Annotated in this window: 183 protein-coding genes and 2 pseudogenes (2 of these 185 cut by a window edge); 102 read left to right on the top strand and 83 right to left on the bottom strand. The window is 52.3% G+C overall.

Features of this window, described 5'->3' with window-relative positions:
• Nucleotides 1–854: the 5' portion of a site-specific integrase gene (locus ACO0LM_RS01420; protein ID WP_423033613.1), read on the bottom strand. Its footprint begins 148 nt before the window's first position; 854 of the gene's 1,002 nt are visible here — the first part of the coding sequence; the start codon lies at nucleotides 852–854; the stop codon falls past the left edge of the window.
• Between the two features lie 184 nt (nucleotides 855–1,038).
• Between ACO0LM_RS01420 and ACO0LM_RS01415 the strand changes: the two genes are divergently transcribed.
• Nucleotides 1,039–2,088: a DNA-binding protein gene (locus ACO0LM_RS01415; protein ID WP_423033611.1), complete on the top strand. Its 1,050-nt coding sequence runs from the start codon at nucleotides 1,039–1,041 to the stop codon at nucleotides 2,086–2,088.
• Nucleotides 2,089–2,473: 385 nt separating this feature from the next.
• On the top strand, nucleotides 2,474–3,094 hold the full coding sequence (gene gstA, locus ACO0LM_RS01410; protein ID WP_423033609.1) for a glutathione transferase GstA: 621 nt from the start codon (nucleotides 2,474–2,476) through the stop codon (nucleotides 3,092–3,094).
• Nucleotides 3,095–3,426: 332 nt separating this feature from the next.
• On the opposite strand, the gene ACO0LM_RS01405 is transcribed toward gstA, so the two are convergent.
• The 9 genes from ACO0LM_RS01405 to ACO0LM_RS01365 all read right to left on the bottom strand — a co-directional run bounded on the left by ACO0LM_RS01405 (nucleotide 3,427) and on the right by ACO0LM_RS01365 (nucleotide 12,841).
• Nucleotides 3,427–3,678, bottom strand: a complete 252-nt coding sequence (locus ACO0LM_RS01405) for a hypothetical protein (RefSeq protein ID WP_423033607.1) — start codon at nucleotides 3,676–3,678, stop codon at nucleotides 3,427–3,429.
• Nucleotides 3,679–3,859: 181 nt separating this feature from the next.
• Nucleotides 3,860–4,504: a DsbA family protein gene (locus tag ACO0LM_RS01400; protein WP_423033605.1), complete on the bottom strand. Its 645-nt coding sequence runs from the start codon at nucleotides 4,502–4,504 to the stop codon at nucleotides 3,860–3,862.
• An 11-nt stretch (nucleotides 4,505–4,515) separates the two neighbouring features.
• Nucleotides 4,516–5,073 (bottom strand): GlcG/HbpS family heme-binding protein, encoded by a 558-nt coding sequence (locus ACO0LM_RS01395; protein ID WP_423033603.1) that lies wholly within the window; start codon nucleotides 5,071–5,073, stop codon nucleotides 4,516–4,518.
• Between the two features lie 30 nt (nucleotides 5,074–5,103).
• Nucleotides 5,104–5,970, bottom strand: coding sequence for an MBL fold metallo-hydrolase (locus ACO0LM_RS01390; protein WP_423033601.1), 867 nt, complete (start codon nucleotides 5,968–5,970; stop codon nucleotides 5,104–5,106).
• Between the two features lie 246 nt (nucleotides 5,971–6,216).
• Complete coding sequence (locus ACO0LM_RS01385; RefSeq protein ID WP_423033599.1) at nucleotides 6,217–8,391, bottom strand: AAA family ATPase; 2,175 nt, start codon at nucleotides 8,389–8,391, stop codon at nucleotides 6,217–6,219.
• Entirely contained in the window at nucleotides 8,388–9,590 is a 1,203-nt protein-coding gene (locus tag ACO0LM_RS01380) for a hypothetical protein (RefSeq protein WP_423033595.1), read from the bottom strand. Before ACO0LM_RS01380 ends, ACO0LM_RS01385 begins: the two co-directional genes overlap by 4 nt.
• Before the next feature lie 252 nt (nucleotides 9,591–9,842).
• Entirely contained in the window at nucleotides 9,843–10,523 is a 681-nt protein-coding gene (locus tag ACO0LM_RS01375; protein ID WP_423033593.1) for a Fe2+-dependent dioxygenase, read from the bottom strand.
• A 262-nt stretch (nucleotides 10,524–10,785) separates the two neighbouring features.
• Nucleotides 10,786–12,183, bottom strand: coding sequence for a sensor histidine kinase (locus ACO0LM_RS01370; protein WP_423033591.1), 1,398 nt, complete (start codon nucleotides 12,181–12,183; stop codon nucleotides 10,786–10,788).
• Nucleotides 12,167–12,841, bottom strand: a complete 675-nt coding sequence (locus tag ACO0LM_RS01365; protein WP_423033589.1) for a response regulator — start codon at nucleotides 12,839–12,841, stop codon at nucleotides 12,167–12,169. Before ACO0LM_RS01365 ends, ACO0LM_RS01370 begins: the two co-directional genes overlap by 17 nt.
• 195 nt (nucleotides 12,842–13,036) lie before the next feature.
• On the opposite strand from ACO0LM_RS01365, the gene ACO0LM_RS01360 reads away from it, so the two are divergent.
• From ACO0LM_RS01360 to ACO0LM_RS01340, 5 genes are all read left to right on the top strand, one after another.
• A complete protein-coding gene (locus tag ACO0LM_RS01360) occupies nucleotides 13,037–14,353 on the top strand; it encodes a porin (protein WP_423033587.1) in 1,317 nt (438 codons plus the stop codon).
• A 306-nt stretch (nucleotides 14,354–14,659) separates the two neighbouring features.
• Nucleotides 14,660–15,655: an ABC transporter substrate-binding protein gene (locus tag ACO0LM_RS01355; protein WP_423033983.1), complete on the top strand. Its 996-nt coding sequence runs from the start codon at nucleotides 14,660–14,662 to the stop codon at nucleotides 15,653–15,655.
• 118 nt (nucleotides 15,656–15,773) lie between these two features.
• Nucleotides 15,774–16,550: an ABC transporter ATP-binding protein gene (locus ACO0LM_RS01350; protein WP_422981626.1), complete on the top strand. Its 777-nt coding sequence runs from the start codon at nucleotides 15,774–15,776 to the stop codon at nucleotides 16,548–16,550.
• Nucleotides 16,551–16,566: 16 nt separating this feature from the next.
• Complete coding sequence (locus ACO0LM_RS01345) at nucleotides 16,567–17,436, top strand: ABC transporter permease (protein ID WP_422981628.1); 870 nt, start codon at nucleotides 16,567–16,569, stop codon at nucleotides 17,434–17,436.
• A 199-nt stretch (nucleotides 17,437–17,635) separates the two neighbouring features.
• A complete protein-coding gene (locus ACO0LM_RS01340) occupies nucleotides 17,636–18,757 on the top strand; it encodes an ABC transporter substrate-binding protein (RefSeq protein WP_423033585.1) in 1,122 nt (373 codons plus the stop codon).
• A gap of 92 nt (nucleotides 18,758–18,849) precedes the next feature.
• Here ACO0LM_RS01340 and ACO0LM_RS01335 read toward each other — a convergent pair whose 3' ends face one another.
• The 3 genes from ACO0LM_RS01335 to ACO0LM_RS01325 all read right to left on the bottom strand — a co-directional run bounded on the left by ACO0LM_RS01335 (nucleotide 18,850) and on the right by ACO0LM_RS01325 (nucleotide 20,909).
• Nucleotides 18,850–19,284, bottom strand: a complete 435-nt coding sequence (locus ACO0LM_RS01335) for an EamA family transporter (protein ID WP_423033583.1) — start codon at nucleotides 19,282–19,284, stop codon at nucleotides 18,850–18,852.
• A gap of 228 nt (nucleotides 19,285–19,512) precedes the next feature.
• Nucleotides 19,513–19,923 carry a hypothetical protein gene (locus ACO0LM_RS01330; RefSeq protein WP_423033581.1) on the bottom strand — a complete coding sequence of 137 codons (411 nt, stop codon included), beginning with the start codon at nucleotides 19,921–19,923 and terminating at the stop codon, nucleotides 19,513–19,515.
• Between the two features lie 248 nt (nucleotides 19,924–20,171).
• Nucleotides 20,172–20,909, bottom strand: coding sequence for a hypothetical protein (locus tag ACO0LM_RS01325; RefSeq protein WP_423033981.1), 738 nt, complete (start codon nucleotides 20,907–20,909; stop codon nucleotides 20,172–20,174).
• 446 nt (nucleotides 20,910–21,355) lie between these two features.
• On the opposite strand from ACO0LM_RS01325, the gene ACO0LM_RS01320 reads away from it, so the two are divergent.
• From ACO0LM_RS01320 to ACO0LM_RS01305, 4 genes are all read left to right on the top strand, one after another.
• Nucleotides 21,356–22,018 (top strand): response regulator, encoded by a 663-nt coding sequence (locus ACO0LM_RS01320; RefSeq protein WP_423033579.1) that lies wholly within the window; start codon nucleotides 21,356–21,358, stop codon nucleotides 22,016–22,018.
• Nucleotides 22,015–23,370 carry an ATP-binding protein gene (locus ACO0LM_RS01315; RefSeq protein ID WP_423033577.1) on the top strand — a complete coding sequence of 452 codons (1,356 nt, stop codon included), beginning with the start codon at nucleotides 22,015–22,017 and terminating at the stop codon, nucleotides 23,368–23,370. Before ACO0LM_RS01320 ends, ACO0LM_RS01315 begins: the two co-directional genes overlap by 4 nt.
• Before the next feature lie 82 nt (nucleotides 23,371–23,452).
• On the top strand, nucleotides 23,453–24,643 hold the full coding sequence (locus tag ACO0LM_RS01310) for an efflux RND transporter periplasmic adaptor subunit (RefSeq protein ID WP_423033575.1): 1,191 nt from the start codon (nucleotides 23,453–23,455) through the stop codon (nucleotides 24,641–24,643).
• Nucleotides 24,640–27,681 carry an efflux RND transporter permease subunit gene (locus tag ACO0LM_RS01305; protein WP_423033573.1) on the top strand — a complete coding sequence of 1,014 codons (3,042 nt, stop codon included), beginning with the start codon at nucleotides 24,640–24,642 and terminating at the stop codon, nucleotides 27,679–27,681. Before ACO0LM_RS01310 ends, ACO0LM_RS01305 begins: the two co-directional genes overlap by 4 nt.
• Before the next feature lie 282 nt (nucleotides 27,682–27,963).
• On the opposite strand, the gene ACO0LM_RS01300 is transcribed toward ACO0LM_RS01305, so the two are convergent.
• Nucleotides 27,964–28,755, bottom strand: a complete 792-nt coding sequence (locus ACO0LM_RS01300) for an SDR family NAD(P)-dependent oxidoreductase (RefSeq protein ID WP_423033571.1) — start codon at nucleotides 28,753–28,755, stop codon at nucleotides 27,964–27,966.
• Between the two features lie 80 nt (nucleotides 28,756–28,835).
• Nucleotides 28,836–29,753, bottom strand: coding sequence for an alpha/beta fold hydrolase (locus ACO0LM_RS01295; RefSeq protein WP_423033569.1), 918 nt, complete (start codon nucleotides 29,751–29,753; stop codon nucleotides 28,836–28,838).
• 142 nt (nucleotides 29,754–29,895) lie between these two features.
• On the opposite strand from ACO0LM_RS01295, the gene ACO0LM_RS01290 reads away from it, so the two are divergent.
• The 6 genes from ACO0LM_RS01290 (at nucleotide 29,896) to ACO0LM_RS01265 (ending at nucleotide 37,488) form a co-directional block, all read left to right on the top strand.
• Nucleotides 29,896–32,862 (top strand): sensor histidine kinase, encoded by a 2,967-nt coding sequence (locus tag ACO0LM_RS01290; RefSeq protein ID WP_423033567.1) that lies wholly within the window; start codon nucleotides 29,896–29,898, stop codon nucleotides 32,860–32,862.
• Nucleotides 32,863–32,866: 4 nt separating this feature from the next.
• Nucleotides 32,867–33,547, top strand: a complete 681-nt coding sequence (locus tag ACO0LM_RS01285) for a response regulator transcription factor (RefSeq protein WP_423033979.1) — start codon at nucleotides 32,867–32,869, stop codon at nucleotides 33,545–33,547.
• A gap of 115 nt (nucleotides 33,548–33,662) precedes the next feature.
• Complete coding sequence (locus tag ACO0LM_RS01280; protein ID WP_423033565.1) at nucleotides 33,663–34,880, top strand: hypothetical protein; 1,218 nt, start codon at nucleotides 33,663–33,665, stop codon at nucleotides 34,878–34,880.
• A complete protein-coding gene (locus ACO0LM_RS01275; RefSeq protein ID WP_423033563.1) occupies nucleotides 34,825–35,610 on the top strand; it encodes a hypothetical protein in 786 nt (261 codons plus the stop codon). Before ACO0LM_RS01280 ends, ACO0LM_RS01275 begins: the two co-directional genes overlap by 56 nt.
• Before the next feature lie 214 nt (nucleotides 35,611–35,824).
• Entirely contained in the window at nucleotides 35,825–36,910 is a 1,086-nt protein-coding gene (locus ACO0LM_RS01270) for a PDDEXK nuclease domain-containing protein (RefSeq protein ID WP_423033561.1), read from the top strand.
• Nucleotides 36,911–36,924: 14 nt separating this feature from the next.
• Nucleotides 36,925–37,488, top strand: a complete 564-nt coding sequence (locus ACO0LM_RS01265) for a recombinase family protein (protein ID WP_423033559.1) — start codon at nucleotides 36,925–36,927, stop codon at nucleotides 37,486–37,488.
• Between the two features lie 89 nt (nucleotides 37,489–37,577).
• Here the strand turns inward: ACO0LM_RS01265 and ACO0LM_RS01260 are convergent, their stop codons facing one another.
• Both ACO0LM_RS01260 and ACO0LM_RS01255 read right to left on the bottom strand, forming a co-directional pair.
• Nucleotides 37,578–38,942 (bottom strand): serine hydrolase, encoded by a 1,365-nt coding sequence (locus ACO0LM_RS01260; RefSeq protein WP_423033557.1) that lies wholly within the window; start codon nucleotides 38,940–38,942, stop codon nucleotides 37,578–37,580.
• 21 nt (nucleotides 38,943–38,963) lie between these two features.
• A complete protein-coding gene (locus ACO0LM_RS01255) occupies nucleotides 38,964–39,431 on the bottom strand; it encodes a helix-turn-helix domain-containing protein (RefSeq protein WP_423033555.1) in 468 nt (155 codons plus the stop codon).
• Between the two features lie 250 nt (nucleotides 39,432–39,681).
• On the opposite strand from ACO0LM_RS01255, the gene ACO0LM_RS01250 reads away from it, so the two are divergent.
• The gene (locus ACO0LM_RS01250) at nucleotides 39,682–40,002 is read left to right on the top strand and encodes a hypothetical protein (protein WP_423033553.1); all 321 of its coding nucleotides are present in this window, start codon (nucleotides 39,682–39,684) and stop codon (nucleotides 40,000–40,002) included.
• Here the strand turns inward: ACO0LM_RS01250 and ACO0LM_RS01245 are convergent.
• Both ACO0LM_RS01245 and ACO0LM_RS01240 read right to left on the bottom strand, forming a co-directional pair.
• On the bottom strand, nucleotides 39,987–41,108 hold the full coding sequence (locus tag ACO0LM_RS01245; protein WP_423033551.1) for a TatD family hydrolase: 1,122 nt from the start codon (nucleotides 41,106–41,108) through the stop codon (nucleotides 39,987–39,989). The two genes, ACO0LM_RS01250 and ACO0LM_RS01245, sit on opposite strands and share 16 nt — an antisense overlap.
• Nucleotides 41,109–41,126: 18 nt before the next feature.
• Nucleotides 41,127–42,515 (bottom strand): nucleotide pyrophosphatase/phosphodiesterase family protein, encoded by a 1,389-nt coding sequence (locus ACO0LM_RS01240; protein ID WP_423033549.1) that lies wholly within the window; start codon nucleotides 42,513–42,515, stop codon nucleotides 41,127–41,129.
• Nucleotides 42,516–42,989: 474 nt separating this feature from the next.
• On the opposite strand from ACO0LM_RS01240, the gene ACO0LM_RS01235 reads away from it, so the two are divergent.
• The 5 genes from ACO0LM_RS01235 to ACO0LM_RS01215 are packed head-to-tail and all read left to right on the top strand — an operon-like array spanning nucleotide 42,990 to nucleotide 47,834.
• Nucleotides 42,990–44,273, top strand: a complete 1,284-nt coding sequence (locus tag ACO0LM_RS01235; protein ID WP_423033547.1) for a 3-dehydroquinate synthase — start codon at nucleotides 42,990–42,992, stop codon at nucleotides 44,271–44,273.
• Complete coding sequence (gene eboE, locus ACO0LM_RS01230; RefSeq protein WP_423033545.1) at nucleotides 44,206–45,483, top strand: metabolite traffic protein EboE; 1,278 nt, start codon at nucleotides 44,206–44,208, stop codon at nucleotides 45,481–45,483. The genes ACO0LM_RS01235 and eboE overlap by 68 nt, the downstream gene beginning before the upstream one ends.
• The gene (locus tag ACO0LM_RS01225; protein ID WP_423033543.1) at nucleotides 45,480–46,451 is read left to right on the top strand and encodes a UbiA family prenyltransferase; all 972 of its coding nucleotides are present in this window, start codon (nucleotides 45,480–45,482) and stop codon (nucleotides 46,449–46,451) included. Before eboE ends, ACO0LM_RS01225 begins: the two co-directional genes overlap by 4 nt.
• Nucleotides 46,452–46,462: 11 nt before the next feature.
• Nucleotides 46,463–47,383, top strand: a complete 921-nt coding sequence (locus ACO0LM_RS01220; RefSeq protein ID WP_423033541.1) for an EboA domain-containing protein — start codon at nucleotides 46,463–46,465, stop codon at nucleotides 47,381–47,383.
• A 16-nt stretch (nucleotides 47,384–47,399) separates the two neighbouring features.
• Nucleotides 47,400–47,834: a GAF domain-containing protein gene (locus ACO0LM_RS01215; RefSeq protein WP_423033539.1), complete on the top strand. Its 435-nt coding sequence runs from the start codon at nucleotides 47,400–47,402 to the stop codon at nucleotides 47,832–47,834.
• Between the two features lie 9 nt (nucleotides 47,835–47,843).
• Here the strand turns inward: ACO0LM_RS01215 and ACO0LM_RS01210 are convergent, their stop codons facing one another.
• On the bottom strand, nucleotides 47,844–48,986 hold the full coding sequence (locus ACO0LM_RS01210) for a hypothetical protein (RefSeq protein WP_423033537.1): 1,143 nt from the start codon (nucleotides 48,984–48,986) through the stop codon (nucleotides 47,844–47,846).
• Between the two features lie 231 nt (nucleotides 48,987–49,217).
• Here ACO0LM_RS01210 and ACO0LM_RS01205 point away from each other — a divergent pair, with 231 nt between their 5' ends.
• Entirely contained in the window at nucleotides 49,218–49,829 is a 612-nt protein-coding gene (locus ACO0LM_RS01205) for a hypothetical protein (RefSeq protein ID WP_423033535.1), read from the top strand.
• A 17-nt stretch (nucleotides 49,830–49,846) separates the two neighbouring features.
• On the opposite strand, the gene ACO0LM_RS01200 is transcribed toward ACO0LM_RS01205, so the two are convergent.
• A complete protein-coding gene (locus ACO0LM_RS01200) occupies nucleotides 49,847–51,310 on the bottom strand; it encodes a serine hydrolase (RefSeq protein WP_423033533.1) in 1,464 nt (487 codons plus the stop codon).
• Nucleotides 51,311–51,628: 318 nt separating this feature from the next.
• Between ACO0LM_RS01200 and ACO0LM_RS01195 the strand changes: the two genes are divergently transcribed.
• Nucleotides 51,629–52,009, top strand: coding sequence for a hypothetical protein (locus tag ACO0LM_RS01195; protein WP_423034002.1), 381 nt, complete (start codon nucleotides 51,629–51,631; stop codon nucleotides 52,007–52,009).
• Nucleotides 52,010–52,032: 23 nt separating this feature from the next.
• Here ACO0LM_RS01195 and ACO0LM_RS01190 read toward each other — a convergent pair.
• From ACO0LM_RS01190 to ACO0LM_RS01145, 10 genes and pseudogenes are all read right to left on the bottom strand, one after another.
• Nucleotides 52,033–52,383, bottom strand: a pseudogene (locus ACO0LM_RS01190) (IS6 family transposase); the annotation flags it as partial.
• A 99-nt stretch (nucleotides 52,384–52,482) separates the two neighbouring features.
• The gene (locus ACO0LM_RS01185; RefSeq protein ID WP_423033531.1) at nucleotides 52,483–54,027 is read right to left on the bottom strand and encodes an ABC transporter substrate-binding protein; all 1,545 of its coding nucleotides are present in this window, start codon (nucleotides 54,025–54,027) and stop codon (nucleotides 52,483–52,485) included.
• Nucleotides 54,017–55,072, bottom strand: coding sequence for an SCO family protein (locus ACO0LM_RS01180; protein ID WP_423033529.1), 1,056 nt, complete (start codon nucleotides 55,070–55,072; stop codon nucleotides 54,017–54,019). The genes ACO0LM_RS01185 and ACO0LM_RS01180 overlap by 11 nt, the downstream gene beginning before the upstream one ends.
• Nucleotides 55,073–55,107: 35 nt before the next feature.
• A complete protein-coding gene (locus ACO0LM_RS01175) occupies nucleotides 55,108–57,078 on the bottom strand; it encodes a YncE family protein (RefSeq protein ID WP_423033527.1) in 1,971 nt (656 codons plus the stop codon).
• A 2-nt stretch (nucleotides 57,079–57,080) separates the two neighbouring features.
• Entirely contained in the window at nucleotides 57,081–62,717 is a 5,637-nt protein-coding gene (locus ACO0LM_RS01170; protein ID WP_423033525.1) for a hypothetical protein, read from the bottom strand.
• Nucleotides 62,718–63,101: 384 nt separating this feature from the next.
• Entirely contained in the window at nucleotides 63,102–64,235 is a 1,134-nt protein-coding gene (locus ACO0LM_RS01165; protein WP_423033523.1) for an FG-GAP repeat domain-containing protein, read from the bottom strand.
• Between the two features lie 525 nt (nucleotides 64,236–64,760).
• Complete coding sequence (locus ACO0LM_RS01160) at nucleotides 64,761–66,173, bottom strand: ATP-binding protein (protein ID WP_423033521.1); 1,413 nt, start codon at nucleotides 66,171–66,173, stop codon at nucleotides 64,761–64,763.
• A gap of 55 nt (nucleotides 66,174–66,228) precedes the next feature.
• Nucleotides 66,229–68,964 carry an EAL domain-containing protein gene (locus tag ACO0LM_RS01155; protein ID WP_423033519.1) on the bottom strand — a complete coding sequence of 912 codons (2,736 nt, stop codon included), beginning with the start codon at nucleotides 68,962–68,964 and terminating at the stop codon, nucleotides 66,229–66,231.
• Nucleotides 68,961–70,769, bottom strand: coding sequence for a DAHL domain-containing protein (locus ACO0LM_RS01150; protein WP_423033517.1), 1,809 nt, complete (start codon nucleotides 70,767–70,769; stop codon nucleotides 68,961–68,963). The genes ACO0LM_RS01155 and ACO0LM_RS01150 overlap by 4 nt, the downstream gene beginning before the upstream one ends.
• On the bottom strand, nucleotides 70,766–71,722 hold the full coding sequence (locus ACO0LM_RS01145; RefSeq protein ID WP_423033515.1) for a cytochrome-c peroxidase: 957 nt from the start codon (nucleotides 71,720–71,722) through the stop codon (nucleotides 70,766–70,768). Before ACO0LM_RS01145 ends, ACO0LM_RS01150 begins: the two co-directional genes overlap by 4 nt.
• Before the next feature lie 406 nt (nucleotides 71,723–72,128).
• On the opposite strand from ACO0LM_RS01145, the gene ACO0LM_RS01140 reads away from it, so the two are divergent.
• From ACO0LM_RS01140 to ACO0LM_RS01110, 7 genes are all read left to right on the top strand, one after another.
• Nucleotides 72,129–73,751: a response regulator gene (locus tag ACO0LM_RS01140; protein WP_423033513.1), complete on the top strand. Its 1,623-nt coding sequence runs from the start codon at nucleotides 72,129–72,131 to the stop codon at nucleotides 73,749–73,751.
• Between the two features lie 118 nt (nucleotides 73,752–73,869).
• Nucleotides 73,870–74,580, top strand: a complete 711-nt coding sequence (locus ACO0LM_RS01135) for a 50S ribosomal protein L11 methyltransferase (protein ID WP_423033511.1) — start codon at nucleotides 73,870–73,872, stop codon at nucleotides 74,578–74,580.
• Nucleotides 74,577–75,815 carry a hypothetical protein gene (locus ACO0LM_RS01130; RefSeq protein WP_423033509.1) on the top strand — a complete coding sequence of 413 codons (1,239 nt, stop codon included), beginning with the start codon at nucleotides 74,577–74,579 and terminating at the stop codon, nucleotides 75,813–75,815. The genes ACO0LM_RS01135 and ACO0LM_RS01130 overlap by 4 nt, the downstream gene beginning before the upstream one ends.
• Entirely contained in the window at nucleotides 75,812–76,627 is an 816-nt protein-coding gene (locus ACO0LM_RS01125; protein WP_423033507.1) for an arginase family protein, read from the top strand. Before ACO0LM_RS01130 ends, ACO0LM_RS01125 begins: the two co-directional genes overlap by 4 nt.
• A gap of 180 nt (nucleotides 76,628–76,807) precedes the next feature.
• Nucleotides 76,808–77,851, top strand: coding sequence for an ABC transporter substrate-binding protein (locus tag ACO0LM_RS01120; protein WP_423033505.1), 1,044 nt, complete (start codon nucleotides 76,808–76,810; stop codon nucleotides 77,849–77,851).
• 7 nt (nucleotides 77,852–77,858) lie between these two features.
• The gene (locus ACO0LM_RS01115; protein WP_423033503.1) at nucleotides 77,859–80,381 is read left to right on the top strand and encodes an ATP-binding protein; all 2,523 of its coding nucleotides are present in this window, start codon (nucleotides 77,859–77,861) and stop codon (nucleotides 80,379–80,381) included.
• Between the two features lie 133 nt (nucleotides 80,382–80,514).
• Nucleotides 80,515–84,297: an EAL domain-containing protein gene (locus ACO0LM_RS01110; protein ID WP_423033501.1), complete on the top strand. Its 3,783-nt coding sequence runs from the start codon at nucleotides 80,515–80,517 to the stop codon at nucleotides 84,295–84,297.
• 215 nt (nucleotides 84,298–84,512) lie between these two features.
• Here the strand turns inward: ACO0LM_RS01110 and mhpT are convergent, their stop codons facing one another.
• Together mhpT and ACO0LM_RS01100 are read right to left on the bottom strand one after the other, a co-directional pair.
• Complete coding sequence (mhpT, locus tag ACO0LM_RS01105) at nucleotides 84,513–85,745, bottom strand: 3-(3-hydroxy-phenyl)propionate transporter MhpT (protein ID WP_423033499.1); 1,233 nt, start codon at nucleotides 85,743–85,745, stop codon at nucleotides 84,513–84,515.
• Between the two features lie 14 nt (nucleotides 85,746–85,759).
• Nucleotides 85,760–85,915: a hypothetical protein gene (locus tag ACO0LM_RS01100; RefSeq protein ID WP_423033497.1), complete on the bottom strand. Its 156-nt coding sequence runs from the start codon at nucleotides 85,913–85,915 to the stop codon at nucleotides 85,760–85,762.
• A 149-nt stretch (nucleotides 85,916–86,064) separates the two neighbouring features.
• Here ACO0LM_RS01100 and ACO0LM_RS01095 point away from each other — a divergent pair, with 149 nt between their 5' ends.
• Nucleotides 86,065–86,553, top strand: coding sequence for a MarR family winged helix-turn-helix transcriptional regulator (locus ACO0LM_RS01095; protein ID WP_423033495.1), 489 nt, complete (start codon nucleotides 86,065–86,067; stop codon nucleotides 86,551–86,553).
• Nucleotides 86,554–86,677: 124 nt separating this feature from the next.
• Here the strand turns inward: ACO0LM_RS01095 and ACO0LM_RS01090 are convergent, their stop codons facing one another.
• Complete coding sequence (locus ACO0LM_RS01090; RefSeq protein WP_423033493.1) at nucleotides 86,678–87,583, bottom strand: LysR family transcriptional regulator; 906 nt, start codon at nucleotides 87,581–87,583, stop codon at nucleotides 86,678–86,680.
• 165 nt (nucleotides 87,584–87,748) lie between these two features.
• Here ACO0LM_RS01090 and ACO0LM_RS01085 point away from each other — a divergent pair, with 165 nt between their 5' ends.
• The 7 genes from ACO0LM_RS01085 to ACO0LM_RS01055 all read left to right on the top strand — a co-directional run bounded on the left by ACO0LM_RS01085 (nucleotide 87,749) and on the right by ACO0LM_RS01055 (nucleotide 94,490).
• On the top strand, nucleotides 87,749–88,762 hold the full coding sequence (locus ACO0LM_RS01085) for a fumarylacetoacetate hydrolase family protein (protein ID WP_423033491.1): 1,014 nt from the start codon (nucleotides 87,749–87,751) through the stop codon (nucleotides 88,760–88,762).
• 89 nt (nucleotides 88,763–88,851) lie between these two features.
• Entirely contained in the window at nucleotides 88,852–89,811 is a 960-nt protein-coding gene (locus ACO0LM_RS01080) for an ABC transporter substrate-binding protein (protein WP_423033489.1), read from the top strand.
• Between the two features lie 89 nt (nucleotides 89,812–89,900).
• Nucleotides 89,901–90,737 (top strand): ABC transporter ATP-binding protein, encoded by an 837-nt coding sequence (locus ACO0LM_RS01075; protein ID WP_423033977.1) that lies wholly within the window; start codon nucleotides 89,901–89,903, stop codon nucleotides 90,735–90,737.
• A complete protein-coding gene (locus ACO0LM_RS01070; protein ID WP_423033487.1) occupies nucleotides 90,734–91,513 on the top strand; it encodes an ABC transporter permease in 780 nt (259 codons plus the stop codon). The genes ACO0LM_RS01075 and ACO0LM_RS01070 overlap by 4 nt, the downstream gene beginning before the upstream one ends.
• Entirely contained in the window at nucleotides 91,510–92,283 is a 774-nt protein-coding gene (locus tag ACO0LM_RS01065; RefSeq protein WP_423033485.1) for an ABC transporter permease, read from the top strand. Before ACO0LM_RS01070 ends, ACO0LM_RS01065 begins: the two co-directional genes overlap by 4 nt.
• Nucleotides 92,284–92,368: 85 nt before the next feature.
• Nucleotides 92,369–93,208, top strand: coding sequence for a cyclase family protein (locus ACO0LM_RS01060; protein WP_423033483.1), 840 nt, complete (start codon nucleotides 92,369–92,371; stop codon nucleotides 93,206–93,208).
• Nucleotides 93,209–93,374: 166 nt separating this feature from the next.
• Entirely contained in the window at nucleotides 93,375–94,490 is a 1,116-nt protein-coding gene (locus ACO0LM_RS01055) for a porin (protein WP_423033481.1), read from the top strand.
• Between the two features lie 287 nt (nucleotides 94,491–94,777).
• Here the strand turns inward: ACO0LM_RS01055 and ACO0LM_RS01050 are convergent, their stop codons facing one another.
• The 11 genes from ACO0LM_RS01050 to ACO0LM_RS01000 form a co-directional block, all read right to left on the bottom strand.
• On the bottom strand, nucleotides 94,778–96,664 hold the full coding sequence (locus ACO0LM_RS01050) for a feruloyl-CoA synthase (RefSeq protein ID WP_423033479.1): 1,887 nt from the start codon (nucleotides 96,662–96,664) through the stop codon (nucleotides 94,778–94,780).
• 13 nt (nucleotides 96,665–96,677) lie between these two features.
• Nucleotides 96,678–98,156: an aldehyde dehydrogenase gene (locus ACO0LM_RS01045; RefSeq protein WP_423033477.1), complete on the bottom strand. Its 1,479-nt coding sequence runs from the start codon at nucleotides 98,154–98,156 to the stop codon at nucleotides 96,678–96,680.
• Between the two features lie 37 nt (nucleotides 98,157–98,193).
• Nucleotides 98,194–99,027, bottom strand: coding sequence for a p-hydroxycinnamoyl CoA hydratase/lyase (locus tag ACO0LM_RS01040; RefSeq protein ID WP_423033475.1), 834 nt, complete (start codon nucleotides 99,025–99,027; stop codon nucleotides 98,194–98,196).
• A gap of 179 nt (nucleotides 99,028–99,206) precedes the next feature.
• On the bottom strand, nucleotides 99,207–101,084 hold the full coding sequence (locus tag ACO0LM_RS01035; RefSeq protein WP_423033473.1) for a carboxylesterase/lipase family protein: 1,878 nt from the start codon (nucleotides 101,082–101,084) through the stop codon (nucleotides 99,207–99,209).
• A gap of 64 nt (nucleotides 101,085–101,148) precedes the next feature.
• Nucleotides 101,149–102,237 (bottom strand): ABC transporter substrate-binding protein, encoded by a 1,089-nt coding sequence (locus ACO0LM_RS01030; RefSeq protein ID WP_423033471.1) that lies wholly within the window; start codon nucleotides 102,235–102,237, stop codon nucleotides 101,149–101,151.
• 44 nt (nucleotides 102,238–102,281) lie between these two features.
• Complete coding sequence (locus tag ACO0LM_RS01025; RefSeq protein ID WP_423033469.1) at nucleotides 102,282–104,741, bottom strand: efflux RND transporter permease subunit; 2,460 nt, start codon at nucleotides 104,739–104,741, stop codon at nucleotides 102,282–102,284.
• 38 nt (nucleotides 104,742–104,779) lie between these two features.
• On the bottom strand, nucleotides 104,780–105,892 hold the full coding sequence (locus tag ACO0LM_RS01020) for a WD40/YVTN/BNR-like repeat-containing protein (RefSeq protein ID WP_423033467.1): 1,113 nt from the start codon (nucleotides 105,890–105,892) through the stop codon (nucleotides 104,780–104,782).
• Between the two features lie 15 nt (nucleotides 105,893–105,907).
• The gene (locus ACO0LM_RS01015) at nucleotides 105,908–107,266 is read right to left on the bottom strand and encodes a DUF1329 domain-containing protein (RefSeq protein WP_423033465.1); all 1,359 of its coding nucleotides are present in this window, start codon (nucleotides 107,264–107,266) and stop codon (nucleotides 105,908–105,910) included.
• 13 nt (nucleotides 107,267–107,279) lie between these two features.
• Nucleotides 107,280–108,998 carry a DUF1302 domain-containing protein gene (locus tag ACO0LM_RS01010; RefSeq protein ID WP_423033463.1) on the bottom strand — a complete coding sequence of 573 codons (1,719 nt, stop codon included), beginning with the start codon at nucleotides 108,996–108,998 and terminating at the stop codon, nucleotides 107,280–107,282.
• Between the two features lie 60 nt (nucleotides 108,999–109,058).
• Nucleotides 109,059–109,826, bottom strand: coding sequence for a coniferyl-alcohol dehydrogenase (locus ACO0LM_RS01005; RefSeq protein WP_423033461.1), 768 nt, complete (start codon nucleotides 109,824–109,826; stop codon nucleotides 109,059–109,061).
• 45 nt (nucleotides 109,827–109,871) lie between these two features.
• Entirely contained in the window at nucleotides 109,872–111,341 is a 1,470-nt protein-coding gene (locus ACO0LM_RS01000; RefSeq protein ID WP_423033459.1) for a benzaldehyde dehydrogenase, read from the bottom strand.
• A gap of 289 nt (nucleotides 111,342–111,630) precedes the next feature.
• Between ACO0LM_RS01000 and ACO0LM_RS00995 the strand changes: the two genes are divergently transcribed.
• Nucleotides 111,631–113,439 (top strand): sigma 54-interacting transcriptional regulator, encoded by a 1,809-nt coding sequence (locus ACO0LM_RS00995; protein WP_423033457.1) that lies wholly within the window; start codon nucleotides 111,631–111,633, stop codon nucleotides 113,437–113,439.
• An 81-nt stretch (nucleotides 113,440–113,520) separates the two neighbouring features.
• Here the strand turns inward: ACO0LM_RS00995 and ACO0LM_RS00990 are convergent, their stop codons facing one another.
• Nucleotides 113,521–114,696 carry an ABC transporter substrate-binding protein gene (locus ACO0LM_RS00990; protein WP_423033455.1) on the bottom strand — a complete coding sequence of 392 codons (1,176 nt, stop codon included), beginning with the start codon at nucleotides 114,694–114,696 and terminating at the stop codon, nucleotides 113,521–113,523.
• A 286-nt stretch (nucleotides 114,697–114,982) separates the two neighbouring features.
• Nucleotides 114,983–115,828: an IclR family transcriptional regulator domain-containing protein gene (locus ACO0LM_RS00985; RefSeq protein WP_423033453.1), complete on the bottom strand. Its 846-nt coding sequence runs from the start codon at nucleotides 115,826–115,828 to the stop codon at nucleotides 114,983–114,985.
• A gap of 135 nt (nucleotides 115,829–115,963) precedes the next feature.
• Between ACO0LM_RS00985 and ACO0LM_RS00980 the strand changes: the two genes are divergently transcribed.
• The 7 genes from ACO0LM_RS00980 (at nucleotide 115,964) to ACO0LM_RS00950 (ending at nucleotide 121,972) form a co-directional block, all read left to right on the top strand.
• Complete coding sequence (locus ACO0LM_RS00980) at nucleotides 115,964–116,629, top strand: 3-oxoacid CoA-transferase subunit A (protein WP_423033451.1); 666 nt, start codon at nucleotides 115,964–115,966, stop codon at nucleotides 116,627–116,629.
• Nucleotides 116,626–117,285, top strand: a complete 660-nt coding sequence (locus ACO0LM_RS00975) for a CoA transferase subunit B (protein ID WP_423033449.1) — start codon at nucleotides 116,626–116,628, stop codon at nucleotides 117,283–117,285. The genes ACO0LM_RS00980 and ACO0LM_RS00975 overlap by 4 nt, the downstream gene beginning before the upstream one ends.
• On the top strand, nucleotides 117,282–118,484 hold the full coding sequence (gene pcaF / locus ACO0LM_RS00970; RefSeq protein WP_423033447.1) for a 3-oxoadipyl-CoA thiolase: 1,203 nt from the start codon (nucleotides 117,282–117,284) through the stop codon (nucleotides 118,482–118,484). Before ACO0LM_RS00975 ends, pcaF begins: the two co-directional genes overlap by 4 nt.
• 93 nt (nucleotides 118,485–118,577) lie before the next feature.
• A complete protein-coding gene (locus tag ACO0LM_RS00965; protein ID WP_422981750.1) occupies nucleotides 118,578–119,444 on the top strand; it encodes a branched-chain amino acid ABC transporter permease in 867 nt (288 codons plus the stop codon).
• 71 nt (nucleotides 119,445–119,515) lie between these two features.
• On the top strand, nucleotides 119,516–120,496 hold the full coding sequence (locus ACO0LM_RS00960) for a branched-chain amino acid ABC transporter permease (RefSeq protein WP_423033975.1): 981 nt from the start codon (nucleotides 119,516–119,518) through the stop codon (nucleotides 120,494–120,496).
• Nucleotides 120,493–121,278 (top strand): ABC transporter ATP-binding protein, encoded by a 786-nt coding sequence (locus ACO0LM_RS00955; RefSeq protein ID WP_423033445.1) that lies wholly within the window; start codon nucleotides 120,493–120,495, stop codon nucleotides 121,276–121,278. The genes ACO0LM_RS00960 and ACO0LM_RS00955 overlap by 4 nt, the downstream gene beginning before the upstream one ends.
• The gene (locus tag ACO0LM_RS00950; protein WP_423033973.1) at nucleotides 121,271–121,972 is read left to right on the top strand and encodes an ABC transporter ATP-binding protein; all 702 of its coding nucleotides are present in this window, start codon (nucleotides 121,271–121,273) and stop codon (nucleotides 121,970–121,972) included. The genes ACO0LM_RS00955 and ACO0LM_RS00950 overlap by 8 nt, the downstream gene beginning before the upstream one ends.
• Before the next feature lie 90 nt (nucleotides 121,973–122,062).
• On the opposite strand, the gene ACO0LM_RS00945 is transcribed toward ACO0LM_RS00950, so the two are convergent.
• Nucleotides 122,063–122,557, bottom strand: coding sequence for a MarR family winged helix-turn-helix transcriptional regulator (locus ACO0LM_RS00945; protein ID WP_423033443.1), 495 nt, complete (start codon nucleotides 122,555–122,557; stop codon nucleotides 122,063–122,065).
• Nucleotides 122,558–122,688: 131 nt separating this feature from the next.
• Between ACO0LM_RS00945 and ACO0LM_RS00940 the strand changes: the two genes are divergently transcribed.
• The gene (locus ACO0LM_RS00940) at nucleotides 122,689–123,720 is read left to right on the top strand and encodes a Rieske 2Fe-2S domain-containing protein (RefSeq protein ID WP_423033441.1); all 1,032 of its coding nucleotides are present in this window, start codon (nucleotides 122,689–122,691) and stop codon (nucleotides 123,718–123,720) included.
• The gene (locus ACO0LM_RS00935) at nucleotides 123,717–124,688 is read left to right on the top strand and encodes a PDR/VanB family oxidoreductase (protein ID WP_423033439.1); all 972 of its coding nucleotides are present in this window, start codon (nucleotides 123,717–123,719) and stop codon (nucleotides 124,686–124,688) included. The genes ACO0LM_RS00940 and ACO0LM_RS00935 overlap by 4 nt, the downstream gene beginning before the upstream one ends.
• Nucleotides 124,689–124,978: 290 nt before the next feature.
• Here ACO0LM_RS00935 and ACO0LM_RS00930 read toward each other — a convergent pair whose 3' ends face one another.
• Nucleotides 124,979–125,944, bottom strand: a complete 966-nt coding sequence (locus ACO0LM_RS00930; RefSeq protein WP_423033437.1) for a helix-turn-helix transcriptional regulator — start codon at nucleotides 125,942–125,944, stop codon at nucleotides 124,979–124,981.
• A gap of 144 nt (nucleotides 125,945–126,088) precedes the next feature.
• Between ACO0LM_RS00930 and ACO0LM_RS00925 the strand changes: the two genes are divergently transcribed.
• A complete protein-coding gene (locus ACO0LM_RS00925; RefSeq protein ID WP_423004507.1) occupies nucleotides 126,089–126,520 on the top strand; it encodes a YybH family protein in 432 nt (143 codons plus the stop codon).
• 229 nt (nucleotides 126,521–126,749) lie between these two features.
• Complete coding sequence (locus ACO0LM_RS00920; protein WP_423033435.1) at nucleotides 126,750–127,442, top strand: TfoX/Sxy family protein; 693 nt, start codon at nucleotides 126,750–126,752, stop codon at nucleotides 127,440–127,442.
• Nucleotides 127,443–127,947: 505 nt separating this feature from the next.
• Here the strand turns inward: ACO0LM_RS00920 and ACO0LM_RS00915 are convergent.
• A complete protein-coding gene (locus tag ACO0LM_RS00915; RefSeq protein ID WP_423033433.1) occupies nucleotides 127,948–128,856 on the bottom strand; it encodes a LysR family transcriptional regulator in 909 nt (302 codons plus the stop codon).
• 144 nt (nucleotides 128,857–129,000) lie between these two features.
• Here ACO0LM_RS00915 and ACO0LM_RS00910 point away from each other — a divergent pair, with 144 nt between their 5' ends.
• Nucleotides 129,001–129,753 carry an SDR family oxidoreductase gene (locus ACO0LM_RS00910; protein ID WP_423033431.1) on the top strand — a complete coding sequence of 251 codons (753 nt, stop codon included), beginning with the start codon at nucleotides 129,001–129,003 and terminating at the stop codon, nucleotides 129,751–129,753.
• A gap of 174 nt (nucleotides 129,754–129,927) precedes the next feature.
• Here the strand turns inward: ACO0LM_RS00910 and ACO0LM_RS00905 are convergent, their stop codons facing one another.
• From ACO0LM_RS00905 to pcaH, 4 genes are read right to left on the bottom strand one after another with little or no spacing between them, the layout of a single operon-like run.
• Nucleotides 129,928–131,190 carry an alpha/beta fold hydrolase gene (locus ACO0LM_RS00905; protein ID WP_423033429.1) on the bottom strand — a complete coding sequence of 421 codons (1,263 nt, stop codon included), beginning with the start codon at nucleotides 131,188–131,190 and terminating at the stop codon, nucleotides 129,928–129,930.
• On the bottom strand, nucleotides 131,187–132,590 hold the full coding sequence (gene pcaB, locus ACO0LM_RS00900) for a 3-carboxy-cis,cis-muconate cycloisomerase (RefSeq protein ID WP_423033427.1): 1,404 nt from the start codon (nucleotides 132,588–132,590) through the stop codon (nucleotides 131,187–131,189). The genes ACO0LM_RS00905 and pcaB overlap by 4 nt, the downstream gene beginning before the upstream one ends.
• Before the next feature lie 18 nt (nucleotides 132,591–132,608).
• Nucleotides 132,609–133,130, bottom strand: a complete 522-nt coding sequence (locus tag ACO0LM_RS00895; RefSeq protein ID WP_422981818.1) for a protocatechuate 3,4-dioxygenase — start codon at nucleotides 133,128–133,130, stop codon at nucleotides 132,609–132,611.
• 13 nt (nucleotides 133,131–133,143) lie between these two features.
• A complete protein-coding gene (pcaH, locus tag ACO0LM_RS00890) occupies nucleotides 133,144–133,836 on the bottom strand; it encodes a protocatechuate 3,4-dioxygenase subunit beta (RefSeq protein ID WP_423033425.1) in 693 nt (230 codons plus the stop codon).
• Nucleotides 133,837–133,986: 150 nt separating this feature from the next.
• Between pcaH and ACO0LM_RS00885 the strand changes: the two genes are divergently transcribed.
• Nucleotides 133,987–134,760 (top strand): IclR family transcriptional regulator domain-containing protein, encoded by a 774-nt coding sequence (locus ACO0LM_RS00885; protein WP_423033423.1) that lies wholly within the window; start codon nucleotides 133,987–133,989, stop codon nucleotides 134,758–134,760.
• A gap of 52 nt (nucleotides 134,761–134,812) precedes the next feature.
• On the opposite strand, the gene ACO0LM_RS00880 is transcribed toward ACO0LM_RS00885, so the two are convergent.
• Nucleotides 134,813–135,703, bottom strand: a complete 891-nt coding sequence (locus ACO0LM_RS00880) for a helix-turn-helix domain-containing protein (RefSeq protein ID WP_423033421.1) — start codon at nucleotides 135,701–135,703, stop codon at nucleotides 134,813–134,815.
• 126 nt (nucleotides 135,704–135,829) lie between these two features.
• Here ACO0LM_RS00880 and ACO0LM_RS00875 point away from each other — a divergent pair, with 126 nt between their 5' ends.
• Nucleotides 135,830–136,996 (top strand): 4-hydroxybenzoate 3-monooxygenase, encoded by a 1,167-nt coding sequence (locus ACO0LM_RS00875; RefSeq protein ID WP_423033419.1) that lies wholly within the window; start codon nucleotides 135,830–135,832, stop codon nucleotides 136,994–136,996.
• 128 nt (nucleotides 136,997–137,124) lie between these two features.
• Here ACO0LM_RS00875 and ACO0LM_RS00870 read toward each other — a convergent pair whose 3' ends face one another.
• Complete coding sequence (locus tag ACO0LM_RS00870) at nucleotides 137,125–139,275, bottom strand: family 78 glycoside hydrolase catalytic domain (RefSeq protein WP_423033417.1); 2,151 nt, start codon at nucleotides 139,273–139,275, stop codon at nucleotides 137,125–137,127.
• A gap of 243 nt (nucleotides 139,276–139,518) precedes the next feature.
• Here ACO0LM_RS00870 and ACO0LM_RS00865 point away from each other — a divergent pair, with 243 nt between their 5' ends.
• The 3 genes from ACO0LM_RS00865 to ACO0LM_RS00855 all read left to right on the top strand — a co-directional run bounded on the left by ACO0LM_RS00865 (nucleotide 139,519) and on the right by ACO0LM_RS00855 (nucleotide 146,303).
• On the top strand, nucleotides 139,519–142,434 hold the full coding sequence (locus ACO0LM_RS00865) for a diguanylate cyclase (RefSeq protein ID WP_423033415.1): 2,916 nt from the start codon (nucleotides 139,519–139,521) through the stop codon (nucleotides 142,432–142,434).
• A gap of 416 nt (nucleotides 142,435–142,850) precedes the next feature.
• Nucleotides 142,851–143,921 (top strand): diguanylate cyclase domain-containing protein, encoded by a 1,071-nt coding sequence (locus ACO0LM_RS00860; RefSeq protein ID WP_423033413.1) that lies wholly within the window; start codon nucleotides 142,851–142,853, stop codon nucleotides 143,919–143,921.
• A gap of 264 nt (nucleotides 143,922–144,185) precedes the next feature.
• Nucleotides 144,186–146,303: a GDSL-type esterase/lipase family protein gene (locus tag ACO0LM_RS00855; protein WP_423033411.1), complete on the top strand. Its 2,118-nt coding sequence runs from the start codon at nucleotides 144,186–144,188 to the stop codon at nucleotides 146,301–146,303.
• 86 nt (nucleotides 146,304–146,389) lie between these two features.
• On the opposite strand, the gene ACO0LM_RS00850 is transcribed toward ACO0LM_RS00855, so the two are convergent.
• Entirely contained in the window at nucleotides 146,390–147,358 is a 969-nt protein-coding gene (locus tag ACO0LM_RS00850; RefSeq protein WP_423033409.1) for an AraC family transcriptional regulator, read from the bottom strand.
• A 78-nt stretch (nucleotides 147,359–147,436) separates the two neighbouring features.
• Here ACO0LM_RS00850 and ACO0LM_RS00845 point away from each other — a divergent pair, with 78 nt between their 5' ends.
• The 4 genes from ACO0LM_RS00845 to ACO0LM_RS00830 all read left to right on the top strand — a co-directional run bounded on the left by ACO0LM_RS00845 (nucleotide 147,437) and on the right by ACO0LM_RS00830 (nucleotide 150,276).
• A complete protein-coding gene (locus ACO0LM_RS00845) occupies nucleotides 147,437–147,877 on the top strand; it encodes a YybH family protein (RefSeq protein ID WP_423033407.1) in 441 nt (146 codons plus the stop codon).
• 277 nt (nucleotides 147,878–148,154) lie between these two features.
• Entirely contained in the window at nucleotides 148,155–148,544 is a 390-nt protein-coding gene (locus ACO0LM_RS00840) for a nuclear transport factor 2 family protein (protein WP_423033405.1), read from the top strand.
• A 398-nt stretch (nucleotides 148,545–148,942) separates the two neighbouring features.
• Nucleotides 148,943–149,401 carry a PA2169 family four-helix-bundle protein gene (locus ACO0LM_RS00835; RefSeq protein WP_423033403.1) on the top strand — a complete coding sequence of 153 codons (459 nt, stop codon included), beginning with the start codon at nucleotides 148,943–148,945 and terminating at the stop codon, nucleotides 149,399–149,401.
• Nucleotides 149,402–149,559: 158 nt separating this feature from the next.
• The gene (locus ACO0LM_RS00830; RefSeq protein ID WP_423033401.1) at nucleotides 149,560–150,276 is read left to right on the top strand and encodes a glutathione S-transferase; all 717 of its coding nucleotides are present in this window, start codon (nucleotides 149,560–149,562) and stop codon (nucleotides 150,274–150,276) included.
• 88 nt (nucleotides 150,277–150,364) lie between these two features.
• On the opposite strand, the gene ACO0LM_RS00825 is transcribed toward ACO0LM_RS00830, so the two are convergent.
• Complete coding sequence (locus ACO0LM_RS00825) at nucleotides 150,365–151,231, bottom strand: LysR family transcriptional regulator (protein ID WP_423033399.1); 867 nt, start codon at nucleotides 151,229–151,231, stop codon at nucleotides 150,365–150,367.
• Nucleotides 151,232–151,426: 195 nt separating this feature from the next.
• On the opposite strand from ACO0LM_RS00825, the gene ACO0LM_RS00820 reads away from it, so the two are divergent.
• From ACO0LM_RS00820 to ACO0LM_RS00790, 7 genes and pseudogenes are all read left to right on the top strand, one after another.
• On the top strand, nucleotides 151,427–152,074 hold the full coding sequence (locus tag ACO0LM_RS00820) for a hydrolase (protein ID WP_423033397.1): 648 nt from the start codon (nucleotides 151,427–151,429) through the stop codon (nucleotides 152,072–152,074).
• A complete protein-coding gene (locus ACO0LM_RS00815) occupies nucleotides 152,074–152,421 on the top strand; it encodes a nuclear transport factor 2 family protein (RefSeq protein WP_423033395.1) in 348 nt (115 codons plus the stop codon). The genes ACO0LM_RS00820 and ACO0LM_RS00815 overlap by 1 nt, the downstream gene beginning before the upstream one ends.
• 109 nt (nucleotides 152,422–152,530) lie before the next feature.
• A pseudogene (locus ACO0LM_RS00810) lies at nucleotides 152,531–152,671 on the top strand (helix-turn-helix domain-containing protein); the annotation flags it as partial.
• A gap of 500 nt (nucleotides 152,672–153,171) precedes the next feature.
• Nucleotides 153,172–153,633, top strand: a complete 462-nt coding sequence (locus tag ACO0LM_RS00805; RefSeq protein WP_423033393.1) for a hypothetical protein — start codon at nucleotides 153,172–153,174, stop codon at nucleotides 153,631–153,633.
• Between the two features lie 3 nt (nucleotides 153,634–153,636).
• Nucleotides 153,637–154,338 (top strand): adenylate/guanylate cyclase domain-containing protein, encoded by a 702-nt coding sequence (locus ACO0LM_RS00800; RefSeq protein WP_423033391.1) that lies wholly within the window; start codon nucleotides 153,637–153,639, stop codon nucleotides 154,336–154,338.
• 27 nt (nucleotides 154,339–154,365) lie between these two features.
• Complete coding sequence (locus ACO0LM_RS00795; protein WP_423033389.1) at nucleotides 154,366–155,064, top strand: adenylate/guanylate cyclase domain-containing protein; 699 nt, start codon at nucleotides 154,366–154,368, stop codon at nucleotides 155,062–155,064.
• 395 nt (nucleotides 155,065–155,459) lie between these two features.
• Nucleotides 155,460–157,007: a tetratricopeptide repeat protein gene (locus ACO0LM_RS00790; protein ID WP_423033387.1), complete on the top strand. Its 1,548-nt coding sequence runs from the start codon at nucleotides 155,460–155,462 to the stop codon at nucleotides 157,005–157,007.
• Between the two features lie 45 nt (nucleotides 157,008–157,052).
• Here ACO0LM_RS00790 and ACO0LM_RS00785 read toward each other — a convergent pair whose 3' ends face one another.
• The 6 genes from ACO0LM_RS00785 to ACO0LM_RS00760 all read right to left on the bottom strand — a co-directional run bounded on the left by ACO0LM_RS00785 (nucleotide 157,053) and on the right by ACO0LM_RS00760 (nucleotide 162,607).
• Nucleotides 157,053–157,235 carry a hypothetical protein gene (locus tag ACO0LM_RS00785; protein ID WP_423033385.1) on the bottom strand — a complete coding sequence of 61 codons (183 nt, stop codon included), beginning with the start codon at nucleotides 157,233–157,235 and terminating at the stop codon, nucleotides 157,053–157,055.
• A gap of 137 nt (nucleotides 157,236–157,372) precedes the next feature.
• The gene (locus tag ACO0LM_RS00780) at nucleotides 157,373–158,242 is read right to left on the bottom strand and encodes a hypothetical protein (protein WP_423033383.1); all 870 of its coding nucleotides are present in this window, start codon (nucleotides 158,240–158,242) and stop codon (nucleotides 157,373–157,375) included.
• 24 nt (nucleotides 158,243–158,266) lie between these two features.
• On the bottom strand, nucleotides 158,267–158,668 hold the full coding sequence (locus tag ACO0LM_RS00775; RefSeq protein WP_423033381.1) for a hypothetical protein: 402 nt from the start codon (nucleotides 158,666–158,668) through the stop codon (nucleotides 158,267–158,269).
• Nucleotides 158,669–158,692: 24 nt separating this feature from the next.
• Nucleotides 158,693–161,629 (bottom strand): hypothetical protein, encoded by a 2,937-nt coding sequence (locus ACO0LM_RS00770; RefSeq protein WP_423033379.1) that lies wholly within the window; start codon nucleotides 161,627–161,629, stop codon nucleotides 158,693–158,695.
• Between the two features lie 12 nt (nucleotides 161,630–161,641).
• Complete coding sequence (locus ACO0LM_RS00765; RefSeq protein ID WP_423033377.1) at nucleotides 161,642–162,046, bottom strand: hypothetical protein; 405 nt, start codon at nucleotides 162,044–162,046, stop codon at nucleotides 161,642–161,644.
• 219 nt (nucleotides 162,047–162,265) lie between these two features.
• Entirely contained in the window at nucleotides 162,266–162,607 is a 342-nt protein-coding gene (locus ACO0LM_RS00760) for a hypothetical protein (protein WP_423033375.1), read from the bottom strand.
• A gap of 241 nt (nucleotides 162,608–162,848) precedes the next feature.
• On the opposite strand from ACO0LM_RS00760, the gene ACO0LM_RS00755 reads away from it, so the two are divergent.
• Nucleotides 162,849–163,589: a response regulator gene (locus ACO0LM_RS00755; RefSeq protein ID WP_423033373.1), complete on the top strand. Its 741-nt coding sequence runs from the start codon at nucleotides 162,849–162,851 to the stop codon at nucleotides 163,587–163,589.
• On the opposite strand, the gene ACO0LM_RS00750 is transcribed toward ACO0LM_RS00755, so the two are convergent.
• Both ACO0LM_RS00750 and ACO0LM_RS00745 read right to left on the bottom strand, forming a co-directional pair.
• The gene (locus tag ACO0LM_RS00750) at nucleotides 163,516–165,897 is read right to left on the bottom strand and encodes an ATP-binding protein (protein ID WP_423033371.1); all 2,382 of its coding nucleotides are present in this window, start codon (nucleotides 165,895–165,897) and stop codon (nucleotides 163,516–163,518) included. The genes ACO0LM_RS00755 and ACO0LM_RS00750 overlap by 74 nt on opposite strands.
• Nucleotides 165,894–166,853 (bottom strand): ABC transporter substrate-binding protein, encoded by a 960-nt coding sequence (locus ACO0LM_RS00745; RefSeq protein WP_423033971.1) that lies wholly within the window; start codon nucleotides 166,851–166,853, stop codon nucleotides 165,894–165,896. The genes ACO0LM_RS00750 and ACO0LM_RS00745 overlap by 4 nt, the downstream gene beginning before the upstream one ends.
• Before the next feature lie 156 nt (nucleotides 166,854–167,009).
• Here ACO0LM_RS00745 and ACO0LM_RS00740 point away from each other — a divergent pair, with 156 nt between their 5' ends.
• From ACO0LM_RS00740 to ACO0LM_RS00730, 3 genes are all read left to right on the top strand, one after another.
• Entirely contained in the window at nucleotides 167,010–167,651 is a 642-nt protein-coding gene (locus ACO0LM_RS00740; protein ID WP_423033369.1) for a hypothetical protein, read from the top strand.
• 697 nt (nucleotides 167,652–168,348) lie between these two features.
• Nucleotides 168,349–169,329: a hypothetical protein gene (locus ACO0LM_RS00735; RefSeq protein ID WP_423033367.1), complete on the top strand. Its 981-nt coding sequence runs from the start codon at nucleotides 168,349–168,351 to the stop codon at nucleotides 169,327–169,329.
• On the top strand, nucleotides 169,232–169,507 hold the full coding sequence (locus ACO0LM_RS00730) for a hypothetical protein (RefSeq protein ID WP_423033365.1): 276 nt from the start codon (nucleotides 169,232–169,234) through the stop codon (nucleotides 169,505–169,507). Before ACO0LM_RS00735 ends, ACO0LM_RS00730 begins: the two co-directional genes overlap by 98 nt.
• 75 nt (nucleotides 169,508–169,582) lie before the next feature.
• Here ACO0LM_RS00730 and ACO0LM_RS00725 read toward each other — a convergent pair whose 3' ends face one another.
• Entirely contained in the window at nucleotides 169,583–169,861 is a 279-nt protein-coding gene (locus ACO0LM_RS00725; protein ID WP_423033363.1) for a hypothetical protein, read from the bottom strand.
• Between the two features lie 311 nt (nucleotides 169,862–170,172).
• Here ACO0LM_RS00725 and ACO0LM_RS00720 point away from each other — a divergent pair, with 311 nt between their 5' ends.
• A complete protein-coding gene (locus ACO0LM_RS00720) occupies nucleotides 170,173–170,355 on the top strand; it encodes an antitoxin (RefSeq protein ID WP_423033361.1) in 183 nt (60 codons plus the stop codon).
• Nucleotides 170,345–170,617, top strand: coding sequence for a type II toxin-antitoxin system RelE/ParE family toxin (locus tag ACO0LM_RS00715; RefSeq protein WP_423033359.1), 273 nt, complete (start codon nucleotides 170,345–170,347; stop codon nucleotides 170,615–170,617). The genes ACO0LM_RS00720 and ACO0LM_RS00715 overlap by 11 nt, the downstream gene beginning before the upstream one ends.
• A gap of 812 nt (nucleotides 170,618–171,429) precedes the next feature.
• Here ACO0LM_RS00715 and ACO0LM_RS00710 read toward each other — a convergent pair.
• Nucleotides 171,430–172,062, bottom strand: coding sequence for a helix-turn-helix domain-containing protein (locus ACO0LM_RS00710; protein ID WP_423033357.1), 633 nt, complete (start codon nucleotides 172,060–172,062; stop codon nucleotides 171,430–171,432).
• 65 nt (nucleotides 172,063–172,127) lie between these two features.
• On the opposite strand from ACO0LM_RS00710, the gene ACO0LM_RS00705 reads away from it, so the two are divergent.
• The 9 genes from ACO0LM_RS00705 (at nucleotide 172,128) to ACO0LM_RS00665 (ending at nucleotide 179,781) form a co-directional block, all read left to right on the top strand.
• Nucleotides 172,128–172,334 (top strand): DNA-binding protein, encoded by a 207-nt coding sequence (locus ACO0LM_RS00705; protein WP_423033355.1) that lies wholly within the window; start codon nucleotides 172,128–172,130, stop codon nucleotides 172,332–172,334.
• 31 nt (nucleotides 172,335–172,365) lie between these two features.
• Nucleotides 172,366–174,654, top strand: a complete 2,289-nt coding sequence (locus tag ACO0LM_RS00700) for a transposase domain-containing protein (RefSeq protein ID WP_423033353.1) — start codon at nucleotides 172,366–172,368, stop codon at nucleotides 174,652–174,654.
• A gap of 68 nt (nucleotides 174,655–174,722) precedes the next feature.
• Entirely contained in the window at nucleotides 174,723–175,829 is a 1,107-nt protein-coding gene (locus ACO0LM_RS00695) for an AAA family ATPase (protein WP_423033351.1), read from the top strand.
• A 74-nt stretch (nucleotides 175,830–175,903) separates the two neighbouring features.
• Nucleotides 175,904–176,287: a hypothetical protein gene (locus ACO0LM_RS00690; protein ID WP_423033349.1), complete on the top strand. Its 384-nt coding sequence runs from the start codon at nucleotides 175,904–175,906 to the stop codon at nucleotides 176,285–176,287.
• A gap of 458 nt (nucleotides 176,288–176,745) precedes the next feature.
• Nucleotides 176,746–177,156 carry a hypothetical protein gene (locus tag ACO0LM_RS00685; RefSeq protein ID WP_423033347.1) on the top strand — a complete coding sequence of 137 codons (411 nt, stop codon included), beginning with the start codon at nucleotides 176,746–176,748 and terminating at the stop codon, nucleotides 177,154–177,156.
• A gap of 108 nt (nucleotides 177,157–177,264) precedes the next feature.
• Nucleotides 177,265–177,897 carry a hypothetical protein gene (locus ACO0LM_RS00680; RefSeq protein ID WP_423033345.1) on the top strand — a complete coding sequence of 211 codons (633 nt, stop codon included), beginning with the start codon at nucleotides 177,265–177,267 and terminating at the stop codon, nucleotides 177,895–177,897.
• 197 nt (nucleotides 177,898–178,094) lie between these two features.
• On the top strand, nucleotides 178,095–178,436 hold the full coding sequence (locus ACO0LM_RS00675) for a Mor transcription activator family protein (RefSeq protein ID WP_423033343.1): 342 nt from the start codon (nucleotides 178,095–178,097) through the stop codon (nucleotides 178,434–178,436).
• 28 nt (nucleotides 178,437–178,464) lie between these two features.
• Nucleotides 178,465–179,088, top strand: a complete 624-nt coding sequence (locus ACO0LM_RS00670) for a hypothetical protein (protein ID WP_423033341.1) — start codon at nucleotides 178,465–178,467, stop codon at nucleotides 179,086–179,088.
• A 12-nt stretch (nucleotides 179,089–179,100) separates the two neighbouring features.
• Nucleotides 179,101–179,781: a phage protease gene (locus tag ACO0LM_RS00665; protein WP_423033339.1), complete on the top strand. Its 681-nt coding sequence runs from the start codon at nucleotides 179,101–179,103 to the stop codon at nucleotides 179,779–179,781.
• Between the two features lie 234 nt (nucleotides 179,782–180,015).
• Here the strand turns inward: ACO0LM_RS00665 and ACO0LM_RS00660 are convergent, their stop codons facing one another.
• The 7 genes from ACO0LM_RS00660 to ACO0LM_RS00630 all read right to left on the bottom strand — a co-directional run bounded on the left by ACO0LM_RS00660 (nucleotide 180,016) and on the right by ACO0LM_RS00630 (nucleotide 185,037).
• The gene (locus ACO0LM_RS00660) at nucleotides 180,016–180,363 is read right to left on the bottom strand and encodes a hypothetical protein (protein WP_423033337.1); all 348 of its coding nucleotides are present in this window, start codon (nucleotides 180,361–180,363) and stop codon (nucleotides 180,016–180,018) included.
• A gap of 244 nt (nucleotides 180,364–180,607) precedes the next feature.
• Entirely contained in the window at nucleotides 180,608–180,883 is a 276-nt protein-coding gene (locus ACO0LM_RS00655; RefSeq protein WP_423033335.1) for a type II toxin-antitoxin system RelE/ParE family toxin, read from the bottom strand.
• On the bottom strand, nucleotides 180,852–181,061 hold the full coding sequence (locus ACO0LM_RS00650; RefSeq protein ID WP_423033333.1) for a stability determinant: 210 nt from the start codon (nucleotides 181,059–181,061) through the stop codon (nucleotides 180,852–180,854). Before ACO0LM_RS00650 ends, ACO0LM_RS00655 begins: the two co-directional genes overlap by 32 nt.
• Before the next feature lie 104 nt (nucleotides 181,062–181,165).
• Complete coding sequence (locus ACO0LM_RS00645; protein WP_423033331.1) at nucleotides 181,166–182,461, bottom strand: hypothetical protein; 1,296 nt, start codon at nucleotides 182,459–182,461, stop codon at nucleotides 181,166–181,168.
• A gap of 290 nt (nucleotides 182,462–182,751) precedes the next feature.
• Entirely contained in the window at nucleotides 182,752–184,038 is a 1,287-nt protein-coding gene (locus ACO0LM_RS00640; protein WP_423033329.1) for a type II secretion system protein GspD, read from the bottom strand.
• A complete protein-coding gene (locus tag ACO0LM_RS00635) occupies nucleotides 184,035–184,610 on the bottom strand; it encodes a hypothetical protein (RefSeq protein WP_423033327.1) in 576 nt (191 codons plus the stop codon). Before ACO0LM_RS00635 ends, ACO0LM_RS00640 begins: the two co-directional genes overlap by 4 nt.
• Nucleotides 184,611–184,836: 226 nt before the next feature.
• Nucleotides 184,837–185,037: a stability determinant gene (locus tag ACO0LM_RS00630; protein WP_423033325.1), complete on the bottom strand. Its 201-nt coding sequence runs from the start codon at nucleotides 185,035–185,037 to the stop codon at nucleotides 184,837–184,839.
• Between the two features lie 394 nt (nucleotides 185,038–185,431).
• Here ACO0LM_RS00630 and ACO0LM_RS00625 point away from each other — a divergent pair, with 394 nt between their 5' ends.
• Nucleotides 185,432–186,862 carry a patatin-like phospholipase family protein gene (locus ACO0LM_RS00625; protein ID WP_423033323.1) on the top strand — a complete coding sequence of 477 codons (1,431 nt, stop codon included), beginning with the start codon at nucleotides 185,432–185,434 and terminating at the stop codon, nucleotides 186,860–186,862.
• An 84-nt stretch (nucleotides 186,863–186,946) separates the two neighbouring features.
• On the opposite strand, the gene ACO0LM_RS00620 is transcribed toward ACO0LM_RS00625, so the two are convergent.
• Nucleotides 186,947–187,915: a bifunctional helix-turn-helix transcriptional regulator/GNAT family N-acetyltransferase gene (locus ACO0LM_RS00620; protein WP_423033321.1), complete on the bottom strand. Its 969-nt coding sequence runs from the start codon at nucleotides 187,913–187,915 to the stop codon at nucleotides 186,947–186,949.
• A 464-nt stretch (nucleotides 187,916–188,379) separates the two neighbouring features.
• Between ACO0LM_RS00620 and ACO0LM_RS00615 the strand changes: the two genes are divergently transcribed.
• The 4 genes from ACO0LM_RS00615 (at nucleotide 188,380) to ACO0LM_RS00600 (ending at nucleotide 197,772) form a co-directional block, all read left to right on the top strand.
• A complete protein-coding gene (locus ACO0LM_RS00615) occupies nucleotides 188,380–190,161 on the top strand; it encodes a glycoside hydrolase (protein WP_423033319.1) in 1,782 nt (593 codons plus the stop codon).
• A gap of 459 nt (nucleotides 190,162–190,620) precedes the next feature.
• A complete protein-coding gene (locus ACO0LM_RS00610) occupies nucleotides 190,621–192,504 on the top strand; it encodes an AI-2E family transporter (protein ID WP_423033317.1) in 1,884 nt (627 codons plus the stop codon).
• 315 nt (nucleotides 192,505–192,819) lie between these two features.
• Complete coding sequence (locus ACO0LM_RS00605) at nucleotides 192,820–194,865, top strand: alpha-L-arabinofuranosidase C-terminal domain-containing protein (RefSeq protein WP_423033315.1); 2,046 nt, start codon at nucleotides 192,820–192,822, stop codon at nucleotides 194,863–194,865.
• A 48-nt stretch (nucleotides 194,866–194,913) separates the two neighbouring features.
• Nucleotides 194,914–197,772, top strand: coding sequence for a glycoside hydrolase family 2 TIM barrel-domain containing protein (locus tag ACO0LM_RS00600; protein WP_423033313.1), 2,859 nt, complete (start codon nucleotides 194,914–194,916; stop codon nucleotides 197,770–197,772).
• Nucleotides 197,773–197,841: 69 nt separating this feature from the next.
• Here the strand turns inward: ACO0LM_RS00600 and ACO0LM_RS00595 are convergent, their stop codons facing one another.
• Nucleotides 197,842–198,147: a recombinase family protein gene (locus ACO0LM_RS00595; protein ID WP_423033969.1), complete on the bottom strand. Its 306-nt coding sequence runs from the start codon at nucleotides 198,145–198,147 to the stop codon at nucleotides 197,842–197,844.
• Nucleotides 198,148–198,480: 333 nt separating this feature from the next.
• On the opposite strand from ACO0LM_RS00595, the gene ACO0LM_RS00590 reads away from it, so the two are divergent.
• On the top strand, nucleotides 198,481–200,082 hold the full coding sequence (locus ACO0LM_RS00590; protein ID WP_423033311.1) for a serine hydrolase: 1,602 nt from the start codon (nucleotides 198,481–198,483) through the stop codon (nucleotides 200,080–200,082).
• A 418-nt stretch (nucleotides 200,083–200,500) separates the two neighbouring features.
• Here the strand turns inward: ACO0LM_RS00590 and ACO0LM_RS00585 are convergent, their stop codons facing one another.
• The 3 genes from ACO0LM_RS00585 to ACO0LM_RS00575 form a co-directional block, all read right to left on the bottom strand.
• Complete coding sequence (locus ACO0LM_RS00585) at nucleotides 200,501–203,692, bottom strand: TonB-dependent receptor (protein ID WP_423033309.1); 3,192 nt, start codon at nucleotides 203,690–203,692, stop codon at nucleotides 200,501–200,503.
• A gap of 411 nt (nucleotides 203,693–204,103) precedes the next feature.
• Nucleotides 204,104–205,711, bottom strand: a complete 1,608-nt coding sequence (locus ACO0LM_RS00580; RefSeq protein WP_423033307.1) for a glycoside hydrolase 43 family protein — start codon at nucleotides 205,709–205,711, stop codon at nucleotides 204,104–204,106.
• Entirely contained in the window at nucleotides 205,708–207,300 is a 1,593-nt protein-coding gene (locus tag ACO0LM_RS00575; protein WP_423033305.1) for an alpha-N-arabinofuranosidase, read from the bottom strand. Before ACO0LM_RS00575 ends, ACO0LM_RS00580 begins: the two co-directional genes overlap by 4 nt.
• Nucleotides 207,301–208,271: 971 nt before the next feature.
• Between ACO0LM_RS00575 and ACO0LM_RS00570 the strand changes: the two genes are divergently transcribed.
• The 7 genes from ACO0LM_RS00570 (at nucleotide 208,272) to ACO0LM_RS00540 (ending at nucleotide 221,200) form a co-directional block, all read left to right on the top strand.
• Nucleotides 208,272–209,936 (top strand): DUF5597 domain-containing protein, encoded by a 1,665-nt coding sequence (locus ACO0LM_RS00570; RefSeq protein WP_423033303.1) that lies wholly within the window; start codon nucleotides 208,272–208,274, stop codon nucleotides 209,934–209,936.
• Between the two features lie 138 nt (nucleotides 209,937–210,074).
• Nucleotides 210,075–211,202: a LacI family DNA-binding transcriptional regulator gene (locus ACO0LM_RS00565; protein WP_423033301.1), complete on the top strand. Its 1,128-nt coding sequence runs from the start codon at nucleotides 210,075–210,077 to the stop codon at nucleotides 211,200–211,202.
• Nucleotides 211,203–211,659: 457 nt separating this feature from the next.
• The gene (locus ACO0LM_RS00560) at nucleotides 211,660–213,090 is read left to right on the top strand and encodes an MdtA/MuxA family multidrug efflux RND transporter periplasmic adaptor subunit (protein ID WP_423033299.1); all 1,431 of its coding nucleotides are present in this window, start codon (nucleotides 211,660–211,662) and stop codon (nucleotides 213,088–213,090) included.
• Nucleotides 213,091–213,105: 15 nt separating this feature from the next.
• Nucleotides 213,106–216,246 (top strand): MdtB/MuxB family multidrug efflux RND transporter permease subunit, encoded by a 3,141-nt coding sequence (locus ACO0LM_RS00555; RefSeq protein WP_423033298.1) that lies wholly within the window; start codon nucleotides 213,106–213,108, stop codon nucleotides 216,244–216,246.
• Nucleotides 216,243–219,353, top strand: coding sequence for a multidrug efflux RND transporter permease subunit (locus ACO0LM_RS00550; RefSeq protein WP_423033296.1), 3,111 nt, complete (start codon nucleotides 216,243–216,245; stop codon nucleotides 219,351–219,353). The genes ACO0LM_RS00555 and ACO0LM_RS00550 overlap by 4 nt, the downstream gene beginning before the upstream one ends.
• Nucleotides 219,354–219,363: 10 nt before the next feature.
• Nucleotides 219,364–220,785, top strand: a complete 1,422-nt coding sequence (locus ACO0LM_RS00545) for an efflux transporter outer membrane subunit (protein WP_423033294.1) — start codon at nucleotides 219,364–219,366, stop codon at nucleotides 220,783–220,785.
• A 46-nt stretch (nucleotides 220,786–220,831) separates the two neighbouring features.
• The gene (locus tag ACO0LM_RS00540; RefSeq protein WP_423033292.1) at nucleotides 220,832–221,200 is read left to right on the top strand and encodes a hypothetical protein; all 369 of its coding nucleotides are present in this window, start codon (nucleotides 220,832–220,834) and stop codon (nucleotides 221,198–221,200) included.
• A gap of 51 nt (nucleotides 221,201–221,251) precedes the next feature.
• Here the strand turns inward: ACO0LM_RS00540 and ACO0LM_RS00535 are convergent, their stop codons facing one another.
• Complete coding sequence (locus ACO0LM_RS00535; RefSeq protein ID WP_423033967.1) at nucleotides 221,252–221,461, bottom strand: MbtH family protein; 210 nt, start codon at nucleotides 221,459–221,461, stop codon at nucleotides 221,252–221,254.
• Nucleotides 221,462–221,577: 116 nt separating this feature from the next.
• Nucleotides 221,578–221,964: a hypothetical protein gene (locus ACO0LM_RS00530; RefSeq protein ID WP_423033290.1), complete on the bottom strand. Its 387-nt coding sequence runs from the start codon at nucleotides 221,962–221,964 to the stop codon at nucleotides 221,578–221,580.
• Nucleotides 221,965–222,207: 243 nt separating this feature from the next.
• On the opposite strand from ACO0LM_RS00530, the gene ACO0LM_RS00525 reads away from it, so the two are divergent.
• The 3 genes from ACO0LM_RS00525 (at nucleotide 222,208) to ACO0LM_RS00515 (ending at nucleotide 225,357) form a co-directional block, all read left to right on the top strand.
• On the top strand, nucleotides 222,208–222,507 hold the full coding sequence (locus ACO0LM_RS00525) for a FeoA family protein (RefSeq protein ID WP_422981946.1): 300 nt from the start codon (nucleotides 222,208–222,210) through the stop codon (nucleotides 222,505–222,507).
• Nucleotides 222,507–224,390, top strand: coding sequence for a ferrous iron transporter B (feoB, locus tag ACO0LM_RS00520; protein ID WP_423033288.1), 1,884 nt, complete (start codon nucleotides 222,507–222,509; stop codon nucleotides 224,388–224,390). Before ACO0LM_RS00525 ends, feoB begins: the two co-directional genes overlap by 1 nt.
• 400 nt (nucleotides 224,391–224,790) lie before the next feature.
• The gene (locus ACO0LM_RS00515) at nucleotides 224,791–225,357 is read left to right on the top strand and encodes a hypothetical protein (RefSeq protein ID WP_423033286.1); all 567 of its coding nucleotides are present in this window, start codon (nucleotides 224,791–224,793) and stop codon (nucleotides 225,355–225,357) included.
• A 125-nt stretch (nucleotides 225,358–225,482) separates the two neighbouring features.
• On the opposite strand, the gene ACO0LM_RS00510 is transcribed toward ACO0LM_RS00515, so the two are convergent.
• Nucleotides 225,483–227,084 (bottom strand): ABC-F family ATPase, encoded by a 1,602-nt coding sequence (locus ACO0LM_RS00510; protein WP_422981954.1) that lies wholly within the window; start codon nucleotides 227,082–227,084, stop codon nucleotides 225,483–225,485.
• Between the two features lie 495 nt (nucleotides 227,085–227,579).
• On the opposite strand from ACO0LM_RS00510, the gene ACO0LM_RS00505 reads away from it, so the two are divergent.
• Together ACO0LM_RS00505 and ACO0LM_RS00500 are read left to right on the top strand one after the other, a co-directional pair.
• Nucleotides 227,580–230,453 carry a TonB-dependent receptor gene (locus ACO0LM_RS00505; RefSeq protein WP_423033284.1) on the top strand — a complete coding sequence of 958 codons (2,874 nt, stop codon included), beginning with the start codon at nucleotides 227,580–227,582 and terminating at the stop codon, nucleotides 230,451–230,453.
• A gap of 8 nt (nucleotides 230,454–230,461) precedes the next feature.
• A protein-coding gene (locus ACO0LM_RS00500) for a YfcC family protein (RefSeq protein ID WP_423033282.1) crosses the window boundary here: on the top strand, nucleotides 230,462–230,686 show its 5' end (the start). Its footprint extends 1,212 nt past the window's final position; 225 of the gene's 1,437 nt are visible here — the first part of the coding sequence; the start codon lies at nucleotides 230,462–230,464; its stop codon lies off the right edge, out of view.

Here is a 230,686-nt window from a genome sequence, read left to right as displayed (position 1 = left end):
ATGCCCCGCCGCAGACTGTGACTACTCAGATCCGGTACGTAATCCAGTTGCGTCAGTTTGGCGCAGTCGACCAAAATCGTGTTTACGCTGGAGCAGTGTAATGCTTCTACTCCAATCTTGCCCCATTTATTAATGCGGCGGAAAATCGGACCAGACGTAATATCAGCAGCTGCGAGCCAGATTCTTAGTGCCGTCGCTGGACAGCAGACACCGTCGCCATAAGGGATGGCTTTCACAATACCTTGGCCTTCCTGGTCGGTCTTGGACCGCGGTAAGGTTATCAGGATGCCCTTTGCTTGCCACTCAATAAATTCTACCTGTAAATTTGTCAACTCACTACGACGGAATCCGCCAAAAAAGCCAGTTTGCAGCAAAGCGCTATCGCGCTTTGCTTTGACAGTGCCAAGCTGGGCAAGCGAAGTGATGATGCGCTCCAGGTCTTCAACTGGCAAAGCCTTGGCTTTCTTTTTTGGTTTGCCGTGAACTCGTGTGATGCCAGTCAGTGTTTTGCGGACCTTTGGCAAAGAGGTGGTATCTGGAAATCCCTGGTGTACGTGCCACTGGGACAGCGCCGTCAGGCGAAGCGCGAGGGTGCGCGGGTTCAAAACGGTCGCATGGGCTAACAGATATTGGATCACTGCAGATTCGTCGGACGGAAGCTCTCCACCCCATGCCAGGAAATGTTGGATCGCTGACCGGTAGGCTCGCCGGGTATTGTCTGACGTGGCAGCGGCCAGCAATGTGGCATGTTGCTGTACGTCTGCGGCAGTAGGTGTATTTGCATTACGTAAAACTGGAACTTGAACTCTATTTTCTGGCAGGGCTTGCTTTTCAGTGAAATCGTTTTTTGACATAAAAATTGCTCAATATCCGGTTTTGTAATGACGATTTTTCAGCTTAACATAAGCTGCCACCATATAACACGCGATAAGTTATATTATCGCATGTTTAAAATTGAGAAATTGAAATTCACTTTATGCGTAATATATCGTATTATTACATATAACGTATTACATTACTTTATTTAATGGAGATCATATGGCCCGTGCTGGCATCCTGTATTCCCACGTTGCCAAAGCGGCCGGCAAGCTTATTGAAGATGGCAAAAATCCGACCGTTGATAACGTGCGCGAAGCGCTGGGTGACACCGGCAGTAAAAGCACTATCGCGCCGATGTTAAAACGCTGGAAAGCGGAGCATCAGGAGGTTAATGTTGCTGCGGAGTTGACCATACCGGCCGAACTGCTTTCCGTTGTAAAAAACGTCTACGACAAGATCCAGGAGCAGGCCAGATCACAGATTGACGAAGCGCAAAGCATGCATAAATCAGCGCTTCAAGACGCAGCTATACGTGAACAAAGTATCAAGACCGAATACCAAGTGCTCGAAAGCAACATGTCTGAGCAATTCGACGAATTGAAACGCGTGAGAGATGCACTAGCCAAATTGCAAAATGAACATCATGGCTTGATTGTGAAATTTACCGGTCTCGAGAGTGAAAATGCAGGTCTACAGCAACGCTTGGCGGATCGTGCAGCGGAAGTGACTGCACTAAATCAACAGCTCTCCCATGCAAGTAAACAATTTCAGCACTTCCAGGAAGCGGTTGCGACTCAGCGCGCCGAAGAAAACCGTGCCGCAGATCAACGAATTGCGCTTCTAGAGCGCGATAAAGTCCGTTTGCAGCAGCAATTAATCGATCATCAGAGGCTTGACGTTCAACAAGCTGCACAGATATCAAGCTCTATCAACGAGATCCTGCGACTGCAGGAAGTAATGCACATTGCACAAGAACAAGCCGCAACAATTGGAAGCGAGCGTGACCGGATCGTATATCAGGTCAAAGAACTCGCTATCGCACACCATGGGCTGAAAAGTGAGTTGGCAACCGCCCAGCAGTTGCTAATCGATGTCCGGGGCGCACTCGCCGGCCAAGAGCGGGAAACATATCTTTTGCGTGAGCGCCTGGCAGCGGAAGAAAAAATAGCCAGCGCTATGGAAACCGAACGGATAGCACTCATTCAAGACATTGCTGCTATGCGTGCTACGCTAGAGACGAGCAAGAAGAGTGATCGGACTGAGAGGTAGTTGGGATCGCACACAGTAGGAACTCTGCCCATCCCCTCGAAAAGGTAAAAATTTTTGGAAGCGGGCTGTAGTTGGGCTTCTCAACCTCATGTAATGTCAGATCAAATCAAGGGCGTAACGCATGAGTCAATATCAATTATTGTCTTGAGTAGAATGTCTTTTAGTTAACTTTTGCCTTTTCGAGGGGATGGGCACAAATAGCCACTTTGCTCTTGCGCATCTTCAATGCCATGGTGATTCTCCTTCTGATATGCGCTTTCCAGGGCGTCACTACGTAACCGAATGGAAACTGGAATATTTCAGTAACCTTAAGTTACCACGTATCTATTGGTAACTTTGATTGCTATTATAAGACCTTTCCCAGCCATCCGAAAGGACACTTATTATGAAACTTTATTATTCCCCAGGCTCTTGTTCATTAGCTACCCACATCGTGCTGCGCGAAGCAAATATACCCTATGAATTGGCGAAAGTTGATTTGTGGCAGCATAAGACCGAGTCCGGCGAGGACTACTACAAGATCAATCCGAAAGGCTCGGTTCCGGCGCTCGCGCTTGATGACGGAATGATTCTGACGGAAGGCGTTGCGGTCCTCCAATATCTCGGTGACCATCACGCGCCTTCGCTTCTGCCAGCCAACGGTACGCTGAAACGTACCCGCCTGCAGGAGATACTGAACTATCTTTCTTCTGAGTATCATAAATCCTGGACTCCGCTGTTTTACCTGGCCGCTGATGCCGACCGCACGGACGCCCAGCGCCCGGTCATCGCGAAGCAAACCTACTTGAATAGCCTGCTTGCGGATGGCCGTGCTTACATCCTGGGCGATAGCTTTACGGTTGCTGATACTTATATTTTCGCGGTTACCCGCTGGTCTGCTAATTTTGGTATCTCGCTTGATGCGCTCCCCGCACTCAAAGCATATATGGCCCGCGTCGAAGCGCGCCCGACGGTCAAGGCCGCACTCCAGGCCGAAGGGCTTCCCGAGTTGTGCGCTGTGAACTAAGGATATCTGATTCGCAGGCAAGTTGCGATCAGCACGATGGTAGCGAAAAGTTGCGCGCTGCTTAGATTTCTTTGCTTATTTTTTGTTTTTTTTTGCTTAAGTCGATGTCTTCTCTGGACTCGATTTGAACATCGAGGCACAGAATCAGTGCTGGTTGCGGATCACCGCCGATTCTGAAATCAGCACTAGTGGCGCGACCATCACTATCGACGTTGATGGCCGCGCAGCTACTGTTTAGTACATGGTGCGCTGCCCTCCAGCGACTTCTGGCTGCGGCAACAGGGTAGCGTCCAGATGGCGGTATTTTGATTCGAAAAAAAGGGAGTGAATAGCTATGCCTGGGCATCCATATTCAGCAATTCCGCCGTGAAGCGTTCCAATTCTTCAGCCAGTGTTCCGCGACTACGAAAGTTCCGGTTGGTCTTGCCGTACCAATACTCGGCATCTTCCAGATCACCTTCTTGTATGTGCAAAATGCCGTGCAGCCATGCCCCTGGCAGCGTATCGTCACTCTGTACCAGATCATGCGCTTCGTTCCACTGTCCCTGACGCATATGAGCAAGGACCTGATGAAGTTTGTTCATGGAAAACTCCTGTTGATGAGGCCAAGGTAAAACAATTCAGGGTCGAGGACGAGGCCAACACATATCAATATGTGTAGTTTTGTACCTTGTACACCTATTTTATGCTCGTTTCCACATTCAACAGGATACTGGCCCGGTGCAGAACGTGTCTGCCTTCCTATGAAGGCAGACTGGAGGTGAGTCATTTCTCCAATACATCCAGGAGACTTTCAATATCACCGAACAGGACGTCGCCCCGCAACAGCCGGCTTTCGCCACCTTTTGTCACCACCATGTTAGGCACACCGGTGATGCCATACGTTTGCAGCAGGTGTTGTGCGCGTCGTATGCGTGCATCGGTGGCCTGACGCAGTTCTGCATCTCTAGTTGCCAGTCTAACGGCTGCGGCAACCAGGCTCATGTCGCGCAATAGCTTTTCCACTACACTAGTGGCCGTGATGTCTTGTGCATAGACATAACGTGCTTCTTGCAGGACCTTCAATGCTTCCAGTTCACGTTGCGGTTCCGTCATGGATACCGCAGTCAGTGCCAACGTAACTGTCTCTGAATCGAAGCGGCTGCCATGCTTACCCAGTACCTGCGCACGATACTCTTCAGTGAAGCGCTGACCAGTCAGTTTTTCAATGCGGACGTCATTCGTCCATGCGTATTCTGCAAATGCAACGTCCATGGCGCGTCCGTTGCTGCCGGCAAACAAGCCAGTGGGAGCAAGTTCCAGTGTCAAGTTGCTTTGCTGACCCAGCTTCTGGATCACGGGCGAAGCACCATAGCACCAGCCACACAAGGGATCAAATAAATAAGTAAGAATAGTAGGCATAATAGGCATAGTACGATGTCCTAAGGTAACAGGCTTTTTGCACCGGCATTGGCGACTACACCATCTTCTGCCGGCATTGCACCACTGGCACCGATGGCACCGATGATCTGCTTATTGAAAATCAGTGGCACGCCGCCTTCAACAGGAAAAGCGCCGGGTATGCCGAGCAGGTTGACTTTGTTGTTATTCAAAACCTGATCTTCAATAACTTTGGTAGGCGCTTTAATTCCGTTGGCCGCTTTGGCTTTTCCTATAGCGGCATCCACAGTGCCAATCGGCGCTTGATTTGAGCGCTCCAAATAAATCAGGTTGCCGCCAGAATCAACGACAGCGATGGTCAATTCAAGATTTTTTTTGTGCATTTCGGTCACAGCCGCCTGGGCAACTTTTTTGGCAACTTCCAGACTGATAGGTGCGCCGTAGTTAATTGTTTCGCCAAAAGCATTACCGCCGCCGACAGCCAGTGCAACCAGGCTCAAGGTCATTAAAGTGTGTTTCATAGAGTTCATCAAATATTTGGTGAGGGAAGACAATACTGACCCGATAAAATTTATCGGGCGCAGTGCAATGGAGATCATGGAACGTCAAGCCTGGTCAGGCTTGTAGCGTCACCACTTCATTTCGCCCTTGTTGACTTTGGAACCGATGTCCAGAGACATCGCGCCGTCGGTCACTTGCGGGTAAGACTGCTTCATGGCATTGATGAGCGTTGCGCCGTCTTTGCTGGAAGCCAGGTTTTTCTCAAAAGTCAGGAGATAGTCCTTGGTGAACGTGATCGCACTGGCATCCACCTTGGTGCCGGCACTCATATGGCCAGGAACCACCAGCTCAGGCTTCAGTGCTGACATTTCATCCAGTTGCGCCACCCATGCCGCACGTTCAGCCGCTGTTTGACTGTCTGCAGTCCACACATGCATATTGCCGAATACACCGATGTTGCCCACGATAGCCTTGATCGCTGGAATCCAGGCATATGGGCGATGTGCCAGCAAGCCCTGGGTGCCACGGATTTCAATGGTCTGGCCTTCCAGCTTCAGAACATTGCCTTCCAGTGCCCGCGGTACCACTGGCTTACGTGGTGCATTCGCACCCATCTTTGGACCCCAGAATGCGAGCTTGCCCGCCATCTTGGCCGTCAGCTTTTCCAGAACGGCAGGTGTAGTCACTACATCGGCCTGGGGGAAAAATTCTTTCAAGGTTTCTACACCGAAATAGTAGTCGGGATCTGCTTGGCTCACGTAGATAGTCGTCAACTGCTTGCCGCTGTCGAGCACGTTTGCAGCAATACGCAAAGCGTCGGCGCGAGTAAAACCTGCATCGATCACCATGGCTTCTTTTTCACCGTAAACCAGCGTGGAGTTAACGTTGAAGCTGGCGCCATTGGCGTTGTAAACCTTGACGGTAAGCGGCTGAGCAGCTTGCGCAGAGGTAAAACTAATAGCCAGTGTAGCGGCGATAACAGTGGTACGTATCATGATGAACTCCAGTCAGGTGGTTTAAAGGAACGCCTTGCAGCGTTACAATGAACTATAGTTGCCAGAATCAAGCAGATAAATAGCGAAATTTGCACATTATTGTTTCTTGAATCGAGCAAATGATGGGCTAATAGATACTTTAACGGTGCTGGTAGCGCTTGGATGACGACCGTTTTCAAGAAATGGCCCTATCAGGCACGAATTATCTGTTTTTAAGCCGATGCAGTTTTTACTTCTTGCGTTTGCTTATATTGCAGCGGTTGTATGCATGGAGCTTAGTTCCTGCTTCAGTAAAAGCGCTACCTCGCTTTGTTCGAACTGCTTTATCAGCAACGGGATAGCAAATACAAATTCTGCACCCTCGCGTTTTAATACATAAGCCAATTGCAGGCGGGCAAGGGCATGTCGCAGGGGTTCTGGCTGGGTTTGATGTCCCCCGGCGCTTTCCAGCAGTGCAGCCAGTTCAGATAAACTGGTTTTACCATGCAAGGCGGTGTGATAGACGACTATCCGGTCCAGCCGACAGGCATCTTCGTCGTGACTGAGTCGACCCCAACCTGCCAGTGCATCCTGAACGGCTTGCGAAGACAGGGCCAGTGCAGTATGGCGTGCATCAATGGCGCGTTCGCCGGGCTGCAAGACTTCCAGACATTCCTGGCAGAGAATGGCGAGTAAATTGGCGCGCTGGCCGCTGGCTTCCACCAGTTGATCAATCAGGTGGTTACTGGAAAAACCAAAACGCAGACGTGACAACGGCACGCTGGCCAATTCCCTGCATGCTTCCTGTTCCAGTCCGCCTATGGTCAATACCTCACCAAAATTACGCAGGGGTGACTGGTAATCAAGCACTGCCGTTGCATACAAATCCCAAAAGCCGGCCAGCATGAACCAGCAGCGTCCTTCGTCACTCAATGCGCGCAGCGCAGATAATTGCTGGTAACCATTTTGTGCTTCATCACGAAAAAACTGGTCCGCTTCATCAATCAACAGGAATAGTCGCTTGCCGGAAAAATTGGTTTCAAGGTGTGCAATGATGTCTTCTATCGGCGTCGTCGCGGCCAGCCCAAACTGCAATGCCATGCGCGGGGCCAGGCGATGATCGCGTAGTGAAATGTAGTGACAAATGATTTGCGGATGCCCTTGCAAACGGCGCTGCACTGCTTTCAGCAGGCTGCTCTTGCCAAGCTGGCGTCCGCCGACTACCAGATAATTGGCGGGTTCACGACCGATGACGCGTGCCAATAATTGGTCACGCCCAAAAAAAGCGCCTGAACTGGTGATTGCCCCACGTGTCTGGTAGGGCGAAATGCGCGTTACGCGCAATTGGGCCGCCAACAAGCGCAGCAGAATGGCAGTGGCTTGCCTGCTGAGCAGGCATTCCGTCTGGCTGGCACTGTCCAGCATGACAAACATATTGGCCCTGTCTTCGCAGTACGCCTGCAGCAAGGGCATGGGTGTGTCCGGTGCGTGTTCTGACAGGATCAGCATCACATCCGAGCCGGTTTGCGCCGTCACCAGGCAGCGTATCAGTGAATCTTCATCAAGATCTTCAGATGGAATAAAAACCAGGCAACGGTCCAGTGAAATAGGCAGGTTGCTGGCAAATTGCCATTCGAAAACCTCGCCGGGAAGTGTCCAATCCTGGCCTGCCTTGCACTGCGCACCCAGTTGTTTGGCCAGACATGCAGCTCGTTGGCTGGCGCTATCGTTGACATAGTTGACTGCGCGCTGCCAATCCGACATCGACACAGTTGCTGCCTGCAAGGTAGATTGGCGTCTGCCTGCCAGGCGCAGCAGCCGGTCCAGTTTGGGCAAGATGCGATACGGTGTGCGGCGCAGGCGCTCTGGCCGTAGTTGTGTCGGTCCCAGCAGGGGATGGTGCGACAACAGAAAAAGTCCAGCGGTGACAAAGATGAACGCGCAAAATACCAGCAGCATTTTTAGTACGCCGAAACCTGGCTCGCTGGTACTGCCGCCGTCACAATTAATGGGCAAGAAACCCGACGGAATAGGAGGCGAACCAGCCTTGCAGCGCCACGTCGCAGTGTTTGGATTAATGTCAAAAATGACTTGCGTGCCCGAAAGAGAACCCAGGTCAGCATTCTTGACAATGTCTGCCTGCAATACATAAGGCTGGGGTGAACTGACGACCAGATAGGGCGTGATAGCCGGTGGCGCATATTTGTTGATGTCTTTGGGCCAGCCATCTTCAATGCTGCGCGCCTCCGCCAGTGCTACCCGCCATTGGTTCAGGTCACTCCAGATGGCACCGAAGTTTTCTGCAGCAAGTATCCTGCCCCTTGTGATGGGGTTCAGTTTGGGTGTCAGTATGGCGCTTGCGATGAACAGGGTAAGCAAGGCGATCAGCATGACCCGCGATATTTTCCCCGGAAAAAGCTGCGCCAATTTCTTTAACATCATTCGATCACCATCAAACCGGCATCGCGAATGATGTCGCAACGCCAGTGCAGCCGGGCCTGATCGCCCTGACCACGGACATGGATCAGATTGCCCCAAAACAGGCGGCGCAAATCTTCATCTTGCAGATACGGTCGGGCGCGTCCCAGGTCTTGCGCTAACAGACGTTCGCGCAAATGGGCTTTGGCATCCGGGCTTTGCGTCAATGGCAAAAAAGTTTGCCACAGGCGGGCACTATGGATCAAATGGGTGCGCAAGGCCAGCATGTCATTCGGTAATTTACCGTTATTTTCTATCAACCATTGCATGCCTTCTTCAAAAAGGGCAGGGTGGCCGCCGCACAAGGACGCCAGGGCAGCAATGCCTGTTGCCGGCATCACTTGATCTGGCCAGCGCTGTTTGACAATGATGCTTAGGTCTTCAGTACTCGCATCTGGCCAATGACTTACTTGCGCGATGTTGAGTAAAGACAGGTCACCGCTGCGATATTTCAGGTCTGCCAGTGCTTCACCGCCACATAGCAAAAGATGCAGGCGTCCGCTATGCATTTCACTCAGGCTGCGCAAGATACCTGCCAGTGCTTCGCGCAATGTTGGCGTACCTTGTTCAAAACGGCTGACCAGGCAAAATACGCGTTCACCAGCATTCAGCCTTTGTTCCAGCGCGGCTTCAAATTCATAATCCGAATTGACATCTGGAAAACCGCATTGGCGCGCTATCGCTGCAAAATAGTCGTTGCTTTCTGTACTGACGCTGAAAGGTGGTTGTATATGCAGTGTCGCTGCATCACCATACTGCGCACGCGCACGCGCCAGCAATTTTTGCCTGAATGGCGGTTGGCCCCAGTGTGCCTGTGACAGCAATAAGGTGATGGGGTAGGGTGCCGCTTGCGCCAGTCGCACAAATAGCTGGTTCATGAAATCAGCAAATGGCGTTTCCCCTTCTTCTTCACTTTGCAAGGGAAATTCGGGTGCCAGGCCAGCGGCTGCAAAGAAAAGATTGGTCTCTACTTCTGTCAGGCGCAGGTAGCGTGCACACGCATGCAGGCTATCGCGGGATCTTGGACTGGGAAGCGAAGTGCCATTTCTCCAGTTATTGACCGATTCACGGCTTAAACCAATTTCGGTGGCAACGCCAGATGCGCTGGCACGAATACGGCGCATGTATTGCGATAGTAAAATCGAAAAAGTATCAAGGTGCATAGGCAGTCTGTCCCGGGTAGTCGTCGATGGCTCTGGCGTAGATCCATTTGTCCATGGCGAACCACTGTTGACCTGCCTGGATGAACAGCCGCATTTTAACAGCGCATGCCTGGACTGGGAATGACGACACTGTCAGGCGATGGCAACACTACTTGACAGCCTGTCAGGTGAGCCACTACGGGTTTCAGTCTGAAGGTGGAAATGTGTGCAATTCGGGTAAGCTAGTCAGCAGCTAAGATCGTCAACAGCTGCTTACACATCAGCCCACTGACGCAAGAGATTATGGTAATGCCCAGTCAGCCCGACAATGGCTTGATTGTCGCCATAGTCGGCGCGCAATTGCTGGATATTTTGGTCGAGCTCAAACAACATGGAACGCTTCCAGTCATCACGGACCATGCTTTGCGTCCACATGAAAGAACAGACTCTTACGCCGCTGGTCACGGGCTCTACCTTGTGTACGCTGCTGGACGGGTAGACAATCAGGTCGCCGGCCGGCAGTTTTACTTCATGTGTACCATAAGAATCCACCACGACCAGCTCGCCACCCTCATATTCATCCGGCGCGCTCAGGAACAGGGTGGATGACACATCCGAGCGCATGCTGTAAGCACCGCCAAGCGGGGTACGGATGGCACCATCGATATGCAGACCATAGTGTTCACCGCCTTCATAGTTGTTAAAAAAAGGCGGGAGAATACGCAAGGGCAGCACCGCAGAAAAAAACAGTGGATGCGACTTCAGTTTGCTGACGATGATGTGCCCCAGCTCTATGGCCAGTGGTGACCCTTCCGGCAACTGACGATTGCGCTTGACCTGTGCCCCCTGGGGGCCAACACTGGTACGGCCATCAATCCATGAAGTGTCATTCAGACGCTGGCGAAATTGCGCCACTTCTTCGGGTGTTAACACGCCCGGAATATGTAACATCATGATAAGTCCTTTGAAACTTTACTTAAATTGGCTTGCTTAGCGGGGTGGCTTACAAGGTGCATGTAAATGAGAATTATTTGCATTATCGCATGTGGGACAGCTATTGAGAAGCGCATGGGATGCGCAGGATGTAGGCGATCGACGCATTGTTGATCTGGAACAAAGTCGTCGTTTTCGGAATTTTGTGGATTACGAATTCAGCATTGCGCACTGACATTGTTCTGCATGCACAGCCGCCTTACTTAATGAAAGGATTCGCAAATCAAAAATTAGCAGTCTTGCCAACAAAAGTAATGCCCACTACCAGGCCTGTTCCGCTTTCTGGTGAGCTCAAGACGATTGAGGCATTTAGCATGTCGCAAATTTCTTTGACGATGGACAATCCTAATCCTGAACTGTTTGGTTTATTTTCATTCAGTCGATAAAAACGCTCAAATACTTTTTGGCGCTCTGAAACTGGAATTCCTGGTCCGTTGTCGGTGACTAACAGCAATACTGAGGTGTCTTTTTTTTGCAGGGAGACCGTCACCATGCCTTCATCTACTATGTGGGTGATCGCATTATCAACCAGATTGGACACCAGTTCACGCAGTAAGGACCGCGGAGCATTGATGACACAATCATCCAGTGTATCTATACCCAGGTCGATATTTTTTTGCTGCGCAAGTGGTGCTAATTCTTCTATGACCCCTTGAATGACTTCAGAAAATCGAGTGGGCGTCTTAAAGCTATTGATATGTCGATTTTGTTCAATAGATGCAAGAACCAATAATTGATTGATGACTTTTGTTCCTTGTACTATCGTCTTTTGAATGGCAGAAAAAATTTCTTTTTGTGATTGATCAAGCTTGTTATTTCTGTTTCCAAAATTGATTTGGGAGGTAATGATGGCAAAAGATGTTCTTAATTGATGGGCCGTGTTTGCAACGAACTGTTCATACGATGTTAAGGTCTTATCCAGTCTTGCGACGTAGTCGTTCATGGCGAAAATGACTGGGCTTAACTCTACAGGGGCATTTTCTGCATCAAGTTTTTCTAACGACCCCGGTTGGCGCTTCAGCAGTTTCTCGCCAAATTCAATCAGTGGTTTCAGTGTCCAACGAAAGGCAATGAATAAACCTATGAGGACTATCGATAAAAGAAGCAGATGTTCTCTCATCGTCAATAAAAATAGGTCTTTCTTGAAGGCGTCGTGACTACGTAAGGTTTGTGCCACTTGCGTAATTGCATAGTCGTTATTGGATGTACTTGGAAGTGCATGCGCATAGGCAATCACTCTTACTGGTTCACCACGTATCGTCGTCAGGAAATATTTCCCCTGTTCGATTTGCAAACTTGAATGATAGCTGACGAGTTCTTCATCGCCAGAAATAAGTACGCCGACTTTGCTGCGCACCGAGTAAAAAACATGATCTTTATATTTGCTTGCAAATAGCTCAAAAGCTGCCGGCGGTATGCTTATCTCGTAAGCACCATCTACAATGACCAACTGCTCGGAAATGATCCTGGCTGAACCTTCTAATAACTGCTCTTGCACCAGGGTGGCAATCAGGTCCGTACTATGGTAAGTAACGATCAGATCGATAGCAGAGATTAATAATGTAGGTAAAAACACCCACAAAGCCAATCTGCCTTTTAGACTATTAATTCGTGGCAACATAGGTCAGCATATACCCCAATCCGCGCAGTGTAATAATTTGTGCGCCGGAATTTTCTATTTTCTTTCTTAGTCTGACTATGTAAATTTCCAGCGCTTTGGGAGAAACAGTATCGTTCAATGTAAATAATCCATCGGCCAATTCTTTTTTTGATACGGTTTTCCCGGATTTCCGTATCAATGCCTCAAGTACCGCGTGTTCTCTTGGCGTCAGATTAATGGCGATCTGGTGGTTGCTAAATATTTTTGAATTGCTATCGTAACTCAATGCACCGCACGTAGTTATGGGATTTGTTTTTCCGCTCGCTCTTCTTAACAGTGAACGCAAGCGTGCTTCCAGTTCCTGGATATCAAATGGTTTCGCCAGATAGTCATCGGCACCCAGATTCAGATTTTCAATAATATCGCCCAAAGAGTCGAGGGCACTGATGATTAAGACCGGGACATCGTTATTTTTATGCCGGATGCTTTTTAATACGGTCTGCCCTTTAATACCTGGCAGCGTAAGGTCCAGAAGGATTGCGTCATAACTCTGTGTGATCAATAAATGAGACGCCTCTTCCCCCGTGAATGCCTGTTCAACAGCGTAGCCAGATTGCGTCAATAAGCGCGTCAGCCAAGACGATAGCTCGCGATTGTCGTCCACCAAGAGTAGTTTCATAGCTGCAAGAGTAAATCATTTTTTGTATTGCCAAACGAATCCGCTCACCCCATTTCATTGGGCGTTTCATTTTGTCCACAAGCTTACTGCTGAAGGCAAGCAGAAGGCTAGTGCCAACTATATTTGCCTGTGTAGGCTCACTCAATCAGCTAATAGATACGTGAGATACAACTTTATAAATATGGAGACATACAAATGAAAAAAAAGCTCATGGCGCTTGCCATTTTAGGCGCGCTGGCAGGAACAACTCAAGCGCAATCGGTACAAGATTTACAACAAGCATTAGCCCAGGCTCAAAAAGCCGCCGCGGATGCACAAAAAGCCGCGCAGCAAGCCCAAGAGGCCCTGGCACAAATTCAGCAAGCGACCGTTGCGGCCAGTCAGGCAGCAGAGGCAACAAAGAGTTCAGCATCAGTCAGCCAGCCTGCAGGTGAAGGCCTGGTGTACAAGAACGGTGGGGATATGGTCAGATTGTATGGCCTGATTGATTTAAGCCTCAGCAACAAGAACAATGCGGATAAAGCAGGTAACAGCCAGAAAGATATGTCAGTTGCCTGGTTCAGCGGCAATCGTTGGGGCATAGAAGGTGAACATGCTCTCAAGGATACGGATGGTCTGAAAGCCATATTCAAATTGGAAAGTGAATACGAATTGCCTACGGGTAATATGGATACACCAGGTGTCCTGTTCAATCGCGATGCCTGGCTGGGGATACAGAGCGAGTCACTGGGTAAGCTGACTCTGGGGCGCCAAAACACACTGGCACGAGAATTCTCGAAAATCTATGGCGACCCGTATGGTAGTGCCGGTGTCACCCTGGACGAGGGCGGCTATTCCAATAATAACAACTTCAAACAACTTATTTTTTATTCCGGCAGTGCGACAGGCACGCGTTACGACAAAGGTATCGTCTGGAAGAAAGAATTTGGCAATATCGTTGCTGGCGTCGGCTATCAGGTCGGCGGTATTCCTGGCGATACCGCAACCGGCACCACCAAATCCTTGGGGCTTGCCTATAACGGTGGTGACGTCAATGTTTCAGGATTCTATAATTCAGCGAACGTAAATGGCTATACTCACAGTTCGTATTCTGTCGGTGGGAATTATCAATTTGGCTTGGTTCGTTTGAATGCCGGGTATATCAGTTACAAGGCAGATCAACCTGTTGCAATCGGCAATCGTAGTGATAAAGCCTATACGCTTTCAGCTAAATTCACACCTGCCGGGAATTTCGACTATGAATTGGGTTGGCAAACCATGAATGCAGAGAATGCAGCCGTCAACGGCAGTGGCTACGTACTCAATGCTTATGCCAATACAGCTAGCGCCAGCAAAACTGCGACAGGCAAACGCAAGACATGGTATGGCTCCGCGTTCTATCACTTCGACAAACGGACTGAATTGTATTTTGCGCTCGATCGCCTGAATACGGATGGTACTTATCTGGCCGCGCAAGCGAACGGATTTACATCGCAAAATGAATACGCTATCGGGATGCGGTTCAAATTCTAAGAAGCAGGTCTTAGAACCTGTTTACGATCTTAGCTGGCAAAAGCCGGATTATGTAACGCTTTTGCCAGCCAGAACTCATTTTATCAAGCGAACGGGCATACATTTGACTCATGCGTAGTCAAGTGCATGTTGTCCTTTGCCGTCTATATTTGTGCGTGCAATGGCATTTCGAAGTATATCCAAATCGCTTAAGGGAATACCTGGGAAGCGCCAATATCCTGAGGTGTTTTTTCAAAATGAAAGCCAATTGAAGGAATAATGGCAGCACAATACAAAAGCAGTTAATTATAAAAAACGGAGACAATGATGAAATTAAGATGTAAGCCCCTCGCTATGGCATTGCTATTGGCAACCAGCCTTAATACCTATGCTGCCGAAAAAATCACTATCATGGTTGGCGGGATAGAAAAACAAATTTATTTGCCGGCAAAACTAGCGGAACAATTGGGATATCTGAAAGAAACAGGCCTTGAAATCGAACTGCTGAGTGAACCGGCTGGCGTCAATGCAGAAACCGAAATGTTATCCGGTGCAGCACAAGGTGTGGTCGGTTTTTATGATCACACCATTGACTTGCAGGCACGCGGAAAATTAGTGCAGTCAGTTGTGCAATTCAGCCAGGCACCAGGCGAAGTCATTCTGGTTTCAAAGACGGCCGCCAAAGACATCAAGTCTCCAGCTGATTTTAAAGGAAAAACTTTGGGTGTCACTGGCCTTGGTTCTTCCACCAATTTTTTGACACAGTATTTGGCAGCCAAAGCAGGTGTTAAAAATAGCGAATTTACGACATTGCCAGTAGGTGCAGGATCGACCTTTATCGCCGCCATGGGACAAAACAAGATCGATGCCGGTATGACGACAGAACCAACCATATCTCGGCTGACGTCCATTGGCGCAGCAACTATCCTGGTTGATTTGCGTACAGTCAAGGAAACTGAAGCAGCACTTGGTGGGACCTATCCGGCGGCCTGCCTTTACATGCCCTCTGCCTGGGTCAGCACACACAAGGAACAAGTCCAAAAAATTGTGACTGCTTTCGTCAAAACCCTGAAATACATTAAAACACATAGTGCAAAAGAAATCGCCGAAAAAATGCCGGCTGATTATTACGCTTCAAACAAGCAAATGTATATAGAAGCACTGGAAGCAAGCAAACTGATGTTCACACCTGATGGTGTTATGCCGGAAAACGGACCAGCTACCGTATTGAAAGTCTTGAACGGTTTTGACAAGGCCGTGCAGGGTAAGTCTATTAATCTGGCCAATACATTTACTACTGAGTTTGTGAAAGCTGCCAAATAATGAAAAATGTTGCGATAGAATTAAATAATGTCAGCAGAAAATTTATCAGCCCATCGGGCAGTAAGTCTATTAATCTGGCCAATACATTTACTACTGAGTTTGTGAAAGCTGCCAAATAATGAAAAATGTTGCGATAGAATTAAATAATGTCAGCAGAAAATTTATCAGCCCATCGGGCAAAGTGACATTAGCTCTGCGTGATTTCAGCCTGACTGTGAATGAAGGAGATTTTTGCGCAATCGTCGGACCAACCGGCTGCGGAAAATCTACTACACTGGGGATGATCACCGGGCTGAATCCACCATCATCCGGTAGTGTCAAGGTTTTTGGTCAACCTGTTACGGGAATCGATCCTAACATAGGTTTTGTTTTTCAGGCTGATGCGGTATTCCCCTGGAAAAATGTGATTGATAACGTTGCGATCGGCCCGATTTATCGGGGTAAAGACCCAAAAATTGCCAAAGATATGGCCGCTGAATGGGTGCGTCGCGTCGGCTTATCCGGTTTTGAGCAGCATTATCCTCATCAACTGTCCGGTGGGATGAGAAAGCGTGTCGCATTGGCGCAGACCTTTATTAATGAACCCAAGATTTTATTGATGGACGAGCCTTTTTCGGCGCTTGATGTGCAGACACGTGCACTGATGCAGGAAGAGTTGCTTGGCCTTTGGTCCGAGAAAAAAGCTTCCGTCGTGTTCGTTACCCATGATATCGAAGAAGCGATTGCATTGGCGGATCGCGTAATCGTATTGTCCAAAGGCCCGGGTTCAGTCAAGAGCAGTTACGAAATTCCCCTGGCCCGTCCGCGCGACGTATCGGAAGCCCGCTATACCAATGAGTTTATTCATCTGTCCAAACAGATATGGTCCGATTTAAAAGACGAAGTCCAAATTTGAAGTGGAAATAATCATTATGAATACAGCAACCATGAAACAAAATTTGTTACCGTCTGAAATTGGGGAAGAAGAACGCAAGGCTATCGCTCGTGCCGTGAATCATCGGCGCCTTGTAATTTTCCTGCGTATAGCACTGGCCGTAGTCACCTTGATAGGATGGGAGATGGCGGTCAATTGGGGCCTTATCGATGCTTTCTTTTTTTCCAAGCCATCCGCTATCTATGAGCAATTGTTAATCTGGCTAACAGAAGGAACTGCACAGGGGCCTTTGTGGAAAGAATTACTGGTCACCATGGAAGAAACCGTATTGGGTTTCCTGATAGGCAGCCTGCTGGGTATTTTCTTTGGTATCGCACTGGGGCGTAACAAGCTGGCCGCCGACGTATTTAGCATCTATATCAAAGTTGCCAACGCTATTCCAAGGGTAGTTCTGGGTTCTATCTTTATTATCATGTTTGGCCTGGGAATGGGGTCCAAAGTTGCTCTGGCAGTCGTGATGGTATTTTTTGTGGTATTTGGTAACGCCTTTCAAGGTGTTCGCGAAGCCGACAAAAATCTGATTGCCAATGCCTACATTCTAGGAGCCAACAAGCGTCAGGTAACGTTTTCAGTGGTGTTTCCATCTGCACTGACCTGGATATTGGCCAGCTTGCACGTTAGTTTTGGTTTCGCTTTGGTCGGTGCCGTTGTTGGTGAATTTCTGGGGGCCAGGCACGGTATAGGCTTATTGATTGCGACAGCACAAGGTACCTTCAATGCAGCTGGAGTATTTGCAGCAATGATCGTATTGGCGATAGTGGCTTTGGTCGCAGAATATGCGTTGACGGCAATAGAAAATAAGTTATTGAAATGGAGACCCGCGCAATTCGTTGAGCAGGGCATGTAGTTATTCATCAGGAAGATGAGTAGCTGTGTTACTGGCCCGCTTTTGCGGGCTATTTTTTTAGCAGGCAACTACAAAATCAAGGCGACCAGATGTTGCTGCAAATTTAGCACAGTAATACGGTACGACGAGCGAGATTGATTTCGCAACAGCCCCGACGTAGCACGATTAAAAAAAACATATAAAAAAGGAGATTGCAGCCATGAAATATCTATTCATATTCACATTTTTTACTTTGATCAATTTGGCTCAAGCAAGTGAAAAAAAAGTCGCTCCAGAGAAAATTCTGATTGGTCAATCTATTGAATTGTCAGGGGAAGCTACCGGAAAAGAAAACCGGGAAGGGGCGCTTGCCTATTTTAACTGGATCAATTCTCAGGGGGGTGTTTACGGCAGACAGATAGAACTCAGAACGTATGACGACAAGCGTAAGCCAGAAATTACTAAAATGAACACAGAAAAACTAATCAAAGAAGACCACGCATTGGCTCTATTTGGTTATCGCAGCACACCGACAGTAGAGGCGGTACTGCCAATGTTGATTTCAGAAAAAATACCCATGATTGCCCCTTTTTCCGGGGCGCAGACCTTACATCACCCATTTAATCCCTATTTATTTCATTTACGGGCCAGCTACCAGGATGAAACCGTCCAAATGGTGGAATCATTATTGCCTCTTGAAATAAACAAGATTGCGATTTTGCATCAGGATGATCCATTTGGAAAAGACGGTTTGGCTGGTTTCGAAAAAAACTTGGCATTGCACAATTTAAAAGCAATAGTGGTAGCCAAATATGACAGGAAAGATTTGAAAATAGATGAAGCGGTCAGCGAAATAGCCACAACCAGCCCGCAAGCAGTGTTAATGGCGTGTACCCCGTCTGCATGTGCGGATTTTGTAAAGAAAATTCATAAGAAAGGTCTTTATCCACGATTTCTGATGTTGTCGAACGTCAGTTCTGACAGTTTTTTCAAATCACTGAGCGATGATGGTCGCGGAGTCGGCGTAATGCAAGTAATGCCGTATCCAAAAGATATTAGTGCAATAGTGGTTAGGGAATTTCAGCACGTATTGAAAGGGATGGATAGTCCACCACCAGTTTCATACGCTACCCTGGAGGGTTTTTTAGCCGCCAAACTATTGACGGAAGCCTTGCGTCGCGCTGGGCCTGCCGTCACCCGGGAGAAGCTTTTGCTTGCATTGAACGGCATGCGCAATTTTGACCTCGGTGGTGTCAAGGTGTCTTATACTCAAAATATGCATGACGGTTCAAAATTCGTGGAATTGACTGTCATAGGTAAGAACGGTGCAATTCAACGCTGATTTTTTGTGCCAGACATGTGCAGTCATATTGAGAAATAACGCCATTTAAAATCATGAAATGGCGCTGACGGCTTTCATGTATTTTTGTTGTCTCAGCGTTTGAATGCCAATACCAGTACGCCACCCGCAACCATGCCAATTCCCAGCCATTCTTGCAGCGACGGTCGCTCTTCAAGAAAAACAAAAGCGAATACAGCGACAAATACCAGGCTCATTTTATCTACTGGGGCGACCTTGGATGCATCACCGATCTGCAATGCACGGAAATAGCAGATCCAGGAAGCGCCCGTTGCCAAAGCCGACAAGATAAGGAATGTCCAGGTTTTAGCTGGGAGTGCGCTCGGGGTCTTCATTTTCCCGGTGAACCAGACGAAACAGATCAAGACGACCAGAATGATGGCTGTTCTGATTAAAGTCGCAAAATCCGAGTCAACATTCCGTATTCCAATTTTTGCGAAAATTGCAGTGAAGGCAGCAAATATCGCGGACAGACATGCCCAATAAAACCAGCCATTTGATGTGTTCATTTTGGTTTCGAGTAAAGATCGATACGTTAATATACACCTAAGAACCTGTTTCCGATCTTACTGCGCGAGTGTGATCGGGGCTCATGCGCTGCTCAAAATGCTCATGTACTACAGTACATTCCGCTTTTTGCGCTGCTCTTCACTCCCGCTGACGCTCGCTACAGATCGTAAACACGTTCTAAGACGGGATCAGGCCGGTAGTCAGCGTTTTGCTGATTTCACTGCTATCTATTTACCAGCATCCGCATTTGCCTTATCAAACTCATTTAGCAGATCGCCGATTGTTTGTTTGCAGAGTGCCGCATTGGGAGTGTCTGCACGTAAGGCGGCTAAAGTCTTGTCGATAGACTTATCAATCACATGCCAGTCCGTTGCGGCACGAGGTTTCAAGCCGGCTTCAGCTTCGTCCCAGCTGACTTCCAGGTCTTTGATACGTTTCTTTGCAGAGGCAAGATCACCTTTGTTAATCAATACTGCAGTATCCTGGGCAATCACACGAAACTTGCTCAGGTCACCGAGTTTGCTACCCGCCGCTTCGGCTGCACTGATGATGGAAATTGCGGCAGGAAAATTCCCTGAACCCAGTACGGCAACTACGCTGAGAGCCAACATAATCTGTTTCATTTTCTGTTTTTTCATTTGATCTACCTGTGGTTGGAGTTAATAATAAGTTGAAGCAAGTATAAATATTTGAAGCCTAGTGGACTGTAACAATTGAAACAGAGTGCCTTCCGCTTGCGCGACGACCATGGCTGCGTTGCAAATGCGCGCGATAGTTCACTGTCGCTGTGCATAAGTGTTAACCTTGCCTTGCCCTGATCGCCGGGCAAGCGTCTTTCACTTCTGTTTCAACTGTTACAGTCCACTAGTCGTGACTCATTCGTAACTCATGTCTGGACCTGCCTGTCTTTTCGCAGACTTACGATAAACACCAAAATCGCAATGACACTCAGGAAAACGACGCTGGTGCTGATGGTTCCCCAGCCAATGCCGCCATATTCAGATGATTGTGATAACAGGTCGCCAAGCGAAGCACCTAAGGGGCGGGTAAGAATGTAAGCCAGCCAGAAAGCCAAAACGAAATTTAGTCCCAAACGGCAGGCCACGTAAATGATGATGATCATTCCGGTGAATAAGCCCACACCAAGCCTGAAACCAAGGCCAAGTTCTTCCGTCGCCAGATCACCGGCGGCGGTTCCCAGAGCAAATGTCAACAGAATAGCGGCCCAATAGAATAATTCACGGCGTCGCGTCATAATCGTGTGAATTGAAAGCGTACGTTCACACCAGTACCATGCACCGAATACTGACACTAGTAACATGCAAAATACGAAAGTGCTGAGATACAGGCTGACACCAAAGCCATCAGTCAAGGCGTCGGTTATCTGGGTGCCGACAATACTTAACAGCACGACCGTCAACCAATACACCCAGGGTATATATCGATTCAGCCGGATTTGTGACGTTAGCGCAAGTGCAAGCAAACTCGTCATGACGGTGCCGGTAATGGCAATTCCCAAGCCAACATGTACAGCCAGATAGTCGGCAGCGGTTTCACCCACAGTGGTAGAGAGTATCTTGATTGCCCAGAAATAAAGGCTTATTTCTGGAACCTTGTTAAGCATCTGATGTGGGAATTTTTGTTGAATTGAGTTCATTCAGCATCTTTCTTAGCAAAACATGTTTATCAGTCAACTGGTTCTCGCAGCAGAATTCTGTGTGAAACTGGCAGCTACCTGAAGTGGATAAATATAGGTTTGTTACTGTTATTCTTGTTTGAATGCATCTCTCTTAATTTGCATCCCTCTTAATGTACTTATCAGCAGGCTTAAGCATACTGGTACAAAAATTAAGAAATCATTAATTGAACTGATTTCATATCGCAGCCCTATTTTTGAAATAGGTTTCAATTGCAACGAAGTATGATATTTGCCTGGTATGTCAAACTTTAAGACTAGCTTAACAATGCGTCAGCTAGACTAAGGGCTAATCTGAGCTGGCATCGGTTTTCCAGCATAAAAATGGTCATTGACGTTATTGCTGCTGACCAAATGCTCAAGAAAGGGTTCGCGTGAGGGTGCTATTGGTAGAAGATGATCCTATGATCGGCGAAAGTATAGAGGAAGCATTGCGTGGCGAAAATTATGCTGTGGATTGGGTGCGTGATGGCCATAGTGCTGAATTGGCGTTCAGCACCCAAAGTTACGATCTGATGTTGCTGGATTTGGGATTACCAAAAAAAAATGGACTTGATGTGCTACATCATTACCGCAAGCAAGGTGGCGATATTCCCGTGCTGGTTATTACTGCACGTGATGCAAAAGCAAGCAGGATTGAAGGTCTTGATGCTGGCGCAGATGATTATCTGATCAAACCATTTGACATAGATGAACTCATGGCGCGCATACGCGCAGTCTTGCGTCGTCATCGCGGACATATTCACTCCATCATAACGCACGCCGGTGTCACCATGAATCTAGCTACCCATGAGGTCACATTGGACGGACTGATCGTGCATCTTTCGGCGCGTGAGTTTTCTGTATTGCGCGCATTGCTGGATTCAGGTAGTAATGTCGTTTCAAAAATGCAACTGGAAGACAAGATTTATGGTTGGGGTGACGAAGTCGAGAGTAACGCTATTGACGTATATATCCATCATCTCCGCAAGAAACTGGGCGCAGACTTCATAAAAAATGTCAGAGGCGTAGGGTACAAACTGACCGCTGAAAAATGAAAACTATACGAACCCAATTAATGCTGGGCTTGCTTGCCGGAGCTTTGCTTTGTACTCTGCTCGCTGGTTTTGCCATTTATCATTTGGCAGACAATGAATCAAATGAACAATCTGATCGACAACTGAAGCAAATAGCCGCAGCCTTGCCTTTGCAGTTAGTGGCAAACCAGTTATTGCCTGCGACCGAAGATCTGGATGACCAGATTGCCGTTCAGGTATGGGATCAGGATGGTCGTAAAATCTATTTTTCCCAAGCAAATATGGGTATGCCGTTTCAAAAGGGGAAAGGGTATCAAAGTGTGTCTTTCGCAGGCGAAACCTTACGGATTTACACTGAAACCAAGTCTGATCGTTTGGTTCAGATTTCGCAACCGGTTTCAGTGCGGCATAAATTTGCAGTGCATATGGCGTTGCGTATTTTGTCGCCTTTAGTAATATTGCTTCTAGCCTTGATTGTTTTAATTTATTTCGTCGTTGGTAGAACTTTGGCCCCACTGGATAAAGTAGCCGCTGCGGTAGCCATACGCTCACCCAATGCATTGCAGGCGATTGACTTGTCGGGCTTACCGGAAGATTTATTACCAATAGTGGCCGCTTTGAACCGGCTGCTTGTCCAGATCGAAACAGCAATGTCCGCGCAACGCATTTTTGTTGCAGATGCCGCCCATGAATTGAGATCCCCTTTGACTGCGCTCAAATTGCAATTGCAATTGGCTGAGCGTTCTTCGACGGATGAATTGCGTACAGCTGCATTTGCAAAATTACATGACAGATTGGATCGTTCCAGCCACCTGGTTCATCAATTGTTAACCCTGGCTCGACACGAACCTGATCAGGCTAAGCGCGCATTTTCTATGTGCGAACTTCATCTGCTGGCCCAGCAATCAGTGATTGACCATTCGACCTATGCAGACAGTAAATCGATTGATCTGGGATTGTCCAGCGATTCGATATCGGTACAGATACTGGGAAATGCAGATGGCTTAAGTGTCATGCTTAGCAATCTGGTTGACAATGCCTTACGCTATACCCAACAGGATGGAAAAGTGGACGTATTTTCCGGTATCGAAAATGGATGGCCAGTATTGCGCGTCAGCGACAATGGCCCAGGAATTCCTGAAGATGAACGTGAGAGAGTGTTTGACCGATTTTATCGTCCTGACGGAAATGCCGACTGGGGTTGCGGCCTGGGTATGTCTATCGTAAAGAATGTCGTTGATTTGCACACGGCAGAAATTCAGTTGAGCAGCAACCAGCTCTCCGGTGGACTGGTGGTTACCGTGCGCTTCACCAGTGACGCAGTTATTCATCCTGCGCCTAGACATAAAGCTGTTCAGGTAAAACAGGATTGACGAAATAAATATGATCCCGCTGCGTCATGGAATTAAGTTCTAAATATTCGCCAGGAAATGCTTGTAGTCTTCAGGATAAGTTATGTTAAAAAGAAAAAGACAATTATTATTTGCTATTGCTGCGGGAGTTATTCTTCTCGCGATCATCGGTCAGCATTATATGTGGGGAAAGACCGCCGGGAAAACAAGCACTCAAAAGCCACTACCGATAGTGACAGTCGCTATCACTCAACGGGTTGACCTGCCTATCGAGTTTTCTGCGCAGGGACATCTGGTTACATTGAATCAGGTCGATGTACGTCCACAGATTACAGGCATCATCCGCAGTGTTAATTTTCACGAAGGTGACCAGGTGCGGGCGGGGCAGCTCTTGTTTACGCTGGATGCCAGCGATGCGAACGCACAACTTAATCGCTATGACGCGCAAGCTGCACAAATAAGAGCATTGTTGGTGGATGCTCAGCGTGACTATATGCGTTCCAGGGAATTGGTCAAGTCTGGCTTTATGTCTGACAGCACGTTGACTAGTGCAAAGAGTAAAGTTGAAGCACTGCAGGCACAATTGGCTGCTGCAAGCGCTGAGAAGGATAGTGCAAAAATACAGGCCGGTTATACACGCATCACGGCACCGGTATCTGGCTTGGCCGGAGGTGTCAGTATCCATCCCGGTAGCCTGGCACAGACTTCCTCGGCTACCCCACTGGTGACACTGGTGCAGATGGACCCCATTGCAATGGAATTCAACCTTCCTGAGCAAGCGCTTCAGGCGATCCTGATTGCGCGTGAACAGGGTAAGGTCGGTGCAACTCTGGAAACGCAGGATCAGCAGAAGGTCGAAGGTTATGTCAGTTTTGTGAACAATAGTGTGAGCCCGGATACTGGCACGATCAACTTGAAAGCCAGTTTTGCCAATACCTCACACCGGCTCTGGCCAGGTGGTTTCGCCCGGGTTACCGTGCGTGCTGGCGTCAGCAAAGCTGCGGTGGTCTTACCGCCACAAGCAGTGCTGGAAGGACCTGCCGGGCGGTTTGTTTACCTGCTTGATGAGAATGACAAGGTGAGAATAAAGTCCGTGAATTTATTACGCCTGCAAGATAGAAAGGCCGTACTTGAAGGTTTGTCAGGCGGTGAAAGAGTGGTACTCGAAGGCGGTCAAAATTTGTCTGACGGCGCTGTAGTGGTGGTAGATAAAGCAAAGCTTCCACCTGAAGATGAAACAGGCAGTAAGACGGTCAATCTGCCAGTCAATAATGTAGCTGGTAAGTCACAATGAATAGCTACGAATTTTTTATTGAACGTCCGATTGCTACCATGTTGCTGTGGTTAAGCATTATTGTGGCTGGTGCAGCGTGTTGGTTGAAATTACCGATTGCTGCTTTACCAAATTACGATACGCCGACTATACAGGTTGGTGCCCGGTTGTCCGGAGCTAGCCCTGAAACCATGTCAACTTCGGTGGCGACGCCACTTGAAAAACAATTTTCAGCAATCCCTGGGCTGCTGGCAACAACGTCAACAAGTATACAGGGTGAGACGCAAATCACGCTGGAATTTGATCCCAGCAGACCAATTGATGCGGCCGCCGGTGATGTACAGGCAGCATTATTTCGGGCAAGTCGTTCGCTGCCTGCAGAAATGACTACGCCACCATCGTACCGCAAAGTTAATCCGGCAGACGCGCCCGTATTATTGATAGGCTTAAGTTCACCGTCAATGAAATTGACTGACCTGAATGGCTTTTCAGATAACCTGATTGTGCCCGCACTTTCAACGTTAAACGGCGTGGCGCAGGTTAACGTTACCGGACAAAAACGCTATGCCGTCCGGGTAGAAATCCAACCAGACAGGTTGGCGGCTGTGAATCTGACGTTGCCGGAAGTAACAACCGCACTTAAAGCGGCAAACTCAAATGCGCCAACGGGGCAATTTGACGGCAAGCGCCAAATGATGATGCTGAACGTACCGGGCGGCTTGATGAAAGCAGCTGATTTTGCCAATGTCATTATCGCCAGCCGACACGGACAAACAATTCGATTACGTGATGTGGCAGAAGTTCAGGATAGTATAGAGAATACCCAGAATACCAGCGCAATCAATGGCATCAACTCCATCCTGTTGACAATACAGCGGCAGCCTGGTGCCAACACCGTGGCAACTGTGGACGCTATCAAAAATATGCTGCCCATCCTGCAAGCGCAATTGCCGGCATCTGTCAAAGTATCGCTACTTTCGGATCGGTCGATTTCCATCCGCAACGCCGTGCATGATGTAAATCTGACGATGTTGCTGACCATCGCGCTGGTTGTTATGGTGATTTTGTTGTTTTTGCGCCGCCTGGCTGCAACATTGATACCGTCGATCAGTCTACCTATCTCACTGTTAGCCACGTTTGGACTCATGTATGCACTTGGATTGAGTCTCGATAACATTTCGCTCATGGGCCTTACCATTGCAGTCGGTCTGGTCGTTGACGATGCCATCGTCGTCCTGGAAAACATCATGCGCCATATCGAAGATGGCATGACGCCAGCATTGGCCGCGAGACAAGGAGTACGCGAAGTAGGCTTCACAGTAATTTCCATTTCAGTTTCACTGATTGCGGTATTCATCCCTATCTTTTTTATGCCGGGAGTGACCGGTTTGTTGTTTCATGAATTTGCGGTTGTTGTATCGCTCTCCATTGTCGTTTCTGCGGCAATTGCGTTAACGCTGATCCCTTTAATGGTACCCATGTTGATCAAAACCGGTCAGCGTCATGATCAGGTACCTGGTTGGAGTCGCACTTTTGAAACCATCTTTGACTGCACTCTTGCCGCTTACGGGCGTGGGCTGGAATGGGCTCTTGCGCATCGTGCAATAGTTTTACTTGGTGGTTTATCGACCGTCATATTGACTGGTGTGCTGTATATCGTCGCGCCAAAAGGATTTTTCCCGCAAGAAGACATAGGTCAAATTTCAGTCAATGTCGATACGCCGCAAGATATGGCGTATGACGCACGCTTGCTAATCAACCTGCAACTTGAAACTATACTGTTGCATGACGCTTCCATCAGTGATGTCGTGTCAAAAGTCGATCATGATACAACTGCTTTTACCGTCACACTGAAGGAAAAAGGCAGCAGACCACCCATGACAGAGGTATTGACACAACTACGTAAAAAAACCGGATTCTTGCCTGGTATTAAAGTGTTTTTCAGTCCGGTACAAAACCTGCGCATTGGGGGGCGAGGATCGAAAAGCAGCTTCCAATACACACTGGAATCAGTCAGTCCAGGAGAGTTGGATGTCTGGGCGGACAAGTTGATTGCTGCCTTAAAGAAATCGGACGTGTTTGTCGGCTTGGCATCTGATGCACAAAAAGATGGCTTACAGGCCAAATTGCTGATCGACCGTGACAAGGCATCGCTGCTAGGTGTAGACATGAGTGTCATCAAGAATACTTTGTACACGGCATTCGGGACGCAGCAAGTTTCAACTATTTATGCCCCGGAAGATAGTTATCAGGTCATTATGGAAATGGCGCTTGAAAACCGCCGTGATGAAACCAGCCTGCAACAAGTGTATGTCAGAAGTAACACGGGAACGCTTATACCTATTAGTGCATTGATGCGTGTTGAGCGTGCAAAAGGGACTATGGCAATCAATCATCAGGGCCAGTTGCCAGCGGTCACCGTTACCTTTGACCTGGCACCAGGTAAGTCATTGTCCGACGCTGCCATAGCGATTGATGCCGCTCGTCAGGAAATACGGCTTCCCACATTTGTGTTTGGTGCATTTGCCGGACAGGCTGCCTTGTTTCAACAGGCACAAAGCACGCAGTTATGGCTGATTTTAATTGCTGTGGCTGTCATCTACGTCGTATTGGGTATGCTGTATGAAAGCTGGATTCATCCTGTGACGATATTGCTGGGGATACCTTCCGCAGCCGTAGGGGCGCTTCTCGCTTTGCGTATTACTGGCCTGGAACTAACGTTTATTGCCATGATAGGTATCTTGCTACTCATCGGTGTCGTCAAGAAAAACGCCATCATGATGATCGATTTTGCTCTTGATGCGCAACGGACATCAGGAATGACACCAAGCGACGCAATTCGTCAGGCATGCCTGTTGCGTTTTCGGCCAATCATGATGACTACATTTTGTGCCATCATGGGAGCGCTTCCGATTGCACTTGGTTTGGGGGCGGGAGCAGAATTGCGTCAACCTCTGGGGGTATCAATTGTTGGTGGCTTACTATTTTCTCAATTGATTACCTTGTTCATCACGCCAGTGCTTTATGTCTGTTTTGACCGCGCAACGCATACATCTTAGAACCTGTTTGCGATCTGTAGCGATCTGTAGCAAGCATCAGCGGGGTCAGGGCAACATTCAGGGTAAAAAGCGCAGCGCAAAAAAGCGGAATTGTATCTGGGCCTTGCGCATTTTGAGCAGCGCATGGGCCCCGCGTGGACTCCGCGTGGACTCCGATTGCGCACGCGCTTAAGATCGTAAACAGGTTCTAAAGCAGAGGACCGGGCGGTAGTTGCTACCAATACCGGGTCCGAATACTTTGACGAAAGCGATGACGGGTTGATAGAAGTCATCGTCCCTTTGTCAGAAGGCGCTCTTGATGACGCCACCGTCGACCCGCAACGCTGCACCGGTGGTCGCCGACGCCAATGGACTTGCCACGTAGGCCACCAGCGAAGCCACTTCCTGCGGCGTCCCGAAGCGTTTGATTAACGACGTCGGGCGCACCTGATCGAAAAACTCCGCCTCGATCTGCTCGAAGCTCTTGTCGCTCGCGCGCGCCATGCCTTCGACGAAGTCGCCAACGCCGCGCGATTTCGTCGGACCAGGCAGTACGCTGTTGACTGTAATGCCGGTGCCGGCTACTGATTCCGCCAGCCCGCGCGAAACAGCGAGTTGCGCGGTCTTGGTCATGCCGTAGTGGATCATCTCGGTGGGGATCTGGACCGCGCTTTCACTTGAGATGAAGATGATACGCCCCCAATTCGTCCGTTTCATCTCCGGCAGCACCAGCCGCGCAAGGCGCACGCCGCTCAGGACATTGACGTCAAAAAAACGTTGCCAATCTTCATCGGGGATATTTTCGAAAGCCTTGGGTTCAAAGATGCCGAGGTTGTTGACCAGAATGCTGATACCCGCATGTCGTCGAATTAGCTCCTTTGCAGCCTCGGATTGACTAAGGTCTGCGACATAGCCGTGGACCGTACCGTGCGTCTCCGCGCGCATGCGCTCCACCGCCTCATCGACCCCGGCCTGGGTCCTGCCGTTGACGATAACACTGGCACCCTCCCGGGCCAGCGTAGATGCGATCGCGTAGCCGATGCCGGCCGTGCTCCCGCTTACCAGTGCCAGTTTGCCATTCAGTTGTAAGTCCATGTCGATGCTCCTTGGTTGCGCGCGGAAAATCCCGCGAGGATGGGTACAAATTGGTGCTCGCCGGTAGCCGCGCGGCGATCTTATTTAGCGTGGATGAACGTTAGCACGGCCTGAATAGTAGCGTCGGGCGCTTCTTCCATCAGCCAGTGGCCGGCGCTGGGAATCACTTTTTCGGCGACGTTGGTGGCGGCGTTGCGCATGACGGCCGCTTCGTTGGCGCCGAACGATTTTTCGCCGCCGATCGCCAGTACCGGCATGTTCAGTTTGATCTTCACGGATTCGGCGTTGTCATCGACGTCCTTGCGGATCGACTGGAACTGGTTGAAGGCAGCCTTCATGGCACCGGGCGCGGCGTAGAGTTTTGCGTAGTGCGCGCGGGTGCTTTCGTCGATCTTGCCCGGGTCGCCGGCGAAGTCGTTCCAGAAGCGGTCCAGGTAGATGCGTTCGCGGCCCTGGACCAGGCGCAAGGCATCCTTGCCGCCGAGATCGAAGTGCCACAAAGCGGGCAAACGGACGATTTGTTCCCATGGCGGAATGCCCGGCACCGGCGCATCCATCACCACCAGCTTGGTGGTCTGGTCGCGATAGCGCGCAGCGTAGGCATAGGCCACCATGGTGCCGATATCGTGGCCGATGATGACGGCCTTACCGACACCCAGCTTGTCCAGCACGGCGCGGAGATCACCGGCCTGGGTCTTTTTTTCATAGCCGGTTTCGGGTCTGGAAGATAAACCCAGTCCGCGGAGATCCGGCACGATCACCTGGTGGTCCTTGGCCAGCGCAATCGCCAGCGGCGTCCACATGTCGCCGGTGTCGCCAAAGCCATGCAGCAGCACTACCGCCGGCCCGCTGCCGCCCACGCGCACATGGATGGTGACCTCTGGTGTCTTGATGTTTTCGATTTTAAAAGTGGATGGATAGGGCAGGGGCGCCGCCCACGCCGGGGTAAGCTGAAGGGCGGCGGTTAGTGCGACTGCGTGGGCAAGGTTGATGCGCATGATGTTCTCCTGTGGTTGAAGGCACAGTATAGCCAGGCAATCAGGCTCAACATACACACTATCGGGTAGGTATATTCGATACAATTTTCCGCATGGTAGTTGCATAATAGAATTAATTTGGAATTAATTACTAGTTGACACAATGAAGAGTCTATTGCTTGGCTATTGCCACGCTGCTGTGGCTTGCTGCGTGGTGTTTTACTGCGGCGCTTTGCCGGCGGTTGGCCGGTCGCAGGGCGTTGCAACACCAGCGATCAATTTGCATCACACCAGATGGAGCGCGCGCGACGGTGCACCGGAATCGATCTTGTCGATCACGCAGACCATCGACGGCTGGCTGTGGCTGGGCGGACCGGGCGGATTGTATCGGTTCGATGGCATGCAGTTTGAACAGTTTGCGCCTGTTAATGCGGCGTTGCTGACCCAAAACGTCAGCTTGGTAAATGCGGTGGCCGACGGCGGACTATGGATTGGCTATCGCACTGGCGGGGCCAGTTTTTTGCAGCACGGGCTGATACGCAGTTACGGTGAGCAGGACGGCCTGCCCAATCGCGCCGTGTGGGGCTTGGAGCAGGATGGCAGTGGCCGCATGTGGGCTGCCACTGCGCTGGGCTTGTTCTACATGGAACGCGACCGCTGGCAGAAACCAGCCAGTTCATGGGGCCTGGATGGCGGTCGATATAAAACACTGATGCGCGACCGGCGTGGCGTCCTGTGGGCGCAGGGCGATGCCGGCGTGTATTCCCTCAAGCCGGGCGAGACACGGTTTGCCAAGGCAGGGGTCGACAGAGGGACCGGCGTACTTTTCGAGCTCCCCAATGGCAATGTGGTCAGTTGGGATGCGCGGCATGCGCGGCTCAATCTGCTGACGGGACCCAGGCAGAATACGGCGTATCGGCAGTGGGGCACCATAGGCGATCCCGGTAGTCTGTTGATCGACCGCCACGGAGATCTCTGGGTAGGTTTGCTGGAGGGGATCGAGCTTCATACTGCGCAGGGAATCGCCCGCGCGACGCCGCGGCAGGGCTTGAGCGGGCGCGCCGTGGGCGCGATCTTCGAAGATCAAGAGGGAAATATCTGGGCGTCAACGTCAAGCGGGATCGATCGGTTTCGTCACAAACGGCTGACCAAGCTGGAGGTTCCTGAAGCGGCCATAGGTGGCGGGATCATCGCCGATGATAGCGCCGGCGCCTGGATCGGCAGCTATCATGTGGTCGTCAACGAGACCGGCCAGGTGACAGCCACGCCGCTCCGGAAGCCAGGTGGCAGCGGATGGGATCGCAATCTGACCAGTTTTGCCCGCACCAGCGATGGTGCGCTATGGGGCGCTTCGTACGGAAGCTTGCGGCGTTTCCAGGGCGCGGGCAGTCGGTCGATTGCCTTGCCTGCCGCCATCAGCGGGGTGCAGGTGCAGGCGCTGCTGGCGGACAAGGATGACAGCTTGCTGGTAGCGTTGCTGCGGTATGGCCTGTATCGCCGCAGGCCGCAGGGAACATGGGAAAAAACAGGGGTCGAGGGTGAAGTCAATGTGATGGCCCGCTCGGACGCCACCGGACTCTGGCTTGGTTATTATCCCGGCCTGGTGGTCCATGCGCAAGGCGCGGCGTGGCGCAGCTACGGTTTGGCCGAAGGCTTGGCGCTGGGTACCGTGATGGCGCTGCATCTGCACGGTCAGCACGTATGGGTTGGCGGCGAAAAAGGTTTGGCATTGTTTGGGACAGACCATTTTCACCAGCTCAGCGGCGTCAATGGTGAAACGTTTCACGGCATTTCCGGCATCGTCGAACTGCAGAATGGCGATCTCTGGCTGAACGCCTTCGCTGGTCTGTTCCGCATTCCGGGTAAGGAAATCGCCCAATTCGAACGGCAGCGCGATTATCATGTGCAGTACGAGCGACTGGACCAACTGGATGGACTAGAGGGCAGTGCTCCCTACATTGCGCCTACTCCGTCGATGGTGCTGGCGTCCGATTCGCGTCTGTGGATAGCCCGATCCACCGGCATTTTTCTTCTGAATCCTGGCGAGCCGTTGCCACCTGCGCCCAAGCGGCCCGTCATCATCAAGACACTGGGACCGCCCGGCGACGGCAGACCGCTGCAGTTGCCTATTCGTTTCGCGCCGGGCAGTTCCGTGTTGCAGTTCGATTACACCAGCCTGGCGTTATCGATCCCGGAACGCCTGCGCTTCCGATACCGCCTGCAGGAAGTTGATGCGGCGTGGCAGGATGCAGGTGGACGCCGCAACGCCTACTATAGCAATCTCGCGCCTGGTAATTACCACTTCAGCGTCACCGCGACAGACTACAACGGCAAGTGGTCCGACACCGTCACGACCGTGGACTTTGTGATCGCGCCTAGAGCGACGCAGACCTGGTGGTTCAAGGCGCTGTGTGTACTCAGTTTGCTCACGGTCGCCCACATCGCTTATCGATGGCATATCAGGCGTCTGGGCAGGCAGATGGCCGGCCGGCTACAGGAGCGGGTCAGCGAGAGAGAGCGGATTGCCAGAGAGTTGCACGACACGCTGCTGCAATCGGTGCAAGGACTAGTGCTGCATGTGCATGCCGCGCTGCTGAAATTGCCGGCGAGAGATACGGCGCGGCTGCAGATCGAAACCGCATTGCAGCAGGCCGACGAGGTGCTCGACGAGGGGCGCGAGCGGATACGCGAACTGCGCGGCGAAGACGCCGGGAAGCTGAGTTTTGCGGATGCAGTGCTGGCTGCGGCTGCGCGCCTGCAGCATGGCGATGCCGGCCCGGTTCGTTTGACTATTTCCGAATCCGCCCGCCAGCTCAATGCGACGATCTATGAGGACGCTTTGGCGATTGTCACCGAGGCGCTAGCAAATGCCTATGCCCATGCCAGGGCGACCAGGATAGAAGCTGAACTCCACTACGGCAAGCGGGAATTCCGCTGTATTCTGCGCGACGACGGCGCCGGCATTCCTGCCGCCGTTCTCAACGACGGGGGCCGCCAGAACCATTGGGGTATGTGCGGGATGTATGAACGCGCAGCCAGGATCAAGGCCAAATTGGTGGTGCACAGCTGTGAAGGCGGCGGCACAGTGTGGCAGCTGGAAGTTCCGGCCGCACTGGCATATACCCGATAGGGTGATGCGCGACGGTGCTGCCGGTGATACGCTCTTGCAAAAACACAGGAGCATAGTCATGGAGAGTGGCCTGATTCGCGTCATGATCGCGGACGATCATCCCTTGATGCGCAGCGGGATCATCGCGGTGCTGTCGTCCAATCCGAAATTCTCGGTGGTGGCCGAAGCGGAGGATGGCGACTCCGCCATCGAACTGTATCAACGGTGGCGTCCGGATGTCACCCTGATGGATATCCAGATGCCCGGATTGAACGGCATCGAGGTCACCAGTGCAATACGTCGTATCGACCCCGGGGCCCGCATCATCATCCTGACCACGTTCGGCGGCGATGTACAGGTAGCGCGCGGGCTGAGCGCCGGCGCGATTGGCTACGTCCTGAAAAATCTGGCCCGCAATGCCTTGATCGACTACATCGTTGCCGCGCATGCTGGCCGGCGGCTGTTGCCGCCACCAGTCGCGGCCAGCCTGGTGAACAGTTTTCAACTGGATACGTTAAGTAAGCGCGAGATCGAGGTGCTGCGTCTGGTAGGTAACGGCAACTCGAATCAGCGCGTGGCCGACCACTTGGGCTTGAGTGAAGACACCATCAAGGCCCACATGAAAACCATTATGCAAAAGCTTGATGCACGTGATCGTACCCATGCTGTGACGATTGCCATGCGGCGTGGTTATTGGGAAAACTGAGAACCGTTCAACATCCTCTATGAGGTGAAAAAAAACTAATTTATGGCGGAGCGACCGGCACAGTATGCCATGTCTATACTGATTTTTTGTCATTCAATGAAAGGAAGGTATCGCGATGAACACATTATGCAGATTGTTGTTGAGTTTACTCCTTGCAGTCAGCTCTGCGCATGCGGCGCCGCTGGTCATACAGTCGGCCAGCAAGCTCAGTTTCGGCGATGCGAATACGCTGTTTGTGGCTGACTGGAAGGGCGCGCGCATTTTTGCGCTACCGGTGCCAGCACCTGTCAGGCCTGCTGGCAAACCGTTCAATCTGATGGATGTGCAGACGCCGATCGCCAAAGCGCTCGGGGTGGCACCGACGGCGCTGCGCTTTGAGGACCTGGCCGTGCAGCGGGACAGCGAACTGGCGTACGTGGCGCTGACCGTACGCGGCGGCAAGGGGCCGGGCAAACCCGCCATCGTCAGTATCGATGCGACGGGCAAAGTCAGGCGGCTGGATCTGGCCAGGACTTCTGGTTCGGCTCCAATTACCGATGTGCCGACGGCCGATGTCACCTTCTGGCGCGACCTGCCGGAACAGACACTGACCGTGACCGACATGCACTACTACCAGAACAAGCTGTATGTGGCCGGGCTGTCGAACCGCAGCTTCGCTTCAACGCTACGGGTGTACGACTATCCATTCAGCGGCAAGGCCAGTGCCACCACAATCGAGATGTACCATCCGGTGCACAACCAGATCGAAACCCGCGCGCCCATTCGCAGCATGACGGTGATGACCATCGGCGGTGAACCGACGCTGGTGGCTGCCTATACCTGCACGCCGCTGGTCGCTATTCAACTCAAGGATTTAAAGGACGGTGCGCATATCGCCGCCAGGACGATTGGGGAACTGGGCTGGGGCAGCGCACCTAACGGTTTGGTGAGTTTCAAGGTGGGCGATGCAGAATATGCCTTGCTGATCAATTCCAGCCGTTCAGCTGACTTACTGAGCGCCGCCGATCTTGCCAGTGCCGTCGCTGCGCCTGGCCTGAGTACGCCGATCGAATGGCCGGCCAAGCCCTATCTCGGCGTCAAGGCGACCATGACGCCGCTGTCGGCGGTGATGCGGATCGATAACCTGAATCCGCAATTGCTGCTGGCGCTACGCCGCTCGGAAGCCGGCGGCGAGATGCAGTTGGTGTCGATCCCCAAAGGCGGCTACCTGCGTCTGAGTGACTTCGTCAACGAGTACGATTTCCCCGACTACCGCTACCCGGATGGAGATAAATTCCGTGACTTCCACAAATATGCGCGCACCCTCGAGGGCTATCCTGAACTGGCTCGCTAGCGCGGCGCTGCTGGCCGTGGCGCCGGGGCTGGCACTGGCCGGGGTTGGCCTGACGCCTTCCGGGCCGACGGTGGCAGAAAATCTGTTGCGAATCGAACTGCACCTCGATCGGCCACTGGCAGCACCGCTGGATATGGCCCATGTGGCGCTGTTCGACAGCACCGGCACGCCTATCCGCGACGCCTTTCTCGACCTGCCGCTGCCCGACCAGAGCGGCAGGAACGTGACACTGTTGTTGCATCCGGGACGCATCAAGCGCGGGGTCGGGCCCAATCTCGCGCTGGGGCCCGCCTTACGAAGCGGCCAGTCCGTGACGCTGCGCGTCGACGATCCGCAACTCGACAGGCCACTGGAACAGCGCTGGCTGGTAACGGTGCCACTGCGCCAGCGCATCGATCCACAGCAATGGGCGGTGCAAACAGTCCGGCGTGGAAGCTTGCAGCCTTTGCGCGTCATCGTCCCCGCCGCGCTGGACGGCGCTGCTGCAGCACAGATTGCGGTGCAAGACCCGGAGGGGCGGCGTATGTCTGGCAGCGCCACGCTCGCGGCGGGCGAGCGGGAATGGCGTTTCACGCCGGCACGGATTTGGCGTCCTGGGACTTACCTGTTGCGCATTCATCCACAGCTGGAAGACCCGCAGGGGAATCGTTTGTGTTCGGCGTTTGAACAGGCGGAGCAGAGCGCTCAACTGTGCAAGGATGAGGGACAGGTAGCCTTTGTAATTGATTGAACCTGGCGCTGGTATGGCGGTCGGCCTGCGATAAGCCGGCATCATTCGGCGTTTGTAATGCACAATGACGCAATTCGTGAGGCATGCCAGTTGCGTTTTCGTCCAATTGGCGCACACGGTTCCTGTGGCGCTTACATGGTGCGTAAATGTATTGCATAATGATTGCCATTGGCAACAGGTTTATGCTGAACCAACCGTATCAAGGAGCAAGCTGGTGGAACCGAAAAATGTGCAAGCTGCAGCTGTGACAACTGGCCTTGTCGGCGACATCCGCGTTTTGATCGGCGAAGCGCGGGCCGGACTGGCCGCCACGGTCAATTCGGCCTTGACCATGCTCTACTGGCGCATTGGCCGTCGCATACGCGCCGAGGTGCTCCAAGGAGAGCGGGCTGGTTACGGCGAACAGATCGTCGCTTCGCTGGCGCATCAATTAGAAATCGATCATGGACGCGGTTTCGGCGCCAAGAACCTGCGCCACATGCTGCGCTTTGGCGAGGTGTTCGAGGCCGAGGAGATTGTCTACGCACTGAGTAGACAATTGAGCTGGACTCATTTGCGCAGCCTGATCTACATTGACGATCCTCTCAAGCGGGAGTTTTATCTGGAGATGTGCCGCAGCGAAGGCTGGAGCACCCGCACCTTGCAGGGACGCCTCGATTCCATGCTGTTCGAGCGCACCGCGCTCTCGCGCAAGCCCGACGAATTGCTGACCAGCGAACTGGCGATCCTGCGCGATCAAGGGGTACTCGGTCCGAACCTCGTGCTGAAGGATCCCTACGTGCTGGACTTCCTGGGGTTGCGCGATCGCTACCTTGAAAAAGATCTAGAAGACGCCATCCTGCGCGAATTGGAAAATTTCCTGTTGGAGCTGGGGGCCGGCTTCAGCTTTGTCGCTCGCCAAAAACGGCTGCAAATCGACAACAACGATTTTTACATTGACCTGCTGTTTTACAACCGCCGCTTGCGGCGCCTGGTCGCCATCGAACTGAAGCTCGGCGAGTTCAAGGCGGTCGACAAGGGTCAGATGGAGCTCTACCTGCGGTGGCTGGCCAAACATGAACAAGAGCCGGGCGAAGCGCCGCCGCTGGGCATTATCCTTTGCACAGGCAAGAACCGTGAACAGATAGAACTGCTGGAACTGGACCAAAGCGGCATTCACGTCGCCGAGTACCTGACCGGCTTGCCGTCCCGGCAATTGCTAGAGCAAAAGCTGCATGAGGCGGTGGCGCTGTCGAGGGCGCGGCTGGAGAATCGGTCCAGTCCGGATCTGCTCGATCCGACCATAACCGAAGTCAAGTAAGAAAGGGCTGGCTCATGCGAATCGGTTATGCCCGCGTCTCCACCCATGACCAGGAAAACACCGCACAGATCGCGGCGTTGAACGCAGCGGGATGCGGACGGATATTTGAAGAGAAGGCGTCGGCTGGCCGCTGGGATCGTCCAGAACTGAGCCGCCTGCTCGATCAGTTGCGCAAGGATGATGTGCTGGTGGTCTGGAAGCTCGACCGCCTGTCACGCTCGCTCAAGGACGTGCTCACCCTCATGGAGACGGTGGAAAAAACCGGCGCCGGATTCCTCAGCCTGACCGAAGCCGTCGACACCACCTCGCCGGCCGGGCGCATGATGATGCAGATCGTGGGGTCGTTCGCCGAATTCGAACGCGCCATGCTACGCGAGCGCACCCGTAGCGGCCTGTTGGCCGCCCGCGGAGAAGGCCGCATCGGCGGCCGCCGCCCAAAGCTCACGCCACGTCAACAAACTGAAATTGTTCACCTAGTCGATTCCGGTCAAAAAACAGCCGCAGATTCCGCACGGCTGTTCAATGTCCATCCGTCCACGGTGGCACGACTATTGGCCCGCAGCAAGCTAATTAAATAGCAGGCTGTTGGCGCGGGGGAAATGTTTAGCTGTAACGTTTCGCGTTTCTGCAAATCACCTTTGCGGGGGAGGAAAGTTCGCTGTCTTGCTCAAGGCAGGCGCCTGCCAGGCAGTTCGCGCCCGCCCTGGAGCAGGACCAGGCCGACCGTCTTGCCGTTGGCATCGCGTTCAATGCGAAGCTGCGCATCGACTGCAGTGGCAAAAAAGATCGATTCCGAGAGCGGGAAAACTTGAACTGGCGCTTGACCAGTCGCTGTCGCGAGATACCTGTCACCGGCCATGCTCAGCTCCAGCACAAAGCCGGGCCCCAGTTCGTATCTGCCAATGTAGCGCTCGAAGATGCCGGGGGTGAGGCGAATCGCCTGCATTTCCGGGAACGGACTGTCGATGGCCAGCGCCGCGATCCGGTTTGCTATCATGTCTGTCGAGGGCAGGCCTGATTCGCTATTAGCCAGGACGGCGACGTAGACTTTGTCGTCCGGCAGCCGCAGGACGAAGGCCGAAAAGCCATTGATGCCGCCGCCATGGGCGGCGCTGGGATGGCCCTTCAACGTGCCCATGCCCCAGCCATAACCATATCCGGCCGAACTGCCATCGCGCAGCAGGTAAGGCGTGAACGCTCGCCGCCACATTGCCGGCCTGAGCAGCTTGCCCGATGTAATCGCCTCATCCCACCGCGCCAGGTCGTCGACGGTCGACACTAGGGCGCCGGCCGCAAAGGGCTGGGACATGCTTAACGGCGGTGCTGGAACAAACGATTCTCCCGGACGGCGGTAGCCGCGTGCCAGCCCTGGCGGTTGGCGCGCATCACCCTCATACGCCGTGCGCCGCATGTCGAGCGGTTCGAAGATCTGCTTCGACAGGAATTCCGCGTAGCGCATGCCCGAGACCTTTTCGATGATCGCACCGAGCAGGAAATAGCCGGAATTGCTGTAGGCAAAGCGCTCTGCCGGTGCGAAATGCGCGGGGCTGTCCTTGAACGTGGCGACCACCTGTGCGACGGTCAGTTCATCGGCCATGCCCGCTGCATACCCAGGCCGGTCGGTATAGCTGCTAATGCCTGAAGTATGGGTGAGCAGATGTTCGATGGTGATGACGTGTCCCTTGTCCGGAAAATCCGGCAGATACTTTCTGAAGTCGTCGCTAAGGGATAGCTTGCCTTGCTCTGCGAGCAGCAGGATTGCGGCCGCGGTGAATTGCTTGGTGACCGAGCCGAGCCGCATGGGCGTTTCGGGATCGAGAGCGCGCTGCGTCCGCAGATCGGCCATGCCATAGGCCTTGCGAAAGACGGTCTTGCCGTTCTTGGTGACGATGATTGTCGCGCCCGGTTGGTCAGGCTTGAACAATGGCACCACAAAGGCGTCGATGCGGGCGCCCAAATCGGCCGTGGCGCCGGCCGCGGCACAGCTCAATGTGAGCCAAGCCACCAAAATGAAACGCAGGTAGGTATGCATGAGGATTCTCCTGGAGTCGGATCAGGACCTACCGGTTTCGGGCGCATCGTACCAGATGCCATATTTATCCCCCTGCCATTTCAACAGGTGAAATAGGTAGGCCGTCGCTAGCATAATCAGCCCCCCGGCCAGTGCGGCCTCGCTCCTAAAACCGAACAGGCAAAACAGGAAGCCGCTCACATGGGAAACGATTTCGATCCTGAGGGCCGTGCTACGGCTTGGGCGGACATTGAGGAAGTTCAGAAGGAACCAGCACTTGAGCCAAAGTGGCAGGTACTTCCAGTTGTGCGAATGTTTGTCGATCACGAATTTCTCCTGGGTCAAGGTTGAGATATCAACTTCGAGCGTCGCAGCAAGACATTTTAGAGACTCGACACTCGCCTTGTGACCGCTCTCGATCCGTTGAATGGTTCGGACATTTAAGCCGGCCATTTGAGCTAATTGCTCTTGGGATAAATTGCGGCTAAGGCGTATCTGCTTGAGAATCATTCATGTACTCCGATGCTTGTGAACCTTGAGTATTCAGGTAATTCGTATTGTCGGTGACGAAATTTACCCGACTTTTAACCGACAGCCGGGTTTTCCCATTGGCGGAGCTATGTTCCAGTGGCGTCGAAGAGAATCGATCCGCATTGGGCTGTAGAAAGCGATGTCGTAATTTTTTGCCGGACTCGGATACGCAAAGTATTTCGAATTCGCGCCAACAACAAAAGTGCCACCCGGATGTGGCGCTTTTGTCATGTTTTTGGTGGCCCGGCGACGACAAGCCAGCCTGATTACGTTTGGCGCTAAAACCGGAAGATCGACGAAGGACAATTTCGGACGCTACGGACGCGTGAAAATTCATAACGTACTATTTTTTCCGTTTCCCCTGTTCACCCCAATCATGATGACTACACTTTGTGCCATCATGGGAGTGTTTCCGATTGCGCTTGGTTGGGGGCAGAGCGGAAATGCCTCAACCCCCTGGGGCTATCAATTCAACCCTTCTGATGTCAGTCCTGAAGCTATGCTGTGGCGATGGCAAATGAAGCCTCAAGCAGATCAACGGATAATGTAAGGATTCAGCACTTCCTCATCCACCCTGGGTGTTTGACCACGCAATACAGAATTGCCGCTGTACAGGGTGCGCTGGTCTATCCTGGCTGGCTGGCACCAGTGTGCTTCCTGCATTTCCTGGTTCAGACCATAGACGGCGAGGGCGTTGGCATACACAACCTGATGGATAACGTCAGCTGAAATGCCGCGGCTGGCCATCAGGCGGGCTGATTTGGGAACGGCCAGTGGGTCAGACACGCCCCAGTCACAGGCAGAGTTGACGATGATGCGTTCAGGGCCATACTGGTTGACGATGTCGGCCAGCCTTTCATTGCCCATCTTGGTGGATGGATAGATGGTGAAGGCGCACCAGTAGCCACGGTCCAGCACTTCTTGCACGGTTTCTTCGTTATTGTGATCAATGACGCAGCGTGCCGGATCAAAGCCACATTCTTCCAGCACATCCATGGTCCGCGTGGTGCCACGTTTTTTATCCCGATGTGGCGTGTGTATCATGATGGGCAATTCAAATTCTATCGCCATGGCGATTTGTGCGCGCAGGGCTTTGTCTTCGAGTTCGGTCTGTTCATCGTAACCAATTTCTCCCAGTGCCACGACACCTTCCTTGCCCAGATAACGTGGCATAATATCCAGCACGGCTTCGGCCAGGGCCGGGTTGTTGGCTTCCTTGGGGTTAAGGCCTATCGCGCAATAATGGCGTATGCCGAATTGCCCGGCACGGAAACGTTCGAAACCGGTGATGGTGGAAAAGTAATCGATAAAACTGCCAACATTGGTACGCAACTGCCCCAGCCAGAAGGCTGGTTCGATGACGGCGACGATACCGGCTTTGGCCATGGCTTCGTAGTCATCGGTAGTGCGCGCGATCATATGGGCATGTGGGTCTATCATCATGCCATTGCCACCGCTGGCCAGTTGACGAAAGGCTGCCTGTCCCTGTTGTAATTGACCGGCCTGCGCCAGCAGGTTTTGCAGCATTTGCGGTGTGATGGTGCCGTTGCAGCAGGGGCAGGTCACTGTGCGGTCAGAAAACATTTCATCCACGATGCTGCTGTCAGCGACGAAATTTCCCGGGGATTTGTCTGGGTATGTGCCGTTGTTGTTCATTTGCCTGCTCCTTGTACTTTACTGATTTTCTTCAAACATGATGTCCAGGGCGATACCCTTGATATCTTCCGCGTGGACTTTATCCTTGCCATCTGGCAATGGGCGATCAAGTATCAGCAAAGGGCCATCGGCAGCATCATCTACCGGCCTGCCATGCGAACCCTGTACCAGGCTGGCATCCAGGCCTATGACATTCATCAAACTGCGAAAACCCAGCATGCGCTTGCCCAGACGCCAGGCCACCGCCAGTTTGGGGAAGCGGATATTGGCATCGACAAATAACTCTGCCGGGTCATAGCCGGGCTTGCGATGGATTTCCACCGTGCGTGCAAAGTCCGGGGCCAGTGCATCATCCTGCCAATAATAGTAAGTAAACCAGGAACGCTGGTCGGCCATCACCACCAGTTCGCCCGAACGCGGATGATCAAGCGCTATCTCTGCCCGTTCACTACCGGCCCAGATGCCTTCTACACCGGCGACACTGCTTAACAGCTTGCGCACTGGGGCGATCAATTCCGGGCGCGCAATATACACATGGGCAAACTGATGATCAGCCACGGCATAGGCGCTGGAAGCAATGGGGTCCAGCAATTCGGCACCATCTTCTTCACGTACAACCAAATAACCGGCTTCGCGCAAGATGCGATTCAGGTGGACAGGCCGGTCAACCGCAGTAATGCCATATTCTGACAAGACCATGACGCGGCGGCCAGCCTGTTGCGCATGGGCGATCAGGTCTCCGGCCACTTCATCGATATCACGCAGGGATTGTTGTACTGCCGGGTTACTCAGGTCTGGACCATGCCTTTGCAAGTCATAGTCAAGATGCGGCAGGTAGACCATGGTCAGCGTAGGATCTTTTTCACTGATCGCCAGCTTGGCGGCGTCAGCAATCCAGCGGCTCGATTTGATGGTGGTAGCCGGCCCCCAGAACTGGAACAGCGGGAAGGCACCGAGCTTGCTGGTCAGTTCATCCCGCCAGCCAGGGGGGGTCGTATAACAGTCGGGCAGCTTGCGGCCATCTGCCTTGTATATGGGCCGAGGGGTAATGCCATAGTCATGGCTGGACGCCATGTTGTACCACCAGAACAGATTCGCGCAGGTGAATTTGGGATCGCGTGCCTTACCGGCTTCCCAGATTTTTTCGCCAGTCACCAGTTTGTTGGATTGCCGCCAAAACCAGATTTCTGCCAGGTCACGAAACAGCCAGCCATTACCGACGATGCCGTGTTGCTGAGGCGGCAAGCCTGTCATCAGCGTCGCCTGCACTGTGCAGGTAACCGCCGGGGTCACTGTTTGCAGCGGCTGCATCTTGCCGCTGGTAACAAAGGCAGACAGGCGCGGGGTTAGTTCGCCCAGCAGTCTGGGTGTCAGTCCAACGATATTCAACATCAACAAGCTTTGCATGCGTCTGGCCTTGCGTATTCATACTGCGATGAAGTTGGGAAATGCAGCCAATTCTGGCCATGGCAAAGGGAATCAGGGCTCAGACACTGCAGATGCATTGTTTCCTTATTATTAATTTAATTGTCACTTTGTGCAATAACTTATTAGCGGAAAATCTTTCTTGAAGATAAATGTTGTGTAAAAAAGATATTTCTTGAAAGATGCCCAAAAGCTATTGCTTATTTTGCACCAATATTTCAATATTGGTAATTATGTTTTCTATAATATGTAGGCGCAAGTTTTAAGTAGATTGGTGCTGATCCTGAACCCTCAGCCGTGACGTCCGCTGTTTTTTAGTGTGTCGATGCAAGCCCATGTGTTTCTAAATTTGCAAATGAATGCATATCAGTTTTATAATCATTTCCAGCATGAGGCGAGAAAAATGCGTAAGCACGACAGAAAACTGGAAATGGTGATCCATGGAGAGGAATTATCGTGAAATTGGCTGAACTGAACAGGCTACCCGAGCTGGATGTGACCGCACCGACCGCCTTGCGCGGTGCCTGGCAACAGCAACATGTGCGCGTCGATTATTCCTTCCCTGTGGTATCCACCCGCGATGCCTTTGATATTGCCAACCCTGATTTTCGTGCCGTGCTGAGCTTGCGCGAGCCCCAGCGGCGTCATCGTCTTGCCGTCTTCCTGGATGAAGGCGTGGCCAGAGCCATGCCTGGTTTGGTCGAGCAGATACTTGCCTACCTGCGTTTTCACCATGAAGCAATCGAGTTGATTGGCGACATCTTCATGATGCCAGGCGGTGAAGCCTGCAAGAATGATCCGGCGCTGGTGGAAAAACTGCTGCAGGCCTTGTCCGAACGGGCGATAGACAGGCATTCATACTCCGTCGCCATCGGTGGCGGTGCCGTGCTGGATGCGGTGGGTTATGCCTCTGCCATTTTCCATCGTGGTGTGCGGCATATACGCTTCCCCACCACGGTGCTGGCGCAGGATGATAGTGGCGTCGGCGTTAAAAACGCCGTCAACTGGCAAGGGCAAAAGAATCTGATCGGTACCTTTGCACCACCATGGGCTGTCATCAACGATGCGCGTTTTATCGACATCTTGCCCGTGCGTGAAAAACGCGCAGGGCTGGCAGAAGCCGTCAAGGTGGCGCTGATACGCGACCACGCATTTTTCCTGATGATGGAAAAGCAGTTGCCTGCATTGGCTGCGTTTGACAGCCATATCCTCAATACCGTGATTGCACGTTCAGCCAGCCTGCACATGCACCAGATTGCGCATGGCGGCGATCCGTTTGAAAGTGGTTCTGCCAGACCGCTTGATTATGGACATTGGGTCGCGCACAAACTCGAACGCCTGACTGCGCACGCGCTATCTCACGGCGAAGCGGTTGCCATCGGCTTGGCGCTGGATGCCCGTTATTCCTGTCTGGCAGGTTTACTGCCGACAGGTGAAGATGCGCGCATATACAATTTGCTGACGCGATTAGGTTTTGACTTGTGGCATCCGCAATTGCTGGCACAGGATGCACAAGGCGAATTACTGGTACTGCAAGGTTTGAAAGAATTCCGTGAACACCTGGGAGGAGAATTGACCATTACCCTGCTGGCTGCCATAGGCAGCGGTGTGGAAGTGCATGAGCTGGATGCGGTACAGGTACGGGCCGCGATAGACTGGCTGCACAATCTGCATGCTGATTCAGCAGCCGATTCAGTATCTGATTTGCAGCCTGTCGGGCTACCTGAAGGCAAAGGCTGATATGCAATTATCCCTGCCACTGCAAAACCTGCATTTGACTTACTGCACGAATATCCATGCGGGTGAAAGCTGGGATGAAGTGGTATCCAGTCTGGATGAAACCATTCCTGTGCTAAGAAAAAAACTGGAGCTCAGTGATGGCCAGGCTTTTGGTATAGGCTTGCGCCTGTCTGCACAGGCGGCGGACAGTCTCATCGTTCCAGCAAAGCTGGATGAATTTAAAGCGCAACTGACACGCCTGGGCGCCTACGTTTTTACCATCAATGCCTTTCCATATGGGCCTTTTCATACGGTCAGGGTGAAAGAACAAGTTTATCTGCCCGACTGGCGCGATGATGAGCGCTTGCGTTATACCAGGCAATGCGCGCATATCCTGGCAGCGCTTTTACCGGATGGTATGGGCGGTAGTATTTCCACCGTCCCCGGTGCCTACAAAACTGAAGCACAAACAGCAGATGCACAGAATCAAATTGTCGGGCAACTGATAGCCGCAGTGGCCATGCTGGCGCAACTGGAGCAAGACACCGGCAAATACATCGCCCTGGCGTTGGAACCTGAGCCTTGCTGTTTTTTGGAAACCCTGGCCGAAACCACCGCTTTTTTTAGCCAACAATTGTGGGCTACAGACAGCATGGCCAGGCTGGCAGATTTATGTGGCAGTAGAGAAGCGGAAGCCAGCCATCTCATGCGTCGGCATCTGGGTGTCTGCTATGACGTTTGCCATGCCGCTGTTGAATTTGAAGACCCGGTGAACGCGTTGCGGACCTTGACCGCCCTGGGCATACGCATACCCAAGATACAGTTGTCTTGCGCCTTGCGCATTCCAGCCATGCAGGCCGATATGCTGGCTGAATTGCAGCGTTTTGATGACGGCGTGTATCTGCATCAGGTTGTCGTCCGAAATCAGCATGGCTTGCAGCGCTATACCGACCTGCCTGCTGCCTTTGCGGCTTATCAGGCGGGCCAGGCAGATGCTGAATGGCGTATTCATTGCCATGTACCGATATTCTGGGATGGCAATGGCCAACTGGGTTCAACCCGTGCAGAATTGCTGGCGACCTTACAAGCCTTGCGCAAACAAGGTTTTTCAAATCACCTGGAAGTGGAAACCTATACCTGGGATGTCTTGCCCGCCCATTTGAAAAATGAATCCAAGGCCCATGCCATTGCGCGTGAACTGGGCTTTATCATGAAAGAACTGCTGACATGAATACGATAGTGATGAACAACAGTCGCATGGGCATTTATTTGCGCCTGGGCAGGGTATCCAACCTGCCTACGGTATGGACCAATGTGCTGGCCGGGGCGATTGTCGCCAGCAGCATTACCGGTCGCTCTTTGTCCACCCTGCATACGGTGTTGGTGATGCTGGCGATCTCGGCTTTTTATTGCGCCGGTATGTATCTGAACGATGCCTTTGACAGGGAAATCGATGCCCGTGAAAGACCGGGACGGCCCATACCTTCGGGCCAAATCAGTGCCCGTGCGGTATTTGCCATCGGCTTTATATTGCAGCTTGCCGGCATCGCCATACTCAGTTATTACGGCACCTGGGCCATCGTCTGTGGCTGCGCGCTGGCCGCCACCATCTTGCTGTATAACGTCTGGCACAAGGGGAATCCCCTTAGCCCGCTGATTATGGGCTTGTGCCGCGCACTTGTTTATTTTGCTGCGGCTGCCAGCGCCATGGTCATCACCGGCGATATGGCGGATGAAAACCTGTTCCAAACCGGCAGCATCCCGCCTTTGACCAATACCGTGCTGGTGAATACCACAGTTGTGCTGGCAGCACTGGCCATCTGGGCACACGTGGTTGGCCTGACTTATGCTGCAAAGCAGGAAAGCCTGAATCGCCTTGGCAGCCTGTGGCCCTTGCTGATTCTGGCCTTGCCTGTGTTGTTGTATGGCAGCCGTTCGGTCACCAGTTGGGGTGAGGGTGGCTTGCCCTTGCTGATGTTGCTGGCGCTGATTGTTGCCGACATCATTGCCGTGCGCTTGTTGATCACTCGCCATATCGCCGGTGCCGTACCCAGGGCGGTAGCGCAATTGATCGCCGCAACATCCTTGCTGGATGCCCTGGTGATCGCAATAGCCGGTGGTGGCGTTGCTGCCGTGGCTTTTTGCCTGGGCGCCTTTGTCATGACCAGGGTTTTGCAACGCGTGATACCCGGAACCTGAAGCCCGCAAACATGAAACATCCTTCCACAGAAGAAATACAGGCCCTGCCACAAACAGCTGCGGCTCTGGCACAGCTTGACGCCTGGATAGCATCGCGTAGTACGCCGGAAAGCTTGCTTTGGTTCAGACAGCAGTGCCAGCAAATCAGCACAGCAAAACAGGAGCGTGATGTCTACCGTGCCATGGGTATGGCAGCGCGTAAAATGGGCAAGGCTGACTTGAACTTGGACAGCGATGAACTGGCGGCGGCAAACCAGTTGCGCCCCGGCTTTGATCCGTCTGGCTGGAGCCTGGATATCGCCACCAGGGTAGCTTTCCTGCTTGTCAGCTATGCTGGCGATGAAGCGCAATTTGCCAACCAACTGGACCGCATTGCCGACAGTGCTGAAATCAACGAACTGATTGCCCTGTATTGCGGCTTTCCCCTGTATCCGGCGGCCATGGCGGTAGAGCATCGCGCACGTGAAGCCATACGTTCGAGTATGCGTCCCATTTTTGAAGCCATGGCGCATCGCAACCCCTATCCCATGGAAGCCTTTGATGAAGCCGCCTGGAACCAAATGGTGGTCAAATGCTTTTTTCTTGATAGTCCCTTATGGCCGCTACAGGGGCTGGAACAAAGAAATAATCCGGCACTGGCTGTCATCCTGCTGGATCTGGTACATGAACGCTGGGCGGCAGGCCGACCCATCAGCCCCGAGTTATGGCGTTGTGTGACGCCGTATGCAGCTTATGCAGCTTATGCAAATATTGCAGGCAAATCCGACGTACTGCGCGTGCTGGAGCGGGGCAGGGATATCGAACGACTGGCAATCGCCAAGAGCTTGCCAGAGCATGACAACAGCCTGCGCGTCATCTGCGAACAACAGCAACTGATAACACGCGCAGCACATATCAGTTGGCAACAATTGCTGGACGAGACAAATCATTGATCAACAGGAGAACACCATGTACGAAAAAAACGTCGAACACCAGCAATGGCTGGAAGACAGTATCGCCAAGCTGGATGCCGCTGCAGGCACCATCCATATACAGCGTGGCGAAGACCTGTACCTGAGCGCAGCCCTGCGCATACCGGAACCGGTACTCGCCATCGTTGCCCACGTCAGCCATGGCAAGGGCATGGCTGGTGCTGCGCAGCTAAGTAAGACACCGGTACAAACCTGCAATCTGCAGGACGATAAAAGTGGCAACATACGCCCAGGCGCCAAGGCGGTTGGCGCGCAGGCTGCGATTGCCATTCCCTTGCTTAGCAAGGCGGGCGATGTTATGGCTGTGGTAGGTTTTGCCTGGCAAAAAGAAGGGGATCCGGCAGAGTGGGTAGCACAGGCACCATTCCCGGACAAGTTGGCTGAACTGACAGCACGCCTGCAAGCGGCCTGATTGGCATTTCTAGGGCAATATTAATTTGCGCACGTAGCCTTCCAGTGCCACGGTTTCCCGATGTGGATTGGCAATGGGGCGACCGGGCAGCCCCATGCCTTCGCTGATGAATACGCTATTGCCCACTACACATAAATTCGATGGCGTATCCAGATGCTCTGCCAGGCAATGCACGGTTTGCCGGGCCAGATCAACACACAGCAAGCGCCCTGAATAACGTTTGAAACCACCATGCCATGGTTTTTGCGGTACTTCAGCAACGGGCATGGGCTGCAAAAAATCTTCGCATAATTCCAGCACCAGTAATTGCCCCTGATCGGTAAAAGCCATGCCCGTTGCCAGTGTCAAGCCCGCTATCACAGTGCTGACTTCGCCATTGTCCAGATCCAGTCTGACTATCTTGCTGACGCCTTTTTCAAAATATATGCCGGTCTTCTCGACATCACCCTGCAACTCGCCAGAGAACAGGGAGATCAGGACAGCTTGACTGCCGCTGCTTTGTTGCCAGCTTTGATCCAGGATCACCGTCACCGGCACCGCATGCTGACCGCCAGACAAATCTGGCAACACGCCGACTACCGTTTCTGCTTTGCCCTCGATAAATTCTATGGCCTGGTTGGTATCCGGCTTCACCGTCAGCCAGCTTTGTCTTTGCGGGTGATAGCACAAGGCATTCAAATTGCCACGACTGTGGAATAGGGTTTGGGGCGGTAAAGTTGATAAATCCATGATGCGTGAACCGGATACATAGTCCGTCTGACTCAACAACCAGCGGCCGTCACCATAGGCTACATCAGCCAAGCCAAAAATTTCATCCCGACACATGCGTGCCTGCATATTCATGGATCGAAAACCGGCAGCCACGATTTCCGCTTGCCCATACCCACCTGCAGCATCTCGTTTGAACTGCAATAGGCGGCCAGAAAAAACCTGCTCTGCATCACCAGTGCCAGCCTCTACCAACAATAAATTACCATCCGGTTTCACCTTGATGCCGCGTGGATTATTTAATCCGCGCAAGATGATGCTGGATGCGCAGGTTGTGCGTAAAGGCTGTTGCGCTACGACGATAGAAGGCGGCTTTGGCATGGACAGGGACTGAGTTGAGAGCAGGGATTGCTCCACATTCTGACTACCGCTCCAGTGTTTCATAAAAGACAAATATGGTCAATATACTATTTATTTCTGAGGATGGAGGAGGATATGAAATTGTCGCAACATTACAATGATTGACAAATAGGCAAAATATCTCGTATCGTCTGCCTGTAAACTAACTTGACGACACTCAGGTTTTTAGCCAATTCAATGCTGGCAAACGCCTGCTTAACCAGGCTGGCTTAAGCGGGCAGCGATACAGAGACCATTCAACGACAGGGACATGCCATGACCGACTTTGCACTCAAGCTTCAATTCTCCAAAGCAGACACTGCAAGTTTGAATCAGCGGGGCTATCTGGTGGCAATAATCAAGGGGGTGGCTGCCAATGTGAATCAAGCACGCCTATGGGTTACATTTGCGCCATTTGAACAGAATTTTGTTACATGGAATTCGACCTGCGGACTGTTTGGCTCACCTGACCCCGTAAGTATCAACGCAGCGATCACAGCATATTCTTCAGAATTCCCGGCCACTCCGGGCATGGTCTATCCATTTCAATATAATACTTTCGGCACAGCAGAATCATCCGGCCCGGCAAATAGCTACAGTATACAAAATGCAGATGGCCGCCGGATTACTTTCGGCATGTTGCAATCTGTCACGGCAAATGGCAGCACCTACAATGCGCAACCCACAAGTGTTATCGCCGTCGAAACCAATATGACCCTGCAACTTGAAGCGACTGACATCGTATCGGTTTTTATGTTTCAGACGACACAAAACGACAGCGTCGTCGTCACCAATGAAACAGCCGCGCTGGAAATTGACATGAGGAACAATCCGCAACAAACCATCCATTTTGACGGGACACAGTTTGTTGTTGGGGTTTTGCCTTAAACTTATTCATTCAATACTCATGAATGTGGCGTCGTCGCTTCCGGCAAAAGCTTTGCCAGATTCTTTTTGGCAGATGTATTGTTTGGATCAAGCACCAGCGCACGGCGGTAATGGGTAATGGCAGCAGCAGTATCTTCGTTGGCCAGATAAGCTTGCGCCAGACTATCTTCAGCATTGCTGCTGTTGGGATTCTTTGAGACGTTAAGTTGAAAAATGGCGAGTGCCTCGATACGGCGATTGGTCGCCATCAGGCGATATCCCCAGTCGTTCAATTCCAGTTCCGGCCATTTGATGCCGGGGTCTTTTGCAGCGAGTTCAGCAGCGACTTTAGCCGCCTGATGATAGCCACGCTGATCCAGGGCAATACGCAGCGCGGCGACGCCGGATAGCGGTAAATCAGGTGCATAAATAGCCGCAACTTTGTCGATAAAATCTTCTGGAAAGCTGCCGGTGAGATTGGTGAGGATGACGACTGCGACATCGTCATCGGGGTAGATAAAAAAGGCCGCGCGTCCGCCTCCTGTCATGCCAGCAGCGCGATGTGTTCCACGATCCAGTATCTGCCACCCCATACCCCATTGCCCATTCTCGCCATTGTTGAAAGCCACGGGTGTCCATAAGCTTGCAAGACTTTCCTTGTTCAAGACTTCTCCGCTCTGAAGAGAAATGATCCAGCGCGCCATATCACTCGCTGTACTGTTCAGCCCGGAAGAAGCACGCCGGAATGGCAAGAAACGCTCTGAAGTTGCACGCAATAAGGTGGCAGCCTCGGTCCAGGAATTGGACAGACTGGACGACGTCCAGCGATAGGTCGGTGCCCGTTTGGGAATAACATCATACGTATCTCCGTAAGCAGTGTGTGCCATGTCGGCGATCTTGATCTGCGCAGCGGCCAGTGGTGCATCCAATGGACGTCCTTCGATCAGGTTCACTACTTGCTGAACCAGCGTGTAATTGGTCTGGCAATAGTCGAAACGCTCTCCTGGCGCAAAGCGGACCGGGCGTGTCTGCACCCATGTCCACGCCGCTTTTGCGTCTGTTTCAACCGTTGGCGCACCCATCACATCGGGCAGGCCAGACATATGACTAAGCAATTGACGTATCGTCACACCACGCCAGGCTTCAGGAAGATCGGCCACATAACTACCGACCGGCTTGCTGATATCCAGTTTTCCTTCTTCGGCCAGACGTATCGCCGCCACCCCGGTAAAGGCCTTGGTAATCGAATTGATTGCAAAAACAGTGTCGTCTTCAACGGGCACACCAAATTCTATACTGGCGGTTCCATAGTGACGGGACAAGACAATGTGTCCATCCTTTACTACCGCGACCTGCATCCCGGGTATGCGTGTCTTCGTCATTTTATCGCGCAGGTAGGCATCCACCTGATCAGCCTGGCTCGTAGCCAGATCCAATGTTTGCGCGGATGCTGTCATCGATATGACGACAAGAACAAGCGCGCCCCAGAATTGTTGACGCATGAGTTTTATCCTGACCTGGTGAGATATCTTGGTGTATGGCAAGGGCGAACGGCAGGCAGAAATACATGGATTCATTTCAATGCCAATATGTCCTTATGTTTGTCATCAAAAGCGTGATGAAGTTCCGCCTGTTTTAAAGCAACGGTCAGCTTGATATCCACGTCAAATGAAGCTTGGGCTTTGCCGTATCAGGAATAAAAGTCAGCCATGCATTATTTGGAATGTATCAAAAACGCAACGCCATCAAATAGACCACAAGCAGGCTTGACCAGCCCAACCTGGGCTTGAGACATCTCACTTTCTTGATATGGAACAGGTATGAAAATCTTCCCTTTGATTGGCTGTACCCTGACATTGCTGCTTGCCACTCAGGCCCAGGCAGCGAATAGCGGGCGTTGCGAACGCACAATCGCTGCCAACGTGGTGGCAATTGACCAGGCGATGATGATTAATCGCCTGGGGACTTCGCAACCGGGCGGCATGGTTTATGCGCTACAAGGTGATGTGGTCGCTGTTAGCGGCACCAGGCCAGAGCCAGGCAATGCCCAGTTGCGGCCCGGAAAACGCCCGCGCCCCATGGTCTTGCGGGCGAATGTGGGCGACTGCCTGGTGATCAATTTCCAGAACTGGCTCAAGCCGTCCAATGTCAATCCTAAACCGCCAGCGAGAAAAAACGGTTGTGTTGCAATAAGGATTTGACGTTGAGTTGAGTCGAGCAATCTAAGCAGAAAGTCCACGGTGTGGCCAAGTCTGTCTACTGCTCGATACAGATATTTCCACTGCTTGCCGACTTGGATGTAAGTCTCATCCATTCGCCAACTGCGGCCAACCGGCCGCTTGCGATGGCGAAGCACCTTGGCCAAGACCGGCAAGATCCTCAACGCCTACCGATGCATCGTGGTGTGATCAACTTCCACACCACACTCGGCCATCATCTCCTCTAGATTGCGCAGACTCAGCGCATACGCCGCATACCAACGTACACACAACAACATCACATCAAGTGGATAATGCAAGCGCTTGAGTACTCTACGAAGAACCGATTCTTCCAATTGGATCGACAGTGATTTCATGAATGCCATTCTAGCACTCCGACTTTCGCCTTACCGCAACAGAACCCTGTAACCTACACCCCGATTCCAAGAAGATATTTAGCCCGAACGATCACAGGTTCAATCAAGCCCCATCCAAGTTGGTGCTGCTTGAAATCGCGACCCCGGCAGCGGTATCACATACAGACCAGAAGCCGCGCGGTGACGTTTTACACTAAAACCGCCGCGTGGTGCGAACCCGCTACGAAATTCGTGCATTTCTTCCAGCGTATCCACCAAGCGCTCTCGGTCTAAGGTGCGTCCAGTATTTTCCAGCGCGACAAGCAAAAGCTGGGCGGCCGCCAGCAAACCAAGCTGCCGCACTTGCTCATGCGCGTTGCTGCCAGCGTGACCGACACAGCGGGCATACACTGCGCGTGCCTCGGTGCTGATATCGGTCGCCAATGCCGGTGCGGTCGTGATGGCACGCATTTGGTTAGCATTTCTCGGCAGATGTTCTGGCATCTCTTCCCAAAGTAGTAATGGCTGCCATTGTTGGCGACTTGCACTGGCGATAAAATCTTGAAAATACATCTCGTTACCCAGAAGTAGTACGCTTTCGATACCCTCGGCGCGCAAATTTGCTACCACTTCATCAACCCCTGTTGCTAAGATCGGCGTTGGCCTGACTTTAGTGAGCGGCTGTAGAGCGGTGATTGCGCCATCCAGCAACGCGCTAGATGTTGCTCCCTCAGGATAGACAATGGCAAGCGGCGACGCCGCCGAACGCTTGAGCGGTGTGGCATAGCTGGCCAACGTCCTAATCCTCTCCAGGCTGCCTGGATAGAGGGAAAAGTGGTAGCGACTATATGGGGCTAATGAATCAGCAAGCACAGCCACTACTGGCATTGTCGGGGGAGTCGATGCAGTATTGGTATCACTCGCCAGAACCGCCAGTACTGGTGGCGTACCTGGTCGGGGCGTGGCGACATTCATGACTAAAACGAGGCGGCGTCGAAAAACGCCCCCTTTGCGGTTGACGTTCTCGACCCAGGCATTCAACAATTTCTGATCTGATTGCGCCCGCCTGGCGAGTTTGGGATCGGTTGGCAACGCGATTCCAATACGGATGATATCGTCGCCCACACCTTCATCCGCAGGAGTTAGGTTTTTTAGATAAGCCAGCAAATCCGTTGTTTCCATTGCGGACAAATCGAAACGCGGCATGCTTGAATTGAGCGCCTGGCCGCTCGGGTCCTTGCCTGTGGTAAGCGCAATGAAGAAACTTGTCGCGTCATAAGGGGCGCGATGGCGACCGTCGGGCCGAACAAGGTCGTAGGGTTTAGAAAGTACACCCCAACGGATGTCGCCCGATGTGATGCCGCCTTCAGTTTTGCCCCGCGCTTGATAGCCGTGGCAGTTGACGCAGGCCACAAACGCATTTGGTAGCGGGGCACTGGTGTCGCCACTAAGCGCTGTGAGGGGCCGCCCATCCTGATGCCGCCCTTGATGATAGATGCTCTGGCCGCGCGCCAACTCGCTCGACAGTTGTGCTTCCGATGCTTGCGCACATACTGCGTCGATTGACATGAATGCGATCAGGCAAGTGAAAAAAATGGACGAAATACCGCTTTGCCATCGAAATCGTGCTGCCGGGTTGTGGCTGGCCACCAGCTTAGTGTCCATCGTTTATGACACTGGCGACGATGGGCAGTAGTTCGTTAGCCGAAGCCAAGCCGTTGGCCTTCTTCCACAGCCCGGTTTTTTCATTGCCGATGAGGAGAAGATTGGAATGTGCATCACGTGATTTGACAAATTGACCTAGCTTTTCGAGTACTAGATTAACGTTGGCCTGATCACCGCTCAGAAACAGCCAACCGGGCTTGGCACCCAGCTGTCTGGCGTAATCCTTTAGTTTTTTCGGCGTGTCAGTCAGCGGATCAACGGTAATGGACAAGAAAAAAACGTCTTGGCCTAGCCGATCACCCAATTGTGTTTGAATGCGAGCGAGTTGTGCGAAGGTCATCGGGCAGGTCGCGTTGCATTCCGAAAAAAAAGTGCTAATCACGACGACACGGCCTTTGACCAAATCGCTGTAGAAACGATGTGCATTGCCATTTTGGTCAAGCAGCGGTAAGTCGGGGAAATAGCTGGCGGCGGCGCTTGGTGGCGTTGCTGAGATGTTTGCCGCTTTCGCACTAGCGAGTTCGCGCATGGTTTGAGCCAAAACGCCTGGTGCGGTGCTGCCTCCGACGCGCCGCCACGTATTCGTATCAGGATTTCCCAGCAGAAAATTGCCGCTGTGGAGATTTTTATCGGCTGAATAGACCTGCAGCGCCCGCAACAAGGTGTTGATGTCGCGTTCTTTCCCAGTGACCAGTGTCCAATCGGGGGCAGCGCCGAAATGGCTCTTCCATTCACGTAGGTGTTTGGGTGTGTCGTTGCCGGGGTCGATGCTGATCGAGATTACACGCTGATGCGGGTCGCGATTTTTTTCCAATTCACGACTGAGTGCCGCCGAACTAGCCCCAAGTAGCGGACAAACCGCACTGCAGCCGGTGAAAATAAAATTCACGGCAACCACATTTCCCTTCACAAGATCGCGGTAGAAATGCAACGTTCGCCCGGATTGATCCTGCACTTCAATGTCGGGAAGCGGGTCTGATGTCGCAGTCGCAGCCGCGACCGTCGGAGCCCAGACCAATCCCGTACCAAAGGCGATTAAAGTCATCAAAAAAAGCATTACTGGCAAAGATCGAAAACGGGTCATAATGGTGGCTTTTCGAGGTTTTTTTCGACCGATTGGAGCACCAGGCAGGGCGCGCTATTGAGTGCTTTCCCCAGCGCCGCCGATTCGGCGTAAAAGTAATACAAGCCTGGGCTGGGCGGGGTAAACTCGAACGTCACCGAGCCGTCGGGCAAGAGAGTCATGTTATGGCGCTGGTGCCAGGTTCCGGGGGCCAGCACTGCACGCAAAGTAAGATCAGGCGGCACGACGGGCAGGGCTGCATTGGGTGAGCTTGGACTTGGACTTGAGCTTGAACCGAAGCGAAAAGTCAACCGTGCGATTTGCCCCGGAACAATGGTCTGGTTCGGCAATGCCACCAATGTCGTTGTCGGGCCAGTCAGTACCTTATTTGGTACCGGACTCTCGACAATGTTAGTACCGAAAGCGTGGATGATCCTTGGAGTGGACAGGAAAAAAATGGTGTCATACACCCCCGCAGCGGGAAGCGCAGCGGTGGTTTCGTATACGCCAGGAAGCACTTCACGCAGGCTGCGGTCAAGCACCAGAACGGCGCGCGGCTCGCGGCCATAGTTATCGAAGGTGCCCATCGGTGCAGCCATGCCTTCCATGTAATAGTAGAGCGATTTATCTTTGGGATTAGTGACGACAACAGCGGTCTCGCCGGGGGCTGGAACAATGCTGTCAGCCAGATTGGAGCGGGGGCCGAAAGCGTGTTCGCCACCGACGAACTCGGCAAGCGGTAAGGGCAAGCCCTCGCGACCGATTTCTTTGAGCGGAATCATGCCCACGCTGGCGCTGCCGCGCCGTCGCACGAACACCATATCGCTGGAAAAGGCGACTTGCTCTGGCGCTTGATCGATACTGGCGCGCTGAATAATGCGGTTGCTTACCGCGTCAAGAATCAACAATAGATTCTGGTTGGGGGCAGTGATCAGGCCATAACGGTCGCCCGGCGCAAAGCGAATTTGCGCCATTCCTGCCACGGCCGGCACGTGTGCTACGACTTTCTGTGTGCTGGCATCGACCACCGTGATGCTATCCCTGGTTTGACTCCACACATACACCGAATCGCTCAGCGCAGAATAGACAATGCCGGTGGGACGGTCGGCAAGTTTGAGGTCGCGCACTTTTTTCAGGCTGTGTACGTCAATTACCGAGAGTGTTTGGTTCTGCTCATTGGCAACAAAGGCCCAACGGCTATCGGCAGAAAACGCGATGTGGTGCTGACCGTTCCCGGTGACGATACGCGTGACGACTTCAGGCCGGTCAGCTGCCATGACGGCGACACCGGCTTGCGCGTCATCTGCCGCCGCACAGTCAACCCACACATAATGAGCGTCTGGCTGCAGTACCAGTCGGCTCGGTTTAGCGCAAGGGGTGAGGGTGGTCGATACTGTCCAGCTAGCGGTATCGATGACGGCAAGCTTATCTGTGGCAGCCGTGGTGACGTAAAGCAATGTGCTACTGGCATTGAACACCCAGTCAGTACCGATGCCTGGTAGCGGAATCAGGGCTAGCAGTTTCGTGCCGCCAAAGCCAAACAGCGGGTCAACCACGTTGATGCTGGCATCATCGTTGAGTGTGAGAACTTGAAACGAGTTGAAGTCGGCGTCGGCCTTGGAAAAAATCGAGCCACCTAATAATTCTTGAACCTTTTCCGTTAGCGAGTGTGGGCGAAAATCACCAGTTTGGGTTTGGTTTTCAATTCCGCGTCGGCTCAACCATGCCGCCGGGTGTAGCCGTGTCAGTGGTTTCCCGCTGGTGGTGTCGGTGATGGTGAAGCGCACCCGCGCTGCCTCCCTGGCCGTTGCTGTGCCAACCGCCCCCGTCGCCGGATTCACCGGCAGCAGGGAAAAAGCGACTGCCACACCGTCCCGCACCGTGGTATTGAGGGCCGTCGCACTGTCCGCTGCCTGGGGCTGACTGGCAAGCAATGCGATTGCCAGCAAAGAGCCGCAACAAAAAACCGCAATGCGTGAGCTAGGCATCACTATTTCACTGCCTCAGGCAAGTCTGCCAAGCGCTGTTTATGTGTTTTATTACGATTTTTAAAACGCTTCACGATGGCCGATTCTTCAACAACGACTTGTTTGCTTGCAGCCTGTTCTTCGACATCAGTGGCGCTCTTGAGCAGGTTGCTGCCGTCAGCCTGGACAGGCAAGATCGTCGCTTGCGATCCCTTGCCGTCTTGGACACGGAAGATACCCCATTGGCCTGCGACAAAATCCCCACCACCGAAGGTAATCAATGACCGATAGAGGTAATCCCCCTTCACCTTCTTTTCGCCTCCTGCACTAGCGATCACGGCTTCAAAGCGATTCCTGGCACCGTGCCCGCCGCGTGCGCCAAACCATTGCGAGAGCGGGTTGTACGCTATTGTGCGGCTGTCGTTGGAGTACGGTTCTTCCTGGAAAACGTGACCGTCGATGGTCAGCGTTTCACCATCCGCACCGGAGCCACTGGCTGGATGGAGCATGCGAAAGCGTACTTCACTGCCAGGTGGGGCGGTGTAAATCGGCGTTTGTGGATCGAGATTGCCAACTTGCCAGTTCGAGGTGGCGGCTTTGAAATCGGGTGGTAGACTTGAGCTAGTCGGAAAACGATACGCCATTGGCTCAGTACCATAGTTGATGGCGTGCGTAGCCTCAACCCCTGGAGTACCCGTCTGCAGATTCAAATCATCTTGAGCAATCATCACAAAATCACGGAACGTTTTTTTACCATAGGTCACCGTTGCCGCAGCGCGCATATTGCTGTCTTCCTTCCAAGTTGCACCTTCTGGTTCAATGATCAATGCACCAACCATGCCTTGAGTATGCTGCAACAGCGGATCAGACGGGTTGAGGTTGATGGCGCCAAGTTCAACGGGCGTCTCCTTGAGCTTGCCGTTTTCAAATTCCAGTGTTCCGGCATACCAATAGACGGGGGCCGCAGTCTGGCCTGGCGCAACGGTGACAGTTGAATTAAAGCCGACATTCAAGCCATTACCACGCGTGATGTCATAGCCAACAACTTGTGGGTTGAGGCCCACATGTTGCGAAGTATTCATGGTGACATTCCCGTTAGGCATATTATCGTAAGGTGCCAATGCCTCCGTGTTAGATTTAAAAACAGCAGGCAATTCGCTGGGCTTGAACGCATTGATGAGGGTTAGCTTAATCCATTCGCCCGCAGCGGCACGCAGGATCAGCGGTTCGATCGGCACACCGGGTTTGAGTTTCCCCTTGGCGTCGGGCGAGGTAAGGTCTTCCGCACGGAAGTAGATCAACGCATTCGGATTTTGAATGTTATTCGCTGATCCAGGGACTGGCTTTATGCGATTCTCTATAACTTGACCACGGTTGTTGTACACCAGCGTGCCGCCTACAAGTGCCTGCTTTGCAGTAGTCGCGACGACTGTAAAACTACGCACCTTGGCACCTGGTGGTGGCTCGATAGTGGCAACCATGGGTGTGGCGGGCGGGAGGTTGTTGGGCAACGGCACCAAGTGATCCACTTTTTGCTTATAGGAGCGCATGAATCCCCACAAGCCATTGGTGATGCCGTCAGTGCCTGCGCTAGCGTTATACAGGTGATCTGCAAAAGGCATCTTGGTCGCTGCGGTCGCCAAGGGCAACTGGAACAACATCTCGTAGTGCTCAGAGATACCCATGGGTTGGTTGTTGCGGAACCCCGTGTTGGCAGAGCCGGGTTCGTAGAGCCACTTTACCCCATCGATGGAAAAGAAATGCGGGTTATGATGCGCGCCCACCAGTGTCCGTACCTGCACCTTGTCGCCCGCATAGGCGCGAAGTATCGGTGTAAAGGGGTCGGTGGGCTGCACTTTCGCATAGTCTGCCGGTGCACCGCTGCCATTCATGGTTGGCGCAATATTGGCGGGGAACTTGAAGCCAGCAGGATTATTTATATCAATTGGTGTTCCTGGGAGTGGCTGCACGTTGAGTGATTTATCGGCACGGATGATTGATGCATACGCAAACGACAGGTCACCTTCGTGATTAGTTGAAGCGACCTGGCCAGTAGCTGGATTCCACACCCGTGCTGGAATCGGTTCGGCACGGTAGTTCAGCGAAAACGCGCCCGGCGCTCCAGGGGTACTGATGAGCGTCGGAAACGGCGCGCCACTAGATTGGTTGACTGGATCGGCACCAGTCGGGTTGATGGCGAACTGAGGTGACGACCAGCCGACCGGGCTATTTTGTGGCACTGCCTGATAGGTGCCAGCAACTGCGGGCGCTGGCGCGGGTTTTAGCAAGTAGTTGTCAGGCACGCCGATGACTTTCTCGCTCTCGATGAGGAGATCAGAACCCTTGGCAATAATTTTCGCATTGGCTGCGAGGGTCACACCGTTATTTGCAAAATAGGTGCTGATCGCAGGCGTGACCGGGCCGACCACAGGTACTGGACTGAACACCGTGGTAAACAGTGGTGTCGTGGGCACACTACGCACGGACGGGCTGCCTGCCGTGTAGGCGAGCTGGAAGTCGGCAAACTCCAGGGCAAATTCGCGATAGCTGTCGGCCGAATTGGCAGTCACAATGTTGGCCTGCCAACTGGTCGGCCCTCCATCGCTACGTTGCGCTTTGTCATAGAGCAAACCGCCCGAAATTGGATCAAACCATCTGGAGCCTTGCGGTTCGACCAACAGGCCACCGTACAGGCCGACCTGTTGGTGGGTCGATGGGCCAAAATGATCATGTGTGAACACGGTGCGCAGGGTGCGGTCGTCACCTTGGTTGTTTTCGATGGGATCGGCCTGCCAGCGTTGTATCGTGGTCTGTGCGCCCACCCAATTTTGACCAAGCGGTGCCTGACCGAAAACCGCGGGCGCGGATTTCGCGGTGAGCTTAGTCTGTATGGTTCCCTTGAACTGGGTTTTGGCATCGAAGTTAAAAATACCACCCTGCAAGTTCATCGCATCGATGCGGCCACGCACTTCATCGGGGCTGAAGGTACCGTCTTCGTAGTTCCAGCCATTACCTGCACCGTCGGAGGCGAGCACATCAAACTTCACGAGGTGAATATGCTGGCCGATGATGTCAGTCGGCGTACGCACTTGAAAATCATCGAGATCATAGTAGTCAGGCACTAAATTGGTGTGCCAAAATTCGACTGTCTCGTTGCTGTTGGCACGGAAAAACAGCGGTTGAGGCGCGCGCTCACCTTTCAAGGTCGGGGCAACATCCTGCCATAAGGTAAGCATGCGCTGTTGCGGATAATGCCAGCCTTGTTTTGTCAGTACTGCGTCGGTCTGGATAGCCGCTGCCTGATAGCGCCGGGTATTGCCCAAACTCAGGCCATTGCCATTGCTATTGACACCGGGATTAGCAAATGGTGCACCGGGCACGGGTGGCAAGCCGTTGAGGATGAAATTACCGGGCGCGCCGTTGGGCAGCACCGACGCACGGGTGCGCGTCGAATGCGCTGCCATCGCCGCTTTTTCGACCGCCGTGCCTTCTTCTGGCAGTGCGAAAGCAACCAAGCCGCCAGCGATGGGCGCGCCCATTTTGTCGTAGGCGATGAAATCCTTGCTGAAATCCCAGCGCGTATGCAACTCGTGCACGATGGTGCCGTCCATCACCTGATGACGCGGCAGGCCGCCGTCAAGGTAAATTTTATTGCCTGAGGCATCAAGTTTGGGCTTGCCGTTGAGCTCTTCCCATGCGAAGTCGATCGGTGGATGGGGCGCACGGTGGCCTGACACACCAGGGACAAAGTATGGATATCCCGGATTGTCATAAATCGGCTCGCCGCTAGCGGTCTGGCCTTTCGCGCTAACTTCGACCCGTGTGCCCTTGTCGATCAACTGCACCAAGGCAGGCGCAGGGGCCATGGCCAGCGTCGGCAGTGGGACGATGGCTGGTATCGGTGTGCCAGCGGTGATTTCAGCGTCAGGCAAAGCGCGGTTCCAGCCGGGGGTTGGTATGCCATTGGCATCAAGCCTGGTACCCGCTTCAAAAACGTCATGTACCCGCCACAACGCCCACATACCACCGGCGAAATGGGGGTAGAAATGGCAATGGAAAATCGAATCACCAACCGTTTCGTTCAGGTTGCCACTACCATTAAAAGCCATTTCAAGTGAATAGGTCGAGCCAGGCGCAATCAATTGACTATCGAGGTAATGCGAATCATCGCTGTTGGGCGAACGTAACCACTGGTGTGCATGCAAGTGGTGGACATGGGTAATACCCTGCCCGGTATGCAGCAGACGCATGGTCACATGATCGCGCATATAGCTGTGATAGACGTTGGAGGGATCATCAGGATAGTAGGCCTTGGTGGCACGCAGGCTTGCGGGAACTGGCGAAACAGGTGAACTTATTGGTGTATCGGTGGGGGGTGGCACTGCAGCGCCACCAGCGGTAAAGGGCATGACAGCGTTGGCAGGCACATTGACCACCATCGCAGGATCACCATTAGACCAAGAACTCAGGAAAAACTCTTCAAACTTCAAATCAACCGACTGTTTGCCGCCCATAGGGCCGACCCCCAACCGACTAGCCAGCACCTCGGCACCAATACCCGCTGCGCCATAGTTGATGGCGAAAGAATCACTGCCTGCACCGAGAACACTGCTGAGCGGATGATTCTTAGTAAACTGTGGAAACGCCTGCTGTGCGGTACTAAAAACTTCGTGATACATCACGGCAAATTCGCGAAACGGTTGACGCCGTTCGGGGTAGGTAGGATTTGCGTAAAAGTCTGGCCCCTTTTCGGTAAACGGGAATTCACCCCCGCCAGGGCCAGTGACAATCGCACCGAGGTCGGTGTAGATCAGCTCGTCGCGACCATCGCCAATGGGCTTCGTCATCTTCAAAATGGGTTGCCCGGCACGCGGGTTACCGTGTGGAAAGGTGGCGTTGTAGTTAATCAGTGGGCGTCCGTCAGGCAAAGTCTGGGTTGAAGCCAGCAGCATATCGGCGTTGGTCACTTGACTGCGATACCACTCGGAATTAGGCGGCTCAACCACCACCGCGCCGAACAAACCCGCTGCCAACTGGCCGTTCCAGTCACCCGCAGCGCTGTAAAGCATGTAGGTACCTTCTTCCTTTGCGATATAGCGGTAGTTCATCTGCTGCTTGGGGGCAGCGTAGGCATTGGCATTTTTGCCAACCCAAGTGGCGTCATTATTGATGCCCGGCCCAGACTGTGGGGGATTGCCACGTGCAAATGCAGTTGCAACGCCATTCGCATCCAATTCAAGGCCCGCGATATGCACACCAGCCGACGTTGTGCTAACGCCCCCCGATGAGGTGAGAAGATTGGTAAACTTGATTTCTAGCGTTTGGCCAACCGCCACCCGCAAAACAATTGGGCGCGGACGCTTATCGGCGCGCAATGCAACGTGCCCGGGGCACAGTGCCGGTGCTGCGCAATTGCCGTGCGTATCAGTGGATACCACATCGCGTTTGAGTGCGAACATTTTGCCGTTGGGTTGCGACGCGCCGAGGCGGTTGAACCACCAAGGCTGATCAAGCGCGACGACATCCACGAAAATCGTTTTGGCACTGGCCGCATTCGATGCCAGATTGTTAGCACTGGAGCTGTGACTCAGTACCATCGCCATGACACACGTTATGAGGGACAGCACAGATTTGGCAGAAGAACGAAGGCGATAGTTCATGGAAGAAACCCCCCACTAAATTTGATGAATGGAAAACCCAAATCACACCGCTTGTTTTACCTATTCCGTGCAAACCAGAAAATGGCAAATTAGATAATATGAATATTATACTAAGTTAAATTAAATAAAAGTAAATATTTTTTGATAAAAATACTAGGGTCTGTTGACGTTTCACATAGGCAACCATAAAAAGGCGCAGGCCATGGGGTTCTGTCGCAATAAGATGGCAACGTTAAAATAGCTAACATGAAAACTATGGATTGTGTTGCGATAAGGATTTGACGTTGAGTTGAGTCGAGCAATCTGCCCAGAAATCAAAAGGCCAAGCTATAGAATTGTTGGGCAGCGGACGCAACTTGGTGAAACTTGCGAGTCAGTGGCACATTAAAAACAAGTAGCTTTAAATAAGCTCACTCCAGCACTACCTGCGACGATAATATCGAGTGCACCATCATTGTTGATATCCCCGGTTGTAACTGCATACGCGCCGCTGCTGTTGAGGCTGATACTACGGATAAATGTGCCCGTACCGGTACCAGTAAAGATATCCACGGTATTGCCAGTAAATGTGGGTACAAGAATGTCTGTAATGCTGCCGCGCAGCTTCGCAACAGTGACCGCTACGGCCGGGCCTGAACTTGCATAGGTTTGTACCGTAGCAAAGTTGCCGTCGCCTTTACCCATAAACACGCTGATGCTGTTGTCACCCTGATTCGCGACAACCAGGTCTGCCAGTCCATCGCCATTAAAATCACCCGTTGCAAGACCAAAAGGGCTTGTGCCAACACTCAGCGTGCTACCACTGCTAAAGCTGCCATTGCCTGTGCCAAGCAGCAGTGTTACCTTACCAGTGCTGGCGTTGTTGACAACGGCCAGGTCCATACGCCCATCACCATTAAAATCGGCAGCGACTATGCCATGCGGCACCGAACCGGCTGAAGCACTGATTTGAGTTTTAAATGTGCCATTTCCATTTCCCAGCAAAGCACTGACAGAACTGGCGGTGGAATTTGCTACTGCAATATCTGCGATCTTGTCGCCATTCAGATCGGCTACAACCAGGGCGCGCGGCTTGCTTCCAGTGGAATAGCTGATGGCAGTAGCAAAAGTACCGTCACCTATATTCAGTAAAACGCTGATTTCACTGCCACCAAAATTGGCAGTAGCGATATCGGGATAACCGTCACCATTAAAATCAGCGACTACCACTTGATATGGATTGCTGCCTACATGGTAAGTGACGGCATCACCGAAATTACCGCTTCCCTTACCGATCAATACGCTGATCGTACCAGCATCCAGATTGGCCGTAACCAGATCCAGAACGCCATCCTTGTTAAAGTCACCGCTGGCGATAGCACGCGGATTGGCACCGACAGTAAGTATTGATAACTGACTATAGCTGCAGGTAACAGCACTTGTCGCGCTCGACGACGAACCCGAAGAGGTGGTTCCTGTTGTGGTATTTGCTGTTGTTGTGGTGGTCGCAGTCGTTGTATTAATGACCGATGTACTCACTGTGGCTGCGTTGTCCGATGTTGTACCACCACCGCATGCACTGAGAGAAAAACAAGCGAAAGCGTAGCTAAGCAAGCGTCTTTTTAAGTAAGTAAAAGAGGGCATATTATTGTCAATTTATTTTTTTGCACGCAATCAGTTTCACTGAATGTGTCGATAATAAATGTAATAGAAAATTATCTATTCATTTATTGAACGCATTTGAATTTCAACCCATTGAGTAATCTAATCGCTTCATTGGCAAATGAAAATTTGATTTACCTGGTTTTACATTCGTTACCGTGGAGCGCTATGGTGAGGAAGAATTTCTGGTGTTGTTACCTGGTCAGGGTCAGAAGAAGGGAGAGTGAAGAGTCGCGTTGAAACCTTGTATCAGATCATGCAGTCGCAACCAACCATTTCATTGAGCGTTTACGAGGGGGTGAAAGAGGGGGGGGAGCCGATCACCGGTGCTGCCAGCCTGAACACATGCGCGGTGATTATTCTGGATCAAGGCCCCTCATAAAGCTAGCCCTGCCAAAACCTTCAAGCGCCATGGCAATCATTGTCAATATGTTTGATCGGTAAAATTATACGAAATTTTGTTCCTCGACCTATTGCCGTACTTACGTCAATGTGGCCATTGTGTTTCTGTATGATTCCATAAGACAAAGACAGGCCCAATCCTGTACCTTTACCGATCGGTTTAGTGGTAAAGAAGGGGTCAAAAATTCGAGGCAAGACATCTTCTGGGATGCCGCTGCCTTTGTCTTCGATTTCTATCCAGACCTGCTCATTCCCGGTTCCTGTCCGGATAGTAATTTGCCCACGGCTCGATACAGATGCGTGCACCGCATTGACCACAAGATTCATGATTACTTGATTGATTTGAGATGGCATGCATTCCACTTCAGGGATAGCACCATACTCTTTAATTACATCTGCAGAGTATTTGATTTCACTAGCTATTATATTTAGCGTGGATTCTATACCTCGATGGAGGTCAGCCCATTCCCATTGCTGGGCTGTATCTGTTCGAGAAAAATCCTTCAGGTCTTGAATAATTTTACTGACACGTGTTATTCCATCCTTGGATTCGTTGATAAGATAGGGAATATCGTCTTTTAAATACTGTAATTCAATGCGTTCACGTAAATTTTTTATTTCTGTAACAAGTGATGGCGAAGCTATGTGGCCCTCGGCATTTTCATAGGCAGTCAGCATTTCGAATAGCCGTTCAAGATACGTTTCCAGAGTACTGAAATTTGAAAATATGAAGCCGATAGGATTATTGATTTCATGCGCAACCCCGGCAGCGAGTTGACCAATAGATGCCAGTTTTTCTGATTGTATCAGTTGGCTTTCCAATAATTTCCGTTCATTGATTTCATTTTCCAGCAATCTATTTGCCTGCAATACTTCACTGTTTCGTTCTTGAACAATTTGCTCCAGGTGCTCCATTTTCAAGGCGGCTTGTTGGCCGCTGACCCATTTGGCAGTGAGAGTGTTGGCCAACTGGCGGACTTCAATCAGATCAAAAGGTTTTTTTAAAATTAATAAGCGGTCGCGTGTATCCAGGCGAGTTAATACTTCTTCCCAGGAATAATCGGTATAGGCGGTACAAATGACAATCTGTAACCTTGGGTCCAGTTGCCACAGGCGCTCTGTCGTTTCGACACCGTCCCAACCCGGAGGCATGCGCATGTCTATGAACGCCATCGCATAGGGTAAGTTGGCATCCAGTGATTTTTGCACCATCTCCATGCCGTCTTGCCCTTGATACGCAGAATCTAACTCAAACCCGACAAAAGAAGTATCCGCTTTTGTTCCGAATAACATCGCTTCTACATCATCAAGTTCTGATTCTGCTGAATTCCCAACGAGAATCTTCCGGAAGTCCTCATGGATCTGAGGCATGTCGTCTATGAGCAAAATACGTCTATTTGAAAAATAGTCCATAAATTTAACTATGCACTTTCATGTATTGAATTTTTTCAGAGTTTTTCGGATTTTTTTAATTCAACCTGCTTTTCGCAATGGATGCTTCTGATTGTCGACGGGTCTCAGACACGTTACGATCATATACCTCAAATGCCTCAGCCAAAATTTTTCGAAGTTCATGATTACTGAAAGGTTTGCCTAAAAATTTATAGATGGCACCCTGGTTAATTGCTGCAGTCATAGCGTCAAATTCCTTATAACCACTAAAAAGTAATCTAACCGTACCAGGGTACAAACGCCTAATTTTTGTCAACATCTCCACTCCAGTGGTTTCCTGTAGTTGTTGATCGCATAAAACTACACCAATATTATTACAGGCAAGTAATTCAAAAGCTTCCTCTGCACGATTGGCCAATAGTACGCGGTAGCCATCAAATCTTAATCCCCGCACTACTGCGCGCGTCATACCAGGATCGTCATCCAGTACAAGCAGGGTCCGGGTGAAGCAATCTTTTGATCTGGGTTCTGGAACGAGAAGCGGACCAGCCTGCAGAAAGGACATCAATTCTGGAGCTTGCAAGGCCGGACTAAAAAAATACCCTTGTGCCTGATCGCAACCACCTAAAGTCAGCAGGGCAACCTGACCAGCCGTTTCCACCATTTCGGCAACTGTTTTCAATCCAAGTTGATGTGCCATCACAATAATGGTATTGGCAATTGCCAGATTGTCTGGGCTACTGACAACATCATTGATAAAAGATCCATCTAACTTGATCTTGTCAATTGGCAGTGCTGCCAATGATCGTAAGTTCGAGTAACCTGTACCAAAGTCGTCAATCGCCAATTGCACTCCCAGGCTTTTAAGATCGGTCATGATCAAAATAATTTTTTCAATATTTTGAACGATCGTACTTTCAGCTAACTCCAACTCAATATGGCAAGGTTCTATATTATTCGTGGCTAAACAATCCGCAATGCATTGTTTTAGATCAGGCCATTCTACTTGTTTTGCCGATAGATTGATGCTTATGCATAGGGTAGGAAGATCCGCTTCCCGCCATGCCTTGCATTGTTCGCAGACTGTCCTTATCGTCCATGCACCTAGTGACTCTATTAAACCCGTTTCTTCGGCCAGTGGCAAAAATAGCGAAGGGGGGATATTTCCTAATTCAGGATGTTGCCATCGAAGTAGCGCCTCAGCACCAATTATTTTGCCATTGCGCAAATCAATTTGAGGCTGATACGCCAGCGATAACTGACGTTCATCAATTGCGCGTTGCAAGTCGATGGCTAGTTTTTTTCGCTCATCCAGGTGACGATGCAAATTCTCGTTGTAAATTTGCAGGTTGTTGCGCCCCATTTTTTTTGCCCGGTACATGGCGGCGTCAGCGAACTTAAGCAATTCATTTCCATCCATACCGTCTTCCGGGAAATTACTACACCCAATGCTGCAACTTATGTTGACTTCCCGGCCAGCGAGTATCAAAGGTTGGGCAACGCTTTTCACAACACGACCAATGGCAAGTTCGACATCGTGCGCCTGTCCATTTTGGTTATAGAGCAGCAAAACAAACTCATCTCCACCTAAACGAGCAATCGTGTCCGTTTCGCGCAAACAGGCGCCGATACGCAGAGCAACTACCTTCAATAATTCATCGCCGGCAGCATGTCCCAAATTGTCGTTGATCCATTTAAAACGATCCAAATCGAGAAAACATATCGCTAAGCGCCCTTCGTTTCTTTGTGCATGTGATATTGCCTGATGGAGCCGGTCCATTAACAAATGACGATTTGGTAAACCAGTTAATGCGTCGTAGTTAGCCTGATATTGCAATTGTTTTTGTACCCGTTTGTGTTCGGTCGCGTCCCGGATTACCAACTGCGTCGCTGATTTTCCTTGATAAGTGTAAGCAAGACGAGTTACCAAGACATGGATTTCGTCACCATCAAGGCGCAGTACTAATTCTTCGGCTAAAAGCTGAGTATCAATATTTTTTTCCAAAGTGCTGAGATGCACCGTGGCAGAGGGTGGGGGCGACACGAACAGTGATGCTATAGAGCGATTTAACAAGTCATCAATTTGGTGTACGCGAAACATGTCACAAGCGGTTCTATTTGCAAAAACAACTCTCTCTGAACGCTCAATCAAGATGGCATCTGGAGACAATTCAACGAGTAAGCGGTATTGTTCTTCACTCTCTTGCAGATTATGATTTGCGATCTCAAGGCTTGCTTGTGCTTCTTTTCGTACCTGCATTTCATTGGTAAGTTCTTTCGTCCGTTCTTGAACAATTTGTTCCAGGTACTCCATTTTCAAGGCGGCTTGTTGGCCGCTGACCCATTTGGCGGTGAGAGTGTTGGCCAACTGGCGGACTTCAATCAGGTCAAAAGGTTTTTTTAAAATTAATAAGCGATCGCGTGTATCCAGGCGAGTTAATACTTCTTCCCAGGAATAATCAGAGTATGCGGTACAAATGACAATCTGCAGTCTTGGGTCCAGTTGCCACAGGCGCTCTGTCGTTTCGACACCGTCCCAACCCGGAGGCATGCGCATGTCTATGAACGCCATCGCATAGGGTAAGTTGGCATCCAGTGATTTTTGCACCATCTCCATGCCGTCTTGCCCTTGATACGCAGAATCCAACTCAAACCCGACAAAAGAAGTGTCCGCTTTTGTTCCAAACAACATCGCTTCTACATCATCAAGTTCTGATTCTGTTGAATCTCCAACGAGAATTTTTCGGAAATCTTCATGAATTGGAGGCATGTCGTCTATGAGCAAAATGCGTCTGTTTTTCAGTGAATTCATATGCTCTCTTTTCCTGATTTTATCGGAAATTCGAATGTGAAAACTGCGCCTTTTCCCACGCCGTCGCTGCTTGCCGCTAAACTTCCACCCATCGATTTCGCTGCTAAAACACAACTATGCAGCCCAAAGCCATGACCATTTTTCCGGGTGGTGAATCCATGTGCAAAGATACGGGTGATATTTTCTGGGGGAATGCCTTCGCCGTTATCGATGACCTGTACTTGTATGGTTTTTTCTTGCGCTTGATGCATGCGCAAAGTGATCTGATGATGGTCACTTTGTTTACCGGCCATTGCATTTTTTGCGTTACTAATAAGGTTAATCAATATCTGCAGCACTTTATGCCGGTCCAGTAACATAGACGGGACCACGCCAAGCTCTTTGACGATCTTCACGTTGTGGCGTACTAATGAACTTACACTTATACGCAATGCGTCTTCAATAAGTTCGTCAAGTTGACAATATTCGAGCACACTTGATGTGCCAGCATATGACTGCTGTGTAGTAACGATATCTCTGATGTGATCAATACTGCTAACAAGCTGGGAAAGTTCGTTGATAATTGCTTGTTGCTCGTCAAGCATTGCGGTAGATAATTTACCAAGATAATCAGGTAATAATTTACCCTTTGGGTTTTTGGTGAAAAAATCTCCCAAATCTTCGGCATGTTCATCTATAAGTTGAACAGCTTTTCCTAGCCCGGCTATTTTAGATGCACGAATTCGATTACTGACTAATTCGGCTGAAACATTTACGCTGTTTAAAACATTACCTACGTTATGAAGTACGTTTGTGGCAATTTCCGCCATTCCTGCCTGGCGGGCAGTTGTGATCAATTCAGCTTGCAAAGTTTTTAATTCATGCGTGCGTTCTTGGACTCGTTGTTCCAAATTGTTGTTTGCATACTGCAACTCACCATTGATACGCTGTATAAGCGCATTGTTGCGAATTAAACGAATGGCAGCATATAAAAATAAGCCCGTCAGTGCAGCGGCAAATAACAATAGATAATATCGATATTTCTGAATTAATTCCGTGTTTAGTTGTTGTTCAATATTAAGAGAGTTATTGATCGCATCTATACTCGCAGCAGTTGGCTGGTTGGAGATGTCTTTTAAAAGTTCATTGACAATCCCGTGTTCTCGCAAGAGGGTTCGCACGTGAGCGGAAAATATGTCCACTCTTTCGGTGAAATTCAAGGGGAGATTTTTTGCCAGGCTTATTAATTGCACTAACTCAGATTCGATTTCGATTGCCTTTTCCTCCGACGCTGCCTGGTCATAGACCAGACAGGTCAGTAGTATTTTTTTTACACTGCCAGCAATTTTTTCAAAATTGGCAGCATCTTTTGCATGAGCGCGCAGGCTTTGAATATCTTCAGCTGCAGTTGGAAGAAACGCTAAGGAGTTTCTAAGGATGGCGTTGTGAGATTTGAAGCGTTCAATCAGAATTGATTTTTTCTGTAAGGTTTTCTCAAAAATTTTAATTTCATTTTCCAACTTCAGGTTCGTATTGTGATTGTTGTTTTCCGCAATCAAATCCAATTGTTGCTGCAATTTATCTAAATCTGAAAGTGGATCAACTAAGGGATCGTAAGTTTTATTGATTCCGACTTTGGACTTCATCACATCCAATTCCCAATGTGCGTCTAGCTGTTTAATTTGACGTAATAGGGCAATGTTTTCGAAATAGAGAGCAGGGTCGAAATTTTTTGTTTTTATATATAAGAAAAAGAGTGCCGAGGAAAGCAACGCGCCCAGAACGGTCATTGGGAGCCAGGTGAATGGATTATGCTTGGTTCTCATGGCTTATTGGGGAGTTCACCAGTTAATGTATTGAGAAACTTGACGATGGATTCTTTATCCTCTTTTGAAGCCACACGTCCAAGTTGATACTTAAACATAACGTCAACCGCATCTTCGAGTGTTTTTGCAGATGCGTCGTGAAAGTAGGGCGCGGTCAGCGCAACATTGCGTAGACTAGGTACTTTGAACACGTACTTGTCTCCTTCTTCTTTTGTGACAAGATAACGTCCAAGATCTGCTTCTGTTGGTTTTCCTCGCTGTTTAAAGTAGTCACCCATGACGCCAAATTTTTGAAACATGTTCCCGCCAACATTGACACCTTGATGGCAGGCTATACAGCCATACTGTTTAAATTTGGTGTAACCAATTTTTTCAGCATCAGAAATGGCTGAATTATCGCCACGAAGGTATTTATCGAAACGCGAATTGGGTGTGATCAAGGTGCGTTCAAAAGTGGCAATTGCATCCTGTATGTTGGCTTTTGTAACCCCATCTTTATAAGATGCAATGAAAGCTCGTTGATACTTTGTATCTTTAGATACTTTAAGTACGATCTCTTCCCATTTCGACCCCATTTCGGCAGGGTTTTGAATCACGTGACTGATCTGCGCTTCTAAAGAATCTGCGCGCCCATTCCAAAATTGCTTGAAATTGAATGCCGTGTTGAAAACGGTAGGTGTGTTGACTTCGGTCTGTTGTCCATTCAGGCCAATAGAGCGTGACAGTCCATCTGCGCCACCTTTTTCAAGATTGTGGCAACTTGCGCAGGATATTTTATTGTTTCCAGAAAGAAGAGGGTCACGAAATAGTTGCCGGCCAATTTCTGCTCTGGCTGGATTTTGATTCAGCGAAAAAGGGATGGGTTTAATTGGCTCATCCAGCGAGGCCGGCAGAGCAGAATTTGAAACCCCTGACATTAATAAAAGGGCAAATCTCAAAGAACTGAAAGACATCGATCTTCCTTTGCACAGGTTTCCATGCATGGTGTTCATTTGGTGGCAATTTAATAATACTATGAATCAAGAAAGGTGATTCAATTTATTAAATTATTATAAGAATGTCTTGGCACTTCGCTATTAACTTAAGAAACAACTGATCAGCACGCAGCCTCGTCGTAATCCGCAAAAATACCGGAGTGACTTTGAAAAACCAGATTTAATCAGGAATTTATTAATTTTACGGCAATAATTTTTCCGGATATGCAGGTATTATTGGTACATAGATATCTAAAATAGAAAAAGAAAATTTCTGTTTTGATATTTGTTGTTTTTAAAAAAAGTCCAGCTATATTGAAAGCATATAATTCTATATATGCATTCATTCACAAGAAAATGTGATGAGGTATCGTCAGGAGTTTGGATGAGAACGCCTAATACGTATCCGCGAATATTAATCGTCGATGACGAAGTACTGCATATGAGTGCGCTGTGTGATTTATTACGCGATCACGATTGCGACACTACCGGCTTTGTTTCTGGTTCGGAAGCATTGATTAAAATGCGGGAAACAACATTTGACCTCCTGCTTACTGATTTGATGATGCCAGAGTTCGACGGCATCGAAATGGTGAAAGCGGCTCGCCTTATTGACCCCGACCTGGCATGCATTATCATGACCGGGGAGGGCACGATAGCATCTGCTGTGGAAGCCATGAAAGTTGGCGCATTTGATTACATCATTAAACCATTCAAAATTTCTGCACTCCTTCCTGTGCTTACAAGGGCGCTGGAAGCACGGACATTGCGAATGGAAAACGCCAATCTTGAACTCCTGTTACACGCCCACGTCGATGAACTTGCCGTCTTGAACAAAGACCTTGAATTGGCCAAAACGCAAGCAGATATTGCGAACCGGGCAAAATCTACCTTCTTGTCCAACATGAGCCATGAGTTGCGCACGCCACTTAACGCCATCCTTGGCTTCGCACAAATACTAACGTCCGAAACGCTATCAACAACACTGGATGAAAAAAGAGAATTTGCACAGCATATAGAAGAAGCAGGAATTCACTTGCTTACTTTGATTAACGAAATACTCGATTTGGCGAAAGTTGAATCAGGTGCAATGAGCTTATCACTTGAGCCCGTTGCGCTTGAAGATGTATTTTCTGAATGCAGTACGATGATCGAACCTTTGTCAAAAAAGCGATCAATTGGTGTTGAATTCAAGCCCGTTCATGGCTTGCATGTTTTTGCTGACAGAATACGCTTGAAACAGATATTGATCAATCTGTTGTCAAATGCAATTAAATATAACCGGCCAGATGGCGTGGTTACAGTAAGTTGCGAAAAGACTGATGGAAAACAATTGCGTATTTATGTTCAGGATACCGGTATTGGTCTCACCGCAGCTCAACTCGACACTATTTTTCAACCATTCAATCGTCTGGGGCGTGAAGTTTTTGACGAAGAAGGTACTGGAATCGGCCTGGCATTAGTAAAGCATCTGGCCGACGCAATGCGTGGAAAAATTGGTATTTCTAGTGAAATAGGGGTCGGCAGTACCTTTTGGATAGAACTGCCTATGAGTGATCCTATGACGCCAGCCTTGATGAGTAGTGCCGTCGAAGGAGCGGTGCGTGAATCATCGAATGACTCCCTGGAAAAAGGACAAAAAACTTTACTTTATATAGAAGATAATCCGACGAACCTCAGACTGGTCAAAGAGCTCATGCGCTTTCGCCCCGATTTCAGTTTCCTGTCTGCATCCGATGGATTTTCAGGAATAGAAATGGCTCGCTTGCATTCACCTCAAATTATTTTGATGGATATTAATTTGCCTGGCATAGACGGAATTGAAGCCAGGCAAATTCTCAGTGAAGATTTAAGAACGGCACATATTCCTGTTATCGCGCTTACGGCAAATGCGATGGCCTCCGATATAGAAAAGGGGATAGCTTCCGGTTTCTTTCGTTATATCACCAAACCCATTGATATTACTAAATTTACTGAAGCAATAGACGCCGCCATGAAACTGAAGTGAAGTGAAGTGACATTTTTTCGCGAATCCATCCAGATGGTATGTATTTGAGGTTTGATTTCAGGTGCCACGAAAATTTGCTACCTGGTCTTGCAGTCATTTTTATGAAAGAGGGAAAAATATGGAGCATTTTTCTGACGTAAATATTGACAGTGTTGCGCGTATAGACCGTTGGCAAAAAGGGCGGCAAAAAGCATTCAAGGCAATTCCTCCTGCAGGAAAAATGTTTAAATATCTTGGTAAGGAATTTCTAGTCTACCCGGGTACATTTTGGCCATTTATCGATAGTCAACCGCTGGTCCAGAATTTCCGGATCAAACCCGGAGAAAGTGTGCTCGATATCGGCACAGGATCAGGCGTCATTGCAATTTTCGCGTGTTATCAGGGCGCCGCCAAGGTGCTGGCAGTAGACATCAATCCGTCAGCTATCAAGAGTGCGAAGCATAATGCGAAATTGCATGGTTTTGACAAGATAATGAAAGTCAAGAGCTCAAATCTTTTCCAAAAGATAGAAGGAGTTCAATTTGATGTTATTACAGCGAATCTTCCTTTCAGAAACAAATTTGCACATGATGTCGTAGCGCAATCTCAGTGGGACACCGATTTCAAAACGAACGCCCGTTTTTTTGAAGAGGTTGGTAACTACCTGAAACCCAATGGGCGAATTTATTTTTCTCAATCCAATTTTGGCGCGATCAAAGAAATGAAAGCGTTGGCAAAAGCAGCTGGTTTTTCTGTTCGTGCAATAGGCAGTACCGTGGCAGATAAGGAAGAAACGAAAAAATTTTTTGCTTTTGTCATGAGAAGGATTGCTACCAGTAAATCTACATGATAAAGACTATTTGCGCAGTCAACGAGATGCGTAACATAGCGCACTCTAGGCTTAATTTGCAGGTCGATAAGGTCGCGGTTATTTTAACGTCGCCCAGGTCTGGTTCTACGTTGTTGAAAAGTGTGCTCGCATCCCATCCTGAGATTGCTACTCTTGACGGTGAAATTACACCGTTCTTGACGCTTACTAATAACGGCTTTGGTTGTAATTCAGATAGTGATGCCATAAACAGTTTTTCAAATGTAGATAAATTGGCTGACAATATTCTTGATGACTTGACTGTAGCTGCAAAGGAGATGCCCGATCCTGGATTTTTAAAAAAGAAATGGGAAAAACGCCTGTTATTGCAATTTCCAGGTGTATTTTCAGAACCTGTCGCGCATCTTGATTTAATGGCCTCTCTGGATGAGGCACTGAATGAAATCAAGACCGGCGGCGTCAGCGAAGAACTGGCCCTGCAAGAAATCATACTGACTAAAGTATTTCGACACATGCCATGGAGAATGGCCTATTACGATGGTCGAAAGAATACAGTGGGTGCTGTTTGTTTTAATGAAAAGACCAAATTGGAAGAGCCGCCATTTGTACTGCCAGGACTGTATCGGCGACAGTTTACCGAACAGGATGCGCGGGAAAAAACCTTGCTCTTCAAATCTCCTCCGGATGTCTATCGTGTTGGCATGTATGAGCAGCTTTTCCCGAATGCGGAAATAAATTACATTCATTTGACAAGGGGGTATGCCCAGTCTGTGAATGGCCTGATGGATGGCTGGTTGTCACCGATAGGGTTTTTCTCACTGGACTGTAGCCAAATTGGTATACAACTGGCTATCGAAGCTTATTCAAACGTGGTCGAATTCGGCGAAAAATGGTGGAAATTTGACTTGCCCCCAAACTGGAAAGAATTTACCAGAGCCCGTTTAGAAGACGTTTGCCTCAATCAATGGCTGTCGGCACACCAGGCAGTTCTTGCCAGTGGAGTAAAAACGCAGCGCGTAACTTTTGAAGAATTTCTATTGCGACCAGGCCAAGTAATAAAAAAAATCACTGACTATCTTGGTCTCAGCGAAATGCAATCTTTACCCGAATTCCGAACCATGATGGCCACGGAAACCCCAAAATTAAAGCGATGGGAAAAACGAAAAATCTTGCTGGAAAATATGGGAACAGATCCAAAAGTCATCGCAATGATGGCAGCCCTTGATTATTCTATGGATCCGGAAACGTGGATATGAATCACCGTCTCATCATCCCATTTTTAACAGGGCAACGTCGCGACGGCCTGTGCCGTATTCGCGACATAGATGGCAATGCGTGGGACATAGTGGATGTGCCTGATTTTTCTGAAACGGATATTCGCGATGCCAATGAAAAACTGCGCAGAATGGGGACGATTTATCGACGCCTGTCCGAATCCGTAGAAAATATCCTTAATCACGGTTTACGGCCTGTTTGTGTTGCGGGGGATTGTATTTCTACTCTGGGGGTACTGAGCGGGCTACAACATGCGGGAAAAGAGCCGGATCGTATTCTTTGGTTGGATGCGCATGGAGATTTCCACACCTGGGAGACGACCCAAACGAAATATCTTGGTGGAATGCCACTGGCTTTCCTGGTAGGCAGGCGTGACCGACGAAAAAAAGACCGGGATTCCGTTACGGCATTTACTAATAGCGTCGGCGTGCGATCTTATCCGGAAAAAAGAATTGTTTTATCTGATGCCCGCGATTTGGATGTTGGAGAACGTGAAGCCATTCAAAATTCAGGCATCACGATCTGCAAGCTGGAAGACATTTTTAACCATCTGCCGCCTGATGAAAGTATTTATCTGCATTTTGATACCGATGTAATTGATGCCGAAGGGGAAATGCCCGCACTTAAATATCATGTGAAACACGGACCTGGATACGCAGACATTGCACAACTCTTCCGGGGTTTACGTAACAGAAAGCTCGTTGCCATTTCAGTCTCTGCCTGGCACGAGGAAATGGATAAGGATGATAAAACTGCAATTGCTTGCCTTAGTTTACTAAAGGAACTAGAATAAAATGCAAGTTTCTTTGTCTTGGTAGCAATTAGAAGCGATTGAGGACTAAGTTTTCACGCTTTTTCAATTTTTCCTTGCGGCAATTAAAGCTTGGTATTTCTTGTAAATCTGCCCTTTGTTGTATTTGCTGCACTCTTTTGTTTGTTACATGAGTCTAGATAATGTGGAAGAGGAATAGCAATGAGATATGCGACGAGTACAAAAAAAATCCCAAAAACTTATATCTATATTGCCGCCAGTATCCTGGTGATCATTATCTTACTTGCGGCCTATATGTTGATGTTACGCGCGCCAGCAAATGATCGTCCCAAAGTTTTTGAACAGATAACGATGGCGACCAATACGGAATATGTAGGAACCTGTTCCATTATTGCTGCTTTAGAGAATGGTTATTTTCTCAATGAGGGCTTACAGGTCAGGATACAGTCGCATTCAAGTGGCAAGGCCGCAATGGAAGCTGTTCTGCAAGGACAAGCCCATTTGGGAACGGTTGCCGACATTCCTATTATGTTTGCCGGGCTTGATAACCGGCCCATATTAGTGATTGCCACCATCTTTAAGGCAGAGAAAGATCACGGTATCGTCGGCAGGAAGGATAGAGGGGTAACAACACCGGTTAGTCTTAAAGGGAAGCAGATCGGCGTGACACAAAGCACTTCAGGGCATTTTACACTGGATGCTTTTCTTAACAGGCAGAAATTGAATCCTGACGACGTAACCAAGCACAACTACAAACCTGAAGAGCTGGGTAAAGCACTGGAAAAAGGGGAGGTTGATGCAGTAGCGGGCTGGGAGCCCTTTCTAGGCAATATTCTTACCCAACTAGGTAGCAACGGTGTGGCTTTTTACGGGCAAGATGTGTATGAAAGCCTGTACGCTGTCGTGGGTACAAGGGAATATGTAATCAAACATCCAGAAACAATTAAAAAAACATTGCGGGCCTTGGCCCTGGGTGGACGTTTCTGCAATGATATGCCCGAAGCCGCACGAAAACTGGTGGATGGCATGATAAAAACTGACATGAAGAACCTGGAAGACGCATGGCCGTCCTATCGATTTGACCTTGCTCTTGACCAGGGCTTACTTCTCGCGCTCGAAGATGAAGCAAGATGGGCTATCAAAAATAAGCTAACGAATAAAACAGCAACTCCCAATTATCTTGATTACATTTATCTTGATGGTCTGGAGGCAGTGAAGCCCTCAGCAGTCACCATCATTCATTGAGAAAAAAGTGAAAATTTCAACTCGACTGAAATTAGCTGAACTATTTTCTCTTGCGGTCGTTGCCGCAATTGTCGTCGTTTTGTTGTCGACAAGCCTGCAGATGCGTCGTGAAATAGCGAAGAATGAAGTTGCGGGTGAGCTTTTGCAGGCAGTTACTTCGCTCAGATATTTGACGCTGGAATATGCCTTACTGCACGAAGAACGCACCATCGCACAGTGGAAAATGAGGAACACCTCATTGAATAAACGTCTTTTATCGATAGAGGAGTTTACTGAGCCAGAGGGAAAGAGTGTTATAAACGGATTGATACGTACCAACGAAAACCTTGAAAAATTATTTGCCTTATTAATTGCCAATCGTTCAGAGCTGGAGCATGACAGCAATAAGAGCGAAATGCTGAAAGAGCTCGAATCCCGCTTGCTGGGACAAATTTCCAATAAAGCTCAGGGTATGATATCTGATGCTTTAAACCTGTCCGAACAAAGCAGGGCAGGTGCTTTGGATGCGCAACAAAAATCCTTTAACAGAGTAATCCTGTTTGGCGGTATGGTGATACTTGTCGTCACCTTCACTATCTACCTGACGCTGAGAAGTGTCACCAAACCACTCGAAAAATTGCGTCAAGGTACCGCCATTGTTGGGGAAGGGGATTTGGAGTTTTCACTCAATATCCAAACTCAGGATGAAATCGGTGATCTGGCGCGTGCCTTCGATGGCATGACAGAAAAATTGAAACTGACAACAGTTTCTCGCAATAAACTCGCAGACATGAATGATTCATTGCAGACTGAAATCATTGAGCGGCAACAGGTAGAAAAAAAAGCGCAGGCGCAACTCAATCGTTTAAATCTCTTACATCAAATTACACGATCTATCGGTGAACGTCAGGATTTACGTAGTATCTTTCAAGTGGTTATTCGTAGTCTTGAAGACCATTTACCCGTCGACTTCAGTTGCATCTGTCTCTACGACCAACAAAAAAATATTCTCCAGGTTGCCAGCGTTGGCCTGCACAGTGAAATGTTGGCGCAAGAACTGGCCATGACCGTCAACAGTGAGATATCTATAGACGAAAATGGTTTGTCTCGTTGCGTACACGGGAATTTGGTCTACGAAGCGGACATCAGCAATGTTGCGTTTCCTTTCCCTCAGCGTCTGGCAAAAGGGGGCTTGTGCGCATTAGTGATGGCCCCGCTACGAGCGGAAAGTGTGGTATTCGGCGTACTCGTTGTTGCAAAAAATCAGGCATTCAGTTTTAACAGTGGTGAATGCGAATTTTTGCAACAGTTGAGTGAACACGTCGCCCTGGCCGCGAATCAAGCGCAATTATATGGATCTTTACAACAGGCTTACGATGATCTGCGGCAAACACAGCAGTCCGTCATGCAACAGGAACGATTACGTGCATTGGGGCAAATGGCGAGTGGCATTGCACATGATATCAATAATGCGATTTCCCCCGTGACACTGTATACCGAATCTTTACTTGAAACGGAAAAAAATCTTAGCGAAAAAGGGCGGGGTTACCTGGAAATTATCTCCAGAGCGATCGATGACGTCGCGGCCACGGTCGCCAGGATGAGGGAATTTTACCGGCAGCGCCCACCTCAACTGAATTTAATGCCAGTAGAGGTGAATAAATTAGTGCAACAAGTCATTGATCTGACGCGTGCCAGATGGAGTGATATGCCACAGCAACGCGGCATCGTGATTGAATTACGAACAGAATTGGCCAATGACTTACCAGACATCATGGGCGTGAATGGTGAAATCAGGGAAGCGCTGACGAATATCATATTCAATGCGGTAGATGCCATGCCGAATGGTGGTGTGTTAACGCTGAGAACACGGCTGGTAGAACACACGCACTTATCAACCGAAGATGCGAAAGTAATGCGGGTCTTGATAGAGGTTAGCGACAGCGGGGTAGGCATGGGTGAGGATACCAGACGTCGCTGCCTGGAACCTTTCTTTACAACCAAAGGTGAACGTGGTACCGGTTTAGGGCTGGCAATGGTGTATGGAATGATAGAAAGGCATAGTGCTGATATTGAGATTGACACTGAACTCAATAAGGGAACAACGATGCGCTTGAGTTTCCTGGTACCTACCGTAATTAAAGAAGTGTCGCAAGCTGTAACGTCACGTGCTATTCCCACCCACAAGCGTATGCTTGTGGTGGATGACGACCCCATGGTCCTTAAATCTGTAAGGGATATTTTGGAAATAGATGGTCACAGTGTTGTGGCTGCTAACGGTGGCCAGCTTGGGATTGATACATTTCGTGAGGCGCAAGAAAGAGGCGAATCGTTCGCTGTCGTCATTACTGATTTGGGAATGCCTTATGTTGATGGCCGCAAAGTCGCCAGCTCGATCAAGAAAATGTCGCCCATGACGCCCATTATTATGTTAACCGGCTGGGGGCAACGGCTGGTTGACGACGGTGACGAGCCGACACATGTAAATTGTGTACTCAGTAAGCCACCTAAATTATCTGAGTTGCGAGAAGCGTTAAGAAAAATATTGTAACAGGTGCGCATAGTAAATGTTGATGACAGGAAGTCTTGATGTACTCAATTAATATTGGAGGTATTATTAAATTAATTTGCTTGCAATCATCGATTGCTTCGACGTTTGCTAGTAGTTCATGAAAGGAACATGAATGGCTACTATCTTGATCGTAGATGATCATGCGTTAAATCGACAATTTTTGGCTGCATTGCTCAATTTCCAGCATCACAAATTGTTATTGGCATCAGATGGATTGGAAGGCTTGAAAGTAGCTTTGCAAGAACATCCTGATTTGATTATTTCAGATATCCTGATGCCCCATATGAACGGCTACGAATTTGTGTTGCGCATTCGTACTGAGCCGTCTATCGCTGGCATACCGGTCATTTTCTATACGTCAACTTATAGCACGCGTGAAGCGGACGTTATGGCGCGTTCTTGCGGTGTCAAATGGGTGCTGCAAAAACCTTCGCCGCCGGACTTGATTTTGAAAACCGTGCGTGATGCACTGGGAACAACGACGTCTGTCAAGACGGCAGCAATACCGGTCAATGTAAGCCAGGCAGGAAACCGATTCGAGTCTATCGATAATCAGTTGACTGGATATTTACGCGAATTGGAAAGCAGCAGTCAGTTTATTTCCAAAATCGCAGAAGATACGAATTCACAGTTTCCCCAAAGCGATGAAGTAAAAGAGACCAATAAAAGATTGTCGCAATCACTTGCTGATTTGCAGGCGGTAAGCCTGAGGCTGACGGCACTGATCGATATGGGTATTGAATTGAATTCCGAAAGGGATCCGATTCGCTTGTTGGAAGCTGGCTGTCGTGTAGCGCGCCATGTCAGTGTGGCAAAATATGCTGTTGCAGGCATCGTCAATTCGAGCTATGAAACGATATTACATTCTTGTGTAAGGGGGCTGGAGCCCAGGTTCAATGACTATTTCTTTTCACTTCCCATTGCTACGGGAGTAATTGGAAAGTTACTGAAACAGAGAGACCCGGTGCGTTTTGAAAATCCAGGTGGCAATCCTGAAAAATTGGGATTGCCGGCAAATCATCCACCAGTCCATTCATTTCTTGGTGTGCCGATTACCAGTTCAAAGCGTTGCTACGGCTGGATTTATCTCGTTGATAAATTTGACGCCAACGAATTCAATGAAATTGACGAACAAACGGTGATGACGGTCGCCACCCAATTGGCGATTGCGTATGAAAATTTAGATTTATTTGAAGTAGTTCAAGAGCATGCAAACCGTCTGGAAATTGACCTTGCCGAACGCAAACGGATCGCTGACCAACTATATGAAAGCGAGACGCGCTTTCGCCAATTGGCCGAGAACATCGATGAAGCTTTTTTTCTGGTCGATCCGGTAAATATTATTGTTCTATATATTAGTCCGGCGTATGAAAAAATCTGGGGACGCAGTTGCCTGAGTTTATACGCCAAGCCGCAGTCTTGGCGGGAATCCATCTATCCCGACGATATACCGGCCATCCAGTTGGCATGGAAAAATTGGAAATTGCTTGGACCTGAAACACCTGATCATAATTTCGATCATCGATACAGAATAATCCGCACGGATGGGGTTGTGAGGTGGATACATGTGCGTGGTTTTCCGATTCGCAATGAGGCCGGGAACATATATAGAATTGCGGGTGTTGCGGAAGACATTACAGAACAGGAAAACTTGCAAACCTCATTGCTGGAACGTGAGGCTGGGCTACAAAGAGCACAGTTAATTGCGAAACTATCTCATGTTATCAGTCAGGCAGATGGCTCATTTGAAAGCTGGTCAGTTACTTTACCCCAGCTCGTTGGGACAACGAGCATGGATTTACCAACGAATACCCGCGATTGGTTAAGCATTGTTGAACCAGTTGATCGTGAACGCTTTCGTGCCACTTGTGTTACAGCCGCTAAAGATAAACAACGTCAGGATATCGAATATCGTATCAGGCGTGGCGACGGTGAGTTAATTCATGTGCGGCAAGTCATGGAACCTTTACCCGCAAAAAGCTATTTGGATAAGTCGCTGCGCTGGTTTAATACCATTCAGAACGTGACTGAACAAAAAATACAGCAAGAAAACATTGCGCGCTTAAATCGCATTTACGCAGTTTTGAGCGGGATCAATTCTGCCATCGTCCGCATTCGCAATAGAAACGAATTACTGCATGAGGCTTGCAGGGTGTTGGTCAATCAAGGTGAGTTTGGTGTTGCCTGGGCTGGCGTCATTGATGCGGATACAAAGGGCATCAATATGAGTGCATGGTCGGTAGTTGACATGAGCGAGTCCAAGAAAAATCAATTCTTGAAAGCGATAGAGTCAACCATGAATAATGGCCCAGCTAACACTGCTTTCAGGGAAAATAGGCCGATCATTTACGACGATATCCAAGCAGAATTGACACCGTCTGTGTTGAAGAAAAAATTCCTTGAAAACGGTTTTAAATCCTTGGTCGCATTACCCTTGACCCTTGATAACCAGGTCATGGGGGTCATTGTTGTCGTAGCAGATTCTATTGCGTGTTTTTCCCAAAAAGACACGAGAAAACTATTTGATGAATTGGCTGGCGATTTGTCATTTGGCCTTCAATTTATAGAAAAGGAAGAACGGCTCAATTATCTTGCCTATTACGATGCGTTGACCGGGCTACCCAATAGCATGCTGTTTCATGATCGGTTAACGCAATTGTTGCACGCGTCGTTCAATTCGGATGACCTGGTCGCAGTGATTATGATCAACCTCGATCACTTTGCTCAATTTAATGAAGTTCACGGACGACATTCAGGTGATGCCATACTTAAATTGGTTGCCAACCATTTAAGTGAGGGGTTAAAAGAACCGTACAGTCTTGCACGCGTGGGAGGAGATATATTTGCTATCGCTTTTGGTGCAGTGAAACGAGATGCCGATGTCATCGCACAATTAACCCAGCAAATACTGGAACCACTTGGCCAGACTTTCAAATTATCACAACACGAAATCCGGCTTTCCATTCGAGCGGGTATTGCTCTTTATCCTGCGGATGGAGACGACGCAGAAACACTGTATAAACATGCTGAAGTAGCCCTGAAAAAAGCAAAGGCATCGGCTGAACAATATCTGTACTATTCCAGAAAGATGAATGAGGCAATTGCTGAACGCATCGCCCTGGAAGATGCGCTGAAGGAAGCATTGGAAAATGAACAATTTGAAATATATTACCAGCCTCGTGTTGATTTACATACTGGTCGCATAGTTAGTGCTGAAGCTTTAATTCGATGGCATCACCCTGTGCGTGGCCAAATTTCCCCTATAGAGTTTATTCCTCTAGCAGAAGATACCGGGCAAATTGTCCCTATCGGTGAGTGGGTTATCGATTCAGTATGTGCTCAGCAAGCACGGTGGCAGCAAGATAAAATTGAAATAGTTCCGGTAGCAATCAATTTATCGGCAGTTCAGTTTAAAAAAGGAAAAATATTACAGACGGTACGCGACATAATTGCGAAATATGATTTGTCTCAAGAATATATCGAATTTGAATTAACAGAATCGGTGGTGATGGACGAACCCATTGATGCGATTAGTAATTTGCAAGAATTGAAGGATTTGGGTTCCAAATTATCGCTAGATGATTTTGGTACTGGATATTCGTCATTGGCGTATTTAAAACGATTTCCATTTGATTTTATTAAAATTGACAGGGCCTTTATTACTGATGTCTGTAATTCTGCGGAAGATGCAGCCATTGCCAAAGCCATCATCGCAATGGCGCACAGTTTAGGGCTTCGTGTTGTAGCAGAAGGAGTTGAAACCATGGAGCAGCTACAATTTTTGTTAGATCACCATTGTGATGAACTTCAGGGCTATTATTTTAGTCCTCCTGTGCCGGCGAAAAAATTCCTTGCCATGCTGGTTGATGGCAAACGCTTAGCCAAAACCTTGTGATTTACATGCCTATTCTATGTCATCAACATAGGATAAATTACTTAGGACTTACGCAAATCGCTTTTCGGAAACCTCTCTTGCAGGGGAAGTTCGTTACGTCGGCAGGCAACATGTTGCCTGAAACCCCAACTGCACAGTAGCGACGAAGACAGTACTTTAGTACGACCAGGAGCTGCAACGCTTTGGGGCGGTTTTGCGTAAGTCCTAATAATAAATTAACGAGGAATAGCGCCTTCACTTTCTGCGGTCTTTTTTTCATACAAAATCAATGCAGTTGCAGCGGCTATCACCAGACCTGGTGACGCAGCGAGCATCACACCACCAACACCTGCCCCTGCGGCAAGAATTGCACCTGCAATCAATGGTCCACCTACTGCACCCATGCGTCCAATGGTCAGGGCAGTGCCTACGCCAGTTGCACGGATATAGGTGGAGTATAGTTTCGGTGCCAGGGAATACTGAACCAGTTGCGCACCCAGTGCACAATATCCAGCCAGGCCGCCAGCCACGGTCATCACAGTAAAACTGTCAGACAGGCCCAAGGCCGCAAGTGACAGTAACATTCCCGCATACGTCAACACGACCACGATGCCGGGACGTATACGATCCAGCAGGCGGCCAGTCAACAAGGCACCCGCTGCACCACCCAGATTGAAGAATATTTGTACAATACTTGCGTGTGAACGATCAACGCCCTGGCGCATCAGTAGAGACGGCAGCCAGTTCAATAACAGGTATAAGGTAGTGATGGTAAAAAAGAATCCCAGCCATAGCATGACCGTTGAACGCCACATTTCAGACCGGAACAAGTCACTAAATGCGGTTTGCCCGATGCTGCCCACCTGTCTACGGTGAAGGGCATCTTTTTGAAATGCACGGGATTCCGGTAACCAAAGGATCAATAACACCGCGACTGCAATCGGTAACAAACCGCCAATATAGAATAGGCTGCGCCAGCCATAACCCAGATTCAACATACCAAACAGGGATGCGAAAGCACCTCCCAGCGGCACGCCACAATAAGTCATGCTGACAGCAGTACTGCGATGTTTTTCTTCGAATGCTTCAGAAGACAGCAAGATCAGTACCGGCAGTGCGGCCCCTAAACCCAGTCCTGTCATCAGGCGGGCAACCAGGAAACTTGAATAATCCCAGGCATAGACAGAGGCAAGTGAAAATACGCCGAAAAGTATGACGGAAATGACCAAGATCATTTTACGGCCAATTTTGTCAGCCAATCTGCCCCCTACAAAACCACCCGGTAAAAGACCAAGTAAGCCAGCACTGAACATCCAGCCCATTTGTGCCGGACTTAACTTGAATTCGGCACCGATTCCAGGTGCGGCAAGGCCGGTCACCTGCAAATCGAGGCCTTCTAGTAAAGCAACTACAAAGCATAAAGCGATCGTTCTGACACTTGCATGCCTGGAATTCGGGTTGGCTATCATTTTGTCTCCATTGGTCAGCGCTTTTTGCGCTTTGTATTTTGAGAATGCTTATCAGCTAGTTTTAAAAATTGCTTTTCATTGCCATCAATTATTCCGGGATTGAGCGTGTGGCGCTTTGCATTGCACTTATCTGGACTGTGTAATGCAACCCAGACGATATCATCTGCCACATCAACTTTTACTGTACTCCGGCGCGTGTCATAATTTGCATGTTTGCTCTTTAGTACTCATGAAGGCTTATATCAGGAACCCTGATATTTGACTTATAATATAGCCATTCCAAAACAAATAACAAGAAATATTTGAAATTTTTTTTACTATGAAAAAATCAATGACAACTACGCCATCATCTGATCCCAGGCCCGTTGGTATCGCCTATCTCATAGGAAGAATTGACCACGTGCTGAACCGGCGCCTGCGCGATAGCCTCGCCGTGTTGGGCCTGACGGCGCCGCAATACACAGCCTTGTCGGTATTGAATGCACAAAGTCAATTATCCAATGCGCAGTTGGCGGAACGATCAATGGTGTCACCTCAATCGGCCAATGAAATGGTGAAGACGATGGAAAGCCGGGGATGGATAGAACGCCAACCAGATGCCAGCCATGGTCGTATCATTCAGATCAGCCTGACAGAATCCGGGCAAAGTTTATTAAGAAACTGTGATATCGCTGTAGCAAAGCTGGAAGTGGCAATGCTTGCAGAACTCGGTGTTGATGAATGCAATGCACTACATGGCCAATTGCGGAAGTTATTGCGTTCGCTAGGGTCCATGATGGTAGACCCCGCGCACATGGAAGGAAAATAAATCTCAGGCAAGACTTGTTTGACTACACTGGCCACTCTAAACAGGCGCAGGTCGTGCATTTTCATTTTCCAAGTCAAGAAATTCCTTGATTATAGTATCGCGCCGCTTGCCTGATCAAGCTTGCTCATCCTCGTTCATCAGCTTGTTTCAAATAGTGCCTGAGCCAGGTCAGTGCCGGATCTTTCTCCTTGTAACGATGCCACTGTATCATTTCCACCAGGTCGGGAATCTTGAATGGCAATGGTACTGATTTGAGTGGCAAATATTGAATATATTCGTCAGCCAGCCTTTTTTGCAGGGTGGCAATACGCTTGGTGCCGATCAGGTAGCGCGGCAGGCAATTAAAGTTGAGGGTAAATATTTCAATCCGCCTGTCGATTTTCTTTTGACTCAAAAACACGTCACCGTGCGTCAGGCCGCGCGGCGTTCCTGCTTTCACAACAACATGCCCCATGCTGCAGTATTGCTCGATTGAGAGATTATTTCCAACTTCGGAATTATCGTTTGCTGCAAGACACACATAACTGTCTACAAATAAAATTTCTGCCGGATGGTTGGATGAAATGAGGCTCTTGGGCATGATCAGCAAATCAATTTCACCCCGGTCCAATGCCTCACTATGTGTATCAGTAGGCGGCACCATGTCAAACGTGATTCCTGGTGCTATTTGTTGCATTTTCTGCAGTGCGCCACTCATTAATACCGTCGACGTGTAATCGGACATCATCAAAGTAAAGTTACGTTTTGCGGTGGCGGGATCAAAGTGTGGCCGTATGTCTATGGTCGACTGCACCTGCAACAAAATATCTCCGACCGAACTGGCAATCATGTTGCCCAAAGGGGTAGGGACCATTTTCCTGCCAACCAATACCAGTATTTCATCATCAAAATACTCACGCAGCCTGGCAAGCGCACCGCTGACACTAGATGGACTTAAATGCAATAGCTGGCTGGCGCGGGTGATGCTTTTCTCTTTAAGCAGTACATCCAGGGCCACCAGTAAATTCAGATCCAGTCCCTTGAAGTGCATGTCCGTCCCTTTTTGTTGTCAGCATTCGGTTATACCGAAAGTATAGTTCGAAACAAACGATTTCACAGAAACTTCGCTCTCCTTTACAGTGCATTCAAGAGACAAAGTCGACACAAAAATAAAGATTGTGCCGAACACGTCCATAAAAATGACAGAGAGAGACGAATGAGATTAATCACCTACGCCTATGAAGAGCGCATGGAAATCGGCGCTTTGCTTTCCGGAGATACAGGCCTTGTGCGACTACAAGCGGCCTACGTGGAGCAGCATGGCATGTCCAGTCCGCATTTGGTCACGATGCTCAGCTTCCTGGCTGGGAACACGGTGGCACATGAAGTCGCGCTTTCGGCAATGGAGTATGGAATGAAAAATTCCGGGCCTGACTTGGTGCTGGATCTCAGTACCGTGAAAATTCTTGCGCCAGTACCGACACCGGAATCCATACGCGAATTCATGAATTTTGAACAGCACGTCATCAATGCGACGCGGAAATATGGCATGAAGCCATGGCGCGCGAAACTGGATCTCTGGATAGAGACCACATTTGGTCGTCAACGCACTCTGGCTTACACCAGCAATCAGCCCTGGTATGAGCGACCAGTGTATTACAAGGGAAATCGTTTTTCCGTGGTTGGCAATGATGCCGACATTGTGATTCCTTCGTACACCAAAGTGTTTGATTACGAGCTTGAATTCGGCATTTATTTATGCAAACGCGGACGCGACATTGATGTCGAAACGGCCCGAAGCTATATAGGTGGCTACACGATTTTCAATGATTTTTCGGCGCGTGATATTCAAGGCCGCGAAATGGGTGGGCGTCTGGGGCCGGCAAAAGGTAAGGATTTTGATACCGGCAATTGCATGGGGCCGGTGTTGGTGACCCCGGATGAGATTCCTGATCCTTATGCACTCAGCATGCGGGCCCGCATCAATGGCGAAGAAGTATCGCTCGGCAATAGCAAGGATATGTATTTTACTTTTGAAGAGGTGCTTGCTTACGTGTCGAAAAGCGAAACCTTATATCCCGGAGAATTTTTTGGTTCAGGTACATGTTCAGGACGACAAGGAATGGGATGTGGTCTCGAGCATGGGCGTTTTTTGAAGGCTGGAGATGTCATTGAACTGGAAGTCGAGCACATCGGAATATTGCGCAACAAAATTGTTGCCGGCGTATAAGACAAAGCAAGTGTAATAAGGATTTTCGGTGAGCAGATAAGGCGCAAAGATGCCTTCACCGCATAAATTAATTTAAAACGGAGACAAGTATGAAAACAGTAAAACACCTTGTGTTGCTGATAGCCGTATTCGCAATGCAGTTGTATAGCACAGCCACCATGGCGCAAACGCCAGTCGTGTTTGGCTACACCGGCATTTCTGATTTTGCTGCGGCATTTGTTGCTAAAGACAAGGGCTTCTTCAAAAAAAGGGGTTTGGATGTTGAACTTCAACTGATCACCCTGACGTCCAACATACCCCCAGCATTGCAGTCAGATTCGATACAGGTTGGCGGAATAGCGCCAAGCACCTTACTGCAGGCAGCATCGGGCGGACTGGACCTGGTTACATTCGCAAGCGCATCGCTCAGTGACAGCAGTGCCAAAAATCCCGGATTGCTGGTCAGGGCAGGTACCGACATGAATACGCCAGCAGACTTCATTGGTAAAAAAATTGGCGTTCCCGGGCTGGGTGGTGCCTTGCATGTGTTGATACGAAAATGGTTTTTCTACAAAGGTGTGGACACCAAAAAAATCAATTTCGTTGAAATCCCATTTCCGCAAATGAATGATGTATTAAAAGGTGGAAATGTCGATGCAGTGGTGGTCGCTGATCCTTTCATGAGTCGTATTGAGCAAAGCGGTGTTGGTGTGATTTACGCCAATCTCTCAAAGGACTTGCCGGATGGTTTTTCGGTCGTCGTCTATGCATCCACACGCCAATGGGTGAAGAAAAATCCTGTCGCCCTGAAAGCTATCAATGAAGCCTTGGTAGAAGCAGTGGAGTTTGCCCTGGCCAATCCTCAGGCGACCCGCAGCATCATAGGAAAATACGTGAAGGTACCACCACAAGTTCTGGAGACACTTCCCATCCCCAAGCTGGCTAATAACATTTCTCCCGAACACCTGAAATTTTGGGTGACCGCCATGCGTCAACAAGAAATGTTCAAAGCACCGAACAAAGAAGCATACAAAAATACACCTGATATCGCGTCCATTATTGTCCGCTAAATATCCGTCGAATTGGAGACTTCAGCATGAGTGCATCAGTTCTCGCGTTACGAACCAATATGACGGCAAATTATCCCGCATCCTTCAATATGGAAAATAATGCTAATCAGGACATCATCCGTTTCAACCAGGTTAGCCTGGATATGGGCGGACGGAGGATTATCAACCAGCTCGATTTTTCGATCGCCAAGGGACAATTCGTTTGCGTTGTTGGCCCTTCTGGTTGTGGCAAAACGACCTTGCTGCGCCTGTTGAGTGGATTAATTGCACCAAGTTCAGGGCAGATACTGCGCAGTGACGGCGTAATTGCTGGGCCGAGTACTGGACCAACGACTAGACCAAGTGCCAGACCAATTACAGGGCCATCCAGAGATGTTGCCATAGTATTTCAGGATTATGGCAAAGCCTTGCTGCCCTGGCGCACCGTCACAGGAAACGTTGCACTGGCTCTGGAGGCGATGGGTATCCCAAAGCCCGAGCATTCCGACAGGATCATGCAGCTACTGACAAAGGTGGGCTTATCCAGACACGCAGAGAAATATCCTGCAGAATTGTCAGGCGGCATGCAGCAACGCGTACAAATTGCTCGTTGCCTTGCCCAGGAGCCGGCCATCCTTTTAATGGATGAACCCTTTGGTGCGCTGGACGCCATGACCCGTCAAAATCTGCAGGATGAATTGTCCGATATCGTCGCAGAAACCGGTACGACCGTGTTGTTCATCACACATGACCTGGAAGAGGCGATTTATCTGGGAGATCGTGTTATCGCCTTGCGAGCCAATCCGGGTCATAGTCTGAGCAGTCTGGCGAAATCGATATTGGTGCCGATTCCACGTCCCAGAAATCAACTGACAACACGAGAAGATAGTGAATTCTTGAAGTTGCGTCGTCACTTGTTTGATTTTATTCAGGAGCATCACGAATGAACTTCCAACTTCAGCACGGGTGGGCTCTCCTGCGCGGGTGGGTGGTTCCTCTCTGCGTATTGAGTATCGCCGAAATGGCGATGCGGCAGTCCGGCATACAGAGCGATGCCCTGGCAAAACCAAGTGACATCATTTTCGCTTTAAAGAGCGCGTGGGGTGAAAGAGACTTTTGGAACGCAACCGCACAGACACTCGGTGCTGCCCTGGCTGGTTTGGCATTGGGCGGTGGTATAGGCCTTGCAATCGGATGCTGGTTCGGATTGTCGCCAATTTCTTCGCGTCTGGGTGCTTTGACTGTGCAATTGCTGATGCCCATACCATCCGTGGCGCTTATACCAATCACCATGATGATATTTGGTTTTGGCTACCGCATGGAAATCACTGTCATTGCATTCACTTGCTGCTTTCCTATGTTGATGCTGACAAAAAATGCCGTCGCTCATGTTGAACGGCAACTACTGGATGTCGCAAAGGTGCTGGGTTTATCTATTCGTGAACAGGTGAAGAAAATTATCTTACCTGCTGCATTACCACGCATTTTTATCGCTTTTCGTTTATCAAGCGGAATAGCACTGGTGGTGGCAGTCACGGTTGAAATTGCAGCCAATCCCTATGGTCTTGGTTACGCAATGATGTCGGCGCAACAGAATCTCAGGCCTGAATTGATGTTGGCTTTGCTGATATGGATAGGTGTGATTGGTTGGGCTTTGAATCTTGTTCTTATCCGCTTGCAAGCGCAATTTTTCAGGCCATTCCTGATACGGGAGGGCAGATGAAAACCTTATCAGCACCATCGTTACGGCTGGTGTGCCATGTCGGCAGCATTTTTGTCGCCATTATCTTGCTTGGCCTTTGGGCATTGATCACCGACCAGCAGTGGATATCGTCCGTATTTCTACCTGGACCTGCAGCCACATTTTCTGCATTGCAGGATGCCTGGTCTAACGGTGATTTACCTGCATTGACACGTGGCACCGTGACAAGGATGTTTTACGGGTGGTTACTGGCATCTCTGTTTGGTATTGCGCTTGGTACCCTGATAGGCGTTTCTGCAGGCATGCGTGCATGGTTGCAGCCTTCATTGGAATTCATCCGGCCATTACCTGCCTCTGCCATGGTGCCGGTGGCAATTGCATTGTTTGGCTTGTCACCATTGATGGTTTTGTTCGTCATTACCTTTGGCGCGATATGGCCGGTCTTATTGGGAACCATACATGGCTTCGCCAATATAGAACCAAGACTGGTCGAGGTGGCAAAAGTACTTGGACTGTCACGCTTCGCGTTCATTGTCAAAATTGGTTTGCCGAATGCGCTGGTAGACGCACTGGCAGGCATGCGGGTGTCGCTGACGATTTCATTAATCCTGGCAGTCGTGGGCGAAATGTTGACATCGCAAGACGGTCTGGGTACCGCCATTTTGCTGGCAGCCCGCTCATTCCGTGCCGCAGATTTGTTTGCCGGCGTGCTACTGCTCGGCGGCATTGGGCTGGGAAGCAATCTTCTATTGCATTTGCTTGAACAACGTTTGCTGGTCTGGAAAAAATAGAACGCGAAACACGGATGATGTGGTGGAAAAACTGTGGAAAAACAGCAGAATTATTTTTACGAATGATAGTTTTAGGGAGAACATCTTGAATAGCACTACAGCAGCAACCCGTCACTTTGTGGATATTTCAATTCACCTGGAAAATGATGTCATTTCCGATCCGCCAGGCCTGGGGCCAAAGATCAATTACACCAATCATCAGATGAGTTTTGAACAGATTTCGCCATTTTTTCCTGGTCTCAAGAAAGAAGATTTGCCAGACGGTGAAGCCTGGGCGGTAGAGGACGTGCAGCTCAATACCCATAATGGTACCCATCTGGATGCGCCATATCATTTTCATTCAACCATGAATGAGGGAGAACCTTCCTTATCCATTGATGAAGTTGATCTCAACTGGTGTTTTCAACCGGGCATCAAACTGGATTTTCGTCACTTTGAAGATGGTTACGTAGTGACGGCGCAGGATGTTGAAGATGAATTGAAACGCATAGGACACAGTTTACAGCCTCTGGACATTGTCCTGGTCAATACCGGAGCGGGAGCCCGTTACGGCCAGCCTGATTACGTGCGTTCCGGATGTGGAATGGGTTTTGAAGCGACCATGTATTTGTTGGAGCGTGGCGTGCGCCTGACTGGCACGGATGCATGGAGTTGGGACGCGCCGTTTGCCCATACAGCCAAAAAATTTGCAGAGACCGGTGATGCCAGTCTGATCTGGGAAGGGCATAAGGCAGGGCGGCTCATTGGATACTGCCATCTGGAAAAGTTGGGGAATCTGGCCGCGCTTCCGGCCAGCGGATTCATGGTGTCCTGTTTCCCGGTAAAGATTCGCGGCGCATCTGCCGGCTGGACCCGCGCGGTCGCCATTTTTGACAGCAATTTTCTGCCATCCATCCCGGCCTCAAACTTGGCATCAAGCGGGTAAAAACACCGGTATTTCCTAAACATAAAAAAGAAACAGCTTGGCTTCATTAAATGAAGCCAGGGGCTTCTACGCCAAAAAATATTGTTTTACCTAAGCAGTAATGAAGAAATGTGCAATTGCGCAGTGATTTTACCGATTTACCTACCATAACAAAACGGAGACAAATATGAAAAAAACGACGCTCAGTGTAATGCTTGCAGGACTGATTTCAGGGTCTGTATTTGCACAATCAAGTGTTACAGTAAGTGGTCTGCTGGATGTCAATGCGGGTGTCATGCAATACGCAGGCCAGAAAAGTAACACAGTCTCGAACAGCGGCGGCATGAGCACCTCATACTTGAGCTTTGCAGGCACTGAAGACTTGGGTAATGGATTAAAGGCAGGTTTTGACTTGTCGGCTTTTATCCGCAATGATACAGGGCAGAGTGGACGATTTTCAGGCATACCCAACGTCGCAGACGATGCACTTTTTTCGCGCCGTGCCGTCGTGACCTTGAATGGTGAATTTGGTGAAATACGTATAGGTCGCAATAGTACACCGTACTTTATGTCGATGATTATATTTAATCCCCTGGGAGATTCTTCTGCCTTTTCGCCCATATTTTTGCATACCTATACAGGCGGGCAAAATCCCTTGTTGACTCCACCACTCAATACACCTGACAGTGGCGCTTCAAATGCAGTGCAATACACCACGCCGGATTTATCTGGATTAAAAGGCGCTTTTCAATACAGCTTTGGAGAAGTGGCAGGCAATACCGGAAAAAACCGGATGAGCGCCAATATAAATTATATTCAAGGTCCGTTGGGCTTGAGTGTCGCGTTTGAGCAAACAAAATCACCACTTGCATTCACTACCGAAGATAAACAGACATCCTTGATGCTGGGTGCTTTTTACGATGTTGGCATTGCCAAACTCTATGCGCAATTTTCCCAAACCAAGCAGGAATTTACCACTGTCAATTCTGATCGCAAGTTCAATACCAGTCAGCTAGGTGCCTCAATCCCACTGAGCGCCACTGGAAAATTACTGCTATCGCGGGGACATACATCGATCACACTGCCAGCGACTGGCGTTTCTGCGTATTCACCCACTGCAGTCGCAACAATCCCGGTGGGAACAGCAACGTCAGGGATTAATCCTACCCGCAATACAACATCAATTGTGTATGACCATTTTGTCTCTCGCCGTACAGATGTCTACGCGGTCTTCATGCTTGATCAATATACGGGTCTTGAAAATGGAAAAACAGCCATGCTAGGTATACGTCACCGCTTCTAAAGTCTTTTTGACGGTAAAAAATATGCAGGCAGGCTGGTATTTGATCAGCCTGTCTTTATTATTGACCATAGAAAGTTTTATCCTGGCTCCACTACGCGAAGAATTTTTCCAGCGTAGTTGGGCCAGATCGCATTTTTTCAAATTGGCTTTCAACTGATCGACGAAGAGGCGAGCGTACGAGGAGGAATCAGCGTCACAGCACAACATTTGAGCGCAAAAACACCGTGACCTGATGTTTTTGCGCTCAAGCCTTGCTCTTGCAGTGCTATGGACGCTGCTTTGTTGCTTTACTCCAGAATCAGCAGCCCGTCAGTTCCCGCTACGCCGGCATACATCGCCTCGACCAGCTCTGCGCGCCGTGTCAGTACCACGCGCTGATTGATTGAGCCTTTGTCGGTTTGCTCACCAGCTACCACGGATGGTGCTTCCTCCAGTAACAGCATGCGTTCGATGCGGGATGCCGATCCGGTCGCCTTGCTGTTCAATTGCGCCAACAACTGCTGGAAATGGCGGCGTACAGGCAGGCTGGACAGAATCTTGGTGGCGTCTGCATCTGCTCCCAGCCCGGACAATAGCTGGCATTGATCCAGGCGAGGGAATACCAGCAAGCCTATGCTGTCACGATTGAGACCGGCCACCACCACGTCCTGGATGTAAGGTGCGCCGGTACTGATCACCCGTGCCCGCAATGGACCTACACTGACGAAGGTGCCGCTACTGAGCTTGAAATCCTCGGCGATACGGCCATCGAACATCAATCCCAGTTCAGGTCGTGCCGGATCGACGAAACGTACCGCGTCGCCGCTGCAGTAATAACCTTCTTCGTCGAAGGCAGAGGCGGTGGCTTCCGGCGCACGCCAATAACCCGGCATAACGTGTGGGCCCCGGAAACGTGCCTCGTACTTGCCGTCTACCTGTACTAGCTTGACCTCGCAGGCTGGTGCCGGCAAACCGACATAGCCTGCCATCATCACCGGGCCGGTGGTGAAGGTGCACGACGGCGCTGTTTCCGTCATGCCCAGACCAGCCATGATGCGTATCCGTTGACCACACTGGTTTTCGCTGACCTGTTCAAGCGCATCCCACGCAGCTTGCGACAGGCCGGCACCGGCGAAGAAGAACAGTTCCATTTGCGAAAAGAATTGCTGGCACAATGCCGGGTCGTCCTGCAGTGCGGCGGTAAGTAGCTCCCAGCCCTTGGGTACGTTGAAGAATACCGTCGGTGCGATCTCTTTCAGGTTGCTCACTGTGACAGCGAAATCACGCGCAGTTGGTTTGCCATCGTCAATGTAATAGCTGCCACCGTTATATAGCGCGATGCCGACATTATGACTACCGCCGAAAGTGTGACTCCACGGCAGCCAGTCCAGCAGCACTGGCGGCTTTTCACCGAAACTTGGTAGGCTTTGCAACAGCATTTGCTGGTTGGCACATAGCATACGCTGAGTGGTGATCACGGCCTTGGGTAGCTTGGTGGAGCCAGACGTGAACAGAAATTTGGCGATAGTGTCAGGGCCGCTGGCAGCGTTGGCCGCATCTACGGTGTCTGGCACTGTAGCCAGCAAATCTGCCAGTTGCGTACTGGCGCGCCCGGCATCACCACGGTCGATCACGATCTCCACCTCATTTTTCAATTCATCTGACACGGCCGCTGCCAGTGCAGCCGCACAGGTACTGCCGTCAGTAGCGTAGATCATGCCCGGCGTCAGGTGGCGCACGAAGTGTGACAGTTTGGTATAGTCAGTGGTAATGATGGAGGCGGCAGGCGACACCGGACAGTAGGGTATGCCAGCATACAGCGCCCCCATTGCCATTTGCAAATGCTGCAGATCGTTACCGGACAAAATCATCAGTGGCCGCTCGGCAGACAGGCCACGATCCAGCAGTGCCTGGCCGATGGCGCGCGCCTGCTCCAGCATTTCCCGGTAGCTGATGTGCAGCCATGCGCCATCAGGGCCGCGCTGCGCGACCAGTGTGCGACCCGGATGCTGTTCAGCACCGCGTACCAGACAATCGGTGATGCGGTCCGGATAGGCACCCAGTGTTTCTAGCGAGGCCAGGTGCCAGCGCCCCTGGGCATCAGCATCTATCTGCATCGGCGCGCTACCAACACGCACCGGGCGGTAGCGCGACAAATCCAGCGTGCCAACGGCAGTGGAGGGGAGTTGCGTCATAGCGTCAACTCCATCACACCGGGTAGTGGCGATGACCACTCTGGATGGTGATCCAGCGCAGGTCAGTGAATTCGGCGACGCCGGCCTTGCCACCGAAGCGCCCGTAACCACTGGCCTTGACACCACCGAAGGGCATTTGTGCTTCGTCCGCCACGGTGGAGCTATTGATATGGCAAATGCCTGATTCGATGCGGCGTGCCAGCGCCAGTGCACGCGAGATGTCGCGACTGAAGACCGCTGCCGACAAGCCATACTCGCCGGCGTTGGCTTCAGCCAGCGCTGCCTCGTCGCCATCGACGCGGATGATGGCGACGATGGGGCCGAAGGATTCTTCCTGATAGACCGCCATGGTAGGTGTGATATGGTCGATGATGGCCGGTTGCAGCACATTGCCGTCGGTTTCGGTGCTACCGCAGACCAGCGTGGCGCCCTTGGCGCGGGCGTCATCGATCATGGCGGCTACGCGGCTGGCGGCAGAGCTATCGACCATGCCACCCAATACTGCGCCTTGCTGGCCCGGTTTGCCGGCGCGCAGGCCTGCAGTTTTTGCCTTCAGTTTTTCGACGAACTGGTCCGCCACTTTGCTGTCGACGATGATGCGGTCCGTCGACATGCAAATCTGGCCCTGGTTGAAGAAAGCACCAAACGCTGCCGCCTGTACCGCCTCATCCAGGTCGGCATCGTCCAGCACCAGTAGCGGATTCTTGCCACCCAGTTCCAGTACCACTGGTTTCAAATAGTGCGCTGCTTGCTTTGCAATAATGCGCCCCACCTTGGTTGAACCGGTGAAGTTGACGCGCTTGACGGCCGGATTGGCGATCAGGTGTGCCACGATATTGGCGGCATCCTGCGGCGCATTGCTGATGACGTTGACTACCCCAGCCGGAAAGCCAGCATCCTCGAACACTTTGCCGATCAGGCGGTGCAGGGCAGGGCATATTTCAGATGATTTGAGCACCACTGTGTTGCCGCAAGCCAGCGGGGTGGCAATGGCGCGGGTGCCAAGAATCACCGGTGCATTCCACGGTGCAATACCCAACACCACGCCACAGGCCTGACGCACACCCATTGCCATCAGGCCAGGTACGTCTGATGGAATGATTTCACCAGCGATCTGGGTAGTCATGGAAGCCGCTTCACGCAGCATGCCGGCTGCCAGCATCACGTTGAAACCGTACCATCCCGGTACGCCACCTGCTTCGGCCACACCAGCGGCGATGAATTCAGGTGCACGTGCTTCCAGACAGTCGGCAGCTTTCAGCAGCAGACGGCGGCGTTCGCCCGGTGCCGTGGCGGACCAGGCGGGGAAAGCAGCCTGTGCCGCTGCTACAGCCGCATCGGCATCGGCCAGCGTGGCAGCAGCTGCGACCGAAGCAGTGTCGCCAGTGGCGGGGTTGAGGCGCTGGAAAGTGGCACCTGTGGATGCGGCCTGGTCCAGGCCGCCAATCAACAAACGAGTTTCAATGCGAGTTTCAACGCGGGTTTCAGACATGACGTATCTCCTGTGTTATTGGGCGGTGGGACGCGTCTTATGCGCGCTTGTAAGTTTGCAGACCGGGCTTGATGGTCTTGTCGTCCAGGAACTGTTTGAGACCCTGGGCACGACCTTTTTCCGGGTCGCGGTAATTCGATTGGTCAACCTTGGCGTACAGGTAATCTTCGTTCTGGTCCCAATTCAACTCACGGCAACGTTTGAAGCCGTTCTTGGCGATGCGCAATACCACTGGTGCCTTGGCCAACAGCTTGTCGGCCAGCTCCAGCACGGCGGTGCGCAATTCGGCACGTGGCACGCTCTTGTTCACCAAACCCATTTCAGCCGCCTGCTGGCCGGTGAAAGTATCGCCAGTCATGATGTAGTGTAGTGCAGCGCGGTGGCCCATGGTGTCTGCCACGGCCTTGCTGACCAGATTGCCGGGCGGGATACCCCAGTTGATTTCGGACAAGCCGAACACCGCTTCATCGGCAGCAATAGCCAGATCACAGGCCACCAATGGCGAAAACGCGCCGCCAAAGCACCAGCCGTTGACCATGGCGATAGTTGGCTTACTGTACATGCGCAACAGTTTCCATTGCCATTGCGAGCAATCACGGCGCATGCGCTCCTGCATGATTTCGGGCTGGCCATCAGTTTCGCGGAAGTACTCTTTCAAGTCCATGCCTGCGGTCCAGCTGTCGCCAGCACCGGTCAACACCAATACCTGCGCTTCAGCATCCAGCTCCAGGGTTTCAAGCACGTCAATCATTTCACGATTCAGCGTCGGGCTCATGGCATTACGCTTTTCTGGCCGGTTCAACGTCACCCAGGCGATGCCGCCGGTAACTTCAACTTTTACTGTACTCCAACGGTTGTCATATTGGCTCATCTTGTTCTCACTTTATGCTCGGTTGATGTTAGGTTAATATCAGGTTACCTGATATGTAGCTTATAATATATTCTGCCTGGGCTGTAATGCAAGCTTTTTTTGCGCTATTTTTTGGACTTCTGAATTACTCTAAAAAAGACACCGTCCATCGCACATGACAGCTTGGTTGCTGCACATCATCATGGCCAATAGCTGGGACGCAAATCGTCGATACTGCCAGCGTAACCGTGCGTCTGGGCAAAGGCGGTCAGCGCATGCGGTGCTTCTTGTCCGCCGAAAATTGACCACAGGAACATGCGGCCATACAGTTCGGCGCGTTCGCGCGGATCGTGCTGCAGTGCCGGGTCTTGCGCCAGCGTTGTCTTGAGTTTGGCCATGCTGGCATCGTGCGTCACCATGCGGGTGCCGCCATCGGCACTGGTGTCAAACACCATCAGGCGCGCTTGACTGACTTCAGTGCTCCAGCGCATCCATTCCGGCAAGGACAGGGCTGGGCCGCAGCCCGGCTGACCGTGACGGGCGAAATGGGTCCAGTAACCCGCCATGGCACCTGATACTTCTTTGCGCCCCGGCAAATTGGCCACCGTGAATGAGCGAAATGGATCAAATTCACCATCCAGGTCGCGGAACACGAAGGCCACATCCAGTACATGGGCGGCACCCAGCAACAGCCGTGGCTGGATTAACGGCACAGCCGGCTGTTCATCCCAATCGAAGCGGTAGACCCAGACGTCGTGATGACCGGAAGCCACCATCGCGCTGGCTGGCTCCAGTGCACTTGAGACCTGCCACAATGAAGACATGTAGGCTGCGTGGCGCAAGTAGCGGCTACGGTCGCGCATCAGCGGAATGCTGCCGAACAACATGCGCACGTAGGCAGGATTATTGGACATGAACAGCCTGTATTCATCGCGGTTGGTGCCGATGATGACCGGTACTGCATTGTAAAGACTGCGGTCTGCAAATACCTGTAGCAGCGGCATCGCTGGCAGCACATGGCCATCCTGTAACACGCAGGGCGCATCATAGAAACTCAGTGCGCCCGGCGTGATAGGTGCCAGCAGCGCCTCGGGTGTCAGGCCGCGTACAAAGCTGGCTATGTCGGCGGGTGGCATGGATGCGATCAATGCCTGCGCTGCGGAGCGGTCGGCGGCGCGGCCATCGCGCTGCAACCAGTGGCATAGCAGTTCGCGCGAGCTAACAGCATGACCAGGCTGTGGGTTGTCCGCGTAGTTGCGTGCCTGCGCCATGGTATAGCTAGCCATCAGCGGCGACTGCAGGATGGCACGATGAAACAGGCCCTTGGCCAGCGGGCTGGCCAGCAGCGTATAGGTATTCAGGCCACCCGCTGATTCGCCAAACACGGTGACATTTTCCGGATCACCGCCAAAACTGGCGATGTGTTGCCGCACCCACTGCAGCGCAGCGATCAGGTCCAGTGTGCCGAAATTGCCGGAACGGTCGGCTGCAGTATCATCATCTTGCTCCAACTCTTCCAGGCCGAACCAGCCAAGAATGCCGAGACGATAATTGGCCGAAACCATGATCACGCTATCCTGTCCCGCCAGGTTGCGCAAAGTAGTGTAGGTGGCGGACGTACCTGCAGTGTTGGCACCGCCGTGTATCCAGAACATCACCGGCAAACTGCTCGCCTGCACGTCTTCTGGCGGCATCTGGGGTGCGTAGATATTCAGTGTCAGGCAGTCTTCTGAGCCTGCCAGCTTGCCCCATTGCTCGGGCGGTAGTTCCAGCGTAATGCCACCCAGTTGAACGGATGGCTGACCGCTGGCCAGCGCTGCACGCACGCCATGCCACGGCTGCGGTGGGCGTGGCGCTTTCCAGCGCAAGGCACCGGTTGGTGGTTGTGCATACGGAAGGCCAAGCCAGGCGTGTGTGTTGTGTTTGTCGGTAGATCCGACAACGGTGCCGAGCGCGGTATGGCGTAATGACGCAGGGTCGGTGGTTTTCTGTGCTGGTAGCGGCGTGTTGCGGCTGCGCCTTGAAAACAGGATCGCAGTGACGGCGGTAACGGCGATGACAGTCAAGATGTAGAACATGTTGCCTCCTTGTTTTATTATAAATATTGTAATGCGTGACTATCCGGGTATTGTTCCTGGCAGTTCAGCGGCTTAGCTTGCCGTCGCGTGTAATCACGGTCATTTCGGTATACTTCGAACCACTGTGATTATCGCGTCTGAAACGAAGCCGGTAGCCGCCCAGGTCATAATCAGCTTCCAATGCACTGAGCAACTTTTCCCGTGTGAAGTTTCTACCGGCTTTTTGCATCGCCTCTACCGCCAGTTTGGCTGCCATGAAACCCTGCAAGCCGTACACTGAAATTGGCTGGGCAGAGTGCTGCTTCGCCAGCATCTGGTACTGTCTGAGCAGTGGCAGATCGCTGCCCCACGGAAACGGAACAACCTGGGAAATGGCGATTCCACGCGCCTCCGGACCCAACTCCTTGAACAGTGCGCCGACATCCATATACGATGCTGCAATAAATTGTGGAAACAGACCGGCCTTGTGCATCTGCCTGATGAATTCCGCCGCCGATAGGGGTGAGCAAATCATGAGTACTGCTTGCGGCTTTCCTTCAGCGATGGTCTTGACTGCCTGTGCCACGTCGCGCGAATTAGTCGCTACCACCCCAACCGAATTCTTTCTGAGCGAGAGCTTCAGCATCACCGCTTCAGCATCCTTCAAGCCGGTTTGGCCGAAGCGGTCATTTTGGTGCAGCACGGCGACCTCGATCAAGGTTTGGAAATCGAGTTGATTGAGGATGGCTTCCGTTTCTTCCTTATAACTCGCAAACAGGTTAAACACATGGCGGTTGAACGGTTCATGCAGGGATTCAGCACCACTGGTGGGACCGATCAGGGGCGCGCCAGCAACTGCCAGCAGCGGCAGTACTGCTTCAGCCGCTGCCGTACCATGGTAGCCGAGCAGGGCCAGTACTCTGGATTCATCCAGGAGTTTTTTGGTGTTTGCTACGGTACGTGCCACATCATCCCCATCATCGAGTGTCACCAACTGTATCCTGCGACCAAAGATTCCACCGTTCTGGTTGACGTATTGAAGATAGGATTCCACGCCACCCTTGAGCGCCAGACCATTGCTGGCTTGCGGCCCACTCAGCGGCAGCGACATGCCGAGATTCACGGTGCCATCATTGGCAACAGTTTCAGCATGGGCGCCGCTGGCAAGGTTCACAAGGCTAACCAATAGCCCAAATGCGAAGAGCCGTTTCAGCACGTTCACAGCACGTTCTCGCGCAAGCGGACATGGTCTGGCGTAGCCTCAGGTGCTGGCAGCCGGTCTTGCTGTTTTTGCTGCGCCTGTTGTGCTTGTTGCGCCGTCTGTGGCATCAGAAAATGCGCCAGTGCCGGCACCAATACCAGCGCCCCCACCATATTCCACAAGAACATGAAAGCCAGCAATATGCCCATGTCAGCCTGGAATTTGATTGACGAAAACAGCCACGTAGCCACCGCCACCGCCAGCGTCACGCCGGTCAGTATCACTACTCGTCCGGTAAATTGCAACGCATGCATGTAAGCTTCGGACAAGTTGGCACCAGCACGCATACGGCTTAACATCACGCTCAACACATACAGCGCATAATCGACGCCAATGCCCACCCCGAGTGCGATGACCGGCAGGGTCGCGACTTTCACACCCATGCCCAGTATCACCATCAATACTTCACACAGGATCGAGGTCAGCACCAGCGGCAAGATCGCCACCACCACCGCACGCCAGTTGCGGAAAGTGGCATAGCACAGCAGGATCACTGCGCCATACACCCAGAACAGCATGTCATGCATGGCCTGCTTGACGACGATGTTGGTAGCAGCTTCGATGCCAGCGCTGCCAGCGGCCAGCTGGAACTGCACCTCTGGCGTGTTATGCGCTGCGGCAAAGGCCTCAACTGCATCCACTACACGTGTCAGTGTGGCGGCCTTGTGATCCTTCAGGTAGACATACAGTGACAACAAAGAGCAACTCTGGTTAAACAGCTCACGTGGTGCGCGCGTCTGTACTGCACCTAGTGCACCGGCATTCGGTATCAGGTCGTACCATTTGAAATTACCTTCGTTGTAGCCGATGGTGGCCAGCTTGCTGAGTGCTGCCATCGAGTTGCTTGAGTCAACACCTGGAAGTTGTTCCAGTTGCCAGGCCAGCGCGTCCACACTGGCCAGCGTGCCGTATTGCGTGCACTGGTCGGGCGGCGTCTTGATCATGACCACCAGGATGTCTGAACTGGCCGCATAATTGGTGACCATGAAGCCGTTGTCACGATTGTAGCGCGAGTCGGCACGCAGTTCGGGCGCGCCAGGATCAAGGTCACCTACCTTCAGGTTCAGGCTGTAGAGATAGCCCAGGCCACCCAGCAACAGACTGGCAACGACCGTGACTGTAGCCCAGCGGCGCTGGGTGAAACGGTCAAGGAAAGTCCACAACCGTGGTTGAGTGGTGTTGTCGGCCTGCAGGCTGCGCACGGCTGCCCTGGCACTGACACCTGTATAGGATAGCAATACTGGCAGCAGCACCAGGTTGGTGAAGATCAGCACTGCCACGCCGATACTGGCAATAATGGCCAGGTCCTGAATCACCTTGATGCGGATACTGACCAACACGGCGAAGCCGACGGCATCGCACAGCAGCGCCGTCAGGCCTGCGGCGAACAGGCGACGGAAGGTGTAACGCGCAGCCACCACGCGGTGCGTGCCACGGCCAACGTCCTGCATGATACCGTTCATCTTCTGCGCACCGTGGCTCATGCCAATGGCGAATACCAGGAAAGGCACCAGGATGGAGTAGGGGTCAAGTTCGTAATGCAGTGTGGCCAGCAAACCGCACTGCCACAACACGGCCACCAGCGAGCACACCACCACCAGTGTGGTGCTGCGCCAGCAGCGGGTGTACCAGAACAACACACCACCGGCGATGGCGATGGCCAGCACGAAGAACAGCAGCACCTGCTGCAGGCCCTCGATCAGATCGCCTACAATCTTGGCGAAACCAGTGATATGAATGCGTACGCCTTCCTTCTCGTACTTGGTGCGGATCTGCTCCAGACGTTCAGACAGCGCGCCATAATCGAGCGACTGACCGGTCTGCGGATTCAGTTCCATCAGCGGTACGAAGACGATGCTGGACTTGAAATCGGCCGCCACCAACTGGCCGATCTCGCCGGAGCGTGCGACATTGGCACGCAACTGCGCCAGACTGGCGGGCGTACCATCGTAACCATCCGGGATCACGGTGCCGCCGTCCAGGCCATCCTCGGTGACCGAAGCCCAGCGCGTGCCAGGCGTCCACAAGGATTTCATGAACGGACGGTCCACGCCCGGCAACAGGAACAGTTCATCGTTCAGGCGTTGCAGGGTATCGAGATAGGCGCGGTCATAGATCGTTCCATCCTTCGCTTCGACTGCAATCCGCACCGAATTGCCCAGGCCATTCAGGTCGGACTTGTTGGCCAGGTAGTTAAGCACATAGGGATGGGCGCTGGGAATCATCTTTTCAAAACTGGCATTGAGCTTGATGCGCGTCGCCTGGTAACCCAGCACGATAGTCGCCAGCAAGCATAGCAATATCACCAGCGGCCGGTAGTTGAACAGCGCACGCTCGCCCAGATTGCCGGAGCTGGTATCGAAATCCTGCAGTCGCCGTACCACAGGCTGTTGTTCCAAATCTTGGTCTGTATTCATGATGCTCCAACGGTATTCATATGAGAAAAGGGGCGCGGCTATTGCTGCCGTACCGATGATGTCGCCATCGCTACGCGGCGCAGGCCGCGCAGGCCAGCCACCACCAGTGCACCATCATTGGCTTGTGCTACTGCCGCCAGCGGCAAAGCCGGAGGCAAGCTGCCACCGGTTTGTGCAACGAAGCTGCGACCCTGGTCACGGCTGAGCAGCACATCGCCGCCCTGGCTGACCAGTACCAGCGTGCCGTCGGCCAATTCGGCACCACCGGCCAGCGAGGCCTGGATACCGGTATCGACCTTGTTCCAACTGATGCCCTGGTCGCCAGACCACCAGGCATTGCCGCGCAAGCCATAGGCCAGTAGCGCACCGCTGCGAGTAGCGAGCAGGCCGAAATAGCTACCCTTGTAAGGTGTGGCAAGCGTGACGAAGCTGGCACCCTGGTCGGTAGACCGTAGTAACAGTCCCTGCTCGCCAGCCAGATACAGTGCGCCACCGGTACCTTGCATGCCATACAGGTGCAAGCCCTTGGGATTGGCGACACGGCTTTGCCAAGGCTGCCACGTCGCGCCGCCATCCGTAGTCCTGAGCATCAGGTTATACGCACCCAACACGTAGCCACTGCTGGCGCTGTCGAAGTACAGATCGAGAAAGGGCTTGTCCGGGCCATCGTCCACCAGATGCTGGGCATCGGCTTGTGCCCGCTGCTGTTCCGGACCCGTCATCGCAGCGGCGGCGCGCACCGCCAGCGCCGCCACGTGGATACCATCCAACTGTTTGCTCCAGGTGACACCGCCGTCAGCACTGTGCAGCACCACGCCCTGATGACCGACTGCCCAGCCCTGTTTGTCGTCGACAAACTTCAACGCCGTCAGGCTGACACTGACCGGCACCCTGGCTTGCAACCAGTTCCGGCCAGCATCGTCCGAGTACAAGATGGTGCCGCGTTCACCAGCAGCCACCAGTCGCTTGCCCGCGCTGGCCACAGCCAGCATGGCTGCCCCCAGGGCCTTGGGGGTGAGCAGGGCAGGCTGACTCAGCGCGACCGGTACTGCGGCGGCAGTGACGCCCTCCGCCACAGCGGTCGTCGCCAGTACCAGGGTGGCACAAGCGCCGAACATCACAGACAGTGCGCCGGGATTCAATCTGGCCATCGTTCGCTCCTTCACTTAGCGCGAGCCTTGGTTGGCCAGCTCTTCCGGTCCGAAATAGCTGCTCGGAAGACGAGGGATGGCTTTAACCTGGGACGACATATCGTTCGAAGCTTCGTTCAGCAGATAAGCACCGGTCTGCACATTGTAGGTACCCCACATGATGTTACCCAGCACGGCTGGCAGGTCTGGTGCCAACAACGTCAAGGTGTAGTTGCCGCGCCAGATTTGGCCTTGGGCATCATAGCCGTCGATCATGACGATCTGCCAGGTATCCTCATCCAGGTAGTAGCGGCGCTTGGCCACTACGTGACGTTTGCCGGGAATCAGATTTGCTTCCACTTCCCATACACGGTGCAATTCCCAGCGCACCAGGTCTGGATTGAGGAACTGTGGGCCGACCAGATCGGCGATCTTGGCGGCACCAGCCCGGTTATTGTTGTAGGGGATGTACATCTCCTTTTTACCGATCAGTTTCAGCTCGTGATGATCGATAGGTCCAAACAGCATGAACGCTTCATCGAACAGGCCAATACCCGACGTCACCGAGTCTGGCGTATCGTAAGACACCGATGGCGCACGGCGTACGCGGCGCTGGCCGACCAGGTATTGCCAGATGGCGCGAGGGTGGGCTTCGTCGATACCATCATAGGCCAGGATGCCTTCGCCCGCCTTGGACGCTGGCGCACGGGTGATCAGGCGTCCGTACTGAGTGATGCCATCGAACTTTTCCAGACTGCCTTCCTTGAAGTAGTAAGGGCGCATCAGTGTCTGTTCGGCTTCGGTGGCCATGGCACGTTTGCCATCCGGCGTGACGATGATGGTACGGATCGGCAACTGTATCGTTTCGCCGGTCCAGGCCAAACGGTGGTTCATGATTGCTTCGTAGCCGGTTTTCGGAATCGGGAAGGGAATACCGCCGTACGCGCCTTCCACGCCGAAACCGCCGTCAATCGACTTGGCGCGGGTAGCGTTCTTGAACGTGTTGTCGTACACCCAGGATGGCGCACCACCGGTGCGGTGGGTAGGGAAAACGTCGAGCCGGTAGGTCGGATATTTTTTGAGCAGCGCCACAGTAGCAGCCGACAGCTTGGCCGCGTACTGGTCGACATTCTTGCCGGTAATGGCAAGCGCCGGCTTCTCGCTGGCAAAGGGATCAACGCGAAAGTCACCGGGCTTGAAGCCGGGTTGCACCTTGGTGTAGACACCTTCCCAGGCCGGGATGCTGCCTTCCTTGTTACCTGCTTTTTCTGCACCCAGCGGTGTCAGGGTGGTATGCAGTTTGGCCGCTTCATCGGCGGTGACGGCTGCGCCGGCATCTGGCAGGGTGAAAGCCAGGGTCAGGGCGGCGGCAGCGAATTTGATAGTCGTCTTCATTTTGGTTTTGTCCTTAGAATGCACGTTTGATAGTGAAGGAGAGGTAGTCGCGGTCTGCCAGCGACTGGGCGTAGCTCAGTATCGGTGTTTTGGTGGCCGGATTATTCTTCAGGAAGGTGCCTGCCGCGCCGAGGAAGCGCACGTAGTTGATGCCGATCTTCCAGTCCTGGCGGTAGGTGGCGTTGATGCCGATATTAAAATCACCGCCGTGAGAACTGCCGCCGTTGAAGTTAAATATGGCACGCGAGCGACCATCGATGTTGTAGCCAAGCCCGATCGGGACCGACAGATCGAGTCCATCGATCACCTGGTAATACGACGGTTCGAAGATCATGCGCGCCGAAGTGGCGTCGCGTGTGGTGTTGGGATCGAGCGAGCCCTGCCAGGTAACACTGGTAGCGCGGTTCCATGCCAATTCGCCGAGCAGTGACGCCCCCTGGAACAACGCGGTGGTTGGCATTACGTAAATCGCCGACAGGTTGACGTGGGCCGTGTTACCGACCGCATAGGCCGGGTTGCCGCTATTGTCAGCAAAGACGCCGGTGCCGGCTTTGGATAAAAAGTTGGGTGTAGGATCACTGACCAATGGCGTGTTGCGGCGTACCGAGATTTCGGCTGCCACGTTTGCGCCCAGCAGCACTGTACTGGCGCTGGCACCGAAAGTACGGATGCCTTCCGCGTACACAGCTTGCACGGCGGATGGTGCGCCAGGTGGGAAGCTGGGTGAAAACCGGAGGTAGAAGTAGGGCGTCTTGTCATGGTAGCGCGCGGCGTACAGACCATACTCGACGTCCGAACCGGCAGGTGTGAACTTGACCTGCAGGCCACCCTGACCAGAATTTTTCGCCTTCATATCTGCAACGGTATAGAAAGCTGGCGCGCCACTATTGGTTGGGGCCACCAGGAAAGCACTGCTACCAGCACCTGCCGCATCGTAGGAACTGAGATAGCTGCCGACACCAGGAATCTGCGTTGAACGCCATTCCAACTGGTAGTAGCCACCAATCGACACATTGGGCAGCACCTGCAGTTGGCCGGAGATCTGGTTGACCGGACGCAGGATTTCCTTGAACTGCGCGCCCGGTACACTGAGCAGTTTGACCAGATCCACCGGTCCTTGTGCATTGGCGATACCGTTGGCACCGAAGAACAGGCTCTCGCCATATTGCAGCGTGTGGCGGCCAACGCGCACGGTACCCGGCAATTCACCCAGTGTGCCCTTGGCGAAGACGAAGGCATCCAGCAGTTCTGCATTGCGGCCATGCAGCGTACGGGTGCCGTCAGTAAAGCTGTTGCCGGCGTTACCGAGCAAGGTTGCGGCGTTGCTTCCATAGGAAGCATTGTCGTTGCTACGGTTGTAGACGGTGTCGTACCACGCTGCAGCGCTAATACGCATGCCCAGGTTGCGGGTACCGGCATCGAACTCGGACAGCCAGTCGATGCGGTTTGAGACGATACCCTTGTTACGGAAGTTCTGGTTACCGTCGTCGAGGTTATAGCCGGTGAAATCGCCAGGGCCGGCTGATGGATAGCCGCCGGCCAGCAGACGCGTATCAGCATCTTTCAGGCGATAAGCGGTGCTGTATTTAAAGGTATTGTTCCAGCTGATCTTGAGATCAGGGTTGTCGGTCTCGAACTCGTAGGCATAGGCGTGGGTGGTCGGTAGTATGGCTGCCACAGCCAGTGCCAACAGGGTTGGATATTCCAGACTCAGGCGTTTATTCGCTTGCATGTACAGTCTCCTCATTATAGTTGTGTGGCCGCTAACGTGCAGCCGGACGGATGGGATGCATCAGATAAAAGTTGAGACCAGTCCTCCGTCGACAGGCAGGTTGACACCGCTGATCCAGCGCGCGTCGTCACTGCACAGGAAGCTGATGGCAGCGGCCACTTCGTCTGCGTAGGCCGGGCGCTTCATGCGGTGGGCATCACGCTGCACGCGTTCTTCACCCAGCATGGATATGAAGTCGCCCAGGATAGGTGTGAAGACCGGGCCGGGTGCCACGCAATTCATGCGCACAGAATGCTCCAGGAACCAAGGCTGCGATTGCGCATAGGTCCAGACGATCAAGGCTTCCTTGAAGTACTGGTAGCAGGTGTCAGCCGGAACCGGGTGGGCTTCCAGCCAGGCTAGGCCAGCGGCGAAGCTATTTGTGGCTGCCAGTTCCTTGTGCAGGGCAGTGCGCGCTGGCCATTCCGCCCCCAGGATGGAGGCGACGTTGACAATCGAGCCGCCAGCCGGCATGCGTGGCAATACACCTTCGGTCAAGTGACGCAGGCCCAGGTAATTGACACGCGCCAGCAACGCCGGGTCAGCAGTGCCTGGCACGCCAGCGATGTTGCACAGCGCGTCCACACGTTGCGGCAGTTTGGCGATAGCCGCATCGATGCTGGCTGTCTGCCCCATGTCGACGGCGACGAAACCGTCCAGTGTCAGCCCCGGTTCATTGCGGTCCATGCCGATCACGGTGGCACCTTCAAAACGCGCCAAACGTGCTACCTCGGCACCGATGCCGGAGGCGGCACCGGTGACGACGATGGTCTTGTTACGTAATTTCATGTTGTCTCCTGGGTGATGTTGTGTTGTTGATGTTGGGTCGAAGAGTCAGAATGGATAGCGTGGCGCTTCGGTTTTCATAGTCAGCCACTGCCATTGGGTGAATTCGTCCCAGTCAACAGTCCCGCCGTGGCGGCCACCGTTACCAGAACTGCCACCGCCACCGAATGGCGCGTGCGCTTCGGCCAGCACAGTCTGGTCATTGATGTGGACGTGGCCAGCTGGCACGCGATCCACGATGTACATGCCGCGTGCCAGAGTCGGTGTAATCACGCCCAGTGCCAGACAGCCACTGGTGGCCGAAGCCAGGGCTATCGCTTCCTGGTCGGTGTCGAACACGGTGATCGATGCGACGGGGCCGAACAGCTCTTCTTCGAAACAACGCATGCCGGGCCGGACACCGGTCAGTACTGTAGGTTGGTAGAACTGCCGGTCGTAACTGCCGCCAGCCAGCAGGGTGGCACCGGCGGCTACGCTGTCTTCGACAATGCCATGCAGGCGCTGCACCTGGCGTGCATTGATCAACGGTCCCAGTGCAACCTGGCCCTTCATCGGATCGCCCACCGGCAAATGACGTGCCTTGGCAACCACCCTTTCTATGACGGCGTCGGCGATGCCGCGCTGGAGCAGGATGCGGCCAGAGGCCATGCAGATCTGCCCCTGATGCAAGTAAGCACCCCAGGCCACGTTGGCGGCGGCAATGTCGGGGTCGGCATCGTCGAGGATAATCAGCGAGTTTTTACCACCCAGTTCCAGTGACATCTTTTTCAGGTTGCGGCCAGCTACTTCGCCTATGCTGCGACCCACAGCGGTCGAACCGGTAAAGGCGATCATGGCAATATCGGGATGGCTGCACATGGCCTGGCCAGCTTCGGCGGCACCAGGCAGCACATGCAGCACGCCTTTCGGCAAACCGGCTGCTTCGAAGATACGGGCGATCAACACACCACCACTGACCGGCGTTTGCAGGTCTGGCTTGTGCACTACCGCATTGCCGGTCGCAAGCGCTGGTGCGATCGAGCGGATCGACAAGATAAGGGGGAAGTTGAAAGGCGAGATCACACCGACCACGCCATGCGGTACACGGCGCGCGATACTCATCTGGCCGCTGCCCGATGCCAGTAGTTGCCCTTTGGGCTGGGTCAGCATTGCTGCGGCTTCCTGCAGATGTGCACCTGCTTCACGCAGCTCCAGGTCGGCTTTGGGACGAATTGCGCCGGTCTCACGCACTATCCATACGGCCAGCTCGTCGTGATGTTCGGTGATCAGCGCCGCCGCCTTGCGGAAGATGGCTGCACGTTCCTTGTAGTCGCTGCTGGCCCACGCGGTTTGCGCTGCGCGTGCTTGTGCGGCGGCCAGTGCTACATCGTCGGCATTCGCCAGACCGATGCGGCCAAGTTGTTCGCCAGTAGCGGGTTCGGTAAAGGTGTGCTTGCCGCCCTTGGCAGTGATCCAGTCACCATTGAAGATGCGGTCTTGCCAGATCGCGGGGCGCAAAAATGCATTAGCGTCAGTCATGTTGTCTCCTGTTGATTAAGGGATGGTGGGAAAGTCAGTCTGCTTGCATGTTTGTTGCATGAAAGTCTGCTTGCCGCTTTTGTCTTAGCTATTACAAGTTATGTGCCAGCTCCCTGTGTGGCGACATTATTGCGACGCACCAAGTGCTTGCTGCACTGTGTTACTGCGATGCTGATGGAGCTGATGTGGCGCGCCGCAGCAAAAAAGATATCGCGCTGGCGATTGATGAAATGATCAAACTGGAGATTTACCGATGTATGATTTGATAAAAGACGATGAAAGTGGAGACATGAGCAAACCCCATCGCGTATCGCTGTCTGACGTATCGCGCGCCACCGGCAAGATGCTGAACCATGGCGATAACGTGCAACTTGATGCAGGCGCAGCGCCAACGCTGGAAGATCTCACGCAAAGTCTGCACTTTTCGCCAGGCGACGGGCGCATCTGGCTCAACGGCCAGCGTATGCAGTTGTTGCATACCACTTCCCTTGGCGCGTTGCGACGCGAACTGCTGGAGAGCATAGGATCGGAACGCACGCGTGGTTTGCTGACGCGGGTCGGTTATTCTGCCGGTGCGCGTGACGCCCAGTTGCTGCGCGAGCGCTGGCCGGATGCCGATGCCAGCACGCTGTTTGCCGCCGGACCACGCATGCACTCATTGGAAGGAGCCGTCAAGGTCGAGCCGCTGCATTTTGAATTCGATGTCGAGCGTGGCACCTATCACGGCGAATTCCTATGGCATCACTCCAGTGAAGACGAGGTACACACAGCCGATTTCGGTATTGGTACCGAGCCAGCGTGCTGGATGCAGACTGGCTACGCCATGGGCTACACCAGCGCGATGATAGGACGCTTGATCATCTACCGCGAGGTCGAGTGCACATCCATGGGTCACAAACATTGCCGCCTGATTGGCAAGCCCGCTGATGAATGGGAAAACGTCGAAGAAGACTTGCGTTTTCTGAACGCGGAATCCTTTGTCAGCACCACTGCTTACGGCAGATCCGGGCAACATCAGCAGGCCGCAGTGCTGCCGGGCGATGACGAACGGTCTTACGGAGAGAAGGAGATGGTAGGCGTATCGTCGGCCTTCAACGCGGCTTGTCATATGCTTAAACGCGTCGCGCCGACGGTTGCCACGGTGCTGTTCACCGGCGAATCCGGCGTCGGTAAAGAGTTGTTCGCCCACATGCTGCACCAGATCAGCGCCCGTAAGGCACAGCCGTTTGTGGCGGTCAATTGCGCAGCGATCCCCGAGACACTCATTGAATCTGAATTGTTTGGTGTGGAACGTGGTGCCTACACTGGTGCCAGCCAGTCACGACCAGGCCGCTTCGAGCGCGCCTCGGGCGGCACCTTGTTTCTTGACGAGATAGGAACACTCAGCCTGGTCGCGCAGGGCAAGCTGTTACGGGCATTGCAAGAGGGCGAGATTGAACGGGTAGGGGGTGTGCGCAGCGTGAAGGTGGATGTGCGGCTGGTGGCAGCAACCAACGTCAATCTGCGCGAAGAGATACAACAGGGGCGCTTTCGCGAAGACTTGTTCTTCCGCCTGAACGTGTTCCCCATCCACTTGCCACCACTGCGGGACCGGCGCGACGACATCCCGCTGTTGATGGGTTACTTCATGCGCCATTATGGTCAAAAGCATCAGCGCCGTGTGATCGGCTTTACTGCACGTGCGGTTGATGCCTTGCTCAACTATCACTTCCCTGGCAATATCCGCGAGCTGCAAAACCTGGTCGAGCGCGGCGTCATCTTTGCCAACGAAGATGGCCCTATCGATCTGCCTCATCTGTTCACCAGCGGCGAAGAATCGCAAACCTCATATTTCTCGCTGGCACAGACAGGCCGCCTGACGGGTCACGGTGCCGCCGCAGCGGAAGCGCCGCCTAGCGGTGCGCTGCTCGACGTGCTGCCTGCCATGCTGCAACAAGCGTCCGAACAAAACCAGGGCTGGTCGCTGGATCATCTGGAAAGTACCTTGATACTGGCGGCGGTGGAACGAGCTGACGGCAATCTGTCAGCAGCAGCACGCATGCTGGGCCTGACACGTCCACAGTTGTCATACAGGATGAAAAAACTGCAGCAGGGCTGAATTCTGGCCTGACATGATACATCCTGTCTCCGCCAGTTGAACGCGGGCGGAGACGATCTTCCGGGAAATATTCACTGCGCCTTATTTGCCAGGATCCTTTTGGTTCAGGAACTGGTCAAATTCGACGTTGTAGAATTCGTCACCGACCTTTTCAACCTTGCGCACATAGACTGTCTGCACGATATCGCGGGTTTGTGGATCGATGGCAATCGGGCCACGCGGGCTGTTGAGCTGGATATTCTTCAGGATAGCCATGGCCTGATCACCATCAATCTTGCCGTTCAATTTGCGTACCACTTCATAGATCGCTGCCATGCCGTCATATGCCGCCACCGCCATGAAACTGGGGCGACCCGCGCCTGGATTGGCAGCAGCAAAATTCTTCAGGAAAGCCAGGTTCTCTGGTGATTTGTGCGCTGCTGAATAGTGGAAGGTGGTGATCACGCCCAGTGTGGTATCGCCCATGGCAGGCAATGCGTGGTCGTCGGTCAGGTCGCCAGTGGCGATCACCTTGATGCCTGCCGCAGCCAGGCCACGTTCACGGTAGCCTTTCATGAAGGCGACGCCTTGTTCGCCGGCGGGCACGAAAATGAACACGGCATCAGGCTTGGCGTCCTTGACGCGCTGAATGTAGGGTGCAAATTCCGGATTGCGCAGCGGAACACGGATTGCTTCAGTGATCGTGCCACCACCTTTGATAAACTCATTCTTGAATGCCGTTTCGGCATCAATGCCGGGGCCGTAATCCGCCACCAGTGTCACTACCTTCTTGATGTTGTTCTTCGCCGCCCAGGTTGCCATGGGTGCGGAAATCTGCGCTAGCGTCATCGAAAAACGGACGATGTAGTTGGACTTGGTGGTGATCGCCGAGCTGGCGGCATTCATGATGATCATCGGCTTCTTCGCTTGCTCGGCGATGGGGGCAACAGCCAGCGCTTCCGGCGTCAGGCTGAAGCCAGCCAGGAAGTCGACCTTGTCGCGCACCACCAGTTCCTGCGCCACCCGCTTCGCGATTTCAGGCGAAGGCCCGGTAGTGTCCTTGATGATGATCTCGATTTTTTTGCCTGCAACGGTGCTGCCGTTTTGCGCCATCCACGTCTTGATGCCGCCTTCCATCTGTTTACCGTAATCAGCGAAGGGGCCAGAGAAGGCGGCGATCAGGCCAATCTTGATAGTGTCCTCTGCCCACGCCAGTGGCAGCGCAAACAATACAACAGCTGTCAGTGTCGCCATCGATACCAATTTTTTCATCGTCATGCTGGTCTCCTATATTGTTCTATGCGTTCTGTGTGTTCTGTTTTCTTTGTGAAGAATGGCAAGGGCAGGCATTAATTCTGTAATGCCTACAATGACTGTGATGCGGCTTTTGTTGATCGCCATTGCCGCATACATAGTATCCAATGTATGTGCGATTAACAATCCATTGTTCGATAATCGCACACTTTAAAAATGACGCGTATATGACCAGAAATGATCCAAAAATGAAGAATGCAGCCTGAATACTTGTTACCGCATCTACTGCTGCCAAGATCGTAAATAGGTGCTAAGGCAGCAGTATCGAAAGCTCTTGTGCGCCGCGCAACAGCACTGGCAGGAACTCTTGTTCCAGTTGCTTGACGCTGACGCGGGATGCTTGTGCGCCGACGTTCAATGCCGCCAGCACCGTGCCGGATGCACCGCGCACCGGTACGGCGATGGAGCGTAATCCCAGTTCCAGTTCCTCATCATTGATGGCGTAGCCAGCCTGGCGCACGTTGGCCAGTATTTCGCGCAGGCGTTTCTGGTTAACCACCGTGTTTTCCGTCATTGCCCGTAGCCTGGTGCGTGCCAGGTATTGGTCCAGATCCTCGGGTGGCAGGTGCGCCAGCATGACACGGCCCAGCGAAGTGCAATAGGCGGGCAGGCGGCTGCCAGTGTTCAGTGCCACCGACATCACGCGCGAAGTAGCGGCACGTGCGACGTATAGCACTTCATCGTCATCCAGCACCGCCAGTGAACTCGATTCGTTCAGGCTACGGCTGATATTGTTGAGGTAAGGCTGAGCTGACACCGTTAGCGGGGTTGACGACAGGTAGGAATAGCCCAGCGTCAGCACCTTGGGGCGCAGCGAAAAATTGTTCAGCTCTGCATCCACGTAACCCAGTTCACGCAAGGTATGCAGGCAGCGCCGCACGGCAGCACGCGGAATCCCGGTTTTCTGGCTGATGTTGGCAATGGTCTGCGGCTTGCGTGAATCGCTGAAGGCGCGCACTACAGCCAGACCGCGCGCCAGCGAGGTCATGAAACTGGGATCAGTCATCGCGTCGATTTGCTCCGAGATGCTTGGTTCGTGTTCTTGCCCGGCTTCTGCAGTGGTCTTGATCTTGGTGGCTTTGATGGTCTTTGACATGGCGTGATTTTAATGCAGTCGGTAAGTACTATCGTTTTATTTGTTGACCTTGGGGGCGCGACGTTGTTACACTATTCGTGCGATAAACAATCATTTGTTCGATTATCGCACAACATGAATTGCAAAGGCAAACATATGATTGATAAGACTTTTGAATCGCTGGAGCGCGCCGTGGCTGACATCCACGATAGTGCAACGGTCATGATCGGCGGCTTTGGCAACGCTGGCATGCCGTCCGCACTGATCGATGCGCTGATTGCGCAGGGTGCTCGCGACCTCACTATCGTCAACAACAACGCCGGCAATGGCGAAACCGGGCTGGCCGCGCTGCTCAAGAGCAAACGGGTGCGCAAGATCATCTGTTCCTTCCCGCGCCAGACCGACTCCCATCATTTCGACGCCCTGTACCGCGCTGGCGAGATTGAACTGGAACTGACCCCGCAAGGCAACCTGGCTGAGCGTATCCGTGCTGCGGGTGCCGGTATTGGCGGTTTTTTTTCGCCAACCGGCTACGGCACGCAGTTGGCAGAGGGCAAAGAGACACGTCTCATCAATGGTCGCCACTATGTGCTGGAAGCGCCGATCCATGCCGATTTCGCGCTGATCAAGGCATTGCACGGCGACCGCTGGGGTAACCTGGTGTATCGCAAGACTGCCCGTAATTTCGGTCCCATCATGGCGATGGCGGCCAAGACCACTATTGCGCAAGTGCGGCAGGTGGTCGCGCTAGGTGAACTCGATCCTGAAGTGATCGTCACGCCAGGCATCTTTGTCCAGCGTGTAGTGAAGGAGGCAGCATGACGCACAAATATACCCGCGACCAGATGGCCGCCCGCGTGGCGCAGGATATTCCTGAAGGTGCCTATGTCAACCTGGGCATCGGCCTACCGACCAAGGTGGCCGACCATCTGCCCGCCGAGCGTGAAGTGTTTCTGCACAGCGAAAACGGCCTGCTGGGCATGGGCCCTGCACCGGCGGCAAGTCAGGAAGACGAAGACCTGATCAACGCCGGCAAACAACCTGTCACGTTACTGACTGGCGGTGCTTACTTCCACCATGGCGATTCGTTCGCAATGATGCGCGGTGGCCATTTGGATATCTGCGTGCTGGGCGCTTTCCAGGTAGCATCCAATGGTGACCTGGCCAACTGGCATACCGGCACCGCCGACGCCATACCCGCCGTCGGCGGTGCCATGGACCTGGCAATCGGTGCCAAGCAAGTGTTTGTAATGATGGACCATCAGACCAAGACCGGTGAGAGCAAGATTGTCAGCCAGTGCAGTTATCCCTTGACTGGCATGGCCTGTGTCAATCGCATCTATACCGATCTGGCCGTGCTGGACGTGACGCCGCAAGGGTTAGCAGTACGCGAGATGGCCCCTGGTCTGAGCTTTGAAGCGCTGCAAGCCGTCACTGGCGTACCGCTGTTACCGTTGAAACAAGAGAGGATGACATGAACGAAGCCTATATCTGTGATGCAGTACGAACCCCCATCGGTCGCTACGGCGGCGCGTTAAAGGACGTGCGCGCTGATGACCTCGGTGCACTGCCGATGCGTGAACTGATGCGCCGCAATCCCGGCGTCGACTGGACGGTGGTGGATGACGTCATCTATGGCTGTGCCAACCAGGCTGGTGAAGACAACCGCAATGTGGCACGCATGTCGGCACTGCTGGCCGGCTTGCCACAGGAAGTGCCTGGTGCCACCATCAACCGGTTGTGTGGTTCGGGAATGGACGCCATCGGTACGGCGGCACGTGCCATCCAGGCTGGTGACGCCAGGCTGTTGATCGCTGGCGGTGTCGAATCGATGACGCGTGCACCATTCGTCATGGGCAAAACTGATTCGGCATTTGCGCGCAATGCGTCACTGCAAGATACGACCATGGGCTGGCGCTTCATCAACAAGACATTCAAGGAAGCTTACGGCGTCGAAACCATGCCGGAAACGGCAGAAAACGTCGCCCACGACTATGGCATCAGCCGCGCAGACCAGGATGCGTTTGCGCTGGCAAGCCAGAACAAGGCTGCTATCGCCATCGCCGAAGACGTTTTTGCGCGTGAAATTATTCCGGTATCGCTGCCGCAAAAGAAAGGGGATCCTGTCATCTTCCGCCAGGACGAGCATCCGCGTGCCACCACGCTGGAAGCATTGGCGAAGCTGAAAGGCGTGGTCAGAGCAGATGGCAGTGTTACCGCTGGCAATGCGTCTGGCATCAATGACGGTGCCTGCGCACTCTTGATCGCCAATGCGGATGCGGCGTTCCAGTATGGACTAAAGCCCTTGGCCCGCATCGTCGGCATGGCGACTGCCGGTGTGGCACCGCGTGTGATGGGTATCGGCCCGGTACCTGCGGTGCAAAAGCTGTTGCGCCAGACCGGCCTGACATTGGAGCAGATGGACGTGATAGAACTGAACGAAGCCTTTGCGGCGCAGGGCCTGGCCGTGCTGCGCCAGTTAGGCCTGCGTGACGACGACCCACGCGTCAATCCCAACGGCGGTGCCATCGCACTGGGCCATCCGCTGGGAATGAGCGGCGCGCGCCTGGTTACCACGGCAAGCTACCAGTTGCATCGCAGCGGTGGTCGTTATGGGCTGTGTACTATGTGCATAGGCGTGGGGCAGGGCATTGCAATGATCATTGAAAGAGTGTGAAAAAAAATGTAAAGCAAGAATGCAAATCATGTAACTTGTAGAGAAGTAGCGGAGACAATAAATGAAAAAACAAAATCAAAACGAGAGCCTGACGTGCTAGCCAATTTTGCCGGTGTACTGTTTGACGGCATTGCCTACGGTAGCCTCTTGTTTCTGATCAGTGTCGGCCTGTCGGTCACGATGGGGATGATGAACTTCATTAATCTGGCACACGGTGCTTTTGCAATGCTGGGCGGGTATGTCAGTGTCACATTGCTGTCACGCCTGGGCGTGCCATTTCTGGCATCGCTGCCGCTGGCCTTCCTGGCATCCGCCATCACGGGACTGGTGCTGGAACGGCTGCTGTATCGTCGTCTCTATCAGGCCAGCCACCTGGACCAGGTGCTATTCTCCATCGGCCTTACCTTCATGTCGGTGGCCGGTGCCACCTGGTTGTTCGGCCCGACGCAGCAGCCGGTCACCCTGCCGGATTGGCTGCGCGGCCAGGTAGCGCTGCTGGGATTGGACATAGGCGTCTACCGCCTGTTCCTGATTGGTGTGGTGGTGCTGGTTACAGTGGCACTGGGATTGTTGATCGAACGCACCCGTTTCGGCGCGCAGATCCGTGCGTCTGTGGATAACCAGACGGCCGCTGCGGGCCTGGGCATCAATGTCAGCCTGGTGTTTAGCCTGACTTTCGCGCTGGGTTCGGGCCTGGCCGGTTTGGGTGGTGGCTTGGGTATCGACGTGCTTGGGCTGGACCCGACCTTCCCGATCAAGTATATGGTTTACTTCCTGTTGGTGGTCGCGGTAGGTGGCGCCGGGACGATCAAGGGACCACTGTTGGCAGCGCTGATCCTGGGCGTATTCGACGTGGCAGGAAAATACTATGTACCGCAAGTGGGTGCCTTCGTCATTTACGGCCTGATGGTGCTGTTGTTGATATTGTTCCCGGCTGGCCTGATACGGAGGAAAGCATGAACGCCATCACCGAAACCGCCATCCAGGCTAGGGATGCCGTGTCAGCTATAACCATCACCCAAACTCAGATCATGCCGGTACCCCGTTTGCCCCATGACCGCTGGACGCCACTGGAAGTCGCTTTCTGGCTGCTGCCGGTGGCAGCATATTTTGCTTTTCCAGGCTACCTGGTGCTGATCAGCCAGATCATGATCACCGGCCTGTTCGCGCTGTCGCTGGACCTGATGCTGGGCTATGCCGGTATCGTCTCGCTGGGTCACGCCGCCTTTTTCGGTCTGGGTGCCTACGCCGCAGGCCTGTTGTCCGTACACGGCTGGAGCGAACCATTCAGTGGCCTGCTGGCTGGTGCTGCAATTGCTGGCCTGTTTGGTTTCCTTACCGCCTGGCTGGTGGTGCGCGGCCAGGATTTGACGCGTCTGATGGTCACACTGGGTATCGGCCTGATGCTGTTTGAAGCGGCCAACAAGGCATCCTTCCTGACTGGTGGCGTGGATGGCTTGTCTGGCATGGTGGTCGGTAAATTGTTCGGCATCTTCGAGTTCGATTTGAACGGCAATGTCGCGTACTGCTACAGCCTGGCCGTGCTATTTCTTGTATTTTTGTTGCTGCGCCGGCTGGTGAAGTCGCCGTTCGGTCTGAGCCTGATCGGCATCCGCGAGGGCGTGCACCGCATGCCTGCGCTGGGCGTCAATGTCAATCGTCGCCTGGTGGCTGTATTCACTGTCGCCGCGACAGTGGCCGGTTTGGCGGGAGCGCTGTTGGCGCAAACCACACAGTTTGTCGGGCTGGATTCGCTGGGTTTTTCGCGCTCTGCCGAGCTGCTGATCATACTGGTGCTGGGCGGAACTGGCCGTCTGTATGGTGCGCTGATCGGTGCAGCTGTGTTCATGCTGGCACAGGACTATCTGTCCGGCCTCAATCCGGCTTACTGGCAGTTTTATATTGGCTTGCTGCTGGTGGTGATCGTGCTGTTTGCACGTGGTGGCATTCTGGGTGGCCTGGAAGTACTGGCCCATCGCTTCAAATCATGGCTGCGCAAGGAGCAAACATGAAGCATGCCAATAACAATAACCCAGACATCACATTGCGCACCAAAGGCTTGAGCAAGCAGTGGGGCGCATTCGTCGCCAATAGCGATATCAACCTGAACTTCGCCCCCGGCGCACGCCATGCACTGATCGGCCCCAATGGTGCAGGCAAGACCACCTTCATCAATCTGCTGACTGGCGGTCTCATGCCCAGCAGCGGTAAGGTGTATCTGGGCGGCGAAGACATCACCCATCTGCCACAGCACCGGCGTGTGCAACGTGGCATGACACGTACCTTCCAGCTCAACACCCTGTTCGCGGGCATGACGGTATTGGAGTCTGTGGCACTGGCGATTTGCGAGCGACGCGGGCTGCAGTCGGTCTGGTACCAGACAGTAGCCAGGCAAGCCGATGTCATTGATGAGGCGATGGCCCTGTTGGCGACACTCAAGCTGAGCGACCAGGCCAACAGCATGACACGCAGCATGGCATATGGCAAACAGCGACTACTGGAAATAGCACTGGCGCTGGCCACCAGGCCGCGCATCCTGCTATTGGACGAACCGGCAGCAGGCATCCCGCAGGCGGAAAGCAAGGAACTGTTCGAGGTGCTGTCCCAGTTGCCGCGCGATGTCACACTGCTGTTTATTGAACATGATATGGGACTGGTATTCCGTTTCGCCGACCGCATCACGGTCCTGGTTTCTGGCAAGGTGCTGACTGAGGGCACGCCGGCAGAAATCGCGGCAGACCCGCGTGTCAGGGAAGTCTATCTGGGGGAGGCCGAATATGCCGAATATGCCTGAATTGTTGGCGCTTGATAAAGTCTGCGCTGGCTATGGTGAATCGGTAGTGCTGGAGGATGTGTCCTTCGTACTGCGCGAAGGCGACAGCCTGGCCTTGCTCGGTCGCAACGGTGTCGGCAAAACCAGTCTGTTGGTGACACTGATGGGATTGACGCGGCTGCACAGCGGCACCATACGCTGGGCCGGGCGCGACATCGTGCGCATGCCCACGCATCAGCGCGCGCGTGCTGGTCTTGGCTGGGTACCGCAAGAGCGGCATATGTTTCCCTCATTGACGGTGGAAGAACATCTGACTGTGGTGGCCCGCCCCGGTCCATGGAATCTGCAGAAGGTATATCAGATTTTCCCGCGCCTGTACGAGCGCCGTACCAACATGGGTAACCAGTTGTCCGGTGGCGAGCAACAGATGGTGGCGATTGCCCGTGCACTGATGACCAACGCCCGCATCTTGCTGCTGGATGAGCCTATGGAAGGCCTGGCCCCCATCATCGTGCAGGAACTATTGCGGGTGATCCGCACGCTGGTGCAGGACGAAGGCATGTCGGTAATAGTGGTCGAGCAGCATGCGCGCCTGGCGCTGTCACTGACTCAGCGCGCCATCGTGCTTGATCGCGGGCGCATCGTGCACGATTCGGACAGTGCCAGCCTGTTGGCCGATGGTGACAGGCTGGACCGTCTGGTCGCAGTAGCCTGACGCATTGGTAATCGAATGCCGGCTTATTTGGGCTTGTATATCTCCGCACCGCTGTGCACTTGCGTGATGAACCGGATATTCTTTACTACATCAGCTTAGCTCGCGCGCGACCGCCGCGCTATCAGCGAGTGGGGCGCGGCTTTGCTCGTTGTTTTCCTGCACAAGTTTGCTCAGCAGCTTCATGAATTGTTGCTGCTCACCATCCGTGAGCGGTGCCAGTAAGCGACGCCGCAACCGTTGCGCGCCGGGAATCAGGTCGCTCAACAGTTGTTCTCCAGCGCGGGTAATGGTCAGTGCACGCTGGCGGCGATTGGTGGGGATGACCCGTCGTTCCAGCAACCCCTTTTCCTCCAGTCGTGCGCATACGGTGGCACCAGTCGAGGTATCGATGCCACTGATGGCAGACAGCGATACCTGGTCTATACCTTCTTGATTCTCAAGGTTGCGCAGCATGGCGTACTGCACTGGTGTCAGTTCGGTGCCCATTTCGTCGTAAAAAATCGACACCGAGATTTGTTGTGCGCGGCGTAACAAATGGCCCGGATGTTCATACAAGTCAATCAGCTTGCTCTCTGTTTTTTGCATAGCGCTTTCTCAACTGGTGCGTTGCAACGTAAAAAAGTTCATGTGCGGCGTTTACATCGCCAAATTCCAGTCTATACTCTACTACATTCAGTGTACTGAATATTAATTCAAAATTAGAAAAGGAGACTGAGATGTTCCCTAAAAACACCTGGTATGTGGCTTGCACGCCGGATGAAATCGAAGATAAACCATTAGGACGCAAGATCTGCGGTGAGCCTATCGTCTTCTATCGCGGGCCGGAGGGCAAGGTCGCGGCGGTAGAGGATTTTTGTCCGCACCGCGGTGCGCCGCTATCGCTGGGTTTTGTGCGCGACGGTCAACTGGTGTGCGGTTACCATGGGCTGGAGATGGGTTGTGACGGCAAGGTGATCAGCATGCCGGGCCAGCGCGTGCGCGGTTTCCCCTGCATTCGCAGTTATCCGGTGGAGGAGCGCTATGGTTTCATCTGGGTATGGACCGGCGAACGTGAACTTGCCGATCCGGCCAAGATCCACCACCTGGAATGGGCGGTCAGTCCGGAATGGGCTTACGGCGGCGGCCTGTATCACATCAACTGTGAATACCGGCTGATGATCGATAACCTGATGGACCTGACCCACGAAACCTATGTGCATGCGTCCAGCATTGGCCAAAAGGAGATTGACGAAGCCCCTGTCCATACCCGCGTCGAGGGCGAAGAAGTCATCACCAGCCGTTTCATGGAAAACATCATGGCACCGCCGTTCTGGCGCGCCGCCTTGCGTGGCAATGGCTTGGCGGATGACGTGCCGGTGGACCGCTGGCAAATCTGTCGCTTCACGCCGCCCAGTCATGTGATGATCGAGGTCGGCGTCGCACACGCAGGCAAGGGCGGCTACGACGCCGATCTGCAACACAAGGCATCGAGCATAGTGGTGGACTTCATTACGCCAGAAACCGAGACCTCGCATTGGTACTTTTGGGGCATGGCGCGCAATTTCAGGCCGGACGACAAGGAACTGACCGCCACCATCCGTGAAGGCCAGGGCAAGATCTTCGGCGAAGACCGTGAGATGCTGGAGCGACAGCAGGCCAATATCCTGCGTCATCCCGAGCGCAAGTTGCTGATGTTGAATATCGATGCCGGCGGCGTGCAGTCACGTCGCGTGCTGGATCAATGGCTGGAGCGGGAGCAGGCGATATGAGCGCCGTCTTGCTGCAAGTGCGGGTAGAGCGCAAACACATCGAAGCAGAAGGTATCTGCAGTTACGAATTGGTCAGCACGGACGGTACACTGCTACCCGCGTTTACGGCTGGCTCACATATTGACGTGCATATTGGCGCTGGCCTGGTGCGTCAATACTCGCTCTGCAATCCGCCTCATGAACGTCACCGTTACCTGATTGGCGTGTTACGCGACCCTGCATCACGTGGCGGATCGCAAGCCATGCATGAGCATATTCAAGCTGGTGGCACCTTGCAGATCAGCATACCGAAGAACCATTTCCCTCTGACTGTAGCCAAACACAGCCTGCTGTTGGCGGGTGGCATTGGCGTCACACCGATTATTGCCATGGCGGAAGCCTTGTCGGCACAAGGGGCTTCGTTCGAGATGCACTATTGCACACGCTCACCTGAGCGCACTGCATTCCGTCGGCGCATCGCAGCATCGCGCTTCGCGGCACAAGTGTATTTTCACTACGACGGTGGGGATGCCGCGCAAAAACTGGATCTGGCCAGGCTGCTGACACAACTGGACCGTCAGACCCACATCTATCTGTGCGGCCCAGCCGGTTTCATCGATCATGTAAAGGCCACGGTCAAAGCGCACGACTGGCCGCAAGACCAGGTGCACCTGGAATACTTCGGTGCCGTCGCGGTTCCAACTGCAGCGGCTGGAGGTGAGCAGGCGTTTGAAGTGCGGCTGGCTTCGAGCGGCAAGGTATATGTCATTCCGCCCGATAGCACGGTGCTGCGGGTGCTGAGCGATGCCGGCGTGTTCATTCCCGCATCTTGCGAGCAGGGTGTGTGTGGTACCTGCCTGACACGGGTGCTGGACGGCGTGCCCGATCACCGCGACCTGTATCTGGACGAGTCGGAGCAGGCTGCCAATAATCAGTTTACTCCTTGCTGTTCACGCGCCAAAACTGCCATCTTGCTGCTGGATTTATAATTTGCCTTCCATGTTGACCATCAGATCATCCGTAAGGACAATGACCTGATGGAGGAGCGACCGCGATTTGTGTAAAAATACCCAAATGCTTCTGTAACCACACGATTTATTGACAGGTTTAGTTACCATTATTGAGTGCATTGAGTGCAGGAACCTTTGAAAACACTTCGGCTCGAGCCTGCCATCGATGCTTAACGCTGCTCTGATCTCACCAAGGGGATTTCACTTTGAACACGACCAGGAAGCTGCGACTCGGACCATTGCCGAAGACCGAGAACAATAAGGTCGCCTTATTCGGGCACGGTACAGCGCCCGCTTCCACCATGCCCGTTCGCGGATCGAAATTGCTGAGGCGTGCATCCGTTGATGCGCCGGAAGAATTTACTAAAATGAGTGGCCTCTTTGAAGCCAAGATGATCGGCAATGACGCCGACAGGCCAATCGGTGTGTACCATTAGACGCTTCGCCTCCAGGCCAAGCCGTCTTAAAACATACTCCTTGGCACTAATGCCTTCGGCATCCTGTGCCGCACGGGTGAGGCTTCTCTCGGTGCACCCCATTTCACTGGCGTAAGTAGAGATGCTTCTCCAATCGACAAAATGCTGCTCCACCAATGCCTTGAAGTGATGGAAACGCCTCAACGCCGGTCGCTTGCGCAGATCGTCCAAGCCCTTGTCCCTATAGGTAATGGCAATCCATGAAACCAGCGCATAAAAGCCGTATCGCAGATGAGACTGCATGTGCTCGATAAATTCCTCGGATTTCCCAATGTCATGCCGCGCACGTTCTGAGCTGCTTTCGTCATTTCGCGCCGCGTCATGTCTCAGCCATTGGATGGCGTATTCTGCACGCTCTAAATCCTTGGCATCAATGCGCACGCCGGCTGGGAAGCGTTCTATATCGAATCCAGAGCGAAGGTTCTCACGCGAGGACGTGGGCCAAAGAAAATCTGGACGCACCAACAATATCCAGCCATCCCACGCTTCGCATTCTCCAAAGTTATGTGCCTGCCCAGGGCGAACCATGATCAGGCTCCCAGCCACGTCTGAGATAGGCTGGAAATCCAGCGTTTGATTGCACTGCCCCTCGGTCACGAGTATCAGCATGTAGAACGTGTAGCCGTAGGTTCGGCGCATGCCTTCTCGGCTCGTCCTTAGACGTAGATCTGAGACACGAAACACCTCCAGGCCATAGGGGTACAAACCTTCGGGCCGATAACGAATTTCCTGGACCTGGTTCCTTAATATTTCCATCATTTCATTGACTCCTTCCAGCAGCGAGATCACGAGCCGTCACAAAAAAATTGTCCGAAAAGTATCATAAAAATGCAAATTTCTGCCTTTATAGATTGCACTCAGTGAGAGAAAATAACATTTTTAGAGACAATAAGGAAATCAGCAATGAACATCAATCTTGAAATGGTCAAGCAGGAAGTGTTTGAGTTGGAACGCACCATCAATGAGCGATGGAGTGCGGGAGACAACCGCGGTTATCTCGACAACTTCCATGATGACATCAGCTACTTCGATCCTGCTCTAGAGAGCATGCTGGTGGGACGCGACGCCGTCGTCGCGCACATCCAGAAGCTATATAAGAACCCGCATATCGTGCGCAGTGAGTATCTCAATCCACATGTGATCACCAGCGAGGCGGGTGACCTGGCCGTCCTAAGCTATAACCTGCGTAGCTACGTCGTGGATGCCAACGGCACAGAAGAATTGCTACGTGCCTGGAACTCGACAGAAGTTTACCGGAAGATCACGGGCGCATGGCGTATCGTTCACTCGAATTGGGCGATAACGCAGTCCATGACAATTCCCTCGGCCTCCTGATCGAGGAACGCTGCTCTCCGCGCTCCTTGCAAGGCAAGCTCGTGGCAAAAGACGCACGGAGCAGCGCCAAGGCGCTCCCAGGACGAAAACACGCGAGTCCTACAGGCATATTGGGACAGGTGTTCATATGAACGTGCGCGATTCCGGCGACTAGAGGTCAGGTACAAGAAGCCTTTCGCAGCGCCGACTTCAGACGCTGGCTCGAGAAGTAGCGACATCGCTGCCAGGTGTGAGCCACGGCCGCCCATTCGTGGAAAAGCTGGACGTGTACAAGGTCGGCGATAAGGTTTTCATGATCGTCACCGATGATCCCGACGAGAGGATCATCACACTAAAAGTCGATCCAGACCATGCTAGCGCGCTGCGGGATCACTTCCAAACGGTGACTTTTGGACGTTACCTGGACAAGGGGCACTGGATCTCCGTCGGTGCGGGCCGCGGCATCACCCCGCAGTTGATCACTGAACTGGTCAATACATCCTATCAGTTGGTCGTCGAAAGCATGCCTGTGCATGATAGGCCGATCCAGGCCAAGGGCCGGACAAACCATCTCAAAAAAAGGACCCAAGCAATGACCCAGCAATCCCGGAAGGCCCAAGAACTTGCAGATCATTACGTAGATCAGCTCTCCTCCTGGGCGAAGATCACGACGCGGCCGTTGTTCGGTGCCGTCGGACTCTATCGGCACGGTCATGTCTTTGCCATGGTTTGGCATGGAGGCCTCTACTTCAAGGTTGATGACGACTCGCGCAAGAATTACGAGGCCGCAGGTTCCCATGCCTTGGGCTACGTGAGTGAAGGCGACGAACATGCGCTGAAATCTTACTGGGAAGTGCCCGCTCACGTGGCTGAGGATCATGAGCAACTGCAGCAGTGGGCTGAGCGCGCCAACCGCGCGGCGGTCAAGAGCGCGAAGGGTTGATCCACGGCGACGGCGCTCCTGAAAGCTGCCAGGGCCGATTCGCTAGAACAATTTGCGCCAGCCACGCGTTCTTTGGTTCAGCGAGACGTTCCCGTCGCCCACTGCCGTGCAGGCAGCAGCCTGGACGGCTATTGACGCTGGAAAAAATGCCCTGGCGGGTGAACGGCGCACGTCGGTTTTTTCACTAGAAGGCGGCTTACTCGGTGATCTTATCGGCCAAGTCAATCTGTGAGAACGGCTCGACCCGGCAATTGTGAATCGCGTCGGGGGGCGGCAACGACTGTCGCCCAGCCGTCAGCCCAAGGGGCTAGTGGACTGTAACAGTTGAAACAGAAGTGAAAGACGCTTGCCCGGCGATCAGGGTAAGACGCAAAGCACAGCGATAGTGAACTATCGCGAGCATTTGCAACGCAGCCATGGTCGTCGCGCAAGCGGAAGGCACTCTGTTTTCAATTGTTACAGTCCACTAAAGGGGTTGGCGAATAACCACTTCCTGTCGATAGGATTATTGCGCTACTTGCAGCTGAACGGCGTTAAGAGCTGGAATCTGGGAAAACACTTCGGCAATGAAATCCATGAATACCACGGCCCGCGTCGGCAGCAGCCTGTTTGCAACGTAGATGATTTGAACCGGGACCGGAGGGGCAGTGTGTTCCGTCAGCAGCAACAGCAAATTACCGTTCTTGAGCCCTTCCTCGAAAAGCCATTCCGGTCCATGTCCGATCCCTAGTCCCGCATTGACCGATTCGCGTACGGCCTCAGGTGAGTTGACACTGAGCCTGCCGGATACCGGAACCTGGGTATCCCGGAAGCGCCACGTGGTACCTGTCGACAGCAGGGTGTAGATCACACAATCGTGCCCGCGTAGATCATCCGGTGTGACGGGAACGCCGCGTTTAGCGAGATAGCCCTTACTGGCTACGAAAACGCGCTCGAACAAACCGATGCGCCGCGCGCGCAGTGCACTGTCTTCCAAATGCCCAATCCGAATCGCCAGTTCAGCTCCTTCATCTAACAGACTCACATAGCGATCATTGATCTGTAGATCCAGCGCCAATCCTGGATAGCGTTCCAGGAAAGCGGGGACATGCGGCAACACAAATGCATGGGCCAGAGCGGTCGGGCAGGCGACGCGCAGCAATCCGGACGGATCGACGTTCTCCCTGAAGGACGATTCTGACTCGTCCACGGCGTCAAGTATGCGCCGGACTTCCGCATAGTAGCGTTCTCCCTCTGGCGTGAGGACAAGCTTGCGCGTTGACCGGTGCAGCAGTCGAGTTTGTAGATGTTCTTCCAGCGCCGCCACATAGCGACTGACGTTCGGTTGCCCCAAGCCCAAGTCGCGACCGGCAGCGGAAAAGCTGCCCGTCTCCACCGCACGCGCGAAGCACGTCATCACAAGAAACAGGTCCAAAGTTAAATCTCCTATTCATGCACTACAAGCATGAAACATATGCAAAAACGCTATCTTATCGAATTTCAAGCATGAGCGCATAGTTCTCCTCACGGCAGGTCAGCCAAGCTTGGTTGGCCACGAATCATCTACAGGAGAACTTTTATGTCCCGCTTGCAAGGCAAACGTACACTCATCACCGGTGGCACCAGTGGCATTGGCCTCGAAACAGCCAAGCAGTTCCTCGCCGAAGGCGCACGCGTCATCGTCACTGGCGTCAATCCGGATTCCATTGAAAAGGCCAAGGCGGAACTTGGCACCGAGGTTTTGGTACTGCGCGCAGATTCTGCCAACGTGGCCGCTCAGAAGGAATTGGCACAAGCCGTCCAGGCGCACTATGGCCAGCTCGATGTCGCCTTTCTCAATGTCGGCGTATCCGTTTGGGTGCCGATCGAAGCGTGGACGGAAGAAATGTTCGACCGCTCGTTCGACATCAACGTCAAGGGGCCGTACTTCCTCATCCAGGCGCTGTTGCCTGTCTTCGCGAACCCCGCATCGGTGGTGCTCAATACGTCGGTCAACGCGCATGTCGGCGCGGCACATTCGTCGGTATATGCCGCGACCAAGGCTGCATTTCTGAACATGTCGAAGACGCTTTCGAGCGAACTGCTAGCACGCGGCATTCGCATCAACGCCGTCAGTCCTGGCCCGGTTGAAACGCCGCTGTACGACAAGCTCGGTATCCCTGATGCCTACCGTGACCAGGTCAACAAGGACATTGCCGCAAGCATTCCGTTCGGTCGCTTCGGCACGCCCGAGGAAGTGGCCAAGGCGGTGCTGTATCTCGCTTCCGACGAGTCCCGATGGACTGTCGGCTCCGAAATCATCGTTGACGGCGGCCGCACGCTGAACGGCTGATTGCAGACGACACATGAAGGAGCGCTCTCATGCCGCCTCTTTCTGCCTGCGCCAGCATTTGCCGGATCAGAAAGCACTGTTGGCGATTAATCCTCTTCATGGCGCCGTCTGGACTTAAGCGTCTATCCGTGCCCGGCGGACCCTCTGATGGCCAGCATCGGTTTACTAATCGGTTCACAGTGTGCCGATAAATTCCCGGACAGCCAGCGTGAAGGCTTGCGGTTGTTCGACATAGCCCAGATGCGAAGCCTGAGCCAGCATCGTCAACTGCGCACCGGGGATGTTGGCCACCAGTGTGCGCGCCATCTCCACTGGTGTGCCCTGGTCCAGCTCGCCAGCAATCACCAGCGTCGGCGCGGTGATAGCGTCCAGCCGGGCAGTTGTATCGACTGCACCGACCGCATGACAGCAAGCAATATAGCCTGCTGCATCTGTGCTGACCACCCGGCGGCGAAAACGGGCGACCGTGGCTGCGTGATCGATGCGAAACTGCTCATGAAAATAACGGCCCATCACAGCATCGGCGATGGCTTCGATGCCACCCTCGCGCACGGTAGCGATACGCTGGCGCCAGGCCTCCCGCGCGGCATCGGGATAGCCTGAAGTCGTATGGGCCAGCACCAGTGCCCGTATCAGCGACGGATGGCGGAGTGCCAGTTCTTGCCCCACCATCCCACCCAGCGACAAGCCTATCCAGACGACCGGCCCGGTATCCAGTTCACGCAGCAGGCTTGCTGCATCGTTGGCCAGATCGGCCATGTTGTACATGCCTGCGGGTGTTTCGGAACTGCCGTGGCCGCGATGGTCGTAGGCGATCACCCGGCAATCTTCAGCCAGCAGTTTGGCGAGGTCGTCCCACATGCTCAGGTCACAACCCAGTGCATGGCTCAGTACCACCGTATGGCGCGGCACCTTGCCGTTGCGTGGCAAGCGGGTAGTGTAGTGCAGTGCCGGTTGACCAGTGCTACGGTCAGCGTGACCAATGCCGGGGTGGCAGGTAGCATACGGTGACAGCGGGGCAAGTTCATAGCCGATCTGTGGCCCCACTTCACGCAAGATCACTTGTGCATGGGTAAACGCGGTGTTGGCAGCAGGCACGCCAGCATAGATGGCTGACTGTATCAAGACCTCTTTCAACTGGTCCGGCGTCAGGCGGCTAGTGTCATCGCCCAGCAGTGCGGCCCGCACATGCAGATCGAATTCTTCCCAGCGTCCCAGCGCAATTGTGATGGCAAGGACAATGGCACGCCGGGTCTGTTGCTCCAGACCTGGGCGGCCCCAGATTTCATTCCAGGCAAAGCGGGTGATCAGGTTCTGAAATTCGGCGTTGAAGCTGTTGGCGCCGGCCAGCGAGCGGTCCACCCAGGCATCGCCCAGGATGCTGCGGCGATTGTGTAGTCCACGCTCAAAATCGTGGTCGATAGGATCAAAGCTCATGCGATAGTCCTGTGATAAAAGTGGGTAGTATTTTGTGCCGCAATGTCGCTGCGCAGGCGGTCCAGCTGTTGCCGTGCCAGACGCTGTGCCGGTGCGGTAGCGGCGACGGGATCGAATAGTGCCGCCAGGGCGGGCAGATCAACTTGTTGGCGCAAGCTGGCGTCGGCTTGTACCGCATCAGCCAGCACATCCGCCAAATGACGCCGGTTGGCCAGCGCTTCGCCGCTCATTTGTTCCAGCAACCGGTGAGCCGCCGGACGGCCAATGCTGGCTGCCAGTGCCGCCGATGCTGCTTCGGCAAATACCAGCCCTTGCAGAGCGTCGATATTGCGTAGCATACGGCCAGTATCCACTTGCAAGCCTGCAAAAGCGTCGTTCAGTGCCTGTAACGCGCCGTGCGCGCTAAGAAACAGACCGGGCCACTCGGCAAGTTCGGCTTGCCAGTTACCCAGCCCGCGTTCGTGTTGCTGCCCCATGCTGGCCAGTAGCGCCGCACCATGCTGCGGCGTGCGGATGGCTGCCGCCAGCGTGATCATGGACGATACCGGATTGCGTTTGTGCGGCATGGCAGAAGAACCGCCACGCCCCTGGCCAGACGGTTCAGCCAGTTCGGCGATTTCACCTTGTGCCATCAGACTGACATCGGTCGCGATCTTGCCCAGGCTACCCGTCAGGACTGCGACTTCCAGCCCCAGTCGCACCCATTCGTCGCGTTGGGTGTGCCAGGCGGCGTCCGCCACCTTCAGGCCCAGATCAATGGCCACGCGTGCCGCCACCGCAGCGCCTTGCTCACCCATTACGGCCAGGGTGCCGACTGCGCCACCCAATTGCAGTTGCAGGGCCCGTGCCGCGCACTCGCGCAGGCGTGCGCGTGCACGCACCAGCGGTGCCAGCCAACCAGCCACTTTGAAGCCAAAACTGCTGACTTGCGCCGGTTGCATCAGCGTGCGTGCCAGCACCGGCGTCGCGATGTGCTGGTCTGCCAACTGCAGCAGCCGCCCGGTCAGGTCATGCAAGCCATCGTCCAGCCACTGCAGTGCATCACGCGTGGCCAGCACCATGGCGGTGTCGATCACGTCCTGGCTGGTGCTGCCCCAATGGACGCGCGTCGCCGCTTCTGCATCGTACAGCGCCACGGTGCGTGTCAGTTCATGCACCAGCGGTATCGCCAGACTGCCGGCGCGGCGGCCAGCATTGACGATGGCCGGAATGTCATAAAGCTGCGCATTGCAGACGCCAGCAATGGCACGCGCCGTCGCCGCCGGAAGCAAGCCTTCCTCAGACTGGGCCTGTGCCAGCGCTGCTTCAAAGCGCAACATGGCTTGCACGATCGCTGCATCGTCAAAGACGGCGATCATGTCCGGCGTGGTAAGGAAGTTATCGAAAATGGATACGCTCAAGAGAACTCCGCTGCAAGGTCATACATAGTCAAAGAATGCGGTTTCCTTATCGGTCTGCATCCAGATATCCCAGTGATAGGTGCCGGGCGCGGTTTTGCGGGCGATCAGGGTAGGGCGGCGATTTTCCGGCACTTGTTGCAGTATGGCAGATTGTGCCAGACCGCTGTCGTCATCCAGGAAAATGGCGGTGAACTGGTGCTTGACAAGGCCACGCGCGAATACGGTGATGAAGGTGGCCGGCTCACCCTTGGTGGGTGTTTCAGTTTGTGAAAGCCGCAAGCTGAAACGGCCCGCGTCGTCACTTGGCACGCGGCGAAAACCCGGCAGCGCTTGTGCCGCTTCCGCGCCAGCTTCGGCCGGTTGCCAGGCTTCAATCTGGGCATCATTGACAGGCTGGCCATCGCCGTCATAAATAGCACCGCTAATGGTGATGGTGGCTACTGTGGTTTCCAGCCGTGTTGCAGCGGTGGCATCCACGGCCCATTGCCAGGCTTCATGCGAGAAGGGACCGATAGTTTGTGATGTCGTGATATTGCTCATGCGGGTTTCTCCGTTAAATGCCCATGGGTGTAGCGTCGCGGCCACGCAGTACGATGTCGAATTCATAGCCCAGCATCTTGTCGCTGTCTGTATGTTCCAGGCTGTAGCGCGAAATCAGGCGCTGGCGTGCGGCCAGGTCCGGGATGCTCTGGAAGATAGGGTCGTAGTCGAACAGCGGATCGCTGGGGAAATACATCTGGGTGACCAGGCGTTGTGCATAGACATTGCCGAACAAGGAAAAGTGGATGTGCGCCGGACGCCATGCCTTGTCGTGATTACCCCATGGGTAAGGACCGGGTTTGATGGTGATGAAGCGGTAACGACCATCGCCATCAGTCATCATCTTGCCAAAGCCGTAGAAGTTTGGATCGAGCGGTGCCTGGTGCTGGTCGCGTTTGTGCCAATAACGGCCAGCGGAATTGCATTGCCAAACTTCAATCAGCGAATTACGTACCGGTTTGCCATCCTCATCAAACACCCTACCGGTAACAACGATCTTTTCGCCCAGCGGCTCGCCCACGCCATGCGAGGTCAGGTCTGTGTCGTTAGGCAGCAGGATGCGCGGTGAGGGCACCAGATTGTCAAGCACTGGCTGGTCTGCCTGGATACGCAACAGCGGCTGGGTAGGGCCGCGCTTCAGCGTGGACTTGTAGGGTGGATAGATCAGTTCCGGATAGACGCCGGACGCGATAACATCGAATTTCAAGACAGGTCTCCTGTTATTAAGATTGTGTGAAAACCATGGTATGAAATGTGTCCCGGCATCACAATACACAGTATGCAGGCAGTATTCGCTATACGCACGAAATGTGCGACAATCGCACAAATCCACATAAATTCTTTATTTTCCTGTCTTATGTCAGCAGAAACCGAACTTCCCGCCAAGCGCGACATGGTGGCTGGCCTGGAAAAAGGCTTGCAGGTGATCGCTGCCTTCGACCAGGAGCGCAGCCGCCTGACCATTGCCGAAGTAGCCGAGCGCACCGGCTTGACGCGGGCGGCGGCACGCCGCTATCTGATCACGCTGACCCATCTTGGCTACATGCGACATGACAACAAGCTGTTCGCGCTGACGCCGATGGTACTGCGTCTGGGGCAATCCTACCTGCATTCAGCACGCTTGCCGCGCATTGCGCAGCCCTTGCTATACCGGCTGGCTTATTCGTTGGGTGAAGCGGCATCGGTTGGCGTGCTGGATCACGATCAATTGGTGTGTGTGGCTGCCGCCAGCGCCGGGCAGTTGGTGTCAGTCACGCTACAGCCTGGTACCCGGGTGCCAGCCTACTGCACTGCTAACGGACGGATACTGCTGGCACATCTGCCACAAGAGCAGGTCAAGCAATTCCTCGAGCGCGCCCAGCCGGAACAAATCACCGAATACACCATCATCAACAAGCAGCGCCTGGCACTGGAGATTGCCCATGCCCGTGCGCAAGGCTATGCGCTGGTGGACCAGGAACTGGAGTTGGGGCTGCGCACTATCGCCGTCCCGCTCAAGAACTTTCGTGGCGAGGTAGTGGCAGCCATGAACATCAGCGTGCATGCCGGTCGCATGCCGCGTGAACAAATGGTGGAGCGATGCCTGCCGGCACTGATCAAGATCCAGGTTGAGTTGAATGCCTTGCTGTGATACGGCTAGCTTGGGTTAGAACGTGTTTACGATCTTACTGCGCAACCGCGTCTTAATTACTGCGAAATTCCTTGGGTGTCAAACCCATGCGTTTTTTGAACAGGCGACTGAAGTAGGCCGGGTCCTGAAACCCCAGTTCATAGGCGATGCTGGCGATGCTGGCGGGCAAATAAGTCAGCTTGCGGCAGGCTTCCAGTATCAGTCGGTCTTGTGTGATGTCAAATGCCGATTTGCCCGATAGTTTAAGACACAGGCGGTTCAGGCTTACTGGCGAAGCACGCAGCGCAGCCGCATACTGGTTGAGCTGCCATTGATCCTTGTAATGCTTCTCCACCTCAGCGCGGAAGTGGCTAAATAATTCAAAGTCGCGACGCCCCGACTGATCAACAAAACGGCGTTCTTCATTCAGGCGCACCAGCAGCAGCAAGGTGCTGCGCGCCAGCCATTCCAGCATCAGCGTGTGGCCATACTGCGGCCAGGCTGCTTCCGTCAGTAAATTTTGCAACAGTGATTCCAGCCGCGTGCGCAGCTCAGGATGGCCCGCCAGATCGATTGCCAGTGGCTCCACGAACAGTGAAGAGTACAGATCGCCATGATTTTCTGCCACTGCGAAAACCACGTTCTGATCCACCGTCAGCACATAGCCATGCGCCTCTGTCGAAAAATCAAAACCATGCACCACCGACGGATGGATGGTGATGACGGTCGGCGCGCTGCATTCCCAAACAGCGCCATTGATGCTCGCACTGACCTCGCCGCCAAAAAGAAAAAGTACCTGAAACAAGCCACTGTGGGTATGCTTTTCGATATGCCAGTGGTGCACCCGGCTGCGCGTTTCTATGAGTTCGATGTGCACAAATTCGGCACTCTGGCCCTGTGTATACTCGCCATACAAACCAAACTGTGGGATGTCGGGTGGTGCCGGTTTTGCATTGCGGGCCATGGATGATCGCATTGGTAAAAAATGATGGTGTGTCGAAATAGTACAAGTTTTAAGCTGTTTCATCCATTTTTTTTCGACCGGTCCGGCGCTACGATGACGACATATTAAAACCATATCGGAGACATCATGCGTACCCAAGTAGCCATCATCGGTGCCGGCCCTGCCGGCTTGCTGCTATCCCATCTGCTACATTTGAACGGCATAGACTCCATCGTACTGGAGTCGCGCAGCCAGGCCGAGATTGAAGCAACGATCCGTGCCGGCGTGCTGGAACAAGGCACCATGGATATTCTGAAGAACGCCGGCGTCGGTGCCCGCATGCAGGCCGAGGGCGCGCTGCACCATGGGATAGAACTAGCCTTCGATGGCCGTCGTCACCGCATTGACCTGAGCGAACTGACCGGCAAGGCCATCACCGTATATCCGCAACATGAAGTGATCAAGGACCTGGTGGCTGCCCGGCAGGCAGCGCAAGGACAGTTGCTGTTCGAAGTCAGTGAGGTGGAACTGCATGGCATTGACACTGTTACGCCAACGGTCGGCTTCACCCATCAAGGTGCAGCGACACGCATCGAGGCTGATTTTGTCATTGGCTGTGATGGCTACCACGGTGTCACGCGGCCAGCGATGCCGTTACAGGGTCGTCAGGATTACCAGCGCACCTATGGCTTCGGCTGGTTCGGCATTTTAGTGGAATCAGCACCATCATCCAATGAACTGATCTATGCGCAGCACCAGCGTGGTTTCGCCCTGGTCAGCACGCGTACACCTACCGTGCAGCGCCTGTACTTCCAGTGCGATCCTGCCGATCACGTCGACAACTGGTCGGATGACCGCATCTGGGGCGAATTGCATGCACGTCTGGAAAACAACGACGGTTGGCGGGTCAATGAAGGACGCATCTTCCAAAAAAATATCATCGGCATGCGCAGTTTTGTGTCTACGCCCATGCAGTCAGGCAGATTGTTCCTGGCCGGCGACGCCGCGCACATCGTGCCGCCCACCGGTGCCAAGGGCATGAACCTGGCGGTGTCAGACGTGCATTTGTTGGCACAGGGGCTGGAACAGTTTTACCACCAGGGGCAAGAAGACCGGCTGCACGGCTACACGGCAGCAGCCTTGAAGCGCATCTGGCGCGCCGAGTATTTTTCGTGGTGGATGACCAGCCTGCTACATAACTTCACTGACGCCAGCCTGTTCCAGCGTGAAATGCAGCGAGCAGAACTGGAATGCGTGGTCAGCTCACGCGCCATGGCAACGGCGCTGGCAGAAAATTACGTCGGCGCATTTTGATCAGTTCGATCAGTTCGTCGTTACATATCGCTCGCTATCTGTCGCCCAGCCTTGCGGCTTGCGCCGTCATATATCCTGCCAAGAGCATCAAAACTTGCGAGGGCGCTTGAACCCAGGCCCTCAGCAATCTACTGGTGTGCCGATGCGGTGTAATCCACCACGTACTTTCCGGCGTGCTCCAAGAACAGTTCGAACAAATCGCCGCCCAGGCTGCGCACGATACCGGAATCACTGTGCGGCTTGCTGCTGCTAATGAAACGTAAGCTACCCTTGCCACCCATACTTACGATACTGATCCGTTTTTCGTTGACGGCGACAGTGATATCACCATACGGTGTTGGCACCTTGCCCTCTATCCATTTCAAGCCACCCAGATGCGGTGCGACAAGATACTCTGCATAGCCCGGCTGGGTCGGTGTTACCCCCAAGTAGTATTTGCCAAGCAAGTAGAGCGGACTGGCTCCCCATGCATGGCACAAGCTCTTGCCAAAGGCCTTGCCATACATCGCGTAGCGTTCAATACCGGTCTGTTTGGGATCGTACTCCTCCCAGAAGCAGGTCGCGCCATCGCGCAGCATGCCGCCCCAGTAATCCTTTATTTGACGAATGACATAGTCGTGCTGGCCGCTTTGGGCCAATGCTGCCAACTCATAAAAGCGCATATACGGTGTGGTGATGGCCGGTACATTGTCGTTCAGCAGCACATTGTGCTTCACCGCTGCCGCCTGGTCCTCATCCAGATAGCCCAGCGTCAGCGCAAGCATATTGGGATGGCGCGTCACCAGGCGGTTCAATTTTCCATTCTGATGGCTATGGATGAAAGCCTGCTTTTCTGTATCCCAGAACGTGGCCTTGATCTTGTCCTTAAGCTCATAGGCTAACTGACGGTACTGGGCCGCATGCTCCCGGTCCTGGGCGATGTCGGCGCAATCGGCCATGCTCTCCAGGCTGCGTGCGAACAGCAACTGGATGACGCTCAGTTCACCATCCTTGGGCATCTTGGCCCAATCGACGAAAACCCAGTCGCCGGGCCTGCCTTCCAGCATGCCGTTGGCGTTGCGCCGCTTGAGTACGAAGTCCATCAAGGTGACCATACGCGGATACACGCTTTTCAAGAACGCAGCGTCGCCCGTATATTGATAATAGTCGCGGATGCCGATGAACCAGTAAAGCGAGTAGTCGAGAATTGTATTAACGTGCATGTCGACTGGGTCTGCCCCGCGCAGTGCCCAAGTGGTCCGCTTGACGGCTTCGTTGTCGAAGAAGGTGTAGTAATTCATCAGGTAGGTCTGCACGGCATCGCCGGCCCAGACCCAATGGTCGCGTTTGATACCGTCAAGGAAGAATTCGCGCGTGTTCAATTCCAGCGAACGCAGAGATACGTCCCAGATGCGGTTCAATTCCTCGTCCGAGCTTCTGAAGCTGCCGTGGCGGGTCAGCGGCAGGTATTCGTAGAGCAGCGACACACCGTCCACGCTCATCCCATCGCCGAACTGGATGTTCACGTAACGCAACGCGCGCGACTCGGGTGCCACGAATTCACCGTCGCGCCCATTGACACTGAACCGGTCCAGCGTTTCGCCGGTCTCGGTAGCCATGGCCTCTTCCAGAGTCTCGCCATAATGAAAGCTAAGCTTGCCGCTGCCTTTAAGCTGCTTCAGCTTGACGAAGCCTATCGTCTCCTGACCAAAATCCACCAGCAGCGACTGTACCCCCGGCTTCAGGCTGGCAGGCATTATTTCCTGCGTTGACAGCTTGAATTGCGATGGACGCCGGTCCTCACTGTCAAAATTCCAGCGTGCGGCATAGACCGCGCCTAATTCAGACGACCTGGCGTTCGGGCGCGGCCCCACAAGCCAACTGTCGTCGGATTGGATGCTTGGGCCTTGCACAAAAATGGCAGGCGGTGTCACAGGATTGAACACCTGGAAGTTGAGCCTGTGTTTGCCTGCCGGGACATGGATGTGGTGTTGGTCACCTTGTACGAGGCGACCGTCGATGGTCGCAGCGTGCCGGCCTTCGACATGCACCGTGATGTCTTCGGCAACAGGCAGGTTCACCTCGCGGGTGAAGTTGAGCTGGGGCTGGTGGCCGTACAAACGCCAGAACGGCATGAAATAAGCATCGCGTTCGATACGTTTAACCTGCATCTGGTTGCTCAACCAGATTTCGAAGTCGCCGGGATACCAGATCCATGTTGCCTGGGCCCGGACATTGCTCACAGCGCTGGCGAGCAGGAGCAGGGCGCCTATAAAAAAGGATTGTCTGTACAATGTCATGGTCGAATAGCAGGCTTGAGGACGTTATCGCATTTGGCAAGAACTCTATTGTAAGGCACCGCTATGCTGTGGGCGCATTCTGTTATGTTATCCCATGACGCAGCAATTGTGAAAATCACCAAAGACCCAAACGATATTTGGCAAGATGTGCGAACCTCATTTGAGTTCATTTAAGCTCATTTGATTTTTATCAGAGGTTTTAAGTGCCCCCCACGTAGCGCATCAACACTGAACTTTTTCCGAATGCTATTCAATCCACGAATCTTCATCATCAGCCTGATCTTGTGGCCATTTGTTACATTGGCGCAGCAAATGCCGTTGCAATATTATACGCAGCACGATGGCCTCAGCAATTTGTCAATTAGTACGATGGCTTTCGATCAGACAGGCTATCTCTGGATAGGCACCGAGAATGGTTTGTTTCGATATAACGGCGCAGGTTTCCGGCGTTTTTCGCAAGAAAACGGTTTAACAGAACCTTTCGTGACTGCCATCCATACCGACCCACAAGACCGGCTTTGGGTCGGTAGCTACGACAATCTTTATCTCAAATCAGGTGAGCGTTTCCTTCCTGTTTTAAATGCCGGAAAGAAAATGAATATATGGCCGGGACAGAACTTTGCATCCTTAGCCAATGGTTCACTTTTGGTAATCGGCGACAAACGCCTGTATTCGCTGACACTGCATGACGGCACGCCGCAGATACATCCTTTTTTCTCTGACGAACAGATCCGGCAACAGCCGGTATTGGGAGACATCGCCAGCATCCATGCTGATACCAATGGGACACTATGGATGGGGTGTAGCCAGTCACTTTGCCAGTATGACCCGCAAGGGCTTAAAGTATGGAGTAGCGCACACGGCGTCCCGGTTGAAAAGTGGAGCAATATTATCCGGGACCACAAAGCGCAGTTATGGGCACGCGGCAGTCAGCACATCGTTTTGTTACGATTACAAGAGCTTCGCTTTGTCGATCGTACACCGCCTGGCAATATTCTCAACAAAATTGGCTTGGTCAACTCATTGACGGTAGATTCTGAGAACCGTGTCCTTAGCAATACCAATCAAGGTTTAATTCGTTGGGATAAAGACCATTGGGAAGTCTTCGATGCGCGAAACGGCCTGAGAACAGGCGGAGGCCTCAATGCCTTGTTATTTGACCGGGAAGGCAGCATGTGGCTGGGGGCACGCGGGCATGGTCTGATTAATTGGCTGGGTTACGGAAATTGGGAAAACTGGACCACAGCGCAAGGTGTGCCCGACGACGTAGTCCTGTCTTTCTTGCGGGACCAAACAGGCATGCTACATATTGGCACCCGCTCGGGACCTGCAAGCATGCGGCAACACGAAAGACACTTTGTACCCGATAAAAGCAAGCCTGACTACAATAAGCATCAATGGGCAAGGCTAGTGTCAGACAAAGATGGCGTGGTATGGGGCTCCACTTATTCGGGTTTACTGATGCGATATGATGCTGGCACTGGCTTTGCCATTCAGGTTGCGACCCTGCCTCTGATTTCGGGCATGCTGGCTGACCATAATGGTGGACTTTGGCTGGCTACAGAGAAGGGCGTATTTACTGTCGACACAAGCTCACCTGGCAGCTTGGTACGCCAACCAGCAGAACTTGAAGCTATTCCAGTTCCGAAGAACGAACCCTTCGTTGACCTTTGCCAGAACGCTAATGGTGATATCTGGTTTCTTTCCGAACATCGCTTGTTGCGCTTCAATGGAAAACACTGGGACAGTTTCCGTGTTGGCACAGAGGGCGATGGCGCAGCGATGGGAATGATCAGTTGTGCTGGTGATGGCTCCCTGTGGCTAGGCAGTGACCAGGCCGGTCTGTGGCGGGTCGAGATTGGTAAAAATGGCATCCAGGCTTCCCGGCAAGAAGTCCCCCTGCTACGCGGCAAGATCATGATCTCTTTGCATGAAGACAGCCGTGGCTGGCTGTGGGCCGGTACTGACGCAGGTATCGCAGTATGGAATAAAAAGCTATGGCGTTTCTTCAACCAGAACCACGGTCTGGTATGGGATGACATCAACGGCCACGCGTTTTATGAGGACAAGGATGGATCAATGTGGATTGCGACCAGCAACGGCATGTCTCATCTGCTGCAGCCGGAACGACTGTTTACCTCACATCAATTGAATGTGTTAATTGAAAGTGTCACTCAGGACGGCAAATTCTCACCGAAAAACAAGTCATTGCACTTGGCCTGGTCTCCCGAACCGGTGGAACTGACATTGGCCAGCCTGAGCTTCCAGAACCGCGCTGCACTCAAGTTCCATTACCGTTTGGCTGGGCTGGAAAAAAATTGGTCGGAGTCATTCAGGCCAGACATACGCTATACCGCGTTACCGCCAGGAAGTTATCAATTGGAATATTTTGTAAGCAATGTAGAGGCACAAACTGTGTCTCCGTTGATGGCGCAGGCATTGCTGATTCAACCGCCATGGTGGAGGACTACGCCATTTTATTTTGTGTGTGGTCTTGCGGCAGTCTTTTTTTTGCTCACCCTTCATCGTTACAGACTACGCAAATTGACCAGACGGCAGTTGCAAATGGAAGCACTGGTCAGCGAGCGTACGAGAGAACTTGAGCTTTCCAGGGAAGAGTTGCGTGTACGCGCACTACGAGATGGATTAACCAAGGCGTGGAATCGTTCTGCCTTGATAGAAATCCTCGACAAAGAACTGATAAAAGCATCACGGCAACAAACACCTTTATTATTGATTCTGCTGGACCTGGATCACTTCAAACGTATCAATGATACCTATGGACACCCAGCAGGTGACACGGTGCTGCAAGAGGTGGTGTTGCGATTGGAAACTGTAGTGCGGCAATACGATGCGGTAGGGCGCTACGGTGGTGAGGAGTTCCTAGTCTTGTTGATTGACCTGGATCTGGAAAAGGGAAGAGGGCGTGTCGAAGCCTTGCATCAAATCATACAATCGAAACCCATACAACTCCAGGGACACCCCGCGATTACAGTGACCGCCAGTTTCGGTGTGAGCGCGTTCGACCCGCAGCATCCAAAGACGTCGTCCGAACTGATCGCTCAGGCAGACATGGCTTTGTATCGCTCGAAAGAGCAGGGGCGCAACCGGATTGAATATATAGACAGTGAGAACCGTCATGCGCCTGTAGATCATTAGATGAACGTGCATGAGCTGCCCTGACACTTCTGCAAGCAGGTATCACTGAACTCCATTGGATATGATCAAAATTTACTCTTTCGAGAAAAATGCCACACATCCAGGCATTATTTAGGCTTGACCAAAACTTGTTCAGCAAACCAATTGTGTGATCAATCAATTATCAAAATTCATAGGCATGAAAAGCGCGCCGTCTATCAGACTGCATCATTAACTCAGATTGGCAGTAGCATTTTTTCAACCAGAGATGAGCTAACTCTGTCCCAGTGATGACCAATGCCTGACGAACTTGCTATTGCGGTCATATGCACACTACGCTATAAATCAGAAATGCCCTTGATAAAGCTAATGTGAGAAGTATCAGCAAGGTATAAAGATGCGTTTATATAAAAATTACCAAGACTTTAAAAGAGAAAATGACTATGGTTCAAGCTGAACGTCCTCCAATAGACGAGACCTCACTGCGCGAACTGGTGGAAACCTTGCGCTCGCGCGCTGAAAGGTTGGAGTCATTAGATAAGCTGGTATCTGCACTTAAGCAAGAAGCCGAACACCATTACCAACTGGCAGACTCTTTGAAGCATGGCCTGGAATTGGTTCAGCAAATAGTGGAAGAACGCGAAGCCTTCTTCAGTCTGTCATTGGATATGCTGTGCATTGCTACCACCAGCGGGTACTTCCATAAAGTCAATCGGGCATTTGAACGTACGCTGGGGTATACACAAGAAGAATTGTTATCGCGCAGCTTTCTTGATTTTGTACATCCAGAAGATCTTGAAAAAACCCGGCAAGAAGTAGACAAGCTGCGCATGGGTATAGACACCATCAGTTTTGACAATCGCTACCAGCACAAAGATGGTGGTTATCGCTGGTTGAACTGGACTACGCCGGCACCTATACCAGGTTCTAATTTTCTCTATGCCGTTGCGCGTGATGTCACCGAACAGCGTCTGCGCGATGAACGTACCTTGTACCTGGCTTCACATGATGATTTAACCGGGTTGGCGAATCGCTGGCGCTTTAACGAAGAACTGAAAGCCAGTTTCGCCAGGCTAAAACGTCATTCGAACAGACAATTCGCAGTGCTGGTACTTGATCTGGACCAGTTCAAACCCATCAATGACACGTATGGTCATCAGGCTGGTGATATTGTTTTGCGTACGATAGGCGAACGCCTGAACGCAATTAAAAGAGAAACCGATGTATTGTGCCGCCTTGGCGGTGATGAATTTGCACTGCTTGCACCAGATGCCAATGCTGGTGAAGCAAGTATGATCGCAGAACGCATGCGCAAGGAAATCATCCTTCCTATCAGTATTGGCGAAGTAGACGTGACCGTTGACGTCAGCATTGGAATCGCCATGGCAAAAGAACATTCCGGTGATACAAATGACTTGCTCAAACTGGCAGATGACGCCATGTACCAAACCAAACGCAGTAAGGAAAATAGTGTGCTGTGCACACAGGCTGATGTAAATACAGATTGATGGAAAAGAGGTGCTACGCGTAGCTTGCCCTTGAAGAATTGGCGGGAATACATCCCTACTTAGGACCAAACAATCCGATCTTGCTACCAACGATAGATAATCTGCAGCGGCTAACACTGTATTAAGTGTATTTTAAGAAACGACCTGGAAACTGGTCGTTTTTTTTGGGGCCTGTCGATTGCCATTGCTATTTCACAGACTTCCCACGTACACTTTTGCATTCGCTTTTAGGCGCACTCTATCAATGGAACGAACAACGAGATCATGAATAATTCAACGCATCTAACTTTTCATATGGTCACGCGCGCTAGTGTCAGCAGTTTGGTCGCAGCATTTTTTTACCTGACATCCCCCGCACAGGCAGCATCAGCATCGCCCAGCATCACGGCAGCATCTGCGGAGATGCGCTTCAATTTCTCACATCAAACCCAACCCGGCGCTACCAATGTCAATTGGAATGATAGTACAGGCGCACCACTGTTCGACGCCAAAGCCGGATACGGTTTTATCGAGCAGACCGGTGCTTTCCCTGCGCGTGTGGTACACACTGCGCAGATTCGCAGCGATGGCAATGGTTTTGTGATTAGCGAACCGGCGTTTGAAGCAGAGGAGGGCTTCGGGAAAGATCATTACAATAATTTCGGCATGGCGTTTCGAATCAAAGCTGCACCCGGAGCCTACGCTATCCGGGTACGCACCACATCGGATGCCAGCGATACCACTGTATCGGTCTCGGGCATGCAAGCCAGTCGCTTGACTTCTTCTACATTCTGGGATGCTGCGGGCTTGTTGCCGAATTTAACGCGTATTACTACCAGCGGAAAAGACTGGTCTTACCGCTACGTCAATGGTCAACAATTCATCGATATCGAAATCGAACCGAAGAAACTCAATACACCGGTTGGCGTCGAAGAAATCATCATCACACCGATCCCGGCGCAAGCGCGTCCAGCCAATGTGCTGCCAACCATCTACACCTTGGGCGACTCGACCATGAAGTCGTATACCTTCGACGAGGCACCGATGAGCGGCTGGGGACAAGTTTTCGGCCAATTGTTTGATCTGAAAAAAGTCAGGATCGTCAATTATGCACAGGGTGGGCGTTCGTTCCGTAGTGCCTATTCTGAAGGACGCTTCAACGATCTGTTGATGAGTGGCTATATGGGCGATATCGTGCTGATCCAGTTTGGCCACAATGATGAGAGTCAAGACGAAATGCGCCGGCTAGGACGCGGCGCAACCGAAGCCATGTACGAAGCGATGATCCGGGATGTTTACCTGCCTGCGATTCGTGCGCGCGGTATGCTGCCGGTACTGGTCACGCCGATGTCGCGGGTCAACGGTGCAGCCAAACCAGATTATGTCTACGTCAACTCATTTAACAAACGGCACTTTCCCGATTTAATGAAAAAAATTGGTGCTGAACTCGGTATCACCGTGATCGATCTCAATTCGCTCAGCGTCGAGTATTTCAATCAGAATGGTGTTGTAGCAACCACGGCGATGGTAATGTCGCTTGAGGCAGGCGAAACGCCGGGTAAAACCAATGACGGCAGTTATGCCAACGGCCATCCGGCCCAGAAAATAGACGGGACACATTTTAAGGAATCGATGGCGAAGCAATATGCGCGCATTGTAGCAACCGAACTGGTGCGTCTGGGCAAAAGTGGCGATCCACTTGCAGCCCATATTGCCGCCTCACTCAGGGGTGACGTTCAGTCAGCTATTGCCGCCAAGGACTGGAGCACGATTTATCCAGAAATTGCCAAGGACATCGCCAGTGGAGAAAACGCCTACTACCGGAATCAGATCGAAAAACTATTGCAACTCGGCGTGCTGCACAAAGATGCGCAAGGATATTTCAATCCTGCCGCCACCATGCAGACCAGTGAATTCATCACTGCACTGTGCACATTGATGCAGGTGCAGCGTGCCACATTGACTCAGTATGCGGACGCTCCCCTAACATTAACGCGTGAAGTCATGAGTGGAATTCTGGTTGACGCCTATCACGCCAGATTCACAAGCAAGCCGAAGTACATGACTGCCTATAACGGCAAAACCCTGGTGCCGGGCATGTCTGGCTACGACCCGAATCTGGATAGCGGCGCAAAGGGCGCAATGTATTATCCGCTGGTAAGCTGGAATCAGTTGACAGACGCAGTTGATGTATCGCCAGCTTATCTGGATAAATTCAAAGACGCTTACGAACTCGGCCTGATCCGTTCCGAAGCAGGTATTGCACGCGGACGCATGATCAACGGAAAAGAACTGCAGCCAAAGCTTCTGGTCAGTCGCGCCAAGGCAGCCAAAGCACTCTATTTCATGTGGGTACTTGCACAACCACCGCAACGCGAGAATGATTCGCAGACATTACAGTAATGCGGGGGGGCGATGGTTCAACCGCAATACAGCCGCAATAGCAACATCCTTAATACAGCACGTTAAGCGCAGCAGCAGGGGTGCTGTCAGATGGGTGCCCGTTGCCGCTGTCGGAACTCTGCCGGGGTGCAGGCGACTTCCCGTTTGAAAAACTTGCTGAAATTGGTGGCTTCCTCGAAACCCAGCTTCTCTGCGATGGTGGCGACATGCAAATCCGTATGCGCCAGCAGGCGCTTCGCTTCCAGGTTGATGCGAGCAGCAATGAAGGTTTTGGCTGTCATACCCATCGCGGCCATTACTGCCCGCGCCAGACTTTTTTCCGTGTAGCCGAGTTGCTTGGCATAGTCGGCCACTTGGTGCCATTGAGCGAAACGCTCTTCCACAAGTTGCTGGAAACGCTTGAAGCGTTGCGATGCAGGAGAAGCCAGCGGCTCTTGTGCTTGTCGTTGGCCATGCAGAATGCTCAGACGCATCAAGAGTGCATGGATCTGATGGCGCAGCAGTGCATGGATGTCCTCCAGCGACGCGTCAATCAGCGTATCCTCGCGTATCTGCCAGATAGAGTCCATCACCTTCCCCAGCTCAGGACTACTAAGGATCAGGTGTTCCGGCAACCTTTCCAGATCGAGCGCGCGCTTGAGATCGCGGGACGGCGTTGAAGCGGATAAGACGAATTCCGGGCGGAACAGAAGATTCCAGCCGTCCCAATCGTCACCCTGTCCATAGTTGTGGGCCTGTCCTGCTCGCACCAAAAGCAGCGACCCCGGTTCACAAGAGATCGACTTAAAGTCGACCATCTGGGTGCATTTGCCCTGCGTGACGCACACCAAGGTATGGAACTCGTACCGATGCGTTATTCGCATTTCTTTGCCGGCCCGATGCCTCAGGTCGGCCACACTAAACACTTCCAGGTCGAGTTGGTAGTGTGCTTGCGGTCGATAGCCCAGACGCCCAATATCGCTGTTGGCCTTCGCGCTTTTTGACGAGGACTGAATTGACTTCCCCGTTTTATATGGCCCTCTTTTTGATCTTAATGTCTTAAAAGTATCATTCATTGTCCAGTTTGTACCGTTTTATTTGGTCAAATATGTCCAATAATAACCATATATAAACCACTTTGAAAAGGACTAGTAATGAAGGCAGACGTCAGCAAGATCACCGAAACCATCCTTGCCCTGGAGCTGGGAATCAACGAGCGCTGGAACAAAGGCGATGTCGACGGCGCGCTGGAGATGTACAGCGAGGACGTAACCTATTTCGACCCTATGACTGAGATGCGCCTGGAAGGTCGCAAGGCTGTGGACGGGTATTTCCGCCAGTTCTTCGAGGGCAAGCTCAACATCTTGCGCAACGAGTTCCCCAACCCACAGGTGATCGTCAGCGATGGCGGCGATCTCGCGGTGCTGCACTACAACCTGATCAACCTCGTTCCTGATGGACAAGGTGGCGAGAAGCAGGGCACCCCGTGGAACTCCACACAGGTCTATCGCCTCATCAATGGCCAGTGGCGCGTGGTGCATGTGAACTGGTCGTTTACGCACAATATAGCCGCCTTGCAGGCCATGATGTCTTGAGAACGTGTTTGCGATCTTACTGCGCGAGCGTGATCGAGGCTCATGCGCTGCTCAAAATGCTCATGTACTTAGTAGTACATTCCGCTTTTTGCGCGGCTCTTCACCCCGCTGACGCTCGCTCGCTACAGATCGTAAACACGTTCTGAATTCTTGCAATGAAAACCAGCACCTGCCGAGGCTTGCCCGGCGTTTTCTTTCTCACCACCCGCCTTGCCGGGAGTAGCGTCCCAGCGCTGGCATAAGCATCTTTCACAACCCGTCAACACAGGAGCACACCATGAACAACATTGATATCGCCAAGACCTACATCAAGGCAGTACAAACTAACGACCAGGCAACACTGGGCAGTATCATTTCACCCGATGTGATCTGGCACCAGCCAGGCAAGAACCGGTTTTCCGGCACGCACCGGGGCATGGCCGCCGTCGGCCCGATGCTGGGCACAATGATGGAAGTGTCCAAGGGCACGTTCGCAATCACCCATGCCGACCACTACATGGCCAACGGGGATTGGGTCGCCATCACCCTGGAGTTCGCTGGCGAGGCCAACGGCATGAAGCTCAAGCAACCCGGCGTGGACCTGATTCGCGTAGAGGGTGGCAAGATTGTCGAAATCCGGCTGTTCTCCAGCGACCAAAAGCAAGAGGACGCTTTTTGGGGACAGTGAACTCCCGCTGTTACGCGGTGAATCTCAGTCTTACCCCTGCGGGAGCAGCGCCACTCCCATCAAGCGGCGTCGCGTTCGGCTCCCGCGATGCGCTCACCAGGGCGGCGTTTTGCTCGACAGGACGGGTCAGTAGACTGGAAAAAGAGAAAATCTATTCCGCTAAAGCAAAACAATAGACGTCCTATATTCCTACAATTTGGTAAGCACGTGTCCGATATCGTCAGTGATTAAATGGTTTTAAGATTTGCTGCGTTAAGAGATGTATTTCTCTTTAACGAAATCCCTGAACCAGCAAAAAGATGCTGAAAGCAGGCGCGAATATCGGCAACTGAGTTATTAAGTCACCCCGCGAATGAAAACAGCCACACCAATTTAGACACTATTGATAAGGAAATATCATGAACACCGAAGACCTGATCTCTACCTTGGACGATTTGATAGAAACCAGCAAAGATGGCGAAGAAGGTTTCAAAGTTTGTGCTGAAAACGCCAGCGGACGCCATCCTCAACTCAAAAGTATGCTGGCAGAGCGTGGACGTGAATGTGCCGCTGCTGCCAGGGAATTGCAGGACCTGGTGCGTAGCCATGGTGGCAACCCTGAAACAAAAAGCAGCATATCTGGCACTTTGCATCGTGCCTGGACCGACATCAAAACTGCCGTTACCGGTAAGGACGATGAGGCGGTATTGAACGAATGCGAACGCGGCGAAGATGTTGCCGTACGTGCCTACCGTAAAGCGTTGGATAAAGATTTACCTCCACACATACGTCCTATTATTGCCCGTCAATATCAAGGCGTCTTACGCAATCATGACCAGATCAAGGTCTTGCGTGACCATGTCCGTGTAAATGCCTGATAACAACGGGCAGGGCGCTCTGTTCTGGCGTCGTGACACAGTAATGATTTTTGCCTATTGCGTCCGCTATTGTTGTTGGTACGGTAATTTTTGGCTGCATGTTCACATCCATGCCACTCCTTACATAGGTTCTAATTCATTGAAAAAGGGATCACACCATGAGCAGTGTAAAGGTACCTGATTATGAGTTGTACTATTGGTCCGTACCGTTTCGTGGTCAGTTTGTCCGAGCGATCTTGGCATATGCAGGGAAGACCTGGGTTGAAACAGACGACGCGTCAATCTTAAAGATGATGAACGGGCCAGTAGAGAACATGCTGGTACCATTCATGGGCCCACCTGTACTTGTCGACAAAAAAAATAATTTCGCCATCGCTGAAATGCCAGCGATCGTGCTCTATCTTGGCGAAACGCTCCACCTTATGCCAGCGCCCCCGGCGCTTCGCGCAATGACTATGAAGACGGTGAATGATGCCAATGACGTTATCGATGAGATTACCTTGGATGGCGGACGCGAAATGTGGACGGAAAAGCGCTGGCATGACTTTATTCCCCGATTACAAAAGTGGATGTCGCTATGGGAAGAGACTGGCATCCGTCACGGCATACAGGCAAAAAGCGGATTTCTACTGGGCGGTGAGGTGCCTGGCATTGCTGACGTTGTGACATCCACTTTGTGGTCGACCTTGGCGGAACATTTCCCAAAAATCAAGAATCTCCTTGAAGAGACCGCCCCCATGACCGCAGACTTGTCACGACGGGTCGCAGCTCTACCGCCTCTGGCCAAATTGGCAGCCAAAGCACGTGTAGACTACGGTGACGATTATTGCGGCGGCAAGATAGGGGCATCAATGCAAAAGATAATAGGTAGTTAGTTAATTGAGGGGGAATCATATGCCTGGCTTGAGACTGAGCCAGTTGCTAAACTGCGGGCCAAAACCCGCGTACTTGACCGCACGTAATTTATCCAAAATGTTCAATCATTAACTCGGTGAATACCCGGATCTTTCGTGCGGGGTGCCGTCCTGGTGGTCGGACGACGTAAATTCCAGCTTCAGGGAGTGGATAACGACCCATGACAGGGATAAGAGTGCCCGCAGACACAGCTTTTTCAGTCAAAAAATCTGGTAAGGATGCTATGCCGAGACCTGCAATGGCAGCCGCAGCAAGAGCCACTCCGCTATCCGCCTTGAACCGACCCTGCGGATGAACGGCTATCGTCTTATTTCCGTCTACGAAATGCCACGTTTCAGTGCTTTGCATGAGCACTTGGTGTGTGAGAAGTTCGTCAGGCGTTTCAGGAGCGCCATGTTCTTTGATGTAGCCGGGACTGGCGACGAGTTTTCCACGAATTGCTCCGATGCGCCGTGCAATTAGATTTGAGTCGCTCAAATAACCTACACGAACGGCGCAGTCAAAACCTTCTCTAATGATGTCGACGAAATGATCACTGTAGCATGTATGCACATGAAGAAGAGAATGCCTTAGGGCGAACTCTGCTAACATGGGTGCGAGATGTGTCATGCCGAATGACATTGGTGCTGCAATCCGCAAACTACCACGCAAATCACCTGCAGGCAGTATCGTTTCTCGCGCAACCTCGATCTCGGCACAAATACGCGCTGCGTGTTCGCGGAACGTGACACCTGCTTCAGTAAGCGCAGCACCGCGGGTTGTTCGTGCGAGGAGCTGGGCGCCGAGATCCGATTCCAATCGGAACAAACGCCGACTGACGATAGATTTAGAAACACCAAGCCTTCGGGCAGCGGAGGAAACGCCACCAGAGTCGGCAACTTCAACAAAGGTATGCAGGTCTTCAATATCTAACATGAACGTTCCAGATTTTGCGACACAGATTATCAAAAAGGAAGGCTAGCATACCACGCAACGGAACGATATCCTTTGCTTCTCGGGTGGCTAGGTCTCTTACGCCATTTTGAAATCAAGCTGAAGCAGGGCGCAAGCCCATGTCTGATGTTGAATCGGACACGTTACCTTAATCAACTAAACAAACGGAAAATGACCATGAGCAAAACCGGACTGCAAGCACTTCTTCGCCCCGAGGACAGCATCCTCGTTCTCATCGACCATCAACCCTACCAGTTCACCAACCTGAACAGCCATGAACCGACGATGATCATCAATAATGTCATCGGTCTTGCTAAGACGGCGAAAGTCTTTAACGTGCCAACTATTCTGACCACCGTGATTGAAGAACGCGGCGGTTATATCATCAAGGGGCTTCAGGATGTTTTTCCGGAACAGAAGCCGATTAATCGTACTTTCATCAACACTTGGGAAGACTCGAATGTTACCGACATCGTGAAGAAGAGCGGTCGCAAGCAGCTTATACTAGCCGCACTTTACACTGAGATCTGTCTCGCCATGCCTGCTATCCAGGCGCTGGGGGAGGGTTACGACGTGTTTATTGTCACCGATGCGTCGGGTGGTGTCTCATTGGAAGCCCATGACATGGCTGTGCGCCGCATGGTTCAAGCAGGCGCAGTGCCTATCACCTGGATGGCTGTGCTGGGAGAATGGCAGCGTGACTGGGCACGTGAAGAAAGCGCGGCTGGAGTCGCTGGTGTCGTTCTGGAACACGGTGGTGCCAGTGCTGTCGCCTTAGCCTGGGAACTGCAACTTCTCGCCAGCCGTGCAGGCACAGGAGTTTAATGATGTCCACCACCACAATCGACTATGACGGCTTGATGCAGGCCAACCTTCTGCGTGTTTTTGGTGAACACGATGCGGGGCGGCGTATCGAGGCGATTCGAGAACTTTATGCGGAAGATGCCGTGCTGAACGAGCCGCATGCGTCAGCCAAAGGCCATGTTGCGATTTCAGAAGCTATTACTGAGCTGCTTGCTCGCCTGCCGCCGGATTTCGTTTTTCGCGCACGGGGCCCAGCGATGGGGCACCACGGTATTGGCTGCCTGAAATGGAGTTCCGGCCCGCAGGGCGGTCCTATAGCCGTCACGGGTATGGATATCGCGCATTTTGAGAATGGTTGTTGCCGCTGACCGAAAATTGACCCACTTAAGAGGGTTCTGCTGATTCAAAACTGACCCAGGTGTTCTACTTGTCCTGCCTAATTTTTAGGCGGGAGACAAAAAGGTGATCACCGTGGAAATGTTAGGAAAAATACGGCGGATGCATTTACGCGACAAACTGTCGCTGCACGAAATTACGAAGCGCACAGGTTTGTCGCGCAACACGATACGGCGATGGCTACGCGATACCGAGAAAGCGGGCCCGCCAGCGTATGTCAGAACCGAAAGCTGAGCCGCCGGTAGAGCCTTTCTGAGTTGGCGCGCGGGGAAATCTGCTACGGGCTACGCTCTTCGCACATTTCCCCGCGCTGTCCTTGTTGCGGGAATCGATAGAAAAGAACAACTTCCAACCCCGCTGTTTGGTATAGTTATTCACAGCCGACATCTGAAAATGCGGCGCCCGGCCCTGGGTCAATATTCCATCAGCAGGGTGGGTCAATATTCAATCAGCGCGAACACACAACAGCACATGATGAGCGAAATCAAAACATTAATGGAAGCCCGAGAGACGCCGAGCAACGACTAGCAGTTCAAACATCCTTGAATTTCAAAAAATGAAGCACTACAATTAGTCAGAAAATGTGATTTTTTCCCATATTTAGTATTTTTCGAAAATGCACCATTGAAAATGAAAAATTAATGGAGCGAAGAATGGAAATTGAAGATTGACTCAAAATCTACTTAAACTTTGCGGACGTGAGCCGACGTTGGACATCGGTCATGGACGCCAAAGCAGCTTTTCTGTCCGCCCTGAACGGTGGTTTACTCGCATTTTTATGGGGCAATATCAAAATTGCAGACTGGTGCGGTTTCGAGAAAAGTTTGGGAGTTGGTAGCTCGTTTATCGCATTGCTCGGTCTTCTGTGTGCCTTGTGGGCGATATCACCAAGAGAAAAACTGTCTCTACTGATAGGTAGGGCAAGTCGCTGGGATGCCAACTACAAGCCAGTCAGTTTTTACGCATATATAGCGAAAAACTACAAAAAAGGTGATTTTAAGGCAATGGAGACAGATATCGCCAAGATGGGCGACGCTGAATTCGCGCATGAAGCGTTGGAACAGCATTTCAACATCTCACACATCATTCAAGCTAAATCTGGCTGGATATTCCGTACAGTCATGTTGACGTTATTGGCAATCGCTTTAACCGGTGCCGCACTATTGGCCAGGACGATTGGGTAAGACATGGGCCTGAAAGACGATCTGAATTCCGAGGTTGCTAGCATATTCAAATCTAAGTGGACCGTCACCGATAAGAAGACGATTCCGTCAGCTACCGACTTCGGGTTAGGTAATGATGCCGGAAAGTTTGATCTAATGACGGTCTTGTATGCGGATTTGAACGGTTCGACTGCGATGGTCGACAACGAGACCTGGATGTTTAGTGCGAAGGTCTACAAATCATATTTGCATTGTGCAGCGAAGATTATCAAGGCCGAAGGCGGCACGATCACCGCCTACGATGGTGACCGTATCATGGCAGTATTTATTGGCGACCATAAAAACACGACAGCTGCTAGGTGTGCACTAAAAATCAACGGCGCTGTAGTGGATATCGTCAATCCGAATATGAAAGCAGTGTACAAAAACAAGAATTTTACGGTTCGCCATAACATTGGAATAGACACCAGCGAAATTCACGTGGCCAGAATAGACGTCAAAAATGACAATGACTTGGTGTGGGTGGGCAGAGCAGCTAATTATGCTGCCAAGCTGACTGAAATTGACGAGCCTCCTTACCATGTTTGGATTACTTCGGCTGTTTATAATAAGCTGGCAGACGAATCGAAAATATCATCAAGCGGTGCAAACATGTGGAACAAGCGTAGTTGGGGCAAGATGAATAACGCGGAAATTTATTGTTCGTCATACAAATGGAACCTGTAAGCTCATGGTATTGAAGACTTACACCCCATGGGAATAAAAGACGATCTGGCCAACGATGTCGGCAATATTTTTCGATCGCCGTGGGAGGTCATCGCAAAAACTTCTCTTCCGATCGCAACCGACCTTCAACTAGGGAACCATGCCGGTCATTTTGACAAAATGACCGTTTTGTCTGCTGATCTCAACGGTTCCACTGCGATGGTAGACAGCCTGCACTGGGGCACTAGTGCCGAAGTTTATAAGGCTTACCTTCATTGCGCAGCAAAACTGATCAAGGATGAAGAGGGAACAATTACCGCATACGACGGTGATCGCATAATGGCAGTATTCATTGGAAATTCGAAAAACTCGTCTGCGGTCAGATGTGCCCTGAAGATTAATACGCTAGTCAACGATGTGATTAATCCGGCTTTCAATGCCACGCACATCTGGGACAATTTTACTGTCAGACATACCATAGGGATAGACACCAGTGAGATCCATGCTGCTCGTATTGGTGTGAAGAATGATAACCATATTGTTTGGGTAGGACGTGCGGCCAATCATGCAGCAAAACTGACTACATTACCAGATCATCCGATTTGGATTTCACATGAGGTCTACGACAATATGCACGAGTCATTGAAGATCTATCTAAATACCAGATTACCTGCTTGGGAGGCAAGACTCTGGACGGCCATGAATAACCGGCTCATCTACAGAACCGCTGCCCAGTGGAATTTCTGAGCAAAGTGGCTTCCAAAAATCCAAAGGGAGTTTTCATTTTTCATTTTTAAATCAAATAGTTAAGACCATTTTGGCGAAAAAACCGTAATCCCGGTCGTACCTCAGCAACGCATGATTGACGAATTTAAAACTTTCTTGAAGGTGAAACCTCATTAAACTGCCATTAATTTAAAGTATATATATTAATGAGCGCTGACGACAAAAATCTATTTACCCGGCACGACCCCGTATTGCTACAATCCCCACCTGCTTTCGTGATCGTGAAGTGAAAAGACCTTGCAAACTGGGGGGGCGTCCATGTATGGATTGGCTTTTGGGTGACCAACGGGGCGAGAATATCAAATTCTTATAAACCGCCATCTATTGCATTCTATCGTGTGGTAGTGTTCAGACATGTGATCACCAATGAGAATAAGGTCCGCGATTATATGGATTCGCCTAAGACGATGCAATTGCCTGCAACCATTCGTGCTGAGCGAAATTGGTCAAGTCCGCAATATCGACAAACGCGCTATGGAACCGATACTGGCGCCGGTGCGAAAGCCACCGAGCCATATTCCTCCACTCTTGCTCTTGGGCAGATACAGCAGGGACATGATCTGTGCATGTCTGGGAAGTATATCGATGCTGAAGCTTATTTCAGGGCTGCCGCCGAGTTAGAACCTAACTGGCCGATGCCACACAACAATCTCGGTTGGGTGTTACAAGCTCAAGGAAAAAATGAGGCAGCTTTGACTAGCTATAAGAGGGCTGTGGAGCTCAATCCTGCGTTTGAGCTAGCACAAACGAACTTGGCTTTTCTTCTCGCAAATCTGTATTTTTCTATCGGAAAATTTGCTGAGGCGAGATCGATGTGGCTCGTTCTGGCAAGCCACAATCCACAAGATCATCATGTGCTCGATAATCTGATCTGCACTGCACTGCGTGTTCATGATTTACATGAGGCGGCATATTGGGCAAATTGCCACGCAGCGGTAACCCGCGCCAGCGCTTATCATCAGATGCTCCCCGGTATCGCTGTGGCGCCTCCTGACTTGCCGATTCCTGTACCCAAGGTATCGAGAGGCAAGTTGCTGCATGATCGGGATCAATACCAATATTTGTACGATAAAGGACTGGTCGGCGCGGAGTTCGGCGACATCATCAAGTCTTACGTGGCGGCGCTGGACGATAGCAATTTGCAGGACAACCCGTCACTGGACGTTTTGCCGGTTGCTCACAATCTTCGGAACACCTATGGCCGGATTAATCACCATTATCCGGCTGGGAGACTTTTCGGAAATGCGCTGTCATTCTCTGAGTCGATGAGGAAGGCAGAGGATGAGTATCGGAACAGCCAACTGGGCGTCGTGGTGATCGATGATTTCCTCACCCCAGAAGCGCTATCCGAGCTTCAGCGGTTTTGCCTGGAATCGACAATATGGCACAGCAACCATTATGCTTATGACCGTCTGGGCGCATTCTTCCGGGAAGGATTCAACTGCCCGCTCCTGCTCCAGATTGCAGAAGAATTGCAGCTTGTTTTTCCTGATATCATCGGATTGAGGCATGCTCTGCTTCAGATGTGGGGATTCAAATACAGACACGATCAACCGTCAACGCATCCGCATGCCGATTTCGCCGCCGTGAACGTCAATTTCTGGATCACGCCCGATGAGGCCAATCAGGATCGCCAATCCGGCGGCCTCGTTATTTATGATATCGAGGCACCATTAGACTGGCCCTTCGATGCTTACAACCGGCAAGGCGATAAAATCGCCGCCTTTCTCGAAGCGGCCGACGCGAAGCGCATTGTGATTCCCTATCGCTGCAACCGGGCGATCATCTTTAATTCAGACCTGTTCCATGCCACGGCGGCGCTGTCGTTCCTTCCCGGCTATGTCAACCAGCGGATCAACGTCACCATGCTTTATGGTGACAGGGCGGCCGCGAAAACGACCTGAATCGTCGGACGCTTGGCGCTCAGGCCGACGCCATGTTCGATGCACCTAACAGCCCTTGCGGCCACCAGCTGGCGCATGGGCGTCGGCGACTACCGCCGTGTCGAATCCCGCAGCAGTCAACGCGCTTTGTATGACCGCCTCCGTAGGATGATGACGTCGCGCTACGCCAGTCGCTTGCGCAGGTGGCTGTCCAACGATGCGGCGCTGGCCGCCAAACAACGCTTTCACGAGCAACTACTGCAAAGCAAGCACTGGCGCCTTGCCGCCGATGGTCCTGCTCCGCCAAGGAGCAGTGTGCGTTGGCACAACAACTTCCCGGGAGGCGTGCGAGCTGCGTGCCGCCCTATCCCGGGATAGCCCTTGGATCAGCTCACCGGCGCGGCGGTGAAATTCCAGCCGCAGGAAACAACAGGCGTGCCAGCATCACCACTTAGTATGGTTACGGTAAACCCGTGCACGGCGGTGATTGCGGGCCAGAACACATGGTGAGGTGGGCCGTCGATCCAGTTTACGGCAAAGTTTTGCGGCCCGCTGTTGACGAATCCGGCCACCTGGCCGGGCTGGATGGTTAGCGGGGTGTGCAGCGCCAGGTTTTGGGTGGTGTAGACCGCGGGGTCAAGCCCCACTACCGCTGACGTTTGTGTCACCGTGAAGATGGTTTTGCCCTCGCCATCGACCGCGCGGTCACATACAATCGCAACCGGCGCGCCGGAAACTCCGCCCCCCACGGAAGACAACATGACGTTGAACGTGGTTAGGATGCATGCCGTGCTGACGGGCTCCGAGAGTATCATGCCGACGTTCGGTGCCGACCCGGCCCAGACATCGCTCGCCTGAATCGGCAGGCCGACTATGTGCGGCGGCGCGTCGTACAAGACTTGAATGGCGTCGGCGACTGCGGCCGCGTCGAATCCCGCAGCGGTCAACGCGCTTTGCATGACCACCTCCGTGGTGTTTGGAAACACATTGGGCTGGAGAATTTCTTTGCCCACGTCAAGTGCGGAGAGCTGCGGGTAAAGCAGATGCAGGATGGCGGCGAGCATGGCCGGGGTGAATGTATCGAACACGATCACCAAGGCTTGTGCCAGAAAGGCACTGTCGAGCAGGCCCACTGGAGCTCCCAGCCCGCCAGACGCCGCCTTGGAAAACAGTGATTGTGCTGCCTGGCTCGCAGTCATACCCTGCTGTTGCAGAGGCTGAAGGAGTGCGACTAATTGTTGTGCGCTTAAAGTCATGATTTTGCTTTCTGTGAGTAGACATCAGGGATAAGCACCTTTCAGTGCAATAGACAACTGTAGTGAATCAAGTGACGGGAAGGCTGCCTTCAAGCCGCTTGCAGTGTCCGTCGCTGCATATCCTGCTTGCGCCATGGCAATGGCCATCGAGTTGGCACCGAGACTTGGAAATGCCGTGAGCAGGAGTGGGCCACAGGCGGCGCCCGTGACGCCCTGGTGAAACAGATTCAGTGCGGTCTGGTCGGGGCTCGGATAAGCCTGGACCAGCGCTGCCGACATTGCAGCCGGCGAGGTTTGTGGCCAGGCGGCGAGCAAGCCTTTGGCCGTATCAGCTGGCACGTACCCGGCCTGTGCCATGGCGGTCGCCATCAAGTTCAGGTCGAGGCCAGGAAAAGGCTGCAATAATTGTTGTGCGCTTAAAGTCATGATTTTGCTTTCTGTGAGTAAACATCAGGGATAAGCACCTTTCAGTGCAATAGACAACTGTAGTGGACCAAGTGACGGGAAGGCTGCCTTCAAGCCGCTTGCAGTGCCCGTCGCTGCATATCCTGCTTGCGCCATGGCGATGGCCATCGAGTTGGCACCGAGACTTGGAAATGCCGTGAGCAGGAGTGGGCCACAGGCGGTGCCCGTGACGCCCTGGTAAAACAGATTCAGTGCGGTCTGGTCGGGGCTCGGATAAGCCTGGACCAGCGCTGCCGACATTGCAGCCGGCGAGGTTTGTGGCCAGGCGGCGAGCAAGCCTTTGGCCGTGTCAGCAGGAACGTACCCGGCCTGTGCCATGGCGGTCGCCATCAAGTTCAGGTCGAGGCCAGGAAAAGCCTGCAATAATTGTTGACCGCAACTGGCACCTCCGACTTGCTGGTTGTAAAGCGCTATGGCCATCGCGCCAGCAGTGGCGTACGTGGTAATGGCGACCGTCACCGCCCCCGAGGGAGGTCCGGCTAGGGTATCTGACTGTCCCGGAGCAGGCAGTGCCTGCAGAGTCAGATCGTAGGTCAATGTCGTGCCTGGAACTGCATTTAAAGACAGTGATGCAACGAGGTTGTCGCCGTCGGGGCGCGGGGTAAGGGGAGTGACCTGAAGTGGGCTGTTGAGGGTGGTTATAAGAGCCTGATAGTTCGTACAGCTCAACACTGGCTTCCAGCTGAGGCTGACGATGCAACCATCGACTGTCAGCTGGAGGTCTTGAGGAGCATCCAGGCGCGTCAGAGTGAGCGCCGCACTGGCGGGACTGGGCAGTGTGGTGGTGCCGCCCTCGGCGACCAGGGTGAAGCTGAAGTCACCGGGGGGGGTTGGGGCAGCAAAAGGAACGCTGCACTGTGTTGGTGGTGCTTGCCCCGGCACTGCCGGTTCAAGTGGCCTGTATGGCCCCCAGGGACTGCCGTCATGGGTAATCGTCAGCACGTACGAGAGGGCACTCTGCACCGCTGACCAGTTCACAATGACGCCAATATCCGGCGGAATGACGCTGCTGTCGACTATGGCCGTCAACGCTGTCGGTGCAGACAAGCGCTGGAAGGGCGCTTCGACCCAGGGTGCGCCAATGGATTCTGGGATACCCTGCACTTGCGCGCTATAGCTTCCGGAAGGCCAGACGGACTTGAAATTAAAGGCAGCCGAGTTTGCCGTGCTACCAACTTTTTTGTTTAGTAACACGTTGGCAGCGCTGTCTAACAACCGTGCATCATAGCCACTGTTGCCTTCGCCGCTGCCCCAATTGAGCGTCACCACATTGTTGGCACAGACAACAATTGGATTGGTGGGGGGACTTTGCGTGCTGCCGGTACCTGTTCCGGTTCCACCACCAGTTCCACCACCAGTTCCACCACCAGTTCCACCACCAGTTCCACCACCAGTTCCAGTCTCCCCCCCCCATTTATTGCATGCTAGCGCGCTGGCGAATTTTTCAAGGATGGCTGGAGCCACAACGGCGGCGAGAAACTCCGCTGTTTTTCCCGGATCATTCAATAGCGCTTGCATCATCAGCGTGGCGCTTTTGAAGAACGCATCGACCAGAACTTGGTAAAAATGGCTGAAGCGAAGCGTGGCGGGTTTCTGGATCTCAACGGGGAGTAACGGCAGGCTGACTTGGATGAAATTGTCTTTGCCCACCACGCTGATGCTATAAGTGACGTTTATATTGACGGTCAGAACACCTTTTTTAGAGACGCCGCCAAAGCTTGGCGAAACCGTGAAATTTGTGGTGAACGCCGTATTGAATGCGAAATCGGCAAGGCTGGCGCAGGCGTTACTGGCCGCCCCCTTCATATAGCTGACAAAATCCAGCACCATGCTCGCCCCAAATCCATCGATATTCCACTGCGATACTGAAAATCCCGCGGTTGGGCTCCACGTAAACGGTATGGTGGTGGCGGGAATCGATGGCGATCCGGTGTATGCGAGATTGCCTCTGAACTGATAGCCGTTGCCAGCCGGGCTGGGCTCGACGTTTATGTTGGCAGAGGCGAACTCGGTGTTGAAGAACTGGAAGCCGGCCGCCAGGCTGAAACTAGATTGGCCGCTGCTCCGTTGGATGGAAACGGCAGGCCCGTTGCTTGGGTCGTTCTCGCCATGGATTTTAAGAATGGTCAGTTCAGGCGATGGCAGGTCAATAGGCGATGGCAGGGCACCTGTGACACTCACACTTGCGCTATTCACCGCAAACGATACGTCGGCGGCAAAACCCAGGACGCTGATCTGGCATTGATCGAAGTTGATGCCACTCTGATAGCCGTTCCAGGCAGCGGTCGCGTAATACAAGCGCATGAAACCGGAGCCAGGGGCTGGCGAAAAAGTGATGGGCAACAGGTCGCCCCAGTCGAGACCGGGGACCACACGCTTGAGCAAATCCGCCACCTTCAAGCTGTCGCTTACTTGCAGCGTCAGGACTGTCGGCGTCCCCCCGTTGAACAACAGCGTTCCATTGACGACAGGACCAGCAGTGCCGAACTGTACGTCGGTGCGAAAACTCAGTAGCGGCGCAGCATCTGTAACGTAGGTCAAGGATAACGCGAATCCTTGAATGCTGATCTGCGGAAGAATTCCGAAAGGGTTGTTCCAGACGTCGCTGCTAGAGGCCTGCAGGCTGAAACCGCCCTCACCAGTGGGAATGGCAAGGGATGCGCCGTCCAGCGCCAAGCTGGGGAAGCCGTCGGGTAAATGCAGTTGAAGCAAATCTTGCAGCAGATCGTTGACCAGCGCTTTGAAATCAACGCTGGTACCGGGGGCCAGATCAGCAATAAAGCTTGTTCCTGCGCTTGCAATGCTGCCGGAGACCAGAAAGGTCGCGCCGCCTGCGACCAGTTGGCCGCGTAGTGTGGTTGTAGGATTCATTGATGCGCTCGGCTCCAGAAGCAAAATATGAAGGCGGCGCGCCGCCTTCATGGATAAAACATCTCAAGTCGAGTAGGCGACATCCAGCTCGAGGTCGGTAAAGGAGAAAGGCAGGGCGCTAATCGGTTTCCAGCTGGACAACCATTTATTTTTCACCATCGTTCCGAACAGTACGTTAATGTCGAATTTGCCGGTGGTGTCAATGGTTAATTTATCGACGCCGATAAACAGAGAAGTCAAGGAAGCAGGTAGGTCGGCTTCGAAATTGGGAATGGATAGCATATTCTGAGCCCAAGTGAGGAATTCGCCCACGCTCACCACGGTGGTGGGATCAGAACCCGCCTCCAGTTGGTAGTTGAATACTATTTGATCCTTGACCGAGGGCGGCATAGTAGTCTGGACTGGAATGGTGATGGGATTAGTGCTACCGATAACGATATTGCCTTTGAGTGTAGTAGTAGAAGCCATTTTTACTCTCCATTATGAGGAATGAAACAGATGGGTGCTGCGGACATCGCTGGCGGCGCAATCGTGCTGGGAAAAAGTGCCAGATCGGATTATATTTACCAGCGTCGTAATTGTTCTAGGCAGGAAGCGTTGCATCAAACTGACGAGCACGTGCAACTACGCCCGTGATAACAATTGAATCGTCGTTTATTTGAGATCGATTCAATCTTGCCCGACTCCTCAGACGGCTTTGCCTTTCGCAAGCCGGTAGGTCGCGGGCACCATCGCCGCCCTGCCTCTGTTATCCGATGGCGAATAAACGGTCAGGACGAGATACTCTGCCGTTATGGCAGTGAAGGCCGCCCACTTTGGCGAGGCGATCGTCACGTTGTCGGCGCTTGAGACATGATAGCTAACGCCGGAATGTTGATCTTTTACTGCGTATAGAACGCCATTGACTTGCGCCAATGCCGTATGGGGAAACCACTGATCAAACGCAAAAGGATAAGGGATGAGCCACAATGCGGTTTGATTTGTGACTTGAACATTTGCAAAATCGATAGAGCCTACGTCGTTTTCCATATTATTTCTCGCTTTTAAATAGATTTTCAGTGGATTGGCTCGATACCGTGATAATGAAGCGACGCGTCGCCGGTGGTCTTCGTGCCGATAAAAGGAACAAGCACTTTCCTCCCTTTTCGAAGAGTGGAAAACATTAATTCCCTACGAAACTCTGCACAGCCGGAACGGGCTGGCCAGGCCCAGATCAACGATTGTAGCTAAGATGTCTGAACCCGCTATCATTGTGGTTCACGGACCCCTGATGGGTAAGTCGCCAAAAGCATCAGCCTTATGGCCTATGGCCGCGCGCCCGATTTCGTGGTACATATTCGGCATGCATATCTTAATCATCGACGATCACGCACTGTTTCGAGAAGGCCTGGCGCTGCTGCTGCATGGGCTGTTGCCGGATGTCGAGACGACAGAGGCAGGCAGTTGCGAGCAGGCGTTCGAACAGTTAAGGCAGGGAGAGGACGTCGACTTGGTATTACTAGATATAGGCTTGCCAGGCATGAATGGATTCGACGGCTTGAGCCGGATTCGACAGGAATTTCCCGACTTTCCTGTGGTCGTCCTGTCGTCCAATGAGGACCGTGAGAGCGTCATGCGTGCGCTAGACGGCGGCGCCATGGGTTTCGTGCCGAAAAGCGCGTCGTCTGGCGTCTTGGCCGGCGCCTTGCAGCTCATACTCGCGAAAGGAATCTACCTGCCAGCCAGCGTGTTTCTGGCGGAGCGGCACGGCAGCGCTGTGCCCGTTTCTGTCAGCGCGCCTGGTGTCAGCTTCGCGCAGCTCGGCTTGACGCCACGCCAGATAGACGTACTGCACCTGGTGTTGCAAGGAAAATCAAGCAAGCTCATTTGCCGCGACCTCGGCCTCTCGCTCGGCACGGTGAAGACCCATACGTCGGCGGCATTGCGAGCACTTAATGTCACGACGCGCACCCAGGCGGTGATCGCGGCGGCGAAACTGGGTTTAAGTTTTGCGCCGCAGCCGGTGCGCTGAGCATTTGCGCGCACAGCTCCAGGAGGCGTTCGGGTCCGACCGGTTTGCGCACCAGGCGACAGTTTTGTGGCAGCATTTCCTGCCCCGGGGGATGGCCTTCACCTGTAACGATCAGGGCTGGAATCAATTGCTCGCTGTCCGCGCGCAGCGCTGCAATCAATTGCAGGCCGCTGTCGCCCGGCCTTAGCCGCAGATCGGTGACGATCAGGTCTGGTACGCGCAAATGGCTCTCCAGCAGGTGCAGCACCGATTCCGTGGAAGCCCCGGTGACGACATGGCTGCCTGCCATTTGAAATAGCTGTTCAGTCGCTTCGATGGCATTGTGATCGTCGTCAACGATCACAATAAAGGCACCTTGCAGGGCGTCGTGTACGACGTCGGCGACGAGTTGCAAAGCTTTGCGCGACGCAGCGTGCCGGACCAGCGGGAGGGCGATGCCAAAGACCGAGCCGGCACCAGGTGTTGATTGTACGTACAAGGCATGCCCCAGCAGCGCGGCGGAACGATGAACAATGGACAGGCCAAGGCCCAGACCCTTACCGTGGGCATCAGCCGCACTGTCGACTTGATAGAATTCGTCGAAAATGTGCTCCTGGCATTGCTTCGGGATGCCGATACCGGTGTCGTACACCAGCAGGTGGACCATATCCCCCTTGCGTCGGCACCCGACCAACACTTTTCCGCTGCGGGTATAGCGGATAGCATTACTGACGAGGTTGCCTACAATGCGCTCAAGTATGGCCGGATCGGTGCGCACCACGTAGCGACTGCGCGCAATCCGCAAGGCAATCTTCTTTTCAAGTGCGATCGGCTGGTAGTTCAGATCAATGAAACCAAGCAGGCTCGCCATTTCAACCGGTTGCACGTCGACTTTTATGGACTGGGAATCGAGCTTCGAAATGTCGAGTAAGCTAGCGAACAGTGCTTCCATGCCCTGCACAGCAGATTCCACCTTCATGACGATTCGGCTGACGTCCGGATAGCGTATATTTTGACGCAGTATGCCGACCATCAACCCGACAGCATGCATGGGCTGCAGAAGGTCATGGCTGGCCGCCGCCAGGAAGCGGGTCTTCGCAGCACTTGCACGCTCAGCTTCGTCCTTGCGCAAGGCCAGCTCGTCGAGCCTGACCGACAGCTCTGCATTGACAGACGCTAGTTCTCCTGCCTGCGTGCGCACCTGTTCGCCTGCCTGTTCAAGTGCCTGCGTACGCTGCCGCACTTTTTCTTCCAATTGCGCGTGGCTTTCACCCAGCGTTGCCGCCATTCGGTTAAATTCCTGCGCCAGCAGTTCGACCTCGTCGCCAGTTGTCACGGAAATGCGCGCCTGCAAATCACCTGCGCCCATCCTGGCGGCGCCTGTGCGAACCGCCAGGATGGGCTTGGTCATGCGCTGAGCCAGATAGTAGCTGGCGGCGATGGCTACCAACATGGCAAGCAGTATGACCAGCAAAGTCACCCACAGAGAGGTGAGTATGGGCTGCAGCGCTTCCTGCACCGGCAAATGCACGAAGACCCACCAATTTGGCCCTGGCACTGTGGCGGCTGCGGAAAGCACATAGCGCGTGTCAATATCGCGCGTCAACAGGGGCGTTTTTGCCGAACCTAGCGCTGCTGCGACGGCCGAAGACTGCCGCAAGTCCATGTGGCGCAGCACGAGGCTGTTGTCGGGATGGGCGACGAGTTGCCAGTCGCGGTCAACGATGTAGGCATAGCCAGTGCTGCCAACACGGACGCCCGTGATGGTTGCATGAATCTGGCGCAGATCTATCTGTGCCATCAAAGCGCCGCCCCTGCCACGGGCCGCTACTGCAACTTCAACGTAGGGCACCGAGCCATCGCGGAACAAAACGGGGCCGTAAGCCACTTTGTCTCTGTGAGCTTGGGCCAGCAGTGATCTCTCTTGCGGCGACAACGGGGTATCGCCGCAAGAGAGGCTACGGTCAACTTGAATGCGCGAAAGCTCAAGCAACACACAGGCGTGTGCGTCCACGTAGCGCAATTGCGTCAGTGACGGCGTCTTGCGCAGCAAGCGATGGCCCTCATCGCGCACCTCGCCCAGTTTGAGCTGCGCTCCTGGCTGGTCGTAATCGAGCACCCAGTTCATGGAGGCAACGATGGACGAGAGAAATGACTGGATTTGTACCGTGGCAAGGCGCGATTCGGCGACGAGCAGCTCGTCGGTGCGCTGCCGTTGCTGGTATACACTCAAGGCGATTTGCGCCATGCTGGCTAGCAATAAGGTGCCGCAGACCATCGCACTCAGGACACTCAGGTACTTGTGGAACAGCGACTGGCGCAAGTTCATTCCAGTATCCGGTCGGCGCGACGCAAGGTCTGGGCACTCAGTTGATAGTGGCGTGCATGCCTGGCTTTCAGGTTGATCACCAGTTCGAATTGGGTCGGTTGGCTGACCGGGAACTCGCCGGCTCTGCCGTGACGCAGCACGTGCGACACGGCGCGCGCCATGCGGTCGAACGCATCGTCCTGCAAGGCGCTGAATTGCATCAGACCACCATCATCGACAAACACCTGTCCTTCATAAAGTGCCGGTATCGCCAGTGCGTCGATGCCGGCGATCAGTTCCTTGCGCATCAACCAGGTCACCGCCGTTGCAGCAACGATCAGCGCCTGGGGACGTTGGGTAGCGATGCGGTTGAGCAGCGTAGGCATGTGTGCCGCATGCGACACGCTAAAGTCAAGCAGGCTGATGTCTCGCCCGCTGGCGTAGGCACGGGCACGAGCGTTGCACCCCGCATCGGCAATCTCGGCATTGTGGATAAATCCGATGCGCCGCACGGTGGGCACCGCGTCGCGGATGACTTCGACCAGCTTGTCGTCGATACAGCGATAGGTCGTAATACCGGTCAGGTTGCGTCCCGGTCGGGCATAGTTCTCAATGAGGCCACGGCCCAGTGGGTCGTCGTGCGCCCGAAACACAATCGGGACGGCATTCGAGGTACGGGCCGCAACCACCGCGGCAGCAGAATCAAAATCGAAACATAGGATGATATCCGGCTTCCGCCTGTTAAGCATACTGGCGTGCCGCCTCAGCAATTCGATATCGAAGTTAGCATAGTCTTCGCTGTAGCGGACTAGTTGGGCCAAGTTCGGGTCCAGCGCTGCTAATGCATGACGAAACGCATTCGCAACTTTCGGGTCGACTGTGGGCGTGGAGAGGCAGGCAATATAGAACGCAGGATTTGCAGCTGTGGAGAGCCGCGTCAGTCCTAATGTAATACTAGCCAAAAAAGCCCGACGCATGCGAGCGGAAGTGAGTCTATTATCTGTCAACTTGGCCATAGGCCATCCTCATAAAACAAACCGCCACGTGGCTTGAATGCTTGTCAGATTGTCTCTGCTATGTGATATTATTGCAATATTAATTTTTTGCAAAGTCACCTTACGGAGAGAACTGCTATGTTTGGAACATATACCCGCCCCATCGGCGTGATCGTAGTTGCGATCTCTGCTCTACTTTTGACGAATCCAGCCGCCGCTGAACCGGCATTGAAGATGTCGACGCAGTGCACGGCCCTGGTTTTTGATGGCAAGACCGATAATGCCCCTGCAGCTGCCAAATTCAAGCATCAGTACATGCTGCTGATCATATTTAAAAAGGGGAAGGGCAGCCAGTATTTTGGGAATCCGAATATCGGCGAATATGGCTGCATACCAGATGTTGAAGCCAATCAATTTCCGCCGGTGCCGACGAATACATTCATCATCGCGGAAAACTGTCCAAACGATTGCGTATACCCGCGCGATACACGTGCTCCACTCAATGATGGCAAAGATCCGCTGGGTAAGAATCCTTGGGGAATAGTCTCCGCTATTAATTCTGAGAAACGTGATGGAGGGCCCGGCAGATTAATCGAAGTCTGGGAATTGGCGGTGCGCGATAAATGTCATGCGGAAGCGCTATATGCATCCTTTACGTTACCGAATGGCCTGCTTCTGCCGGCACTGGAGAGAGGCCACATGCTGGGTGAAATCGTGGTCGGCTACGACAGGCCCAGCAAGGATCCTGAACTAGCATCGGCAGAGTGTTTTAAGAAGTAATCCGATCACTTTACCCAACTTTACTTTGAAGCCTATGGAGTTGGTTTTTGCGGAATAACTGATCAGCATGGGAACGTGATTCGTGCGGGGAATTTTGATCATGAACCATTTATTGCTCGATAACTATCCGATTGGATTAGGAAGAATGTGCATTCAATTATCAATCCAGATCAGTCTTATCCCACCGCTTTCACATTATAGGTTCGTAAGTCAACTATTTGTTTGCATATAGGAGGAACTTCAAATACTCCTAACAAACTAAGTGCCGTCTGAATTAGTTCAAGTCGTCTCCTGTATTCCAGATCGACTTATTGCAATTTCTTTAGAGCCTCGATGAACTCCCAGGGCCTTGTGGAGCCTGCGCCGTCCGGCACCTGGACTGATACTCGAAGCCACAACCGCTACGAGTGCGTTGCAATTCAACCCGCCATTGTCTAGGAGAGAATAGTCTGGGCTTGAATTACTCCATATCTCGAACTCATCCAGCACGAGCTTGAACTGATCGTCGTCAACGGGAATGATGAGGTCTGTATCCCAATGCAAATCCTTCCAAGTTTCTTCAAGCTGACCGCTAACCGGAGTGAAGACGCTCTTCACTGCCATTAATGTTCCTCCCTCGGGGTAAAGCCCGAATAAAGGCAAGTAGACACGCAAGTCCGCGTCAATTTGCACACCTACACCCACAAAGGTGCGAGCCTTGTGGCAGACCCTGGAAATCGCAACAGTACGTGAGGGAACAAGAAAATTGGGCCTCATCGCGCTACCGAAGGAACGGGAGGCACAGATCGTCACTGGTGGATTTTCGATGGTGCCTCTCTACAGCATGACGCCGCAGTCGATGTACGTCAGCGACCGCAACAGCGCGGCGAGCGGGGATAACATGTTTGTCTACGCAGTTGGGACGGAGGAGGGCGTCAAAGAGGGATTGGAAGACAAAAAACCAGATCGACTTGACCCTGACACGGAAATTTTCGTGTACGTGCCGCTGTATCGTGAAGTTGGATACCTCTCCCGATTGATTGCGCCACTCTTTCAAGGGTCATTCACCACTAACAAAATGGTTCAGACTCCGCAGGGTGCCAAGGTAGACCACCAAGTCCCGGAAGGGTCTGCCGCTGCAGCCATTGATCAAACCGCCGATGCTTTGATTTTCTCCGGCTCTCCGCGTGAAGTCGCCTCGCTTAAAAAGGTGTTGGCGCAGGTGGATACACGACAAGGTGAAGTGATGGTGAAGGGCGTCTTGTATGAAGTGTCAACGACCGACAGAGACGGTTCTGCCCTGTCTCTTGCATTGAATCTGCTTGGCGGAAAATTTAGCCTGTCGCTTGGTGACGGCAAGGCGCTGGATTCGTTCGTGAAATTTAAGAACAACACCATTGATGGCGTGTACTCTGATACGCGGTTCAAGGTTGTGTCAACGCTGTCTATCCGTGTTCGATTTGGTGCAACTGGCTCTTTTAGTGTCGGGGAAGATGTGCCTATTCTTGGTGCCGTAACTTACCCAGGTAACGGACTTGCTCCGGTGCAATCCGTTGAGTACAAGCCAAGCGGCGTTGTTTTTAACGTGACGCCCAAAGTGTTTGAAAAATGCCATCGATGTCAAAGTCACCCAGCAAATATCAAACTTCGTTGCAACGGAAACCGGCGTCAACAACTCACCGACGCTCATAAAACGTGAGGTGAAAACTGATCTGACATTAACGGATGGTGATGTGGTGGTGTTTGGTGGCCTGGCCGAAAACAAGGATTCAGGCGGCAATTCTGGACTATCTTTTTTCCCGGCGTGGGCAAAGTCTAAGTCGGTATCTACAAGCAAGAAAGAAATCCTGCTAGTGCTCCAGTTGCAGAAAATGTGACGCATTACGTGCTATCCGCCGTTTAATACATAAAACTAGCCCAAGGAATTCCTTGGGTAGTTTGATGTTTGCAAATTAAGGCGTAAACCAAATCTCATTTACTGCATCTATGACGGGTTGATCGCAATGATCAACCATGCCTCCGTGAGCTTGAATGACCGCAAGTTTATCGTTTGGATCTAAATGCAAACGTACAAAATTGTAAGCTTCGTCTACGCTCAATTTAGTGTTAACATAAAACATCGAATATTGGAATTTGACCCATGGGCCTAATCTTTTGATCGCCTCTTGAACACTGTTGTAATCCTGACCTGGCGACATAAGATCGTAGGAAATAAATAAATTTTGTGACATAATTCAGCTCCGGTTAAGTAAGAACAATGCATTTCAATCTGCCTGGTAAGCTTTCGATTGTCCTGCGCCAAAATCATATCGGTGTTTTTGAAAATTCGCTAGAAATACTGTGTTTCAATACAGTATTTCTAGCGGATTGCTGTTTTAAATGTTGTATTTTAGTGAGTCCCCCCGTTTTTATTGCCTTGCGGCATGTAATTTTTGATAAAACAGCATTTTTAATACGTTTCTTACGTGCAGCATATATATATGCAAGGTGTGTTTTTTTGCATTTCTGTTACGCATCACGAAAATTATGCTAACCTTGACGCATGACTACCGTACTTTCACCCATAGAATCTGAATTTGCCACTGCTGAAGAAGCCGCGTCTTATGATGCATGGTTTCGTGCCAAGGTGCAAAAATCGATTGACGACCCACGGCCTGGCATTCCCCATGACCAAGTTATGGCTGAGATGCGCAAATTGCTAGAATCTAAGCGCAATGCTGGTTGAATGGCGACCAGAAGCCCGCGAAGCCTTATTTGAGATTCTCGACTACATAGCGGCAAAAAATTTCTCTGCAGCGTTGGAACTCGGTGACGAAATCGAGCACGCAACGTCTTGCCTTCCTGAACATCCGTATTTGTACCGCCGTGGCAGAGTACCGGGCACGCGGGAAATAGTCGTTCATCCTAACTACCTGGTTGTTTATCGCGTATCGCTGGAATCTATCCAGATACTTACCGTTCTGCATACGCGCCAAGAATACCCGTAACGCACAAGCGGCCCAGCTAAGCTGGGCAAAATATCCAGCCTTGTGGACACTGAGGAAGAACCCGTTACGGAATTAGAGACGTGGAGGTATAGGCAGCAGCCTGCCGACTACCTGGATTTTTAGCGGGCATGCCGTGATGTAATGCAGGGGGCATTGATCACAAACAAGTGGCACCATCATGCAAGACACCTAAGCCATCAAATTCTTGTATCATCTGCAATTTACTTGCACTTGATACAACGACATGCAGTTAGAGCTTTTTCCGTTTGACGTTTTATCCGTAGCCGAAAAACAACAAATATTTTCCCGGATAAGGCAGCATTATTGGTTCATTCGGGACTGCAGGAAGACACCAATCCATGACGCAAGGCGACGACGATTTTACAGATTAGTTGAAGCCGAAAAAAAACTCCTGCGATTAGCAGGAGTTTCAAAAAGGGAAATTCTGGATTACTTAGCGTGCTGCCGGTTGAAATGCAAAAGGGGAAAAGATTGTCCACTGAGGGGGAGTCATTGAATTGAGACATTGGGAAGATGTGAGGCAAAGCGAGGAAAGTCAATTGTGGCGCGGCTTTTGGCCGGATTGGCTTAAAATTTGGCTCTGAAACAAAATCATCAAAATTGACGATTTATGTTAAAGGTTTGATACAAAAATGGAAGTTAACGAGCAGCTAACAGAAGTTTCTAACCAATTACTGATAGAAGCAACAAAAAGGCGTTACCGGATGAAACTGGTAACGCCTTTTTTGCTGTCGGGGTCAAAGAATTTGCAAATGGTTTTGCACCGCTAACCAGAACCTGATAATTCGTTGTTAGGATGCACCTAATTTAACGGTTTCTTCTATGACCAATTTGTCGAGGGGGGCATTCTTTTTAGCCGAGCGGTAGAGGATTGAAGCGACGCTTGTTTTTTTGCCTGGCGAGATTGTTACGCCCAACGATTTCGCGGTTTCATCAATCTGCGCAAGTACCGATATAACAAGGTCGAAATCAACAATCATGTCTGGATTTTTTGCAGTTTTTAGCCACTCAATAACCGCTTCTTGAAAAGCAACAGTGCTGATAATTTCGTGATTGTCAGGGCTAAAGTGAAGTTTTCGCATGTTCTCGACATCTAATATGGCGATTCTTTCAATCTCGCCCTCTTGTAGCCCTAGCATTCTTTCAACGGCATACAGGACGGCCTTGTACCCGCGTGCATAAATCCACTCTTCAGTGCGTCTGAATCCAGACATTACATAGTTAGAATCCCCGCCAATTTCATTGACAGCATTCAGATATTTTGAGGAAGGTTCGCGCTCCTCGCGTTCATAGTTAAATTGTGCCGTTCTGCCAACGCCACAAGCTTTTGCAAACGCTTCTTGCGTCATTCCCAATCTTTCCCGCTCTTCCTTCAGTCGCTTCCCAAAATCTTTCATAACAATCCCTGTTGACTTTGTTCTCATTTGAGTTCAATATCTCAAATGGGAACATTTGAAGTTCTTATTAACGTATTCTAACAGGAGAATGTATGCAAAACGAATCATTGAAGACTTGCGAACAGGTACTTTCTGAATTTTCCAACAAAGGTGTCAGTGTTCGTAGTTGGGCAATTGCAAACAATATAGCACCTTCCGTAGTGCATTCCTTATTACGAGGCCGCACTACTGGTCGCATTGGTGCAAGTCACAAAGCAGCAGTATTACTTGGCTTAAAACATGGGGAAATCGTCGAGTAATTTTGTAACTATGAATACAAAGGTTCCCATCATGCTGAATTCAAAAAACTCCGCAAAAGGTAAGTGCGTTTCTCCCCAAACGCGGAAAAATAGTTCCGACCTTTCTAAAAATAGGTCGGAACTATCACAGCATACTCAGAATTTGAGTTCCGATCTTACGCAAGGCCGCATGAATAAAGGGGTTTCGTCAATTCTTGAAGAAAATCAGTTCCAGCCAAAGTCAGAAGAACGGTCGGAACTCGTGGCGCACTCTTTGACAATTGTGGAAGTTGCACAACTGGAAAGTGTGACGGAACGGGCGATTAGAAAGCGCTGCAATAATGGCACCTACCTAAACGCGAAGAAAGAAACACTAAACGGCGGCGAGGGCTGGCTAATCCCCTTATCCAGTCTGTCCAAAACAGCCCAAAAGACCTACATCAAGCATAAGGCGACAAAAATCTTAGACAACGCCACTACATACAATGTGGCTGAGTTGGCCCCTAAATCGGCACTTCCAAACGATGAATACAATCAGCTATGGGAGCGTTACGAACGCAAGGGCAGCAACTTCAAAGAAAAAGCCAGGAACGCTTTATTAGTCGTGCTTGCGTACCTTGAGCTATTGGAAACCGGCGTTAGCATTGGTTTTGCCGAAAAAGCCATCGAATCCAGTCATGGGGCTTCTCGTGCGACATTACGGCGTTACCTTGACTACATCAAAGGTCATCCACGTCAACACTGGGAACCATTGCTATGCCCTGATTACCACGGCGGACGCAAAAGGGCGGAATTTACGCCAGCGGCATACGAGTTCTTATTAGCGTTAAAAATCAAATCTCCTGCCAGTAATTTAAGAGTGCTGATTCGTGCAACGTTAAAAGAGGGCGTAGGTAAGGGCTGGGTATTGCCAAACGAAGACACGATTGCAAAGCGATTGAAGGAAGAACCGGCATGGGTGTTTAACACACGTGAGCAACTAGAACGCAGTTTCCCCACTGCCGAACGTGATTATTCGTCATTGGCACTGCATGAAATGTGGGATTCAGACGGGCGCAAAGCTGACGTGTGGTGTGTCTGGCCAGATGGCACAATCAACCGGCCATTTGTTATTGCGATTCGTGAAGTCAGGACACGGCGGGTTTTGTCCATTCGCGTTTGTCACGCCCCTGATGCTGAGGCGGTACTTGGTGCCTATGGTTCAGCCTTGAGCAGAGCAAATGCCGTTCCAAAGTATTTCAATCTGGACAATGGCCGCGAGTATGCCAATAAGGCATTCACCGGACACCAGCGCACCCGCTACCGCTTCAAATATAACACTGAGGAAGCGCAAGGCATCTTGACTGCAATGGATGTTAAGGTGAAATGGTCAAAGCCCGGCCAGGGGCGCGGCAAATCTATTGAATCATGGTGGAACGTGATTGGCGACAATTGCGACAGAGCGCCCGATTTTATAGGGGCTTATTGCGGCCACAATCCATTAGCGAAGCCCGAAGATTTTGATAAAAACCGCGCCGTTTCCATTGATGTCTACGCGGCCAAGCTGATCGAAGTCATTACCCAGTACGAAAAAGGAGATTTCGGAGGTCATCGCGGCCAAGGCATGAACGGAAAAACGGTATTGCAAGTTTATGAAGAACTTGCCAAGGTTGCGACCGTTCGCCAGCCCACAGTGTCAGAAATTCGCCGTTGCCGCATGGGTGTTAAATCGCTGAAACTGGATAAGAAAGATGCAACGATACGCTTTGCCATTGAGGGTTATTTAGCCCGTCGCTATTGGCATGAAGCCTTATCGAACTTGCCGCCTGCAAAGCGAGAACGGCATTTTAACGTGCATTACGAGTGGGGCAATCCAGAAGCATCGATTTCAGTTTACTGCGGGGATGAGTTCATTTGTGATGCCGCACCTATAGGCAGCATTCCATTCAATGACCATGAGGGGGAATTGGTCAGAAAACACATGACAGACAAAGGGGAATACTTGAAACCACGCGCCAATTTCATCAAAACGATGAAGGCAAAGGCAGGAATTGAGTTGCCACAGCTAGAAAATGGCGCATCACTGAGCCTGCCGCCGATTGCTTCCGGCGCTGATACCGTCATTGCACCGTCCACCAAAGTGCAGACCGTCGAGGAGTTGCCGCCTGCATTACAACCAGTGGCAGGCAACAAAAACCAACTTGTCAGCACCAAAACAGGTCAGATTTATCAACGTAAAGACCTAGAGAAAATCGACAAAATGGCAGAGGAGCAGAAAGAAACCGAGGCAAGAAATGCGAGGCTGGAAGAATTGAGGAAGAGGAAGCTGGAGAAGGATTTAGCCCACCTCAAGGCAGGCTAAACACCAAAAACCAAACTGCGTAACGGGGCGCATCCCTTTACGCAGCATTATTTAACGCTAGGAGCCATATGTTAAGCGAATTGAGAAAAGCTGTAAACAACGGATTTAACGGTCACACAACTGACCATCACGCCAGACAGCACATGCTGAACTGGATAGATGAAAAATACGGGCAATTGGAAGAGGCAGAAGCCGAAACCTTGCTCAAGCAGGAATTTGACCACTGGGAATCGTTAAAAAATCGGCTGGCAGATGAAATATCAAGGGGGTTTTCTGTTACGCGCATTGCCAATGAAACAGGCTTAGAGGTTGAGCATATCAGCGCATGGGCGAAGGATTTCACGCATTTTAGGATGGCACGAAGGATAGGGGATGATTGTCAGGCAAACCTGATCGAAACGGCATTGGCACAACGTTTTCTGGAAATTGACCAGGAGCGCACCACGCAACGACGCAGGGAGCCTGGCCGCATTGAAACCAGCGTCATTCGTGAAGTAACGGCGGCCATCAGCCGAGCGCGTGAATTTTCCGTCATTGTCGATATCTCTGCGCCTTCCGGCAGCGGCAAAAGTGAAGGCGTTGAAGAATACCTTGCCAGAATACGCAAGGCAGAAGGCTTTGAATGCCCGGTCTGGAAAGTGACGCTGAAACCGTCCCACAGCACCACCAAAGCACTGCTTGAATTGATTTCGCGTGAGTGTATAGGCTCAGTCCACGAAAACCGTAGCGAAAGCCGCGTTTTTGACGACATCATGAGCGCAACACAGGGGCGGGGAGGGGTGCTAGTTATTGATGAGGCACAGCAAATGGCAGATGCCAAGAACGCCAATGGCATAGCCATGATTAATACACTACGCAGCTTTGTGGATGCCAAGGCTTTTGGCGTTGCCCTGATCGGCAACAATGAAATTTACAGGCGGCTGAACAAAGAGAATGCTTTCCAGATTCTTGGACGTATGAGTCCTTGGCGGGTAGAAATCAAAGGTGCCAGTGAGGATGATATTGATGACCTGATTCGCGCATGGGGCGTTTCCGGCAAAAAAGAGAGGGAGATTTGCCATAAACTCGTCAGGGGAGGCGGCGGCCTGCATAAACTGATTGGCACATTTAAAGCATCCCTAGGCTCATTTGATGAAATCAGCGCGGACACCTTAGCTGCCCTATCAAAAGGATAAGCCATGCCAGCCAGAAATAGTCGTATCAAGTTAATTCATATAGACGCTGATTGCCAGTAGAAGGAGTTGAAATTATGAAACCTGCAAGCCAATGTGAAATGTTATTCAATGACGTGCGTGACCTCGGTTCTGGTGTGGCTGCTATTGGGCAGTTACTTAGATTTAGCCATGAAGAAGCTTACCCTGATGTGCTGGATGGAATCGGCGCGGCCTTGCATCATCTAGGGCGCAGCATGTGCGAAATCAACGCCAAATTTCTTGATGGCACGTATCAACATATACGCGCAATGGAAGAAGGGCGCGAACAGGGAGCAATGGCGCACTCAACGCCACCCAACGATGAAGCGACCATCGCAGAACTGAGGCATTTGCTAGACGCTGTAAGCAATGCGACTGATATAAATCAAACCCGACCAACACGGACAGCGCTCAGACTGGTCTCAGTGCAGAAGCCATAGCCAATTAACGACACGCACTAAAAAACCGCTGGCAACAGCGGTCTTTGCTTTCCTGTTGGAATAAGCACTGGACAGAAAAATTGCTTAAATGTGCCACAAGGCGTTTTTATTCCCTACTGGTAACTTTCTATGTCTGGAAGGTTTCGGTAGTTTTTAACGAGGGTTTAACGCCCCTGCTGTTGATGTTCTTATTGAGGTAAGCAAACGAATGTCGGGGTAGTGTGTAGCAACGGCTGGCTAATGTTTACTTTCCCTAACCATTACGTCCCAGACGATGCCGTTTATGCGTGCTACACAGCATTCAATTTTACTACTATTTACTTTAGATTCGAGATATCTTAGAGATTGTGTTCAGCAAAAGCGACAATGCGAAATAGATTCAATACTGACAACTCGCTTAGGTAAACAATACGATACAATTTGAAATTCCCGCTACGCTACCAACGGAGATTATACGTATGGATGAAAAGTTATTGGCTGTGCTGATTGGCATCCTCTCCGGTATCGCAGGTTACTTTATGACAACATTTTGGATGGGGCCAATACTTCAATACCGTGAACTTCGCATAAAAGTCTTTGCTGATTTCATTTTTTATGCTCAGGTTGTGAACGCGGACGGCTTAAATGATGAGATGAAGGAGCTCTTCCGTAAACGTATTCTAACAAATCGACGCCATTCGGCAGACCTTTCCGCTTGCCTGACAGAGTTGCCTTCTTGGTATATCTGGTGGCTACATATGAAAGGCCAAAACCCAGAAATAGCGGCAACAAACCTGATAGGCTATTCAAACACCACTGAGTATGAGGAAGCCGCAAAGAGAGTGTATAAGATCAATAAAGCTCTCGGGTTCAAGGGTGAAGATGAATGAAAGTAGTGAAATCAAATGGCACCTAAGCCAAGCATTTCATTTGTAATTAATGTGATCAAGACCAATTTCTAACACGAGTCGTTATAACTTAGGCTTAGGGAGCGCCGTATGCTTACATGGTTCACCTTCGCAATCGCCTGTCTCGCACTTTGCGTATCAGCCATAACAGCATGGCTGACATTTTTTCACAAGGGACGTCTTGTAATGACTCAGCCCACCACAGTGTACTTTGGCCCAGACGGGCCAAGTTTCGATGGACGGAACAAGGTTTATTTACGTACATTGCTCTACAGCACTGCCAAGCGAGGCTATGCCCTGGAGAGCCTCTACCTCTCTCTTCAGCGCAATGGGACCAAGCAGAACTTCAACGTTTGGGTTTGTGGCGAAAAAGGCGCCCTTGACAGAGGTAGTGGCCTCTTCGTCCCACAAGAAGGTGTTACGCTTGCCCATCATTTTTTGCTGCCGGACGATGGAGCGATTTTTTCCTTTCTTGCTGGAGCTTACACTCTTTCCGTCTATGCAAAGGGGGGCGGAGAGCACAAGCCAACCGAATTGATGACCATTCGCCTATCTTTAAGTGAGTCAACAGCGAAGGAGCTCTTAGCCCCAAATACCGGACTGTACTTTGACTGGAGCCATGATCAGCAGACCTATCATCCCCATGTTCGGACTATGGCCCGAAAAGAAGCCAACCTCAAGAATCTTCTTCAATTCATCGAGCAGGAAAATACAGCGGACTAACCTTCCATCATTCGAATGATCACCTGAACTCGAAATGGCTTCAAATGAGAGGCCACTACACCAAAATCCCTCCTGAACTACTTCCAGTTATGCCCCTGAGTGCCATCAGGGACAATTCTCTCATCGACTGTCTACCAGTACTGAAAGAGAGAATTATGACTTGCAATCGACATGAAACAAGGGCGCTGCTTATCAACGTGATAGGCGCAGACGCTGCATCCAAACTGATGCAGGCAAAAAACTTGGCCGGATGTACGTTTGAAATCCCGAAAGCCAGCAAAGGCCGAGGTGAAAAGACAAGCGCCCTTTTCAGTCAGGCCATCGGCAGTGAAGCCACAGATAAGTTGATTTCCCATTTTGGTGGTGAACGAATCTATATCCCGCGAGACCAGGAACATAGAAGAATGCTGCGTAATCGCCGCATTGTAGAAGCCTATAACCAAGGCCAGTCAGTCAATGAAATTGCCAACGACTTTGATATGTCAGATCGTTGGGTTTGGGAGGTCTTGAAGACAACCGACATGAGCGCAGCCCATTAAACAAAAACCATTCAATCTAGGAATTGACATGATACAAACTGATATGAACGACTCGCTTGCAGCAGTTGAAATCGTTAAAAACTCACTTGCCGCCCTGCGTGAACAGCGCGAAGCCATCATTGCAGAAGAAAGGGCGTTGACTCAAAAGAAAAAAGAACTGAAAGCGCAGCCAGTGCCAATTTCTGATGTAAAACAGGCGCTGATGGACTATGTAGATGCGAGAGCGTCATTATTCTTACAGGATGGCCAATGGGTACGCAACTTGCGTCAGTTCCTCTACCCAAATCGTGACCCCTATACCATTCAAAAATCCCCGGCAGCGTTGAATTACGACGAAGCTGCTGATTTAAGTGCAGGGGATACTTTGCGAAAGGTGTTCCCTATGTCGCATCCAAAGCTGGTCATTCCAGACGTGGGATTATTTGAAACGACAGATATACCCTTGCTATTTTTCTTTGGTGATCTTATCAAGGCCAAAATTGGCGCGTATTTTGATGCAATGCAGATAAGCCATGAAGACAAAGATTTAAACAAGATAGGCACGCCAATTGCCGAGCGAACATTAGAAATTGAGCGCATTGACACGCGCCTTAGTGACCTTGTTAGTCAGCGTAGCGCTATTGATAGTCAAATTAGCTCACTCAGTGTTTAACGGGGACACACAATGACTCATTTAACCATGTGCGCATCGGCACTGACACAACCGCTTACCCTTAGCAAAGAATTTCGTATTCTGCCTGCTGGCCGCTTTAAAGCTGTCGATGGCAGACCTGGACAGGATCAATACTGGAACTTGAGCGAAACCACAGGCCAGCGCCTTGCGGCAGAAGCTGCCAGCCGTAATCAGGACTACTTGATTGATTACGAACATCAGAGCCTGTCCGGCCAGCAATCGCCAGCAGCAGGGTGGTTTAACACCCTTGTATGGAAACCGGATGGCTTGTACGTCCAAGCAGCAGAATGGACAGCAGCAGCAAAAGCCATGATCGTGACGAACGAGTATCGTTTTATTTCACCGGTATTTACCTATTCAAAAGATACCTATGAAGTGCAATCCCTTGTCAGTATTGCACTAACCAATACACCTGCGTTACCACAACTAACTGACCTCAGTAGCGTAGCGTTGACACAAGAAAACCTGTTGCAGGTTGCAGCTTTAACGGATAAAGATATTCTGAACTTGGCACGAATGACTGGGAAAACGGTCCCTGAATTCACAGCGGCACTCAGCAATGGAACTCTTAATCCGCCTAAAGGCGAAGATAAGAAACCAAAAATCAAGACCGAAATGCAAGGAAGAAGCCTTGAAGTGTTCCAACAGAATTTCCCTGAAATGTTCAGTTAAGGCTATAGGATAGAGTGCCATCGAGTGCCAGTAAGAACAGAGCGCCACGAGCACCACGGATAGTTAGAAGAAAAGGCCGCAATTTTCGCGGCCTTTGTTTTATATCGAATCAATAGCGGAAATATCAAATCAATTCCGGATGAGTGTCAAACCAATTTCGGCCCGTCAGTAAACTTTGACAAGTTTCACAAAACACCCCATTCTTGCATTAGCACCCATTTGACATAATATAAATTATGCGAAATTATGTTCATTATTTTTCTGCTCGTTTGGCAGCAACAAATGCTGAAGTCTTTGGTATATCGGCCGATACTCTCCCTTGCAAAACGGACATTGTTTTTTACGACCACAGGTCAAACGGCAGCAAGCTAAGTAATCCAGAATTTCCCTTTTTGAAACGCCTGCTAACAACAGGCGTTTTTTTTGCGCCTCAATTAATCGATAAAATCTCCTGCGTTTGGCATCATGAATTGCCGTCTTCCGGCAGTTTCGAATGAACCAATAATGGCGAGAAATTATTTCGTAAATATGTTGTTTTTCGGATACGGTCAACGATTCAAACGGAAAAAGCTCTAACTGCATGTCGTTGTATCAGGAGCAAGTAAATTGCAGATGATACAAGAATTTGATGGTCTAGGTGGCTTGCATGATGGTGCCACTTGTTTGTGATCAATGCCCCCTGCATTAGATCACGGCATGCCCGCTAAAAATCCAGGTAGTCGGCAGGCTGCTGCCTATACCTCCACGTCTCCGATTCTGTAACGGGCTTTTCCTTAGTGTCCAACAGGCTGGATATTTTGCCAGGCTGCACCTGGCCGCTTTTGCGCTACGGGTAGGACTGGCGTGTATGGATGACGGCAAGAATATCTATGGCATCGGAAGTAACACGGTAGACCACGACATAATTCGGGCTAACAACCAGTTCTCTGGTGCCACGAACTGAGCCGGTTCTGTACAAATATGGGTGATCTGGAATTTGAGAGGCAGCAAACTCAATGTCATCTTTGAGCCGTTGCGCTGCTATTAAACTATGGTCAGAGATATAGTCAACGATCGCTATGAGATCGTCTTCAGCTTGGATTGACCAATGAAGATTCAGCATGTTTTTTTTGTTTTGCGTCAATGATGGCTTGTGCTCTTGCCATCACTTGGTCATGGGGAGTTCCTGGCCGGGTATCGGCCATGGATTTTTCAATTTTGGCACGTTTCCAAGCTTCGTAAGCCTGAGCCTCTTCGGCTGTGGCGAACTCAGAAACAATAGGAGAAAGTTCGGTAGTCATGTATCAAGATTAGCATATTTTTCGTTACTAGTAACGAAATGAGAATTGTCCCAATTAAATTGCGCCTCAATCAATTTCGTCAGTATTGGGTTGGACGCTTACGATTAATTTCCGGGGAGATTATCTTTCTCTTCTGGTTTATCCATTTTCAACTCCATATCATTTCCCACCAAATCACTTAACTCCGAATCAATCACGTTGATTTTGCCATTTTCTTTTGAATTTTTCCAACCTCCTTTATTTTTCAGTAAAAACTTATTTTCCAGTAAAAATTTATGCGCTTCAGGAGATGATTTTTCTAGTTCGTTATTATATTCGGAAATATTCGGCTTCGAGTATGGGTAGTCCTCCCACTTGCCATGCTTATCTGTGTTCCATAAAGAGCACATGCTGCCATCACCATAAATTTCTACTTTAGACTTGCCATTGTTAAAAAAACACTTGTGACTCCAAGAATCCGGAACAGTCGGATTAGGAATTAAGGTTCTTTTCCCATAATTAGAAGATTTCGAGACAATCTTTGTACCAGGGTCAATAATATTTTGCCTTTGGCCCCATTTGTTTATGTAGTGTGCATTACATAAAAAAATCGCCTCATTCTCTAGCTCACGTGCTCCGATAACATCAACGGAATAATAAACATTACAGTCCTCGTAGCCTTCCTCCGGATTAAAAAGAGCATTTTCAACCAGTTTTTCAACTGTACCGTAGTGATTTAAATTTGCTTCTGTTGTAATAGGATATAAATTTTCAGGCACCCCGAATCCTCCCAAATCATGACTGAGAAGATGTCCCCTAACACGGTTGGGCATTAAAATACCTTTTAACTTGTCTTCGCTGTCTGTAGCTGCTCCTCTGATCGGGTCCTTTAAATTTAGTCTCGCTTCCATACGTTTCGCGAGATCAATCGGCTTACCCTCAGGACCTTGGAATGGCGCTGTCTGATGTGTAATGTAGGTGCCTGGGCGTTCCCCTTTGGTACTTGGTTTAGTGAGGACATCACCGCTCGATTCGCCCCCCTCTTTTAACGGGATCCCTGTTCCGCTTATTTGATCTTTCTCCGGCGCGACGTTATCTTGCGGAGGCGGCTCGTCTTTCGCCATCATGCGCTGCACGGGGCGAAATTCGCCTTGCACGGAGTCATTCTCTTCCATCGCTTCTCGATTGACGGAAGCTCTTGGATTGGCGCTGAAGCGGGCCGCGTTAAGCGTTCGTGGGCTGGCATCTGCCAGGGCTTGATAAGCACGCATTTGCGAGCCAACCGAGCTAGTATCAGCGAGCGCTTGCAGCTGTTTCAAGGCGGCCATTTCGGGCCGTTTGTCTGAGAATTGCAAGGTGTTCTTGCCGTTTTTTTGTGTGTCGCTCTGGGACTTGATCTGCTGGTCGACATGGGTCCGCATAGGGGCTCCGTTGCAATGGATGACGCCTTTTGCGCCATATCAAGTAAGACATTCTTCGAGTGTCATCTATATAAACGTTACGAGTAACTTTAAATAAGACAAGAAACGAAACGATACGGGATATCTTTCATATATGTCAAGTATTCTGAATCTATAGCTGACAAGTGGCGTTCTTCTGTGATGGCCCGTTGTGCGTAAATCTACGACCAGATCGCGAGGGCAATTAACCGAGAGCCAACCCAACAGAAATTGCTGCACATACATTAAGTTGACATAGGCAAGTGTAATTGTCACATTTTCTGCAACTGAAGCACTAACAGGATTTCCTTCTTACTTGTGGAAACTGACTTGGATTTCGCCCATGTCGGGAAAAACGATAAACCGGAATTTCCGCCAGAATCCTTGTTTTCAGCCAGGCCACCGAAGACAACCACGTCCCCATCTGTCAATGTCAGGTCAGTTTTCACCTCCCGTTTAATCAAAGTCGGTGAATTGTTGACACCGGTTTCAGTCGCAACGAAATTTGATATTTGCTGGGTAACTTTGACATCGATAGTGTTTTCAAACACTTTGGGCGTGACATTGAAAATGACACCACTAGGCTTGTATTCAACGGATTGCACCGGAGCCAGTCCATTACCTGGGTAAGTCACAGCGCCAAGGATAGGCACATCTTCCCCAACGCTAAACGAACCGGTTGCACCAGATCGAACACGGATAGACGGCGTTGAAACAACCTTGAATCGCGTATCAGACGCCAGTGCCGAGTACACGCCGTCAATGGTGTTGTTCTTGAATTTCACGAACGAATCCAGTGCCTTGCCGTCACCAAGCGACAGGCTGAATTTTCCGCCAAGCAAATTCAATGCAAGAGACAGGGCAGAACCGTCTCTGTCGGTCGTTGACACTTCATACAAGACGCCCTTCACCATCACTTCACCTTGTCGTGTATCAACCTGCGCCAACACCTTTTTAAGCGAAGCGACTTCACGAGGAGAGCCGGAGAAAATCAAAGCATCGGCGGTTTGATCAATGGCGGCAGCGGCCGAACCTTCCGGGACTTGGTGGTCTACCTTGGCACCCTGCGGAGCCTGAACCGTTTTGTTAGTGGTGAACGACCCTTGAAACAATGGCGCAATCAGCCGGGACAGGTATCCAACTTCACGATACAGCGGCACATACACGAAAATTTCCTTGTCTGGGTCAAGCCGATCTAGTTTTTTGTCTTCCAATTTTTTCTTGAACACGTATTGGACGCCTGCACGATCTTGGACGGAGAAACCAAGCGACTCTAAAAAGTTGATCAAAAACGGTTTCAAGTCGCCCTTCTCTGACTCATACCGAAACGACACAGAGCGGACATCTGTCAATACTTCAGGGTCCAGCACATACGGTGTTTTCAGCGCTTCACCGAAAATCAGGTTGACGACCTGGGCGACGTTCACGAACTGGAAATTGAAACTGGCCGCTTGCGCAGCTTTTGACGACGGCAACGCTCCTGCAGGCGTCAGCAGCTTTTCAGCATGAGCAAGCTGGCCAGCGCACAGCAGAAGCAGAGGAATAAATTTTTTCATCATTTGATGTCCGGTAGTTTTGGCCCATCTTTCATACGTTCGCTGATGGTGCCTGTCCAGACACTCACCGTCGAACCGTCAATGGTGCCGGTGGCCAGCATGCCGTCACCAGTAATCAGTGACGGCGATACAAGGCGGACACGCCCGGTATTGTCGGACAGCACACGCCAATACCTATCGTTAGCACTAAAGCGCCCTACTACGCGCCACGTCTCGCTTACAGCGGGTCTTTCCGTTTTGTCTGGCAACCCATCAACTAACTGTTTTGGCTTGCCTGCGGGCGAATTTGGGGCCTTGGCGGGCGTTTTTGCAGCGACAGTGGGCGGCGGCGTAGGATTGAAGTATTTCCAATTGTTGCGTGCTGCGAAAAAACCGCCGATGATGGCCACGCCTGCAATAATCCAGATCCGCTTATTACTCAGGGTATTTTGCCGCTTATCAGAGTTGACTAATTTCCCCTCTACACCACCCTTGAAGCTGCTGTACAGCGGGAATATCTCTTTTTTAAAGATGTTGAATTCGGCTATAAATCGGTCGATACTCTCCTTTGCAGAATGGACAAACTTTGGTCCCACCGCAGGTCAACCGGCAGCAAGCTAAGTAATCCAAAATCTCACGCTTTGAAACGCCTACTAACAACAGGTGTTTTTTTTGACCTCAACAAGTCGGTAATATTTCCTGCGACGTGCATCATGAATTGCAGCCTTCCGGGCGTTCTGGATGTGCCAATAATGATTGGCTGCTGTCGTTGAGCACTGAGCGATATACGTAGTAATTACAGCCAAGTCTTACAGGGCTTCATCAAGCCAAATTACTGGAAGCATTCTTTTCCGCTGCCTTGATGATTTCCTGCATACGCTGTCTTACTTCATCTGTGCTGTAGCGCCTAGGGTTGGTGCTATCCAGTGATTTTTGTACTTTGGCGCGAAACCAAGCATCGTGCGCCTGAGCCTCTTCGGCTGTGGCGAACTCAGAAACAATAGGAGAAAGTTCGGTAGTCATGTGTGAAGGCTAGCATATTTTTCGTTACTGGCAACGAAAATGGCAGCTAAGAAATTTTCGCAATCATTTTTACTCAGTATGTCGAACGAGCACTAGACTTGTGCCAGCACTTCGATTTACCTCGCTTCGAAGATCAAATGAAATTAACGCTGCCATGTTGATCCCTGATTATTTGTACATTTATCTACAGCATCGGTATAAATTGCAAAAAACTTTATATAATCTTACATCTTTGCCACCTGTATCCAGCTACGCTGCCTCTTACCAGTGTGGCTGTGGGCTTGCGCTCGACAGGCGGTAGTAATGTAAGGTGCTGATTTGCTCATTTCACGCCTGCGTAATTAAATATGGCCACACTGCGCAGTAGGATTCAACGAATTAAACCAGAATACAGATGAGATTATTTTCAAACATGAAACGCTGCGTGGTTCTTGGCTTGGCAACGCTGTTAAGTGCTTGCTCGACATTTCACCCCTGGCAAAATGAAGTCGCCAAGACGACCCCAAGCAATTTTGCACTGGAAAGCAAGCCGATAAAACCCCAATCCATCGTGGTTGCTGTCACCATGTCAGGCGGTGGCGCACGGGCGGCGGCGTTTGGTTTGGGTGTGCTGCGTGAACTGAAAGATACCCAATTCACCTGGGAAGGTCAGTCGACGACGATACTCGACAAGCTGGGCATGATCAGCGGTGTCTCTGGCGGCAGTATTCTGGCGGCGTATTACGCTGCCTTTGGTGACGACACGTTCACTCGTTTTGAATCCGAGTTTTTGTTGTCCAATTTTGAAGATAGCTTGATACAAACCACGTTTTCGCCCAAACAAATGTATAGGCTACGCTCCCCCTGGTATGGTCGCAGCCAGGTGTTAAGCGAACAACTGAACAGACTCTATCGCGGTATGACTTTCGGCGATTTACAAAAAAACCCGCGTGCGCCCGAACTCGTTGTCACGGCCACTGATCTGACCACGGGTGCGCCGTTTGAATTCACGGCAGAACAGTTCGCCCTGATCTGTTCTGACCTGGACAGTGTTCCCCTGTCTTTTGCAGCGGCTGCATCATCGGCAGTACCTATTGTCCTGACACCGCTGACACTGCGCAATTACGCGCAAGATTGCCCTAAGCGTCCAGATGCCACCAGGGTCAGTAAAGGCAATTTGGGTGCAGACAATTATAGGTCACACATTATCAAAGCCACTGAAGACAGTTATAAAAATGCTGCCGAACGCCCTTTTCTACATCTGGTAGATGGTGGATTGACCGACAATCTGGGTGTCAGGATGCTACTGGACAGGGCCATTGCCGACGGATCGGTGCAGGCTAATTTTCGCGATGCGCCACCAGGATCAATACGGCGTGTGGTGTTAATTTCGATAAATTCAGAACGTGATCTGGCAGAAAGAATCGATCAGAATGACAAGGTACCGACCACAGGGCAAGTCGCAGATGCGCTCTTGTTTGGCGTAGGCTCACGCGATTCCCAGGTCACACTGGCCATGCTCAACGATGATGTCACGCGCTGGAACCGTGAAATCATCGAACATCGCGGCAAAAAAGACAGCCCCTTTGCCGCCGATGCAGAAATGCACGTCATCAGTGTCAGCCTGCGAGACATCAAAGACAGCCGCCAACGTCGTGCGTTGTTGCAGGTGCCAACCGCCTTTACGATCGCGCCCAGCTATGTTGAACAATTGCAGTCGGCGGGCCGTGAAGTACTGCGCCAATCCCCGGAGTTTCAGCGCATGCTGGAAAGTCTCAAGAAGGCATCACCTCCTCAGCAGCAAGAATCAAAGCTCCAGTCCTTCAAACAACAAATGGTGGAGTAATACAAGCTGCACTTGTAAAACCTGTGCAGTGGTATAGCTGTGCTTGTAAAGTTTATGCATCGCCCTGCTCCATTCAGCTTCACGTCATGGCAATTTCCTGCTGAACCGCTGTTCAATGACGCGGTTTCCCCATTGCACGCCCTCTTCTTCATCGGTCAGTTGAAAACCGAAGGATTCATATAAATGGCGTGCGACATCCAGGCCCTTGAATGTCCAGAGATAGGTTTCGTTAAAGCGTTCGTCGGCGTATTTTATCGCTTGCGTCATGAGTTGACGTCCAATACCTGAACCGCGCAATGAATCATCGACGATGAACCATCGCAAATGCGCGATGCCTGTTTCATCATCGCCATCGATTGCAATAGAAGCCAGTGAGCGTCCATTGCCTGAATAGGTCCACAAAGCCTTGCCATTTGCCGGCAAGCTGCCTGTGAAACTGGCCAGTTCTGTTGCCACCTTTTGCTCGAAGAATGCACCAAAACCCCAATGCTTTGAATAAAACCTGGCATGCAAGCCTGCGATGTCGCCAATGCAGCCAGGCTGGTAAGCTTCAAGGATAGACCTGCCCGCAGGATTGTCAGTACCTGTGCTGACTTGCTGGTTTTGCGCAAGCGCATCAACATACAAGGCAAGTGAGCGCACCAGGGCTTGCTGGTCGGCTGGAATGATGCGGCTCAGCGCACCAGACACTTGATTGCTTGCGTATCGGTCGATTTTTTTTCGTATCTTTTGTCCGGCGCTCGTCAAATACAGGTTAGACGAGCGGGCATCTTCACTGGCTGCTTTGCGTTCGACCAGTCCACTGGACTCCAGCTTGCTCACTTGCCGGCTGGTGTTCGATTTATCCAATAGCAGGATGTTGCCTAAAGCCTTGGCATTCATACCTGGCCTGGCGCCGATTTCGAGAATGGCATGCACAGCCGAAGGAGCAAGGCCGCTGTCGGCCAGGGTCGGCCGCATAAAGCCGAGTTCACGCACAAGCCTTCGGGAAAACTCGCGCAACTCCAGAATGGTGGTTTCCCGTGGTTCAGTTAAAGGATTGACAAGGTTCATGGGCAATCTCATATTTTTGCATGTTAGTTGCTAGTTGGTAGTTGCGCCCCGCAAGCAATTATTGATCAATATAGTTGCGAAACACAACTTGTGCAAGCGACTATTTCTACCTGTCCCCTCGAAAAGGTAAAAGTTTTCATGAGTGCTTGAATTTTCGGGTTAATTATTGCAACGCCCAACCAAAGCTAATTTTCGGTCTGCATAAATGATGTTGAAAAATCCATTGCCGCTTCAAATTGCACGAAAAACATACACTCCTTAAACGCCACTAAATTTATATTTGCCCATACTATGGCCGCCGCGGCGTGACCATGGTAACGTTACCATTCACCCAAATGATGGCCTGGTCGCTCTGTTATCTTGTTTGTCATCGCCAAATGACAACGTTACCATGTCAACTTGCCATCGCTTTGTTGTGCAGCTCATGTCGAGCACTCAGAAAATCAAAAATCAAAGGAGCGTTTGTGACCAATCTTTTAAAAATAGCGGCTGCGGTAGCCGTGATCGGCAGCGTGGCCAACCCCGCATCGGCCCAGTACACGGCGACCGTGAACGCCAAGACGCAGTACCAGACCTTCGAGGGATTCGGCACTACCCTGTCGTGGTGGGCGAATGGGGTTGGCAGTTGGAGCGATCCGACCCGCTCGGCACTGGTCGACGCCCTGTTCGCGCCGCCGCCGACCGGCCTCGGGCTCACCTACGCCCGCTACAACATCGGCGGCGGCGACTGTCCTTGCCACAACACGATCCTCTATCCGCACGCGGTGCCCGGCTACCAGTTGCAGCTCAACGGCGCGTTCGACTGGAACGCCGACGCCAACCAGCGCTGGGTCGCGCAACGGGCGTACGCCAACGGCGCTGTGTTCCTGGAGGCGCAATCGAATTCGCCGCCGTGGTGGATGACCGTCAGCGGCAGTTCGACCGGCAGTGCCGACGCGACCTCGAGCAATATGTCAGACGCCTACACCGGCACCGGGGCCAACAGCTTCCCACGTTATCTCGCCACCGTGGTCGGCCACTTCGCCAGCAGCTACGGCCTCACCTTCCGCCATATTGAAGCGACCAACGAGCCCGACACCTCGTGGTGGAAATTCGGTAGCACCAAGCAGGAAGGCGCCGCCGTCACGCCAGCGCAACAGGGCGTGATCGTGCAAAGCCTGGCGTCGCTACTGCCATCGTTCAGCCCGCTGACGACGGTTGCCTCAATGGACAGCTACAACATCGACAACGGGGTGAGCATTTTCGCCGGCTACTCGGCGGAGACCAAGGCGGCGATGACTGAAATTAACACTCACAGCTACGCGGGCAGCAAGCGCAGCCAATTGGCGAGCGCGGCGGCGGCGGCCGGCAAGCGCCTGGTGATGTCCGAGTGGGGCAGCGCGGAGACGACCGGCAAGTCGCTGTCGCAGCAACTGACCAAAGATATCCGCGAGCTCAAACCTTTGGCCTGGGCGATCTGGCAGCCGGACTGGCCTACCCTGATGACGATCGACTACACCAGCCACAGCTATACGATCAACAAGAACTACTACATCTACGCGAACTACACCCGCTACATCAAGCCGGGCGCGGTGTTCATCGACATCAACGACGGCAATTCGCTGGCTGCGTACGACGGCAACGCCAATACGTTGACGATCGTCACCACCAACTGGACCGCCAACACCGTGCCGGTCACCTACGCGCTGAGCAATTTCACCAGCCTCGGTGCCAGCGCCCAGGGCTATCGGACCAGTTCGACGCAGAACGTGGCCAATATCGGCAGCGTGGCCGTCTCCGGCGGCAGCATGGTGGCGTCGTTACCGCCCAATTCGGTGACCACTTGGGTGGTCACCGGGGCCAACTACACGCCGCCGGCGACGTCGACCAACGATTCGTCCTTCACCTATTCGACCAGCAATTGCGGCGCGACCTGGTGCTCGGGCAACCAAACCGGTGCGTACAGCGGACAGAACCACTGGAGTTCGCTGGTCGGCAGTACTTATTCGCTGACCTTCACGGGCACCCAGGCGCGCGTGTACGGTTCACGCGCGAGCAACCAGGGCATCGCCGCCTTCTCGGTCGACAACGGAGCCGAGACCGACGTCGATCTGTACGCGGCGACCCGGACCGACAACACACTCACCTATGCAACGCCGACCTTGCCGCCCGGCACTCACACGATCAAGGTGCGAGTGACCGGCTTGAAGAACTCGCACGCCACCAGCGTCATCGTGCAGGCGGACCGGATCGACGTCGTCAACTAGTCCGGCTGGTGCCCATGGATGGGCGACCCGGTCGGCGTCAGGTAACCGCACTGCAGACTAAACACCCACCTGCTAAAGCCGGTGGGTGTTGGGTTGCGGACTGACAGTCCGGATACGCATCGCCTGAACAACGCACCTGGTTGGGCTCTATTTTGAAGTGATTGTTCGGATTCGGCTCAAAGTGATGCTCCCAATATTGCTTAATCATCTCTTCTGTCATCTGGCTTAAATAAGCAAGCCATGATTTCTTGATGAGTAGTCGATATGCAACAGATTATTTGCGGTCTTCAAGGGATAAGAGCCAGTCTGTTTGAATGAAAACGATTGGATGCTTGCAGTAAAGAACGAATTCTCGCACAAAAAATAGGACAGAAAATACGTCTGAGAGGGTGTAATTAATTTCGTATAATCCTTGCTTCCCATCAAGACGACTTCGTCCTGACTACTTTCGGACTCCCAATGCTTAGTCTCCCTTCCATTCCCCGGCTTACTTCTGGTTCAGTTGTTACCGTAACCTGCGTACTTGCGCTTTTGCATTTTGGGCGTGAAGTCCTGGAACCTGTCGCGCTGGCATTAATCCTTAGCCTGATTATCGCGCCGCTTATCAATGGCATGCGCCGCGTTGGCATGGGGCGTTTGACGGCGACATTTGGCTCGCTCCTGATTGTCGGTATAGGCGTGGCAGGAACAGGTACGATACTTACCTATCAGTTGATGGCAGTCACGAAAGAACTCCCACAATACCGCTCCGCGATTCATTCCAAGCTTGAAACGGTGCGGGAAATAACCGAGCGACCGTTTGCACGTCTGGAGGCAGAGCTGAAGGCAGTGACGCCGGCCAGTTCTGCCCAGGTCAATCCTAAATCCAATGCCGAAAGAAAACTCGTCAGCGGGCAGATTCAACCAGTACCTGTGGAAATACGCACACCACAGTTGACCACAACCGAGACAGTAACGCGCCTGATTTCGACGATCTCAGGCCCGGTTGGCGAAACCGGTCTGGTGCTGGTGCTACTGGTATTTATCCTGCTTGACCATGAATCACTCAGAGATCGCCTGATCCGGCTCACTGGCAAAGGCGATGTCAGCAGGACCATCAAGGCGTTGGGCGATGCGACTGAGGGAGTGTCCCGCTTTTTCTTTTCACAATTTTTGGTGAATGCCGGCTTTGGCATAACCATCGGGCTGGTACTGTGGGCTGCTGGGGTTCCTCATGCAGTTTTATTTGCTGCACTCAGCGGCCTGCTGCGTTTTGTCCCCTATTTGGGGGCGCTGGTTGCTGGTGGCGCGATCACTGTTTTTGTCGCGGCCATCGATCCGGGCTGGACGCTGGCGATCTTATGTCTGGCCATTTTTGGTGTGATTGAATTGATCGCAGCAAACGTGATTGAACCCAAGGTGTATGGCCACAGCTCAGGACTGTCGCCACTGGCGGTGATGGTGTCAGCTCTGTTCTGGAGTGCGATGTGGGGACCGGTCGGTCTTTTACTGTCGACTCCCCTCACCTTGTGCATGGTCGTTGCTGGCCGACATGTCAGTGCGCTGGAGCCGATTACCATCCTGTTTGCCGATGCACCTAACGTGGATGAGGCCCATCGTTTCTTTCATCGCGTCCTGGCGGCCGATGTGGATGCCATCGTGCGTGATGCGCAAGCTTTTTTGCGCAAGTTCAGTTTCGCCAAATATTGCGATCATATCTTGCTGCCTGGCCTTGCCCTCGGCGCGAATGATTTTGAAAACGGGACAATAGAAAAAGAGCAACAGGACAGCATACGCGCCACCATCACCATCCTTGCAGAGACGGTTGCTCAGGTACCAGGCGCTACAATGAAGAAGCAAAGACAGCGCAAGGTATCCATGCTGGATGCCAATGTGGGTGCCCATTTACGCCAGATACGCCAAAAACGCCTGGGACGCTGGCAGGGCCCACTGGATGTACCGTTGCGCTCTATCGTGTTATGCGCCGGATTTGCCAGCGAACGTGATGATTTGCTCAGCGAACTGTTTGTCATGGCTCTGCGCGAGGTAGCGGTCGATGCGCGCAGCATCTCATTTGGTGATGACAGGGAAAACCCTGGCGAAGATACTGCCAATCTCGTATCGACAGTGTTTATCACCTACCCACTGGCCTCGATGATGGATAGCTGGATACCCATAGTGCAAGAGTTACGTGCCAACCTGCCACACGCAATCATTGTCACCATCCGCCTGCGTTCAGAAGAAGACCAGGCCGATCAGTCTATGATCAACAAGCACGTTGACATAGTGTTGCGTTCATTTGAAGAAGGCTTGGCATTCGTCGCACCAAACCGTGAAAACCGGGCCAACCGGCATAGTGCTTGATTAGTACTTGATTAGCGCCTGATTAGTACTTGAATGAATTCGTGAAGATCCTGGCCATTCTTATACGAAAATCTTATACGAAAATTCGACTAATCAATAACATGATAATTCACCTCATGTCCGTTGGCAAAGGCTCAACTCGTTTCATAATATGCATTCAAATTTATGTTTGAGAGTGAGGCTATGGAAATTTTCTACCGCGATTTCGTTTAGCTTATTTTCGTTCACCGCGACACAATCTGCCAGTTGGCCAGGCATCATTGTCTTCTACGTTTCAGTGTTACTTGCAAAGTTTCCATCAAAGGTCATCCACCCATGAACAGCCGCATCAAACTGATCCATTCCTGTCATACACAATCGACTGGCCGCCGTTACCTGTCACTCCTGATGCTGGCAAGCATACTGATGTCCGCGTTCGCCTCCGCGCAAACGACTGTCAGAATAGATTTGACCAAACCCGGCATTCCCGTCAGTCCCACCTTATACGGTTTGATGACAGAAGAAATTAATTATTCTTACGATGGTGGACTGTACGCAGAATTGGTTCGTAATCGTATTTTCCAGGATGACGAAAAAGCAGCGGTGCATTGGTCCTTGGTGCAAGATACGGATGGCACGGCATCCATCACTCTCGACACGCGCGCTCCGATTGTCGGGACTGCATTGACGACCAGCCTACGGCTCGACGCAGCGCATGCATCGACAGGCCACCGGGTCGGTGTCGCGAATGATGGCTATTGGGGTATTCCCATCAAGCCAAGTACAAGTTACCGCGCGAGCTTCTATGCCAAGACCGCAGGCGCAGGCGGAGTACCGATCACCGTCGCCCTCGAAGGCAGCGATGGCAAGACCGTGTATGCACAGGCGCAGGGTGGCAAGATCAATGGCGAATGGAAGCAATATACCGTCACACTGAAGACCGGGCCAGATATCAAGCCGACTGCGGCCAGCCGGCTCGTGCTGTCGACGGAAAGCCCCGGCACGGTCTGGTTCAACCTTGTCTCGCTGTTCCCGCCAACATACAAAGACCGGCCTAACGGCAATCGCATCGACCTGATGCAGAAACTGGTAGACATGAAGCCAGGCTTCCTGCGCTTCCCAGGCGGCAATTACCTGGAAGGTGATACCGTTGCCACCCGTTTCAAATGGAAGGAAACGCTGGGGCCACTCAAGCAGCGCCCGGGACATCCCGGTACTTGGAAATACCGTTCTTCCGATGGCATGGGATTGCTCGAATTCCTGGAGTGGACCGAAGACATGGGTGCTGAACCGGTGCTGGCAGTGTTCGCTGGTTATGCATTGAAAGGTGAAACCATACCCGGCGGCCCTGCGCTGCAACCGTTTGTCGAGGAAGCGCTGGAAGAAATCGAATATGTAATGGGTGACGTCAACACCAGATGGGGCGCGCAACGCGCCAGAGATGGCCATCCGGCACCGTTCAAATTGCGGTATGTCGAGATTGGTAATGAGGATGGATTCGACAAGCAAAAGACCTACGATGGCCGCTATACCCAATTCCATGATGCGATCAAGGCCAGGTATCCGCAGCTAAAGCTGATTTCGACCGTGAATGGCAAGGACAGCCTTGGCCAGCGTCAGTTATTGACCAGCCGTGTTCCAGACCTGATTGACGAACATTATTACTACGACCCTCTGGCAATGATGAGTGACGCCAGCCGCTATGACAGCTATAGCCGCAGCGGGCCGAAAATTTTTATTGGCGAATGGGCAGCGCGCGAGGGTGCTCCCACCACCAACCTGATTTCCGCACTGGCCGATGCCGCGTGGATGACCGGCATGGAGCGCAATGCCGATATCATTGAGATGTCCTGTTATGCCCCTTTGCTGGTCAACGTCAATCCGGGCGGCATGCAATGGCGAAGCAACCTTATTGGCTACGACGCGCAGACCAGCTACGGCTCTCCGTCCTATCACGTGCAAAAGATGTTCAATACTTATCTGGGTGACGTCTCATTGCCGCTGGTAGCAGAAAATATCCAAACTCAGACTTGGCAGCCCAAGGCGAAAAAGGATCAACCAGCACCGGCGGCCAAGCAAGTGCCAACCCTGTTTTTTTCCGCCACTACGTCGGAACAACGTGGCGAAATCTATCTGAAGGTCGTCAATGCTATCGGCACACCGCAAATGGTCAAGGTTGACTTGGCGGGCCCCATCAAGGTGGCACCGGAAGGAAAGGCGATAATCCTGCGCTCGAATGCACCGGACGATACCAACACCATCGACGTGCCAGGCAAGATCGTACCGGTAACCAGTGCGGCACATGGTTTAGGCTCCCAATTCAACTACAGCTTCGCGCCTTATTCTGTGACCGTGCTGGTACTGTCACGGACAAGCCGATAGATCAAATACGAAACTACCAGACTACCAAACTAAGAATTGCCCTACCCCATGAAAAAAATATTCGGCAGTTTCTGTATTGCCTTCGCCTGCTTCGGCATTAGCACCTCCAGCCACGCCGCCACTGCCAACACGGTAGACACCCAGATCAAATATCTGAGCGGCACCGATAAGGATCACCGGGTGGACTGGGAATTTTTCCTGGACGCAGGACGCAATGGCGGCGCCTGGAAAACCATCCCTGTTCCGTCGAACTGGGAACTTGAAGGTTTTGGCACTTACCGTTATGGTCAGGACTGGGGTAAGGAAGCGGTGCCGGACAATGTCGGCAAATACCGCCATCAGTTCCAGGTGCCGGCTGGCTGGAAAGGACAGCAGGTCGAGATTGTGTTGGGTGGTGCCATGACCGACACCGAAGTGAAGATCAACGGCCAGCTTGCCGGGCCTGTCCATCAGGGCGGCTTCTATGAATTCCGCTACGATGTGACGCCGCTGCTCAAGGCTGGCGAAAACAATCTGCTGGAAGTGAGCGTCAAGCGGGTGTCCGACAATGCCTCGGTCAATCGGGCTGAACGCAGTTCTGATTTTTGGTTGTTCAGCGGCATTTATCGTCCGGTATGGCTAGAGGCAAAGCCGGTCGCCAATATCGATCACGTCACGCTCGACGCCCGTCATACCGGCGAATTCGATGCCGAGGTTTACCTGAGCAAGCAAGTACCGGCGGGTGCCAGCGTGCGGGTCCTGTTGACCACGCTCGACGACAAACTGCTCGGCAAACCAATTCTGGCTGCGTTCGCCGGTGCGCAGCAAGCGCTGCATTTGCATACGCACATAGACAATGTCATTCCCTGGTCGGCTGAAAACCCCCAGCGCTACAAGGTGTTGTTTGAACTGCTGAATGGCAAACAAGTCACGCATCAGATCAGCAAGGTGATCGGATTTCGCACCATGGAACTGCGCAAGCAGGACGGCGTGTACGTCAATGGCAATAAAATTCGACTGAAAGGCTCGAACCGTCATTCGTTCTGGCCGACCACCGGTCGCACGACCAGCAAGGAGCTCAGTTATATCGACGCGCGCCTGATGAAGGAAATGAACATGAACGCGGTGCGCATGTCGCATTATCCGCCCGATGAACATTTCCTCGACGTCGCCGATGAAGTCGGCCTGTACGTGATTGACGAACTGACCGGCTGGCAAAAAGCCTACGACACCGAGGTCGCCGCGCCACTGGTCCAAGAGTTGGTCAGGCGCGACCAGCATCATCCCTCCATCGTGTTTTGGGCAAATGGTAATGAAGGCGGTTTCCCGCGTGGTGTTGATTCACATTACGACCTGTATGACCTGCAAAAGCGCCCAGTGATCCATCCCTGGGAAAACTACGGCGGCATCGATACCTCGCATTATCCCCATTACGACTGTTGCGCGACATCCCTGTTTCACGGACGCGATGTGTTCATGCCGACTGAATTCATGCACGGTTTGTATGATGGCGGCGCCGCCGCCGGACTGAACGACTGGTGGAACGCGATGCTCGGCAATCCATTGAGCGCGGGTGGTTTTATCTGGGCCTTTGCCGACGAAGGTATCGTCCGCACCGACAAGAATGGCGAAGTCGACGTCTGGGGCAATCGCGCACCGGACGGTATCGTCGGACCTTACCGCGAAAAAGAAGGCAGCTTCTTTGCTATCAAGCAGATCTGGTCGCCAGTGTATCTGCCGCTGGCGGAAAAGGCATATCTGCAACCCACTTTCGATGGCCGCATTCAGCTTGAAAACCGCTATGATTTCAATAATCTGACCAGCGTCAAGCTGACATGGAAGCTGGTGAAATTCGATACACTCGCATCGAACAAAACCGGTTATCAGGTCACGGCACAAGGCAAACTCAAGTCACCCGATGTGGGCCCAGGTTTGCGTGGCAATACCCGGATCGACCTGCCAGAAAACTGGTCGAAACAGGATGCGTTATACCTGAGCGCGGTGGACAGCAGTGGCCACGAAATCTATACCTGGAGCTGGATGATCGCCAGCGCAAATGCAGTCGCCGCGCAAACGGCCGCCCAATGGCAGGATCAGCATCGTGCCATCGGTGCAGGTGCAGGCTCCGCCAGCGTGCAGGAACAGGCAGATGCATTCGAACTCAAAGCTGGTGATATCAGCGTCACCATCGACAAGAGCACTGGCTATCTGCGTCAGTTGCGCAAGGGGCCCACGGTGGTCCCGCTGACCAATGGCCCGCGCCTGGTGACCGGCACTGCCACGCTGAAAGAAATTCGTGCCACTGAGCAAGGTGGAGATGTATTGATCGATGCCGGCTACAGCGGCAATCTCCAGTCCGTGCAATGGCGTTTGAGCGCCGCTGGCCGTCTCACCCTGTCATACAAATACAGGATGGAAGGCCGCTCGCAGAGCGCCGATTATCTGGGCGTGAGCTTCGATTATCCTGAAGCACAGGTCAGGGCTATGCGCTGGTTGGGCAAAGGCCCTTATCGGGTCTGGAAAAACCGTACGCAAGGGGTCGGGTTCAACATATGGAAGAAAGACTACAACGACACCGTCTCTGGCCTGAGCTGGCAGTATCCTGAATTCAAGGGTTATCACGACAAGGTTTACTGGGCCAAACTGGAGACGACAAACCTGCCGCTGGTTTTCGTCAACCACAGTGACGATATCGCGTTGCGGATGTTCACGCCAAAAGAAGCGCCAGCAGGCGAAGCGAGTTCCCCGAAAGCCACCAAGGTAGAATTCCCGCTCGGCGATATCTCGCTGCTGCATTCGATCGCGCCAATCGGTGACAAGTTTCATCCAGCGTCTGAACTGGGGCCAGCCGGTCAGAAGGGACGTATTCCGAATCTCGGTATCACCCTGTCGAACACGGTCGACATCTTGTTTGGCGAATCGCGCTGATTATGCTATTGCGTTCGATGGAAGGAGGACTGCTATTGGGAGAACAGGGAAAACGGAAAAAATAGCACGCTAAGATTTTTCAGGTGTTCGTAGCGCTCGAAATTTTCCCTTGTCAATCTTACGGTTCTGACGCCACACATAGTCTCCTGTCAGGTTGATGTTCTCCCAGCCGAGCGGCGCGAGGTATTGAAGCAGGGAATCGTCTTTCAGCCGGCCACCGACACGGCCACGCCGGCGCGCGGCTGCGAGCCCGGCAGTCACGCGCTCCTTGGTCAAGGCGCGTTCGTACTGGGCAAGCGCGCCGAACACATGGAACAGCAGCGCGTCGCGCTGCAAATCAATGTTTTGACGGTCCGACCCGGACGAAACGCGCATGTACCCGACGAGCATATACGGAAAACCTGTGCAGTGTGGTTGGCGAATGCTGCATTTTTCGCGCCTTCACACGCCTTCACGTGTAAGCTTTCGGTATCGCCTGTCGATCTGTCGTCAAACAACTGTTTTCTGACAGGCCGCATTCGTTAAGGGTTGTCCGATGCCGGCCGCCGTTACAGACGCGAACTGATGCACGCGAGCGTCTCCGGCCGACGCACGGACGCGTTGACCACGCTACTGTCCGGAACTGTCCGGCTCTATCTGTCCGCGCGTCTACCGAACACGTAGCGTACGAACCCCGTAGGTTGCATAATCAAATATTTATGTCTTGGCATGCTTCATGCTGAGTTTCCTCGGCTGCGCAAGTTTGCGTGGTATAAAAACCAAATCATTCTGGGGATCATTTTGACATCGACATATTCGACCTTCGTTAGGACACTGAGCGTGACGCTCTTCGTCGCCGCACTTCCTGCCACTGGCGTCTTTGCAGCCGACGGACCCAACTTGTCAAGTGCAGAAATACAGGCTGCCATACATACTCGTGCAACAGAGACCATGCGTGTCGCGGCCATCGAGGCAAAAGCCCGCCAGCGCGAATGGAATGCCCAAGCAGGACCCGTGGCGATCGTGGTTGGCGTGCTCGATGCGTCGGGACCGCGATTTTACAAAGTCGGATCATCCGACTTGGCAACTGGCACGCTCGCAGATGAACATACAATTTTCGAGATCGCATCGGTCACAAAGCTGTTCACCTCGTTGATCCTGGCCGACATGGTAGTCAAAGGAGAGGTTGCAATCGACGACCCTGTGCAAAAGTATGTACCCGACGGCGTTACGGTGCCTGTGTTTGGTGGTCGCTCCATTACCTTGGCTGATTTGTCGATGCACCGCTCGGGCCTGCCACGCGACTCAGCGGACAAGAAAGAGAACTATGACCGGGTCGCAAGGCTTGGATTCTCGACCGCACAACTGTACCGCGCCGTATCCGAAGCCAAGCTCACACGAATACCGGGCAAGGTTGAGTACTCCAACCTCGCTGTCGGCTTGCTGGGGTGGGCGTTGGCCGAGCGTGCCGGCACGGACTTTCCCACGTTGGTAAGCACGCGAATCTTTGGCCCGCTGGGCATGGCAGACAGCGGCTTCGGGGCCGACACTTCTCTGCGGGCCCGCCGGGCCGTGGGTTACGGGGACGAACTGAAGCCTTCTCCCGATGTCGTGAGCATGCCAGGATATTATCCGGGCGGCGGTGTGCAGTCGAGCGCGAGCGATATGTTGCGGTTCCTCGCCGCGATGATGGCTCCCAAATCAAGCGCGCTGGAGCCCGCTGTGCTGTATATGAGAAAGCCTTTTCCGGATAAGTCCGAAGCGCTTGCTTGGCTCCGAATGTTCACCAAAAAGGGTGTCATTTGGCAGCATACAGGGCGAAACCTCGGCTTCAGCAGTTTTTTAGGTTTTAACTCAAATAGCGGAGTTGGCTGCGTTGTATTATCCAATTCGCAACTGGTAGACGTGGACGATCTCGGGTTCAAAATCATCGATCGCACTTATCCCCTAAGGCAGAAACTGGCACCGCTCGAATTCGTGGCCGCTCTCGAGGTTGATCATTACCGTCAAGTGGAGGCGGCATACCGGGCTTTCCGACATCGTAAGGCCGACTTCTTCCTCGACCAGGGGGCAGTCAACTTGTGGGGCTATGATTTACTCGGACAAGGACGTCACCGCGAGGCGGTCGAAGTTTTCAAATTGAATACGACCATCTTTCCGAAATCGGCCATTACCTATGACAGCCTCGGCGAGGCTTACGAAAAAGCGGGGATGCCGGCACACGCCATTGCCAGCTATCGCAAGGTCCTGGAACGCGACAACAACGCCACGAATGCCCTAGCGAGACTTCATGCGCTTAAGGCAGACGCGAATGGCGCGGCTCAACCTTGAAAAATAGCAATCCAAAGATGGGCCGAAGTTGGAATTGCACCGCGACCGTCGAGAGTACTATCGGCAGAGATCGTTAAGAGTAGTCGGATACCGGCCGGGGTGATCGCGCGCATAAGCTTGGGTCTGCGATTGCGGCCGGCATCAGACAACCCATAACGTAAGCGGCCTGTCATCCGGGCTGGAAGTCCTCCAAAATCGCGCCGTAGGCTTAGCGTGCTATTTTTTCCGTTTTCCCTCTTCTCCCCTTATTTGTCACACCAGTCGAGGAAACCGGTATTAGTACCTGATGCTTGAATTAACTCGTGAAAAAGCCCGGCAAACATGTTGTCTGCCGGGCTTTTTTTGGGTCATTCGCTACCTGATCATGCCCTACTCTTTATGCTTTCAGCAGGCCGCCCGCAAGCGGCCATTTGCAGCATCAGAACGAAGTGCGCATAGACAAGGTATAGGATGCGCCTGGTTTGTACTCATCAAACACGGCATTGCTGAACTGTGTGTATGACTGACTGATGGCTTTGTTGGCATTCCATACGCTCAGTGTCAGGTCTGTGTTGTAGGGGAAATTGAACAAGCGTTTCAGATTGGCACCTACCGACAGATCGACTTGCGTACGATCTGTTGTGTAGGCATATGCACCACCTGCCACACTCAAACCTGTGCTGGTATTCACCACGTGCGACGCTGTGTACTGACGCGAGACGCGGAAGTTCAGACCGTTGCGTTCGTAGTACACCGTCAGGTTGCTGGTGCGTGGTGGAACGCCAGAGACCGGTGGTGCATTTGGTGCTTCATCCTTTTGATTGGTGTAAGTGTAATTGGCGGTAAAACCAAAACCCTTGACTGGCAGCATGTCCAGCGGTTGCTGCCAGGTCAGTTCGATACCGCGTACTTTCAGCTTGGTATCGATGTTATACGGCTCGGTGATCTCGACCAGATGCTTGTCGCGTCCACCGCTGGCATCGACTGACTGTTGCTGCGCTGCTGTCAGGCCCACTGTACCAAACATGGAATCCAGTTGTGACAGCGTGTACGTGATGATACGCTGACCAGGACGGCTGACGATGTCTTTGGCAAAGGCACTGGCCGACACATAGGCTTCACGGGTCATATAATATTCCAGCCCCAGATCGAGGTTGTTCGCCCCGAAAGGTTTCAGGTTGGGGTTGGTCACATTACCCTGACGCGCGCCCTGGTCACCAATGGTCAGCATGGTCTGCCTCAGATCGGCCGGGTTGGCACGTGTCAAAGACTTGGAAGCTGATGCACGGAAAATCAGTTTTGGCGTGATGTTATAGGCAAGGGTTGCGGATGGCAGTACATTGCTGTAGCTGGTTGTTTCATACGCCCAGACACCAATATTGTCATACAGGCCGCCATTCTTCAACGTGGCATTGCGCGGATCAGCCACCACGCTCAAAGCACCAATCGTTTGTTTGGTATTGGCGTAACGCACACCGGCGTTGTAGCGCAGCGTGCCATCGAACAAGTTGAAGCGACCGTTTGCTTCTGTATAGAACGCATCCACTACCTCGCGGATATAACCACCGCTACCATTGGCAAAGCCTTTGTAAATATTGTCCCGGAAATACTGATAGTCCGTATCCTGAGCAAACTTGGGCCAATTAACGCCGATAAAACCGTGGTTCGTTGCATAAGCATAATTCGGCACGCCTGCATTGGTGACCACAGAGCCCTGGTAAGTCAGCGGCGTAGTTACACCAGCCGTAGAACCAGTACCATAACCTGGGTAGGCTGTAGCTGCATCCGTTATCACACCAGGTGTGCTGCGACCATCACAACCAGGTTGACGAATCTGCGTGTTCGGTGCAAAGAAGCGGTAGTTGACGTTATTGCCGCAAGCAACGTTCATCCATGCATCTGCAGTAGAATAGCTGCGATAACGGCGCTCGATATCGTCATACGACACACCAGACTTGATGCTGAAGCTGCTGTCGCCCCAATTAACGTTCAGGCGTGAGCCTTTGGTTTGATTGGTACGCTCATACAAATCCATACGCAAACCGGACAAGCCCTGCCCTGCCTGATTCCAGCCGAAGTTTTTCGGATCATTGATATTCAGGTTAGCACCATAGGTTGGTGACTGACCTGGAACTGTGTTGTCATAAGTAATGACAGAGTTGGGCGACGTGGTGGCCAACAATACCGTAGGCATGTCACGGAAGAACGTGCTCTTGGTAAAGTTGACATGGCCGTCTATGGTCCACTTGTCGTTAGGACGGAATTCGAAGCCAGGATTGAAGCTGCGGAACAGCGTTTTTTCTTCCATAGGCCGGTATTCCAGGGACCAGAAAGTATTCGCAAACGTGGCCTTGGTCAGTACGCAACCGACCGTGCAATCGCTGCGATCAAATTCCATGCCGATAGGAATGACGGTGTTGGCACGCGTGCCGGCGTTCATCCCCTCATAAACCATCTTGTTGCCCTTCTGGGCGAACACCATGTCCATGTAGACATCCAGCTTGTCATTCGGCTGCCATTGCAGACTGACGACTTCGCCGTAACGTTTACGCTCACCTTCATAGATCAAATGTCGACCCAGACGGGCCATCAGCGCATTATCAATCTGCTGGATGGTGGCACCCGGGTTCAATGCCAGCAACATGGCGCGGTCAATCTGTTTGCCTGGCACCAGAATTGAACGTGCATAGGCAGGCAAATCATTCAGCGCCAAACCTGACGGCACTGTGTCCGGGGTGGATTGCGAGCCGCCACCAGTACTATTAGGATTGTCTGCAGCGGTTGCCTGGAAGGATTTCAGCTGGAAGTTACGCATGTCCACCGACTGGAAACCCTCAGTCTTGTACTTGGTATCACCAAAAGCCGCACCGACCAGGACACCGAATTTACCAAGGCCAGTATCCCAGGTATTGCTGATCAGGCCGGAACCTGTCGTGCCCGTTTTACCACTTTGATCGCGGTAGTTACCACTGAGTGTAATCGCGGACCGGAAACCATTCTTGTCGAAAGGGCGCACACTGCGCATATCTACGGTACCGGCAATACCACCTTCAATCAGGCTGGCTTGCTGGCTCTTGTATACGCTGGCACTGCGGAATAGTTCAGACGGCAGGAAGTCCATATCGACTTCACGGTTGGCACTGATGGAACCACCCCAGCTACCTGCCGAGGCTGAAGCCATCGGTGCACCGTTCAGCAGCACGCGAGTAAAGGCTGGTCCCATGCCACGAATGGATACGTTCAGGCCTTCACCGTCGATTTCAGCACGTGTAACCTTCACACCAGGAATACGGCCCAGGGCATCGGCAATATTAGGATCAGGGAATTTGCCCATGTCTTCCGAAAACACGGTATCGCTCAGCCCTACGTTCTCGTATTTTTCATTGGCAGACAGAGCCAGCGAACTGCGATAGCCGCTCACCGTAACGGTTGGGGTTACCTTGTCTTTTTCCTTTTCCTTGTCTTTTTCAGCCGCCGTAGCCGAAGCTGGTGCCGGTGTTGGGGCCGGTGTAGGTGCGGGTACCGACTGAGCATAAGCGCTGGAAATCAGGCCAGCAAGGACAGTAGTGACAAAAACATCACTCCCTGTACCCAATCGACGCCGAACGGCACCCTTTGTTCTTTGGTTCATGCATGTCTCCTTTTATGCGGCATCTTGTGCCATTGTTGTTTGCGTCTTTATTTGACGCTTCAATTTTTATTTATTACGAGAAACAGATTGTGGTAACGCAAACAAATACCGCACATTCAGCCCTGCTTCATTGGCGATAAACTGTTTCATCAGCAAACACCAGCTTGGTTTCCTCCTCTTTCTCTGGTACTGGATATGCCGCTACTTTGTTTGCGCATAACAACGATGATACTGCAATAAATAGCGCTACCATTTGCATAGTCGCCTTTTTGGAATTTCGCGTCAATCATCTTTATCACTTGCGTTGTTACGCGGATACGGTTTTTTGATAAAATTGTTTGCGCTAACATTTCCACCAAAAAAATTGCCCGGAAAGATTCCGGGCAGCATCAAAATAAGACCTGGGAAAACCTAAGGCTGATCAGTAAAACGGAAGGAATCCACGTCGATATAGCCCTGATCTGGACGTGGGTTATAGCAAAACAAGGCAAACTGCTGCCCCTGGAAGGTTCCAGTCCGCCAGTCATAACCCAGATCAAAACTGCCGCCCAACACGTTCCAGGTTCTGCCATCCAGGCTGTAAGCGACTTCAGCCTTGTTCTTTCTGAAATCCATGTCCGTGCGCAAATGAATCTTGCTGACACTGATCGGGCGCGATGACACCCGCACTTCGGTCTGTCGTCCGATCGCGGTGTCTTCTATGACCTCCATACTCAGAAACAATTTGTCTGCCGCGTCACGCTGGACAGTGATGTGCCCGTTAAATTTTCCCATGGTGCCAAATCCGCATACATCACCGGCCAGCACATTGCTGACATCCATCTCAACCTCGCCACGACTCCAGGGCCCCTGCCCCTTCTGGGTCAGCGTATTGCGCGCCGCCCAAAACTCGTTTGCCTTGGTTGCTTCCAGTCGCAAAAAGCCTCGCCGCTCGCGCAAGGACCAGAGGCTGTCATCCGGATTGTGGTTCCATTGCCACTGCATGCCCAGGGTTTGCGCACTGAAATCGTCAGAGGTCGCCAATTTTGTGATTGGCTTGCCAAGGATGGGCTTGGGGGCGACTGCCGGCACCTGGCCCGGTGCGTCTTTACTGCCCCACACTGGCCAATCATCCTCCCAAAAAATCGGGCTGATATTCGTCATGCGCCCGATGGGGCCGGCATCGACCATCACGAAGCCATACCAGTTGCCATCCGGCAGATCAACAATCCCACCCTGATGCCCACCGGTACGATCATCGATTTGCGCATGCGATTCCCAGGGACCGGACAGGCTCTTGGCGCGCGATACGATCAGCGTCAGAGTGGATGGCAATGCGTTAAAAAGATAGTAATACTCACCCCGCTTGACCAGTTTGGAACCTTCCGCCCCCTTGATGTAATGAATCTTGCGCGAGTCCGTCACCTTTGAATAGTCACTGTTCAGACTCAGCAAGTTGACCGTACCATCCGACCCAATGGAAGTCGCGATATAGCCCTTGCCATCAGGCTCTATGAACATGGCAGGGTCAAACGCAGCGCGATCCAGCTCATGGTAAGCCCAGGGGCCTTTGACATCCTTACTGTAGTAGATACGGGTATTCTGCTTGACCGGCGTCACCACCGCATAGAACGTACCCTGGTGATATCGCAGGCTGGCGGCAAACAATCCGCCACGATACGCATTCCCATTCTTGAGATCATACTGCTCCATCCCGTTCAGTTTCGGCACGATATGCGAAGCAAATTCCCAATTAACCAGATCTTTGGAATGAAGCAAAGTCAGGCCAGGGCTATTCGCAAACGTGGTGCTGACAAAGTAAAAATCCTCACCGACGCGAATGATGTCAGGGTCAGGGTAATCAGCGTACAGCGGTGGATTGGTGTAGGTGCCATTCCCATTATCACCCGACCTGGCCTGCGCATCGGATATACCGATATGTAATATGCACAGCACCGCCATCAATGTCGTTGCGGTGCGTCGCACAATTTGATGTCGAATGACATGCGCCGTTTTATGACTGGAAGATACGCCGCTCATTGCTGAACCCCCAGTACAGTGATGGACTGCGGTGCCAATGTGAATGCCAGTTTATTACTACTGATACTGACTTTCACTGGCTTGGGAGTAACCGTTTCAGGCGCTTCAAATGTATTGACTGCATCAATGCGCGGCGCCGTCAAGGTTTCACCAAGCGCTGCACTGGCATTCATGCCACGCAGATTGATGGCGATGCTGACCGCCGCATTGGGATCGACATTGGTCAGCGCCAGCCACAGCTTGCCGCCCTTGTCTCTTGCTGCAATGACATCCACCCTCGGCAGACGGACATCACCGAAGGCATAAGTGCCAGCATCAATGCTGACCGGCACCAGCGTTGCATCCTGGAATGGCACATACATCTTGAAGACGTGGTAAGTTGGCGTCAGCAATATACGCTCTTTGTCAGTCAATATCATGGCCTGCAGCACATTCACCATCTGCGCGATATTGGTCATCCGCACCCTGTCTGCATGTCGCGCAAAGATATTGAAATTGAGCGCTGTGAGAATGGCATCCCGCTGCGAATTCTGCTGCATCAGAAAGCCCGGTTTGCTGCCTGGCGTAGGTGCCAGCCATGAGCCCCATTCATCAACCACCAGGGCAATTTTTTTTGCCGGATCATATTTATCCATGATGGCCGAATGCGTCTTGATAAGATCATCCATGCCCACCGTCTCTTTGATGAAACTGGCATATTCATCCTCGCCAAAGCCGGTCGCCTTCTTTGCTGGTGGCCAGCCGTTGACCGTGTATGAATGCAGGGACAGGCCATCGATATTCCAGCTCCAGACCTTGTCGCGCCATGCTTTCATGATGGTTTCGGTATACTCAGTCTTGCCGCCATCAGGACCAACTGCTATCTGCTGCATTTTCTGGCCATTCAGGTAATTCCTACTGAAGCGGGAATACAGTTTGAGCTGACTCAGGTAATAATCAGCGCTCATGGCACCGCCGCAACCCCAGCTTTCATTGCCTATACCCCAGAACGCCACCTTGTAAGGTGCAGGATGTCCGTTCGCTGCCCGCTCCTGGGCCAGGGCTGTATGTTCGGAAGTTAAGTACTCCAGCCACTCTGCCGACTCCTGCGGCGTACCGGTACCAACATTGGCAGAAATATAGGCTTCTGCCCCGATTTGCTCGACAAAATCCATGAATTCGTGGGTGCCGAAAGTATTTGGCTCTACCACCCCACCCCAGTTAGGATTCAAGCCCGCACGCCGCTTGTCAGCCGGACCTATGCCGTTACGCCAGTGGTATTCATCAGCAAAACAGCCACCTGGCCAGCGCACGACCGGCACCCTGATCGCTTTCAGTGCCGCCACCACGTCATTGCGAATGCCACGTGTATTGGGAATCGTCGAACTTGGCCCTACCCAAACTCCTTCATAGATACCATGTCCAAGATGTTCAGCAAACTGACCGAAGATACGCCGGTCTATGGTAACCCCAGGCTTATTGGCGTCTATACTGGCGTCCATACCGGTGTCTATCGTGAGTGAGGCAGTCTTCGTCGCCTCGGCAGCACCGACCCCGATCGACGACAGAGCAAACACCAGCGTGGCGAGGCTGGAATAAAGATATTTCATGAAGTCTCCTGTTTTTCTTAGTGTATTTTTCTTGTGTATTTTTGAGCAAAATGCAGCATTTCCATTTCCTTTGAATGATTTACCCACCATTGGTAGCGCAAACAATTACAACGAGTGCGTCAAAAAAAGCAAAAACCATTTGACGACACCAATGCGATAGAAAAAATCAATAGCCAGGCTGCTCCCAACATCTCTTCGCCGAAAATGAAAAGCAGGTTATGCGCTTGGATTTTTTTAAGAAATGCGTTCCATTATATTCTTTCATTGCCCTATGTAAACTGCGTTTCGGCAAAGCAAATTCAATGAGCGAATCCAGTCAAAATCCAATCAAAATTCTGCTTAAGAAATGATTGCAAAACCTCAATCATGCGCAAGTCATCGACCGCATTGCGAGTAAATTAATGAAGGCATGAAATCGCAGCCTCGCAAATATGTTAGCGCACAACATAAAGTCAATTATTCCATTGACATCAACTTAATTTAGCTTATAAACTAAAAATGGTCGCGCTACCAATTTACATAAAAAAGCCGGCTAAAAACAAAAAAACAGCGGTAAAAACCGAATCTGGAGACATCAATGCCTATGAAATGCCACCGCCTGGCTGTCCTTCATGCCACGAGCAGAAACGCCGCCCATCCAAGGTCTGAAGATGCGCAATTACCACAACGGCCGGCCTTCTTGCGTCCGCGACCATAAATAAGCACTTGGGTTCCAGGATTTGATCCTTACTGAAAACTTTGGCCAATTCACTGACTAAGCATCACTGAGTCATCGAATCGCATTCCCGGCGTTGGCATCTTGCGTACACTTGTCAGCGCAGGAAGTATGCTCAGATTCGCAGCCAGGCTTCCAGTCCAGGTGCCTCACCTTCTCACTTGCCGCCTGATCCTGATCGGGCGGATTGACCCACCGTCTATCCACCATCTGATGGCGTAGGCGGTGGTTTTTTCGATATAACGCAAGGAATGCAATGAAAACCCCGAAACACTGTGCACACCGTGCCTGGCTGTTCACCTCAGTCTTCCTGCTATCCGTGCTGGACTGCTCAATGGCAGTCGCCGCCGACACCATTCCCTATTTACGCAAGCAAGGCTCGGCCACACAACTCATGGTTGACGACCAGCCCTTCCTGGTTCTGGGTGGTGAATTGCATAATTCGTCTGCGTCCAGCCTGACTTATCTCAACAAGCTGTGGCCTGCTTTGAAAACCGCAGAAATCAACACGGTACTGGCACCCGTGGAGTGGGATCAGATTGAGCCTGTCGAAGGTCGCTTCGACTTCACCATCCTCGATGGCATGTTGCAGCAAGCCCGCGCCAACAACATCAGGTTGATCTTGCTGTGGTTCGGCGCCTGGAAAAATTCCATGTCCACTTATGTCCCGGCATGGGTCAAGCAGGATCAGCAACGCTTCCCGCTGTCACGAAACCGCAATGGCATAGCGCAAGAAATACTCACTCCGTTTGGCCCGAATACGCTGACGGCTGATACAGCGGCCTACCAGGCTTTGCTTGCCCATCTCAAACAAGTCGATACGCAACGCACCGTCATCATGATCCAGGTCGAGAACGAAATCGGCATGCTGCCAGACGCACGCGACTATGGCACGCTGGCCAATACCGCATTCAAGGGCCCGGTGCCCAAGGCCTTGATGGACTATCTGCAGGCGAATCGCGCCGACCTGCACACGTCCGTCAAAACACTGTGGGCTGCCAATGGCAATCGCATGAACGGCACCTGGACCGAAGTATTCGGTGCCAGCATCGCTGCGGAAGAGATTTTTCAGGCATGGTCTTACGCCCGTTTCGTTGAAGCGATGACTGCCGCCGGCAAATCCGCCTATCCGCTGCCCATGTATGTCAATGCGGCGCTGAATCGCCCTGGCAAGAAGCCGGGCGAATATCCGAGTGCAGGGCCGCTGCCACACCTGTTTGATGTCTGGAAGGCCGGTGCGCCTTCTATTGACGTATTGGCCATCGACACCTACTTCCCCAACTTTACCGAATGGGCAGTGCAGTTCAAGCGTCCGAATAACCCGCTGTTTGTGCCAGAGGGAAACAATGCAGGCCGACACGACGCCGCCGCCAAAGCTTTCTATTCCATAGGCGAGCATGATGCTTTCGGGTTTTCACCGTTTGGTATAGAAGACAGCACGGGCAAGGGAGACGACACATTGCCGCAGGCTTTTCGGGTACTCAGGCAATTGGCACCAGTCATTGCCCAGCATCAGGGCAGCGGCAATATGCGCGGCTTCAAGGCCCACGTCTCCTATGAAGGCACGGTCGATTTCACCCCACAAAAAGTCACCATGGGTTCTTTTGCGCTGCAGGTTGACCTGAACAACCGCTGGAGCAAAACTGAAACCAAAGACCTGGAAGCCCATGGCGGCCTGATCATTCGCTTGTCCGATAACGAATTTCTGATAGCAGGCAAAGGTCTGACCGTCACCTTCAAGGATGCCAGCGATCATGCCCGACTGGTTGGCTTCGCAAAAATCACGGAAGGCAGCTATGAAAATGGCAAATGGGTGGAAGGGCGCTGGCTCAATGGCGATGAGAGCCACCAAGGGCGACAGATCATGTTGTCGAACCGGGAGTTTTCAATACAAAAGCTGCAGCTTTACCGGTATCGTTGAAGGCTAGCTGCGCCGCTTCCGCAACGTGGAGAGGCGCCCATGAAATAGGCTTGCCACAGCATGTTAGCCCAACACAACATCCCTTGTGGTAAAGTTGGACTCTAACATAAGCTCATTTTTAACGGATTTTCAAGGCAGATGACAAAAAGCAAGGTGAAGCAAAACCCAGCGCCAGCAGCACCAGTAGCGCCCACCGCCGACAGCCGGCTGCATGCGCCTACCATGTCCGACGTTGCAAGGCTGGCCGGGGTATCGTCAATGACCGTGTCACGTGTGATGAACGGCGATACCAATGTGCGTGAACAAACCCGTCTGCGCGTCGATGCCGCCATTACTGAACTGAACTACATTCCCAATCAGGCCGCACGCCGCCTGGCCGGTTTGCGCACTATCCGTTTCGGGTTCTTGTATAGCAATCCGAGCGCGGGTTATTTGAGTGAATTCCTGGTGGGTCTGCTGAATCAGGCCAGTCCCAACAATATACAGCTCGTGGTCGAAAAATGTGAAGCCGATGAACATGACGTTGAACAGGCCCAACGCCTGATTGCCAATGGTGTCGACGGCATTATCCTGCCGCCGCCCTTATGCGATTCTGCGCGTCTGATCGAACTGATTGCCGCATCCGGCACGCCAGCGGTGATGGTTGCCTGTGGCCAGCCTGACCCGCGCATGGGCAGTATCAGCGTCGACGACTTCCATGCGGCCTATGCGATGGCTAATCATCTGATTTCGCTGGGCCATCATCGCATCGGCTTTATCATTGGCCACCCCAATCAAAGTGCCAGCGCCCGCCGGCTGGAGGGATTCAAGGCTGCCATCGCTGAAAAACACGTAGACAATGCACCGGAATTGATTGTCCAGGGCATGTTCACCTATCGCTCCGGTCTGGATGCTGCAGAAGCCTTGCTGGGTCTGGATGAACGCCCCACAGCGATCTTTGCCAGCAACGATGATATGGCTGCTGGCGTGGTCGCCATTGCCCACCGGCTGGGTCTGGATGTACCGGGCGACCTGACCGTTGCCGGCTTCGATGACACGGCACTGGCAACCACCATCTGGCCAGAACTGACCACCGTGCGCCAACCTATTGCCGATATGGCCGAAGCGGCGGTGCAATTATTGCTGCGACAAATCCGCGCACAACGCAATGATGTGCCAGAAGCACCGGAGCACACACGTATAGAACACGTGCTGGTGCGTCGCCAATCAGACGCCGCCCCGCGCCTGCGTCCGCGCTCCAAAATGCTGTCCAAGGTAAGACTTTAGAACGCGCAGCACGCCTGTTGTGTAACAGGTATGCAGCGCATCAATCTGCCATTGCCTGACATGAATGCTGGCAGGCAAGCAAGCCCCGCCTTGCGTTCAGAACGACGAAAACTGCCGCATATTCAAAGCAATACGTCCCTCCGGCAGCATCTACATTCCGCCAATACTCCAGCGAATTCAGAGCAGAATTCAAACCAGAATTCCGCAACGTCCCAGTTGACACCTTCCATTTACCCTTCACATGCTGTAGCTTGCAGCATCAAATCATGACGCAGACGAAGCAAAAAACTGCCGTTTCGTTTCAATAAGCATTAAAACAATACATTAAGTAACATTGGCGACACCGCTACCCGCCATAATTCTGCCATGGACTAGCCGCGTGGCAATAATGCCATCGACCTGACGGTTTACCGGTGTAAACTGAAAATATTAATAATTTATTACCTTCAATAATAAAATGAACAACAAATTCACTGATTTGCTTACACAGCGCATCCAGCCTCTGGCTCAGTCTGCACAGGTTTTGCGTCATCAGGCAGGACGTAGCCAGCCTCGTCTGCTGGCCTTGTTGTTGACAGTGGCGGTGATAGGTGCCGGCGGCATCTGGTGGTGGAAATCGCGCCCCGAGACCACGGCTGATGCCGCCAGCGCAACCGCCAAATCCCCTGCCGGCAACGCAGGCGGGCGACGCTTTGGCGGTGCCAATACGATACAGCCGGTATCCATACAGACAGTACGCAAGCAGGATATCAAGGTGATGGTTAACGCCATAGGCAGTGTCACTGCATCAAATACAGCGATCGTCCATGCGCAAGTGAATGGCGTGCTCCAGCGCCTGCATTTCATTGAAGGACAGCAGGTCAGCGCTGGCCAGTTGTTGGCCCAGATTGATCCGCGCGCCTATGAAGCCACGCTGGGACAAGCGGAAGGTGCACTGGCCCGTGACAAGGCACAACTGGATAACGCCAATATTGACCTGGCACGTTATCGCGACCTGCTCGCTAAAGATGCTGTCCCCAAACAGCAACTTGACACTCAGCAAGCACTGGTGCATCAGCTTGAAGGCACAGTCAAGGTAGATCAGGCCACCGTCGCCAGCGCAAGACTTCAATTATCTTATACCCGCGTGCTGGCCCCCACCGCAGGCAGGGTTGGCTTGAAACAGGTTGACATCGGTAATGTGGTGCAGGCATCTGACGCCAACGGCATCGTCATCATCAATCAGACCCGTCCGGTTACGCTGGTATTTGCGGTACCGTCCGCCAATGTACCCCTGATCACGGCGCGCCTGCGCTCGAACACGGCAATGACAGTCAATGCCTGGGACCGTGGTGGCAAGCGTTTGCTGGCCACTGGCCGCGTCGCCACGGTTGACAATGCCATCGACACCACCACCGACACCATCAAGGTCAAGGCCGTGTTTGCCAATGCAGATGATGCCTTGTTCCCTAACCAGGCCGTCAGCGTCACCCTGCAAATGGATACGCTGAACGATGTGCTGGCAGTTCCACCATCGGCAGTATTGCGCGGCACCCAGGGCTTCTACCTCTACGTGGTCAATGCAGATAACACGGTCAGTACACGCGTCATCACACCGGGCACGGTCGATGGTGACTGGATGGCGATAGAAGGCCCTTTGAAAGCGGGTGAAAAAGTGGTGATCGACGGTGTTGACCGCCTGCGCGAAGGAGCCAAGGTGGAAGTCATCGCGTCTGACCCCAAACAACGTGCCGGTGCCAACGCACCCGCTGGTGGCAAACGTGGCAGGAATAAGGATAAAGGGGCAGACTCGTCGGCATCGGCATCAGCTTCGACTTCCGCCACCGTATCTGCGACATCTGCTGCGTCTGCACCTCAGCCTGCTGGCAGCACAGCCGCTTCCAAGTAGAGCCGGGCAGCCATCATGAATCCTTCAAGAATCTTTATTGAACGCCCCGTCGCCACATCCTTGCTGATGCTGGCGATCATGCTGGCGGGCATACTGGCATATCGACTGCTGCCACTGTCAGCGCTGCCTGAAGTCGATTATCCGACCATACAGGTGACAACGCTTTATCCAGGTGCCAGCCCGGATGTCATGTCCACCACCGTCACTGCCCCTCTGGAAAGGCAGTTCGGCCAGATGCCAGGCCTGAACCAGATGACCTCGACCAGCTCAGGCGGTGCATCTGTCATTACCCTGCGTTTTTCTTTGGGTTTGTCACTGGATGTGGCAGAACAGGAAGTGCAGGCAGCAATCAACAGTGGCAGCAATTTGCTGCCCAGTGATTTGCCCATGCCTCCCATCTATAGCAAGATCAACCCAGCCGATGCACCGGTACTGACAATTGCGATTACCTCACCTTCTTTGCAGGTCATCAAGCTGCATGATTTAACAGAGAATCGTCTGGCACCCAAACTGTCGCAGGTGGATGGAGTAGGCCTGGTCAGCATAGCTGGCGGGCGACGCCCTGCCGTGCGCATTCAGGCCAATCCGCAAACCCTGGCATCACTGGGCTTGTCACTGGATGACATCCGTTCGGCCATAGTCTCAGCCAATGTGAATCAGGCGAAAGGCAGTTTTGACGGTGCGCAACGTGCATCCACCATTGATGCCAATGACCAGTTGAAATCAGCCGCTGAATACCAGAACCTGGTGATTGCCTGGAAAAATGGCAATCCATTGCGGCTGAAGGACATCGCCCAGATAGTAGATGATGCAGAGAACTTGCGGCTGGCAGCATGGGCAGACAGCACGCCTGGCGTGATTTTGAATGTACAACGCCAGCCAGGGGCGAACGTCATCCAGACTGTGGATCGCGTCAAGGCTTTGCTGCCCAAATTGAAAGCCTCGCTGCCTGCTTCGGTCGATGTGCAGGTCATTGCGGACCGTACCACCACCATACGCGCCTCTGTTGACGATACCGAATTCGAACTGCTGCTTTCCATCGCCCTGGTGGTGATGGTGATTTTTCTGTTCTTGCGCAGCGCCAGTGCCACCATCATCCCCAGCGTCGCGGTGCCGCTGTCACTGGTGGGCACCTTTGGTGTCATTTATCTGGCCGGGTTTTCCATCAATAACCTGACGCTGATGGCGCTGACCATCTCCACCGGCTTTGTCGTCGATGATGCCATCGTCATGATAGAAAACATCGCCCGTTTTGTTGAAGAAGGTGATACACCGATGGCCGCCGCCTTAAAGGGCAGCAAGCAAATAGGCTTTACCATTATTTCGCTGACAGTATCGTTGATCGCCGTGCTGATTCCACTGCTGTTCATGGGTGACGTGGTTGGCCGACTGTTCCATGAATTTGCCATCACGCTGGCCGTCGCCATTTTGATTTCTGCTTTTGTGTCGCTGACGCTGACACCGATGATGAGTGCCCGCCTGTTACGTCCTGAGCATGAAATCAAACATTCGCGTCTTGGCGCATGGAGTGCACGCAGTTTTGATGCACTGGTCAGTCGTTATGGCAGTGCCCTGAACTGGGTACTGGACCGCCCAGCCAGCACGCTGCTGGTATTCGCCTTCACCGTGGTACTGACAGCGATTTTGTATGTCTGGGTGCCGAAAGGTTTTTTCCCGGTACAAGATACGGGTTTGATACAGGTGATTACCGAAGCAACGCAAACCACCTCTTTTGAAGCCATGTCCACCCGCCAGCAGGCAGTGGCAGAAGCCATTTTGAAAGACCCCGATGTTGATCATCTGGCATCTTTCATCGGCGTGGACGGTGCCAACCCCACACTCAACACCGGACGCATGCAAATCACCCTGAAGCCTTTCGCACAAAGACAGGCGTCGGCGTCCGAGATCATTCGCAGGCTGGATGAAAGCACATCCCATATCCCTGGCATCACGGCGTATATGCAACCCGTGCAGGATCTCACTATCGAAGACCGCATTTCAAAGACGCAATACCAGTTCTTGCTGAGTTCCCCCAGCTCTGCAGACCTGACATCATCCACCAACCGCTTGCTGGCACGTTTGAAAAAACTACCGCAACTGGCGGACGTGGCCAGCGATTTGCAGGATGAAGGCCAACAAGCCTATGTGCAGATAGACCGCGAAGCGGCGGGCCGACTGGGCGTCACTGTCGCAGCCATTGATACCGCCCTTTACAATGCATTTGGTCAGCGCCTGATCTCTACCATCTACACCCAGTCCAGCCAGTACCGCGTGGTGTTGGAAGCGGCCAAAGATGTCAAAACCGGGCTGGTCGCCATTGAAGGATTGTACGTGCCCGGGACATCGGTATCGGCTAGCGGTGGTTCCAGCACCATACAAGTGCCGCTGACATCGGTTGCACAGGTGATCAGCAAATCTGCTGCATTGGCGATCAATCACGTGGCGCAATTCCCTTCCGTCACCATCTCGTTCAACCTGGCGGGTGGTGCATCGTTGGGCAGTGCCGTAGATGCCATCAGGGCTGAAGAAGAAAAACTGGATTTGCCGCCCAGCGTGGAAACCAGTTTCCAGGGTGCTGCCGAAGCTTTCAGGGCTTCACTCAGCAGCAGCCTGCTGTTGATCCTGGCAGCAGTGGTCACCATGTATATCGTACTGGGTGTGCTGTATGAAAGTTATATTCACCCTATCACCATACTCTCCACCCTGCCCTCTGCCGGCCTGGGTGCCTTGCTGGCACTGCTGATAGCGGGGCAAGACCTGGGCGTGGTGGGTATCATCGGGATTGTGCTGCTGATCGGTATTGTCAAAAAGAACGCCATCATGATGATCGATTTCGCGCTGGATGCCGAGCGCGAACAAGGCATGGACCCACGTGCTGCCATCCACCAGGCTTGCCTGCTGCGCTTCCGCCCTATTCTGATGACTACCATGGCCGCCTTGCTGGGTGCATTGCCACTGATGCTGGGTACCGGTGCAGGCCACGAATTGCGCCACCCTTTGGGCGTGACCATGGTTGGTGGCCTGATCGTCAGCCAGTTGCTGACCTTGTTTACCACACCGGTCATTTACCTGGGCTTTACCCACCAGGCGCAAAAACTTGCTGAATGGCGCAGCAGGCGCGAAGCCGCAAGGCTGGCGAAAGAAAGCCGTCTATGAATATTTCCGCGCCATTCATAGCAAGGCCGGTAGCCACCACACTGATCACACTGGGTGTGGCGCTGGCGGGTGTCATTGGTTTTCAATTACTGCCTATCGCGCCTTTGCCCCAGGTTGATTTTCCGACGATTTCGGTGAATGCCTCGCTGCCTGGTGCCAGTCCGGACACCATGGCAGCAACCGTCGCCACGCCACTGGAGCGCGCGCTTGGCAGCATTGCCGGTGTCAGTGAAATCACATCCCGCTCTTCGCTGGGTTCGACCAGCATCACCCTGCAATTCGACCTGAACCGCAATATTGATGGTGCCGCGCGCGATGTGCAGGCTGCCATCAATGCAGCACGCAGCCTGTTGCCCAGCGGCCTGCCCAGCAACCCCACTTACCGTAAAGTGAACCCTGCCGACGCACCCGTGATGATACTGTCACTCACCTCAGAAACCCTGACGCGCGGCCAGATGTATGACGCCGCCTCTACCGTCCTGGCCCAGCGCCTGGCCCAGGTAGAGGGAATTGGTCAGGTATCAGTGGGTGGTGGTGCCCTGCCAGCCGTGCGTGTGGAACTTGACCCGGACAAGCTGTCACAGAAAGGCATATCACTGGAAAACGTGCGACTGGCACTGACCGCCACCAATGCTAATCGCCCCAAAGGTTCAGTGGAAGAAGATGGTCGCAGCTGGCAAATCGGTGCCAATGACCAGGCCCGCACGGCAGCTGAATATGCGCCCGTGGTTCTTAGTTATCGTAATGGCGCAGCAGTGCGCTTGCGTGATGTGGCTGAAGTAGTTGATTCGGTACAGGACGTACGTAATTACGGTGTCGCCAACGGCAAACCGGCTATCGTCCTGTTTTTGCTGAAACAACCTGGTGCCAATATCATAGAAACCGTAGAACGTGTGCGCGCCTTGTTGCCACGTTTGCAGGCATCTATTCCGCAAGCCATCGACCTGAATGTCGTCAGTGACCGGACACCGACCATCCGCGCATCGCTGCGTGAAGTTGAACGATCACTCTCTATCGCAGTAGGCCTGGTGATCTTGGTCGTGCTGCTGTTTTTGCGTAACTGGCGCGCCACCATGTTGCCCGCTGTCGCCGTGCCGGTATCACTGGCCGGCACTCTTGGTGTCATGTATTTGTGCGGCTATAGCCTGGACAATCTATCCGCCATGGCATTGACAGTGGCAACCGGTTTTGTGGTCGACGATGCGATTGTCGTTTCTGAAAACATCAGCAGATATATAGAACAGGGATTAAGCCCACGCGAAGCAGCGCTGAAAGGTGCGCGCGAAATCGGCTTTACCGTCGTTTCCATCAGCCTGAGCCTGGTTGCGGTATTTATTCCCCTGCTCTTGATGGGGGGCGTGGTTGGGCGTCTGTTCCGCGAATTTTCGGTGGTACTGTCAACTGCCATCTTTATCTCCATGCTGGTGTCACTGACCACGACACCGATGATGGCGGCAGTGCTGCTGAAGCAGCATGTCGTCAAACGACCCGGGAAAATCGGCCGCATGATGGCAAAACTCAATCGTCTGGTGATGCGCGGCTATCGCCATTCGCTGATGTGGACATTACGTCATCAACCTATTGCCCTGATTGCGTTGCTGGGTGTGATAGTCCTTAACGTCTATCTGTACACGGCCATTCCGAAATCTTTCTTCCCACAACAAGATACCGGTGTCATTGTCGGCGGCGTACAGGCAGACCAGGGCAGTTCGTTTCAAATGATGCAGCAGCGGCTCAACACCTTTGTGGCCATCGTCCGCGCTGATCCGGCAGTAGCGAATGTCAGCGGCAATACCGGCGGCGGGCAAAGTAATTCAGCCAACTTCTACATTACGCTGAAACCTATCAGTGAACGCCAGGTGTCAGCAGACGTCGTCATCACCCGCCTGCGTACCCGGCTGTCCCATGAGCCCGGTGCCAACCTGTTTCTGGTGGCGGCACAAGATATACGTATAGGTGGCCGTCAATCCAATGCGCAATATCAATATACCTTGCAGGCCGATGATCTGGAGGCCTTGCGTACCTGGGAACCGCGCATACGCAATGCCCTGGCACAATTGCCTGAACTGGCAGACGTGAACAGCGACCAGCAAGACAAGGGCATGCAGACTTCGCTCGTGATCGACCGCGATGCGGCAGCACGCCTGGGCGTATCAATGAGTGCCATCGACACCACCCTGAACGATGCCTTTGGGCAGCGCCAGGTTGGGGTCATCTACAACCCCCTCAATCAATACCGGGTGGTGATGGAGCTGGCCAGCCCCTATCTTCAGGGACCAGCCACATTTCAACGCCTGTATGTGACCAGCAGCGCAGGCAAGCAGATACCGCTTTCCACCATCGCCAGGTTTGAAACAACCAATACACCATTGTCGATCAACCACCAAAGTGGCACACCTGCATCAACGGTCAGTTTCAACCTGCCTTTAAATGTATCCTTGTCCGAAGCCACCCAGGCCATCAATAATGCAATGGCCGAACTGGGTGTGCCGGTATCGGTACGCGGCAGCTTCCAGGGGACAGCAAACGCGTTTCAGCAATCATTGTCATCACAACCGATCCTGATCGCTGCTGCCATCATTACCGTGTATCTGGTATTGGGCATACTGTACGAAAGTCTGATCCATCCGGTGACCATATTGTCCACCCTGCCGTCTGCTGGTGTGGGTGCATTGCTGGCACTGATCTTGTTCAATACTGATTTTTCCATCATCGCCCTGATCGGCGTGATTCTGCTGATAGGTATCGTGAAGAAGAACGCCATCATGATGATAGATTTTGCCATCAGCCGTCAGCGTGCCTACAGTGCGACTGCCGGGGCAGCGATATTCCGTGCTGCCTGCCTGCGCTTGCGCCCCATCCTGATGACCACATTTGCTGCTATTTTTGGAGCCGTGCCGCTTGCCCTGGGCAGTGGCGATGGTGCCGAATTAAGGCAGCCTTTGGGTATCGCCATCGTTGGTGGCCTGATACTCAGCCAACTGCTGACTTTATACACTACGCCTGTCGTCTTCGTCATGATGGACAGACTGCGCAGGAAACGCTTGCCACGTCCGGAAAAATTCCCCGGCATCGCGGGTGAACCTGCAATGACTATTACTCAATAGGTAGCATTTCATGAAATTTGCTCTTCGTCACAAAAATACTGTCCCGCTACTGACGTCCCTGCTTGCACCGATGATGCTGGCTGCTTGCGCAGTCACCAAAGTTGATCCGCCGGCACCCGTTGTCGCCACCGCCCAATTCCAGGAAAGTGGTGCATGGCAACAGGGAAACGCGGCAGCCACACCGGTACCTGACAACTGGTGGACCCTGTTCAAGGACCCGGTACTGGATGAGCTGGAACGCCGCCTGGTCATCGATAATCAAAATCTCAAGGTATCTGCTGCTCAGGTCGCCAATGCGCGTGCTGCGCTGGAAGCTAGCCGCAGCGCCATGTACCCCAGCCTGTCGGCCGGTTTAAGTGCCAGCCGCGATGCCAGCCCGACGGCAACCACGTCCGCCAATGCCAGCAACCCCAGCAACAGCATGTCCCTGACTGCCAATGCCAGTTGGGAAGTTGACCTGTGGGGACGTCTGTCACAGGCAAGTGCCGGGGCCCAATCCACCCTGCAAGCCAGCATGGCCGATTTAGCGTCAGCCCGGCTTTCGGCGCAGGCCACCTTGGCACAAAGCTATTTCTCCATGCGCACTATTGATGCCCAGCTGTCACTCAGTGATCGCAGCATTCAGGCGTATGAACGCTCCTTGTCACTGACGCAGGCACGCTATGAAGGTGGGGTTGCCGGTCGCACCGATGTCCTGCAGGCGCAGACCCAGCTCAAAAGCGCCCAGGCTCAACGCGCTGACCTGACCGCCCAACGCGCAGTGCTGGCGCATGCCATCGCCGTGCTGGTAGGCACGCAGCCGGCTGAACTGACGATAAGCCATGACGCCAGCTTGCCTGTGGCACCAGTGGTGCCAGCCATGCTGCCGTCAAACTTGCTGGAACGCAGACCAGACATTGCGGCTGCGCAGCGACGCGTGGCCAGCGCCTATGCGCAGATCGGCGTGGCGGATGCGGCTTATTTTCCTTCGCTGTCACTGTCTGCCAGTGCCGGATACCGTGGCACATCCCTGGGGCAATTGATCAGTGCACCACATTTTTTATGGTCGCTGGGCAGCAGCCTGACGCAATCCATTTTTGATAGCGGCCAAAGAAAACTGGCCAGCGCCCAGGCGCGTGCCAGCGCTGAACAACTGACTGCCAGCTACCGGCAGGTGGTGTTAACGGCCTTGCAGGAAGTCGAAGATAACCTGATCTTGAATGCCCAATTGCAGCAGGAAGCGCAATTGCAATCAGAAGCGTTGCAGGCGGCTCAGCGCAATCTGGAAATCACGCTTGACCAGTATCGCGCCGGCACCGTCAGTTATCTCAACGTCGTAGTTGCACAGGCATCTGCATTCAGCAGTGAAAGCAGTTTGCTCAGTGTACGCAACCGCCAACTGGCGGCTATCAGTCAGCTATTAAAAAATGTTGCTGGACGATGGGATGCCTGAGGTAGGATGCCTGACATCATACAAAAAAAGCATCTAGAAAACGTTTATGGAAAACACCGTATTTTCGGAGATCAAATTCTGGCTGATGATGCTGATCTCTTTCGTCCTGCCGTTTGGCTTATACAGTGTACTGATGATGAAACGGGCCATCTCGCGACAAACCACGCTGATGCTGGGTTTTGCGCTGGTGGCTATCGCCGGACTGGACGTCTACACCCTGCAAATTCTGGCGGCTGCCGCCAGATTAACGCCCTCACTGGCCGACGATACGATATTCGTTTCTGAAGTATCGCTCGCCCTGTATCTTCTGCCCGTGATGTTCGGCGGCATAGGTGTAAATATCATTTCACATGTCGTTGTGAAACATCTGGATGAGGCCAATGAGCGTTTCAGGAAGGAACATCCGGATGAGTAAAAACCTGTTTACGATCTAAGATCAGACTTATTTATCTTTGAGTCATGACATCTACTCTCCGGCAGATTTCATTGCATCCGGCAAAGAGCTAGGGTGAGTACTGGTCCATACTTCCGAAATATAACGCAAACTGTCCTCCCGGGAGCCGCTAATCCCGGATGGGTGCCAGCCTAAGGGTATTTCCTTGCCAGACGGCCATATAGAATAGTGACCCTGGTGATTCGTTATGACATCGTACTGATCATCAATCTGGTTGGTCATCATGTGCCCTGTTTAAATTGAGCTTTCGTAAAAGTGACAATACTGACACACAATTTTACTTCAGTCGTAGTTGAAAATTGGTTCATACTCAACTAATTTATTTTTCAACACCACTTTTACTTCGCTGTACCCGCTACAGGCAATACATATCCCTGGCATCTCTCTGCCCACCAGGACAGAAACTCTTTATCTTCAACCCTGCCATTTTCAGTACTTTCATATCGGGTCATGCCGCGCTTGTCCGGGTTCACCGTGATGATGAAGCGCTGCACCAGATCGCGCGCCAGGCCCGGCTGATTGACGGTGGCGCGGCCACAAACGTAATACAAGCCATTGCCTTTTTCAAACATTTTTTCGGTGCCGCTTTCAATGACTATCGTGGCATCGGACGCGTGACGGCTAAAAATTTCATGCGCGACATCCATTTTGTCATTCGAAGAGCCGGTGCAGGCTGACAACAGGCTGGCTGCCAATACTAGCGGACTGAATATGTTTGTTTTCATGGTGTACTGAGTTACAGATTTCTTTGAGAAGTGCAGATGATATACAAATTATAAAAATACAGACAAATAAATGCTTAATAAACATGTTAACCCTGATTTACGCTTGGTCCGCGCTTGCGCAGCATCAAATCAGTGCAGTATCCGATCAATATCTGCTGCCATGGCGATTGAAACAAAAGCCGTATTGATATATATTCTCATTATCATTTAGGTTTAGCATTTATTCTTTACGGGAAGCTCATCATGCATGATTTGCCATTTGAACAAGCGGGCGCCATGACTTTGAATCAGATGAAAGTCGGTGATTCAGGGATAGTGCTTGATGTACAAGATCAGGATCATGCGAAAAGTGATGCCGCTTTCAATATTACCCGCCGTTTGAAAGAACTGGGTTTTGTGAAAGGTGAACCAGTAAAGGTTTTGCATAAGGGCTATTTTGGTGGTGAGCCTCTGGCAGTCAGAATTGGCCAATCCACTTTTGCATTAAGAAACTTTGAAGCGGCATTAATTGGCGTTACTCACTCAGGAAAAGTAGGAAAATAGTGAAAGAATTGTTTTCTCCGCGTATCGCTCTTGTCGGCAATCCCAACTGCGGAAAAACTGCACTGTTCAACAGATTGACGGGTGCGCGACAAAAAGTAGCCAACTATGCTGGCGTCACCATAGAACGCAAAGAAGGCAAGTTTCGTTCGTCTGCGGGGCGTGACTGGCAGGTATTGGATTTGCCGGGCACTTATAGCCTGCATGCAGCCACCCCGGATGAAGAAATCACCCAGCAGGTAGTCACCGGCAATCATAGCGACGAAGCCATGCCAGACGCCGTAGTATGCGTGGTGGACGCCACCAACTTGCGACGTGGCTTGCGGGTGGTGCTGGAACTGATTGCTCTTGGTCAGCCCATGGTTCTGGCAGTCAATATGATGGATATCGCAAAAAAACGCCATATCCATATCGACATCGATGCCATCAGCAAAGCACTGAATATACCGGTAGTTGAAACAGTCGCGGTTGATCCGCAGGGCATTGATGCCTTGCTGACTCAACTTGAAACACTGGCGCAGCAATTGGTGCCGTCGGCCAATATCACGCCACATGCGTTGACCAATCAAAGCCCCGAAGCACTGCAAGAAAGAGTCAATGCGGTATTGCAATTGAGCGTATCGCAAACCGCTGATGCGGCCAATGACATCAGCCTCAGCTATCGCCTGGACAGCTGGGTATTGCACCCTGTCGTTGGCCCCGTGATTTTTGCAACCCTGATGTTCCTGGTATTCCAGGCAGTATTTGCCTGGGCGCAAATGCCCATGGACATGATCAAATCCGTCATTGATGCAAGCGGTGCTGCAGTGGAAGCGGCCTTGCAGCCGGGTATCTTGCAGGGTTTGCTGGTCAAGGGTGTAATCGGCGGTGCTGGCAGCGTGCTGGTATTTTTGCCGCAGATTGTCATCCTGTTCTTTTTCATCCTGGTGATGGAAGATTCGGGCTATCTGCCGCGCGCTGCGTTCTTGCTGGACAAGGTCATGGGTAAAGTCGGTTTATCCGGACGCGCTTTTATTCCCCTGCTGTCCAGCTTTGCCTGTGCCATTCCCGGCATCATGGCGACCAGAACCATACAAAATCCACGTGATCGCCTGGTGACGATCATGATTGCGCCTTTGATGACCTGCTCTGCCCGCTTGCCGGTGTACGCGCTGATCATTGCTGCCTTCATTCCTGATAAAGCCGTGTGGGGCGTGCTCAATCTGCAAGGCCTGGTGCTGTTTTTTCTGTACCTGGCAGGCATAGTCTCGGCCATGCTGGTGGCTTTTTTCTTCAAGAAAAAATGGGGTAGCCAAATCCACCAACAAGCACTGATGCTGGAACTGCCCGATTACAGATGGCCGAATCTGCGTAATCTGGTGCTGGGCCTGTGGGAGAGAATCAAGATCTTTACCACACGTGTCGGTACCATCATTTTGTCGCTGATGATATTGCTGTGGTTCCTCAGCAGCTTTCCCGGTGCGCCGGCAAATGCAGATCAGCCTGCGATTTATTACAGTATTGCCGGTCAACTGGGCCGTTTGCTGGAATTTGTATTTGCCCCGATAGGCTTTAACTGGCAAATTTGTATCGCCCTGGTGCCTGGCCTGGCGGCACGTGAAGTCGCCGTTGCAGCCCTGGGGACTGTATATGCCTTGTCACAGTCTGGCGAAGAGCTGAGTCGCTCGCTGGAACCGCTGATTGCCCAGTCCTGGAGTCTGCCGACTGCACTGTCACTGCTGGCCTGGTATGTGTTTGCACCGCAATGCGTGGCGACACTGAGCGTGGTGAAACGCGAAACCAATACCTGGCGTTATCCGGTCATGATGGCCGCTTACCTGTTTGGTCTGGCCTATCTGGCTTCTTTCCTGACCTTTCATATTTCAACTTACCTGCTGGGGAGATGAGAAATGCAAAACCTGATTGCCAGCTTGTTATTGCTGTTGGCCAGCGCATACCTGCTATTGAAATACATGCCCAAGGCCACAAAAAACAGAATCAAGGCTTATTTCCAGAGCCTCCACCCTGCCCTTGTGCCGGTGCTTGACGGCCTGTCAAAACAGAGCGATGGCTGTGGTTCTGGATGTGGCGGCTGCTCGTCCAACAATACTGCGTCAAACAATCATTGTTCGAAGCCGCAGTCTCCAGAACAGACTATCAAGCTGATCAAAAATTTGCCAGCCCAGAAATAGCACCTGTTTCACACTCTGCTTGCCGTTGGCAGTCAGCCGGAATTGATGTATCCTCAAAACATAAAATAGATACAATTTTTGGGACTTTTGAGACGAACAAGGGCTTTAGCGGGATATGACAGTAATCATCTACGACAAGACCGAAAAAGGGCGTGAAGAAATTGCGACCCGTAAGCACCAGTTAGCATCACGCCTGCGGACCTTGCTGGTCATGGTGGATGGCAAGCATACGAATGACGACATAATGAGGAAAGTAACAGGACTGGGCCTGACCGAACAAAACATGCAAGAACTGCTGGAGCAAGATTTCATTGTTGCAATCACAGTCCAATCAATACCGGCAGCAAGCAACACTCACGCCTCTTCTGGCACACCAGCGACGCCAGCAGCACCAGTGGCCAAGCCAAGCGAACCCGCTACAGTGGCAGCCCCCAGCCTGCCTGCAATGACAGATGCAGAACGTTTCCAGGCACTGTATAACTTCTTCAATGAAACCATTAAAAGTGCCATAGGCTTGCGTGGTTATGGCCTGCAATTGAAAGTGGAACGGGCATCGACCATCGACGATTTCCGTGAACTCCGGCAGGCCTATGTAGAGGCCGTGCAAAAAGCCAAGGGCCCGGAAATGGCGCGCAGCCTGCGTGATCGACTGGACCAGTTATTAAACGACGGCAATGCCTGATACAAATCAGTGCTGAAACTCACTCATTAGCCAGAACTGGCGCAATCAGACATCATTCATGCAGATAAACAAAAAGCCAGGTACCCCTGGCTTTTTGTTTTGCAACTTGCTGTTATTGACAGCACTTATTCAATACCCTGGCTGCTCAGGTATTCCTCATATGTACCCTGGAAGTCGACAATTTTATTTTCCTTGATTTCCAGTACGCGCGTCGCCAAAGATGAAACGAATTCGCGATCATGCGACACGAAAATCAGGGTGCCGGCATATTTTTCCAGTGCGATATTCAGTGACTCGATCGATTCCATATCCATATGATTGGTAGGCTCATCCATCAGCAAAACATTATGGCGACCCAGCATCAGCTTGCCATACATCATGCGACCTTTTTCACCGCCCGACAAAACCTTGACTGATTTTTTGACGTCATCACCACCAAACAGCAAGCGCCCCAGGATGGAACGCACGGCCTGATCATCATCGCCTTCCTGCGTCCACTGACCTATCCAGTCAGTCAGGTTTTTGTCTGATGCAAATTCTTCAGTAGGATCTTGCGGCATATAGCCGACATTGGCATTTTCTGCCCATTTAACAATGCCATAATCAGCGTGCATGCCGGTAATGTCATCACCACCTATGCAACGCAACAGAGTGGTTTTACCGATACCATTGGCACCGATGATCGCGATTCTTTCACCTGCTTCCACCATCAGGTCGACATTCTTGAACAATGGCTTATCGTAAGCTTTGCTTAAGGATTGCACTTCTACAGCCAGGCGATGCAATTTCTTTTCGCCATCGAAACGTACGAAAGGATTTTGACGGCTGGATGGTTTGAAATCTTCAATCTTGATCTTGTCAATCTGCTTGGCACGTGAAGTTGCCTGACGCGCCTTGGATTTATTGGCAGAGAAACGACGGACGAAGTCTTGCAGTTCTGCGACTTTTTCCTTGGCCTTGGCATTGTTGGCCATTTGCTGTGCGCGTGCCTGGGATGATGCCAGCATGTAGTCATCATAGTTACCCGGATACACTTTCAAGGTACCGTAATCCATATCCGCCATATGTGTACATACCTGATTCAGGAAATGGCGATCATGGGAAATGATGATCATGGTGGAATTACGTTCATTCAGAATGTCTTCCAGCCAGCGGATGGTATTGATGTCCAGGTTATTGGTCGGTTCATCAAGCAACAGGATATCCGGATTGGAAAACAGCGCCTGGGCCAGCAAGACACGCAGCTTCCAGCCGGGTGCAACGGCACTCATGGTGCCCTGATGCTGGTCAATTGGTATGCCCACGCCCAGCAACAATTCACCAGCGCGCGCTTCAGCGGTGTAGCCATCATATTCGGCAAACTTGGCTTCGAGGTCGGCAGCCTTCATGTAGTCATCATCAGTGGCTTCAGGGTTAGCGTAAATCGCATCCCGTTCCGCCATCGCGGCCCACATCTCGGTATGGCCCATCATGACCACTTCCAGCACGCGCCTGTCTTCAAAGGCAAACTGATCCTGGCGCAATTTACCCAGGCGCTCATTCTGATCCAGCATGACGGTACCAGAAGACTGTTCAAGATCGCCCCCCAGAATTTTCATGAAGGTGGATTTGCCACAGCCGTTGGCACCGATCAGGCCGTAGCGGTTACCTTCGCCAAATTTGACTGAGATATTTTCAAACAGTGGCTTGGGGCCAAACTGCATGGTGATATTTGCGGTAGAAAGCACAGAAAACCTTTTGCAATAAATATGAGGATTAACCTCACATTATAGCATTGCGGTTTTGCCTCCCCATTGGCAAGCCCATGATTTATAGAGAAATTCTTTATGGTTTGCCAGGTTTGAGCTTTTCAGGCTGGCAAATGGAAGGCTTGCCGGAATAAGTCTAAAAATAGCACGGAGCACTTTTTTGCATAAAATGTGTTTTTTGGGGCTAGGTCAACGCGCCCTGACAGCTTCTTCAGCATCAAAGGCTGTTGTTTTTTTATAACATCGTCTTTTTTGTACGACAGCAATCAGCGTAATTTCCCCATAGAAACATTCCCTAAAACATCCTTTTCTCACTCTGAAACACCGTTCAAACCACCCTGCCCTCATACCATTTTTGCATACGACAATCCGAAATTATCATAATATTGCATCATACATTGAGGCCCACCTACTATCGTCTCAGGTAATAGCAAACGCAAAATTGCCGTGGCATCACTAACCCCAGGGACGATTATGAAAATGAAGAACAGGAAGGCGATAGCGGCGCGCAGTGCGGTAGCGCTCAGTTTGGCTGTAACACATTTCGCACACGGACAAGAGGCACCAGTTGCAGCCCCGGCCAGCGCGACACCGGCAAAAGATGATGCCTCGGCCCCGATCCAGCAGGTGGTGATGACGGGATCACGCATCGCCCGCAGGGATACGGAAACCAGCGGTCCCATGCTGACCCTGACCAAGGATGACCTTAAATTCGCGGCACCGACCTCGCTCGGCGACATCATGCAGGCGTTGCCGAATGCCGGCGTCAGTCTCAATTCCAACGGCACCCAGGGTACATCCTACGGCGTCAGTTCCATCAATCTGCGCTACCTCGGCAGCGCCGAAGGCAGTGGCAACCGTACCTTGGTACTGGTCGATGGTCACCGCTGGGTGAATGCTGCGGGTGGCCGCGGCTTCCGCGACTTCACAGACCTGAACACCATTCCGCTGGGCATCATTGACAGCGTTGAAGTGTTGAAAGACGGTGCCTCGGCCATTTATGGTGCCGATGCGATCGCTGGTGTGGTAAATATTCATACCAAGCGCAAGCTCGACGGTTTCGAAGCCAATATGCGCCTGGGCACCTCATCCCGTAATGATGATGAAAATTACAATGGCTTCCTGAACTGGGGCAAACGCTTCGACAAGGGATCGGTCTTCCTGTCAGGTAGCATGAACGATTCCCGCCCTATTTTGTCAGCGGACCGTGATCTGACCAAAGTGGCACTGTCGCCGCTGACCGCTCCTGGTACCAGCCCGCAAGGTCTGTATGTATTACCTGGCCTGTCGAATAACGCCTATTTCGGCACCGCGACTGGTTTTGCCTCGAATGCAGCCAATGCCGTCACTCGCAATACCGGCGTCACCAGCATAGGTGCCAGTTCTACGGCAGACAATAGCTTCCACACCGCTACCCTGCCCGGTGACTATTACAACCAGCAGACCCAGGGTATGTATGCCACTGGCCCCAGCAAAACTGCTGGCTTGTTCGGTCGCCTGACCTACGAGGTCACACCCGATATAACGGCGCATCTGGAAGCCACTTATACCACGCGCCAGTCGTCACAACTATTCTCACCCTACCTGCTGGATATTCGCGGCAGTAACGGATATTCAATTTCCAAGGATCAGGCGTATAACCCGTTCGGTACTGCCAACGGCGTCCCGGCGGCCAATGCGCTGGGCTTTTCTGGTTCTACCTTCCGTATCCAGCGTGTACCGGTCGAAGTCGGCAACCGCGAAGTGCTGCAAGATGTCAAGATGAGTCGCCTGCTGCTCGGCCTGGAAGGCACGGTCTCGCTATGGGGCGATTGGAATTGGGACGCAACACTGTCCTATTCGAAAAACAAAGCCAGCTTCGATCAAAGGAATGGCGTCAATTTCGACAACCTCTACCGCGCCATGACCTCGCCAACCACCTGTGCTGCCGCGCCAGGTTGCGTGCCTATTGATCTGTTTGGCACCATCACGCCAGCCATGGCCGACTATATCCGTTCGTACTCGCATGATACCAACGGCACCAGCCAGACTGATTTCAGTATGAATGCCACACGCAACCTGATGGAACTGCAAGGCGGCCCGCTGGGTATTGCCACTGGCTATGAATATCGTCGCGAAATGGCGTACGACAGCCCCGATCCTTTTGTCTCGCAGGCTTCAAGCGTACTGCCACTGGTATCTGGTGCGGCACAGGCAACCACCTCGGCAGCAGCGCGCAACCCAACCGCCGGTTCCTACTACCTGAATGAAGCCTATGCCGAACTGAGCGCTCCGCTGCTGGCCAATCTGCCATGGGTGCAAAAACTGGAACTGGATGCGGCAGTACGTTATTCGCGTTATTCCACCGTAGGTGGCAAGGCGACCACCAAGTTCGGCGTGCTGTATCGCCCGTTCAATTCGCTGTTGTTACGCGGCACGTATTCCCAGGGTTTCCGTGCACCATCCATCCTTGAGCTGTACCAGGGTGTGAAACAAACCAGTTTCCCGGCAGTTGACCCATGTAACGGCGGCGGCGCTGGCTTACCAGGTTGCGCTGGCATTCCCACCAGCTACAACCAGTCCCTGTATAGCAGCGGCATCCCACGTGGCGTCACGTCCGGCAACGCGACCCTGAAGCCTGAAAGCGCAGATACTTATTCTGTCGGTTTTACCTATTCGCCAGAACAGCTTAAAGGGTTTAGCGTGACTCTCGATCAATTCAAGATCAAGATCAAGGACGCCATCGCCTCTCAGACCGCCACCCAGATTCTGACCGCCTGCGCCCAGACCGGCACCTTCTGTAATCTGGTACAACGCGCCAATACCGGCGAGATCCTGCAACTGACACAGGCACTGGTTAACCTGTCACGTATTGAAGTGCAAGGGGTAGACGTAACGCTGCGCTATCTGGTCCCGGTCGCCGGTGCCAAGATCGATGCAGCGCTTGACCTGGCCTATCTGCAGCATTACAAATCCTATGTACCGCAACCAGATGGTTCCATCGTGGTGGACGAACGTGCCGGCAAATCCGACCAGCCACGTTCGACCTTCCCGCATCTGAAAGCCCAGGCTTCGCTGCGCTATATCGGTTCCAGCATCACCGCTGGCTGGAAAGCGCGTTATATCGGCCCAACCGCTGATGTGCCAAACAATGCAGTCAATGGCGGTAACGTACCGGGCACGCTGTATCACGACTTGCAACTGTCGTATAACTTCAGCGATGGCAAAACCAGCATAGGCATGGGCATAGACAACCTCTTTGACAAGCAACCACCCGCATCGGCTGCCAACAATCCTATCAATTTCGATATATACACCTACGATGTACGTGGCCGCTACTTTTATACACGTGTGAACACCAAGTTCTGAAAATGACTATGTCCAACATGATAGACAAGCCAAGCAAGGCAGATGCCGACCAGCCCGCGACAGATAACATCGTCAAACGGCGCTGGGCGCTGGAACCGGTCATGATGATGTTCATCGCGCTGGCCATAGGCGTACTGCTGACCTGGATCTTGCCGTCCGGCGAGTACCAGCGCAGTGGTACGACCGAGGTATCGCCCGTGGTCCCAGGCAGCTATCACGGCATACCCAAAACC

It is taken from the genome of Undibacterium sp. Di26W (genome assembly GCF_049340265.1).
GTDB lineage: Bacteria > Pseudomonadota > Gammaproteobacteria > Burkholderiales > Burkholderiaceae_D > Undibacterium.
This window is presented reverse-complemented; position numbering and strand designations above follow the sequence as displayed.

Bases quoted from the DNA above. Each gene is read 5' to 3' on its own strand.
- ACO0LM_RS01415 (WP_423033611.1), top strand. From the start codon at position 1,039: ATGGCCCGTGCTGGCATCCTGTATTCCCACGTTGCCAAAGCGGCCGGC.
- gstA (WP_423033609.1), top strand. From the start codon at position 2,474: ATGAAACTTTATTATTCCCCAGGCTCTTGTTCATTAGCTACCCACATC.
- ACO0LM_RS01405 (WP_423033607.1), bottom strand. From the start codon at position 3,678: ATGAACAAACTTCATCAGGTCCTTGCTCATATGCGTCAGGGACAGTGG.
- ACO0LM_RS01400 (WP_423033605.1), bottom strand. From the start codon at position 4,504: ATGCCTATTATGCCTACTATTCTTACTTATTTATTTGATCCCTTGTGT.
- ACO0LM_RS01395 (WP_423033603.1), bottom strand. From the start codon at position 5,073: ATGATCTCCATTGCACTGCGCCCGATAAATTTTATCGGGTCAGTATTG.
- ACO0LM_RS01390 (WP_423033601.1), bottom strand. From the start codon at position 5,970: ATGATACGTACCACTGTTATCGCCGCTACACTGGCTATTAGTTTTACC.
- ACO0LM_RS01385 (WP_423033599.1), bottom strand. From the start codon at position 8,391: ATGATGTTAAAGAAATTGGCGCAGCTTTTTCCGGGGAAAATATCGCGG.
- ACO0LM_RS01380 (WP_423033595.1), bottom strand. From the start codon at position 9,590: ATGCACCTTGATACTTTTTCGATTTTACTATCGCAATACATGCGCCGT.
- ACO0LM_RS01375 (WP_423033593.1), bottom strand. From the start codon at position 10,523: ATGATGTTACATATTCCGGGCGTGTTAACACCCGAAGAAGTGGCGCAA.
- ACO0LM_RS01370 (WP_423033591.1), bottom strand. From the start codon at position 12,183: ATGTTGCCACGAATTAATAGTCTAAAAGGCAGATTGGCTTTGTGGGTG.
- ACO0LM_RS01365 (WP_423033589.1), bottom strand. From the start codon at position 12,841: ATGAAACTACTCTTGGTGGACGACAATCGCGAGCTATCGTCTTGGCTG.
- ACO0LM_RS01360 (WP_423033587.1), top strand. From the start codon at position 13,037: ATGAAAAAAAAGCTCATGGCGCTTGCCATTTTAGGCGCGCTGGCAGGA.
- ACO0LM_RS01355 (WP_423033983.1), top strand. From the start codon at position 14,660: ATGAAATTAAGATGTAAGCCCCTCGCTATGGCATTGCTATTGGCAACC.
- ACO0LM_RS01350 (WP_422981626.1), top strand. From the start codon at position 15,774: ATGAAAAATGTTGCGATAGAATTAAATAATGTCAGCAGAAAATTTATC.
- ACO0LM_RS01345 (WP_422981628.1), top strand. From the start codon at position 16,567: ATGAATACAGCAACCATGAAACAAAATTTGTTACCGTCTGAAATTGGG.
- ACO0LM_RS01340 (WP_423033585.1), top strand. From the start codon at position 17,636: ATGAAATATCTATTCATATTCACATTTTTTACTTTGATCAATTTGGCT.
- ACO0LM_RS01335 (WP_423033583.1), bottom strand. From the start codon at position 19,284: ATGAACACATCAAATGGCTGGTTTTATTGGGCATGTCTGTCCGCGATA.
- ACO0LM_RS01330 (WP_423033581.1), bottom strand. From the start codon at position 19,923: ATGAAAAAACAGAAAATGAAACAGATTATGTTGGCTCTCAGCGTAGTT.
- ACO0LM_RS01325 (WP_423033981.1), bottom strand. From the start codon at position 20,909: ATGCTTAACAAGGTTCCAGAAATAAGCCTTTATTTCTGGGCAATCAAG.
- ACO0LM_RS01315 (WP_423033577.1), top strand. From the start codon at position 22,015: ATGAAAACTATACGAACCCAATTAATGCTGGGCTTGCTTGCCGGAGCT.
- ACO0LM_RS01310 (WP_423033575.1), top strand. From the start codon at position 23,453: ATGTTAAAAAGAAAAAGACAATTATTATTTGCTATTGCTGCGGGAGTT.
- ACO0LM_RS01305 (WP_423033573.1), top strand. From the start codon at position 24,640: ATGAATAGCTACGAATTTTTTATTGAACGTCCGATTGCTACCATGTTG.
- ACO0LM_RS01300 (WP_423033571.1), bottom strand. From the start codon at position 28,755: ATGGACTTACAACTGAATGGCAAACTGGCACTGGTAAGCGGGAGCACG.
- ACO0LM_RS01295 (WP_423033569.1), bottom strand. From the start codon at position 29,753: ATGCGCATCAACCTTGCCCACGCAGTCGCACTAACCGCCGCCCTTCAG.
- ACO0LM_RS01290 (WP_423033567.1), top strand. From the start codon at position 29,896: ATGAAGAGTCTATTGCTTGGCTATTGCCACGCTGCTGTGGCTTGCTGC.
- ACO0LM_RS01285 (WP_423033979.1), top strand. From the start codon at position 32,867: ATGCGCGACGGTGCTGCCGGTGATACGCTCTTGCAAAAACACAGGAGC.
- ACO0LM_RS01280 (WP_423033565.1), top strand. From the start codon at position 33,663: ATGAACACATTATGCAGATTGTTGTTGAGTTTACTCCTTGCAGTCAGC.
- ACO0LM_RS01265 (WP_423033559.1), top strand. From the start codon at position 36,925: ATGCGAATCGGTTATGCCCGCGTCTCCACCCATGACCAGGAAAACACC.
- ACO0LM_RS01260 (WP_423033557.1), bottom strand. From the start codon at position 38,942: ATGCATACCTACCTGCGTTTCATTTTGGTGGCTTGGCTCACATTGAGC.
- ACO0LM_RS01255 (WP_423033555.1), bottom strand. From the start codon at position 39,431: ATGATTCTCAAGCAGATACGCCTTAGCCGCAATTTATCCCAAGAGCAA.
- ACO0LM_RS01250 (WP_423033553.1), top strand. From the start codon at position 39,682: ATGTTTTTGGTGGCCCGGCGACGACAAGCCAGCCTGATTACGTTTGGC.
- ACO0LM_RS01245 (WP_423033551.1), bottom strand. From the start codon at position 41,108: ATGAACAACAACGGCACATACCCAGACAAATCCCCGGGAAATTTCGTC.
- ACO0LM_RS01240 (WP_423033549.1), bottom strand. From the start codon at position 42,515: ATGCAAAGCTTGTTGATGTTGAATATCGTTGGACTGACACCCAGACTG.
- eboE (WP_423033545.1), top strand. From the start codon at position 44,206: ATGCTGATTCAGCAGCCGATTCAGTATCTGATTTGCAGCCTGTCGGGC.
- ACO0LM_RS01225 (WP_423033543.1), top strand. From the start codon at position 45,480: ATGAATACGATAGTGATGAACAACAGTCGCATGGGCATTTATTTGCGC.
- ACO0LM_RS01220 (WP_423033541.1), top strand. From the start codon at position 46,463: ATGAAACATCCTTCCACAGAAGAAATACAGGCCCTGCCACAAACAGCT.
- ACO0LM_RS01215 (WP_423033539.1), top strand. From the start codon at position 47,400: ATGTACGAAAAAAACGTCGAACACCAGCAATGGCTGGAAGACAGTATC.
- ACO0LM_RS01210 (WP_423033537.1), bottom strand. From the start codon at position 48,986: ATGAAACACTGGAGCGGTAGTCAGAATGTGGAGCAATCCCTGCTCTCA.
- ACO0LM_RS01205 (WP_423033535.1), top strand. From the start codon at position 49,218: ATGACCGACTTTGCACTCAAGCTTCAATTCTCCAAAGCAGACACTGCA.
- ACO0LM_RS01200 (WP_423033533.1), bottom strand. From the start codon at position 51,310: ATGCGTCAACAATTCTGGGGCGCGCTTGTTCTTGTCGTCATATCGATG.
- ACO0LM_RS01195 (WP_423034002.1), top strand. From the start codon at position 51,629: ATGAAAATCTTCCCTTTGATTGGCTGTACCCTGACATTGCTGCTTGCC.
- ACO0LM_RS01185 (WP_423033531.1), bottom strand. From the start codon at position 54,027: ATGGACACTAAGCTGGTGGCCAGCCACAACCCGGCAGCACGATTTCGA.
- ACO0LM_RS01180 (WP_423033529.1), bottom strand. From the start codon at position 55,072: ATGACTTTAATCGCCTTTGGTACGGGATTGGTCTGGGCTCCGACGGTC.
- ACO0LM_RS01175 (WP_423033527.1), bottom strand. From the start codon at position 57,078: ATGCCTAGCTCACGCATTGCGGTTTTTTGTTGCGGCTCTTTGCTGGCA.
- ACO0LM_RS01170 (WP_423033525.1), bottom strand. From the start codon at position 62,717: ATGAACTATCGCCTTCGTTCTTCTGCCAAATCTGTGCTGTCCCTCATA.
- ACO0LM_RS01160 (WP_423033521.1), bottom strand. From the start codon at position 66,173: ATGGACTATTTTTCAAATAGACGTATTTTGCTCATAGACGACATGCCT.
- ACO0LM_RS01155 (WP_423033519.1), bottom strand. From the start codon at position 68,964: ATGAATTCACTGAAAAACAGACGCATTTTGCTCATAGACGACATGCCT.
- ACO0LM_RS01150 (WP_423033517.1), bottom strand. From the start codon at position 70,769: ATGAGAACCAAGCATAATCCATTCACCTGGCTCCCAATGACCGTTCTG.
- ACO0LM_RS01145 (WP_423033515.1), bottom strand. From the start codon at position 71,722: ATGTCTTTCAGTTCTTTGAGATTTGCCCTTTTATTAATGTCAGGGGTT.
- ACO0LM_RS01140 (WP_423033513.1), top strand. From the start codon at position 72,129: ATGAGAACGCCTAATACGTATCCGCGAATATTAATCGTCGATGACGAA.
- ACO0LM_RS01135 (WP_423033511.1), top strand. From the start codon at position 73,870: ATGGAGCATTTTTCTGACGTAAATATTGACAGTGTTGCGCGTATAGAC.
- ACO0LM_RS01130 (WP_423033509.1), top strand. From the start codon at position 74,577: ATGATAAAGACTATTTGCGCAGTCAACGAGATGCGTAACATAGCGCAC.
- ACO0LM_RS01125 (WP_423033507.1), top strand. From the start codon at position 75,812: ATGAATCACCGTCTCATCATCCCATTTTTAACAGGGCAACGTCGCGAC.
- ACO0LM_RS01120 (WP_423033505.1), top strand. From the start codon at position 76,808: ATGAGATATGCGACGAGTACAAAAAAAATCCCAAAAACTTATATCTAT.
- ACO0LM_RS01110 (WP_423033501.1), top strand. From the start codon at position 80,515: ATGGCTACTATCTTGATCGTAGATGATCATGCGTTAAATCGACAATTT.
- mhpT (WP_423033499.1), bottom strand. From the start codon at position 85,745: ATGATAGCCAACCCGAATTCCAGGCATGCAAGTGTCAGAACGATCGCT.
- ACO0LM_RS01095 (WP_423033495.1), top strand. From the start codon at position 86,065: ATGAAAAAATCAATGACAACTACGCCATCATCTGATCCCAGGCCCGTT.
- ACO0LM_RS01090 (WP_423033493.1), bottom strand. From the start codon at position 87,583: ATGCACTTCAAGGGACTGGATCTGAATTTACTGGTGGCCCTGGATGTA.
- ACO0LM_RS01085 (WP_423033491.1), top strand. From the start codon at position 87,749: ATGAGATTAATCACCTACGCCTATGAAGAGCGCATGGAAATCGGCGCT.
- ACO0LM_RS01080 (WP_423033489.1), top strand. From the start codon at position 88,852: ATGAAAACAGTAAAACACCTTGTGTTGCTGATAGCCGTATTCGCAATG.
- ACO0LM_RS01075 (WP_423033977.1), top strand. From the start codon at position 89,901: ATGGAAAATAATGCTAATCAGGACATCATCCGTTTCAACCAGGTTAGC.
- ACO0LM_RS01070 (WP_423033487.1), top strand. From the start codon at position 90,734: ATGAACTTCCAACTTCAGCACGGGTGGGCTCTCCTGCGCGGGTGGGTG.
- ACO0LM_RS01065 (WP_423033485.1), top strand. From the start codon at position 91,510: ATGAAAACCTTATCAGCACCATCGTTACGGCTGGTGTGCCATGTCGGC.
- ACO0LM_RS01055 (WP_423033481.1), top strand. From the start codon at position 93,375: ATGAAAAAAACGACGCTCAGTGTAATGCTTGCAGGACTGATTTCAGGG.
- ACO0LM_RS01050 (WP_423033479.1), bottom strand. From the start codon at position 96,664: ATGACGCAACTCCCCTCCACTGCCGTTGGCACGCTGGATTTGTCGCGC.
- ACO0LM_RS01045 (WP_423033477.1), bottom strand. From the start codon at position 98,156: ATGTCTGAAACCCGCGTTGAAACTCGCATTGAAACTCGTTTGTTGATT.
- ACO0LM_RS01040 (WP_423033475.1), bottom strand. From the start codon at position 99,027: ATGAGCCAATATGACAACCGTTGGAGTACAGTAAAAGTTGAAGTTACC.
- ACO0LM_RS01035 (WP_423033473.1), bottom strand. From the start codon at position 101,084: ATGTTCTACATCTTGACTGTCATCGCCGTTACCGCCGTCACTGCGATC.
- ACO0LM_RS01025 (WP_423033469.1), bottom strand. From the start codon at position 104,741: ATGAATACAGACCAAGATTTGGAACAACAGCCTGTGGTACGGCGACTG.
- ACO0LM_RS01020 (WP_423033467.1), bottom strand. From the start codon at position 105,892: ATGGCCAGATTGAATCCCGGCGCACTGTCTGTGATGTTCGGCGCTTGT.
- ACO0LM_RS01015 (WP_423033465.1), bottom strand. From the start codon at position 107,266: ATGAAGACGACTATCAAATTCGCTGCCGCCGCCCTGACCCTGGCTTTC.
- ACO0LM_RS01010 (WP_423033463.1), bottom strand. From the start codon at position 108,998: ATGCAAGCGAATAAACGCCTGAGTCTGGAATATCCAACCCTGTTGGCA.
- ACO0LM_RS01005 (WP_423033461.1), bottom strand. From the start codon at position 109,826: ATGAAATTACGTAACAAGACCATCGTCGTCACCGGTGCCGCCTCCGGC.
- ACO0LM_RS01000 (WP_423033459.1), bottom strand. From the start codon at position 111,341: ATGACTGACGCTAATGCATTTTTGCGCCCCGCGATCTGGCAAGACCGC.
- ACO0LM_RS00995 (WP_423033457.1), top strand. From the start codon at position 111,631: ATGAGCAAACCCCATCGCGTATCGCTGTCTGACGTATCGCGCGCCACC.
- ACO0LM_RS00990 (WP_423033455.1), bottom strand. From the start codon at position 114,696: ATGACGATGAAAAAATTGGTATCGATGGCGACACTGACAGCTGTTGTA.
- ACO0LM_RS00985 (WP_423033453.1), bottom strand. From the start codon at position 115,828: ATGTCAAAGACCATCAAAGCCACCAAGATCAAGACCACTGCAGAAGCC.
- ACO0LM_RS00980 (WP_423033451.1), top strand. From the start codon at position 115,964: ATGATTGATAAGACTTTTGAATCGCTGGAGCGCGCCGTGGCTGACATC.
- ACO0LM_RS00975 (WP_423033449.1), top strand. From the start codon at position 116,626: ATGACGCACAAATATACCCGCGACCAGATGGCCGCCCGCGTGGCGCAG.
- pcaF (WP_423033447.1), top strand. From the start codon at position 117,282: ATGAACGAAGCCTATATCTGTGATGCAGTACGAACCCCCATCGGTCGC.
- ACO0LM_RS00960 (WP_423033975.1), top strand. From the start codon at position 119,516: ATGCCGGTACCCCGTTTGCCCCATGACCGCTGGACGCCACTGGAAGTC.
- ACO0LM_RS00955 (WP_423033445.1), top strand. From the start codon at position 120,493: ATGAAGCATGCCAATAACAATAACCCAGACATCACATTGCGCACCAAA.
- ACO0LM_RS00950 (WP_423033973.1), top strand. From the start codon at position 121,271: ATGCCTGAATTGTTGGCGCTTGATAAAGTCTGCGCTGGCTATGGTGAA.
- ACO0LM_RS00945 (WP_423033443.1), bottom strand. From the start codon at position 122,557: ATGCAAAAAACAGAGAGCAAGCTGATTGACTTGTATGAACATCCGGGC.
- ACO0LM_RS00940 (WP_423033441.1), top strand. From the start codon at position 122,689: ATGTTCCCTAAAAACACCTGGTATGTGGCTTGCACGCCGGATGAAATC.
- ACO0LM_RS00935 (WP_423033439.1), top strand. From the start codon at position 123,717: ATGAGCGCCGTCTTGCTGCAAGTGCGGGTAGAGCGCAAACACATCGAA.
- ACO0LM_RS00930 (WP_423033437.1), bottom strand. From the start codon at position 125,944: ATGATGGAAATATTAAGGAACCAGGTCCAGGAAATTCGTTATCGGCCC.
- ACO0LM_RS00925 (WP_423004507.1), top strand. From the start codon at position 126,089: ATGAACATCAATCTTGAAATGGTCAAGCAGGAAGTGTTTGAGTTGGAA.
- ACO0LM_RS00910 (WP_423033431.1), top strand. From the start codon at position 129,001: ATGTCCCGCTTGCAAGGCAAACGTACACTCATCACCGGTGGCACCAGT.
- ACO0LM_RS00905 (WP_423033429.1), bottom strand. From the start codon at position 131,190: ATGAGCTTTGATCCTATCGACCACGATTTTGAGCGTGGACTACACAAT.
- ACO0LM_RS00895 (WP_422981818.1), bottom strand. From the start codon at position 133,130: ATGAGCAATATCACGACATCACAAACTATCGGTCCCTTCTCGCATGAA.
- ACO0LM_RS00885 (WP_423033423.1), top strand. From the start codon at position 133,987: ATGTCAGCAGAAACCGAACTTCCCGCCAAGCGCGACATGGTGGCTGGC.
- ACO0LM_RS00880 (WP_423033421.1), bottom strand. From the start codon at position 135,703: ATGGCCCGCAATGCAAAACCGGCACCACCCGACATCCCACAGTTTGGT.
- ACO0LM_RS00875 (WP_423033419.1), top strand. From the start codon at position 135,830: ATGCGTACCCAAGTAGCCATCATCGGTGCCGGCCCTGCCGGCTTGCTG.
- ACO0LM_RS00870 (WP_423033417.1), bottom strand. From the start codon at position 139,275: ATGACATTGTACAGACAATCCTTTTTTATAGGCGCCCTGCTCCTGCTC.
- ACO0LM_RS00865 (WP_423033415.1), top strand. From the start codon at position 139,519: ATGCTATTCAATCCACGAATCTTCATCATCAGCCTGATCTTGTGGCCA.
- ACO0LM_RS00860 (WP_423033413.1), top strand. From the start codon at position 142,851: ATGACTATGGTTCAAGCTGAACGTCCTCCAATAGACGAGACCTCACTG.
- ACO0LM_RS00855 (WP_423033411.1), top strand. From the start codon at position 144,186: ATGAATAATTCAACGCATCTAACTTTTCATATGGTCACGCGCGCTAGT.
- ACO0LM_RS00850 (WP_423033409.1), bottom strand. From the start codon at position 147,358: ATGAATGATACTTTTAAGACATTAAGATCAAAAAGAGGGCCATATAAA.
- ACO0LM_RS00845 (WP_423033407.1), top strand. From the start codon at position 147,437: ATGAAGGCAGACGTCAGCAAGATCACCGAAACCATCCTTGCCCTGGAG.
- ACO0LM_RS00840 (WP_423033405.1), top strand. From the start codon at position 148,155: ATGAACAACATTGATATCGCCAAGACCTACATCAAGGCAGTACAAACT.
- ACO0LM_RS00835 (WP_423033403.1), top strand. From the start codon at position 148,943: ATGAACACCGAAGACCTGATCTCTACCTTGGACGATTTGATAGAAACC.
- ACO0LM_RS00830 (WP_423033401.1), top strand. From the start codon at position 149,560: ATGAGCAGTGTAAAGGTACCTGATTATGAGTTGTACTATTGGTCCGTA.
- ACO0LM_RS00825 (WP_423033399.1), bottom strand. From the start codon at position 151,231: ATGTTAGATATTGAAGACCTGCATACCTTTGTTGAAGTTGCCGACTCT.
- ACO0LM_RS00820 (WP_423033397.1), top strand. From the start codon at position 151,427: ATGAGCAAAACCGGACTGCAAGCACTTCTTCGCCCCGAGGACAGCATC.
- ACO0LM_RS00815 (WP_423033395.1), top strand. From the start codon at position 152,074: ATGATGTCCACCACCACAATCGACTATGACGGCTTGATGCAGGCCAAC.
- ACO0LM_RS00805 (WP_423033393.1), top strand. From the start codon at position 153,172: ATGGACGCCAAAGCAGCTTTTCTGTCCGCCCTGAACGGTGGTTTACTC.
- ACO0LM_RS00800 (WP_423033391.1), top strand. From the start codon at position 153,637: ATGGGCCTGAAAGACGATCTGAATTCCGAGGTTGCTAGCATATTCAAA.
- ACO0LM_RS00795 (WP_423033389.1), top strand. From the start codon at position 154,366: ATGGGAATAAAAGACGATCTGGCCAACGATGTCGGCAATATTTTTCGA.
- ACO0LM_RS00780 (WP_423033383.1), bottom strand. From the start codon at position 158,242: ATGACTTTAAGCGCACAACAATTAGTCGCACTCCTTCAGCCTCTGCAA.
- ACO0LM_RS00775 (WP_423033381.1), bottom strand. From the start codon at position 158,668: ATGACTTTAAGCGCACAACAATTATTGCAGCCTTTTCCTGGCCTCGAC.
- ACO0LM_RS00770 (WP_423033379.1), bottom strand. From the start codon at position 161,629: ATGAAGGCGGCGCGCCGCCTTCATATTTTGCTTCTGGAGCCGAGCGCA.
- ACO0LM_RS00765 (WP_423033377.1), bottom strand. From the start codon at position 162,046: ATGGCTTCTACTACTACACTCAAAGGCAATATCGTTATCGGTAGCACT.
- ACO0LM_RS00760 (WP_423033375.1), bottom strand. From the start codon at position 162,607: ATGGAAAACGACGTAGGCTCTATCGATTTTGCAAATGTTCAAGTCACA.
- ACO0LM_RS00755 (WP_423033373.1), top strand. From the start codon at position 162,849: ATGGGTAAGTCGCCAAAAGCATCAGCCTTATGGCCTATGGCCGCGCGC.
- ACO0LM_RS00750 (WP_423033371.1), bottom strand. From the start codon at position 165,897: ATGAACTTGCGCCAGTCGCTGTTCCACAAGTACCTGAGTGTCCTGAGT.
- ACO0LM_RS00745 (WP_423033971.1), bottom strand. From the start codon at position 166,853: ATGCGTCGGGCTTTTTTGGCTAGTATTACATTAGGACTGACGCGGCTC.
- ACO0LM_RS00740 (WP_423033369.1), top strand. From the start codon at position 167,010: ATGTTTGGAACATATACCCGCCCCATCGGCGTGATCGTAGTTGCGATC.
- ACO0LM_RS00725 (WP_423033363.1), bottom strand. From the start codon at position 169,861: ATGTCACAAAATTTATTTATTTCCTACGATCTTATGTCGCCAGGTCAG.
- ACO0LM_RS00720 (WP_423033361.1), top strand. From the start codon at position 170,173: ATGACTACCGTACTTTCACCCATAGAATCTGAATTTGCCACTGCTGAA.
- ACO0LM_RS00715 (WP_423033359.1), top strand. From the start codon at position 170,345: ATGCTGGTTGAATGGCGACCAGAAGCCCGCGAAGCCTTATTTGAGATT.
- ACO0LM_RS00710 (WP_423033357.1), bottom strand. From the start codon at position 172,062: ATGAGAACAAAGTCAACAGGGATTGTTATGAAAGATTTTGGGAAGCGA.
- ACO0LM_RS00705 (WP_423033355.1), top strand. From the start codon at position 172,128: ATGCAAAACGAATCATTGAAGACTTGCGAACAGGTACTTTCTGAATTT.
- ACO0LM_RS00700 (WP_423033353.1), top strand. From the start codon at position 172,366: ATGCTGAATTCAAAAAACTCCGCAAAAGGTAAGTGCGTTTCTCCCCAA.
- ACO0LM_RS00695 (WP_423033351.1), top strand. From the start codon at position 174,723: ATGTTAAGCGAATTGAGAAAAGCTGTAAACAACGGATTTAACGGTCAC.
- ACO0LM_RS00690 (WP_423033349.1), top strand. From the start codon at position 175,904: ATGAAACCTGCAAGCCAATGTGAAATGTTATTCAATGACGTGCGTGAC.
- ACO0LM_RS00685 (WP_423033347.1), top strand. From the start codon at position 176,746: ATGGATGAAAAGTTATTGGCTGTGCTGATTGGCATCCTCTCCGGTATC.
- ACO0LM_RS00680 (WP_423033345.1), top strand. From the start codon at position 177,265: ATGCTTACATGGTTCACCTTCGCAATCGCCTGTCTCGCACTTTGCGTA.
- ACO0LM_RS00670 (WP_423033341.1), top strand. From the start codon at position 178,465: ATGATACAAACTGATATGAACGACTCGCTTGCAGCAGTTGAAATCGTT.
- ACO0LM_RS00665 (WP_423033339.1), top strand. From the start codon at position 179,101: ATGACTCATTTAACCATGTGCGCATCGGCACTGACACAACCGCTTACC.
- ACO0LM_RS00660 (WP_423033337.1), bottom strand. From the start codon at position 180,363: ATGCAGTTAGAGCTTTTTCCGTTTGAATCGTTGACCGTATCCGAAAAA.
- ACO0LM_RS00655 (WP_423033335.1), bottom strand. From the start codon at position 180,883: ATGCTGAATCTTCATTGGTCAATCCAAGCTGAAGACGATCTCATAGCG.
- ACO0LM_RS00650 (WP_423033333.1), bottom strand. From the start codon at position 181,061: ATGACTACCGAACTTTCTCCTATTGTTTCTGAGTTCGCCACAGCCGAA.
- ACO0LM_RS00645 (WP_423033331.1), bottom strand. From the start codon at position 182,461: ATGCGGACCCATGTCGACCAGCAGATCAAGTCCCAGAGCGACACACAA.
- ACO0LM_RS00640 (WP_423033329.1), bottom strand. From the start codon at position 184,038: ATGATGAAAAAATTTATTCCTCTGCTTCTGCTGTGCGCTGGCCAGCTT.
- ACO0LM_RS00630 (WP_423033325.1), bottom strand. From the start codon at position 185,037: ATGACTACCGAACTTTCTCCTATTGTTTCTGAGTTCGCCACAGCCGAA.
- ACO0LM_RS00625 (WP_423033323.1), top strand. From the start codon at position 185,432: ATGAGATTATTTTCAAACATGAAACGCTGCGTGGTTCTTGGCTTGGCA.
- ACO0LM_RS00620 (WP_423033321.1), bottom strand. From the start codon at position 187,915: ATGAACCTTGTCAATCCTTTAACTGAACCACGGGAAACCACCATTCTG.
- ACO0LM_RS00610 (WP_423033317.1), top strand. From the start codon at position 190,621: ATGCTTAGTCTCCCTTCCATTCCCCGGCTTACTTCTGGTTCAGTTGTT.
- ACO0LM_RS00605 (WP_423033315.1), top strand. From the start codon at position 192,820: ATGAACAGCCGCATCAAACTGATCCATTCCTGTCATACACAATCGACT.
- ACO0LM_RS00600 (WP_423033313.1), top strand. From the start codon at position 194,914: ATGAAAAAAATATTCGGCAGTTTCTGTATTGCCTTCGCCTGCTTCGGC.
- ACO0LM_RS00595 (WP_423033969.1), bottom strand. From the start codon at position 198,147: ATGCGCGTTTCGTCCGGGTCGGACCGTCAAAACATTGATTTGCAGCGC.
- ACO0LM_RS00590 (WP_423033311.1), top strand. From the start codon at position 198,481: ATGCTTCATGCTGAGTTTCCTCGGCTGCGCAAGTTTGCGTGGTATAAA.
- ACO0LM_RS00585 (WP_423033309.1), bottom strand. From the start codon at position 203,692: ATGAACCAAAGAACAAAGGGTGCCGTTCGGCGTCGATTGGGTACAGGG.
- ACO0LM_RS00580 (WP_423033307.1), bottom strand. From the start codon at position 205,711: ATGAGCGGCGTATCTTCCAGTCATAAAACGGCGCATGTCATTCGACAT.
- ACO0LM_RS00575 (WP_423033305.1), bottom strand. From the start codon at position 207,300: ATGAAATATCTTTATTCCAGCCTCGCCACGCTGGTGTTTGCTCTGTCG.
- ACO0LM_RS00570 (WP_423033303.1), top strand. From the start codon at position 208,272: ATGAAAACCCCGAAACACTGTGCACACCGTGCCTGGCTGTTCACCTCA.
- ACO0LM_RS00565 (WP_423033301.1), top strand. From the start codon at position 210,075: ATGACAAAAAGCAAGGTGAAGCAAAACCCAGCGCCAGCAGCACCAGTA.
- ACO0LM_RS00560 (WP_423033299.1), top strand. From the start codon at position 211,660: ATGAACAACAAATTCACTGATTTGCTTACACAGCGCATCCAGCCTCTG.
- ACO0LM_RS00555 (WP_423033298.1), top strand. From the start codon at position 213,106: ATGAATCCTTCAAGAATCTTTATTGAACGCCCCGTCGCCACATCCTTG.
- ACO0LM_RS00550 (WP_423033296.1), top strand. From the start codon at position 216,243: ATGAATATTTCCGCGCCATTCATAGCAAGGCCGGTAGCCACCACACTG.
- ACO0LM_RS00545 (WP_423033294.1), top strand. From the start codon at position 219,364: ATGAAATTTGCTCTTCGTCACAAAAATACTGTCCCGCTACTGACGTCC.
- ACO0LM_RS00540 (WP_423033292.1), top strand. From the start codon at position 220,832: ATGGAAAACACCGTATTTTCGGAGATCAAATTCTGGCTGATGATGCTG.
- ACO0LM_RS00535 (WP_423033967.1), bottom strand. From the start codon at position 221,461: ATGACCAACCAGATTGATGATCAGTACGATGTCATAACGAATCACCAG.
- ACO0LM_RS00530 (WP_423033290.1), bottom strand. From the start codon at position 221,964: ATGAAAACAAACATATTCAGTCCGCTAGTATTGGCAGCCAGCCTGTTG.
- ACO0LM_RS00525 (WP_422981946.1), top strand. From the start codon at position 222,208: ATGCATGATTTGCCATTTGAACAAGCGGGCGCCATGACTTTGAATCAG.
- ACO0LM_RS00515 (WP_423033286.1), top strand. From the start codon at position 224,791: ATGACAGTAATCATCTACGACAAGACCGAAAAAGGGCGTGAAGAAATT.
- ACO0LM_RS00505 (WP_423033284.1), top strand. From the start codon at position 227,580: ATGAAAATGAAGAACAGGAAGGCGATAGCGGCGCGCAGTGCGGTAGCG.